201 protein-coding genes, 1 tRNA gene and 1 pseudogene (1 of these 203 running past the window's edge) are annotated in these 229,612 nt (G+C 70.8%); 74 read left to right on the top strand and 129 right to left on the bottom strand.

What is annotated here, in order from left to right; all coding sequences use genetic code 11:
* Positions 1-91: 91 nt before the first annotated feature.
* The 3 genes from QSK32_RS29110 to QSK32_RS45570 form a co-directional block, all read right to left on the bottom strand.
* Entirely contained in the window at positions 92-2,185 is a 2,094-nt protein-coding gene (locus QSK32_RS29110; protein ID WP_285473723.1) for a WD40 repeat domain-containing protein, read from the bottom strand.
* Positions 2,186-2,390: 205 nt separating this feature from the next.
* Complete coding sequence (locus tag QSK32_RS29105; protein WP_285473722.1) at positions 2,391-2,678, bottom strand: hypothetical protein; 288 nt, start codon at positions 2,676-2,678, stop codon at positions 2,391-2,393.
* Positions 2,679-2,923: 245 nt separating this feature from the next.
* Entirely contained in the window at positions 2,924-3,274 is a 351-nt protein-coding gene (locus tag QSK32_RS45570; protein WP_353050997.1) for an Imm1 family immunity protein, read from the bottom strand.
* Between QSK32_RS45570 and QSK32_RS29100 the strand changes: the two genes are divergently transcribed.
* Positions 3,245-3,412: a hypothetical protein gene (locus QSK32_RS29100; protein WP_245674397.1), complete on the top strand. Its 168-nt coding sequence runs from the start codon at positions 3,245-3,247 to the stop codon at positions 3,410-3,412. The genes QSK32_RS45570 and QSK32_RS29100 overlap by 30 nt on opposite strands.
* Here QSK32_RS29100 and QSK32_RS45565 read toward each other — a convergent pair.
* Both QSK32_RS45565 and QSK32_RS29095 read right to left on the bottom strand, forming a co-directional pair.
* Positions 3,364-3,603: pseudogene (locus QSK32_RS45565) on the bottom strand (DddA-like double-stranded DNA deaminase toxin); the annotation flags it as partial. The gene QSK32_RS29100 and the pseudogene QSK32_RS45565 overlap by 49 nt on opposite strands.
* A 10-nt stretch (positions 3,604-3,613) precedes the next feature.
* A complete protein-coding gene (locus tag QSK32_RS29095) occupies positions 3,614-4,639 on the bottom strand; it encodes a polymorphic toxin-type HINT domain-containing protein (RefSeq protein ID WP_285473728.1) in 1,026 nt (341 codons plus the stop codon).
* A 55-nt stretch (positions 4,640-4,694) separates the two neighbouring features.
* Between QSK32_RS29095 and QSK32_RS29090 the strand changes: the two genes are divergently transcribed.
* The gene (locus QSK32_RS29090; protein ID WP_285473721.1) at positions 4,695-4,886 is read left to right on the top strand and encodes a hypothetical protein; all 192 of its coding nucleotides are present in this window, start codon (positions 4,695-4,697) and stop codon (positions 4,884-4,886) included.
* A 24-nt stretch (positions 4,887-4,910) separates the two neighbouring features.
* Here QSK32_RS29090 and QSK32_RS29085 read toward each other — a convergent pair whose 3' ends face one another.
* Both QSK32_RS29085 and QSK32_RS29080 read right to left on the bottom strand, forming a co-directional pair.
* Complete coding sequence (locus QSK32_RS29085) at positions 4,911-5,282, bottom strand: hypothetical protein (RefSeq protein WP_045748564.1); 372 nt, start codon at positions 5,280-5,282, stop codon at positions 4,911-4,913.
* 8 nt (positions 5,283-5,290) lie between these two features.
* Positions 5,291-16,921: a ricin-type beta-trefoil lectin domain protein gene (locus QSK32_RS29080; RefSeq protein WP_285473720.1), complete on the bottom strand. Its 11,631-nt coding sequence runs from the start codon at positions 16,919-16,921 to the stop codon at positions 5,291-5,293.
* A 214-nt stretch (positions 16,922-17,135) separates the two neighbouring features.
* Between QSK32_RS29080 and QSK32_RS29075 the strand changes: the two genes are divergently transcribed.
* Positions 17,136-17,591 carry a type 1 periplasmic-binding domain-containing protein gene (locus QSK32_RS29075; protein WP_157411326.1) on the top strand — a complete coding sequence of 152 codons (456 nt, stop codon included), beginning with the start codon at positions 17,136-17,138 and terminating at the stop codon, positions 17,589-17,591.
* Positions 17,592-17,594: 3 nt separating this feature from the next.
* Here the strand turns inward: QSK32_RS29075 and QSK32_RS29070 are convergent, their stop codons facing one another.
* Entirely contained in the window at positions 17,595-18,173 is a 579-nt protein-coding gene (locus QSK32_RS29070; RefSeq protein ID WP_285473719.1) for a TetR/AcrR family transcriptional regulator, read from the bottom strand.
* Between the two features lie 82 nt (positions 18,174-18,255).
* Between QSK32_RS29070 and QSK32_RS29065 the strand changes: the two genes are divergently transcribed.
* A complete protein-coding gene (locus QSK32_RS29065; protein ID WP_285473718.1) occupies positions 18,256-18,981 on the top strand; it encodes an SDR family oxidoreductase in 726 nt (241 codons plus the stop codon).
* A 21-nt stretch (positions 18,982-19,002) separates the two neighbouring features.
* Here the strand turns inward: QSK32_RS29065 and QSK32_RS29060 are convergent, their stop codons facing one another.
* The 9 genes from QSK32_RS29060 to QSK32_RS29020 all read right to left on the bottom strand — a co-directional run bounded on the left by QSK32_RS29060 (position 19,003) and on the right by QSK32_RS29020 (position 31,521).
* Positions 19,003-19,230: a hypothetical protein gene (locus QSK32_RS29060; protein WP_285473717.1), complete on the bottom strand. Its 228-nt coding sequence runs from the start codon at positions 19,228-19,230 to the stop codon at positions 19,003-19,005.
* Positions 19,231-19,251: 21 nt separating this feature from the next.
* Positions 19,252-20,382, bottom strand: coding sequence for an LCP family protein (locus QSK32_RS29055; protein ID WP_285473716.1), 1,131 nt, complete (start codon positions 20,380-20,382; stop codon positions 19,252-19,254).
* A gap of 206 nt (positions 20,383-20,588) precedes the next feature.
* Positions 20,589-21,929, bottom strand: a complete 1,341-nt coding sequence (locus QSK32_RS29050) for a sensor histidine kinase (RefSeq protein WP_285473715.1) — start codon at positions 21,927-21,929, stop codon at positions 20,589-20,591.
* A gap of 45 nt (positions 21,930-21,974) precedes the next feature.
* Positions 21,975-22,658 carry a response regulator transcription factor gene (locus QSK32_RS29045; protein WP_045745684.1) on the bottom strand — a complete coding sequence of 228 codons (684 nt, stop codon included), beginning with the start codon at positions 22,656-22,658 and terminating at the stop codon, positions 21,975-21,977.
* 67 nt (positions 22,659-22,725) lie between these two features.
* Positions 22,726-25,050 (bottom strand): transglutaminase TgpA family protein, encoded by a 2,325-nt coding sequence (locus tag QSK32_RS29040; RefSeq protein WP_285473727.1) that lies wholly within the window; start codon positions 25,048-25,050, stop codon positions 22,726-22,728.
* A 211-nt stretch (positions 25,051-25,261) separates the two neighbouring features.
* The gene (locus QSK32_RS29035; RefSeq protein WP_285473714.1) at positions 25,262-26,374 is read right to left on the bottom strand and encodes a DUF58 domain-containing protein; all 1,113 of its coding nucleotides are present in this window, start codon (positions 26,372-26,374) and stop codon (positions 25,262-25,264) included.
* Entirely contained in the window at positions 26,371-27,351 is a 981-nt protein-coding gene (locus QSK32_RS29030) for an AAA family ATPase (RefSeq protein WP_045745681.1), read from the bottom strand. The genes QSK32_RS29035 and QSK32_RS29030 overlap by 4 nt, the downstream gene beginning before the upstream one ends.
* The gene (locus QSK32_RS29025; protein WP_285473713.1) at positions 27,345-29,939 is read right to left on the bottom strand and encodes a fibronectin type III domain-containing protein; all 2,595 of its coding nucleotides are present in this window, start codon (positions 29,937-29,939) and stop codon (positions 27,345-27,347) included. Before QSK32_RS29025 ends, QSK32_RS29030 begins: the two co-directional genes overlap by 7 nt.
* Positions 29,940-30,072: 133 nt before the next feature.
* Entirely contained in the window at positions 30,073-31,521 is a 1,449-nt protein-coding gene (locus QSK32_RS29020; RefSeq protein ID WP_285473712.1) for a fibronectin type III domain-containing protein, read from the bottom strand.
* A gap of 273 nt (positions 31,522-31,794) precedes the next feature.
* On the opposite strand from QSK32_RS29020, the gene QSK32_RS29015 reads away from it, so the two are divergent.
* Positions 31,795-31,879 (top strand) — tRNA-Leu (locus tag QSK32_RS29015).
* Here the strand turns inward: QSK32_RS29015 and QSK32_RS29010 are convergent.
* Positions 31,844-32,068 carry a hypothetical protein gene (locus QSK32_RS29010; RefSeq protein ID WP_285473711.1) on the bottom strand — a complete coding sequence of 75 codons (225 nt, stop codon included), beginning with the start codon at positions 32,066-32,068 and terminating at the stop codon, positions 31,844-31,846. The genes QSK32_RS29015 and QSK32_RS29010 overlap by 36 nt on opposite strands.
* Here QSK32_RS29010 and QSK32_RS29005 point away from each other — a divergent pair.
* The gene (locus tag QSK32_RS29005; RefSeq protein WP_285473710.1) at positions 32,054-32,275 is read left to right on the top strand and encodes a hypothetical protein; all 222 of its coding nucleotides are present in this window, start codon (positions 32,054-32,056) and stop codon (positions 32,273-32,275) included. The two genes, QSK32_RS29010 and QSK32_RS29005, sit on opposite strands and share 15 nt — an antisense overlap.
* Positions 32,276-32,305: 30 nt before the next feature.
* Here the strand turns inward: QSK32_RS29005 and QSK32_RS29000 are convergent, their stop codons facing one another.
* The 6 genes from QSK32_RS29000 to QSK32_RS45775 all read right to left on the bottom strand — a co-directional run bounded on the left by QSK32_RS29000 (position 32,306) and on the right by QSK32_RS45775 (position 37,055).
* Positions 32,306-33,190 (bottom strand): IS3 family transposase, encoded by an 885-nt coding sequence (locus QSK32_RS29000; RefSeq protein ID WP_285473709.1) that lies wholly within the window; start codon positions 33,188-33,190, stop codon positions 32,306-32,308.
* Positions 33,187-33,498: a transposase gene (locus QSK32_RS28995; RefSeq protein ID WP_045746896.1), complete on the bottom strand. Its 312-nt coding sequence runs from the start codon at positions 33,496-33,498 to the stop codon at positions 33,187-33,189. Before QSK32_RS28995 ends, QSK32_RS29000 begins: the two co-directional genes overlap by 4 nt.
* A gap of 61 nt (positions 33,499-33,559) precedes the next feature.
* Positions 33,560-33,724, bottom strand: a complete 165-nt coding sequence (locus tag QSK32_RS28990; RefSeq protein ID WP_285473708.1) for a hypothetical protein — start codon at positions 33,722-33,724, stop codon at positions 33,560-33,562.
* 5 nt (positions 33,725-33,729) lie between these two features.
* Positions 33,730-33,951: a hypothetical protein gene (locus tag QSK32_RS28985; protein ID WP_285473707.1), complete on the bottom strand. Its 222-nt coding sequence runs from the start codon at positions 33,949-33,951 to the stop codon at positions 33,730-33,732.
* Between the two features lie 454 nt (positions 33,952-34,405).
* Entirely contained in the window at positions 34,406-36,280 is a 1,875-nt protein-coding gene (locus tag QSK32_RS28980) for a DUF2075 domain-containing protein (protein WP_285473706.1), read from the bottom strand.
* 250 nt (positions 36,281-36,530) lie between these two features.
* Positions 36,531-37,055 (bottom strand): hypothetical protein, encoded by a 525-nt coding sequence (locus QSK32_RS45775; protein WP_285473705.1) that lies wholly within the window; start codon positions 37,053-37,055, stop codon positions 36,531-36,533.
* 107 nt (positions 37,056-37,162) lie between these two features.
* Here QSK32_RS45775 and QSK32_RS28970 point away from each other — a divergent pair, with 107 nt between their 5' ends.
* Genes QSK32_RS28970 through QSK32_RS28960 form a run of 3 tightly spaced genes read left to right on the top strand, consistent with a single transcriptional unit; the run spans position 37,163 to position 39,566 of the window.
* Positions 37,163-38,470 (top strand): choice-of-anchor B family protein, encoded by a 1,308-nt coding sequence (locus tag QSK32_RS28970; protein ID WP_052720938.1) that lies wholly within the window; start codon positions 37,163-37,165, stop codon positions 38,468-38,470.
* 47 nt (positions 38,471-38,517) lie between these two features.
* Positions 38,518-39,312 (top strand): DUF8832 domain-containing protein, encoded by a 795-nt coding sequence (locus QSK32_RS28965; RefSeq protein ID WP_285473704.1) that lies wholly within the window; start codon positions 38,518-38,520, stop codon positions 39,310-39,312.
* Positions 39,309-39,566 (top strand): hypothetical protein, encoded by a 258-nt coding sequence (locus tag QSK32_RS28960; protein ID WP_285473703.1) that lies wholly within the window; start codon positions 39,309-39,311, stop codon positions 39,564-39,566. Before QSK32_RS28965 ends, QSK32_RS28960 begins: the two co-directional genes overlap by 4 nt.
* A 48-nt stretch (positions 39,567-39,614) precedes the next feature.
* Here QSK32_RS28960 and QSK32_RS28955 read toward each other — a convergent pair whose 3' ends face one another.
* The 6 genes from QSK32_RS28955 to QSK32_RS28930 all read right to left on the bottom strand — a co-directional run bounded on the left by QSK32_RS28955 (position 39,615) and on the right by QSK32_RS28930 (position 46,318).
* Positions 39,615-40,853, bottom strand: coding sequence for a cytochrome P450 (locus QSK32_RS28955; protein ID WP_285473702.1), 1,239 nt, complete (start codon positions 40,851-40,853; stop codon positions 39,615-39,617).
* 2 nt (positions 40,854-40,855) lie between these two features.
* Entirely contained in the window at positions 40,856-41,710 is an 855-nt protein-coding gene (locus QSK32_RS28950) for an ABC transporter permease (RefSeq protein WP_285473701.1), read from the bottom strand.
* Positions 41,707-42,732, bottom strand: a complete 1,026-nt coding sequence (locus QSK32_RS28945) for an ABC transporter permease (protein WP_285473700.1) — start codon at positions 42,730-42,732, stop codon at positions 41,707-41,709. Before QSK32_RS28945 ends, QSK32_RS28950 begins: the two co-directional genes overlap by 4 nt.
* The gene (locus QSK32_RS28940; RefSeq protein WP_285473699.1) at positions 42,729-44,219 is read right to left on the bottom strand and encodes an ABC transporter ATP-binding protein; all 1,491 of its coding nucleotides are present in this window, start codon (positions 44,217-44,219) and stop codon (positions 42,729-42,731) included. Before QSK32_RS28940 ends, QSK32_RS28945 begins: the two co-directional genes overlap by 4 nt.
* Before the next feature lies 1 nt (position 44,220).
* A complete protein-coding gene (locus QSK32_RS28935; protein ID WP_045745667.1) occupies positions 44,221-45,285 on the bottom strand; it encodes a BMP family ABC transporter substrate-binding protein in 1,065 nt (354 codons plus the stop codon).
* Between the two features lie 70 nt (positions 45,286-45,355).
* Positions 45,356-46,318 carry a helix-turn-helix transcriptional regulator gene (locus QSK32_RS28930; protein ID WP_285473698.1) on the bottom strand — a complete coding sequence of 321 codons (963 nt, stop codon included), beginning with the start codon at positions 46,316-46,318 and terminating at the stop codon, positions 45,356-45,358.
* A gap of 63 nt (positions 46,319-46,381) precedes the next feature.
* Here QSK32_RS28930 and QSK32_RS28925 point away from each other — a divergent pair, with 63 nt between their 5' ends.
* On the top strand, positions 46,382-47,320 hold the full coding sequence (locus tag QSK32_RS28925) for an alpha/beta fold hydrolase (RefSeq protein WP_245674170.1): 939 nt from the start codon (positions 46,382-46,384) through the stop codon (positions 47,318-47,320).
* A gap of 30 nt (positions 47,321-47,350) precedes the next feature.
* On the opposite strand, the gene QSK32_RS28920 is transcribed toward QSK32_RS28925, so the two are convergent.
* From QSK32_RS28920 to QSK32_RS28910, 3 genes are all read right to left on the bottom strand, one after another.
* Complete coding sequence (locus tag QSK32_RS28920; RefSeq protein ID WP_045745664.1) at positions 47,351-47,761, bottom strand: hypothetical protein; 411 nt, start codon at positions 47,759-47,761, stop codon at positions 47,351-47,353.
* A gap of 87 nt (positions 47,762-47,848) precedes the next feature.
* Positions 47,849-48,028: a hypothetical protein gene (locus QSK32_RS28915; RefSeq protein ID WP_157411319.1), complete on the bottom strand. Its 180-nt coding sequence runs from the start codon at positions 48,026-48,028 to the stop codon at positions 47,849-47,851.
* A gap of 36 nt (positions 48,029-48,064) precedes the next feature.
* Entirely contained in the window at positions 48,065-48,340 is a 276-nt protein-coding gene (locus tag QSK32_RS28910; RefSeq protein WP_285473697.1) for a hypothetical protein, read from the bottom strand.
* Positions 48,341-48,584: 244 nt separating this feature from the next.
* On the opposite strand from QSK32_RS28910, the gene QSK32_RS28905 reads away from it, so the two are divergent.
* Complete coding sequence (locus QSK32_RS28905) at positions 48,585-49,328, top strand: SDR family NAD(P)-dependent oxidoreductase (RefSeq protein WP_045745662.1); 744 nt, start codon at positions 48,585-48,587, stop codon at positions 49,326-49,328.
* A 9-nt stretch (positions 49,329-49,337) separates the two neighbouring features.
* On the opposite strand, the gene QSK32_RS28900 is transcribed toward QSK32_RS28905, so the two are convergent.
* Together QSK32_RS28900 and QSK32_RS28895 are read right to left on the bottom strand one after the other, a co-directional pair.
* Positions 49,338-50,267, bottom strand: a complete 930-nt coding sequence (locus QSK32_RS28900; RefSeq protein ID WP_285473696.1) for an AraC family transcriptional regulator — start codon at positions 50,265-50,267, stop codon at positions 49,338-49,340.
* A 231-nt stretch (positions 50,268-50,498) separates the two neighbouring features.
* Positions 50,499-51,332: a helix-turn-helix domain-containing protein gene (locus QSK32_RS28895; RefSeq protein ID WP_285473695.1), complete on the bottom strand. Its 834-nt coding sequence runs from the start codon at positions 51,330-51,332 to the stop codon at positions 50,499-50,501.
* 100 nt (positions 51,333-51,432) lie between these two features.
* Between QSK32_RS28895 and QSK32_RS28890 the strand changes: the two genes are divergently transcribed.
* The gene (locus QSK32_RS28890) at positions 51,433-52,797 is read left to right on the top strand and encodes an amidohydrolase family protein (RefSeq protein ID WP_285473694.1); all 1,365 of its coding nucleotides are present in this window, start codon (positions 51,433-51,435) and stop codon (positions 52,795-52,797) included.
* Between the two features lie 64 nt (positions 52,798-52,861).
* Entirely contained in the window at positions 52,862-54,142 is a 1,281-nt protein-coding gene (locus tag QSK32_RS28885) for an APC family permease (protein WP_285473693.1), read from the top strand.
* On the opposite strand, the gene QSK32_RS28880 is transcribed toward QSK32_RS28885, so the two are convergent.
* From QSK32_RS28880 to QSK32_RS28865, 4 genes are all read right to left on the bottom strand, one after another.
* A complete protein-coding gene (locus QSK32_RS28880; protein ID WP_045745656.1) occupies positions 54,120-54,578 on the bottom strand; it encodes an Lrp/AsnC family transcriptional regulator in 459 nt (152 codons plus the stop codon). The genes QSK32_RS28885 and QSK32_RS28880 overlap by 23 nt on opposite strands.
* A 40-nt stretch (positions 54,579-54,618) precedes the next feature.
* Complete coding sequence (locus QSK32_RS28875) at positions 54,619-54,963, bottom strand: hypothetical protein (protein WP_045745655.1); 345 nt, start codon at positions 54,961-54,963, stop codon at positions 54,619-54,621.
* Between the two features lie 274 nt (positions 54,964-55,237).
* Complete coding sequence (locus QSK32_RS28870; protein ID WP_285473692.1) at positions 55,238-55,975, bottom strand: class I SAM-dependent methyltransferase; 738 nt, start codon at positions 55,973-55,975, stop codon at positions 55,238-55,240.
* Between the two features lie 338 nt (positions 55,976-56,313).
* On the bottom strand, positions 56,314-57,159 hold the full coding sequence (locus QSK32_RS28865; protein ID WP_285473691.1) for a helix-turn-helix transcriptional regulator: 846 nt from the start codon (positions 57,157-57,159) through the stop codon (positions 56,314-56,316).
* Between the two features lie 330 nt (positions 57,160-57,489).
* On the opposite strand from QSK32_RS28865, the gene QSK32_RS28860 reads away from it, so the two are divergent.
* Positions 57,490-58,287, top strand: coding sequence for an SDR family NAD(P)-dependent oxidoreductase (locus QSK32_RS28860; RefSeq protein WP_285473690.1), 798 nt, complete (start codon positions 57,490-57,492; stop codon positions 58,285-58,287).
* A gap of 187 nt (positions 58,288-58,474) precedes the next feature.
* Here QSK32_RS28860 and QSK32_RS28855 read toward each other — a convergent pair whose 3' ends face one another.
* Complete coding sequence (locus tag QSK32_RS28855) at positions 58,475-58,717, bottom strand: hypothetical protein (RefSeq protein WP_285473689.1); 243 nt, start codon at positions 58,715-58,717, stop codon at positions 58,475-58,477.
* 207 nt (positions 58,718-58,924) lie between these two features.
* The gene (locus QSK32_RS28850; protein ID WP_285473688.1) at positions 58,925-60,454 is read right to left on the bottom strand and encodes an HD domain-containing phosphohydrolase; all 1,530 of its coding nucleotides are present in this window, start codon (positions 60,452-60,454) and stop codon (positions 58,925-58,927) included.
* A 98-nt stretch (positions 60,455-60,552) separates the two neighbouring features.
* On the opposite strand from QSK32_RS28850, the gene QSK32_RS28845 reads away from it, so the two are divergent.
* The gene (locus QSK32_RS28845) at positions 60,553-60,954 is read left to right on the top strand and encodes a nuclear transport factor 2 family protein (RefSeq protein ID WP_045744454.1); all 402 of its coding nucleotides are present in this window, start codon (positions 60,553-60,555) and stop codon (positions 60,952-60,954) included.
* A 191-nt stretch (positions 60,955-61,145) separates the two neighbouring features.
* Here the strand turns inward: QSK32_RS28845 and QSK32_RS28840 are convergent, their stop codons facing one another.
* Entirely contained in the window at positions 61,146-61,625 is a 480-nt protein-coding gene (locus QSK32_RS28840; protein ID WP_045744453.1) for a DUF4232 domain-containing protein, read from the bottom strand.
* Positions 61,626-62,032: 407 nt separating this feature from the next.
* A complete protein-coding gene (locus QSK32_RS28835; protein WP_045744452.1) occupies positions 62,033-62,599 on the bottom strand; it encodes a TetR/AcrR family transcriptional regulator in 567 nt (188 codons plus the stop codon).
* A gap of 174 nt (positions 62,600-62,773) precedes the next feature.
* Here QSK32_RS28835 and QSK32_RS28830 point away from each other — a divergent pair, with 174 nt between their 5' ends.
* The 7 genes from QSK32_RS28830 (at position 62,774) to QSK32_RS28800 (ending at position 70,742) form a co-directional block, all read left to right on the top strand.
* Positions 62,774-64,198, top strand: coding sequence for an MFS transporter (locus QSK32_RS28830; RefSeq protein ID WP_285473687.1), 1,425 nt, complete (start codon positions 62,774-62,776; stop codon positions 64,196-64,198).
* 221 nt (positions 64,199-64,419) lie between these two features.
* Complete coding sequence (locus tag QSK32_RS28825; RefSeq protein ID WP_045744451.1) at positions 64,420-64,836, top strand: OsmC family protein; 417 nt, start codon at positions 64,420-64,422, stop codon at positions 64,834-64,836.
* A gap of 67 nt (positions 64,837-64,903) precedes the next feature.
* Complete coding sequence (locus QSK32_RS28820; RefSeq protein WP_157411206.1) at positions 64,904-65,161, top strand: hypothetical protein; 258 nt, start codon at positions 64,904-64,906, stop codon at positions 65,159-65,161.
* Positions 65,162-65,207: 46 nt separating this feature from the next.
* Positions 65,208-67,361, top strand: a complete 2,154-nt coding sequence (locus QSK32_RS28815; protein ID WP_285473686.1) for an MMPL family transporter — start codon at positions 65,208-65,210, stop codon at positions 67,359-67,361.
* Between the two features lie 75 nt (positions 67,362-67,436).
* Entirely contained in the window at positions 67,437-68,108 is a 672-nt protein-coding gene (locus QSK32_RS28810; protein WP_045744448.1) for a response regulator, read from the top strand.
* Complete coding sequence (locus QSK32_RS28805; protein WP_045744447.1) at positions 68,105-69,256, top strand: sensor histidine kinase; 1,152 nt, start codon at positions 68,105-68,107, stop codon at positions 69,254-69,256. Before QSK32_RS28810 ends, QSK32_RS28805 begins: the two co-directional genes overlap by 4 nt.
* A gap of 61 nt (positions 69,257-69,317) precedes the next feature.
* Positions 69,318-70,742: a WGR domain-containing protein gene (locus QSK32_RS28800; RefSeq protein ID WP_045744473.1), complete on the top strand. Its 1,425-nt coding sequence runs from the start codon at positions 69,318-69,320 to the stop codon at positions 70,740-70,742.
* Positions 70,743-71,264: 522 nt separating this feature from the next.
* Here the strand turns inward: QSK32_RS28800 and QSK32_RS28795 are convergent.
* From QSK32_RS28795 to QSK32_RS28785, 3 genes are read right to left on the bottom strand one after another with little or no spacing between them, the layout of a single operon-like run.
* Positions 71,265-72,131, bottom strand: coding sequence for an SMI1/KNR4 family protein (locus QSK32_RS28795; RefSeq protein ID WP_245674082.1), 867 nt, complete (start codon positions 72,129-72,131; stop codon positions 71,265-71,267).
* Positions 72,132-72,151: 20 nt separating this feature from the next.
* A complete protein-coding gene (locus QSK32_RS28790; protein WP_045744446.1) occupies positions 72,152-72,982 on the bottom strand; it encodes a YwqG family protein in 831 nt (276 codons plus the stop codon).
* A gap of 21 nt (positions 72,983-73,003) precedes the next feature.
* On the bottom strand, positions 73,004-73,678 hold the full coding sequence (locus QSK32_RS28785) for a DJ-1/PfpI family protein (protein WP_045744445.1): 675 nt from the start codon (positions 73,676-73,678) through the stop codon (positions 73,004-73,006).
* A 71-nt stretch (positions 73,679-73,749) separates the two neighbouring features.
* Here QSK32_RS28785 and QSK32_RS28780 point away from each other — a divergent pair, with 71 nt between their 5' ends.
* On the top strand, positions 73,750-74,706 hold the full coding sequence (locus QSK32_RS28780; protein WP_045744444.1) for a GlxA family transcriptional regulator: 957 nt from the start codon (positions 73,750-73,752) through the stop codon (positions 74,704-74,706).
* 72 nt (positions 74,707-74,778) lie between these two features.
* Here QSK32_RS28780 and QSK32_RS28775 read toward each other — a convergent pair whose 3' ends face one another.
* On the bottom strand, positions 74,779-77,424 hold the full coding sequence (locus QSK32_RS28775) for a DUF4132 domain-containing protein (protein WP_045744443.1): 2,646 nt from the start codon (positions 77,422-77,424) through the stop codon (positions 74,779-74,781).
* Entirely contained in the window at positions 77,424-77,546 is a 123-nt protein-coding gene (locus QSK32_RS28770; protein ID WP_281179080.1) for a hypothetical protein, read from the bottom strand. The genes QSK32_RS28775 and QSK32_RS28770 overlap by 1 nt, the downstream gene beginning before the upstream one ends.
* A gap of 71 nt (positions 77,547-77,617) precedes the next feature.
* Here QSK32_RS28770 and QSK32_RS28765 point away from each other — a divergent pair, with 71 nt between their 5' ends.
* Positions 77,618-78,193: a GIY-YIG nuclease family protein gene (locus tag QSK32_RS28765; RefSeq protein WP_083449248.1), complete on the top strand. Its 576-nt coding sequence runs from the start codon at positions 77,618-77,620 to the stop codon at positions 78,191-78,193.
* On the opposite strand, the gene QSK32_RS28760 is transcribed toward QSK32_RS28765, so the two are convergent.
* Positions 78,190-78,753: a TetR/AcrR family transcriptional regulator gene (locus QSK32_RS28760; RefSeq protein WP_285473685.1), complete on the bottom strand. Its 564-nt coding sequence runs from the start codon at positions 78,751-78,753 to the stop codon at positions 78,190-78,192. The two genes, QSK32_RS28765 and QSK32_RS28760, sit on opposite strands and share 4 nt — an antisense overlap.
* Positions 78,754-78,892: 139 nt before the next feature.
* Between QSK32_RS28760 and QSK32_RS28755 the strand changes: the two genes are divergently transcribed.
* From QSK32_RS28755 to QSK32_RS28735, 5 genes are all read left to right on the top strand, one after another.
* Positions 78,893-80,386 (top strand): MFS transporter, encoded by a 1,494-nt coding sequence (locus tag QSK32_RS28755; RefSeq protein ID WP_285473684.1) that lies wholly within the window; start codon positions 78,893-78,895, stop codon positions 80,384-80,386.
* Between the two features lie 261 nt (positions 80,387-80,647).
* Positions 80,648-84,712: a SpoIIE family protein phosphatase gene (locus tag QSK32_RS28750; protein WP_285473683.1), complete on the top strand. Its 4,065-nt coding sequence runs from the start codon at positions 80,648-80,650 to the stop codon at positions 84,710-84,712.
* Positions 84,709-85,008: an STAS domain-containing protein gene (locus QSK32_RS28745; protein WP_285473682.1), complete on the top strand. Its 300-nt coding sequence runs from the start codon at positions 84,709-84,711 to the stop codon at positions 85,006-85,008. The genes QSK32_RS28750 and QSK32_RS28745 overlap by 4 nt, the downstream gene beginning before the upstream one ends.
* Before the next feature lie 56 nt (positions 85,009-85,064).
* Positions 85,065-85,340, top strand: a complete 276-nt coding sequence (locus QSK32_RS28740; protein WP_045744439.1) for a hypothetical protein — start codon at positions 85,065-85,067, stop codon at positions 85,338-85,340.
* A gap of 391 nt (positions 85,341-85,731) precedes the next feature.
* The gene (locus QSK32_RS28735) at positions 85,732-86,064 is read left to right on the top strand and encodes a YciI family protein (protein WP_285473681.1); all 333 of its coding nucleotides are present in this window, start codon (positions 85,732-85,734) and stop codon (positions 86,062-86,064) included.
* A gap of 81 nt (positions 86,065-86,145) precedes the next feature.
* Here QSK32_RS28735 and QSK32_RS28730 read toward each other — a convergent pair whose 3' ends face one another.
* Positions 86,146-87,345 carry a serine hydrolase domain-containing protein gene (locus tag QSK32_RS28730; RefSeq protein WP_045744437.1) on the bottom strand — a complete coding sequence of 400 codons (1,200 nt, stop codon included), beginning with the start codon at positions 87,343-87,345 and terminating at the stop codon, positions 86,146-86,148.
* Positions 87,346-87,489: 144 nt separating this feature from the next.
* Between QSK32_RS28730 and QSK32_RS28725 the strand changes: the two genes are divergently transcribed.
* Positions 87,490-88,176, top strand: a complete 687-nt coding sequence (locus QSK32_RS28725; protein WP_045744436.1) for an SDR family NAD(P)-dependent oxidoreductase — start codon at positions 87,490-87,492, stop codon at positions 88,174-88,176.
* Between the two features lie 139 nt (positions 88,177-88,315).
* On the opposite strand, the gene QSK32_RS28720 is transcribed toward QSK32_RS28725, so the two are convergent.
* Both QSK32_RS28720 and QSK32_RS28715 read right to left on the bottom strand, forming a co-directional pair.
* Positions 88,316-88,471 (bottom strand): hypothetical protein, encoded by a 156-nt coding sequence (locus QSK32_RS28720; RefSeq protein WP_169792486.1) that lies wholly within the window; start codon positions 88,469-88,471, stop codon positions 88,316-88,318.
* A 454-nt stretch (positions 88,472-88,925) separates the two neighbouring features.
* Positions 88,926-89,252 (bottom strand): TraR/DksA family transcriptional regulator, encoded by a 327-nt coding sequence (locus QSK32_RS28715; protein WP_285473680.1) that lies wholly within the window; start codon positions 89,250-89,252, stop codon positions 88,926-88,928.
* A 349-nt stretch (positions 89,253-89,601) separates the two neighbouring features.
* On the opposite strand from QSK32_RS28715, the gene QSK32_RS28710 reads away from it, so the two are divergent.
* From QSK32_RS28710 to QSK32_RS28695, 4 genes are all read left to right on the top strand, one after another.
* On the top strand, positions 89,602-90,258 hold the full coding sequence (locus QSK32_RS28710) for an HAD family hydrolase (protein ID WP_052720783.1): 657 nt from the start codon (positions 89,602-89,604) through the stop codon (positions 90,256-90,258).
* A 638-nt stretch (positions 90,259-90,896) separates the two neighbouring features.
* Positions 90,897-91,100: a transcription antiterminator/RNA stability regulator CspE gene (gene cspE / locus QSK32_RS28705; RefSeq protein ID WP_045744435.1), complete on the top strand. Its 204-nt coding sequence runs from the start codon at positions 90,897-90,899 to the stop codon at positions 91,098-91,100.
* A 478-nt stretch (positions 91,101-91,578) separates the two neighbouring features.
* A complete protein-coding gene (locus tag QSK32_RS28700; RefSeq protein WP_052720779.1) occupies positions 91,579-91,971 on the top strand; it encodes a hypothetical protein in 393 nt (130 codons plus the stop codon).
* A 210-nt stretch (positions 91,972-92,181) separates the two neighbouring features.
* A complete protein-coding gene (locus QSK32_RS28695) occupies positions 92,182-93,942 on the top strand; it encodes a proline--tRNA ligase (protein WP_285473726.1) in 1,761 nt (586 codons plus the stop codon).
* On the opposite strand, the gene QSK32_RS28690 is transcribed toward QSK32_RS28695, so the two are convergent.
* Positions 93,943-94,329 (bottom strand): winged helix-turn-helix transcriptional regulator, encoded by a 387-nt coding sequence (locus QSK32_RS28690; RefSeq protein ID WP_045744433.1) that lies wholly within the window; start codon positions 94,327-94,329, stop codon positions 93,943-93,945.
* Positions 94,330-94,438: 109 nt separating this feature from the next.
* On the opposite strand from QSK32_RS28690, the gene QSK32_RS28685 reads away from it, so the two are divergent.
* Entirely contained in the window at positions 94,439-95,269 is an 831-nt protein-coding gene (locus QSK32_RS28685; RefSeq protein WP_045744432.1) for an enoyl-CoA hydratase/isomerase family protein, read from the top strand.
* Here QSK32_RS28685 and QSK32_RS28680 read toward each other — a convergent pair.
* The 6 genes from QSK32_RS28680 to QSK32_RS28655 all read right to left on the bottom strand — a co-directional run bounded on the left by QSK32_RS28680 (position 95,260) and on the right by QSK32_RS28655 (position 102,215).
* On the bottom strand, positions 95,260-96,243 hold the full coding sequence (locus tag QSK32_RS28680) for a Clp protease N-terminal domain-containing protein (protein ID WP_285473679.1): 984 nt from the start codon (positions 96,241-96,243) through the stop codon (positions 95,260-95,262). The genes QSK32_RS28685 and QSK32_RS28680 overlap by 10 nt on opposite strands.
* Positions 96,244-96,322: 79 nt before the next feature.
* Positions 96,323-97,480, bottom strand: a complete 1,158-nt coding sequence (locus tag QSK32_RS28675) for a cytochrome P450 family protein (RefSeq protein WP_045744430.1) — start codon at positions 97,478-97,480, stop codon at positions 96,323-96,325.
* A 225-nt stretch (positions 97,481-97,705) separates the two neighbouring features.
* Positions 97,706-99,076 (bottom strand): GH1 family beta-glucosidase, encoded by a 1,371-nt coding sequence (locus QSK32_RS28670; protein WP_502872564.1) that lies wholly within the window; start codon positions 99,074-99,076, stop codon positions 97,706-97,708.
* Positions 99,073-99,852, bottom strand: coding sequence for a carbohydrate ABC transporter permease (locus QSK32_RS28665; protein ID WP_285473725.1), 780 nt, complete (start codon positions 99,850-99,852; stop codon positions 99,073-99,075). Before QSK32_RS28665 ends, QSK32_RS28670 begins: the two co-directional genes overlap by 4 nt.
* 122 nt (positions 99,853-99,974) lie before the next feature.
* Complete coding sequence (locus tag QSK32_RS28660) at positions 99,975-100,886, bottom strand: carbohydrate ABC transporter permease (RefSeq protein WP_045744427.1); 912 nt, start codon at positions 100,884-100,886, stop codon at positions 99,975-99,977.
* 63 nt (positions 100,887-100,949) lie between these two features.
* The gene (locus QSK32_RS28655; protein WP_045744426.1) at positions 100,950-102,215 is read right to left on the bottom strand and encodes an ABC transporter substrate-binding protein; all 1,266 of its coding nucleotides are present in this window, start codon (positions 102,213-102,215) and stop codon (positions 100,950-100,952) included.
* 205 nt (positions 102,216-102,420) lie between these two features.
* Here QSK32_RS28655 and QSK32_RS28650 point away from each other — a divergent pair, with 205 nt between their 5' ends.
* Entirely contained in the window at positions 102,421-103,416 is a 996-nt protein-coding gene (locus tag QSK32_RS28650) for a LacI family DNA-binding transcriptional regulator (RefSeq protein WP_245674080.1), read from the top strand.
* A 26-nt stretch (positions 103,417-103,442) separates the two neighbouring features.
* On the top strand, positions 103,443-104,816 hold the full coding sequence (locus QSK32_RS28645; protein ID WP_285473677.1) for a S28 family serine protease: 1,374 nt from the start codon (positions 103,443-103,445) through the stop codon (positions 104,814-104,816).
* A 45-nt stretch (positions 104,817-104,861) separates the two neighbouring features.
* Here QSK32_RS28645 and QSK32_RS28640 read toward each other — a convergent pair whose 3' ends face one another.
* Together QSK32_RS28640 and QSK32_RS28635 are read right to left on the bottom strand one after the other, a co-directional pair.
* Entirely contained in the window at positions 104,862-105,878 is a 1,017-nt protein-coding gene (locus QSK32_RS28640; RefSeq protein WP_285473676.1) for a hypothetical protein, read from the bottom strand.
* Positions 105,879-105,939: 61 nt separating this feature from the next.
* A complete protein-coding gene (locus QSK32_RS28635) occupies positions 105,940-107,226 on the bottom strand; it encodes an MFS transporter (RefSeq protein WP_045744423.1) in 1,287 nt (428 codons plus the stop codon).
* 122 nt (positions 107,227-107,348) lie between these two features.
* Between QSK32_RS28635 and QSK32_RS28630 the strand changes: the two genes are divergently transcribed.
* Genes QSK32_RS28630 through QSK32_RS28620 form a run of 3 tightly spaced genes read left to right on the top strand, consistent with a single transcriptional unit; the run spans position 107,349 to position 109,345 of the window.
* Positions 107,349-107,963 (top strand): 5-oxoprolinase subunit B family protein, encoded by a 615-nt coding sequence (locus QSK32_RS28630; RefSeq protein WP_045744422.1) that lies wholly within the window; start codon positions 107,349-107,351, stop codon positions 107,961-107,963.
* Complete coding sequence (locus tag QSK32_RS28625; protein WP_285473675.1) at positions 107,960-108,868, top strand: 5-oxoprolinase subunit C family protein; 909 nt, start codon at positions 107,960-107,962, stop codon at positions 108,866-108,868. The genes QSK32_RS28630 and QSK32_RS28625 overlap by 4 nt, the downstream gene beginning before the upstream one ends.
* A 51-nt stretch (positions 108,869-108,919) precedes the next feature.
* A complete protein-coding gene (locus QSK32_RS28620; protein ID WP_285473674.1) occupies positions 108,920-109,345 on the top strand; it encodes a hypothetical protein in 426 nt (141 codons plus the stop codon).
* A gap of 103 nt (positions 109,346-109,448) precedes the next feature.
* Here QSK32_RS28620 and QSK32_RS28615 read toward each other — a convergent pair whose 3' ends face one another.
* Positions 109,449-110,138, bottom strand: coding sequence for a GntR family transcriptional regulator (locus tag QSK32_RS28615; protein WP_045744420.1), 690 nt, complete (start codon positions 110,136-110,138; stop codon positions 109,449-109,451).
* A gap of 18 nt (positions 110,139-110,156) precedes the next feature.
* Positions 110,157-110,483, bottom strand: coding sequence for a hypothetical protein (locus QSK32_RS28610; RefSeq protein ID WP_157411203.1), 327 nt, complete (start codon positions 110,481-110,483; stop codon positions 110,157-110,159).
* A 196-nt stretch (positions 110,484-110,679) separates the two neighbouring features.
* Between QSK32_RS28610 and QSK32_RS28605 the strand changes: the two genes are divergently transcribed.
* Complete coding sequence (locus tag QSK32_RS28605; protein ID WP_285473673.1) at positions 110,680-112,935, top strand: putative bifunctional diguanylate cyclase/phosphodiesterase; 2,256 nt, start codon at positions 110,680-110,682, stop codon at positions 112,933-112,935.
* A 3-nt stretch (positions 112,936-112,938) separates the two neighbouring features.
* Here the strand turns inward: QSK32_RS28605 and QSK32_RS28600 are convergent, their stop codons facing one another.
* On the bottom strand, positions 112,939-113,895 hold the full coding sequence (locus QSK32_RS28600; protein WP_245674078.1) for a serine hydrolase: 957 nt from the start codon (positions 113,893-113,895) through the stop codon (positions 112,939-112,941).
* 215 nt (positions 113,896-114,110) lie between these two features.
* Here QSK32_RS28600 and QSK32_RS28595 point away from each other — a divergent pair, with 215 nt between their 5' ends.
* Entirely contained in the window at positions 114,111-114,689 is a 579-nt protein-coding gene (locus tag QSK32_RS28595; protein ID WP_045744417.1) for a DUF4232 domain-containing protein, read from the top strand.
* On the opposite strand, the gene QSK32_RS28590 is transcribed toward QSK32_RS28595, so the two are convergent.
* Positions 114,625-114,873, bottom strand: coding sequence for a hypothetical protein (locus QSK32_RS28590; RefSeq protein ID WP_083449241.1), 249 nt, complete (start codon positions 114,871-114,873; stop codon positions 114,625-114,627). The genes QSK32_RS28595 and QSK32_RS28590 overlap by 65 nt on opposite strands.
* A gap of 175 nt (positions 114,874-115,048) precedes the next feature.
* On the bottom strand, positions 115,049-115,222 hold the full coding sequence (locus QSK32_RS28585) for a hypothetical protein (protein ID WP_285473672.1): 174 nt from the start codon (positions 115,220-115,222) through the stop codon (positions 115,049-115,051).
* A gap of 179 nt (positions 115,223-115,401) precedes the next feature.
* Here QSK32_RS28585 and QSK32_RS28580 point away from each other — a divergent pair, with 179 nt between their 5' ends.
* From QSK32_RS28580 to QSK32_RS28570, 3 genes are all read left to right on the top strand, one after another.
* On the top strand, positions 115,402-116,061 hold the full coding sequence (locus tag QSK32_RS28580; RefSeq protein WP_285473671.1) for a response regulator transcription factor: 660 nt from the start codon (positions 115,402-115,404) through the stop codon (positions 116,059-116,061).
* Positions 116,062-116,064: 3 nt separating this feature from the next.
* Positions 116,065-117,111 (top strand): sensor histidine kinase, encoded by a 1,047-nt coding sequence (locus QSK32_RS28575; RefSeq protein ID WP_285473670.1) that lies wholly within the window; start codon positions 116,065-116,067, stop codon positions 117,109-117,111.
* A gap of 77 nt (positions 117,112-117,188) precedes the next feature.
* Positions 117,189-118,400, top strand: a complete 1,212-nt coding sequence (locus tag QSK32_RS28570) for a mannosyltransferase family protein (RefSeq protein WP_285473669.1) — start codon at positions 117,189-117,191, stop codon at positions 118,398-118,400.
* A gap of 155 nt (positions 118,401-118,555) precedes the next feature.
* Here the strand turns inward: QSK32_RS28570 and QSK32_RS28565 are convergent, their stop codons facing one another.
* The gene (locus QSK32_RS28565; protein WP_285473668.1) at positions 118,556-119,368 is read right to left on the bottom strand and encodes a Rossmann-fold NAD(P)-binding domain-containing protein; all 813 of its coding nucleotides are present in this window, start codon (positions 119,366-119,368) and stop codon (positions 118,556-118,558) included.
* The gene (locus tag QSK32_RS28560; RefSeq protein ID WP_285473667.1) at positions 119,365-120,342 is read right to left on the bottom strand and encodes an NADP-dependent oxidoreductase; all 978 of its coding nucleotides are present in this window, start codon (positions 120,340-120,342) and stop codon (positions 119,365-119,367) included. The genes QSK32_RS28565 and QSK32_RS28560 overlap by 4 nt, the downstream gene beginning before the upstream one ends.
* A 71-nt stretch (positions 120,343-120,413) precedes the next feature.
* On the opposite strand from QSK32_RS28560, the gene QSK32_RS28555 reads away from it, so the two are divergent.
* Positions 120,414-121,397, top strand: a complete 984-nt coding sequence (locus QSK32_RS28555; RefSeq protein WP_045744411.1) for a GlxA family transcriptional regulator — start codon at positions 120,414-120,416, stop codon at positions 121,395-121,397.
* Between the two features lie 143 nt (positions 121,398-121,540).
* Here the strand turns inward: QSK32_RS28555 and QSK32_RS28550 are convergent, their stop codons facing one another.
* Positions 121,541-122,431 (bottom strand): AraC family transcriptional regulator, encoded by an 891-nt coding sequence (locus QSK32_RS28550; protein WP_285473666.1) that lies wholly within the window; start codon positions 122,429-122,431, stop codon positions 121,541-121,543.
* A 114-nt stretch (positions 122,432-122,545) separates the two neighbouring features.
* Between QSK32_RS28550 and QSK32_RS28545 the strand changes: the two genes are divergently transcribed.
* The 3 genes from QSK32_RS28545 (at position 122,546) to QSK32_RS28535 (ending at position 125,463) form a co-directional block, all read left to right on the top strand.
* The gene (locus QSK32_RS28545) at positions 122,546-123,709 is read left to right on the top strand and encodes an alpha/beta hydrolase fold domain-containing protein (protein ID WP_285473665.1); all 1,164 of its coding nucleotides are present in this window, start codon (positions 122,546-122,548) and stop codon (positions 123,707-123,709) included.
* A complete protein-coding gene (locus QSK32_RS28540) occupies positions 123,700-124,458 on the top strand; it encodes an SDR family NAD(P)-dependent oxidoreductase (RefSeq protein ID WP_285473664.1) in 759 nt (252 codons plus the stop codon). Before QSK32_RS28545 ends, QSK32_RS28540 begins: the two co-directional genes overlap by 10 nt.
* 144 nt (positions 124,459-124,602) lie before the next feature.
* On the top strand, positions 124,603-125,463 hold the full coding sequence (locus tag QSK32_RS28535) for a hypothetical protein (protein WP_285473663.1): 861 nt from the start codon (positions 124,603-124,605) through the stop codon (positions 125,461-125,463).
* A gap of 46 nt (positions 125,464-125,509) precedes the next feature.
* Here QSK32_RS28535 and QSK32_RS28530 read toward each other — a convergent pair whose 3' ends face one another.
* From QSK32_RS28530 to QSK32_RS28500, 7 genes are all read right to left on the bottom strand, one after another.
* Positions 125,510-126,361 carry an LLM class flavin-dependent oxidoreductase gene (locus QSK32_RS28530; protein WP_045744408.1) on the bottom strand — a complete coding sequence of 284 codons (852 nt, stop codon included), beginning with the start codon at positions 126,359-126,361 and terminating at the stop codon, positions 125,510-125,512.
* A 44-nt stretch (positions 126,362-126,405) separates the two neighbouring features.
* Positions 126,406-127,830: an FAD-dependent monooxygenase gene (locus QSK32_RS28525; RefSeq protein ID WP_353050995.1), complete on the bottom strand. Its 1,425-nt coding sequence runs from the start codon at positions 127,828-127,830 to the stop codon at positions 126,406-126,408.
* A 240-nt stretch (positions 127,831-128,070) separates the two neighbouring features.
* Complete coding sequence (locus QSK32_RS28520) at positions 128,071-129,603, bottom strand: class I adenylate-forming enzyme family protein (protein ID WP_045744406.1); 1,533 nt, start codon at positions 129,601-129,603, stop codon at positions 128,071-128,073.
* The gene (locus QSK32_RS28515) at positions 129,600-130,940 is read right to left on the bottom strand and encodes a protoporphyrinogen/coproporphyrinogen oxidase (RefSeq protein WP_285473662.1); all 1,341 of its coding nucleotides are present in this window, start codon (positions 130,938-130,940) and stop codon (positions 129,600-129,602) included. The genes QSK32_RS28520 and QSK32_RS28515 overlap by 4 nt, the downstream gene beginning before the upstream one ends.
* Positions 130,937-131,875, bottom strand: coding sequence for a UbiA family prenyltransferase (locus QSK32_RS28510; protein ID WP_285473661.1), 939 nt, complete (start codon positions 131,873-131,875; stop codon positions 130,937-130,939). Before QSK32_RS28510 ends, QSK32_RS28515 begins: the two co-directional genes overlap by 4 nt.
* Entirely contained in the window at positions 131,872-133,005 is a 1,134-nt protein-coding gene (locus QSK32_RS28505) for a DegT/DnrJ/EryC1/StrS family aminotransferase (RefSeq protein WP_045744403.1), read from the bottom strand. The genes QSK32_RS28510 and QSK32_RS28505 overlap by 4 nt, the downstream gene beginning before the upstream one ends.
* Positions 133,002-134,177, bottom strand: a complete 1,176-nt coding sequence (locus tag QSK32_RS28500; RefSeq protein ID WP_285473660.1) for a DegT/DnrJ/EryC1/StrS family aminotransferase — start codon at positions 134,175-134,177, stop codon at positions 133,002-133,004. The genes QSK32_RS28505 and QSK32_RS28500 overlap by 4 nt, the downstream gene beginning before the upstream one ends.
* Before the next feature lie 134 nt (positions 134,178-134,311).
* Between QSK32_RS28500 and QSK32_RS28495 the strand changes: the two genes are divergently transcribed.
* Positions 134,312-134,848: an EF-hand domain-containing protein gene (locus tag QSK32_RS28495; protein WP_045744401.1), complete on the top strand. Its 537-nt coding sequence runs from the start codon at positions 134,312-134,314 to the stop codon at positions 134,846-134,848.
* 39 nt (positions 134,849-134,887) lie between these two features.
* On the opposite strand, the gene QSK32_RS28490 is transcribed toward QSK32_RS28495, so the two are convergent.
* The 7 genes from QSK32_RS28490 to QSK32_RS28460 are packed head-to-tail and all read right to left on the bottom strand — an operon-like array spanning position 134,888 to position 141,787.
* Positions 134,888-136,192, bottom strand: a complete 1,305-nt coding sequence (locus QSK32_RS28490) for an NAD(P)/FAD-dependent oxidoreductase (RefSeq protein ID WP_045744400.1) — start codon at positions 136,190-136,192, stop codon at positions 134,888-134,890.
* Entirely contained in the window at positions 136,192-136,599 is a 408-nt protein-coding gene (locus QSK32_RS28485; RefSeq protein ID WP_285473659.1) for a DUF6917 domain-containing protein, read from the bottom strand. The genes QSK32_RS28490 and QSK32_RS28485 overlap by 1 nt, the downstream gene beginning before the upstream one ends.
* Positions 136,596-137,504, bottom strand: coding sequence for a Gfo/Idh/MocA family protein (locus tag QSK32_RS28480; protein ID WP_045744398.1), 909 nt, complete (start codon positions 137,502-137,504; stop codon positions 136,596-136,598). Before QSK32_RS28480 ends, QSK32_RS28485 begins: the two co-directional genes overlap by 4 nt.
* Positions 137,501-138,601, bottom strand: coding sequence for an Ldh family oxidoreductase (locus QSK32_RS28475; RefSeq protein WP_045744397.1), 1,101 nt, complete (start codon positions 138,599-138,601; stop codon positions 137,501-137,503). The genes QSK32_RS28480 and QSK32_RS28475 overlap by 4 nt, the downstream gene beginning before the upstream one ends.
* Positions 138,598-139,830, bottom strand: coding sequence for a M20/M25/M40 family metallo-hydrolase (locus QSK32_RS28470; RefSeq protein ID WP_285473658.1), 1,233 nt, complete (start codon positions 139,828-139,830; stop codon positions 138,598-138,600). Before QSK32_RS28470 ends, QSK32_RS28475 begins: the two co-directional genes overlap by 4 nt.
* A complete protein-coding gene (locus QSK32_RS28465) occupies positions 139,821-140,654 on the bottom strand; it encodes a sugar phosphate isomerase/epimerase family protein (RefSeq protein ID WP_285473657.1) in 834 nt (277 codons plus the stop codon). The genes QSK32_RS28470 and QSK32_RS28465 overlap by 10 nt, the downstream gene beginning before the upstream one ends.
* Complete coding sequence (locus QSK32_RS28460) at positions 140,651-141,787, bottom strand: Gfo/Idh/MocA family oxidoreductase (RefSeq protein WP_285473656.1); 1,137 nt, start codon at positions 141,785-141,787, stop codon at positions 140,651-140,653. The genes QSK32_RS28465 and QSK32_RS28460 overlap by 4 nt, the downstream gene beginning before the upstream one ends.
* A 95-nt stretch (positions 141,788-141,882) precedes the next feature.
* Here QSK32_RS28460 and QSK32_RS28455 point away from each other — a divergent pair, with 95 nt between their 5' ends.
* The gene (locus QSK32_RS28455; protein WP_285473655.1) at positions 141,883-142,350 is read left to right on the top strand and encodes a carboxymuconolactone decarboxylase family protein; all 468 of its coding nucleotides are present in this window, start codon (positions 141,883-141,885) and stop codon (positions 142,348-142,350) included.
* Here QSK32_RS28455 and QSK32_RS28450 read toward each other — a convergent pair.
* A complete protein-coding gene (locus QSK32_RS28450; protein ID WP_285473654.1) occupies positions 142,328-143,287 on the bottom strand; it encodes a class I SAM-dependent methyltransferase in 960 nt (319 codons plus the stop codon). The two genes, QSK32_RS28455 and QSK32_RS28450, sit on opposite strands and share 23 nt — an antisense overlap.
* A 28-nt stretch (positions 143,288-143,315) precedes the next feature.
* Here QSK32_RS28450 and QSK32_RS28445 point away from each other — a divergent pair, with 28 nt between their 5' ends.
* Positions 143,316-144,104 (top strand): DUF3050 domain-containing protein, encoded by a 789-nt coding sequence (locus tag QSK32_RS28445; RefSeq protein ID WP_045744394.1) that lies wholly within the window; start codon positions 143,316-143,318, stop codon positions 144,102-144,104.
* 1,863 nt (positions 144,105-145,967) lie between these two features.
* Here the strand turns inward: QSK32_RS28445 and QSK32_RS28440 are convergent.
* From QSK32_RS28440 to QSK32_RS28425, 4 genes are all read right to left on the bottom strand, one after another.
* Entirely contained in the window at positions 145,968-146,189 is a 222-nt protein-coding gene (locus tag QSK32_RS28440) for a hypothetical protein (protein WP_285473653.1), read from the bottom strand.
* Between the two features lie 138 nt (positions 146,190-146,327).
* Positions 146,328-147,074 carry a hypothetical protein gene (locus QSK32_RS28435; protein WP_285473652.1) on the bottom strand — a complete coding sequence of 249 codons (747 nt, stop codon included), beginning with the start codon at positions 147,072-147,074 and terminating at the stop codon, positions 146,328-146,330.
* 328 nt (positions 147,075-147,402) lie between these two features.
* Entirely contained in the window at positions 147,403-147,969 is a 567-nt protein-coding gene (locus QSK32_RS28430) for a pentapeptide repeat-containing protein (RefSeq protein WP_285473651.1), read from the bottom strand.
* Positions 147,970-148,367: 398 nt separating this feature from the next.
* Entirely contained in the window at positions 148,368-149,858 is a 1,491-nt protein-coding gene (locus QSK32_RS28425) for a glycoside hydrolase family 43 protein (protein WP_285473650.1), read from the bottom strand.
* Positions 149,859-150,047: 189 nt separating this feature from the next.
* On the opposite strand from QSK32_RS28425, the gene QSK32_RS28420 reads away from it, so the two are divergent.
* Positions 150,048-151,805 carry a protein kinase domain-containing protein gene (locus tag QSK32_RS28420; protein ID WP_285473649.1) on the top strand — a complete coding sequence of 586 codons (1,758 nt, stop codon included), beginning with the start codon at positions 150,048-150,050 and terminating at the stop codon, positions 151,803-151,805.
* A gap of 1 nt (position 151,806) precedes the next feature.
* Here the strand turns inward: QSK32_RS28420 and QSK32_RS28415 are convergent, their stop codons facing one another.
* Positions 151,807-152,535, bottom strand: coding sequence for an SDR family oxidoreductase (locus tag QSK32_RS28415; RefSeq protein ID WP_285473648.1), 729 nt, complete (start codon positions 152,533-152,535; stop codon positions 151,807-151,809).
* 79 nt (positions 152,536-152,614) lie between these two features.
* Between QSK32_RS28415 and QSK32_RS28410 the strand changes: the two genes are divergently transcribed.
* Both QSK32_RS28410 and QSK32_RS28405 read left to right on the top strand, forming a co-directional pair.
* On the top strand, positions 152,615-153,292 hold the full coding sequence (locus QSK32_RS28410; protein ID WP_285473647.1) for a TetR/AcrR family transcriptional regulator: 678 nt from the start codon (positions 152,615-152,617) through the stop codon (positions 153,290-153,292).
* 107 nt (positions 153,293-153,399) lie between these two features.
* Positions 153,400-153,723, top strand: a complete 324-nt coding sequence (locus tag QSK32_RS28405; protein WP_285473646.1) for a hypothetical protein — start codon at positions 153,400-153,402, stop codon at positions 153,721-153,723.
* Positions 153,724-154,232: 509 nt separating this feature from the next.
* Here the strand turns inward: QSK32_RS28405 and QSK32_RS28400 are convergent.
* Positions 154,233-155,096, bottom strand: coding sequence for a LysR family transcriptional regulator (locus tag QSK32_RS28400; protein WP_045746587.1), 864 nt, complete (start codon positions 155,094-155,096; stop codon positions 154,233-154,235).
* A gap of 86 nt (positions 155,097-155,182) precedes the next feature.
* Between QSK32_RS28400 and QSK32_RS28395 the strand changes: the two genes are divergently transcribed.
* Complete coding sequence (locus QSK32_RS28395) at positions 155,183-155,821, top strand: type 1 glutamine amidotransferase domain-containing protein (RefSeq protein ID WP_285473645.1); 639 nt, start codon at positions 155,183-155,185, stop codon at positions 155,819-155,821.
* 37 nt (positions 155,822-155,858) lie between these two features.
* On the top strand, positions 155,859-156,467 hold the full coding sequence (locus QSK32_RS28390) for a TetR/AcrR family transcriptional regulator (protein ID WP_052721042.1): 609 nt from the start codon (positions 155,859-155,861) through the stop codon (positions 156,465-156,467).
* Between the two features lie 34 nt (positions 156,468-156,501).
* On the opposite strand, the gene QSK32_RS28385 is transcribed toward QSK32_RS28390, so the two are convergent.
* From QSK32_RS28385 to QSK32_RS28365, 5 genes are all read right to left on the bottom strand, one after another.
* Positions 156,502-157,164, bottom strand: coding sequence for an HAD family hydrolase (locus tag QSK32_RS28385; RefSeq protein WP_245674232.1), 663 nt, complete (start codon positions 157,162-157,164; stop codon positions 156,502-156,504).
* Between the two features lie 68 nt (positions 157,165-157,232).
* Complete coding sequence (locus QSK32_RS28380) at positions 157,233-158,156, bottom strand: STM4015 family protein (protein WP_285473644.1); 924 nt, start codon at positions 158,154-158,156, stop codon at positions 157,233-157,235.
* Positions 158,156-158,278 (bottom strand): hypothetical protein, encoded by a 123-nt coding sequence (locus tag QSK32_RS28375; protein ID WP_285473643.1) that lies wholly within the window; start codon positions 158,276-158,278, stop codon positions 158,156-158,158. The genes QSK32_RS28380 and QSK32_RS28375 overlap by 1 nt, the downstream gene beginning before the upstream one ends.
* Positions 158,271-159,314, bottom strand: coding sequence for an FAD-dependent monooxygenase (locus tag QSK32_RS28370; protein ID WP_285473642.1), 1,044 nt, complete (start codon positions 159,312-159,314; stop codon positions 158,271-158,273). Before QSK32_RS28370 ends, QSK32_RS28375 begins: the two co-directional genes overlap by 8 nt.
* 10 nt (positions 159,315-159,324) lie before the next feature.
* A complete protein-coding gene (locus tag QSK32_RS28365) occupies positions 159,325-159,996 on the bottom strand; it encodes a DNA alkylation repair protein (protein WP_245674231.1) in 672 nt (223 codons plus the stop codon).
* Here QSK32_RS28365 and QSK32_RS45770 point away from each other — a divergent pair.
* Positions 159,986-160,819 carry a DUF6932 family protein gene (locus QSK32_RS45770; RefSeq protein WP_502872563.1) on the top strand — a complete coding sequence of 278 codons (834 nt, stop codon included), beginning with the start codon at positions 159,986-159,988 and terminating at the stop codon, positions 160,817-160,819. The two genes, QSK32_RS28365 and QSK32_RS45770, sit on opposite strands and share 11 nt — an antisense overlap.
* A 53-nt stretch (positions 160,820-160,872) precedes the next feature.
* On the top strand, positions 160,873-161,796 hold the full coding sequence (locus QSK32_RS28355) for a hypothetical protein (RefSeq protein ID WP_211275553.1): 924 nt from the start codon (positions 160,873-160,875) through the stop codon (positions 161,794-161,796).
* Between the two features lie 107 nt (positions 161,797-161,903).
* Here QSK32_RS28355 and QSK32_RS28350 read toward each other — a convergent pair whose 3' ends face one another.
* A complete protein-coding gene (locus tag QSK32_RS28350) occupies positions 161,904-162,572 on the bottom strand; it encodes a hypothetical protein (protein ID WP_083449509.1) in 669 nt (222 codons plus the stop codon).
* 433 nt (positions 162,573-163,005) lie between these two features.
* Positions 163,006-164,160 carry an FAD-dependent oxidoreductase gene (locus QSK32_RS28345; RefSeq protein ID WP_285473640.1) on the bottom strand — a complete coding sequence of 385 codons (1,155 nt, stop codon included), beginning with the start codon at positions 164,158-164,160 and terminating at the stop codon, positions 163,006-163,008.
* An 87-nt stretch (positions 164,161-164,247) separates the two neighbouring features.
* Here QSK32_RS28345 and QSK32_RS28340 point away from each other — a divergent pair, with 87 nt between their 5' ends.
* Positions 164,248-164,964, top strand: coding sequence for a TetR/AcrR family transcriptional regulator (locus QSK32_RS28340; protein WP_045746581.1), 717 nt, complete (start codon positions 164,248-164,250; stop codon positions 164,962-164,964).
* 9 nt (positions 164,965-164,973) lie between these two features.
* On the opposite strand, the gene QSK32_RS28335 is transcribed toward QSK32_RS28340, so the two are convergent.
* The 4 genes from QSK32_RS28335 to QSK32_RS28320 form a co-directional block, all read right to left on the bottom strand.
* Positions 164,974-167,880: a GH92 family glycosyl hydrolase gene (locus QSK32_RS28335; protein WP_285473639.1), complete on the bottom strand. Its 2,907-nt coding sequence runs from the start codon at positions 167,878-167,880 to the stop codon at positions 164,974-164,976.
* A 100-nt stretch (positions 167,881-167,980) separates the two neighbouring features.
* The gene (locus QSK32_RS28330; RefSeq protein ID WP_353050994.1) at positions 167,981-168,859 is read right to left on the bottom strand and encodes a serine/threonine-protein kinase; all 879 of its coding nucleotides are present in this window, start codon (positions 168,857-168,859) and stop codon (positions 167,981-167,983) included.
* Between the two features lie 58 nt (positions 168,860-168,917).
* On the bottom strand, positions 168,918-169,898 hold the full coding sequence (locus QSK32_RS28325) for a CU044_5270 family protein (RefSeq protein ID WP_285473638.1): 981 nt from the start codon (positions 169,896-169,898) through the stop codon (positions 168,918-168,920).
* Entirely contained in the window at positions 169,895-170,461 is a 567-nt protein-coding gene (locus QSK32_RS28320; protein ID WP_245674230.1) for an RNA polymerase sigma factor, read from the bottom strand. Before QSK32_RS28320 ends, QSK32_RS28325 begins: the two co-directional genes overlap by 4 nt.
* Before the next feature lie 84 nt (positions 170,462-170,545).
* Here QSK32_RS28320 and QSK32_RS28315 point away from each other — a divergent pair, with 84 nt between their 5' ends.
* Together QSK32_RS28315 and QSK32_RS28310 are read left to right on the top strand one after the other, a co-directional pair.
* Positions 170,546-171,496: a helix-turn-helix domain-containing protein gene (locus QSK32_RS28315; protein WP_285473637.1), complete on the top strand. Its 951-nt coding sequence runs from the start codon at positions 170,546-170,548 to the stop codon at positions 171,494-171,496.
* Positions 171,497-171,576: 80 nt separating this feature from the next.
* The gene (locus tag QSK32_RS28310) at positions 171,577-172,407 is read left to right on the top strand and encodes a S1 family peptidase (protein WP_045746576.1); all 831 of its coding nucleotides are present in this window, start codon (positions 171,577-171,579) and stop codon (positions 172,405-172,407) included.
* 61 nt (positions 172,408-172,468) lie between these two features.
* On the opposite strand, the gene QSK32_RS28305 is transcribed toward QSK32_RS28310, so the two are convergent.
* Entirely contained in the window at positions 172,469-173,587 is a 1,119-nt protein-coding gene (locus tag QSK32_RS28305) for a glycoside hydrolase family 19 protein (protein ID WP_285473636.1), read from the bottom strand.
* 108 nt (positions 173,588-173,695) lie between these two features.
* On the opposite strand from QSK32_RS28305, the gene QSK32_RS28300 reads away from it, so the two are divergent.
* The 3 genes from QSK32_RS28300 (at position 173,696) to QSK32_RS28290 (ending at position 177,346) form a co-directional block, all read left to right on the top strand.
* Positions 173,696-175,909 (top strand): RICIN domain-containing protein, encoded by a 2,214-nt coding sequence (locus QSK32_RS28300; RefSeq protein WP_285473635.1) that lies wholly within the window; start codon positions 173,696-173,698, stop codon positions 175,907-175,909.
* A gap of 355 nt (positions 175,910-176,264) precedes the next feature.
* Positions 176,265-177,164: a hypothetical protein gene (locus tag QSK32_RS28295; protein WP_285473634.1), complete on the top strand. Its 900-nt coding sequence runs from the start codon at positions 176,265-176,267 to the stop codon at positions 177,162-177,164.
* Positions 177,165-177,202: 38 nt separating this feature from the next.
* Positions 177,203-177,346: a VOC family protein gene (locus QSK32_RS28290; RefSeq protein WP_285473633.1), complete on the top strand. Its 144-nt coding sequence runs from the start codon at positions 177,203-177,205 to the stop codon at positions 177,344-177,346.
* Here the strand turns inward: QSK32_RS28290 and QSK32_RS28285 are convergent.
* Together QSK32_RS28285 and QSK32_RS28280 are read right to left on the bottom strand one after the other, a co-directional pair.
* Positions 177,331-180,474, bottom strand: a complete 3,144-nt coding sequence (locus QSK32_RS28285) for a S8 family peptidase (RefSeq protein WP_285473632.1) — start codon at positions 180,472-180,474, stop codon at positions 177,331-177,333. The two genes, QSK32_RS28290 and QSK32_RS28285, sit on opposite strands and share 16 nt — an antisense overlap.
* A 156-nt stretch (positions 180,475-180,630) precedes the next feature.
* Entirely contained in the window at positions 180,631-181,077 is a 447-nt protein-coding gene (locus QSK32_RS28280) for a MarR family winged helix-turn-helix transcriptional regulator (protein WP_285473631.1), read from the bottom strand.
* 66 nt (positions 181,078-181,143) lie between these two features.
* Between QSK32_RS28280 and QSK32_RS28275 the strand changes: the two genes are divergently transcribed.
* From QSK32_RS28275 to QSK32_RS28265, 3 genes are all read left to right on the top strand, one after another.
* Positions 181,144-182,433 carry an MFS transporter gene (locus QSK32_RS28275; protein ID WP_285473630.1) on the top strand — a complete coding sequence of 430 codons (1,290 nt, stop codon included), beginning with the start codon at positions 181,144-181,146 and terminating at the stop codon, positions 182,431-182,433.
* Between the two features lie 103 nt (positions 182,434-182,536).
* Positions 182,537-183,985, top strand: coding sequence for an ATP-binding protein (locus QSK32_RS28270; protein WP_285473629.1), 1,449 nt, complete (start codon positions 182,537-182,539; stop codon positions 183,983-183,985).
* Between the two features lie 67 nt (positions 183,986-184,052).
* A complete protein-coding gene (locus tag QSK32_RS28265; protein ID WP_285473628.1) occupies positions 184,053-186,785 on the top strand; it encodes an AAA domain-containing protein in 2,733 nt (910 codons plus the stop codon).
* Here QSK32_RS28265 and QSK32_RS28260 read toward each other — a convergent pair.
* The 23 genes from QSK32_RS28260 to QSK32_RS28150 form a co-directional block, all read right to left on the bottom strand.
* On the bottom strand, positions 186,757-187,344 hold the full coding sequence (locus tag QSK32_RS28260; RefSeq protein WP_157411434.1) for a hypothetical protein: 588 nt from the start codon (positions 187,342-187,344) through the stop codon (positions 186,757-186,759). The two genes, QSK32_RS28265 and QSK32_RS28260, sit on opposite strands and share 29 nt — an antisense overlap.
* 92 nt (positions 187,345-187,436) lie before the next feature.
* Positions 187,437-191,465 carry a hypothetical protein gene (locus QSK32_RS28255; protein ID WP_285473627.1) on the bottom strand — a complete coding sequence of 1,343 codons (4,029 nt, stop codon included), beginning with the start codon at positions 191,463-191,465 and terminating at the stop codon, positions 187,437-187,439.
* Complete coding sequence (locus QSK32_RS28250; protein ID WP_285473626.1) at positions 191,465-193,705, bottom strand: ATP-binding protein; 2,241 nt, start codon at positions 193,703-193,705, stop codon at positions 191,465-191,467. The genes QSK32_RS28255 and QSK32_RS28250 overlap by 1 nt, the downstream gene beginning before the upstream one ends.
* 75 nt (positions 193,706-193,780) lie before the next feature.
* The gene (locus tag QSK32_RS28245; protein ID WP_285473625.1) at positions 193,781-195,619 is read right to left on the bottom strand and encodes a hypothetical protein; all 1,839 of its coding nucleotides are present in this window, start codon (positions 195,617-195,619) and stop codon (positions 193,781-193,783) included.
* 45 nt (positions 195,620-195,664) lie between these two features.
* Positions 195,665-196,219, bottom strand: a complete 555-nt coding sequence (locus QSK32_RS28240) for a hypothetical protein (protein WP_045746565.1) — start codon at positions 196,217-196,219, stop codon at positions 195,665-195,667.
* Positions 196,219-197,355, bottom strand: a complete 1,137-nt coding sequence (locus tag QSK32_RS28235; protein WP_285473624.1) for a hypothetical protein — start codon at positions 197,353-197,355, stop codon at positions 196,219-196,221. Before QSK32_RS28235 ends, QSK32_RS28240 begins: the two co-directional genes overlap by 1 nt.
* Positions 197,356-197,358: 3 nt before the next feature.
* Complete coding sequence (locus QSK32_RS28230) at positions 197,359-199,374, bottom strand: hypothetical protein (protein WP_285473623.1); 2,016 nt, start codon at positions 199,372-199,374, stop codon at positions 197,359-197,361.
* Entirely contained in the window at positions 199,371-200,612 is a 1,242-nt protein-coding gene (locus QSK32_RS28225) for a hypothetical protein (protein WP_285473622.1), read from the bottom strand. Before QSK32_RS28225 ends, QSK32_RS28230 begins: the two co-directional genes overlap by 4 nt.
* Before the next feature lie 30 nt (positions 200,613-200,642).
* On the bottom strand, positions 200,643-202,736 hold the full coding sequence (locus QSK32_RS28220; protein WP_285473621.1) for a phage tail protein: 2,094 nt from the start codon (positions 202,734-202,736) through the stop codon (positions 200,643-200,645).
* Positions 202,733-204,790 carry a putative baseplate assembly protein gene (locus QSK32_RS28215; protein ID WP_285473620.1) on the bottom strand — a complete coding sequence of 686 codons (2,058 nt, stop codon included), beginning with the start codon at positions 204,788-204,790 and terminating at the stop codon, positions 202,733-202,735. The genes QSK32_RS28220 and QSK32_RS28215 overlap by 4 nt, the downstream gene beginning before the upstream one ends.
* Positions 204,783-206,891, bottom strand: coding sequence for a baseplate J/gp47 family protein (locus QSK32_RS28210; protein WP_285473619.1), 2,109 nt, complete (start codon positions 206,889-206,891; stop codon positions 204,783-204,785). Before QSK32_RS28210 ends, QSK32_RS28215 begins: the two co-directional genes overlap by 8 nt.
* A gap of 1 nt (position 206,892) precedes the next feature.
* Positions 206,893-207,288, bottom strand: coding sequence for a GPW/gp25 family protein (locus tag QSK32_RS28205; RefSeq protein WP_045746307.1), 396 nt, complete (start codon positions 207,286-207,288; stop codon positions 206,893-206,895).
* Positions 207,285-207,980, bottom strand: coding sequence for a phage baseplate assembly protein V (locus tag QSK32_RS28200; RefSeq protein ID WP_045746308.1), 696 nt, complete (start codon positions 207,978-207,980; stop codon positions 207,285-207,287). The genes QSK32_RS28205 and QSK32_RS28200 overlap by 4 nt, the downstream gene beginning before the upstream one ends.
* Positions 207,977-209,155 (bottom strand): phage late control D family protein, encoded by a 1,179-nt coding sequence (locus QSK32_RS28195; RefSeq protein ID WP_045746309.1) that lies wholly within the window; start codon positions 209,153-209,155, stop codon positions 207,977-207,979. Before QSK32_RS28195 ends, QSK32_RS28200 begins: the two co-directional genes overlap by 4 nt.
* The gene (locus tag QSK32_RS28190) at positions 209,152-209,820 is read right to left on the bottom strand and encodes a CIS tube protein (protein ID WP_045746310.1); all 669 of its coding nucleotides are present in this window, start codon (positions 209,818-209,820) and stop codon (positions 209,152-209,154) included. Before QSK32_RS28190 ends, QSK32_RS28195 begins: the two co-directional genes overlap by 4 nt.
* Positions 209,817-209,999 carry a putative phage tail protein gene (locus QSK32_RS28185; RefSeq protein WP_045746311.1) on the bottom strand — a complete coding sequence of 61 codons (183 nt, stop codon included), beginning with the start codon at positions 209,997-209,999 and terminating at the stop codon, positions 209,817-209,819. The genes QSK32_RS28190 and QSK32_RS28185 overlap by 4 nt, the downstream gene beginning before the upstream one ends.
* Complete coding sequence (locus tag QSK32_RS28180) at positions 209,999-210,487, bottom strand: phage tail protein (protein WP_045746312.1); 489 nt, start codon at positions 210,485-210,487, stop codon at positions 209,999-210,001. Before QSK32_RS28180 ends, QSK32_RS28185 begins: the two co-directional genes overlap by 1 nt.
* The gene (locus QSK32_RS28175; protein ID WP_285473618.1) at positions 210,484-211,980 is read right to left on the bottom strand and encodes a phage tail sheath subtilisin-like domain-containing protein; all 1,497 of its coding nucleotides are present in this window, start codon (positions 211,978-211,980) and stop codon (positions 210,484-210,486) included. The genes QSK32_RS28180 and QSK32_RS28175 overlap by 4 nt, the downstream gene beginning before the upstream one ends.
* A gap of 4 nt (positions 211,981-211,984) precedes the next feature.
* Positions 211,985-212,437: a phage tail protein gene (locus QSK32_RS28170; protein ID WP_285473617.1), complete on the bottom strand. Its 453-nt coding sequence runs from the start codon at positions 212,435-212,437 to the stop codon at positions 211,985-211,987.
* Between the two features lie 11 nt (positions 212,438-212,448).
* The gene (locus QSK32_RS28165; RefSeq protein WP_045746315.1) at positions 212,449-214,698 is read right to left on the bottom strand and encodes a phage tail sheath family protein; all 2,250 of its coding nucleotides are present in this window, start codon (positions 214,696-214,698) and stop codon (positions 212,449-212,451) included.
* A 9-nt stretch (positions 214,699-214,707) separates the two neighbouring features.
* Positions 214,708-215,454 carry a hypothetical protein gene (locus tag QSK32_RS28160; protein ID WP_211275538.1) on the bottom strand — a complete coding sequence of 249 codons (747 nt, stop codon included), beginning with the start codon at positions 215,452-215,454 and terminating at the stop codon, positions 214,708-214,710.
* Entirely contained in the window at positions 215,451-216,041 is a 591-nt protein-coding gene (locus QSK32_RS28155; protein ID WP_045746316.1) for a Pvc16 family protein, read from the bottom strand. The genes QSK32_RS28160 and QSK32_RS28155 overlap by 4 nt, the downstream gene beginning before the upstream one ends.
* Positions 216,042-216,116: 75 nt before the next feature.
* Complete coding sequence (locus QSK32_RS28150) at positions 216,117-218,933, bottom strand: LuxR C-terminal-related transcriptional regulator (RefSeq protein WP_083449473.1); 2,817 nt, start codon at positions 218,931-218,933, stop codon at positions 216,117-216,119.
* 167 nt (positions 218,934-219,100) lie between these two features.
* On the opposite strand from QSK32_RS28150, the gene QSK32_RS28145 reads away from it, so the two are divergent.
* Genes QSK32_RS28145 through QSK32_RS28135 form a run of 3 tightly spaced genes read left to right on the top strand, consistent with a single transcriptional unit; the run spans position 219,101 to position 224,530 of the window.
* Positions 219,101-221,671, top strand: a complete 2,571-nt coding sequence (locus QSK32_RS28145; protein ID WP_285473616.1) for a tetratricopeptide repeat protein — start codon at positions 219,101-219,103, stop codon at positions 221,669-221,671.
* A 58-nt stretch (positions 221,672-221,729) separates the two neighbouring features.
* Positions 221,730-223,874 carry a glycoside hydrolase domain-containing protein gene (locus QSK32_RS28140; protein ID WP_285473615.1) on the top strand — a complete coding sequence of 715 codons (2,145 nt, stop codon included), beginning with the start codon at positions 221,730-221,732 and terminating at the stop codon, positions 223,872-223,874.
* 11 nt (positions 223,875-223,885) lie between these two features.
* Positions 223,886-224,530: a hypothetical protein gene (locus tag QSK32_RS28135; RefSeq protein WP_045746319.1), complete on the top strand. Its 645-nt coding sequence runs from the start codon at positions 223,886-223,888 to the stop codon at positions 224,528-224,530.
* A gap of 76 nt (positions 224,531-224,606) precedes the next feature.
* Here the strand turns inward: QSK32_RS28135 and QSK32_RS28130 are convergent, their stop codons facing one another.
* Entirely contained in the window at positions 224,607-225,542 is a 936-nt protein-coding gene (locus tag QSK32_RS28130; protein ID WP_285473614.1) for an LLM class F420-dependent oxidoreductase, read from the bottom strand.
* 88 nt (positions 225,543-225,630) lie between these two features.
* On the opposite strand from QSK32_RS28130, the gene QSK32_RS28125 reads away from it, so the two are divergent.
* Positions 225,631-226,203 (top strand): TetR/AcrR family transcriptional regulator, encoded by a 573-nt coding sequence (locus QSK32_RS28125; RefSeq protein WP_045746321.1) that lies wholly within the window; start codon positions 225,631-225,633, stop codon positions 226,201-226,203.
* Here QSK32_RS28125 and QSK32_RS28120 read toward each other — a convergent pair.
* A complete protein-coding gene (locus tag QSK32_RS28120; RefSeq protein WP_285473613.1) occupies positions 226,166-227,479 on the bottom strand; it encodes an SLC13 family permease in 1,314 nt (437 codons plus the stop codon). The genes QSK32_RS28125 and QSK32_RS28120 overlap by 38 nt on opposite strands.
* A gap of 107 nt (positions 227,480-227,586) precedes the next feature.
* Here QSK32_RS28120 and QSK32_RS28115 point away from each other — a divergent pair, with 107 nt between their 5' ends.
* Together QSK32_RS28115 and QSK32_RS28110 are read left to right on the top strand one after the other, a co-directional pair.
* Positions 227,587-228,750, top strand: coding sequence for a pyridoxal-phosphate-dependent aminotransferase family protein (locus tag QSK32_RS28115; protein WP_285473612.1), 1,164 nt, complete (start codon positions 227,587-227,589; stop codon positions 228,748-228,750).
* Positions 228,747-229,612, top strand: the 5' portion of a protein-coding gene (locus QSK32_RS28110; RefSeq protein ID WP_285473611.1) for an FAD-binding and (Fe-S)-binding domain-containing protein. 1,984 nt of this gene lie beyond the right edge of the window; the window shows 866 of its 2,850 coding nt (coding positions 1-866); the start codon lies at positions 228,747-228,749; its stop codon lies beyond the right edge, outside the window. Before QSK32_RS28115 ends, QSK32_RS28110 begins: the two co-directional genes overlap by 4 nt.

Genomic DNA, 229,612 nt, shown 5'->3' with positions numbered 1-229,612 from the left:
TTGTGAAGCGTAGAGAACTCCATCTTCACCGATGTGATCTCACCCGCCGCCTTCGCCTCCACAGAGGCCACTATCCCCGTGAATCACCAGGTCACGGCCTCGTCATCAGACAACGCAATCGCCCTGGGGCCTGCTCAGACCAACCATGTGGCGGCCTGGCTCGAATCACATCATTGCCAACGGCGACGAGGAGGTCGCCATCTTCGGTAACTGCAATACTACTTGGCGACTCGGGCAACTGCAGAGGAGAACACAACTGATCACCGGATTCGACATCAACAAGGGAAACAGTTCCGTCGTCTCGGGCGATATAGGCAGCTGGCCAGGAAACGATCGCCAACGAAACGACCGGCGGACCAATCAAATCCGGGCCGACCGGCTCACCCGTAAGGCCAGAGGCCCACATTGTTCGCCGACCTCCGGCTCGATCAGCGAAATTTCCCACCAAAAAGTGGTCACCATCCATAGCCTCCACGAAGTAACCGTCGAGACGATCAATAGATTCGGGCGGCACCTTCAGGTCGTCTAGACGGAATATCTCCGGAGGGCGGCCAACCGCTGATATCACTGCAACCGGATCTCCGTCGACCACCCTCGTCAGCAATCGAAACGTACCCCCATATTTCCGGACCTCGTCGAGGAGCGCGCCGTCGATTGCCCGCCAAACTTGCAGGAGTCCGCGATCAGCCGTCACCAGCACCCGCTCACCACGCACCACGGCTATGGCCAAATCCTTGATTTGCGGAACGCTTAATTCGATAGATGGAGTCATCTCGGTACCGCTCGTGAGATTCCACCGCTGCAGCCACCGGTGAGAAGCCTTGGTAGACCCCGCCCCGGTCCCGGCCATCACGTTCTGCTCGTCCTCCCAGACGGCCAGTGATTTGAATCCCGGAATGCCAGTGTGTGTCACCTGGCCGGCCAGAACACCACTTTCGGATCGGCGAACCATAAGCGTGCCACCATCATCAGCACAGACCACCACCCCAGGAACAGTCGCGTCCAGCAAGACGACTTTAGCCTCGTTGCCCGCCAACTGCCTATCTGGAACCTTCGGATTCCACAAGCCGAGCATTCCGTCTTCGGCCGACCCCGTCACCAGCCAGTCCTGACCGTCATATCGAAGTGACGCCAGTACCGCCTTATGTACAGGTCCCGACAGCGGCGGCCCCGCCGGTTCCCCTCTCATGAAATCCCACAGATGAATTCGCCATCTTGTCGGCACCGCCAGCATTCCACCCACCATCGCCGGCTTGGGTCGGCCGCAGCGACCACCCCACACCCGCCCTCGATACTCCGAGAAGTCGTCGACATGAGCATCGATCCGGCAACCTGTTCGAGCACCACTGTTGACGTCGAACATGACAATCTCTCGCGAGCCGGTCACGACCGCCAGCACATCCCTGCCATCCACGTTCGCCAGAACCACGCCTGCAACGGCGCCGAGATTCCCCTTTCCCTCGATGGACAGCGGCAGCCTCTCACCCACCTGGGCATCCCACAGAAAGAGATCTCGGCCCGCGGTCACCACCACCCGCCGTCCGCTACTCAGCAGCCCTCCACAGATCGCCAACGTTCCTGGTGAGTCGAGGATGCTCAGCAACTCACCGGTCACCAAATTCCAACGCTTCACCACGCCGTCGGCACTCAGCGTCACCACGATGCCGTCGTTGTTCATCTCCGCGAGGTGAAGATCCTCCACGGCTTCCGGCCCTGCACTCCACTCCAGTCTCGGCTCCAGCCCAGGTGTTTCCCATACTCGGACCACACCGTTCGTATGACCGGTCACGACAACTGATGTGCCCGCAAAGGAGCTCAGCGCTACAGCGGATGCGGTTTCGACTGACGCCGAGGTCAAACTCCCAGAAATCACATCCCAGAGCTGGAGGCGGTCCCCTGCCACAGTGTTCGGTTCGCTGCTGGTGAGCGCCGCCACCACAGGACTGTGCTCACCACCCGAACACACCGAGATCACCGCGGCTGTACGCACGAGGCTCACCAGGCGTGAGAGGTCCTGCCCTGTCGCCCAGACCGTGTTCCACAGCCCCGACACGCCCGCCTCCATTTCGAGATCCAAAAAAGAATCTTGCAGCTCGGTCTCCACCGTCCACCCCAGAAGATCCGAGTTCTCTTCGTTTCTCCACTCGACGTCACAGTTGTGGCCGAGGACCGGCGTTACTGTCATGGTCGACGCAGTCTCCGACAGAGCCGCCTAGGCCGTCGCCCGACGGTTGGCAGCCTGGAGAGTGGAACCAGGGCGATTGCGTTGTCTGATGACGAGGCCGTGACCTGGTGATTCACGGGGATAGTGGCCTCTGTGGAGGCGAAGGCGGCGGGTGAGATCACATCGGTGAAGATGGAGTTCTCTACGCTTCACAACCCCGAGGACCTCACCCGCCGATGGCATCATCTCTCATCACCGCACTGACCGTTACGGCACCCCACGCCGCCACCACATCAACTGCGGTCACCAAGGGTAACCGTGGCGTTCTGCTGGACGCGCTGGCGAAGAATGCGAATTCCGAGTTCGGCAGGTCGACCCCGACCCGCTCGCCGCGCCCACCGGCAAACGTTCCGACCTTCCGGATCTCGCGGCGCCCCGAGTCGATCTCGGCATACGTCTGATACAGCTCACCATCTCGGCGATGACGGTAATAGGTGGAAACATAGATTTTCATTGAAAATAATCCCGTTCAATTGCCTATATTCCAGCACAAGAATTCATTACCCTGGCCACAAACGGCGCTTTGACCCTCGTTTTCGGACCGTCAAGAGGAAGTTCCTCAGGCAAGCCCTTGACTCCAGGTCTCAGCCGCAGGAATCACCATCGGCACGACGCCGCGGTAAGCCGTCATGCGCCACAGCCGAGGCCGGCAAAGACTCGAAATCAACGACCTAAATCACCAGGGCACTCATCCGAATTTCATCGGAACTCGTGAGGCACCCACTTGATAACCGACGGCCTGACACCCCCTGATAGCACGAATTCTTTCAATGACTGGCGAATCACGTCGAGAGGAACCTCTGCATTTCCCGGGAACCCGTACGGGTATCCGACAAGGAGGTAGACTATTTCATTCTCGCGACCAGACTCGCCAACCGAGGAAAAGCTTCCCTTCTCATCCGTGAACCACATGACGCCCCGACCCCGAGCCTGACTGACTCCCACCAGTAACTCGTGATCGTCGACTCCAGACGGGAGTGCCTCTCGACCCAAAGAGTGGACCTGCGCCATGGAGGAGTCATGAGGCTCACCCAGGAGGGCATCGATCAACTGGTCAACCTCGTGCTCATCATGTATCGCGAACCTCCCAAAACGCTGATCCTCCCGGAACTGCGCTTCAGCACGAACCCGCTTTTCGGTCATTGGCCGGCCCTCCAGGGATTCACCCATCCAGAGCAGGCACCGTAGCAAAGTGCATCCATTTGCTTGTCATCCCCCCTCTTCCAATGGACCACCAGCCTCTGTTCTCTGTCCAGCATCTTGTTCAATACATCCCGACAGCCCCATTTTTGAGGACATGGACCACCCGGATGATTGATCACTACCTCCGCCCGCTTGCCTCTACCCAGCATCATCGCAAGTTTCGGTTCGATATGCCTTGCCGTCGGATTAGTAGAAAATCCCCCGGTAAAGCCCTTCTATATTTAGCACACGCTGCGCCTCAGCCTCGAGCAGCTGGTTCTCCGGGCCCTTGGTTCCGCTCGTCATATCGAAGAAATCACCGTCACCAATTTTTGCACGGCCTTGAATCTCACCCCCGTAAACATAGGGGTCCAGCGATTCGTATTCCGCCAGGAAAGCTTCTTTATCGAAACAATAATTGTTGTGGACGAGGACCGGTTCGTCGTCGGCGAGGACGTAGTACGTGTGGATCTCGGCGACGGTGAGGTCGCGCATGACCTTCGGGCCGGTGCGCTCGCGGACGTCGGTGACGTACTGGAGTTCACCGTCCGGGCCGGTCAGGGTCGACTTGCCGACGATCAGATCGGCGGCGTCGGTCCACTTACCGGTGGTCGCGTCCCAGAAGGGATGGTGTGACGTGGTCTCCAGGACCGACTCGGTCGGTCCGCGGGTACTACGTCCCCCTTCGCCCTCGCCCTCCGTCCGCACAGCCCCGTCGGCCGGCTTGCTGGACACCGTCACATCCACCAGGTCCAGGTCGCGGTTGGCGTGCAGAAGGGTGACCTCCCGCGCACCTTCCTGACCGGTGACCAGATCCTTCGCCTGAACCTCATCCCCGATGTTGATCTCAGCGATCGGCCGCACAGACCCGTCCGCCATCAACACCCGGGTCTCCGGGTCGAAACTGTGCCTCTTGCAGGCGACCGGGGCGTCCTGATCGGAGCCGTCCTGTTCGTTGGACCGGTCCGGTCGTTCCTCCCGCTCGCGCTGGTCGCGTTCAGGCTTCTGCTTGTCCTGGTGGGACTTGCTCGGCTTCGCCTTGTCGGGCTTGGCTTCCTTCTTCGGCGCGGTCTTCGGCTTCTGCTTCTGGGCCGGCTTGGAGGACTTCGCCTTCGTCGGCTTGGGTTTGGGCTTCGGCTTGGGTTTCGGCTTCGGCTTGGGCTTCGGCTTCTTCTTGACCGGGGGCTTTCGTTTCTTCTTCGGGACCTTCGGCTTCTTCGGCTTCTTCTTCATCACGTCGCCGAGGTACTGGTGCCCTGATCGGGCCACTCGGACTGTCAGAGACGTCATGTTCCGTGAGGATCTTCATCAGGCCCGGACCGGCACCAGATCCGCCGTCATAGCGACACTGCGTAACACCGCGATCGGCTGGCACCGCACCAACGGCGAAACCAACATCGCCCGTGCCGACCGACGCGCCGATCGCCGTTCAAAAGACCTCATCACGGCCGCGACCAGAAGCTACCCGAACACGCAATAGTCCTGGGATTTCATCCGTTGCCACTCATTCCTGCTCTCTCCAGGTGTATTCCTGAAGAAGTGAAGGGAAATCGTTGCCCTTGAGGAGAACCGTGAGGCCCATGTCTCGAGGAAGGATCGACCTTGTCGGCCATTCCACCCACTCACCCATCACCACGGCGCCCTGGGTCCCCTCGTCAGTGGACAAGGCGAGGTCGTAGAAGGTGTCGTCATGACCGATCGTCACGGTCGAGTAGGTGTCGTAGACACTGACGATGATGACATCATCGCCAGAGTCGTTCCACGTAAGACCGAAACAGTCGTCGCTCGGAAGTTCGCTCCAGACTCCGGGGAGCTCCGCCAGGGTGATCTCTCGAGTCCGGGACGGAGCAAACTCGTCAATAACTATCGTCGACATTCGCCATCCTACAAAATCCGGTCGGTCTTGTTCCAGATACCGATCAATCCATTTGGCCCGTACACATGCACTTCATCCAAGTCGAGCATTCTAGCGAACCCACGCATGCTGTTGCGACAAAAACTGCACGTGGCTCTGTCGGTGTACAGGAGACCGATGCCACCCTTGGCTCCGGCTTCCTTGGCCTGGTTGAACAGATGCCCCTCGGCATGGTCCTTGAAGGAAGGACCCATCAGGCGATGCCCCTTACCGGGGTAGAGACTGGCCCAAGCATTCTTGTGACTGCGCCCATGGAAGGTCTGGCCCGCGACGTCGAGACGCCCGAAGGTGTTCATCCTCGTCCACTTCCACGGCTTCCAGCCCTTTGCGATCTCCTCAGCACGAAGAGCATCCTCGTCGGCGACGGTCTGCACTCCGGCAGCTTCTCTGCGCTCTGCAACGTCGGCCGACGCCTCACAGAAGAATTCGTCGTTGTTGTGGACGAGGACCGGTTCGTCGTCGGCGATGACGTAGTACGTGTGGATCTCGGCGACCGTGAGGTCGCGCATGACCTTCGGGCCGGTGTACTCGCGGACGTCGGTGACGTACTGGAGTTCACCGTCCGGGCCGGTGAGAGTCGACTCGCCGGGGATCAGGTCGGCGGCGTCGGTCCATTCACCGGTGGTCGCGTCCCAGAAGGGATGGTGTGACGTGGTCTCCAGGACCGACTCGGTCGGTCCGCGGGTACTACGTCCCCCTTCGCCCTCGCCCTCCGTCCGCACAGCCGCATCCGCCGGCTTGCTGGACACGGTCACATCCACCAGGTCCAGGTCGCGGTTGGCGTGCAGGAGGGTGACCTCCCGCGCACCTTCCTGACCGGTGACCGGATCCTTCGCCTGAACCTCGTCACCGATGTTGATCTCAGCGATCGGCCGCACAGACCCGTCCGCCATCAACACCCGGGTCTCCGGGTCGAAGCTGTGCCGCGTCTTGCAAGCGACCGGGGCGTCCTGATCGGAGCCGTCCTGTTCGTTGGACCGGTCCGATCGTTCCTCCCGCTCGCGCTGGTCGCGTTCAGGCTTCTGCTTGTCCTGGTGGGACTTGCTCGGCTTCGCCTTGTCGGGCTTGGCTTCCTTCTTCGGCGCGGTCTTCGGCTTCTGCTTCTGGACCGGCTTCGACGGCTTCGCCTTGGCGGGCTTCGGCTTCGGCTTCGGCTTGGGTTTCGGCTTCGGCTTGGGCTTGGGCTTCTTCTTGACCGGGGGCTTTCGTTTCTTCTTCGGGACCTTCGGCTTCTTCGGTTTCTTCTTCATCACGTCGGCCAGGTGCTTGCGGGCCGCGCCGAGCAGCGCCTGGGCCCGCCGCATCACGGTGCGGGCGCCTTCGACGATTCGTTTCCACATCCGGTAGCCGCTGAAGGCCCGGTCCGCCGCCCGGTACAGCGACTTCGCCATCTTGATCGCCTTCAGCGGGCCGAGGGCGTTGCTCGCCAGGTCGACACAGTCCCACACCGAGCCGCCGAGGCAGCCGACCAGCGAGTTGTAGCCGATCATGTCGAGGAGCATGCCGATGCCGACGTTGATCAGGATGTCGAGCAGCGGGGTGTTGCTCTCCCGGTTGGCGCGCTGGTATTCGGCCTCCTGGCGGGCGATCTCGGTGCCGGCCGCCTTCATGTCCCGGTCGCGCTGGTCCATGGCGGCGTTGTACGACTTCATCTGCGCCTGGTAGTTGCGCATCGCGCAGGCGTAGTCGTATTCGCCGCACTTGCCGTCGACGGCGTTGCCGGTCGTGTCGGTGTTGCCGAGCGGGTCGCCTTCGGCGTACGCGAACCGGTTCGCCGCCCCGGAGGAGGGTGTCGCGCTGTTGTTCGCCGTGTCGCGGGTGTCGAACGCGCCGGTCTCCGGGTCGTACCAGCGGTTCCACATGTTGACCTTGCCGGTGCCCTGATCCGTCCACTCGGACTGATACCCGAGTTTGCCGACCATGCCGCCGCTGGCCAGGATCTTGCCCCACGGGTCATAGGACACCGACCCGGTCAGCGCGGTCCCGGTGTTGGTGAACTCGCCGACGACGTCCATGTGCGAGTCGACCCAGGCGTTCTTACCGGTGCCGCCGGAGCCGACGCCGACCAGGCCGTCGCCCGGGTCGTACACGTATCCGGTGGTCCCGTCGGCGGCCACGGTGTTGCCGAGTCCGGTGTAGGTCAGGTTCGGCTGGATCAGCCGGCCCAGTCCGTCGTATTCGTAGGCGGTGAACCCACCGGTCTTGGTGCTCTGGGAGAGGACCTGGTTGAACGCGTCGGCCCGGGTCTGCGCCACCACCCCGTTGGTGGTGGTCGAGGCCAGGGTGCCACGGGCGGTGTACGCGTAACTCGTGCCCGCCGAGTTCGACACCAGCTGGTTGCGCTGGTCGTAGGTGAACGTCGTCGTCCCGGCCTGCACCCGGTTACCCGACTTGTCGTACGCGTACACCACCGGCGTGACGCCGTTGTCCCACCCGACGAGGCGCCCGGCCAGGTCGTACTCGTAACTGTTGGTCGATGCCCCGTTGAACCCGGTCGTCGTCTTCGTCTTGACGTTGTCGCCGGCGTCGTACGTGTAGGCGATCTTCGCGATGCTGCCTCCGGTGGCGGAGGCGAGCGAGTCGGAGGTCACCCGGTGCAGGTTGTCGTAGCCGATCGACCGGACGTTGCCGCCGTACAGGATCTCCTTGACCTGGGAGAGGTCGTCGTACTTGTACTGCTGGTTGATCCCGGCACTGGGGTTGACCAGCGTGTCCAGGCGGCCGGCGGTGTCGTACTTGTAGGTGGTAGTGCCGGCCGCGTCGGTACGCCGGGTGAGCGCCCCGTCCTCGTTGTAACCGTAGGAGGAGGTCCCGGACACTCCGCCGATCTCGGTGACCAGGCCGCGGTCGTCGTAGGTGACCGTGGACTTGCCGGCCGTACCGGTGAACGAGGTGATCCGGCCGGCCAGGTCGTATTCGTAGGCCTTGTCCTTGGTGGCCACCTCGGCGCCGGTGCCGGTGCTGCGTTCGAGCCGGCCCATCACGTCGTACTTGTTGACGGCCGTCACCCCGCCCGGCGAGTCGGCCCGGACCAGTTGGCCGGCCGCGTCGTAGGACATCGTGAAGGTCCGGTCGTCCGGGTTGTTCGCCGTCGCCGGTTCCACCTGGGTGGCGACCATGCCCCACGGGTTGTACGTGGTGACGAACCGGTTGCCCCGGCCGTCGGTGAACCGGGTCTGCTGGCCCGCCGCGTCGTACCCGAAGGTGGTGGTGATCGCGTCGGACGCGCTGATCGGCTCCTTCTGGCTGGTCAGCTGGCCGAGGACGTCGTACTCGAACTCCTTCTTGGTGCCGCGGGCGTCGACCGCGGTGAGGAGGTTGCCGGTCCGGTCGTAGGTGGCGCTCTGCGTGCGCAGTTGCGTCCCAGTGGCCGAGAACTCCGCCGTCGACGTGCTCTGACCGGCGAAGTCGTAGGCGAAGGTGGAGTACGTCCCGTCCGGGGCGGTCACCTTGACCGGCCGGCCCGCGCCGTCGTACCGGCTGGTCGAGGTCTTCCCCGCCCCGTCGGTGACCGCGACCGGCTCACCGGCCGCGTTGTAGACGGTCTTCGAGGTCACCTTGCCCGCCGAGGTGACCGTCGTCGGCCACGGGCTGTTGGTCCCGTAGTCGAAGGTGGTCACGTAGGACGTACCCGTCTGACGCACCTTGTCGGTCGAGGTGAGCGTGCGGCCCAGGTAGTCGAAGGTCGACTCGGCCTGCGCCCCGTTCGGGTCGGTCTCGGTGAGCAGCTCACCGTTGTAGCTGTAGGTGTACTTGGTGACGCCCTCGTCCGGGGCGGTCACCGCGGTCACCCGGCCCAGCTGGTCGTAGGTGTAGCTGGTGACGGCGCCGAGCGGGTCGGTGGTGGAGAGGATCTGGCCGACCCGGTTGTACTTGACGCTCGACGTCGGCGTCAGCACCTCGCCGGTGTCCGGCCGTTTGTAGGACGGCAGCTGGGTCTCCACCACCTGGCCGGCGCCGTCGTAGCGGGCGATCGTCACGTTGCCGTGCGGGTCCCGCTCCTCGGTCACCTCGCCGAAGGTGTTGTAGCCGATCGCGCTGTTCGAGATCGTCAGGCCCGGGTTGCCCTCGCCCTCGACGACGGTGACCGGGGGCAGGGTGCTCTGCGCGGCCCGGCCCACCTCGTCGTTGGTGATGTAGGTGGTGGCGGCGAGCGCGTCGGTCACCGAGGTGACCGACCCGTCCCTGGTCAGGCCGTAGGTGTTGCGGCTGACCTTGGCATCGGCCGCCGGTTCGCCGCCGGCTGCGACCTCGGCGAGCTCCGAAGCGCTCAGGACCTTCTGGTACGCACGGACGTCGTCGATCTGCCCGATGAAGAGTCCGGTGGTCGCCGTCTCGGCACCGACCCGCAGTTCGGTGGCCTGGTTGTTGAACTGCTTGTCCGTGGTGATCGTGGCGGTGTTGACCCCGTTGACGTACAGCTTCGCCGACCGGGTGCCGGTCGTCGCCGGGTCCACCGTCACGGTCAGGTTCGTCCACGTCGCGGCGGCCGCGCTGGTGGTCGACGCGCTGGTCAGCCAGGAGGTGGTGCCGTCGTCGTTGCGGACGGCCATCGAGATCTGCCAGGCGGTGGAGGCCTGGTCGTAGTAGACCTTCAGCGCCGAGCTGTCGATGTCGCCGGGCATCACCATGACGAACCGGTTGGCGTTGCGGGCGCTCAGCCTGGCCCAGGAGCTGATCGTGTACGGCTGCAGCGTGTCCACCGGCGCCTTGCCGCTGATCATGCCGCCGGCGGTGGGGAAGGAGGCCGCCCCGCCGCGTTCGGTGGACCAGGTGACCGTGCCGCTCGCCGTGCCCGGGTTGTTGCCGGTCGCGTCGGTGGCGGTGACCCCGGTGGTCTCGTTCATCGTCCACCGGGTGGTGGGCGTCAGGCTCGCGCTCAGGTACGCCGTCTCCTGCTTGAGCCGGCCGAGACGGTCGTACATCTGGTCGGACCGGCCGAGCAGGTTGCTGCCCTCGTACAGGCTGGTGGAGAGGACCTCGTCCTCCGGCGAGTACCGGAAGGCGGTGGTCCGGTCCCGGGCCCCGGCGGTGTCGCCGGTCTCCTCGGGCAGGTCCAGGGTCGCGGTCAGCGGGCGACCACCGACGTCGAAGGTCCGGGTGGTGCTGGTCAGCCCGTCGTTGGTGACCTGGGTGACCTCGTTGCCCGCGGCGTCGTACGTGTTGCGTTCCATCACGAACGACTTGCCGGTCTTCGGGTCCTTGCGGGTGACCGTGACGAGCAGGTTGTTGTCGGTGTACGTGTACTCGTTGACCCAGCCCATGGCGTCGGTCTCGGACGCCAGCCGGCCGGCGTCGTCGTACGCCATCGACTGGAGGGTGAGGTCCTTCTGGCCGTCGGGCAGCTTCGGCTCCCCGGTCCAGTTCTCCACGATCGTGGCCAGCTCGTTGCCGGACGCGTCGTAGGTGGTGCGGACCGAGCTGCCGTCGTCATGGGTCTGCCGGATCACCCGGCCGAACCCGTCGTAGTCGTACGTGACGACGTTGTTCAGCTGGTCGGTCTCGCTGGCCCGGCGGCCGTAGCCGTCGATCTCATAGGTGACCGACCGCGGTGCGTCGCCACCGGTCGCGTCCGTGATCGTCTCGCCGGTGAGCAGGCCGTCGACGTTGTACGACAGGGTCGTCACCGGCGTGTGCACCGCACCGGTCACGTGGTTGGTGATCGCCGGGTCCCGGGAGGTCACCACCCGGTCCTGCCGGTCGTGCTCGTACGTGGTGGTCGCGCCGGCGACGCCGTCGACCACCTCGATCTCCTTGGTGGTGCGGCCCAGGCCGTCGTACTCGTACCGGGTGACCATCCCGGCCGGGTCCTTCACCTCGGCGACGTCGCCGTTGGCCAGGTAGAGGATGGTCTGCTGGCCGCCACCGGGTTTGATCGCCCGCCAGGGCAGGCCGGCGGGCGGGACCGCACCGTTGTAACCGCCGGCGGTTCCGGTGCCGTCGGTGTACGCGATCGTGGTCCGGCGGCCCAGCGGGTCGACCTGGCCGGTCCGGTTGCCGGCCGTGTCGTACGTGTACTCGGTCAGGTACGTGTTGTCGGTGTTCGACGTGGAGCCCGGGCCGCGCTGGGTGATCACCCGGTCGTTGAGCACGTTGAACGCCGGGTTGGCCGTGGTGGCGTCCGGATAGTAGGTGGAGTAGGTCGTCGTGCACTTGTTCGCGGACCGGTCCTGGCAGGTGGTCACGGATACGACGTTGCCGCGGACGTCGTGCTCGTTGACCGTCATGTTGCCCAGCGGGTCGGTCACCGTGCGCAGGTAGCCCTTGCCGCTGTAGCCGTACCGGGTGGCCTTGCCGCGTTCGTCGACCTCGGCGACCTTCCGGCTGTAGATCAGGTCGTTGATGGTCGTCGTGGACGAGTTCTCCGGGCCGGCGACCACGTAGTCGACCTCGCCGGACGCCGTCGCCTTCGCCGCGTCCCGGGCCTTGAACTGGTACGAGACCTGCGCGGCCTCCAGCTCGCCGGGGTAGAACGCCACCTCGGCGGCGGCACCGGTGAGGTAGTTCATCCCGAGGGTGCCGCCGGTGCCGAGCAGATCGGTCCAGTCCCAGTGGCTGTACCCGGCGCCGACGTAGAAGTCCGGCCGGACGGCGGGAACGGTGAACGGGGTCCCGCCCGCCCACTGGCTCTTCTCGCCGTCGACGTACAGGGACTGCACGCCACCCGCGACGGTGAGCGCGGCGTGGTGCCACTTGCCGTCGTTGACCAGCTTCGCCTGGCTGTTCAGGCCGAAGGACCAGGTCTGGCGGGGCGGGGGCTTGGCCTCGCAGGTGTAGAGAAGGGCGTCGGTGCCGATGGCGACCTCGGTCTTCTCGTTCTTGTTCATCGGGAGGGTGAGGCACTTGCCGGAGTTGGGGTTGCGCAGCCCGCCCGCGAACGGCTTCCACACCTGCGCCACACCGCCGTTGCAGGTGTAGAGCTGGATGACCGTGCCGTCGTCCTTGCCCGAACTCTTCACGTCGAGGCATTTGCCGAACGCCTGGAAGGTGCCGGTGCCGCTGCTGCCGACGGTGAACGTCCAGCTCTGCGCGGTGGTGCCGTTACAGGTGTACAGCTGGACCGGGGTGCCGTCGGCGGTACCGGAGGACTGCACGTCCAGGCACTTGCCGTTGTACCCGGCACTGATCGGGCCGGTCGGGTTGTTCGCGGGGGCGAGTCCGCGCAGCCGCCCGCCGGAGTCGACCCAGAGGACCGGCGAGACGGTACGCCCGGTGACCGCCTTGGACTCGCCGAGCAGGATGCCGCTCGACCCGGTCCGGAACCACAGCGAGGTGGAGGCGTTGCCGGTGGGCAGGATGCCGTCCGGCAGGTCCACGTACGACTTGGTCGTCCCGCCCGGGAACTGTGCGGCGGTCGCGGCCGCCCCGAACGGTCCGGCCTCCGCACCCAACTGGACGTTGCTGTACGTGGCGGTGCTGCCGTTGACCTCGTTGACCGCGTCGGTCACGCCGGTCTCGGCCATCCGCCAGTAGTTGGTCGGCGCATCGCCGAGCACGGCGCTCTCGTACACCTTGGGGGTGCGCCCGATGGTCGGCGCGGCCGGTTTCCACACCGCGCCGTTGCCGTCGGTGAGCTGGCTGACCCGCCCGGTGACGGTGTCGTAGGCGACCGTGGCGGTCCGCTGCTGCGAGGGGCGGAGCACCGCGGTGAGCTGGCTGCGTTCCGCCCGGGCGGCCCAGATGTCGGCGACGACCTGGCCGTCGATCGCCGTGTCGTAGAACGCGACGTCGGCGAGCGAACCGGTGAAGAAGTCCTTCGCACCCTTGTTGGTGCCCGCGGTCGACCGCGACTGGTTGGGCCAGGCGCCACCGAGGAAGCCCGAGCCGAGGTACGAGGCCGCCGCGCTCATGTCCTGCACGGTGATGCCGGTCTCGGAGGCGACCAGGGTCCCGTCGAGGTACATCTGCTGGGTGTTGCCGGTGGTGTTGAGGACCACGTGGTGCCAGGTGCCGTCGGTGACGGCGGCGGTCGACTTGAGCGCGGTGTGGGCGCGGGCGAAGTACGACTGGTCGGCCTTGCGCTGCTTGCCGCATGCCCAGATCTGCATCTCGGCGCCGGCCGTGACTCCCTCGCCGACCGAGTCCATGCAGTACCCGGACTGGTCGCCGATGATCTGGCCGTCGGCCTGCACGTCCCACTTCTGGTTGGCGCCGCCGTGGCAGTCGAAGCTGATGATGTCGGCGCCGTTGACCGATTCGCCGCCCTGGACGTCGACGCACTTCACGGCGCCGCCGGTGGTGACCTGCAGCTCCCGGTCGGCGGTCCAGGTGAAGGTCTGGTTGGCCGCGCCGGTGCAGTTGGCGATGGCGAGCCGGACGCTGTTCGCGGAGGAGTTGCCCGGAACGGTGAGGCACTGCCCGTTGCCGGAGGCGGTCAGCGTGCCCAGGACGGTCCCGGTCTTCGGCGCCTTCGGGAAGGTGCCCTGCAGGTATCCGTCCGAGCCGACGTAGAGCGTCGGGTTGTAGGCGCCGTTGGTGGTCGCCCCGGTCTCCCACGACTGGCCGTAGAGGACGCCGTCGCCGCCGCCGGACGACTTGAACCACATGCTGATCGCCTGGTTGGCGGCGTCGCCGTCCAGGTCGGCCGGCAGCTCGACCTCGGCGCTGCTGCCGTTGAAGCCGGCCGCCGTCGCCGTCGAGCCGGTCAGCGGGCCGGTCTGGCCCAGGGTGACGTTCTTGTACTTGCCGTTGTCGGTGCCGCCGTTCTCCAGCATCGTGCTGGCCGCGGTGTCTCCGCTGGTCTCGGTCAGCCGCCAGTACGAGTGCGGGCGGCTGTTGGTGACCGCCGTCTGGTACGGCGATCCGGTGCCGTACTGGTAGGTGTGACAGTCGCTTCCGTTGCCGGGCGGGCACACCTTGGTCAGGTTGTTGCCGGTGTACTCGTACCCCCAGGTGCTCACCGAATTCGCGTCGCCGGGGACGGCCGGGTCGGAGGAGATGGAGGCGACCCGGGCCGGGGTCGTGCTGGTCCAGGTGACGGTGAGGGACCGGCCCGACGCCGCGGTGATCGAGGACAGCTTGGTGCCGGTGTAGGTGAACGTCTGCGCGCGGCTGGACGAGTCCTTGATCGTGCTGATCGCGTACCGGCCCGACCCGAGGTAGCGGGCGAACTCGTAGGTGGTGCCGTCCTTCTCGGTCATCCGGTAGCCGCCACCGGTGATGGTGGTGAAGTTCGAGGCCCGGCCGGCCGGTGATCCCCAGGTCCCGTCGTTGTTGCGCCCGTACGCGAGTTCCCGCCCGTCCGGATAGGTGATCACCACGGTGTTGATGATCGTCAGGCCGTTCGCGTCCTTGGCGTACCTCTCCACCGCCTTGGCGTCGATCACGCTGGACCAGCCGGTGCCGAACGCCTGCGTGGTCCGCGGGTCGATGCTGTTGTAGAACCGGTTGATCTCCAGCGGCGGGCCGACCGTGTTGATCATCGCGTCCCGGGCCGCGGTGGTGTAGTTGCCGCCGACCGGATCGAAGCCCTTGTCCGAGTTCTGCGACAGCCCGGAGGTGACCGACGGCTGGGGTACCGGCGTGACCAGCAGGTGTTTCGTCTGGCTCTTCGCGTTGTCCTTGAGGCTGTCGGAGACGACCACCGACCAGTAGTAGTTCTCGCCCCACTCCAGGACGCCGGCCGGGACCACCCAGTTCTTCTTCTTGATCTTTCCGGAGCTGGTGATCCGGGTCTTCGCGTCCTTCTGGTAGACGATGAACTCGTACTGGATCGACTTCGGCCACTCGTCCGGGTCGTGCGCGTCGGCGATCAGCTCCGGCGACAGCGTCGCCACCGGTGCGCCGTACGCCGGGTACTGCTCGTCGACCTGCGGTTCCTGGTTCTCGTCGTAGGTCATCTGCAGGTACGGCGTGTTACCCCAGTCGTCGTCGTTGCGGGAGTTGAACCGCTTCCACGCCGTCTTGTCGGTCTCCGACGCGGTCAGCGCCAGGCCGTAGTTGGGGATCGCGCCGGTCGACCAGCCGTTGAAGGTGGTGGCGTTCAGGTCCACCGACCGCCACTTGCCGACGCCCCGGTTCGACTCGGTGTTGGTGCAGGCCGGGTAGTTGTCGTCGATCTCCAGGGTGCCGATCGCCCCGGAGTACGCCGGCCCCTTGTCCAGGTTGCTGGCGGCGCCCTCACCGATGGAGTCGTTCGACCACGCCTCGTTGATCCGCCGCACGTAGACCGGCTTGTGGCTGGTGCAGTCGTAGGACCAGGTGTGGAACAGGAACAGCTTGGCCGAGTAGATCTGGGTGCCGGCCAGGCCGATCTTGTCGTCGTCGAACTCGGTGAAGGCCATGAACGAACGGGAGACGGTGCTGCCGTCCCAGGTGCCGACCGGCAGGTTGTTGGCGTTGTCGTGCTCCAGGGTCGACGCGTCGTTGTCCGCGAAGGTGTCGCCGGTGTCGTAGATCTGCCAGGTCGTCGGGTCGATCCGCACCGGGTACCGGCGGGCCGGGTCGGCGAGCCAAGCCGCGTCGGCGGTCACCTTGAGCGCCTGCCCGCCGTCGATGTCGATCAGCTGGTAGTCGACGTCCCAGGAACGCGTGAGGGCGCCGGACGCGGGGTGGATCTTCGAGTCCTCCATGAAGCCCCGCGGCACCTCGAGGACCGGATCGCCCTGCGGGTCGATCAGTTCGAGCGCGCCGTTCTCGCCGGGCCGGACGGTCAGGCCGTCGGTGTGCAACGGGAAGATCCACTCGTTGCCGGCCGGCGGTGCCTTCAGGACGATGGTCTCCTTGACACCGCTGCCGAAGGTCCGCAGTTCGAGGTCGGTGCCGGGCAGGATCTCCGGGTAGGTCGCGGTGCGGCCGTCGACGACCGCCGTCACGTCGGCGGCACCGTCCAGGTTCCAGGCGATGGTGTGCCCGTCCTCGGTGGTCACCGAGGCGAGAGCGTCGTCGGCCGAGTCCGGGGCGGCCGGCTCGTCGGCCGCGGCCGGCTCGTCGGCCGCGGCCGGTTCCTCCGCCGCGGCCGGGTCGGACGTGCTCGGGCTCGGCGTGGGCTCCGCGGCGGCACGGGCCGGGGCTTCGGTGGCGGTGTCACCGCCGGACGCGGTCACCCCGAGGGTGACGTCGATCGAGTTGGCCGCCATCGACAGCCGGCCGTCCCGGCGTACCAGAGTGGCGTCGATCGGCAGGTAGGAGCCGTCCGACGCGCGGTAGTTGATCCGCTCCTGGTGGACGTTGCGGGTGATGGTGCCGTCGGTGTTCTCGAAGGCGTCGACGGTCTCGCTCGACCTTTTCGGGAGCCGCTTGCTGGTCGCCTCGTCGAAGGCGTTCTCCGGGTCGGTGGCCTGCGGCGTGGTGAACTCACCCCGGTCGACCACCGGTGGCGGTGCCGCCGCGTCGACCGCGCCGATGCCCTTGCCGGGCTTCGTGCCGGCGCCGACATCGGCCTGCGTCTGATCCGCGGAGACGTAGTGCTCGCGATCGTCGGCCCCGCCGGCCCACTCCTGCAGCGGCATCCCGACGACCGCGGCGAACGCGGCCGGCTGGCGTAGCGCCGCGAGGATTCCGGACAGCGGCCAGCCGCCCTCCTCGGGAATGACCTCCGGTGGAACGCCGAGCGACAGGCCGACGGCCAGCGCGGTGACAGCAGCTAAGCGCCGCCTCATAGTGAGCCCCGTTCTCACAGCATGCTTTCAGGCATCGCGAAGCATGAATCAAGGAGATCAAGGTATGCAAGATCTTGATTTGCTGTCCGTGAGCATCTAACGTCGCTGCGTGCCCACAAAGGCGAGGTCATCTCGCAACCGCTCATCGTCGACAGTGGCGAGGATCACAGCCCATCCACGATGGATGATCGCCGGGGCGGTAACGGTGACGGCCGTGATCGCCGGCCTCACCACCTGGGCCCTGTGGCCGGAGCCGCCGCGTCAGCGCGAATACCTCGACGCGACCGCCTGCCTGCTCACCGACGAGAAGGGTGTCACCGGCGAGGCACAACCGGTCTGGACCTCCATGCAGGAGGCCTCGGTCGCCGCCCTGGTCCGGGTGCAGTACCTTCAGGTCCAGGGCCCGCAGACGGCCCGCAACGCGACCGCCTTCGCCACCTCACTGGCCGGCGGACGATGTGGCGTGATCTTCTCGGTCGGCGCGGCCCAGACCGAGGCGGCCACCGCGGTCGCCCCCGGCTACCCCACCGTCCGGTTCGTCAACGTCGGCGAGGGCAACGCCACCCCACCGGCGAACGTGCAGGTGATCCCGGCATCCGCCCCGGACACCCTCGGTGCCGAGATCAAGCAACACATCGCAGCCCTGGCCGAGGCGTCCGCCGAGGGCTGAGAATCAGCTGAACAGCCCGGCCGTCGCCATGGTCACGCGGCGGCGGGCGGCCGCCTCCTCGTCGCGGAACCGGTCGACGGCCCACGACAGTGCGAGCACCAGCTCGTACACCTCATCGGGTGTGATGTCGGCAGCCGCCACCCCGTCGGCCTGAGCGGCCGCGAGTAGCACCCCGGTCCGCGCCAGCAGTGGATCGTAGGTCTCCTTCATCGGCGACGTCTCGTCCCGCAGCGCCGTGGCCAGGCAGTACGGCAGGTCGTGCCAGATCCGCAGCCGCCAGGTGAGCAGGATCAGCCACTCGCCGAGCGCCTCCCGCGGCGACAGGGACGAGGCCAGCGCATCCGCCTCCGCCAGCGCCTCCGTGATGGACGTCGCCATGATCGCCGCGAGCAGGTCGTCGCGGGTCGGGAAGTTGCGGTAGAGCGTGGCGTTGCCGACGCCCGCGCGCAGGGCGATCCCGTCCAGGGACGTCATCACCCCTTCGGCCTCGAACACTTCACGGGCGGCGTCGAGGATCGCGTCGCGGTTGCGCTGGGCGTCAGCGCGCAGAGGTCGCTTGGCCGCGTTCCGGGCAGTCGCCATCGACACATCCTCCTTGACTAAGTGGGGACTCTCCCCACATAGTTCTTTCCGGGGGCACTCCCCACTTGCTGAAGGAGTTTAGATGACCACGACACTCGACGGCCGCACCGTGCTCGTCACCGGCGCCAACGGCGGCCTCGGCGAGGAGTTCGTCCGGCAGGCCGTGGCGCGAGGCGCGGCGAAGGTCTACGCCGCCGCCCGCTCGCCGCGACAGTGGGACGACACCCGGATCCACCCGCTCACCCTCGACGTCACCGCGGAGCAGGACGCCGTCGTCGCAGCTCAGGCCGCCCCCGACGTGGACCTGGTGATCAACAACGCCGGGATCGCGCCGGCCGGCGACTCGATCTCCGGGCCCGAACAGGAGCTGCGCCGGATCTTCGAGACCAATTTCTTCGGTACGCTCCGCGTCGCCCGCGCCTTCACCCCGGTGCTCGCGGCCAACGGCGGCGGCACGCTGGTCAACATCCTCTCGTCGGCCGCCTGGGCCACCATGCCCACCGGGTACGCGGCGTCGAAAGCCGCCGCCTGGTCGGCCACCAACGCGTTGCGCGTCGAGCTGGGCGCCCAGGGCACCCAGGTGGTCGGCCTGCTCGTCGGCATGATCGACACCCCGATGTCGGCGCGCTGGGACGTCCCCAAGGTGAGCCCGGCGAGCGTGGTCACCCAGGCGTACGACGCGGTCGGCGCCGGCACGCTGGAGGTGCTGGCCGACGAGACGACCCGTTACCTCAAGTCGCGGATGAACACCCCGGGCGAGGAGCTCTACCCCTGGATCGGCGAGCAGATCGCCGCGATCGTGCCCTGAGGCGAGCAGATCGTGCCCTGATCAGGCCTTCGGGTCGTGGACGGCCTCGCTCAGCCGCCGCTGCTCGGCCCGGGGCAGGGAGTCACCGTCGGCGATGTTCATCGCCCACGGCGTCGTGCACGGACCCTCGTGGTCCCGGTCCGGACAGAGGGCGTGGACGATACGGTCGGTGAGGACCTCCATCTCCGCGGCGGTCGCGATCACCGGGATGGTGATCCGCCACAGACGGGCCCCACTTGATTCACTCACCACGGCACCAAGAGTAGGCCGTCAGTTCCCGGTGTTGACGAACCCCGGGTTGTCCAGGAGGAACCGCGGCACGTCGTTCTTCGCCACCGCGGTGAAGAACTCGTCGACCGGTCCGGTGAACCGCTCGCCCAGATAGTCGCCGCTGGAGGACTCCACGGCGCCGCCGGGCAGGCTGATGGTGACCATGTTCTTCGGGTCGACGTCGCGCATCGCCAGGGCCCAGTCGGCGATGTTGTGGCCGCCGCCGGAGAAGGTCAGCGACTGTCCGGCGGCGTCCAGCACCTTCAACAGTTTCGACGGGTTGGTGACGACGTCCTTGGAGAGTGCCTGCTCGGTGATCGCCCGGATGAACCGCTGCTGGTTCTTCTGCCGGTCGTAGTCGCCGTTCTTCAGGCTGTACCGCTGGCGGACCACGTCCAGGGCCTCCCACGCCTCGAGGTGGTAGGTGCCCTTCTTGTAGACCTTCTGCTCCCCGACGTACGGGTGGGAGCAGCTGTGATCGGCGCACTCCGGCCGGCGGTCGCGGGGCTTGCCGTTCGGCTTGAGGTGCTCGGACCTGATCTCCTGGTCGATCGTCATGGTGACGCCGCCCATCGCCTCGACGATGCTCTTGAAACCGCCGAAGTTGACGATCGCCCCGGCGTCGAAATCCTTGATCCCGGTGACCTGGCCGACCGTCTTCGCCAGGTGCTGGAAGCCCTGCGTGACACTGGGTTTGCCGCCGGGCACCCGGCTGCCCAGGCTCATCGCGCCGTTGATCTTTCCGCGGCCGCCGGCGTACTGCGACTTGGTGCTGGCCGGGATGTCGACGTAGAGGTCGCGCGGCAGCGAGAAGATGTAGGCCTGATCCATCGTCGACGGAATGTGCGCCACGATGATCGAGTCGGCGAGCGGGGGCGTCGTGTCGTCCCGCGGGTCGATGCCCACGAGGAGCACGTTGACCGGCCCCGTGATGTCGGTCTTCTCCGTCTCCGCCGCCGCCGCGGGATCACCGATCAGGTCCGGCGCCTCGACCGCTTCCAGACGGGCGAAGGCCACCTCCTTGACCGTCAGCACACCGCCACTGGTGATCATCAGAATGACGCCGGCCACCGTGGCGAGCCGCGCCCACAGCGGCGAGCGGCGCTTCTTGATCTTCCGCTTCGTTGTCATGCTGGTCCCCGTATCCCGCCGTTGCCGATGGGCAATCTAACGGACGGAGATGACTCTCCCGGACACGCAAAGGATAGAGTCGAACACGCCGTGAACAGGGCGTTCGTCTCCTGGGACTCCCCTGGCAAAGTCCTGGCGCATTCCTGTTCCGGACCTGTCCGGATATCGAGGGATCTCTCAGGACGTGACCGCGGGCACAGCCGCTCTCAGACCTGGTGTGCGCCCGCCGGCAACGTGACGACAGCATCGATACCGGACGGTTCCGCCGGATCCAGCCGCACGTGACCACCGTCCGCCTCGGCGAGCTTGCGCACCAGCGCCAGCCCGAGGCCGCTGCCGCCCTTGGGTGCGCCGGGCGCCCGCCAGAACGGTTCGAGGGCCCGCTCCCGCTGCTCCTGCGGAAGGCCCGGCCCGCTGTCCACCACATGCACCTCGACGACCTCGGACGACGGCCGCGCCACCAGCCGGATCACACTGCCGTCCGGCGCCACCGCCAGCGCATTGGAGATCAAGTTGTCGAGTATCTGCTCCACCGAACCGGGCGTCACCACCACCAACACCTTCGGGGGTACGTCAGCGAGCACGGTGACGTCACGTTCCGCGGCGAGCGGCTGCCAGATCTCGGACCGGTCGACGATCCGGGCGGTCAGGTCGACGGTCTCCGGAGACTGCTCGGCGCCCTCCACCATGGTCAGATCGAGCAGCGTGTTGACCAGCTTGTCGAGGCGTTCGGTCTCGCCGATGGCCGCCTCCAGGTTCGGGGCGCCGGCCGCCGACACCTCCGGTTCCAGGTTCTCCAGGCGCAGCCGCAGCGCCGCGAGCGGGCTCTTGAGCTGATGCGACGCGTGCTCGACGAACGCGCCCCGGGCGGCGAGCACGCTGTGCAGGCGCGACGCGGTCCGGTTGAACGTCTGCGCGAGACGCCGCAGCTCGGGCGGCCCGTCCACGCCGAGGACCGCGGCCGGCTCCGACTCGTCGGCCAACTGCCCGGCGGCGTCCTCCAGAGCACGGACCGGTTTGGTGATCCAGGCGGCGAGGCGTACCGCAACAGCGGCACTGACCACCAGCACGGCCGCGCAGGCGACGGCGAGCAACGCCCAGAACTGATAGACGTGATCAAGAACGGACGCGGCCGGGACGCTGACCCGGACCGAACCGACGTCCGTCCGGCCCGGCTCGACGGAGACCACCGCCGACATCATCATCACGCCGTCGACCTCGACGATCCGGTTGCCGGTTCCCGGCGACGCCCCCGCGCCGCCGTGCCCCGGCAGCGTGCCGAAGACCAGCCGGCCGGACGCGTCGAACAGCTCGACCTGACCGCGCCAGCGCCGGGCCGACTCCTCGGCCACCTGCTGCGCGCCCTGCCCGTCGTTCTCGTCCAGTTCGGCGCCGATGTAGGCGGCGAGCACCTCGGCCTCCCGCTCCAGCTGCCGGAACGCCTGCTGCTGCTCGCTGCTGCGATAGAGGTAGCCGAGCGGAACCGCCAACGCGACCAGCACCAGCGTGACCAGCGTCAGGTGGGCCAACACCAGCCGCCGGGTCATGCCACGGCCCGGCGTTCGCGGCCCGCGAGGAGGAAGGTCACCCGGTCAGCCGAGCGGGACGAGCCGGAACCCCACACCGCGGCGCGTCTCGATCCACGCCGGGTCGCCGAGCTTGCGGCGCAGGGCGGCGATGTGGAAGTCGAGCGTCCGCCCCCGGCCCTCGGCGGTCGCCCACACCTGCTCCAGCAGCTTCTGCCGCAGCACCACGGCACCGGGCCGGGCGGCGAGCATGGTGAGCAGGTCGTACTCCTTGGGTGCCAGTGCGACCGGCGCTCCGCCGACGCTGACCTCACGGGTGGCCAGATCGATGCTCAGCCGGCCCGCAGTGCACGTCTCCGGCGCGGTCGCGGGCACGGTCGACACCCGTTCGATCGCCGCCGCCCGGGACCGCCGGTCGACCGCCCGGATCCGGGCCACCAGTTCCCGCAGGCTGAACGGCTTCGCCAGGTAGTCGTCGGCACCACCCTCCAGGCCGCGGACCAGGTCGGCCTCCCCGCGCCGCGACGTCAACATGATCACGGGTACGTCCCGGGTGCGGTTGAGTTCCCAGCAGACGTCCACACCGTCGATGTCCGGCAGTCCCAGATCGAGCAGAACCAGGTCGACCGGTTCGGCGGCGAGCGCCTCAGCGCCGGTCGCAACGTGCCGGGTGACGATGCCGTACCGGGCGAGGCCTTCGACAAGCGGCACCGCGATCGCCTCGTCGTCCTCGACCAGGAGCACCCGCATGTTCCACCTTCCCGCAGTGCCATGACTTCCCGCAGTGCCATGACCGGTTGTGGTCAGGCACCCGACTCTAACCACCGCGCCCGCCCCGCCACCGCAGCGGGCCGGGCCGCACACTCCACCACAGCCGCCGCCACCAGGGCATCTGCCCACGAAGCGCCGCCGCGTAGGCCCTCACCTCAACCCCAGCCCGATCAGCCTGCCGCTCATCAGCCTCCCCAGGCGCAAACCCGACCGTGTTGACCGCCTCGATCAGCCCGTCAACAGGCGTCCCCCCGACAGTCCCAGCAACCGCTTGCCCGAAGGACGCCTGTCTGGAGAACGCCGCATCCGTTTGTCCGGAGTTCACAGCACCTGGTCGTTCGGAAAATGGTGTGGCTGTGTGCTCGGCGACTGCGGCGGCGAAACGGCCGGCCTCGGTCGCGGACAGATGCGAGGGCAGCGGGCTTCCGGCCAGCCGCAGGATGTCGGTGAACTCCAGCCAAGCCCCGGTGACACGCTCGTCCGGGCCGCCGACGGTCAGCCGCCGCCGGGTCTGCGCACGCCGCATCGCGATCACAACAAGACCGCCGAGAAGCACCATGACCACAAGTGATCCGGAAGCTGCCCCGGCCACGACCGTCCCGGACACCGCATCACCCGACGGCGCCGCGGCGACGACCGGCGGTGCGGCCGACGCGCTCCCCGACGGCGACGGTTCCGGTGACGCCGACGGCGTGGCGGGCGGGGTGGTCGGCTGCGGCCGGAAGTCGTCCTCGACCGGTGTGGGCTCGTCACTCTTCGGCATCGGGTCGAAGGCCACCCACCCGAGACCGTCGAACAGCACCTCCGGCCAGGCTACGGCGTCTCCCGCGGTCACGACGCCGCCCGCCGCCGGCGCCCGGAAACCCACGACGATCCGGCTGGGGAGTCCGCTCAGGCGTGCCATCAGCGCGTACGCGGCCGCGAACTGCTCCGAGGTCCCCCGCCGCCCGCCGAGCTCCTTACGCCCGAACAGGAAGTGATCGATGTTCGGATAGGCGTGCCCACTCGGAGCATCCGCAACCTGCCGATAATGATCAGCCAGGAACTCCTCGATCGCCACCGCCCGGTCGTACGCCGCGCCGTTCCCCTCGGCCAACTGCTCGGCAAGACGCTGGATCCGCTCCGGCACGCCGGTGGCCACGGTGAGATAGCGGGCCACCGCGTCCCCGGACGGCACCTCGGCGATCGGCAGCGCGTTGAGGTCGGGTTCCCGTTCGAGCGTGGTCGTGGCGTACCGCAGTCCCTCGGTCAACCCCTCCGGCCGGATCAGGGTGCCGGTGGCCGCGTCATAGGCGACCCGAGCACCGGAGATCGCCGTCGGCGTCGGCACGACCGGCAGCAGCCGCCCGCTGAGCCCGGTGACCGTGATCTCCTGCCGGCTCTCACTCGTAGCGTCCCCACCGAACGCGACGTCACCTGACGTCCCCTCACCCAGCGATGGCACCGGCAGCACCCGGCCGGCGTTGCGGTACAGCCCGCCGACCTTCCAGGTGACCCCGTCATAATCGGACAACACCGCCAGCCGCAGACGCGTCTCCGGGGCGGCCCCGGTTTCGGACGGCCGGTACTCCAGGAGCGACTCCTTCGGAGCGAGCGCCCATCCCGAGATCCGGTTCAGCGGACTCTCGTCCAGGGAATCGACGCGGGGCGGTTCCACGTACTGCCGAGGGTCCTGCGGCATGACGCTCACCTGGCGCGAGGCCCAGGGACCGATCACCGCCACCAGGCCGAGAAGGGCCACCAGGCCGGCGGCCGCCCCACCCAGCGCCCGCATCCGCAGCATCGCGCGAACCCGCAGCTCAGCAGGGTCCTCCTCGTCCTTCCCAGTGGTAAACCTGGCAGTCGTGATCCTCCCGACGGGGAAAGACGAGGACCGAGTCAGAGCCGAAACCGCCAGCGCAAGCGCCGCAAGCGCCGCGAAACCCGTGCTGACCAGGACCGGCGTCTCCGCATTGGGGCCCACCACGTAGAGCGCCCCCGCGTAGACCCCCAGCACCGGCGACAGTCCGAGCAGCACCCGGCGGCTGCGCACCGCCACCTCGACAGCAGCCAAACCAGCCACCCACACCGCCACCACCGGCACGACAACCGTCTCCGGCGCAGCTTCCACCGGGATCAACGCCGTCAACAGGCGCGGAATCCCACCCGCCACCGCGGTCCAGTCCGGCCACTGCCCACCGGCCGCCACTCGCAGCGCAACCGTCACATATCCCGTCAGGACCAGCGCGGACAGCGGCGCCGCCGACCACGCTGGCAGCCGTCTCGCCGCGACGCCCACCGCCACCGACCCGGCCGCCGAGCCGGCCGTCAGCCACACCACCAGGTCGTCGGCGAAGATCCGCCCCACCACCACGCCGGCCAACGTAAGCATCCCGACCAGGGCGCCCGGCACGACCGACGCCCGCAGTACACCGGCCACCCACGAACCTCGGCCGCCCACAACACCCACCGCCCGCGAACCCGAATCGCTCACCGCCCGGGCCCCTCCACCTCAGGAACGCTCACCACCAACGCACCCGAAACACACGCCATCCACACGCCTGGGGCGCCCGTCACGTGCGCGCTCCGATTGCGCGTCACGCTCACCATCCGCGCACCCCGTCCCAGGCGGCCGCGAACTCCGCGCCGTCCGCCGCCTCGATCACGATCACCCGGTCGGTCGCCGGGGCCGGGGCGACGGTGTCGCGGTCGCCGAGCAGGGCGGCGAGCACCACCGGGTATGCCCCGCGCATCCCCCCGACCGCCCCGAGGTCGTCGCGCCCGCCCGGCCCGGTCAGGAAGATCAGCGTGTCCCCGAGTCGCTGCCCACGGAGCCGCCGCAGTGTCGCGCCGAGGTCTCCGGCCGCCGGCTGCACCTCGGTCAGGGTGTCCAGAAACGGTCCGCTCGCCTCGCCGCACACCAGGTGCAGGCTGACCGGCAGCCCCTCCCGGACGGTCGCCGCCAGCACCGAGGCCGCCGCCTCGCACGCGTCCTCGAACGAGTCGCCGCGATGCCCGGCGGACCGGTCGTCGAGCAGCACCACGAGGCTCGGTTCGGCGGTGTCGAGTTGTTCCCGGACCATCAGTTCGCCCACTTTGGCGCTGCTGCGCCAGTGCACGCGGCGCAGTTCGTCGCCGGGCACGTACTCGCGCAACGCGTCGAACGTGATCGTCCCGTGCGGCACCCGGTCGGCCTGCCCGTCCAGGCTGCGGGTCAGTCCCGCCGGTACGGCAGCGAGCGGGTGGATCCGCGGGTGCACCCGGACCGTAGTCGTCCCGCCGTGCACCCGGTCCAGGCTGATCAGCCCGAACGGGTCGCCGCGGGTGATCCGTAGCGGTCCGATCGGGACGAGTCCGCGCCGGTGGGTGGGCACCGGATAGCCGGTCGTCGTGTCCCGTCCCGGCCGCAGGCGCAGCACCGGGACGTCGACGGTGGCCGGACCGCACCGGTCGGTGGCGATCAGGGTCGCGGCCCGCAGCCGGCTCGTGTTGCGGATGGTCAGGGTGACGGCGGCCGGTTCGCCGCGGGCCACCCGGTCCGGGTCGGCGGCCCGTTCGACGCCGAGCCGGGGACGCCACACCGCGTGACCGACAGCGACAACCAGCGCCGACACGGCGGCCGCACCCAGCACGGCCAGATCCGGATAGCCGAACCAGAACCCCACCCCGAGCAGCCCCACCGCGGCCGCCAGCAGGCCGACGCCCCGAGCAGTCACGGCACGGCCGGCAGGTGCTGCTTGTCGGGCAGCGGCACCGGCACCTCACGCAGCGCGTCGGCGAGCACCTCGTCCGCGGTGACGCCCCGCAGCTGGGCCTCCGACGAGAGCATCAGGCGATGCGCGAAGACCGGTCCGACCAGTGCCTTGAAGTCTTCCGGCAGCACATAGCCCCGGCCGTTGATCAGCGCGTGCGCCGCGGCGGCCCGGGTCAACGCGATCACCCCGCGGGGGCTGACGCCGACCCGGACCAGCTTGTGGTTGCGGGTCGCGGCGGCCAGGCGCACCGCGTACGCATAAAGGGGATCAGCGATATGCGCACCCAGCGCCGTCGCCGCCAACTCGCCCACCGTGGCGGTGTCGGTGACCGGTTCGAGGGTGTCCGGGGACCGGCCGGCCGCGCCGCGCAGCACCTCGATCTCGACCTCTTCGTCCGGATATCCGACGGACAGTTTGACCAGGAACCGGTCGAGTTGCGCCTCGGGCAGGCGGTAGGTGCCGTCCATCTCGACCGGGTTCTGGGTGGCGACCACCAGGAACGGCTGGGGCACCGGGTGCGGCACGCCGTCCACGGTGACGCGGCGTTCCTCCATCACCTCGAGCAGCGCCGACTGGGTTTTCGGCGACGCCCGGTTGATCTCGTCGGCGATGACCACGTTGGCGAACACCGGCCCGGGGTGGAATTCGAAGCCGCGGCTGGCCTGGTTGAAGATCGTCACGCCGGAGACGTCGGAGGGCAGCAGGTCGGGGGTGAACTGGATGCGCCGCCACTGCCCGCGGATCGACGAGGCCAATGCCCGGGCCAGGGTGGTCTTGCCGACGCCGGGCACGTCCTCGAGGAGGACGTGCCCCTGGGCGAACAGGGCGGTGAGGGCGAGCCGGATCACCTCGGGTTTGCCGAGCACCACCGATCCGACGCTGCCGGCCAGGCGTTCGGCGGTCTGGGCGAAGGTCTGTACCTGGGCGGGGGTCAGCATGCGGAGAGGTCCTTCAGGTCGTCGCCGCCGTCGAGGTTGAGCCAGGCCCAGGGGATGTAGGTCTTCCCCTTGTAGTCGACCTGGATCCACCACGTGCTGCGCTTCTCGTTGTTGTAGACGTACGCGTAGACGGACTCGCCGCTCTTCTTGCAGTACGCCTTGAGCCGTGTTCCGTTCTTCACCCAGCCGACCTGCTTGTCGTCGTCCTGCCGGGTCACCGAGAAGATCTCGTTGCCGTTGCGCCCGTCGACCTCGTCGTCGCAGTACGTCTTCTCCTCGGCCTTGTCGCCGTTGATGCAGGTGGCCGTCCCGTAGAGGGCGTCGGTGGTGGCCTTGGCCGTCTTCGTGGCCGTGCCCGCCGCGTTCTTCGCGGTGACCGTGAACGTGTACGCCGTGCTCGGCTTCAACTCCGCGGCCTTGAGCCCCGAGCAGCCCCCGGTCGCCCCCTTGCCGCCGCCGGTGACGGTCAGCGTGCAGGTCGGTTTGCCGCCGCCCGCGTTGACGCTGAACCCGACCGACGCCGCGTTGAAGCTCGGGTCCACCCCGGTCATCGTGATCACCGGTGCCGCCACCGTCGTGGCCGTCGCACTGCCCGCCTCGCCCGCGCCGGCCTCGTTGACCGCGGTGACCTGCACCTGCACGCTCGCGCCGTCACCCAGCCCGGTGAGCGTCGCCGCGGTGTCGCCGGACACCTCGGTCTCCTTGCCGCCGGCCGCGACGACGTACCTGGTGACGGGCCGCCCGTTGGCCTCGGCCGCCGTCCACGTCACCCGCACCGCACCGGCCTGGTCGGCGACGGTCGCCGCGTCGACGTCACCCGGTCGGCCCGGCGTGGTGAACGGCACCACGCTCTCGCCCGCCCCGGACGCCTTCGACCCGGCGCCGCGGTCGTTCACGGCGACGACCGTGAACGCGTACTGGCTGCCGTACTCCAAGGTGCCGGGTGCGATCGTCATCGACGTGCCGGCGGTGTCCCCGACCGGGGACGTCCCGCCGGCGGTGATCGCCGTGACCGTGTACCGGGCTATCTTGCGACCCTGCCCGTCCGCGGCCGCCCAGCCGACCCGCACCGACCCGTCCGGCAGCGCCTCGGCCCGCGGGACACCCGGCGGCTGCGGCACGTCCGCGGTCGGCCGGACCGCGTTGCTCGTCTTGGCCGGGCCGTCACCCCTGCGGTTGACAGCGTGCACCTCGAACCGGTACGTCTCCCCGTTCGTCAGGCCGGTCACCACCAGCGACCGCTGCTCCGCGCCCACCTGGAAGGTCCGGTCCGCGCCCGTCACCACGTATCTGGTGATCGCCGCGCCGTTCGCCGCGGCAGCCTGCCACGTCACCCGGGCCTCGGCGTCACCGGCCGCCGCCCGCACGTTGCGCGGGGCACCCGGCACGGTCACGGTGGGCTTGGGCTTCTTCTTCCTCTCCGGGGCGGGCGGGGTCGGCGGCGCCGGCGGCGGATCGCCACCGAGGACGTCGTCGGCATACTTGTCGACGGTCCGCACAGTGTGCTCGTCATCGACCACCCGTGCGGTGGAGGCCCCCGGCGCGTTGATGAACAGGTGGTTCTCCCGGACCTCGAGCTCCAGCCCGCCGCCCGGTTTCTTCACCGTGATGCCCTTCTGCGCGGTGCCGCCCTCGTCGAAGACGTGCACGGTGCCGGCCTCGGGCACGTAGAGGAAGCCCTCCCAGGCGACGGCCGCCTCGATCCCGGTCTCGTCGTCCTCCCCGGGGATCGTCACGTCGGCGCGGACCCCGGTGCTGTCGACGGTCAGCACCCGCCGTTCCCCCGGCACGGTCACCGCGATCAGCGAACCCTCGCTGCGCGGCGGCAGGATCCCCGGCGCGCCCAGCGGCAACGTGATCGTCGAGGTCGGCTCGTCACCGACCCGGACCAGCGCGTTCGTGGTGCGGTCCAGCACGGCGACACCGCTGTCCAGCGCGCTCAGCGCCAGGTCGTGACTGCCCTGCGCCACCGGCTCGGTCCGGGCCACCGACGGCCCGGTCTCACCGGCCTCGACCGCGGTCAGCGTGCCCTCGCCGGGCGCCGCGATCCACAGCACGCCGTCGCCGTCGAACACCCCGCCGGTGATCCCCGGCGGGAACCGCAGCGCCTCACCGACCCCCTGCAGAGTGGCCGGGTCGACCTGCTGCACCTTGCCCTGCACCGCGTCCACCACGAAGGCGTCGTCGTCGTGCAGCGCCACGGTCACTCCGACACCCGGCTGCGACGTGCCGTTCCAGTAGGCCTGCAGATCGGCGAGATCCATCGACGCGATCCGCCCGGTCTCCACATCGCGAAGGATGACGAAGCGGTCACTCTGGCTCACCTGCACCTGATGCCCGCGCGCCTGCCCCACGTCGGCCCGGGTGTCGACCTTGGCGGTGACCCCGTTGACCCGCGCCACCTCACCCGCACCTCGGCTCCACACCCACGAGGCCGCGTCGAAGCTCGCGAACGCCTCGTCGGCGGCGCCCAGCCCCCGCACGGTCAGCCCCAGCGCGGTCACCAGAGCGATCACCGTGCCGGCCGTCACGAGATGCCCGCGACGCGGCCGCCAGCGACGCTGCGGTGGCCTGTCTGCGCTGGTCATACCCGTTCCCCCGTAGCCGTCGGTCCAGGTTGGAGCGCTCATCATAGGGACCCCGCGTCGAAGATCGACACCCGCTCGGACAGCTTCGTCACCGTCTTGAGATAGAGCTTTGTCACGTGCTTTGTCAGCCGCGCTATTGCGACGGACGAGCGCTCACGGCATCGGTGCACGCTTGCGGCGAACTCGCAAACCGGTCCGTCCCATAGACGGCGACGACCGCGAAACAGTACTCCATCGTGGAATTCAGACCGCTGACCCGGTAAGAGGTCTCCCCCGGCCCGATCGTCGCGACGGGCCGTAGTTGCTCCCCGCTCCGGGCCATCGTCACGATGAAGGAGACCCGCCCCTCAGCCGGATCACGCCAGGTGACCTCGACGCTCGATCCGTCGACGTCGAGCGCGATCCCGGAAGGCGGATCCCCACGCAGTTCCGGCCCGTTCCCAGCGGTAGGGCCGACGGTTCCGGTATTCACGGCGGCCGGCTCCGAAGCCTGCTTGACCAGCACGAACATGAGCGCGGCCACAGCCACGAAGGCAGCGACGAGAGCCGCGGCGACTGCGGCGACGGCCAGCCCGCGACGCCCCCGGGAACCCTGCTGATAGGGCACCGGATAGGCCAGCTGTTCCGGATAACGCACCAGCTGATCCCCCGGAGGGACAACCCCGCCCTCCGCTTGCGCCGGCGGCCTCCCCGGCCTCATTTCTTGGGGGTACGAGCTGAGCATGCCCGTGGCTACCGGAAGGCTGTTCGGAGTCACCGGGTAAACGCCAGGAGCCTCCCCCGTCCCGACCGAGAACACGCCGGGCGCGACATTCCCGCCCCGGGCCCTTTCCTCGTCCCACCCAGCCGCAACAGCGCCCGTATCGATGGCGCTCGCGTCGTCCCGAGCCGAATCAGTGGCGCTCTCGTCGGCTGGCTCCGGGGCGTCGCTCTCCTGCCGCGCCCACCCGGACGGCGGCCCGTCCCAGGGCCCGGCCTGATCCCCTTTTTGATCACCAGCACCAGCCGGCACCTGAGCCACCGGCGTGGTCGGCCGCACCGGCACGAGCGGTACCGGCGGCGGAGGCGGGAGCGGCCCGACCTCGGCCCGCGGCTGCGGGACCGGCTCCGGCCGGGGCTTCGGGGACGGCGCTTCCCCGCGTACCCCAGAAAGGTCTTGATCGTGGAAGTGAGCCCGCGCCCGCGCAACCGCCTCGTGATCGGCCCCCAGCACGCCCGGCCCGTGGGTCGCGACCCGGCCGAACGCCTTCCGCGCCTCATGCCGGTTGCCGAGCTCCTCCGCGACCACCCCCAGATCGTGAGAGATCAACACCATGACCGGGTCGGCGTCACCGAGGCGCAGATGCCCCGCCGCGTAGGCCTCCTCGAGCACCCGGCGGGCCCCCATCGGGTCGTCCTCGCGCAGGTAGACGACGGCGAGCGCACGCTGAGCAGCCAGTACGTCCGGGGCGTCCTCCCCCAGATTGGCCCGCCCGATCTCCACGGCCCGTTCCAGCAGCAGCCCGGCGCCCGCCAGATCCCCGGCAGCGATCATTGAATGCGCCCGTTCCAGGGCAGGCGTCAGCGGCGAGGACGGCGGCATGCCCGCCATGCTGCCCGGTTCGTCCCCCCAACGCCAGTGCCGCCCGGTTCCCAGCCCACTCACCGGCCCGCAGGCGCTCGTTTCCCGGCCCGCCGACACAAGGCCATCGACCCGTTCCCCGACGGCCTTTTCGCCACAGCAGGAGCCGCCCCCACCCCCGCTTCGCGGTCGCGTCCAGGCCGTGTACAGTTTCGTCCTGTGCCGCTGCGGAGCAGGCCAAACCCCAGGTGAAGCCAGGGCGAAGCGCTCCGCTAAGGTACAGCAGTACACCTTGTCCGGGTGGCGGAATGGCAGACGCGCTAGCTTGAGGTGCTAGTGTCCTTTATCGGACGTGGGGGTTCAAGTCCCCCCTCGGACACAAGTTATACACACGGCCGAAGTCGTCACTGACGACCTCGGCCTTCAGTGTTTTCTGGTCTGGCTGGTAGGTCATCCGCAGGCCGATGCGGCTGTATAGCTCGGCGCGGTCGCGCGGGTCCGCTCCCTGGATCAGCTTGATCAGGTCCTTGAATGCGGTGGCGATGGCGTCGAGATGATCTTCGGTCATCCGCTGCGGCGGTGCATCGGTGAGGTCGAGCCTGACTTGGGCTGCGTTCTTGATCGCGGTGGTCTCGGTGATCCAGCCGGCGATGAGGGCAGGGTCGCCGCCGGCGTCGAGGGTGGCGCGGTAGCGGTCGATCTTGGTGTCGGCGTCGGTGATGGTTTGGCGGATCTTGGCGATGCCGTCTGGGTTGCCGGCCTCGGTGAGTGCTGAAGTTCCACCCCGGGACCGGACACCGGAGTTTCATGCCGCGAGGGCGATGGGTGGACGATAGCAGACACGCGCTTCGCGTGGTGTCTGGTGTTTCACGGTGGAATGCAGTCTTTTGTTGTTGTAGTAGTTGATGTAGGCGAATACCTCCCGGCGGGCCTCGGCGCGGCTGGCGAAGACCCGGGTGCCGATCTCGGCCTTGAGGCTGGCGAAGAACGACTCCGCGACGGCGTTGTCGAAGCACGAACCGGTCCGGCCCATCGACGGCCGCATGTTCAGCCTGGTCAGCGTGGCCCTGAAGTCCTTCGACGTGTACTGGCTGCCGCGGTCGGAATGAAGGATCGCGTCCGGGCGGACCAGGCCACGCCGGTGGGCCAGCGCGACGGCGTCGCTGACGAGTTCGGCACGCATGTGGGTGGCCATGGCGTGCCCGACGACCTCCCGGTTGAACAGGTCGATCGTGGTCGCCAGGTACAGCCAGCCCTCGGCCGTGGGCAGGTACGTGATGTCCCCGGCCAGCCGCACACCGGGCGCCGGCGCGGTGAAGTCACGCCGGATCAGGTCCGGCGCCGGCGCCGCCTTCGAGTCCTGCCTGGTCAACGACCGGCGCCGACGGCGGGTGATCCCGGCAAGGCCGCGCTCGCGCATCACCCGCTCGACGCGCTTGCGGTTGACCCGCAGCCCTCGACGGCGCAGCTCAGCGGTGACCCTTGGTGCCCCGTAGCCGCGGTGTTCGGCCTGGATATACCGGATCAGAGCAGCGAGATGCTCGTCGTCGGCCTCGCGGGCCTGCCTCGCCGGTGCGGCGGCCAGCCACTCGTAGTAGCCCTGCCTGCGCTTGACCGCCAGAACACGGCACAGCCGCGTCACGCCGTACACCTCGGCAAGCTCGGAGATGAACCGGTAGCGGCCGGTCAATGACCCATCTCCCTCGCAAAACAGGCGGCCGCTTTCCGGAGGATCTCCTTCTCCAACTCCAGCTCGGCCACCGTCTTACGCAGCCGACGCAGTTCGTCACGCTCGGCACCGCTCAACTCGTCACCGGCCGGGCGACCTACACCGGCACGCTGCTCGTCGGCGCGTTTGGCGGCAGCGACCCAGTTACGCAGGGTCTCGTGATTGACACCGAGTTCACGGCCGACATCGCGGATCGTGCGACCCGAGGACCGCACGAGCTCGACCGCGTCCCGACGGAAATCCTCGGAGTACTTCGAAGGGCGGGGCACCCGGACATCCTTCCCCCAGACCACTGTCTGGTTTCAAGGTGTCCGGCTCGAAGGTGGAACCTCATTCCGCGTTGGTGTAGGCGTTCGAGATCTGCTGGTACAGCTGGATGGCGTAGATGCCGTAGCTCAATGCCACCGAGTAGCCGATCACCGACCCGGCGAGTGTGACGATCATGGCGGTTCCGCCGGCGAGGCCGATGCTGACCATCAGCAGCGCGTCGAACATTTTGGTCAGGAAGCCGCTGATCGCAGCCGGGACAGTGCCGTCGTCATCTGGAGGTAGGCGACCTCGTGCGTGGTCAGCGTTTGCACGAACAGACCTTGCTGCACCGGGCTGAGATCGCAGTGCCGCTGCACGTACTCCAGCGCGTTCGCGGCGTCGTCGGAGGCTCGTCTCAACTGATTGTGCAGCTGGTCGATACCCGCCACGTCGACGAAGAGCTCACCGCCCATGCCTGCTCCGCCTCGTCGACGTTGGTGCAGTAGTCACGTGTAAGTAGGCGCCGGTGAATAGTCGGTGGTTCAACCCGCCGTGTGTCTCGGCTCGATCCGATGCTTCCCGGTACGTGGAAACGAACCGGTAGCGGCGACTCCGCCCGGACTACTGACCGTGTTTACTGCGCAACGGCCTTCTGGTCCAACCGTGCGGGAAGGACGGGGCGTGCCCGCCCTGCTCTGGTCACCCAGATGACCACCGCGGTCAGGCCGACACCGGAGGTGGCTCGGCGAGGCCGACCGCGTCCTCGAGGACCCCAATTAGAGACCTTTAGGTCAGGGCCTGTGCAGGGTCGGCGCCTCGCGTGCGGGGCCCGGCAGCCGATCCCGGTGGCCATCGCCGAAGTCGGCGGAATTAGTTCCCACTCGACCAGCATCCGGGCGCTGAGTGCGCGCCCGGATGCCGTGTAAGTCAGATCTTCGGGATGCCGAGGCCGGCGAGCATGGCGCGGGTTTCCGGGTCGACCGAGTACAGCACAGCGCCACGCATGCCGCGGGTGGCGAGCACCTTGTACGTGTTCCGGATCAGCTGATCGAAGTTGGGGGCGCCCTTGACCTTGCTGTCATGACTGGCCTTGGAATTAGCGACCCAGGCTCCGGACCGCCAGACGAGGTCAGGGCCGAGGATTACGCCCGCGTGGTCGTACTCCAAGCCTTGGGCGGTGTAGATGCAGCCGATCTGGTGGAAGCCGCCGTCGTGAGTAGCCCAGAGATCGGACGAAGGGATGCCGTTGATCATTCGGTCGGCCCGGGAGTTCCAGGGTCGCTGCCAACCACCGATCACGACGTCGTCGACCAGGCTGCCGTCGGGTCGGGCGGCACTCCACGGCCAGCAGTACCCGGCAGCCATCCGGGCCTGCAGCCCGTCGTCCAGCTTTTGCCGCAGGTAGTGCTCCATTGCCTCCGGCGTGTCGGCAAGCCGGAGGTCGAAGTTGTCTAGCGGCTCCCAGGAGCGGGGACCGGTGCCGCTCAGGCCAAGAAGTTCCTCGGTCCAGTCGACGTACTCTTGGCAGCCCCCGCAGCGAAATTGGTCGTGCAGGTGCACCTCGGTCACCGGAATTCCGAGGCCGGCCGCGGCCTGCCTGATCGACTCGACCGAGCCCATTTCGCCATTGCGCACGATCTGGTTCTCATCGAGCAGGAACAACGGCACCCGAGCGGCGTTGATCAGCTCTTGGACCTGGGCAATGGTCGAACGGCGATCACGCGGGGTGAACCTGGTGTTGGAGCTGAGCCGGATCCGGTGCGCCTCGTCGGCGATGAGCACGTCGATACCGTTCGGCGCCACATGGGCGTAGTTGTTGAAATAGGTGAATACCTGTTTCGCCCGCCGGTCGCTCGTGCCCAGCTGGTCGCGCAGGGTGGTGGTGAATGACTTACTGCCAGTGGCATGCACCGTGCTGATATTCATCCGGCTGAGCGCGCCGAGCACTTCGATGGCGATGACGCTCTTCCCGGTACCGGGCCCGCCAACCACCAGGATGATCTCCTTGTGGTTGTTCGCGTGGCTCTCGTGGACCGCGCGCAGCACATGGTCGTAGGCGAGGCGCTGGTCGTCCAGCAAAGTGAAGACACTGCGGCGTAGTACGGCGTCGCTGACCGCTGTCATCAGCGCCCGAGTCGGCCGTACCGGCGACTTGATCAGGTAGTCGGCATGGCTCGCCGCATCAGTGGCGGACAGGACCGACCGGAGGAAACGCCTCAGATCATCGCGCTGGTCGTCACCGAAGATCCGGACGTTACGGCACACCTCGGGGTCCAGACCCATTGCCATCGGCTGGACGTGGTGCAGATCGGCACTGGATGCGTTGTGCATGTTGACCATGCCGTATACGCGTGCGTTCTCCAACGCGGACAGGTAGTTGGTCAGTGTGTTGCAGTACGCCCAGACTTGATTCGCCGGATGCACCTGGATCGGCTGCGGAAGTGACGGAACCTTTACCTGTTCCGAGCCCGGCACCGGCTCCAACTTCGACCATTGCTTGTTTTCCACCACGACGACGCTCGGCTGGCCGGCGACCGGGTGAGAACCGACCAGGACAAGATCCATCCTGGTATTGGTCAGGGGGCCGCGCACTTCGGCGAGGACCTCTACCTCGTGCAGCCCTTCAGCGGCGAGGGCCTGTGTGATGGTGGGGATGCTCCGTTTCCAGGAGTTCACCTCACTCGGAGACGGGCGCGTGCCGAGCTGAAGGCGGAATGCCTGCTCCAGCTCAGTGACGAAAGTGGTGATCCCAGACGCCAGAATCTCGGCGACGGTGCGACGCAGCAGACAACGAGAGCCCATAGTGGCCCTGCTCCTTCGCGGTGGGTGGCGTAAAGCCAGACGGATACCGGAGAGGTACGGCGCAGACTGTAGACGATCCCTCTGACATTCTGGTGGACCCACGGTGGCATCCAAGCCGACGCGAACCGCGCGCCGCCTCCCGAAGCTGCCTTCATTGAGGCTTGTAGATCAGGTGCGGGTCGTATCCGTACACCTGAAAGTCGCAGCCTTCTCCGGGGCCGCCCTTCTTCGGTGCCCCGGCGGACCAGGGTCATTGCATAGTCGGGTAACTGCTGGTCACGGCGAGGATCAGGTTGTGTGATTGGCGGTTTGCCTGGCGGGTAGCGCGGGCGATGTTGGTCGCGCCGGTGGCTCGGTGCCATCCGATTGCGGTGTTACGCAGGGTTGCGATGACGGCGGGTCCGTTGCGGGTCCGGGCTTGGTGCAGGTCTTCACGGAAAGTCACGTCGCGGACGTGGTGAAGGCGGTTCTCGATGTGCCGGTGCTGGCGGATCCAGGTCTGGAGATCGCGGGCTGTGGCGTGCCCGGCGGGCAGCGACACGGTGAGGTAGGCGGTTTCGCGGCTGGTCCGGCTTGCGACGGTCCGGGTCCGCGTGATCCGGATGGCCTGTTCGGCGCACGGGAAGCCGATGCCGCCGGGCGTGGCGACGGTGACGGCTTTGACGGTGCGGGTCTCGCGCCGGCCGGCGCCGCCGGTTTCCTGGTCAAGGGCATGCCGCTGGACGACATCCTCGATGCGGTCCGGACCGTCGCGTCGATCATCGCGCCCCGGCATCCGCCGCCCGTATGACCTTTTCGGCATATCCCACATTCATTGACGTACGTCTAATCGCTGCTTAGCGTGCAGGCACACACCCGGTTCTCCTCGAAAGGGCGTTGACCATGCTCCGAGGCGTACGTCGCACGCTGCTCGCCGCCGCGACACTGCTGTTGTCGCTGGCCATCGCCGGGCCACCGGCCGGCGCCCACGATCCGGGATCCGCCGAGGGCAAGGCCGAGGAGCAGGAGCTGCTCCGGATCTACCAGCCCGCCTGGAAGAGCGGCGCCGCGATCGCCGACGCCACGGTGACCTGCACCGGCGGGTACGCCGGAAGCTACCCGTGCAAGAACGTCGACCTGCTCAGCTTCCTGCCGCAGTCGGCGCTGGGCGGCGGCAGCTCGTCGAGCATGTGGTACTGGTCGGACAGCTACAACAACAACGAGTACATCCTGTACTGCCGCTCCAACGGCGTCTCGTTCGTCAACGTCACCGATCCGAACAACCCGCGCTATCTGGGCAACCTGCCGTCCGCGAACGGGGTCAGCTCGTCCTGGTGCGACATCCGGACGTACAAGAACTACGCGTACATCGGCAAGGACTCGGTCTCGCACGGCATCCAGATCTTCGACCTGACGAAGCTGCGCAACGTCACCACCACGCAGACGTTCACCGCCGCCGCCCGGTTCACCGGCCTCACCAACAGCCACACGCTCTGGATCAACCAGCAGACCGGCTTCCTGTACGTCTCCGGGGCCAACACCTGCAGCAAGGGCCTCACCATCTACGACATCAAGACGCCGCTCACGCTCACCCAGGCGGCCTGCTACACCGGGGCGGTCTACTCGCACGAGTCGATCGTGGTCAACTACACCGGCCCGGACACCCGCTACACCGGCCGGGAGATCGCGTTCAACTTCACCGGCCAGGGCAAGACCCTGCAGATCCTGGACGTGACGGACAAGTCCGCGATCAAGCTGCTGTCCAGCGGCACCCACCCGGGCGCCAGCTTCGTCCACCAGGGCTTCGCCAGCAGCGACTACAAGTACATGATCGTCAACGACGAGACGATCAGCACCGCGAGCGGCAGCCCCGACTTCGTCTACGACATCCAGAAGCTGGACGCCATCAAGTACGTCGGCCGGGACAACGGCACCCGCGGCACCTTCGTCAACCACAACGGCTACACCGTCGGCAACCGCCACTTCCAGGCGTCCTACCGCGGCGGCCTGCGGATTCTCGACACCACCAACGTCGCGTCGGCCAGCCTGCCCGAGGTCGGCTACTTCGACGTCGACCCGTCCTCCAACTCCAGCGGCTACAGCGGGAGCTGGATGGCGCTGCCGTACCTGAAGAACGGGGTGGTAGCCGTACAGAGCATCGGTGTGGGTCTCTTCCTGGTGAAGCCCACCGGCACCGCGGCCGTCAGCTGACCGCCCGGCCAACCGGCACGGACCGTCACCGCCGCCTGACAGCGGCGGTGACGCTGGCCGGTTTCCTCGGAGCCGCGTGGCTGTTCCTGGACAGCCGCGCCCCGGCCGCGCCGCCGGCTCCCGCCCCGTCACCCTCGGTGGTCGCCTATAACAGCGACGGCCTGTCCGACACCTACGACGGCTTCCACGTGGAGGCGCTGTCCCTGCCGGGCGGCCGCGGACCCGGCACCGTGTCCCTGCAGGTCACCGGCCCGACCGCCGACTTCCAGATCGTGCACACCAAACCCATGCACATGTACGTCCTCCGCGACGATCTGTCCGGCTATCAGCACCTGCATCCGACCCTGGCGGACGGCGCGTGGACGGCCCCGGTGACGATCACCGACGGCGGCGCGTACCGGGTCTACATCGAGTTCACCCCGGTCGGCCGCCCCACCACCGCCGACCCGACGGTGCTCGGCGTCCCGTTCGTCATCCCCGGCGACACCAGCATGATCCCGGTTCCCGCCCCGTCCGCGGACGCGTCCTCCGGGGAGTACACGGTCCGCCGCCTCGACGGCACGAGGGATCTGACCTCGGGCACCCAGACCGCACTGCAGTTCCAGGTGCTCCGGGACGGCGAGCCCGCGGTGCTGGAACCGTACCTGGGGGCGTTCGCGCATCTGTCCAACTTCGAGGTCCGCACCCAGGCCTTGATGCATCTGCACCCGCTTCCGTCGTCGTCGACGGGGCAGCTGGCCTTCCACGCCGCCTTCGCCGAGCGCGGCGACAAACGGATGTTCCTCCAGTTCATGGCCGGCGGCGAACTGCACGAGGTGGCGTTCACGGTGTTCACGACGTGATCACCACCGTCAACCGAGACGGCAGTCCCGCCGCGACCCCGGCGTACACGCAAAGGGTTGAAGAGACCGGGGCGGAGATCGTCACGGTGTCGTCCACCCTGGAGAACCGCGGGAACACGCGGACGCCGCAGATGCACGGCCGGGAGTTCGCCCGCGCGATGAGCGTGATGCTCGACGAGACGAGGGCCATGCTGCGGCAGCTGGAGGACTTCGAGCGGCCCGACCTCGTGGTACACGACGGGACGATGTGCTGATGGGGGCGGGACTCTTCCCGGCCGTACGGGACGGTGGGGAAGCACTGCTCACCACCGCAGGGCGAGCTCCAGGGGTCCGCGGACGTTGACGGAGTTGCGGATCGGCACGGTGGCGCCCGGGGCCAGCGACAGGCCCGGGAGGCGGGCCGTCAGGACTTCGAGGGCGATGCGGGCCTGAGCCCGGGCCGGCCCCGCGCCGACGCAGGTGTGGATGCCGGCGCCGAAGGCGAGGTGCCGGGCCGGGCGGCGGGTCACGTCGAAGCGGGCGGGCTCGGGGTAGCGGTCCTCGTCGTGGCCGGCGGAGGCGAAGAGCAGCATGAGGTCGGCACCGGCGGGGATGTCGACGCCGGCGAGCACGGCGTCGCTGGTGGCGTGGCGGAACATCGCGGGGATCGGCGCTTCGTAGCGGAGCGTCTCCTCGACGGCCTGCGGGATCAGCGAAGGGTCGCGGAGCAGCAGCTCCCACTGCTCGGGGTGGGCGGTCAGCAGGCGCAGGGCGCTGCCGATCAGGTCGGCGGTGGTGATGTGGCTCGCGCCGAACGTGCTGCACAGCGACGTGACCACCTCGGCCTCCTGGTCGTACGACAAATCCTCCCCAGGAGCGACCCCAGGGGCGAAGGCCGCGGTGACGTCGCTGATCAGGTCGCCCGCCGGGGCCGTGTGGCGACGGCGCACGTACTCGGCGACCAGGTTCTTGAAGCGGACGACGGTCTCGCCGATCTGGAGTTCCTGCTCGACCGTGAGGTCGACGCTGCCCAGGGAGAACTGGGCCTCGCTGCCTTCCTTGACCACCGGGATGTCGTCGGGGGCGAAGCCGAACAGGGCGGCGGCGGTCTGGACCGGCAGCGGCGCGGAGAAGCGGGCGACCAGGTCGGCGCTGCCGTCGTCGATGAACGCGTCCACGAGCGCTTCGGCGCGCGTACGGATGGCTGGTTCGAGGTTTTTGAGTCGGCCGGTCGTCGTGAGGTGCTTGGTGTAGGGCTGGCGGAGCCGGCGGTGCGCGGGGTCGTCGGTGGTGACGGCGTCGGGGGTCTGCGGGTAGCTGCGGGACAGCACCGCGATCGTCGACGGGTAGGGGGCTTTGATGCCGCGCAGGCTGTTGACCGACGAGAAGACGGCCGGGTTCTTGAGGACCGCGTCGATCTCGGCGAAGCGGGTGAGGACGTAGGCGTCGAGGCGCGGCGAGTAGAAGACCGGCTCTTTGTGCCGGGCCTCGGCGTAGAAGGGGTACGGGTCCGCGGCGTGGGCTCCGAGCGGGTCGTAGCTCTCGGCGAGTGCGCTGGGCATGGTCAGGGCTCCTGTCGGACGAAGGGCTTTCCGAGGGCGCGGGGCCGGCGTTGCCGGGTGGCGAAGAGCAGCATTGCGAGCAGAGCCAGCAGGTACGGGGCGGCGATGAGCAGTTGCGAGTTCAGGGTCACGCCCAGCGCGGGCAGGGCGAGCCGCAACGCGTCGGCGAGGCCGAAGACCGCGCAGCCGACGAGGGTGCGGCCGAGGCGCCAGCCGCCGAAGATGACCGCGGCGATGACGAGGTAGCCGCGGCCGGCGGTCATGTTCTGGTTGAACGAGCCGACCTCCCCCACCGCGAGGTACGCGCCGCCGAGCCCGGCGAGGGCGCCGCACCAGAGCAGGGCCTGGCGGCGGCGCAGGCCGACCCGGATGCCGGTCATGTCGGCGGCGCGCGGGTTCTCGCCGACGGCGCGCAGTTCCAGGCCCCATCGGCTGCGTTCGACCAGCCACCAGGTCAGCAGGATGATGCCGGGCAGCAGGAGCAGCGGCCAGCGCTGGGGCGGGCGGCTGCCGAACGTGGTGCCGGCGATCAGGAAACTGGTCAGGCCGAGTACGAGCGCGTTGAGGACCAGACCGACGACGAACGTGTCGATCGTGAGGCGGTGGGCGAGGTTGCCGTGGATCAGGCCGGTCAGCGCGCCGGTCAGCACGCCGGCGGCCAGGCCGGTGGTGACGCTGCCCGTGGCGCCGGCGACGGCTACCGAGCTGAAGGCCGCGCCGAGCATCATGGCCTCGACGGAGATGTTGAGGGTGCCGGCGCGTTCGGCGAGATACTCGCCGCAGGCGGCGAACGCGAGCGGGGCCGTGAGGCGCAGGCCGCTGGCCAGAACGGTTCCGAGGTCGTCGAGGAGATTCATGCGACGGCCGGCCTTCCCCAGCGGGCCCGCGGGGCGACGAAAGCGAGAACCAGCAACGCTTTGACGATGTCGGCGAGGTAGTACGGGACGCCGGTGGCCGCGAGGAAGCTGCCACCCGAGCGCAGCACGGCGAACAGCAGCGCGACGGGGATCGCGAGCAGCGGCCGGTTGCGGGCGATCAGGGCGACGAGCAGGCCGTCCCAGCCGAGGCCGAGGGAGCCGCCGGGCTGGAGCCGGTTGGTGCTGAGCGGGCTGGTCAGCAGCACGGCACCGGCGAGTCCGGCGAGGGCGCCGGAAATGGCGAGGGCGGAACCGGTCACCACCGTGACGCGTACGCCGGAATGCGCCGCGGCCGTGGGATTGAGACCCAGCATGGTGACCCGGAAACCCCATCTCGTCCGCGTGAGGAGCACGGCGACGGAGACGGCCGCCGCGACGGCGATCAGCAGACCCGTGTTGAGCTGCAGTCCCGGGTAGCCGCCCAGTGAGCCGAGCAGCGCGCCGGGCGGGAGCTTGTTCGTCTGCGGCAGTACGGTCGCCCGGCCGAGGCGCGACTCCTGCAGCAGCCACGGCGTGTTGACCGCGAGCGCGACGACCTGCTGGGCGACGAACGTCATCAGCAGCGTGCTGACCACGATGTCGACGCCGCGCAGCCGATGCATGAGGGCGCTGAGCCACGCCCAGAGGCCCGCCGCCAGCGCGCCCGCCAGCAGGACGACGGCGATCAGCGCGGGGCCGGGCAGGGCGAGGCGCAGCCCGGCGGCGGCACCGGCGAGGGCACCGATGAGCACCTGACCTTCTTGACCGATGTTGAACACGCCGGCGGAGGCGCTGACGCAGGCGCCGGCGGCGATGAGCAGCAGCGGGGCCGCGTACAGCAGCGTCACGCTGATCGCTGTCGCGTCGGCCACGCTGCCGCGTACGAGAGCCTGCATCGCCTCGCCCGGGGAGCCGCCGGTGGCGACGATGAGCAGGGCCGACATCAGCAGGGCCAGGGCAGACCAGGCAGCGGTACGCGTCACCCGGCGCCTCCCCCGACGAGCATCCCCAGCTGTTCGGGGGTGGCTTCGGCGGCGCGCAGCTCCCCCGCGACGCGCCCGGAGGCGATCACCAGCACCCGGTCGGCGAGCCCGAGCACTTCCTCGATCTCGGTGGAGATGAGCAGCACTGCCATGCCGTCGTGTGCGCATCGGCGCAGGCGCTCGTGGAGGTCCTCGGCGGCGCCGACGTCGAGGCCCTGGGTGAGCTGGGCGAGGACCAGGACGCGCGGGTCGCCGGAGAGTTCGCGGGCGAGGACGACGCGCTGCTGATTGCCGCCGGAGAGGCTGCTCAGCGGCGCGTCGAGGGAGGCTGCGACGACGCCGAACTCCGCGGCGAGCTCGCGGGCGCGGCGGCGCAGGCGGCGGCGGTCGAGCCAGACGCGCGTACCGAGATCCTTCATGGTCAGGTTGGCGGCGACGCTCATGGCGGGGACGACGGCGGCCCGGTGCCGGTCCTCGGGGACGATGCCGAGGCCGGCGGCGTGCAGGGCGCCGGGTCTGCGCAGGTCGACGGGGATACCGCCGACCTCGATGGTGCCGGCGTCCGGGGTGACGAGGCCGCAGAGGACGTCGCCGAGCTGCGCCTGGCCGTTGCCCTCGGCGCCGTAGAGGCCGGCGATCTCCCCCGGGCGTACCTCGAGGTCGATTCCGGTCAGGCCGGGGGCGGTCAGGCCGCGGATCCGCAGCGCGGGATCGCCCTGGGCTTTCTCCGGGGCGTGGGGCGCGGCGGGGATCAGGCCGATCGCGGCGGCGTCGGCGACCTCGCGGCCGACCATCTGGCGGGCCAGCTCGGCTACGTCCGTCGCGGCGGTCGCGCTGCGGAAGACCACGCGGCCGCGGCGCAGCACGGTGACCCGGTCGGTGGCGGCGGTGATCTCGGTCAGCTTGTGGCTGATCAGCACGACCGCGCGGCCCTCGGAGCGGACCACCCGGCGCAGCACGGCGAAGAGCTCGGCCGACTCGGCGCGGGTCAGCACCGAGGTCGGCTCGTCGAGGATCAGCACCGCCGGGTCGCGGCGCAGGCACTTGATCAGCTCGACGCGCTGCCGCTCGCCGGCCGACAGTGACGCGACCACCGCCAGCGGATCGACAGGCAGCCCGTACCGCTGACTCATCTCGTGGATCTCCGCACAGGCTCGGGAGCGCCGGATCCGGCCGGTGTCACCGAGGATGACGTTCTCCCACACCGTCAGCGGCTCGACGAGGCTGAAATGCTGGTGCACCATGCCGATCCCGAGCGCCACGGCCTCGCGCGGGCTGCCGGCGGTGACCGGGCGGCCGTCGCGGAGGATCGTGCCCGCATCGCGGGTCTCCAGGCCGAGCAGGATGCGCATCAGTGTCGACTTGCCCGCGCCGTTCTCGCCCAGCAAGCCGTGGATCTCGCCACGCTCGACGTCGAGATCCACGGCTTCGCAGGCGACGACCGCGCCGTACCGCTTCGTGATGCCCCGCAGCGTGAGCGCGCTCATGTCAGTCGCCGAGCTTCTTCACTTCCGCCGCCGGATCGATCCTCTTGGCGCCGATGTCGGCGATGAACGCGGCCAGCTTCGCGTTCTGCTCGGGCGTGCCGTGACACAACTTCACCGTCGGGTACGGGTCGACGCCCAGCTGCCAGACCTTCGTGACACCCATCCGCAGCTGCCCCGCGGCGAACAGCGTCAGCGCGGCCTCGAAGTAGTCGCCCGGGTCGAACAGCACCGACACGTCGAACGCCGGATTCGTGGAGTCGCAACGGTCGGTGCCGGGCGTCAATGTGATCAGCTTCTTCTCGTTGGCGAGTGCCGTCGCCGCGTCGGTGGCGCCGCCCAGATACGGGTAGAGCGCGCCGACGCCCTGGCTGATCTGCGCGTTCGCCGCCTCGCGCGCCTTGCCGGAGTCGTTGAAATCCCCGGTGTACGTGGTCACGAGCGTCGCCTCGGGGATGGTCTCGCGGATCCCGGCCTGGAACGCGGTCGCAGCCACGACGGTGAAGTCAGCCTCGGGCCCGGTGACGAAGCCGGCCTTCGTGGTGCCCTTCTCCCGCATGAGCAGCCCGGCGGCGTACCCGGCGACGAGCATCGACTGGTTCGGGTCGTCGCTGGACAGCGTGATCTCGGGGGTCTGCGTGACGTTCGCGGACGAGGGCACGTACCAGGCGGTCTTCTGGCAGACCGCCTCGGTGGAGGCGGGGATCGCGTCCTTGAGCTCAGTGGCCCCGATCGCGACCATGTCGACCTTCTGCTGGCAGAGCGCGCGGGCGGCGCTGAGCGCCTCGGCGACGGGGACGCTGCCCCGCTTGATCACCTGCCAGCCCTGCTTCGTGGCGAACGCCTCGGCCTTGACGACGAAGCTCTCGTAGTAGCCGTTGTCGTTGATGTCGCCGGGGCTCAGCACCCCGATGACGACCTTGCCGTCACCGTTGACGTCGGGCTCGCCCGGTGGGAGCGTCCCCGCTTCGTTGTCTCCCGGGGACGCTTCCGGAGTCGCGGTGGCGTCGTTGCTGACGCAGGCGGTGAGCAGGAGGAGGCCGGCGGCGGCGAGGATCGCTCTCTTCACCCGCCCAGTAAACTCACAGCTATCGATTTCGTAAAGGTCTGTCCGATGCGGATACCCGTCGATGAATCGGTCACGCCGTCCCCGTCGGTCCGTAGCGCTCGAGGAGAGCGTCGCCGATCGCCGCCAGATGACGCCGCACCGATGGCGGACCGGTCACCTCGACCCATGTCACCAGCGCGGCGAGCTCACCGGCGAGGACAAGGTCGTCGCCGCCACGGATCACGACCTCGATGCGGCCGTCGGCCGTCGGGCCTCCCACCTCGAGCCGGGAGCCGAACGCCCTCCGGAGCACGACGATCCCGTCCGGTCTGCACACCGCCCGGGCCTCCCGGGGCGTCCGCCTGCGGTCGATCTCGTCCGCGATCACGCGCCAGCTCTCGGCGAGGTCGAAGTCCTCGGGCCGGCGTACGGGGTCGCCGGTCGGGTCGGCGGATGCCACCCGGTCGATCCGGAAGGTCCGCCGGCCGGCCTCGGTGTCGGCGACGAGGTACCACGACGGGCCCTTCGCGACGACGCCCAGCGGGTGGACGGTCCGCTCGGTGCCGCCGCCGTCCCGGTCGACGTAGCCGAGCCGCACCTGCACGCCGCGGATCACCGCGTCCTGGAGCGCGTCGAGAAACCGCGGCGGCCGTGGCGTGACCCGGTTCGCATCCCAGCCCCGCGGATCCGTGACGAGCGACGACGCTGCCGCCTCGGCCTGTGCCCGGAACGGTTCCGGCACCGCGCGGACCAGCTTGCGCAGCGCCGCTTTCACGGCCGGAGTGGCGGCCGAGGCCGGGCCCGCGACCAGGAACAGGGCGCGGACCTCACTCGCGGTCAAGCCGGACAGGTCGGTGCGGGCGCCGCCCACCAGCCGCCAGCCGCCGCCCCGGCCCTGCACGGAATACACCGGCACGCCGGCCACGCCCAGCGCGTCGAGGTCGCGGCGCGCGGTGCGCTCGGAGATCTCCAGCTCGACGGCGACCTCCGCCGCCGTCACCTGGTCGCGGCGTTGCAGCAGAAGGAGGATGGCCATCAGCCTGTCGGCGCGCATTCCGGCAACGGTTCCACAGAAACCGGTCAGGAGATGACCTGTTTCGGTCCGCAGTATGCCGGTATGACAACCGACTTTCCCCGGCCTGCCCTCGTCCCGGTCAACGGCGTACACCTCGAGGTCTTCGAAGCCGGCCGGGAGCATGCGGGAAACCCCATCGTGCTCTGCCACGGCTGGCCGGAGCACGCCTTCTCCTGGCGTCATCAGATGCCCGCGCTCGCGGCGGCGGGTTACCACGTGATCGTTCCGAACCAGCGCGGCTACGGCAACTCGTCCCGCCCGGCCGACGTCGACGGCTACGACCTCGCACACCTGTCGGGTGATCTGGTCGCGCTGCTCGATCATTACGGGTACGAGGACGCCACCTTCGTGGGTCACGACTGGGGCGCGGCAGTCGTCTGGGGCCTGGCCATGCTGCACCCGAGCCGCGTCAACGGCGTGATCAACCTGAGCCTGCCGTACCTCGAACGCGGCGAGAGGCCCTGGATCGAGTCCATGGAGGAGATGCTCGGCGGCGACTTCTACTTCGTGCACTTCAACCGGCAGCCGGGAGTCGCGGACGCCGTGTTCGAGGAGAACCCGGCCCGGTTCCTGCGGAACATGTACCGGAAGAACATGCCCCGCACCGAGCCGCAGCCGGGCAACATGATGATCGACATCGCCCGCGCGGACACCCCGCCCGGCGAGCCCGTCATGAGCGAGCATGACCTGGCCGTCTTCGTCGCCGCCTTCGAGACATCGGGGTTCACCGGCGGCATCAACTGGTACCGGAACCTGGACCGCAACTGGCACCTGCTGGCCGACGTCGATCCGATCGTCCGGCAACCCGCCCTCATGATCTACGGCGACCGTGACACGGTCGCCCGGTCCCCGAGGCTGCCGGAATTCGTCCCGAACGTGGAGGTGGCCGGCCTGGACTGTGGTCACTGGATCCAGCAGGAGAAGCCGGAGGAGACGAACCAGGCGATCCTCAGCTGGCTGCGCCAGAGGCGCGCCGCCTAGGGTCCACTTGCGTCAGCAACTCACCTCCCGTCAACCGATGCGGGGTGCACGCCGGTTTCGGAGACCGAACATGATCGCGGAGACCGCCCCCGACGCCGCGCCCAGTCCAACGAGCAGCGTGACCGCGCCGATCAGGAACAGACCGGACTCGGCATTGCCGGCCGCGCCCACAGTCCAGACGGTGGTGAAACCGACGGTCAGAGCTGCCGCCGCGACCACCTCCATCGTCCCGAACCACACCGAGCCGAGCAGAACGATCAGCAGCGTCACCGCGCACCCGGCGACCTGCCATGCCTCGTACGGGCCGCTGTACGAGGAGGTCACCGGATCGAAGTCGTACTGGGTGTCCCAGCCCAACCAGGCATACCAGGTCGCGGCAGCGAGCAGAGCCACCAGCACAGCGGCTGCGACCTGGAAAAGGGGACCGCGTTTGGTCGACATGAAGATCTCCTTGACAACGTTTCGATTGACGGCCGCCAGCGGGACTCCGGCGACCCGGTAAGCCGCTGCACACGGCGCTGCCGGCTATTACATGGGGATGGTGATGGCGCTTTCATCCGCCAGGACACCGCCGACGAAGCTGAGGCGCCACAGATCCGGGCCGTCGACACCGGCCTTGCGCATGTTGATTCCTCCATCGTGGCGGGCTGTGCCGACAACGATGCCTGAGGCCGGCAAACGAGTCGTCAGCCCTTCGTCATAACGCATGCGGACCCGCTGTCAACGAAAGTCACGACGGCCCTTTCACGCATCCCGGCCCTCGCCGGTCCGGACCGGCGGACCGGCGAGTGAAGCGGGACGCTCAGAGGCGGTGCAACCACGTGTAGAGCTCGGTGGGCAGCTCGGCGCCCAGGCGCTCCGCGACTCGCGGGTCGCGTCCACCCAGTCGCCGGCCAGCAGCAGGCCGATCGGGATGATCTCGGGCGTCTCGTCCGCGGCCCGGGCCGGTGCGGCGATGCTGATGGCGGCCGTGCAGGCCAGAGCCGTGGCGGCGAGGGCGTTGGCTACTCGGAACATCACCGGCGGCCCTCCAGGCTATCGATGATCTTTGATCACAGACTGCCGGTTGATCGGCGGAAATCAAGGGGCGGGCGTGCTCTCCGCGGAGGACCGTCGTGTGCCGGCCGATCATCACAGACTCCAGTCGCTGTTCTCTGCGCCCTGGGGCAAGCGCTGTGCGCCGCAGCGAAAGACCGCCCGCGCGCCGGCCCGGAGTATCGACCGGGTACCAGGTGGCACGGATTTCACGAGGAGTGAGTGGGTCTTGAGCGAGAAGATTCTGTCGGGCAAGGTGGCGCTGGTGACCGGGGGCAGCCGGGGGATCGGCGCGGCGACGGCCCGGCGGCTGGCCACGCTGGGCGCGGATGTGGTCATCACCTATGTCGCGCAGGCGGAGAAGGCGAAGACGCTGGTCGAGGAACTGCGGTCGCTGGGTGTGCGCGCCGAGGCCATCCAGGCCGATCAGGCTGACCGTGCCCAGGTGACGGCCATGGTGGACGCGGTCGCGCAGCAGTTCGCCCGGATCGACATCCTGGTCAACAGCGCCGGCGTCTTCCGGGCCGGGGAGATCACCGATGTGGTACGCGACGAGCAGCTCGCGATCAACGTGACCGGTGTCGCCGACACGACCTACCGGGCTGTGCGGCACATGGGTGAGGGTGGCCGGATCGTGAACCTGTCGTCCGGGCTCGCCAGCAAGACGTTCGCGGCGGGCATGTCCGACTATGCGGCGACGAAGGCAGCGGTCACGGCGTACACCCGTGGGTGGGCCCAGGATTTCGCGGCGCGCGGGATCAACGTCAACGTGATCGAGTGCGGCATCATCGACACCGACATGGCCATGGCGAAGGATTCCGACGGTGGCCGGTTCATGCTGCAGGCGGTCATCCCGATGCACCGTTACGCCGAGGCCGACGAGGTCGCCGGTGCGGTGGCGTTCCTCGCCGGGCCGGACGCCGCGTACATCACCGGCAGCGTCCTCCGGGTCGACGGCGGCGCGCTCGCCTGACGCCCTGGCTCAAAGGCCGTCGCCGCGGGTCTCGCGGGGCGTGACGCCGAACTCGCGGCGGTAGGCGGTGGCGAACGACGCGTGGCTGGCGAACCCGGACGCGTACGCGACCTGGGCGATCGACCGGGTGTCCCAGGCCGGGCTGGCCAGCCGGGTCCTGGCCAGCCGTAGCCGCTCGGAGCGGATCAGGTCGCGGGAGGTGGTGCCGGCGGCCTGGAGCACGTCCTGCAGGTATCGCGCCGACCAGCCCAGAGCCCGGGCGATGCCGGTGACGGAGAGGCCGGGGTCGGCAGCGTGACGGCGGACGTACTGCCGCACCTGCGCCTCGACCTCTCGTCGCCGGGCGGCCGGTGCCGAGTCGCCGCCGCCGTCGGCGGCCAGGCAGAGCAGGTCGAGCACCTGGTCGCAGGCGATGTCGAAGGTCGCCTCGGAGAGGTGTTCCCGTTCCTCCTGGAGGGTGAGCACCGTCTGCCGGATCAGTCGGCCGAGACCGGCGGTGCCGTCGAGGACCTGCGGGTCCCGGGCCGCGGCCGGGTTACGGCGGTGGATCGCCTCGCCGGGGACGAGCAGCGCGACCGACTGGAACTCCTCGCCGTGGCTGAAGGTCACCGGGCGGTCCACGTCGCACAGCGCGAGACTGCCGGGCCGGATCTCGCCGGCGGACGGGCCCTGCTCCACCCGGGCACTCCCGGCCGTCGGCACCAGCAGTTCGACGACGCCGCGCGGGTCTTTCCGGATGTGCCGCGGCTCGCGGACGAACTCCTCGCGGACGTTGCCGCAGAGCGCGATGCCGTACGACCGTGATCGCTGCCATTCCAGCAGACCCGCCCACGGGCCGGCGTCGGTGAGCGTGACCCGGCTGTCGCCGTGCAGGTCGATGAACTCCTCCCGCCAGGCGTGGGGCGTCGGTATCGAACCGCGCTCGTTCCAGCGATACATGCCGGTACGGTATCCAGCCCCCGCTACGGGAGATCGCGGGGAGCTGTCGGGCTGCCTCGCGGCGCCGCGGCTCCCGCACCACCCGTCCGGGTTACCCGATTGCTCTCGGCCGGTCGGCCGTGATGAGGTTCCCGCGTCGACAGAGCCGTCCGGGTTCCGCCACGCCGCGTTCCAGGACCATCTGGCGGCGGGAGGCAGCGCCCGGGCACGGTGAACCGCGGGCCGCGGGCGTCAGGCGCCGCCGGTGGAACGGCCTGCCGGGGTCAGCATGCCGAGCAGGCGGACGGCGTCGGCGGACGGGCTGTCCGGGGCCGGGCGGTAGACGAGGAGTTGCTGGCCGGACGAGCCGCGGACGTCGAACGCCCGGTAGGTCAGCGTCAGCGTGCCGACCGCGCTGTGCCGGAAGGTCTTGGCCTCGTACGTTTTACCGCGCACGTCCTGCCGCGCCCACAACAGCCGGAACTCGTCGTCGGCCGCCGCCAGCTCCTCCACCAGCGCGACGGTCCGCCGGTCACCGGTGTCGTGGCCGAGGGCCAGGCGCAGGTGGGCGACGCAGGACTCGGCGGCCCGGGGCCACTCGGCGAAGAAGGTGCGCCCGGCCGGGTCGAGGAACGTCATGCGGGCCAGGTTGGACGTGTCGGCGAAGTCGGCGTGGAGCGCGTCGGCGATCGTGTTGCGGGCGAGCACGTCGAGCCGCCGGTTGACCACGAGGGCGGGCAGGTGCGGCCACTCGGCGAGCAGTTCCCGCAGGTCGTCGTCGACCCGGTCGGTGGCCGGGCCGCGGCCGTCCACCGGCATGCCGGCCAGGCGGAACAGGTGTTCGCGGGCGTCCGGGCCGAGGTCCAGGGCGCGGGCGACGGCGTCGAGCACCGAGGCCGACGGGGAACGTTCGCGGCCCTTCTCCAGCCGGGCGTAGTAGTCGGCGCTCACCCCGGCGAGGACGGCGACCTCCTCGCGGCGCAGCCCGGGCACCCGGCGGCGGCCGTGCGAGACCAGGCCCACGTCGTCGGGACCGAGCCGGGCGCGGCGGGCGGCCAGAAAGGCACCGAGATCTGTGACGGGCATGCGACCAGGCTAAACGCCGATTCCGTCGGTAGCCAGGGCGCGCTGCACCCCGGTCGGCCCCGCACTGGTTGCACCCGGCCGCGGCACCGACGGTGGGTGCATGACCGATCTCAGGAACATGCTCTTCTCCGGTGGCACCGTCGTCACCATGGATCCCGATCTCGGCGATCTGGGGCGCGGTGACGTGCTGATCAGCGGCGAGCGCATCGTGGCCGTCGGGCCGGACCTGCGTGATCATCCGCAGGCCCGCGGTGCGGAGCTCGTCGACACCACCGGCCGGATCGTCAGCCCCGGCTTCGTCGACACGCACCGGCACGCCTGGCAGGCTCAGCTGCGCCGCAGCATCCCCGACGTGACCGACCTCGGCGCGTACGTGATGAACACGCTCGCCGGCATCGCGCCCGCCTACCGGCCGCACGACATGTACGTGGGTACCCGGCTGGCGGCCCTGTCCGCGCTCGACGCCGGCATCACCACGATGCTCGACTTCTCGCACAACTCGCGCAGCGCCGCCCACTCCGACGCGGCGATCGAGGCGCTTGCCGGCACCGGCATTCGGGGCGTACACGCGTCGATGTCTCCGCACTTCGGTGTCTGGGACGAGCAGTGGCCGCAGGACGTGGAGCGGCTGCATGCGGCCCACACGACGGGGCTGCTCTCGGTCCGGTTGGCCACGCTGGCCACCGCGGAGATCTCCGGGCCGCGTCTGGCGTACGGGAAGGAACTCGCCGCCGTCGCCGATGATCTGGGGATCGGGGTGAGCGTCGACGCGGTGTTCGGCGCCGCCTCGTCCGCGGCGATCCTGGACTGGGCCCGGGACGGGCTCCTCGGCCCGCAGGTCACCCTGATCCACGCCACCGGCCTGACCGCGGACGCGTGGCGGGCGATCGGCGACACCGGCACGACCGTCTCGCTGGCCCCGACCTCGGACGCGCAGATCGGCCTGGAGACGGCGATCCCCGCCGTCGACGAGGCGCTGGCCGTGGGAGTCCGCCCCGGACTGAGCATCGACGTGGAGGTCGCCCTGGCCAGTGACATGTTCACCCAGATGCGGGCACTGCACGCGATCCAGCGGATGCGGGCGGTCAACGCCGCGTATGGCACGCAGGCCGAACCGCACCGGATCACCACCCGCGACGTCCTCGACTTCGCCACGCTGCAGGGTGCCCGCACCATCGGGCTGGGGGCGGTCACCGGTTCGCTGACCCCCGGCAAGCAGGCCGATCTGCTGGTCGTCGACGCCTGCGACATCAACACCATGCCGCTGAACGACGCCGTGGGCACGCTCGTGCTCGGCGCGGACCCGCGCAACATCGAGACGGTGCTGGTGGCCGGCGTGCTCCGCAAATCCGGGGGCCGCCTGATCGGCGTCGACGTGCCGGCCCTGCACGAGGAGGTGCTCGCCTCCCGTACCGCGATCCTGTCCGCAGCCGAATCAAATTCGGCGTCCGACCGGCAGAACTAGAATCCTCCGAACGTTGTTCAGAATCGACCGGGTTCCGGCGTTCGTGCGGCTAGTTTTCCCGGTCATGTCCACGCAAACGAAGATCAAGATGTTGGGGGTCGGGGAGGGCACCGCGCTGTTCGCCGGTGCGGTCCTCGGCCCCGGGGTGCTGGTGCTGCCGGCGCTCGCGGCCAAGGCGGCCGGGCCGGCGTCCATCGTGGCGTGGCTCGTGCTGCTGGTGTTCAGCGTGCCGGTGGCCGCCACCTTCGCGGCCCTCGGCGCACGGCACCCCGACGGCGGCGGGGTCGCCACGTTCGTCACCCGCGCCTTCGGCTCCCGGTTCGCCGTCCCGGTCGGATGGTGGTTCTACTTCGCCGTCCCGGTCGGGGTGCTCGCCGGCGCACTGGTGGGCGGCGAGTACGTCGCGGCGGCACTCGGGGCCGGGCCCGCGGCCGCGTCGGGGATCGCCGTCGCGATCCTGGCCGCCGCCTTCGGCGCCAACTACGTCGGGCTGCGGCTGTCCGGCCGGGTGCAGCTCGCGATGGTCGCCGTGCTGGCCGCCCTGCTCCTGGTCACCGTGATCGCCGCGGCGCCGTCGAGCCGCGCGGAACACTTCACCCCGGTCGCCCCGCACGGCTGGACGGCCGTCGGGACCGCCGCCACCGTGCTGTTCTACGCCTTCTCCGGCTGGGAGGCGGCCAGCCACCTCTCCGCCGAGTTCCGCGATCCGCGCCGCCACCTGCCGGTGGCCACGGCGCTGACGCTGGTGCTGGTCTCGGTGCTCTACCTGTCACTGGCCACGGTCACCGTCGGCGTCCTCGGCGGCGAGGCCGCAACCACGCCGGTGCCGCTGAGCCTGTTGCTGGAGACCGCGTTCGGCCCGGCCGGCCGCACGGTCACCGCCGTCGCGGCGGTCTTCCTCAGCTTCATCGCGGTCAACACCTACCTCGCCGGTGGGGCGCGGCTCGGGGCGGCGCTGGGCCGCGACGGCGGACTGCCGCGCGTGCTCGCGAAGGGCGGGACCGCGGGTGACGTGCCGCGGCGCAGCCTCACCGTTCAGCTGGTCCTGTGCGCGATCGCGGTCGCCGTCACGGCCGTCCTCGTGATCGACCTCGACGGTCTCATGCGGATCACCTCGGTCTGCCTGGCCGCCGTCTCCTTCGCCGGGATGGCGGCGGCGCTGCGGCTGCTGCCCCCGCGATCACTGATCTGGTACGCCGCCCTGACCGGACTGGCGTTCACCGGACTGGTCCTGCTGTTCTGCGGCCCGCTCCTGCTCGTCCCGGCAGCCCTGGGCGCCGGCGCTCTGCTCACCGTCCGCTCCTCGCCGGCGGTGCGCCGGCTCACGCCTCGAGCACTTCGATGACGGGCTTACGGGCGTGCTGATAGATCACCGAACTCTGGAACTTGACGATCTCGCGGCGGCCACTGAACTTGTCCATCAGGAAGCCGTGCAGGGCATCCACGTCGGGAACGCCGACGTGCACGAGGAAGTCGTCGCCGCCGGCCACCACGAACACCGACAACACCTCGGGCAGGCTCATCGCGTACGCCTTGAAGCCCTCGATGACGGTCCGGTTCAGCGGCCGCACCTGGACGTGCAGCAGCGCCTGCACACCACGGTTGAGCGCCGCGAAGTCGACCTCCGCGTGGAACCCGGTGATGACGCCCCGCTCCCGCAGCGACCGGACCCGCTCCAGGCACGTCGAGGGTGCCACGCCGACCGCCCGCGCCAGCTCCCGGTTCGTCTGCCGGGCGTCGGTCTGCAGGTGCGCCACGATCGCGGCATCGATCTCATCCACGGTCAGTGATCATATGCAGCCACCGACGCGGCGCCACGGATCACTGGTCCTCGCGGACCTTGCCGTCGAGGTTCGGGCGGGCCCGTCCGTCGACCGAGACACAGATCCCGGCGACCTTCGCCCAGCCCGCCCAGCCGTTGATGCGGCCGCGGTTGTTCGAGATCTGCACCCGGGTGCGGGGCGCGTCGACCGCGCTCACCTTGTGCAGGTAGACGTTCCCGGCGACCTTGACGAGCACCACGTCGCCCGTGGTCAGCGCGGACGCGACACAGGGCCGGACGACGACCTGCGCGCCGTCGGCGACCAGGCCGGGCATCGAGTTCCCCCGCGGCCGGAACGTGACGGTCTCACCGGCCAGAGCACGGCCGTAGACACCACCGAGCATCCAGTACTCCTCTCCTTCATCAACCCTTTCGGATATGACGGTACGCAGGCCCGGCACACGGCGAGCGAACGCCACCCGGCTCAGACGTCCAGGGGGCGTCCTGCGGAGATCGGCAGTCAGGCAGTTGATCAATCGCCCGCAGGGGTTCGCTGTTTCCGGTGCCCGTAACCGCGGAAACGCGGCGGGCGATTGATCAACACCGATGACGCTCCAGAAATCGAGCACGCGAAACTCCTCTCCCAAGCTTCTACGGTGGCCCGCCCCGGCCCGCTGGTCAGCGGATCGCCACCACGATCCGCTCTTCGAGGTCCTGGAAGACCACGTCGACCTCGCTGAAGCCCGCCTCGCCCAGCGCCGCCCGCTGGAACTCCAGGCTCGCCCCCGCCCAGTCCCGCGAACCCTCCGGCCACAGCTTGCGGCGCCCGGCGAGGGCCTCGGCCAGCTCCGGGCGCTGTTCGACGGACGCCCACCAGTCCGCCCAGGACTCGGCCCCGGCATTGATGCCCCTCTGCTGGCGGGCCTCGTCGATGGCCTTGCAGGCGGCCTGCAGGCGACCACCGGACGGCAGCGGCACGTGGTCGGCGTTGATCAGCACGCCGCCGGGGCGCAGCAGTCCGGCCGCGGTCCGGTAGACGCCGGCCAGGTCCGGCGGCGACAGCCAGTGCAGGGCGGTGCTGGACAGTACCGCGTCGAAGGTGCCCAGGTCACCGGCCCAGGACGGTTCGCGCAGGTCCGCGCGTACCCATTGCAGCCTGCCGTCCTGGTCGCCGAGCGCGCCCTCGCCGATGGCGAGCAGTACCGGGTCGACGTCCACGGCCACCGAACGCCCCTGCGGGAACCGGCGCAGGAACCGCTCGCTGATCGCGCCGGGGCCGCACGCCAGGTCGAGGACGGTCAGCTCGGGTGCCGGGCACAACTGGGCGAGGACGTCGAACATCACGTCGTACACCCGGTCGCGCTGTTCGATGTAGACGGTCTGCTGGGCGTCCCAGCGACGCAGTAGGTCGATCATGAATGCTCCTGTGGCTGGCTTTTCGCTAGTCTCGCGTGGGTGTGCCCGGCGGCGATCAGTTCCTGATGGCCAGGTCGAACGGTCTGCGGCTCAGCAGGTGAGCCTCCATCAAGGATCGCGACACTATTGCATCTTCCTTGCAACAGCTACAGATATGCAATATGTCGGGGGTCTCTCCGTCACCCGAGCCAGTCGTTGCCGGGCAGACCGGGGAACCTGGTGATGTCCAGCTCCGGTCTAGATCCGCCGCCGGGCCGAGGCCGAAGTGCTCCACCGGCCAGCGCACCCGCTCGGCCGCGACGATGGTGAGCCGCCCGGAGACCCCTCGAAATCAGCTCTCACGACACTTCGGTGAACGACTGAAGGCCGATGGTGCCGAGCAGGCTCAAGGTACGGGCATCGGCGGAACCCGGGGCCGCGGTGTAGATCACGATCCGCAGGTCACTGCCTTCGACGGTGAGGACGTCGCAGTCGAGGGTCAGTGCTCCGACCTGCGGGTGGAGCACGGTCTTACGGGTCGCTGCGTGGCGGGCCACGATTCCGTGCCGCCAGAGTTCGTCGAAGCGTGCGCTGGTACGCCTCAGGTCGGCGATCAGGGCGCGGAGTGGTTTGTCGTCGGGGTGGCGGCCGGCCGCGGCGCGCAGGTCGGCGACGGCGGCGGTCTCGAATTCGGAATCCTGTACGGGGGTGGCCACGATCCGGGTCGGTCCGCCGGTGAAGTGGCGCCACAACAGGTTGCGCTGACGGTCGGTCTCACCCTTCATGTCGCCGAGCAGGGCTTCGCCGAGCGGGTTGACGGCAACCAGGTTCCAGGCGGCGTCGAGGACCATGAGGGGGACGTCGCCAAGACGGTCGAGCATGCGCTGGACACCTGGGGTCAGGTGCCGGTTGACGCCCGCGGTACGAGGGTTGGCGTGCCCGGCGAGGTGAAACAGGTGAGCGTTCTCGTCATCGCTGAGCCGCAGTGCCCGTGCGAGGGCTTCCAGGACCGAAGGTGACGGGTTGCCGGCGCGGCCCTGTTCGAGGCGGGCGAGGTAGTCGACGGACACCCCGGCGAGGTGGGCGACCTCCTCGCGGCGCAGACCGGGTGCTCGCCGCAGGTTGCTGGTGGACAGCCCGACACTCGCCGGGGTAACGCGGTCTCGCCAGGTGCGCAGGCACCGGGCCAGTTCGTCGTGGTTCACCCTCTGATCATCGCGCGTCGTGGGCTGATCAGCGTCGCCCTGCCAGTCCTAGGCAGAAGCCGTCTCTCGTGCCCCCGGCCGGGCGGCGGCACGGTAGTGGTGCAGCGGCCGAGTCCTTGGCCGCACAGGTCAGGGAGCGCCATCGATGAACCGACCGCACCAGGCGCGACGTCCTGGTCCCGATCCTCGGGCCGGGAAGTCCGACGAGGAGTTCGACCGGGCCCTGGTCGTCGACACCCGAGCGGTGTTCACCGCGGTCATCGCCGCCGCTCGGCCCACGCCCTGCAGTCCGCCCTTTCCCGCTGTTCCTACCGTTGTGGAGAACCGACCATGAGCACGCACCCGAACCACCACCCCGCGCCCATCACCATCGAGGCCCGCCGGCTCGAGGGCAAAGTCATCCTGATCACCGGCGCCTCCGCCGGTATGGGCGAGGCCGCCGCCCGCCGGTTCGCCGCCGAAGGAGCCCGGGTGATCGCCGGAGCCCGGCGCACCGACCGGCTCGAAGCACTCGCGAAGGAACTGTCCGCGACCGGCAACGAGGTGGTCGCCGTCCCGCTCGACGTCACCGACGAGGCCTCCGTCGCGGCGGCGGTCGCCACCGCCGTCGACCGGTTCGGCCGGCTCGACGGTGCGCTGAACGCCGCCGGGATCACCAGCGACGGCACACCGCTGCACGAGAAGCCCACCGACGTCTACGACCGGATCATGGACATCAACGCCAAGGGCGTCTTCCTGTCCATGAAGTACGAGATCCCCGCCCTGCTCGCCGCCGGCGGCGGCTCGATCGTCAACGTGTCGTCCATCGGAGGCATGGTCGGCGTCGCCGGCATCTCCGAGTACGTGGCATCGAAGTGGGCGGTCAACGGTCTCAGCAAGAGCGCCGCGCTCGAACTGGCCTCCTTCAACATCCGGGTCAACGCGCTCGCACCGGGTTCCACCCGCACGGAGATGTGGGACCAGCTTCCGGTCCACTTCCAGGAACACCTCGCGGCCATGGCCCCGATGAACCAGATCGCCCTGCCCGACGACATGGCCCGCGCCGCGCTGTTCCTGCTCTCCGACGAGAGCCGCTGGACCACCGGTGCCATCATCCCCGCCGAGGGCGGACACCACATCGGTCGATGAAGGACCCGTGGCCGGGGCCCCGCGGCCCCGGCCACACCACCCGGCCGGGGCCTCAGCGGGGACCGGCCGTGCAGTTCGGAGGATCGTCACCGCCACCACGGTGACGATGGCCGGAGCAGTCAGATCGCTCCTGCCGGCGATGGCGGCACGGGCAGGAGCCGGTTCGAGGCCACCGGCCGTGGTGCGGTCATTCCCGCGCGGCCAGTACAGCGACCGGCCGGCCCAGGGTCGCCGACCAGGTGGTCAGCACACCGGCGGTCCCGGTGATCAGGAACCCGCCCAGGACCACCGTCGCGATCAGCAGCCACGGCAGGTCGAGGGCTGCGGCCCCGGACACCGCCCCGGTGGTCGACAGCGCGGCCGGCAAGGTACCGCCCGCTGCGAATCCACCCAGAACCAGGCCGATCATGGTGACCAGCGAGGACTCCACGAGGGGCTTTCCCTACCCTGCTCGGTCTCGGCGCAGTGAACAGCGCAGCGCGGTGTGCCCACCCCGCAGGGATGCGCCCACCGGATCGCCCGGCACGGTCACATCGATGATGGTGGTCAACTGCTTCCTTCCGTCGTCGAACACCGGCAGCCTCGACGTGTCGGGTGCTCACTCGACAGGTCAGGAGCAGCCGCCTGCATCCAGGCGTCAGGGCAGGAGGCCGTGGTCCATGCCGAACAGCGCGATGCCGGCACGCGTACGCCGCCCGGTCTTGTCGTAGATGTGGGCGAGGTGGTGCCCGACCGTCCGCGGTGAGATCGACAGCTCCGTGCCGATCTGACGGTTCTGCAGCCCGCGGGCGGCCAGCCGCAGCACCTGCACCTCCCGCTCGCTGAGTCCCGCGGGCAGCAGCCTGCGTGGCGCCCGGACACCCATCGCTTCGATCACCAGCCGAGCGCTCTCCGGATCCACGCCGCCGTCGTCGGCGTCACGGATCAGCAACGCCGCCGCCTCGTCCAGCGGGTACGCGGGCCGGTGCGCCCGGGGTTCGGTCAGCGCCGCCAGCATGTCCGCCGCGCCGATGATCCGCGCGGGCAGCGGCAGAGCCCTGGCGTTGTCCCCCCGGTGGTAGCCGTGACCGTCCCCACGTTCGTGGTGTGCCGACGCGATCGGGGCCAGATGGGCGAGCGCCGGCACCCGGGACAGGATCCGGTGCGTCCAATAGGTGTGCAGGCGGATCTTCTCGCTCTCGGCGAGGCTCAGCCCGCCGGGCCGGTCCCAGATCCCGGCCGGTACGCCGACCCGGCCGATGTCGTGCAGCAGCGCGGCGCTCCGCAAGAGGGCCAGTTCGTCCGCTTCCAGCCTCGCCACCCGGCCCGCTGCTTCGGCGAGGTCGGCCACGTGCCGGCTGTGCCCGAGCAGCCACCTGCTCTTGAGATCGACGACCCGGGCCAGGGACTCCGCGAGCCTCGGCACCGACCCGAAGGGGACGGTCACGTGCGGCTCAGGCTCGGCCTGCAGGACGGCGGCGATGGAGTCCGGACCGTTCAGCGCAGCCAGCAGGCTCGCGGCGCCGGCGACGAACACCTGAGCCATCTCCGGGTCCAGGTGCCCGCCCGACCGCCGGCTCACCTCGTCGATCGCGGCGCTGACACCGCCTCCGGCGTGGGCGAGTACGGCCTGCTCAGCAACGTGGACGATGCGGGCGGCCGCCGACACTTCGGTTCCGGCCCGGCCGTCGGGGATGCCGAGGCCGTCCCATCGTTCGTAGACGTCGTCGAGCGCGGCGACCGACTCCGGGAGCAGACCGAACTCCACGCCGAGAGCACGGCTGGTCTCGCATCCGTTGCGCATGGCCTGCACGCCCGCCGTCGGCAGCACGTCGACGAAGGTGCGGGCCAGACCGGTGGACGCCGTGCCGGCCCATTGCCCGAAGGTGGCCAGTTGCCGGGCGAACACCACCTCGTCGCCGACGTCGAGCCGTTTCAGGTAGGCCTGGAAGGCGACGTCGTCCCCGAAGAGCTCAGACAGCTCCGGCGCGTACGACGTGCACCCCACCGACCGCAGCAGCGCGGTCTCGAACACCGCGCGCACCACACGGGGGTCGGCGGACCAGCCGCGGGCCAGCGCCGTCGCCACCACGCAGGTACGCAGCCCCTTCTCGAAGTCCATGCCGGTGGCGAGGTCGGTGGTCAAGGAGAGCGCCGCCAGCACCTCGGCCACCCTGATGGTCCGCATCAGCGGGCCACCCCGGCGATAGGTCGCACGACCGATGTGGCGCGGACGGCCCGGACCGACCATGGATCCGCACATCGCACTTCCAGTAAGGGGAAACCATGCACGAGCAGACTGCTCCCGTTGATGTCGTGGCCGATCTCTATGCGGCGCTGGGCCGTGGGGACGTCCCGGCGCTCCTGGCCGGCCTGTCTCCGAACATCGCCTGGGTGGTGCCGGAGGGGCTGCACTACGGTGGCACCTACCGCGGCCGGGACGAGGTTCTGAACAACGTCTTCGCCCGCTTCACCGCCGAGTGGGACGGCTTCGTCGTCGACCCGGCCGAGATCGTGCCCGCCGGAGACGTCGTCGTCGCGCTGGGACACTACCGGGGGCGGAGCCTGGCGACGGGCAAGGTGATGGCGACCCGTTTCGTTCACGTGTGGCGGTTGCGTGACGGTGTGCCGGTGCACTTCGAGACGGTCATGGACACGTACACGATGCGGGCCGCGGCACAGAACTGAGCGGATCGGGGAGATCGTCGCACGACGGTCTCCCCGGCCGCCCGGGGCGAGCCACTCAGCCCATGTGTTGATCATCGATGTCCCGGTGTTCCCGTCTGATGCTGAGGTCAGGCGTCACCTTGCACCACAGGGCTGTTCATCGGTCAGGTCATTCGTTGCTCGATTCTCGTGACGTGATCATCGGCGTCTGCTCAGTTCGCGGCGACCGTGAGCGGCTGGAACCTGTTCACCGCCATGTCGCCGGAGACGGCTGCCGTGCCCTGCAGCACGCTCTCGCCGGATGGCCAAGGCACGCTGATCGGCTGCGGGTCGCCGGGTACCGCGATGAGCAGCGTGGCCGGGTCCCAGGGCTGCTCGCTGTCGGTTCCGTCCAGGTAGACGAGCACGGCCTCCGCCGCCTGGCCTGCAGGGATGCGCACCTCGCCGGCCTCACCGTCGAGTGGCAGGTCGAGTGACGCCGCCCATCGGCGGGTGGCCGGGCCCTCCAGCCGGCCGGAGATGCCGCCCGCGACGAAGCAGGTCGCGGCCGAGCGGTTGGTCAGCACGACCCTCATCGAGCCCACGGCGACATCACTGAGCTGGCCCGTCTCGGGCGTGCCGAGAGCGGCGGAGAGGTCGCTGGACCGGCAGTCGCTCTCCGCGGCCGGCGGGGACGCAGCGGAGCTGCCCACGGGCGCTGCGAAGCTACCCGCAGGCGCTGCGGCGTTGCCCGCGGGCGCCGCGGCGGGCTCGCCTGCAGCACAGCCGGCCAGCAGCACCATGCCCGCACAGACCGCGGCGGGCAAGTATCCATGAGCAGTACGTGGGTTCATCGTCGGTCCTCCTGGGCTGCGGCCCGCGGTCGCGCCGATCGCTGCGGCACAGGCGCGGCAAACAGTCCACACCGTCACCCGGCGGAGTGTCCGAACACGAGGCCGGATGTGCTCACCACCGCAGGAGAGGCGCGGTGCTTCCACATCCGGCGGCGCATGACCAGAGCACGGCTGATGAGTTGACCCGGCGCGGCGCGATGTCGCCGCGCCGGCGCCGTGCAGGTCTCGGCCCGGTGCACTGACCCGGATCCGGCAGCGGGAACGGGTCAGGACGCCTGTTCGGCGGTCAGGCCGATCAGGGCCAGGTCGAGCAGGCGTTCGGCCTGGCCGGGTTCACCGGATCGGTCGAGGGCGAGGGCGATGCCGGTCAGCAGGGTGAAGACCTCGGCGGCGGTGACATCCGGCCGGGCTGCTCCGGCGGCGAGCAGGGACTCGATCGCGGCCATGATCTGGTTGGGGCTGTCCGCATACGGGTTGACTCCGGAGTCCACCACGGCGCGCAGGGCGTCGGCCATCCCGAATTTGGCAGTGGTGTATTCGATCAATCGGCTCATCCACGCGCGCAGCGCGTCCTTCGGGGGATGGTCCGCCAGTAATGCGGGGGCGGCGGCGCAGAGCCGGGTCAGTTCGTTGTGGTAGGCGGCCGCGATCAGCGCCTCCCGGGTCGGGAAGTTGCGGTAGAGGGTGGCGCTGCCGACGCCCGCCTCTTTGGCGATGCGCTCCAGGTGGGTGCCGAGTCCCTCCTCGGTGAAGATGCGAACCGCCGCCGACAGGATCCGCTCGCGGTTGCGCTGTGCGTCAGCCCGTAACGGGCGTTCTGTGCTCCTGGCCACCGGTGTTTCAGACCCCCTCACTGGATAAGTGGGGGCGCCCCCACTTATGCTGAGACTAAGTGGTGGCGCCTCCACTTCCAGTCTAGGGCAGTCCTGCCCTCGATCGATTCCGCATGCCCGGACCCGCGAACCGAACGGCGCGGGCGGGCGGCACAGCACAGGGAGTGCAAACAAGTGAGCACCTCGCTCAACGACACCGGGACACCGCAGGCGAACACCGCTGCCGTGCCGGCCCGGCACCTGACCGGCGGCATGGCCCTCATGCTGCTCGCACAGCTCATGTTCGTGCTCGACACGACCATCATCAACGTGGCGCTGCCACGCATCGGCACCGGCTTGGGCTTCGTGCCGGCAACCCTGTCATGGGTGGTCAACGGATACGCGCTCGCCTTCGGTGGCCTGCTGCTGCTGGGCGGCCGCCTCGGTGACGTCCTCGGCCGCCGGCGCGCCTTCATCATCGGCGTCGCCTTCTTCACCCTCGCCTCACTGGCCGGCGGACTGGCCCCCGCTCCCGGCTGGCTGATCGCCGCCCGTGCCGTGCAGGGCGCCGGTGCGGCGCTGGCCGCTCCCGCGGTTCTGGCGCTGCTCACCGTCAGCGCCCCGGACGAAGCGGCGCGGCGCCGGGCCCTCGCGCTCTTCTCCGCGGTCGGCGTCGGCGGCGGCACCCTCGGCCTCGTACTGGGCGGGGTGCTCACCGAGTACGGCTCATGGCGCTGGACGATGTTCGTCAACGTGCCGATCGGCGTAGTGGTGCTGGTGCTGGTGCCGCGGCTCGTCAACGCCGTCCCCGGGTCGCCGGGACGATTCGACGTCCTCGGTGCGATCACCGCTACCGGCGCCGCTACCGGCGCCGTCTGGGCTCTGATCCAAGCGCCCGAGCGCGGCTGGACCTCGCCGAGCGTAGTCGGCGGCCTGGTCGCCGGTGCGATCCTGCTGCTGGTTCTGATCGTGACGGAACGCCGCGTGGAGCACCCCCTGCTGCGGCCCGCTCTGCTGCGTGACCGGCGGCGGGTCACCGGCTTGATCGTCTCCACGCTGGTCTTCGGCGGCCAGATGTCCATCTTCTTCTTGGTCGTGCAGTATCTCCAGCGTGAGCTGGACTTCACGCCGCTCGCCGCCGGCCTGGCGTTCGTGCCGATGACCGCCGGGATCTTCGCGATGTCGCGGTTCACGCCACGGCTGGTGGGGCGATTCGGGCAGACACCGCTGCTTGTCATCGGCTGCCTGGGGCTCACCGCCAGCTACGCCTGGCTCAGCGCCGTCGGCGACACCGACGGCTACGCGACCGCTGTCCTGGGGCCGCTGTTGCTCAACGGTGTCGCCGCCGGGCTGACCTTCATGCCGGCCGCCTCGCTCATCCTCGGCGGAATCGCCCCGGCTGACGCCGGCGCCGCATCCGGCCTCATGCAGACCTCCCAACAGCTCGGCGGCGCGGTGGGACTCGCGGTCATCGTCTCGGTGTACGCGGCCGGGGCCGTCCCCGAGGCATTCCTGCCCGGTGCCCGCGCTGCGTTCCTCACCGCGGCCGGCTTGACCGTGCTGGCCGTCATCACCGTGGTGGCGCTGCTGGTCCGGCGCAGAACCGCACCCGCCGCCTGATCGAGAGTCCTCAAGCTCGGGGTCCGCTGACCTCGGGAGCCAGAGACGTGACGGCGCCGGAATGAATGCGGACCGTCCGCACGAGCAGTACGCCGGCCGGCTCGAGGTAGCGGTGGATGCCACCCCACGCGGTACTCACGCGCGGGGTGGCATCCACCGCGGCGGAAATGAGCACTCGGTGGACTTCCGGATGGCAACTGTGGAAACGGATCCTCACGGGCATGACCATTCGTACCTCCAGCGCTGTCTGGAACGGCGACCTCAAGTCCGGTACGGGCGACATCGCCCTCGGCTCGGGCGCCCTGAACAGCGCGTACACGTTCGCCTCCCGCTTCGAGGACGGCGCCGGCACCAATCCGGAAGAACTCATCGCGGCGGCCCATGCCGCCTGCTTCTCCATGTTCCTGGCCAACGTGCTCGCCGGCGCCGGTCACACGGCCGACTCCGTGCGAACCGTCGCGGCCGTGACGCTCGGCGACGGTCCCGCGATCACCGGCATCGCGCTGACCACCGAGGCGCGCGTGCCGGGCCTCGCCGCCGAAGCCTTCGCCACTCACGTCGAGACCGCCAAGGCCGGCTGCCCGATCTCCGCCGCCCTCGCCGCCGTCCCGATCACCGTGACGGCCGCTCTGATCTGAGGCTCCGCTGCGCCGCCCGGCCGTGCCCGGCCGGGCGGCGGGCGAGCCGGCACGGATTCCCCCGGAAGTGACATCGCGTTTCACCCCCGTGGAGTACGCCGGTCCGCTACCGCAGGTGTCCGGTGTCCTGACGGTCAGTCGGGGCGGACAGCACGGGGCGGAGGGTCCGGTGTACGAGCCCCGCCGCTCGTTGCCGCACTTCCCCGGCCTGACGCAGGACACCGGGATCATCGGCGAGCTCGAGTCCGGGGAGGAACTCCGGGACGTACCGCGACCGCGGTACACCGCATCACCGCAGCGGGTTGACGATTCCGGCCCCCGCTGACGCGACGCTGATCAGGCCCTGCTCGACCGCCTGAAAGGCCACAGTCTTGTCGACCCTCGCACACTGGTGCTTCCGCCGGCGGTTCGCCGTCGCCGGGGGCTGGATCGTCGCCCTGGTGGCCCTGGCCGCCGTCGCCCTCGCCGGTGGGACCGCCTTCACCGACTCCGCCGACCTGCCCGACAGCGAGTCGGCGACCGCATACGCGCTGCTCGCCGAGTCGACCGGCCAGGCAGGAGCGGACACGGAGAGCGGCACCGTCGTCTGGCACACCGGCGGTACCTCCGTCGACGCCGCGAACGTCAAGAAGGACGTCGCCGGGATGCTCGCCCGCATCGAGGCCCTGCCCGGTGTGCAGGGTGTCGTCAGCCCCTACGACAAGGCCGGGTCCGGTCAGCTCAGCACCGCGACGAACACCGCCTACGCCCGGGTCACGCTCGCCGCGGACGCCGACACCGCAGCGGTGACCGCGGCGGCACTCGCCTACGACAGCGCGGACTTCGACGTCGAGGTCGGCGGGCAGGCGTTCACCGAGCAGCCCGGCGCCTCGCACGGCACCGAGGCGGTCGGCATCATCGCCGCCCTGGTGATCCTGGTGTGGATGTTCCGGTCCGGCTGGGCCGCCGCGCTGCCGATCCTCACCGGCGTCGTCGGCGTCGCCGCCTCCCTGCTGCTGGTCATGATCGCCTCACACGCGGTGGACCTGGCCGCGACCAGCCTGACCATGGGCGCGCTGATCGGCCTGGGCGTCGGCATCGACTACGCGCTGTTCATCGTCAACCGGCACCGGCAGGGCCTGCTCGCCGGCCGTTCGGTACGCGACAGCATCGCCGCCGCGCTGGACACCTCCGGCCGGGCCGTCGTCTTCGCCGGCGCCACCGTGATCGTCGCCCTGCTCGGCATGTTCGTCGTCCAGCTCGGCATCCTGACCGGCATGGCCCGCGCCGCCGCGGTGACCGTGCTGTTCACCATCCTGGCCGCGATCACGCTCCTGCCGGCACTGCTCGGGATGCTCGGGCACCGGGTGCTGTCGCGGCGGCAGCGGGCCGCCCTGACGGCGGGCGCCCACCCGATCGCGTCGCACCGGCCCAGCCTCTCCTACCGGTGGGCCGGCCTGATCGACCGGGCGCCGTGGCGGTCCGCGACGGCGGCGCTGCTGGTCATCGCGGTGCTGGCCGCGCCGGTCACGATGATGCGTGTCGGGGACGCCGACGCCACCAGCGACCCGGCCGGCACCCCGGCCCGCGCGTACCACGATCTGATGGCGCCCGCCTTCGGCGACGGTTTCGACGCTTCGCTGCTGCTCGTCGCCGAGGTGCCGGGCCCGGCCGCCGCCACCGCGTTCACCGCCCTCACCAAGACCCTGGCCACGGTTCCCGGTGTCGCCGCGGTCGCGCCGGCCGGCAAGACCGTGCTGACCGTGATCCCGCGGACCAGCGCGCAGACCGAGGAGACCGCCGATCTGGTGCACCGGCTGCGCGACGAGGTGATCCCCGCCGCGCAGACCGGCACGGACCTGCGGGTGTACGTCGGCGGCACCACCGCGACCAGCATCGACATGTCGGACGCGCTGATGGGTAGGCTCCCGCTGTATCTCGGGCTGATCGCCCTGCTCGGCTTCCTGCTGCTGGCCGTGGCGTTCCGCAGCATCCTGGTGCCGCTGGTCGGGGCGCTCAGCAACCTGGCGACGATCATGGTCGGCCTCGGGGCGGTCACCGCGATCTTCCAGTTCGGCTGGGGCTCGGAGCTGCTCGGCGTCGGATCCGGCGCCCCGATCATGTACCTGATCCCGGTGCTGGTTGTCGGCGTGGTGTTCGGCCTGTCGATGGACTACCAGGTGTTCCTGGTGAGCCGGATGCACGAGGAGTGGACGCACACCCGGGACAACCGCCGGGCGATCCGGGTCGGCCTGACCGAGACCAGCCAGGTGATCGCCGCCGCGGCCACCATCATGCTCTGCGTGTTCGCGTCCTTCGGGTTCAGCGGCGAGCGGATCGTCTCCGGCATCGGCATCGGCCTGGGCATCGCGGTGCTGATCGACGCGTTCATCGTCCGCCTCACGCTGATCCCGGCACTGATGCGGGTGATCGGCCGCGCCAACTGGTCCTACCCGCGCTGGGCGGACCGGGTCACCCCGCGCGTCTCGATCGAGGGACCGGCCGAACCGGCCACCGAGCAGCCCGCGACCGCCGGCGTCCGCTGACCTCCGTTCCCCGCCGCCCGGGTGGATGCGCCGTGCGCGTACACCCGGGCGGTCCTGTCCCGGAAGAATGATCACGTGACCATTCGAGTGCTGCTCGCCGACGACCAGGCCCTGTTGCGAGCGACGTTCCGCCTGCTGCTGGACGCCGAACCCGACATCGACGTGGTCGGCGAGGCCGCCACCGGCGGGCAGGCCCTGGCGCTGGCCCGCGAGGCGCGCGCCGACGTCGTACTGATGGACATCCGGATGCCGGACATGGACGGCATCGAGGCGACCCGGCGGATCGGCGCGGACGACGACCTTGCCGGGGTACGCGTGCTGATCCTGACCACGTTCGAGACCGACGAGTTCGTGGTGGCGGCGCTGCGGGCCGGTGCCAGCGGTTTCCTCGGCAAGGGGGTGGATCCCGCGGACCTGCTGCAGGCGGTCCGGACCGTGGCGTCCGGCGAGTCGCTGCTGTCACCGAGCGCCACCACCGCGCTGATCGGGCGTTTCCTGGCCCAGCCCGATCCGGCGCAGGTGGCCGTCGCCGCTGCGCTGGGCGAGTTGACCGTCCGGGAACGGGAGATCACCGCGATGGTGGGTGCGGGGCTGTCGAACTCCGAGATCGCGGCCCGGCTGACCATCAGCGTCGCCACGGCGAAGACGCACGTCAACCGGGCGATGATGAAGACCGGTGCCCGCGATCGCGCTCAGCTGGTGATCTTCGCGTACGAGAACGGTCTGGTCCGGGCGGGCAACAGGTGATCAGCACCGGGCGGTTCGCGTGGCGCGTCTGGGTGCCGCCGTTGCTGGTCATCATGATCATGATGGCGACGGTCGCGTACCAGCGCGGAGAACTGCTGCGCAAGCCCAACGACAGCCAGCTGATCGTGATCCTGACCGGTGCGACCGTGCTGCTGCTGCGCCTGTGGCAGCCGGTCGCCGTCACGGTCGTGACGCTGCTCGCCGGCGTCGCCCTGCCGTTCGTCGCGGGCCACCTGGTGCTGATCGACGTCGCCGCCGTCGTCGCCTTCTACACCCTGGCCACGCTGCGGAGCCGCCGGATCTCCTGGACCGCCGGGGCGATCGGCGCCGTGGCCCTGACCGCCGCCGCGATCCCCTGGCAGCCGGGCGGCCTGTACGACATCGCCAACCTGGTCCCGGCCAACTACGTGCTGATCGCCGTCGCCCTCGGGGTGGCCTCCAGCGACCGGCAGGCACTGCTCGCCCAGATCCGGGAGCGGGCCGACCTCGCCGAACAGACCCGCGAACAGGAGGCCCGCCAGCGGGTCCGCGAGGAACGCATCCGGATCGCCCGCGACCTGCACGACGTGGTCGCCCACCACATCACCCTGGTCAACGCCCAGGCCGGGGTGGCGCACCACCTGATGAACGCGCACCCGGACAAGGCCCGGGACGCACTGGCCGGGATACGCGACACCAGCCGGGCCGCCCTCGACGAACTGCGCGCCACGGTCGGGCTGCTGCGCGCCGACGACGACCCGCCGGACAGCCTGCGGCCGGCCCCGTCACTGGCCGAGGCGGACGCCCTGATCGACGGCTTCCGCCAGGCCGGGCACGACATCCGGGTGACACGCACCGGCACACCTCGGCCACTGACCGGGGCGGTGGACGTCACCGCGTACCGCATCGTCCAGGAGGCACTGACCAACGCCGGCAAACACGGCACCGCCCGGCAGGCCGACGTGGTGTTCGACCACGGCGACACGTACCTGCGGATCACCGTCGTCAACCCGGCCCGGCCCGGACACCGCGGCGAGGGCACCGGGCACGGGATGACCGGCATGCGGGAACGCGCGGAGGCGGTCGGCGGTCGGCTGACCTGCGGCATGGGCGACGACGGCACGTACGCCGTCCTGGCCGTCCTGCCCCTTCCGGACCCGGCCGCGTGAGAATGTCGTACCCCCTCGCTATGTTCTGCGTCGTTCCCCCTCCTGCCGAAAGGTGGCCCGGATGCCGGCCGACACGACGTACCTCGAGCTCTCCCAGGACAGTGGAAGCGCCCACAAGTTCTACGAGGTGACCATCGACGGCACCGACCTGACCGTCCGCTACGGACGCATCGGTGACCGCGGCCAGGTCAAGCAGTCGTCCTACGCCACCGAGGACAAGGCACGCGCCGAGGCGTCCAAGAAGATCGGAGAAAAGGTCCGCAAGGGGTACGCACCTGCCGTCATCGGTCAGCGGCAGCCCCGTTCCATCACCCGTCGGCAGATCGTCAGCACCCGGTCCACGGCCAAGCGGGCCCCCGTCCTGTGGCGTTACAAGTCCGGCAGCCCCGCGTTCGGGGTGTTCGTCGACGACGACGTCTGCATGGTCGGCAACGAGGCCGGGCTGATCACCACGCTCAGCCACCAGGCCGAGGTGCAGCAGCAGTTCCGCCTCCCGGACGGCGTCAAGTGCATCGTCGCCGACGACCGCTGGATCTACGCCGGATGCGACGACGGCAACGTCTACGACCTGTCCGGCAAGGTGCCGCGCCTGGCCTACCGGATCGCCCCCGAGATCGACATCTACTGGCTGGACATCCACGACGGTGTCCTGGGCGTCTCGGACGCGAACGGCGGCATCGCCGCCATCGACCACGAGGACGAGTTCCTGTGGCAGCGGCCCGGCCGCGGCACGTCGGCGTGGATGGTGCGCTGCGACGACAACGCCGTCCACCACGGCCACAGCGCGGGTGTCACCAGCTACGACTGGCGCACCGGCCAGGAGCTGTGGAACACCGGCACCCGCGGCTCGGTCCTGTTCGGCTGGCAGGAGCGCGACACCGTCTACGCCGGCACGTCCGCCAACCAGGTCGTCGAGCTCGGCAAGGACGGCAGCCACCGCCAGACCTACCGGTGCGACGCCGCCGTGTTCTCCTGCGCCGCGGCCGCCGACGGACGCTACATCTTCGCCGGCGACAGCTCGTCGTCCGTCTACTGCTTCGACGCCGCCGGCACCCGCCTGTGGAAACTCTCCACCGGCTGCGGCTCCGCCTACTCGATGCAATACCACAACGAGCGCCTCTACATCGTCACCACCGACGGCTCCCTGGCCTGCATCGACGCCAGCGAGCAGGCGATCCAGTCGGCGGTCGGCGGCACCGTCCCGGTCGCCGTCGACGTCAAGGCCCCGCCCCGGATGGCCGAGGTGGCCCCCTCCACCACCGTCGAGGTCGTCCACGACCCGGCCGACGGCATCGTCGTCGAGTGCGTCGAGGAGTCCGGCCGCCTGCGCATCCGTGTGGTCACCTCGGGCTACCACTCCGACTGGCAGGTGCAGTTCCCCAAGGGCATCCGCCAGAGCGGCACCCGTTACGTCGTCACCGGCATCCGCGAGGCCTCCCGGGGCGGCTTCTACCGCGCCTACGGCGAGATCCGCCGGCTCTCCTGAGTTTCGTATCCCGTCCGGTGTCCCGGAGGTCGCGCCGGCACCACAGCGCTGCACCTCCGGGCCCGCGCCCTTGCCGGTGCCGCCACCGGCAAGGGCGCCACCGGCAAGGGCGCCACCGGCAAGGGGCTGCCGCCAGGCGGTTGACTGCCGGGATGGAGGCCATCGAGGCCGGCTCGCGTAGCTGCGGGGCGCTCCAGCCGAGCATCTGCTCGAGCAGGCGGAGGGTGTGCTCGATGTCGAAGCGGCACAGCGCCACCGATGCTGATGTCGACCGGTTAAGCCTCGGCATGGCGGACTTTCCCATCTGCCTTCGCCCGTCGCGCGAACAGGACAATCGCCGCCACGGCCGCAGCCACGCGAGGCATATTCGCGGGCTCGCTCTCATGCCGCAGACAACGCGCGGTCGTGGCTTGTCGCGACCCGCACCCGCTCGATCGCCGGCACTCCCCCTAGCCGCCCTGAACGACGCAGCGGACTGGTCCGCGGGGGCGTCAGGTCGGAGCCGGAGGTTGAACGGCAAGCTCAGCGGTCGTAGGAGTGCGGACCGCCGAGCCGGCTGCTCAAGTACCAGGACTGGAGGACGCCGGTCAGCAGGTCGGCCAGCGCTGTCGCGAATCCGGATCCGTACTGCTCCCACAGTGGTCCCCGCTCCTTGAACACCACCGGCCAGTCGTCCGGCGGCACACCCGGTCGGACATGCCAGTAGAGGAAGTCGCCGTTCCCGGTGTGCCCCCAGGAGATCAGGTCGTCGCCGGGCTCGAACCATGCGGGGACGTCCTCCCGGCCCGGGGTCCACCGCGACGCGTCGCCCATGCTCCACTCCCGCCGCCAGTTGCCCGGTCCGAAGAACTCCAGGCCGGTGCACTCGTGGGCGTACGAGTTGTGTTCGACCAGATCCACCCACTCCTCGGGCGCGCCGGGGGCGCACACCTGAAGGTGGTCGTCGACCGAGCCCGGGCCGTAGGCGTCGATGAACGCCTTGTAGTCGCCGGGCAGGGTGACACCGAGTTCGGCCTCCACCGCCGACCAGTCACCCGCATGATCGGCCGCGGGTGGCAGACCCAGGATCGCCGCCAGGTGCGCGACAGCTTCCACCGGTGTCCGACGGGTCACGACGCGGTCCGCGACGGTACGCTCGCCGGACACGATCTCGGCCGGCCGCAGCAGGTCACCGCCGGTGCCGCTCACGATGGCGTACGACTCGGTGAGCTCCACGACGACCAGGTTCACTTCGCGTCGCTCCCGGCCGGGCTCGGTGCGGGCGAGCCGGAAACGCTCACCCGGCTGCGCCCAGTGCCGCGGGTGATAGCCCGGTTCGCCCGCCAGCCGCCACCCGCCCGGGACCGCCTCGACGGCCTCGACGGAGAACTCGAACCGTTCGATACGCACGCCCGTATGGTGCACAGGCGTCAGGGGTTCCAGTCGACGAGGGTCCGGGCCTGGTCGAAGCGGCGCTCTATCAGGTCGTCGCGGCGGATCATCCAGAAGATGGTCGCGCCGCCCGGGCGGCCGCCGTGGAACTCGGCCAGCAGCAGCCAGCCGTCGGGGTTCGCCGTCTCGGTGTCCGGCTCCTCCTCCGGCTCCTCGTCTCCCCTGTCGAATCGGATCACCGCCTGGACCGGGTCCAGGCCGTTGTCGTCGGTGCCGTAGCCGCCGATCAGCAGCGGGGTCCGGTGTCCCCGGTGGGCGAAGACGCCGTCCGGAACGCCGAGCAGGACCTTCTCCCACACCGCGGCCAGGGCTGCGGCGTGGGGATGTCCGGGAAGGATGTCAGCCGCGTACGGCAGGGAGATGTCCGCGGTGAGGCGCAGGTCGCCGGGCCGGAGTTCGGCGTAGACCTCCGCGTACTCCCGTTCGTCGGGTGTGAACGGCGGCGGGTAGGGCTGCCGTTCCTCGACCACGGCGTCGGCCGGAACGTATTTCACCTGGCCGAATCCGTCCTCCTCCGGCCAGCCGAACAGCAGCAGGCGGCCGTCGGCGGGAAGAGGAAGGTCGGTCGTCCCGGCGGGGAGGGCCGCACAGTCGATGGTGGCGATCAGCGGGAACCACGGATCCTCGACGCCGGCGGGAAGCAGCACCGGACCGCGGACCGCGCCGGCCACCGGGCCGTCGCCGTCCTGGGTCAGCAGCGCGCACGGGCGGGCGAGGTCGAGCCACCGGTCGACGTCCGCGGCGGGGATGCCCTGCCGCAGCGCCTCGGCACGGACCTCGTCGGCTATCCGCACATTTCGATTGGTCACGGGAGGACCGTAGACGACCGCTCAGTTCGCGTTCATCAGCGGGACGATGGTGGCGAGGGCCTCGCGCATGTTCTCCGGGCTGGTGGCCGCGGTGCCGGACACCTCGGGATCCCACGGGTGTTCGAGGATGCCGGCCACCGCACGCGCCATCGCGACGCTCTCGAACCGTTCGATGAGATGCAGCGCCATGTCGATGCCGGCGGTGATGCCCGCGCTGGTCACCACCTGGCCGGCGTCGACCCAGCGCTGCCCGCGGACCACGTCCACCTCCGGATGCTGTTTCTCGAGGTCGTCCAGGGCCAGCCAGTGGGTGGTGGCGGGCCGCCCGTCCAGCACGCCCGCCGCGGCTAGGACCATCGCGCCGTTGCAGACCGACGTCATGATCGTGCCGCGGGCGGCGAGTGCTCGCATCCGGTCCAGGTGGGCCTGGTCGCCGCGGAGCGCTTCGACGCCCATGCCGCCCGGCTGCACGATCAGGTCGGGCAGCGGCTCGTCGTCGAGGGCGCCGTCCGGGGTGATCGTCAGCCCCAGCGCGCAGCGCACCGGTGCCCCGTCCGGGCTGGCGGTGCGGACGTGCACGTCACGGGTCGTCGCCGTCTGCCAGATCCGGAGGGTCTCCCACGGGCCGGTGAAGTCCAGTTCCTCGACGCCGTCGAAGACCAGGACGGTGATGCGGTACGGCTGCGTTTCGCTCATGTCCTCATCCTCGAGCGGCGGCCCCGGCCCGGACGAGTAGCAGGATTGCCCCTGCTCGATAAAATCCCGCCATGACCGATTCGACGCATCCCCGGCATCGTGTCGCGGTGCTGGCCCTCGACCGGGTGCAGCCGATGGAGCTCGGCATGCCGTTCCAGACGTTCGGCCTGCACGAGCGCCGCTACGACGTCATCCTGTGCGGTCGCGCCGCCGGCCCGGTCCCGACGGTCAACGGCTGGTCGGTCACCGCCCCGCACGGCCTGGACGCGCTGGTCGCCGCGGACACGGTGATCGTGCCGGCGTTCGACTGCTTCAGCGAGGACACCCCGGACGATGTGATCGCCGCGCTCCGGGAGGCGCATCGCCGGGGCGCGCGGCTCGCCTCGATCTGCACGGGCGCGTTCGCCCTGGCCGCCACCGGTCTGCTGGACGGCCGGCGGGCGACGACGCACTGGCAGTTCACCGACGAGTTGGCCCGCCGCCATCCGGACATCGAGGTGGACCCGAGTGTGCTCTACGTGGACACCGGCTCACTGATCACCTCGGCGGGCGTGGCCAGCGGCATCGACCTCTGCCTGCACCTGCTGCGCCGGGACTGCGGCGCGGCGGTCGCCACCCGGGTCGCCCGGGGCATCGTCGCCGCGCCGCACCGCGAGGGCGGCCAGGCGCAGTACGTGACACGCCCGGCCGCCCCGCCCGACCGCAGCGTGTTGAGCGCCACGATGGACTGGGCTCTGCAGCGTCTGGACAGCCCGCTGACGGTCGCCGCGATGGCCGCCCACGCCGCGGTGTCCGAGCGGACGTTCGCCCGCGTCTTCGCCACGCAGCTCGGCACCAGCCCGATCAGGTGGCTCACCGCCGCCCGCATCGGCCGGGCCCGGGAGTTGCTCGAGACGACCGACGCCGGCATCGACCACATCGGCCGGGCGTGTGGCCTGGGCAGCCCGGCGAACTTCCGCCACCACTTCCGCCTCGCCACCGGCACGACCCCCACCGACTACCGCCGCACCTTCGCCCCCGGGCGATGAACAACCGGGCAGTGAACAACCGGGCAATGAACAACCGGGCGATGAACAACCGGGCAGTGGACAACCGGGCGGTCACAACTGGTGCAGGATCACCGGGTCCTTGATCTTCGTGTCGGCGGCCAGCAGCAACACCTTGCTGATGATCTCGGAGAGCCGGCTGTCACCCTCGAACGGCAGGTACACGTCCGGTTCGGCGGCCCGCGCCGCCGACTCCGGAATGATGCACAGGTACCGGTCGTCCGGGGCGATCAGGATGTTCCCCGAGCCGTAGTGGATGCGGTAGGTGTGCAGGTCACCGCGTACCTCCAGGAACTTCTCGCCGAGAGTGCAGCGGTCCGCGACCGCCAGGCGCGGGATCAGGCCGGACAGCACCTCCCGGCGGGTGTCGCCGGACGGGGTGAGGTCGCCGAAGCTCGCCCGTGACCAGTAGTCGCGGAACCGGCCGTGCGGACCGCCGTCGAACCAGGTCGGGTCGCTGCCGACGCCGGCCACCGCCACGAACAGGTCGGCGTCGCGCATGACCTCGCTCAGCAGGACGGGTGGGATCTCCGCCAGCGGCACGGGCACGCCGCCCGCCCCGAGGAACCGCAGCTGGTCGGTGGCCATGGTGTCCCACACCATCTCGTCGTCGCCGGCGTCGATGCCGGCGACCGACAGTTCGACCGTCAGTTCGCGGTCCGGCAGGTGCAGGCGCGGCGGGTCCTGCGTGTAGGGGTCGTTGCGCATCTGCGAGTAGGACCAGCCGCGCCGGGCCAGCAGCGCGTTCAGGCGGTGCTGGCGGACGATGTGCGCGGCGAACCGGTTGGAGTAGGTGCCGGTGGCCCGTTCCGCATCGGTGAGCAGGTATCGCTCGCGGTGTGCCTGCTTGAACGGCTGGGTGATCCGGTGCCGCGCCAGGAACTCCCGCCACTGTCCCGCCGACGGCGACGTCACCGGATGCCACAGCCGCACGACCACATCGTCCGCGAAGGAGGCGAAGTCCACCACCGTGTCGTCCACGGTGCGCAGCGCGTTCTCGGCCCAGCACACGGCGACGCCGTCGACGTTCCAGATCAACCGCCTGGCGAGGGTACGCGCCAGAGGGTGCTCCAGAAAGCGTTCCCGCCACTGGGCCCCGGTCCATTCCCGGTCCCGTCGCAGCAGCCCGTCCAGCCGGTCCCGGGTGGCGATCAGTGTCGCGCCGATGTCCTTGACCGTCGTCTTGAGGTCCTTCAGCTCCTCCGCGTGGTCCGCCCGGATCTGCGCCGACGGGGCCTTCACCGGCTTACCGGCCGGGTTGTGCCAGGTCACCGTCGCGTCCACGCCGTCGATCCGGACGTCGTAGCTGTAGTCGCCGAGTTTGTCGGTGAGCGGCAGCCCGTACCCCGGAAGGGCCATCTCCTCGACGTCCTCGCGGGCGATCCCCTGGGCCGTGGCGCGCGCGTCCAGGCCCTTCTCGACGATCTTCAGGGTGCTCTTGTACGTCAGCCGCGACGCCAACCGGGCCAGTTGTGCGACCGCGGCGGGGTGCTCGGTCTCCACCAGGACCGCGACGGCCGCGTTCGCCAGTTTCGGGCTGGCCGGCCCGTGCCCGGGAACCTTGCGGGTGGCCCGTTCGGCGATCTGGCCGACGTGCCGGAGCAGGTCCTGCGACGGCGGGCAGAGCACCCGCGCCCACAGCAGACCGGACAGCAGCCGCACGTTGTGCCGGTCCGGCAGCCGTGCCGGGACGGCCACCAGGTGGTAGCCCTCGTAGGTGTGCCCGACGGTGTACGCCGGACGGCTGCGAGGCGCCCCCACCAGCGACAGCCAGCCGTCGACGCGGGTGGCGAACTCCTCGGCGCCGACCGCGGCGAGCAGCGGCCCCGCCTGCCGGGCCCAGGCCGCGGACGGCCGGGCCTGGTCGCGGACCGGCACGCAGTGGACGAGCAGCGCGTGCCACGCGGCCCGCCGGTCCGCGGGCATCGCCTCGATCTCGGTGGCGGCCCGGTCGGCCCACGGCTCGCCCGGGTTCGGCACCGGCCAGAACGTGTCGTCGACGTCCTCGTCGAGGTGCCACATCTCGAACCGCATCCGGCGCCAGAGGGCGAGCGCTCCGGGGGCGGACCGGCCGGCCCGGTGTTCGGCGGCGATGTGCTCCCAGGCCCAGTCCTCGAGGTACAGGCGGTAGAAGACGCCCACCCGGTCCAGCCAGTCCCGCGTGTCCAGTCCGCCGGCTGCCAGCAGCCGCCCGGCGAAACGTCGCGGCGACCGGGAGCTGTGGTCGTCGGTGTCGGTCCACTCGTCGAACAGCGCCTGCCGTACCGGCGCCGGCTGCGCGCAGAGCACCGGGAGCGCACGCTCCCACATCTCGTCGACGGCGGACGTCCAGTCGTCGCTGTCCGGGCCGTGGAGACCCACCGACGTCCGGTCCCGCAACCCGGCGACCACCTCGCGTGCCGCGGCCAGCCGCTGCTCGTGATCCGCGTCGGCGCTCTCCAGCACCGTGACGGTGGCGACGACCTGTTCCGCCTGCCGGACCGCCTGGGGCAGCAGCGGATGCTGTTCGGGCAGCAGGTCCCGGCCGGCCAGCGAGTCGATCAGGGACTGTCGCTGCGCGGCCGGGGCCCAGCCGCACACCAGGCCCACCACCTCGGTGAACTCCCGCAGGTCCTGGTCGTCCACCTCGTACTCCGGCCAGACCTTCCGCAGGTGGGACAGGCTGCCGGTGACCAGCCGCAGGGTGCGCTCCGGCGTCATCAGCCGCCCACCAGCGGACGAGCTTGAGGAAGGTGACCCGGGTCCCGGCCCGCGGCCGCACCGGCCCATCCGGGCGCCGGCGCCCCGGTGGTGGCCTCGTCCAGGATCGTGATGATCGGCATCGCGGCAACCTAACAGCCCCCTACGACAGGAGCGCGGCCGTCCACGACACCCGGGGCCTACCATGGCCTCGATGACAAGTTCTGAGACACCACTCGCCGACACCGCTCCCGCCCGCGCCCGGGCGGAGGAGGCGCTGCGCCTGCTGACCGGCACGCCGTATGCCCTGGACGTCGCCGTCAAGAGGATCGGCCGCGGCAGCGGCGTGTATGCGTGGTGGGCCGCCCCGTCGGTCTTCCCCGATCTGCCCGGGACGCCGAACCCGGAGGTCCCGTCGCTGCGGATGCTCTACCTCGGCCGGGCGACCAGCCTGCGCGGCCGGGTCCTGCGCAACCACCTGCGGCGGTCGGGCAGTTCGACGCTGCGCCGCACGCTCGCCGGCCTGCTGGTGTCCGAGGGTTACCGGACGACCTGGACCGACCGTGTCGTGCTGGTTCCCGCCGACGAGGACCGGCTGACCGCGTGGATGTTCGCGAACCTGCGGCTGACCTGGGCCCAGGACGCGGAGCCGGCGTCGGTCGAGGCCACCCTGGTCCGTCGCCTGCACCCGCCGCTGAACGTCAGTGGCGTCGACCCCGAGCACGTCCGGCCGGCCGTGGTCGCGGCCAAGGAGGCTTACAACGCCTCAGCCGTGCCCGCCGACATCTAAGGGATCACCGTCGCGACCAGCGCGTGCAGCGGGTCGAGCATCTCGGCCTCGGTCGCCGTGGCCAGCGGTTCGAGGTCGAGGTTGGCCCGCATCATCGCGATGCCCAGTGCCGCCGCCAGGACGAGCTGGGCCCGCAGCAGCGCCTCGGTGTCCGGCGGTTCGGCGGCTCCCGCGGAGACCGCCAGCCTGCTGCTCATCGCGCACAGCAGGGTCCGGCGCATGGTGTCGGCCCGCTCGTCGCCGGAGCTGCGGATCAGTAGCAACAGGCCTTCCAGCAGGGCCGGGTCGCCGGTCGGGGACGTCAGGCGGTGGGCCAGCGCCTCGGCCACGTCGGCGAAGACCATCCCCTGTGCCGCGGCCTTGAAGTCCGTGACGGTGGTGCGCAGGCACTCCTCGAACAGGCCTTCCTTCGACGTGAAGTAGCGGCTGATCAGCGCCACGTTGACGCCGGCCCCGTCCGCGATGTCGCGCACCGTCGTCGTCGCGTACCCCTGACGGGCGAAATGGTGCCGGGCGACCGCGAGCAGGCGGTGGCGGGTCTGGCTGGCGTTGCGCGTCACCAGCGCAGGCTAGCGCCTGCGTGACAGCAGGTAAACACATGTTGACTTGCCGCTGATGTGACGTAAGCGATTGTTGACTTAACGGCTGAGCTGCCGACTAATAGGTAAGCAAGCGTTTACATCTAGCCGCGAGGAAACCATGACTCAAACGACCCAGGAGCACGAGACGGCCGCCGCGGGCGACCGTCCGGGCGGCGGGATGCTCGTGCTCTACCTCGCACTCGGCGGCCTCGCCTTCGCCACGCTGCAGTCGCTGGTGTCCCCGGCGCTCTCCACCATCGGCCGCGAACTCGGCGCGAGCACCGCCGACGTCAGCTGGGTGGTCACCGCCTACCTGCTGTCGGCGTCGGTGCTCACCCCGGTCCTCGGCCGGCTCGGCGACATGGTCGGCAAGCGCCGGGTCCTCATCGGGGTCCTGACGATCCTGGCCGCCGGCACGCTCGTCGCCGCGCTCGCCCCGAACCTGACGGTGCTCATCGTCGCCCGCGTGCTGCAGGGCGCCTCCGGCGCGATCCTGCCGCTGTCGCTCGGCATGGTCCGCGACGAACTGCCCCGCAAGCGGGTCCCGGGCATGGTCGCCGTGCTGTCGGCGATCAGCGGCATCGGGGCCGGCGTCGGCATCGTCGCCGCCGGGCCGATCGTGGAGCACCTGTCCTGGCACTGGCTGTTCTGGATGCCGCTGGTACTCGTCGTGATCGCCCTGTTCGGCGCGGTCTTCGGCATGCAGGAGTCGCCGGTCCGCACGCCCGGCCGGCTCGACTGGCTCGGCACCGGCATCCTGTCGGTCACGCTCGTCGCGCTGCTGATGGGCATCAGCAAGGGCCAGTCATGGGGCTGGGCCGACGCGAAGACGATCGGCCTGCTCGCCCTCGGCGCCGCCGGCCTGCTCGCGTTCGTGCTGATCGAACTGCGGGTCAAGGAGGCGCTGATCGACATGCGCCTGATGCGCAACCGTACGGTGTGGGCCACCGACCTGGTCGGCCTGATCATGGGCTTCGCGATGTTCGGCGCCTTCCTGGTGATCCCGATGCTGCTGCAGCTGCCGGCCGCCCTCGGCTACGGCTTCGGCAAGCCGGTCTCGCAGATCGGGCTCTACCTGCTGCCCACCGTCGTCGGCCTGGTCGTGTTCGGTGTGGTCGCCGGCGCCCTGGTCCGCAGGTTCGGCCCGAAACTGCCGATGGTCCTCGGCGCGGTACTCGTCACGATCGCGTTCGCGGTCCCGGCCATCGCCCACGACCAGATCTGGCAGCTGCTGCTCTCCGGTTCACTGACCGGCGCCGGCATCGGCCTCGCGTTCGCCGCGATGTCCAACGCCATCATCGAGGCCGTCCCGGCCACCCAGACCGGCCAGGCCACCAGCGTCAACGCCATCGCCCGGACGATCGGCAGCAGCATCGGCACCGCGGTCATCGCCGCACTGATCACCGCCAACGTCAGCCCGCAGGGCGTACCGACCGACGACGCGTTCACCATCGCCTTCTGGACCTGCTCCGGGGTCGCCGTCCTGGCGATCGGCGCCGCCCTCGCCGTCCCGTCGGCCCGCCGCCGCCACGAGCAGTCGGTCGCCGCGGGCGTCGACGACCTGCCGCCGGAGCCGGTGGAACTGCACCTGCCGCACCGCCAGCACGCCTGAGCAGCGCATCGCACCGCCAGCACGCCTGAGCAGCGCATCGCACGGCCGGGCCGGACCACGGGACAGCGTGGTCCGGCCCGGCCTTTCCGGTCACCGTGCTTTTCGCGTACGCCGGAAAAGACGTCCCGAGAGCGACCCGGGCACCTCGCGCGACCACCACCGGGAGACCCGTTGCGTTGATTACGCACCGCGGGACGGGGCACTGGGTCGGGCGGTGGGTATCGTTCAAGACCGCCGATGCGGGAACAGGGAGTGCGGGCGATGAGTGACGGGCAGTTCGAGGTGTTCGCCGTCGGGGGCGACGTCGGCCGGGACCTCGCCGCGGTGCCGTGGGGGACGACACCGCTGGGCCCCCCGCAGGACTGGCCGCAGAGCCTGCGCACGGCGGTCAGCATCATGCTGTCGTCGCGGTTCGCCATGTGGATCGCCTACGGTCCGGACCTCACGTTCTTCTGCAACGACGCCTACCGTCGCGACACGCTGGGCTCGAAGTACCCGTGGGCGCTGGGCCGGCCGGCGCACGAGGTGTGGGCGGAGATCTGGCACGACATCGGCCCCCGCATCCGGACCGTGCTGTCCACCGGCGAGGCCACCTGGGACGAGGGCCTGCTGCTGTTCCTGGAACGCTCCGGGTACCGGGAGGAGAGCTACCACACCTTCTCCTACAGCCCGCTCCACGACGACGCCGGCACCGTGACCGGCATGCTCTGCGTGGTCAGCGAGGACACCGAACGGGTGATCGGTGGACGCCGGATGGCGACGCTGCGCGACCTCGGTTCGGATCCCAGTGTGGTCCGCACCGAGCAGCAGATGCTGACGTTCTCCGCGGAACAGCTGGGCCGCAACCTCAAGGACCTGCCCTTCACGCTGACCTACCTGTTCGACGGCGACGACGCCCGGCTGGCCGCGTCGACCGGCATCCCGGCCGGGCACGCCCTGGCCCCCGCGGTGCTGACCGCCGGTGCGAAGGGGACCTGGCCGGCGGACGCGCTCGCCCGGCAGGAGTCCGTGCTGGTGACGCTGGACGACGCCGACGGCCCGCCCGCCGGGGACTGGGACGAGCCGCCCACGCAGGCACTGGTGACACCGCTGCTGCAACAGGGCGGCACGCCGTACGGGTTCATGGTCGCCGCCCTCAACCGTTTCCGTGCCCTGGACGACGCGTACCGCGGTTTCGTCGAGTTGGCCGCCGGTCACGTGGCGGCCGGGATCGCCGGCGCCCGCAGCTATGCGGCGCAGCAGCGGCGGGCCGAGGACCTGGCCGAACTCGACCGCGCCAAGACCACCTTCTTCTCCAACATCAGCCACGAGTTCCGTACCCCACTGACGTTGATCATGGGTCCGGTGCAGGACCTGCTGGACCGCCCGGACACCAGCCCGGAGCTACGCGAGGAACTCGACGTCGTGCACCGCAACGGGCTGCGGATGGGCCGGCTGGTCACCACGCTGCTCGACTTCTCTCGCATCGAGGCCGGCCGGATGCAGGCCCACTACGAACCGGTCGACCTGGCCGCCGCCACCGCGGAACTGGCGAGTGTCTTCCGGGGCGCGGTGGAACGCGCCGGACTCCACCTCACCGTCGACTGCCCGCCGATGGACCGCCCGGTGGACATCGACCGTGGCATGTGGGAAAAGGTGATCCTCAACCTGCTCAGCAACGCGCTGAAGTTCACCTTCACCGGCGGCCTGACCGTCACCGTGCGGCCCGGCCCGGACGCGGCGGTGGTCACCGTGGCGGACACCGGCATCGGCATCGCCGCCGCGGAGATGCCCCGCCTGTTCGAACGGTTCCACCGGATCGAGAGCGCCCGGTCCCGCTCCAACGAGGGCAGTGGCATCGGCTTGGCGCTGGTCAAGGAACTGGTCGAACTGCACGACGGCGTGATCACGGCGTCCAGCACCGAGGGTGTGGGCACGGTGTTCACCATCCGGATGCCGTTCAGTTCCGGCACATCGAGTACGGACACGTCGGTCATCTCGAACGCGGCGCAGCCCTTCGTCCAGGAAGCCCTGCGATGGTTGCCCGGCGACGTGGTCGACGAGACCCCACTGGTGGACGGCGTCGTCGCCCGGGTCCTGATCGCCGACGACAACGCGGACATGCGCGATTATCTGGTGCGGCTGCTGCGGTCCGAGGGCCACCGGGTGGAGGCAGTCGTCGACGGGCAGGCCGCGCTGGACGCCGCCCGCGCCGACGTCCCCGACCTGATCATCAGCGACGTGATGATGCCGCGTCTGGACGGTCTGCGCCTGGCCGCCGCGCTGCGCGCCGACCCGCGGACCGCGAGCGTGCCGGTGCTGCTGCTGTCCGCCCGCGCCGGGCAGGAGGCCTCCATCGAGGGGTTGCAGGCCGGTGCCGACGACTACCTGGTCAAACCGTTCTCCTCGGCGGAACTGCTGGCCCGCGTCCAGACCAACGTCGCCCTGTCGCGCCTGCGGACCCATCATGCGCGGTGGCGTACCGCGCTGATCGACTCGCTGCAGGAGGCGTTCTTCGTCTGCGCCGAGGACGGCACGGTCATCGAGATCAACTCGACGTTCACCGACATCCTCGGGTACGGGCCGGAAGGCCTGCCGTACCCACCGGTGCACCCGTGGTGGCCGGACCCGGACACCGACCCGGCCGGATACCAGAAGGTCGCCGACGCCCTCGCCCTGCTGGTCGACCAGCCCCGCGGCGACTACACCATCCCGGTCACCCACCGCGACGGGCACACCCTGTGGGTCGCGGCCACGTTCAGCCAGGTCACCGACCCAGGCACCGGCACGAAGGCAATCGTCGGCACGTTCCGCGACGTCACCGCCGAGCACTACGCCGTCCAGCGCGAGAGTGCCCTGGCCGCGGTGGCGGTCCGGCTGTCCCAAGCGGAGAGCACCACCGGCGCCCTGCACACGGTGCTGCCCGTCCTGCAGGAGTTGTGGCAGGCCACGCACGTGTACGCGGCGGTCTTCGACGGCTCCCCCACCCCGGTGCTGAGCACCACCGACACCCTCCAGCGCTGGGACACCCTGCCCGCGGCCCGCCGCCAGGCCCTGTCCACCGCCCGCGACCAGCCGGTACTCACCCCGATCGCCGACCAGCCCGGCGGGGCCGGCATCACCCTCGAACACCCCGACGGCGCCATGGTGCTGTGGATCGAACTCGCCGAGAACCGGCCCTTCACCGAACACGACCAGACCCTGCTGGCGCTGCTCGCCGGGCACCTCAACCAGAGCCTGCACCGGCTGCGCCAGATCGACCAGCAGCGCGAGACCGCGCTGGCCCTGCAACGCGCCATCCTCGGCCCGGCCCAGCTACCCGACGGTTTCGCCGTGCGGTACGCGCCCGCCACCCAGCCACTGAAGGTCGGCGGCGACTGGTACGACACCGTCGCCCTGCCCGACGAGCGCATCGGCCTCGTCGTCGGCGACTGCGTCGGCCACGGACTGCAGGCCGCCACCGTGATGGGCCAGCTGCGCAGCGCCTGCCGTGCCCTGCTGCTGCAGAACACCGACCCGGCGCAGACCCTGACCGCCCTCGACAGTTTCGCCGCGCAGATCCCGGGCGCCATGTGCGCCACCGTCTTCTGCGGCGTCCTCGACCCGGTCACCGGCGAACTGGCGTACTCCACCGCCGGACACCCACCGGCCGTCGTCGCCCTCGTCGACGGCACCACCGACCTTCTGGACGAAGGCAGAGGCAGACCTCTCGGGGTACGCGGTGACGTCAGTCGCCCGGAGGCCCGCTACACGATGCCGCCCCGGGCGACGCTGCTGCTCTACACCGACGGCCTGGTGGAACGCCGCCGCCAGTCGCTGAACGCCGGCATCGACCGGGTGGCCGCCACCATCCAGCGGGGACGCGCCACCGCCCTGGAGGAACTCGCCAGCGACGTGATGGACCGGATGGCCCCGACCGCCGGCTACGAGGACGACGTGGCGCTGCTGCTCTACCGCCAGCCCGGCCCGCTGGCCCTGGAGTTCACCGCCGACGCCGACCGTCTCGCCCCCGTCCGGTCGGCGCTGCGCGGATGGCTCAAACAGGCGGGCGTGGACCGGCACACCGCCCAGAACGTGCTGGTCGCCGCCGGCGAAGCCTGCGCGAACGCCATCGAACACGGCCACCGCCACGGCGCCGCCGGCCTGATCCGCCTGCACGCCTTCGCCACCGGCGACGACCTGCGCCTCACCGTGATCGACAGCGGCAGCTGGAAGACCCCGCAACCCGAGATCAACGCGCACCGAGGGCGCGGCCTGCAGCTGATGCGGGCGTTGATGCACGAAGTCACCGTCACCACCAGCACCGCCGGCACCGTCGTCGGCCTGCAAGCGAGGATCCTGCCGTGAACGCTGCCCTGACCTTCGCCACCAGCCGCCGCCCCTCCGGCGACATCCTGCTCAGCGCGGTCGGCGAGATAGACATGAGCAACGCGGCCACCCTCGCCGCGGCCCTGGCCGACGCCCATCGGGACGCTTCGGGCCGGCCGGTGACACTGGACCTGACCGGCGTGGAATACATCGACAGCGCGGGCCTGGCCGTCCTCTACCCGCACGTGGCGACGTTACGCCTGGTCGCCACGGACCTGCTCGCGCCGGTGCTGACGGTCGCCGGCCTCGACGACCTGACCACCATCGCCGACTGACCTCCGCCGGCCGGGTTCGCCGGGTTCGCCGGGTTCGCCGGGCGCATGATCCGGTCGTGTTTCACTTCACCTGTCCCGGCTGTACGGCGCCGCGTGCCGTCGCGGACGCCGAGCGCATCGGCGGGCTCTGCAGCAGTTGCGGGGCCCGGCAGACCTGGCAGGCGTTGACTCCTGAGGACCAACGGACTGTGGACGCGGCCGTGCGTCGCGGCTCGATCGTGGGACTGCTTGCCATGCGGGACCTGACTCCACCGATCCGGCTGCCGCACGCGGCCGACCTGCTCGCCTTTCGTCAGCTGCATGGTGATCAAGACGGGCTCCCCCACGACTAGACACGTGTCGTGGTCAGGGTGCGAAGCCCATCCGTGTGCTGACTTCGGGCGCGCCGCACGCCCGAAGTCACCACACCCATGACGGCGTGGTGAATACGGGCGCACTGGACGCCCGAAGTCGCCACACCCATGACGGTGTGCTGATTTCGGGCGCGCCGCACGCCCGAAGTCACCACACCCGTGGCGGTGTGGTGAATACGGGCGCACTGGACGCCCCAAATCACCACACCCATGACGGCGTGGTGAATACGGGCGCACTGGACGCCACAAGTCAACACGCGGACCCCTTGTGACGAGACGTGTCTAGATGCGCGCAAGGTGTCGCAACGGCGCTTCGGGGAATGATGGGGGACGATGATGCCATTCCCCGCTGCACGAGGAGAAGCTGACGATGCCGAAGTTCGTGACGATCGGATATGGGGACCAGGCCGGGTACGACAGCACCGCCGCGGAGGTACGGGACGCGGCGCACGCCCATGACGCGAAACTGCTCGAAGGCGGGGCCGTCATGGGGATCGCCGGGCGACCGGTGCAGGTGCGACGGCCCGACGGCGGTGACGTGACGGCGCAGAGCGGGTCGTTCCTGTCGTCGACGCTACCGGTCGCGGGGTTCGCCGTCATCGAGGCGGCGACGCTGGAGGAGGCCGTCGAGCTCGTGTCGCATACGCCCTGTGCCGTCGGGCACGGTGTCGTCGAGGTGTGGCCGCTGCAGGAGACACCCTGATGCACCAACGGCTCTGCGCCAGGCGTACCCACGCATGGGTTTGAGCCTGGCGCAGAGCCACCCCCGATGGTGCTGGAGAGATCAGCTGTGCAGGGCGGCGAGCACCTCGGCCGGGACCGGCTTGCCCAGCATGCGGCAGACGGCCACCTCGTCGGCGGCCATCACGACCCGGTAGTAACGGTTGACGCCCGGGTTCTCGCCGGTGTCGGCGGGCTCGGCGGTGACGTCGCCGACCGCGGTGCGGGAACCGTCGGCGGTCACCACGCCCAGGCTGTGGTGGCCCATCGTGTCGCCGCCGTGGCCCCACACCGTGCCACAGGCGGTGTCCTTGCGGAACAGGCCCAGGCCGTACCCGCCGGGCATGCCGAAGGACTCCGGGATCTCGACCGTGGTCTTCATCTGGGCGAGCTGACGCTGGGAGAACAGTTCACCGCGCATCAGGGCGGCGAAGAACGTCGCCAGGTCCTCCTGGGTGGAGATGATCGCTCCGGCGGCGCCGCCCCAGCCGCCGATCGGCCAGGACGAGGTGTCGGTGTACTCCGGCTCACCGCCGGCGAACCTGACCGCGTAGCCGTGCGCGTACCCCCGGCCGGTGCTGGTGGCCCGCGGATCGGCGAAGTACGTCTTGGTCAGTCCGAGCGGCCGGGCGATCCGCTGCTGGACCAGGTCGGGCAGGCTGGTACGGGTCAGCTTCTCCAGGATCATGCCGGTCAGGATGTAGTTGGTGTTCGAGTACGACCAGCCGGCCCCGGGCGCGAACGTCGGGTCGTTGCGGAAGGCGACCTCGAGGAGTTCCTTCGAGGTGAGGACCCGCTGCGGGTCCTTCTCCATGTCCGTGAAGAAGTCCGGGTCGGACGTGTAGTTGAACAGCCCACTGGTGTGGTTGAGCAGCATCCGGACGGTGATGGCGCGGCCGTTCGGTACGACACCGGGCAGGTAACGCTCGACGGAGGCGTCCAGGTCGACTTTGCGCTGGTCGACGAGCTGCAGGGTGAGCGCCGCCATGAAGGTCTTGGTGTTGCTGCCGATCTCGAACTGTTCGCGGCCGTTGAGGGTGCGGCCGGTGGCCCGGTCGGCGACTCCGGCGGCGGTGACGGTCACCCGGCGGCCGGTGTCGATCCGGGCCATGTATCCGGGGGCGCCGGCGGCGAGCACGTGCCGGGCGGCGTCGCGCATCGGGTCGGTGGTGCTGGTCGCGGCGGTGGCACCGGCCGCTCCCGCGGTGGCGCCGACCAGGGCTGCGGTGACGGCAAGCGCGGGGATCATCGATTTCGTCGTCATGCCCCGAGCCTGCCGCCCGGCGCCCGGCGATTCACTCCCGCCTACTACCCAGTCCGGGGTAGGGGTAGCCCTACCCCCGCCAACCGATCAGTACAAAACCTGGTATCGTGACCTGAAACCGATCGGTACAAAAGTGGGAGAGCCATGACCGTCACCCTGATCACCGGCGCCAACAAGGGCATCGGGTTCGAGACCGCCAAGCAGCTCGTCGCCCAGGGCCACACCGTCTACATCGGTGCGCGGGACACCGCGCGGGGCCAGGCCGCCGCGGACGAACTGGGTGCGAAATTCGTGCAGCTCGACGTGACCGACGACGCGTCGGTGAGTGCCGCGCTGGCGACGATCGACGCCAGCGAGGACCACCTCGACATCCTGGTGAACAACGCCGGCATCCTCGCCGCAGGGCCCGTCGACGGACCGGCGGCCCTGGCGGCGTTCGACACCAACGCGGTCGGCGTCGTCCGGGTCACCGAGGCGGCACTGCCGCTGCTGCGGAAGTCCGCCGACCCGGCGGTCGTCACCGTCTCCAGCAGCATGGGATCGTTCTGGGCCGTCACCAACCCGGAGCGGCCGGAGTCCGGCCTGCCGCTCATGCTCTACGCCGCGTCGAAGGCGGCCGCCACCATGCTGACCGTCCAATACGCGAAGGCGAACCCGGGCATCAGGTTCAACGCGCTCGAACCGGGCGCCACCGCCACCGACATGACCGCGGCCTTCGGCATCGGCCGCGCGGTCGAGCAGAGCGCCCGCGTGGTCGCCCGGCTCGCCACCCTCGGCCCGGACGGTCCGACCGGCACCCTTCAGGACGAGGCCGGGCCGCTTCCTTGGTGAAGATCGCGAAACCGCATTCCCGGGTACGCGTCTGAGCACCGCCGACGATGATCCCTGCCAATGCCCGTGACCGCCTCCGAACATGCGAAAGGGCGCCCGCACGAAGCGGAAGCGCCCTTTTCAGCATCGCCGGAGAGGCTTAGAACCAGACTTTTCGACCACCGACCGGACGACCGATCGCACCGAGGATCCACAGTGCGGCGCCGATCACCAGGAGAATGATGCCGATCGTGTAGAGGATCGAGATCTTCAGGAAGAAGCCCAGCAGCAGAAGAATAAGTCCAAGAACCAGCATGACTTCGCTCCGTTTCGCCGGCGGGTATTTCCCGCCGACCCTCCTGTACCCAGCCCATCGAAATACCAATCAACTCAGATGCATGACCCTCGAGCGAGGACAGTCACGTTTACGGCGGAGCGGAACCGGTTAAAGCCGCCGCCTCCCCCGTCTCCCCCGTCTCCCCCCGGCCCACCTCACCCCGCCCCGTCGTCGTCGTCGGCGGCGGCGGCGGCGGCGGATCGAACCCAGCCGTCATCGAAGGCTCGAACAGGCGCCTCGCCGAACCGTCCCCGACGGCTGAACCGACCCCGGCCGTCGCCCAGGGCTCGAACGGCGCACGCGGGCAACCCTGGACGACGGCCGAGCAAACCCGGCCGTCACCGAGGGCTCCAACAGGCACACGGGAGAACCGTGGACGACGGCCGGGGGAACGTGTCCTGCGCCTACCCCCACATGGGTGGGCGGCCGTGAACTATGCGCAGCTCATGCAGTGACGCGCGAAGGGCCGGATCGCGAGCCGCTCCGCACCGACCGGCTGGGCACACCTCTCACAGATCCCGTAGGTCCCGGCGTCCACCCGCAGCAGCGCCTCGCCGACCTCGCCGATCCGCTCCCGGGCGGCGTGGAGCAGGGCCGTGAGCTGGGCACGCTCGAACCCGATCGTGGCGCCTTCCGGATCGTGCTCGTCGTCGGCGTTGGAGTCCCGGGAAGCCGCGAACAGCCCCTCCAGGTCCCGTCGCAACGTGTCCGCCTCGGCCGCCGCCTCCGCCCGAAGCCGCACCAGCTCGTCCCGAACCATCCCCGCACGATAACCGCCGCCTCTCTCCTCCACCCGCCGTCGTCCACAGCTGTCCAACACCCGTGTGGGAACCCTCAGCAACGGCCGGGTTCACTCAGCCGTCGCCCACGGCTCCCCCACGTGCCCAGTGAAGCCCTCACCGACGGCCGGAACCACCCGGGCCGTCGCCCACGGTCGTCCCGCATGCACGTGGGCGCCCCCAGGAACGGCCGGAACCACCCAGCCGTCACCCACGGTCGTCCCGCATGCACGTGAGCACCCCCAGGAACGGCCGGGGAATGCAGCGGGGGAACGAGAGGACAGGGCTGCCGGCACCCCGGGGTGAGAGGCGGCACGGGAGACTGTGGAGGTGACGATCAAAGCTCTGCTCTTCGACTTCGACGGACTGCTGATGGACACCGAGACGACGCTGTTGGTGAGCTGGCAGTGGGAGTGGCGGCGGCACGGGCTGGAGCTGGACACGGCCGCGTTCTTCGCCGACCACGGTGGGGACGTCAACGAGGCGCGGTACCGGGATCTGGCGGCGGCGGTCGGGGCCGCCTACGACCAGGAGGCCAGCCATCAGCGGAGGTCGGACTACCGGGCTGGGCTGAACGCGGCCCTCGACCCGGCTCCGGGCGTCACCGCCTGGCTGGAGGACGCCGCCGAGTTGGGGTTGCGGCTGGCGGTGGCGAGCAGTTCACCGGTCACGCACGTCGGGGCGATGCTGGAACAGGCCGGCCTGCGGGAGCGGTTCGAGGTGCTGGCCACCGGGGACGAGACGGCCGCGCACAAGCCGGATCCGGAGGTCTACCTGCTGGCGTTGCGACGGCTCGGGGTGCCGGCGGAGGAGGCGGTGGCTTTCGAGGACACCGCGCACGGGGTGGCCGCGGCGAAGGCTGCCGGGCTGCGGTGCGTGGCGGTACCGAACGCCTACGCGGACCGGGACCGCTTCACCGCCGCGGACGTGCTGCTGACCAGCGCCGCCGATCTGCCCCTGTCGGCCCTCCTGGAGCAGCTGGACTGAACGGCGCCCTGCCGGACCGAACGGCAACCCGCCTGGAGCAACTGGCGCCCTGCCGGAGCAGTGGGACTGACTAAAACACGTTTCGTGGTCAGCGTCCGTGTGGTGAGGCGCCCAGCACGTCCGTAATCACCACACGCCACCACGGGCGTGGTGACTTGGGGCGCACAGCGCGGCTGCAATCACCACACCCCACCACGGGTGTGGTGAATTCGGGTGTCCAGCGCGCCTGAAGTCATCACGCGGACGGGCTTCGGCACCCTGACCACGAAACGTGTCTGGCGGCCCTGCCGGAGCAGCTGAAGTGGGGACGTGCGGGCCGCGGGCCGGGCACTGCTGTCGGTGGCGCGGGCGCGCACACGCGTACCCCTGAAGTGGTGTTGATCTTGGGCTTGGCGGCGATCTCCAACCGGGTGGGGGACCCGGCAAAACTTCGTGCCTGATCGTCGTGACGGACCGTCGGACTGTGCTATCTTCGTTGCGTTGCAGTTTTGATTTCCTTGGACGATCTTGGCGCCTGATGGGTGATCTGAAACCCCGTCCTGGCGCTATTTTCGTTTGGCGTGTCGGTTCCGGCGCGGGTCATCAACGCAGCACTGAGAGTCCGCACGGTGCGGACTCCCACCTGCAAGGGAGCAGACATGACTACAGGTGTCGTGAAGTGGTTCAACGCTGACAAGGGCTTCGGCTTCATCACCCCCGACGACGGTGGCGCTGACGTCTTCGCCCACTTCTCCGCGATCCAGTCGTCGGGCTACCGCAGCCTCGACGAGAACCAGCGGGTGGAGTTCGACATCACCCAGGGCCAGAAGGGCCCGCAGGCGGAGAACATCCGCCCGCTCTGATCCATCTCGGCGGAACGGCGGTCCGGCTTTCACAGCGGGCCGCCGTTCGGCTTTCCGGGACGGTGAGGTGACCCGTTCGCGGTTCGGCCCGCTGCCCGGCTTTCCGGGACGGTGAGCAGGCCCGCCGCGGTTCGGCTCACGGTCCCACAGCTCGGCCTCGACCGCCCCGCGCGACTTTCCGTCACGCGGGGCGGTCTGCGTTTTCCGGGCGTCGGCAGCGCAGCTCGCACATCCGCGCCGGCCACACCATGGCCGGCCGCGCCGACCCGTTCGCCGCCTTCGCCCTCGCGGCGGACTTTCACGAAGGCGCCACTGCGGGAGGACCCCTGAAAGGTTGAAATCGCCCCCGCCAAGTCCCACCGCTCCCCCGCGCGCCACGCCGCGGGACCACGATCTGCCGCCTGCCTCCGGGCCTCGACAGGAGCCTCCGGGACACTCGGAGGGTGGAATTCGGCGGCACGGAACGGGGACGAGACTGATGGGTGACGTTCTGCGGGACATCGAGGCGCTGGCGGCGCTGCTTCCGGCGGCACAGCGGGGTGCTCACGCGTACGCGAAGAAGATCGATCTCTTCTCCGGCAGTGACGAGGTGGCGGCGGCGCACCCCAGCGGGCGGGCCTATCTCGCGGCGGCCCGGCTGGCGCTGCTGCAGAGTGAGGCGGCCGAGGCCCTGCAGGAGATCCGGGACCGGGCGGTGGATCTGGACCCGGCGGCGCGGCGGCCGGACGACGCGCTGAGCTTGGAACTGGCCGACATCATGATCCGGCTGTTGGAGTTGTCGGAGTTCCTGGGTGTCGATCTGGGGGCGGCGCTGGTCGCGAAGACGGCGGATACGGTGGGCGGCTACCGGCACGGCGGTGTCCGGTTCTGATCCGCGGTGCCGCCGGAAAAATCGGATGCGCACCCCGATAGAGTTCATGGGGAGAACGCGGGAGGTGGTTGCGATGTGCGGTGTGATGCCGGGTCCGCGACCTATGCCGCCGGGAGCCCTTCCGCGACGCTGATCTCCGCCGCGCCGTCTGGGTGGTCCCGGCTTTACGCCGCTCATCCGATCGCGTCGCAAAGGGATTCAGTCATGAGGATGTCGAAGGCATTCGGCAGCACGTTGCACACCGCCCCGGGGCACTCCGAGTCGGAGGGGCATCAGCTTCTCCTGCGGGCGGCCATGGTGCGCCAGGTCGGCGCCGGGATCTTCTCCTATCTGCCGTTCGGGTGGCGCACCATCCGCAAGATCGAGGCGATTCTGCGGGCCGAGATGGAGCAGATCGGCGGGCAGGAGGTGTCGCTGCCGGTGGTCAATCCGGCCGACCTGTGGAAGGAGAGCGGGCGCTACGCCAAGATCGGGCCGGAGCTCGCCCGATTCAAGGACCGGCGGGACCGGGACATGGTGCTGGCGATGACCCATGAGGAGGCGGCGACGACGCTCGCGCGGACCGAGATCGCCTCCTACCGGGATCTGCCGCGTGTGGTGTTCCAGCTGCAGACGAAGTTCCGCGATGATGCCCGGCCGCGGGCGGGGCTGATCCGGGTGCGCGAGTTCATCATGAAGGACGCGTACAGTTTCGCCGCCGACGAGGACGGGCTGGCGGAGCAGTATCGCGAGCAGTTCCGTGCGTACCACCGGATTTTTCGCCGTTGTGGGGTTCCGGTCCGGGCGGTGCTCTCCGACGTGGGCATGATGGGCGGCAGCATGGCCCACGAATTCATGTACCTGACGCCGATCGGCGAGGACACCCTGCTGCTGTGCGACGGCTGTGGTTTCGCGGCGAATCGTGAGGTGGCCTCGTTCCGTGAGCCGGTTCCGGTGGCGGGCGCGATCGCCGAGATCGAGGAGGTCGCCACGCCGGGCACGACGACGATCGATCAGTTGACCGCATTGCTGGGCGTCACGGCGGCGGAGACCGCGAAAATGGTCTTCCTGGCGGCCGAACGCGAAGACGCGGTGGAGTTCGTGGCGGTGGTGGTACGCGGCGACCGGGAGGTCAACGAGACCAAGGTGGCCAATCTGGTGCGCGCGTCCGCATTGCGGCCGATGACCGAGGCCGAGATTCAGAGCATCGGAGCCGTTGCGGGGTACGGGTCGGCGATCGGTCTCCGGAACGCGACGGTCCTGGTCGACGACCTGGTCGCCGCGGCCGGCGGTCTCGTCTCGGGCGCGAACCGGGCCGGTTTTCACCTGCTCAACGTGAATGCGGGGCGCGATTTTCCGGGCGGGATCGTCGCGGATGTCACCGCGGCCCGGGCCGGCGACGGCTGCCCGTCGTGTGGGCAGGGGATGCGAACGGTCCGCGGGGTGGAGGCGGGCAACATCTTCAAGCTGGGCACCCGTTATTCGTCCGCGCTGAACGCGGTCTTCCTGGACGCGGCGGGTGAACGGCGGCCGTTGACGATGGGCTGTTACGGGATCGGCGTGGGGCGGCTGCTGGCCTGCGCGGCCGAGGAGAACCGTGACGAGAAGGGGTTGCGGCTTCCGGCGGCGATCGCGCCGTATCACGTGTCGCTGGTGTTGCTGGATTCGGCGGATTCGGCGGCCGGGGTGCTGGCGCGGCGGTTCTACGACGATCTGTGGGCGGCCGGGGTGGAGGTTCTGTTCGACGATCGGGTGGAGCGGGCCGGGGTGAAGTTCGCGGACGCCGACCTGATCGGGTTGCCGTTGCGGATCACGCTGGGCAAGCGTGGTGTCGCCGACGGCACGGCGGAGGTTCGGGACCGGGTGACGGGTGAGATCTCGGTGGTCGCCCTCGACGACGTGGTGGCGGTGGTGCGTGACCGGATCGCGGTGCTGCTGGCCGCACCGGACTCGCCGGCGCCGGTGGAACTGCCGGACGAGTTGGCGGCCTGATCATCCGGGTCGTTCGTCGAAGGCCTGCTGGTGGCGCAGGATTTCCTCGCTGTGGCGGACCGTCCAGGAATAGAGGTGTCCGAAGGGTTCGCGCAGGGACTCCCCCAGCGGCGTCAGCGAGTATTCGACGCCGACCGGGGAGGTCGGCAGCACCCGGCGTTCGATCATGCCGTTGCGTTCGAGGCGGCGCAGGGATTGGGTGAGGACGCGCTGGGTGACACCGCCGAGGCGCCGTTTGATCTCGTTGAACCGGGCCGGGCGTTCGAGCACCGCCAGCACCATCATCGACCATTTGTCGGCGATCTGGTCGAGGATGGGCCGGCTGGGGCAGTCGGCGCTGAAGGCCGTGTCGGCGGCGGCCGCGCCGAGGCCGTAGGTATCCCTCATGATCCCTGGTTCTCCTGAAGTGCGTTCTTGCCGGTGCGGACATCGTCGCCCAGGCTAGGTATGCAAAGCAAACCTACATGCCTTGCGAATACCTGATCGGAGTACGACCATGCCCTACACCACTCTCCGGGTGACCACCGACGCCGGCGTCGCCACGATCGTCCTGGACAATCCGCCGGTCAACGCCCTGAGCCTGACGATGATGCGGGAGCTGCGGACCGCCCTGGACGAGCTGCGTGACGACCCGGCGACCCGGGTGATCGTATTCGAGAGCGCGGACCCGGAGTTCTTCATCGCGCACGTGGACATGGGCATCGCCGAGCAGATGGACGACCTGCGGGCGCTGGCCGCATCGGCGCCGGCCGGGGCGAACGTGTTCCAGGCCGTCGGTGAGCTGCTGCGCCACCAGCCGCAGGTGACGATCGTCAAGCTGGCCGGGGTCGCCCGCGGCGGCGGGGCCGAGTTCGTCGCCGCCGCGGACATGACGTTCGCGGCGGCCGAGACCGCGGGCCTGGGCCAGATCGAGGCGCTGATGGGCATCGTCCCGGCCGGGGGCGGCACCCAGTACCTGAGCCGGCGCATGGGCCGCAGCCGGGCACTGGAGATCCTGCTGACCGGGGACCTGTTCGACGCCCGGACCGCGGCCGACTACGGGTGGATCAACCGGGCCCTGCCGGCGGCGGAGCTGGATGCCTACGTGGACCGGGTGGCCCGGGCCGTCGCGGCCCTTCCGGACGGGGTGGTCGACGGTGTGAAGAGCACCCTGCCGCCGGAGGATCTGACCGCCGGGTTCGCCCGGGAGGAGGCCGCCTGGGGTGCGCTGATCAGCAGCCCCGCGACGCAGCGTCTGATGGCGGACGCCGTGGTCGCGGGCGTACAGACGCGCGCCGGGGAACGGGATCTGGAGGGGCTGATGCGCAGGGTGAAAGCTCAGGCCTGAAGCGCGGCGAGGACGCGAGCGGAACGGTTGCCGGGGTGGGCCCGCAGGCGCTCGAGGAGGATGCGGGTGTTCTCCGGCCAGTTCGGGCCGGGGCGCAGCAGGTCCTCGGCCGGCACCTCGTCGGGCTGATCGCCGACGGTCACCACGCGGACCTTCTCGTGGTCGACACCCTCGGCCAGGAGGTCCGCGCCACCGCCGAAGCGGTCCGCGGAGGCGGCGGCCATGTGCGGGTACGCGACCATCACCTCATGCGTGACCAGCAGCGCGAGCAGGAGGTCGTCGGTACGGGTCGACCGGCGCTGCTCGCGGGCCCGCTCGTCGGCCTCCAGCCGGGCCCACAGCACGGGCTGGTCGGCGTGGTTGGCCTCGCGGGCGAAAACGGACAGCAGCAGTTTGTCCCGCAGGCCCCGGCCGCGGTACCGGATCCGGCCGAGCAGTGCGTCGCGGGCCGGGCGCAGCGCGGGTGGCAGCCGGTCCGGCAGTTCCGGGATGCGGCCGCCGAGCACCGCCCGGCGCACCTGGTCCGGATCGGCCCGGCAGTCTCTGATCAGGGCGGAGGCGTCCGCGGCCGGGTCCTCGAGGAGCGCGGCGAGCAGCGTCATCCGGTTGTCGCCGGTGCCGGCGCGCAGGGCGGCGTCCGAGGCGTGCGACACCACGAGCACGTGGTCGACCGCATCCTTGACCGTCGGGAAGCCGTCGAAGGGGCCGTCGTTGCGTTCGGTCTCCGGGTCCCAGATCGGGCCGACACCCGGTTCGGCGGAGATCCGGCCGGGCGTGCGGAGTACGGCGAGCAGAGCGCGCGGGGTGATGTCGAACGCGTCGAGCAGCGCGCCGGCCTCCTTGTCGCAGGCCACCGAGTACAGCAGGTGTCCGGTGCTGATCGGGCCGTTGGACAGTCCCCGTACCCGGGCCAGCGTGTTCGTCAGCCGATCACCGATGGTCAGCGCGTCCGTCATCGCTCTCTCCTCCGTCATCGCTCTCCTCCGTCGTGTTCGGACAAGACGATAGGGCCCGGGCGGACCGGAGGGCTTCTGCCCGGGGACTGAAAGGTGGCTATACCTCCGGGTAGAGGCGCACCGGCAGATCGATCAGGCCCCGCGCGCGGAACGACGGCCGCCAGCGCAGTTCACCGGCCGGAACAGCCAGGCTGAGGTCCGGGAAACGGCGGATCACCGCGCCGATCGCGATCTCCAGTTCGATCCGGGCGAGCGGCGCCGCGACGCAGTAATGAATGCCGTGGCCGAACGTCAGATGCCCACCCGCCCGGCCGGGCCGCACCTCGTCCGGGCCCGGAAAGGCGTCCGGGTCGCGGTTCGCGGCCCCGACCACCATCAGAACGGTCCGCCCGCGCGGAATCGTCACGCCGGAGACGTCCACGTCCTCGGTGGTGAACCGGCGCAGCAGCACGGTCGCCGGCGGTTCGAACCGCAACAGCTCCTCGACGAGCGGACCCAGGTCGCCGGTCCGGTCGACGTCGCGGGTGAGCAGGGTCAGGATGCCGGTGCCGATCGCGTGCACGGTGTTCTCGTAGCCGGCGAGCAGCAGCAGGAAAGCCAGCGACGTCAGTTCGTCCTCGCTGAGCCGGTCGCCCTCCTCCCGGGCCGCGATCAGTGCGGACAACAGGTCGCCGGCGGGTTCCGCGCGCTTGGCGGCGAGCAGCTGCTGCAGATAGGCGTGAATGGCGACGATGGCGCGCACGCCCGCCTTCGGATCGTCGTGCGGCGGGACGAGCATGACGTCGGTCCAGGAGCGGAATCGGTCACGGTCCTCATCGGGTACGCCGAGCAGGTCGCTGATCACCGCCACCGGCAGCGGGCCGGCGTAGCCGCGGATCAGGTCGGCCGGTTCGCCGGTGGGCAGCCGGTCGAGCAGTTCCTCGGCGGTCGTCGCGATCAGCGGGCGCAGGCTCTCGACGCGGCGCGGGGTGAACGCCTGCGACACCAGCCGCCGGATGCGGGTGTGGTGCGGCGGGTCCATGTTGAGCAGGTTGGCGTCGAGGGCGGGCGGCAGGGCGAAGCCGCGCCAGGTGCCGTCGCCGGTGGCCTTGTCGACCGACAGGCGCGGGTCGGCGAGCAGCGCGCGGACGTCGGCGTACCGGGTGACCAGCCAGACCGGCGAGCCGTCCGGAAGATTCACGGGTACGGCCGGAGCGGTGTCCCGGAGCTGCCCGAACATCGCATACGGGTCGGTGTGGAAATCGTCCGAGAACATGGAACAGAGCCCTTCCGGAGCACAAAGGAAGGCCGGGCATCCACGGGGGAAGATGCCCGGCCTTTCTGTGCAAATCGAACCACAGAACCCATCGATCGCGCTACCTGTGAGGCGGATTTCAGCGTCGCTTCTCATCGATGTCGCGTGCGGGAGATCGCCGCCTCGATCAGGTCGCGGTCGCCGGCGGTCCGGGAGGCTCAGGCCCGAGCCTCCCGGACCGCGGGATCAGGACCGGCCGGCGAGCTGCTCGCGCAACCAGTGGTAACTCGCGCGCGGGGTCCGCTCGCCGGTCGGGTAGTCGACGTGGACCAGGCCGAAGCGGGGGCCGTACCCGCGCGCCCACTCGAAGTTGTCCAGCAGCGACCAGTAGAAGTAGCCGCGCAGGTCCACCGGGGAGTCGGCGGTCGCGCGGGCCGCCGCGGCCAGGTGCTCGGTGATGAACCGGATCCGGTCCGGGTCGGCGTCCAGGCCCTCGCGCAGCTGGGCGACGCCGTTCTCGGTCACGTACACCGGTGGCAGGTTCGGGAAGCGGTCGGCCAGGCCGGTCAGGGTGTCGTACAGGCCGCGGGGTTCGATCGGCCAGCCCAGGTCGGTGACCGGCACGCCCTCGCGGGTCACCGAGCGGACACCGATGTCGATCGCGGTGCGGCGGGCCGGGTCGGGTTCGTCGTGCGGCACCGCGGCGGCGTGGATGCGGTAGTAGTAGTTGACGCCGAGGAAGTCCAGCGGGGCGCCGATCAGCGCCAGGTCACCGTCTCGGCGGAAGGACAGGTCGCTCACCCCGGCATACAGCTCGTCGTAGCCGTCCGGGTAGCCGCCGCCCAGCACCGGGTCGGTGAACTGCCGGTTCAGCATCAGGTCCATCCGGGCCGCGGCGGCGTGATCCGCCGGGGAGTCGGTGGCCGGGACGGCCGGGGACAGGTTCAGCGTGATTCCCACGCGTACCCCGGGATGCGCGGCCCGCAGAGCCGCCGCCGACAGTCCGTGGCCGACCAGCAGGTGGTGTGCGGCGGCCAGGGCGCCGTGTCCCTCGGTGGCGCCGGGCGCGTGCCGGCCCTCCCCGTAACCGACCATCGACGACACGTAGGGCTCGTTGAGAGTGATCCAGTCGCGGACCCGGTCGCCGAGGCGTTCGGCGACGACCGTGGTGTAGTCGGCGAAACGTTCCGCGGTGGCCCGGTTCCGCCAGCCGCCGCTGTCCTCGAGGGCCTGCGGCAGGTCCCAGTGGTAGAGCGTGACGAACGGGCGGATGCCCCGCTCGGCCAGCGCGTCGACGAGCCGGTCGTAGTAGTCCAGGCCGGCCTTGTTGACCTCGCCCTCGCCCGCGGCGATCACCCGGGGCCAGGCGATCGAGAACCGGTAGGCGTCGACGCCCAGGCCGGCGAGCAGGTCGACGTCGTCGCGCCAGCGGTGGTAGCTGTCGCAGGCCACCGCCCCGGACGTACCGTCGGCGACGGCGCCGGGCCGCGCGGTGAAGGTGTCCCAGATCGAGGCGCCGCGGCCGTCCTCGGCCACCCCTCCCTCGATCTGGTACGCCGCGGTGGCCGCACCCCAGACGAATCCGGAGGGCACTTCAGGTAGTTCGGACATCGTCATCCCTTGATCGCTCCTTGCATGATGCCGCCGACGATCTGCCTGCCCAGCACCATGAAGATCACCAGGATCGGGAGGGTGGCGAGCAGGGTTCCGGTCAACGTCAGCGTGTAATCGGTGGTGTATCCGGCGGCCAGCGAGGAGAGCGCCACCTGCACGGTGGCGTTCTCCTGCAGCACCACCAGCGGCCAGAAGAAGTCGTTCCAGGCCTGCATGAAGGTGAACAGGCCGAGGACGGCCGCCGCCGGGCGCGCGATCGGCAGCACCACGTGCCAGTACAGCTTGAAGGTGCTGCAGCCGTCGATGCGGCCGGCTTCGAGGAGTTCGTCGGGGATGGCGCGGCCCAGGTACTGGGTCATGAAGAAGACACCGAAGGCGGTGACGAGACCGGGAACGATCACCGCGGCGAGCTGGTCGGTCCAGCCGAGGCGGGCCATCAGCAGGTAGAGCGGGATGATGCCGAGCTGGTGCGGGACCATCGAGGTGGCCACGGCCAGGGCGAGCAGGCCCCTGCGGCCACGGAAGCGCAGCTTGGCGAAGGCGAACCCGGCGAGCGTGGAGAAGAACACCACGGAAATGGTGATCGAACCGCTGACGATGAACGAGTTGAGCAGTGCCTTGGCGAACGCGGTGGTGGCGAAGACCCGGGCGATGTTGTCGAACAGATGACCGCCCGGGATCAGCACCGGGGGTACCGCGGTGACCGCGTCGCTGGTCTGCGACGACACCACCAGCGACCAGTAGAGCGGGAAGACCGAGCCGGCCAGGATCGCCAGCAGACCGGCGTAGGTCCAGACCGAGGCGCGGCGGGGATGGCCGAAGCCGCGGTGCCGGGCCGGTCGTCGCGGTGGCTGCGGCGCGACGCGCGCCGTCGTCTTCTCATCGAGTACGGTCACAGCGCTCACTCCTCGTCGGCGATGCGCCGGGTCAGCAGCAGGTTGACGATCGCGAACAGTGCGATGACCAGGCACAGTGTCCAGGCGATCGCCGAGGCGTATCCGAAGCGGAACTCGCGGAAGCCCTGCTCGTACATGAACAGCGCGATGGTCTGGAACTGCCGGTCGGAGCCGCCGGTGGGGGTTCCGGATCCGGCGAACAGCAGCGGTTCGGCGATGATCTGCAACCCGCCGATCGTGGAGATCACCGTGGTGAAGATGATCGTGGGCCGGAGCATCGGCACGGTGATCCGCCAGAACTGCTGGGTCTGCGACGCGCCGTCGAGGTCGGCGGCCTCGTAGAGGTCGTGCGGGATCGCCTGCATCGACGCCAGGTAGATCAGGGCGTTGTAGCCGGTCCAACGCCACATCACGATGATCGCGATGGCCAGGTGCGAGCTCCAGGTGTCGGCCTGCCAGTCGACCGGGCCGATGCCGACCACGCCGAGCAGCCAGTTGACCATGCCGAAGTCGCGGCCGAACATCTGGGCGAAGACGAGCGTCACCGCCACGATGGAGGTGATGTTCGGCAGCAGCACGCCCATCCGGAACGCGGTGCGGGTACGCAGCCGATGGTTGAGCAGGTGCGCGATCCACAGGGCGGCGAGCAGCTGCGGGACCGTGGAGAGCACCCAGATGCTCAGAGTGTTGCCGAGGGCGTTCCAGAAGTACGCGTCGGTGAGCAGTTCGCGGTAGTTGCCCAGGCCGATCCACTGGTGGGCACCGGCGTCGATCAGGTCCCAGTCGTTGAACGACACGTACCCGGTGTAGACCAGCGGGAACAGTCCGAACGCACCGAAGAGCAGGAAGAACGGCAGGATGTAGAGATAGGGCGAGCCCTTGTGATCCAGCCGGGCGAGCCGAGCAGAGGAGGACATCGTCGTTCCTTCGTCGTCGCCGGGCCGGCGGCCCCCGTGCACCGCCGGCCGGACGTGGTCGGACTACTTGGCGAGGCGCTCGACGTCGCTGACGGTCTGCGTCCAGGACTCCTCGGAGGTCTGCTTGCCCTGTTCGATGCGGACCAGGCCGTCGCGGATGGTGGTCTGGATGTCACCGGTGCGCGGGCCCTGGTACTGCGGCTTCAGCTCCTTGGCGGCGGTGGTGAACAGCTTGCCGACCGGGGCGTCGTGGAAGAACGGGTCCTTGTACTCGGCGATCTCCGGCTTGTCGTAGAGCGCCGGGATCGACGGGAGCAGACCCTGCGAGGTGAAGATCTTGGCCTGCTGCTCCGGTGCGGTCAGCCAGGCGGCGAGTTTCTTCGCCTCCTCGACGTGTTTTCCCTGGGCGGGCACGGTCAGGTACGAGCCGCCCCAGTTGCCGCCGCCACCGGGCACCGACGCGACGTCCCACTTGCCGGACGCGTCCTTGGACTGGTCCTTGATCTTGGCCATCATCCAGGCCGGGCAGGCGATGGTGGCGAACTGGCCCTTGGCGAAGCCGGCGTTCCACTCGGTGGAGCTGCCGATCAGCTTGGCCGACAGCCCGTCCTGGATCGCCCGGACGGACAGGTCCCACGCCTTGCGGACCTCCGGGTTGCTGGCGACGACGATGGTGCTGCCCTCGCTGTAGTAGCCGACCGGGGCCTGGCCGATCACCGCGTTGAACAGCTGGCCGCCGCCGTCGAAGAACGAGGTGCCGGCCGGGGCCTTCGCGGCGTACTTCCGGCCGGCCTCGAGGTACGCGTCCCAGCCGGACGCCCACAGCGCGGAGACCTGGTCACGTTCGGTCGGCAGGCCGGCCTGCTCGAAGAAGTCGCGCCGGTAGCAGATGGCCAGGCCGCCGACGTCGGTGCCGTATCCGATCTGCTTGCCGTCCGCGGTCAGCGACGCCTGCCACTTCCACGGCAGATACTCGGACTCGCGTTCGGTGCCCAGGTCGGTGAACTGCTTGCCGACCTCGCGCATCTGGGCGATGAAACCGGTGTCGACGCCCTCGATGTCGCCCGCCCCGCTGTTGGTGGCCAGGTGGGTGACCAGGTCGCGGTGGTGGTCGTTGTACGCGGCCGTGCTCTCCTTGATCTTGATGGAGGGGTTGGCCTGCTGATACTCCTCGTAGAGCGCCTTGTAGCCGAAGTTGCCGAACAGGTTCACGTTCAGGGTGACGGTGTCGCCGTCGCTGCCGGAGCCGCCGCTGTCGCCGCAGGCAGTCAGCATGATCGCGGCGGCCGTGGCGGCCGCAAGGGCTCGTACCGTTCGGGACAAGCGCATGTCGGTTCTCCCCATCGGTGGATGTAACCGGTTCCATGAAACCGGTTACACAATCGAGTGCGAAAGAAGTTTGCCCCCATCGATGCCCCTCACGTCAAGTAACGAACTCGTAACGAGATCAACACATTGACCTCCGTAAGATGCAGCTGCTAGCGTGCTGAAACCGGTTACATAAAGGGCGTATGCGGTGTCGAGCATCAGAGAATTGGCACGCAGGTGCGGCGTCTCCGTCGCCACCGTCTCCCGGGTCTTCAACACCCCCGAGGTGGTCAGTCAACTCACCCGTCAGCACGTGCTCGCGATGGCCGCCGAGATCGGTTACCTGCCGAACGAGTCGGCCCGCACCCTCGCCACCAAGAAGTCCAACATGGTCGGCCTGGTCTGGGACACCGACCACCGCCGCCCCGGCTGGCGCCACCCGTTCCTGCAGGACATCCTGGTCGCCCTCAAGAGCGCACTCAGCGCCCAGGGACTGCACCTGCTCATGCTCGCCCCGGACCAGAGCGCCGGCCTCGACAGCCGGCAACGCTTCCTGCGGGCGGTCCAGCGGCACAGCGTGGACGGCGTCGTGATCATCGACAACGGCAGCCGCGACCCGGCCGTCCTGGCCCTCGGCGACGCCGCGGTGCCGTGCGTCGCCCTCGACCTGCGGATCACCGGGCCCACCTGCACCTCGATCACCTCGGACAACGTCGGGGGCGCCCGGCTGGCCACTCAGCATCTGATCGAACGCGGTCACCACCGCATCGCCACCATCACCGGCCCGGCCCGCAACTGGCCCGCCGCCGAACGCCTGGCCGGATTCCGCTCGGCGCTCGACGAGGCCGGCATCGCCCTCGACGAGGCCGACGTGGTGGCCGGCGACTTCTACCTGGACAGCGGGTTCGCCGCGATGAACCGCCTGCTGGCCCGCGACCCCCGGCCGACCGCGGTGTTCGCCGCCGGCGACGAGATGGCGATCGGCGCGCTGCGGGCCCTGCACGCCGCCGGACTCCGGGCGCCGGACGACGTCGCCCTCGTCGGCTTCGACGACATCGAGATCGCGGCGCTGATCCCTCCCGGACTCACCACGATCACCCAGGACAAGACCGGGATCGGCACCGCCGCCGCCGAGGCGATCATGTCGATGCTGTCCGGCGACGCCCCCACTCCCGGGCCGACCACCCTGCCCACCACGCTCGTCGTCCGCGGGACCACGTAATCCAGTTTTGTCGATATCTTGCTCGGGTGAGATCTCGCATCGTCGCCATCCTCGCCGCTCTGCTCGTGATCCTCTCCCCGGCCACCGTCGCGCACGCCGCCGCCGACCCCCTCCTCGACCAGCTGAAAGCCGTCCCCGGCCTCAGCATCGTCTCGGAGACCTCCGGCACCGGATACCGGTTCTTCGTGCTGACCTACCGGCAGCCCGCCGACCACCGGCACCCCGGTCAGGGCGGCTTCGACCAGCGCCTGACCCTGCTGCACCGCGCCAGCGCCTCCCCCACCGTGCTCTACACCAACGGGTACGGCCTGGCCGCCAGCCCCCGCCCGTCCCAGACCGAGCCGGCCGCGCTGCTGGCCGCCAACCAGCTGTCGGTCGAACACCGGTTCTTCACCCCGTCCCGCCCGGCCCCGGCCGACTGGTCCGACCTGACCATCTGGCAGGAGGCCACCGACGAGCACCGGATCGTCGACGCGTTCCGCGACATCCTCACCGGCAGGTGGATCCAGACCGGTGGCAGCAAGGGCGGGATGACCTCGGTCTACCACCGGCGGTTCTACCCCGGGGACATCGACGGTACGGTCGCCTACGTCGCGCCGAACGACGTGGTCAACCCGGCCGACACCACGTACGACCGCTTCTTCGACACGGTCGGCACCGCGGACTGCCGGACCGCACTCGACGACGCCCAGGCCGAGGCGCTGCGCCGCCGCGACCGGCTGGTCCCGCTGCTGGAAGCGGACGCCGCCGCCCAGGGCTGGACGTACGACCGCACCCTCGGCACCGCCGACCGGTCGTTCGAGCTGACCGTCCTGGACACGGTGTGGACGTTCTGGCAGTACAGCTCGCCCGCGGACTGCGCGTCCACGCCGGACGCGGCGACCGCCACCGACCAGGAGATCTACGACTGGATCGACGGCATCGCCGGCTGGAACTTCTACACCGACCAGGGCCTGGAGTTCTACTGGCCGTACTACTACGCGGCCGCCTCCCAGCTGGGCTGGCCGAGCCTGCGGTTCGAGCACCTGCGCGGCCTGCGGAAGTATCCCGGGTTGTACACCGCGAACTCGTCGCTGCCGCCCGAGCTGCGCCGGATCCACAACCCGGTGCCGATGCTCGACGTGGACCTGTGGGTGCGTACCGCCTCGTCGCAGATGATGTTCGTCTACGGCGAGTACGACCCGTGGAGCGCCGAGCAGTTCACCCCCAGCAGGCGGGACTCCGCGCTGTTCGTGGCCCCGGCCGCCAACCACGGCGCGAACATCGCCCGCCTGACCCCGGCCGACAACGCGACGGCCACCGCCACGCTGCGCCGCTGGGCCGGCGTGCCGTCGACCCTCGCCCCGGCGAAGACCGCCGACGTGCCGATCGACGACATGCTCGACCCCCGGCGACGGTGACCGTCCCCTCTGGTGCCGCCGCGCTCACCCGGCGGCACCAGAGGGTCAGCCGTTGAAGGCGTCCCAGGTGAATCCGGGATCACGGAACTCCCGCAGGGCCGCACGCTGCCGGCTGGCGATGCTCAGCTGCGTCCCCTCGAACGGGAACGTGATGGCGACCAGCCCGGGCGCCACGAAGATGCGGGTCGGTTCCTCCGGGATGGGGGCCGGCGCCAACGGCACCGGCGTCAGCTTCCGCACGAATCGATCGCGCTGCTCCTCGGAGAGTTCGGCGTGGCCGGCGTACGGGGCTTCGAACACCGCCTCGGTCAGGGCGAACTGGAGCAGGAAGCCACTCAGGCGCTCGCGGTCCGGCAAGCCGTCGCCCCACACCCGCGGATCGTCCTCGCCCGGGTCGAACGATCGGCCCCAGACGCTTTGGTTCTCAGCCGCGAAGGGAACCCGCCCCCAGTCGTCGTAGTACAGCGCTCCCGGCGGGTCGACGCGATTGTGCGTCCCGTAGATCACCGGCCGGCGGGCGGCCAACTCGTAGAAGGCGAGCAACGGTTCCGGCAGCGGGACCGCTGACCGGACGGGTTCCGCCTCCTGCTCCGGGACGTCGGCGTACCAGCCGGTGAGGAACCGGCGCAGCGCCGCCGTCCGGCACCGGGGCAGGTCGGTCAGCCAGTCGACGTCCGGCACCGGCTGCACCGCGGCCGGCCGGATCCGGTCCAGCACCGCGAAGGAGAGCGGCTGTTCGAGGACGAGGTCGTACCGGATCCCACCCCGGGAATGCACCTCCCCGAGGGGGACACAGCCCTCCGGCAGGCGCGCGAATCCGAGCCACGGAAGATCGAAGCGATGGAGCCAGTCCGGCACCGGGCCGGGGAACGGTCCGCTCAGTTCGATGCCGGTCCGGCTGTCCACCATGCTGCCGCCGGGGCGGTCCCCCGCGTCGACGATCAGCACGAAGGCGGCGTCGCCGCGCGCGTATGTCACCGGCCCCGCCTCGACCACCGCGGCGTTCGCCCCGGCCCGGCGCAGCGCCTCGTCGCCGGGGAGCACCGTCCACTCGTCAACCATCCGGTGATCATAGGAATGGTGACCGCGGGCGATGGACACGCCCGCGGTCACCACGGATCCGTCAGGCGGGCAGTGGGGTGGCGTCGGGGACCGGGGTCCGGGAGGTCTCCGGGGCGAAGGCCAGCGCCACCAGGGTCAGGCACAGGGCCCCCGCGACGTAGACCGAGACGGCGAAGGCGCTGCCGGTCGACGACACCAGCTGGATCGCGATGATCGGGGCGAGCGCGCCGCCGAAGATGCCGGCGATCTGGTAGCCCATCGAGGCGCCGGAGTAGCGCAGCCGGGTGGAGAACATCTCGGCGACGAACGCGGCCTGCGGACCGTACATGGCCGCGTGGGTGGCCAGCGCGACCACCACGGTCAGCACGATGACCAGCGTATTCCCGGTGTCCAGCAGCGGGAAGAAGGCGAACGCCCACACCGCGGCGGCGACCGCCCCGGCCGCGTAGACCGGCCGCCGGCCCCACCGGTCGGAGAGCCCGCCGAACAGCGGGATCAGCAGCAGTTGCAGTCCGGAGGCGACCAGCACGCCGGTCAGGGCCACGGTCCGCGGCAGGCCGACGGTCCCGGTGACGTAGGTCAGCACGTACAGCGAAAAGGTGTAGAAGGCGACGTCGGTGCCGATCCGCGCGGCCATCGCGACCAGCAGGCCGCGCGGGTGCCGGCGGATCACCTCGACGAGCGGGAGTTTCGCACGGCCACCCTCGGCAGCGACCTCAGCAAACGCCGGCGACTCCGTGACCGCGATCCGGATCCAGAGGCCCACCAGCACAAGCACGCCAGACAGCAGGAACGGAACACGCCATCCCCAGCTGAGAAAGGAACCCTCCGAAAGGGTTGCCGAGAGCACCCAGAGCACGCCGGAGGCGAGCAGGTTGCCGGCCGGGACGCCGACCTGCGGCCAGGAGGCGGACAGGCCACGACGCTCCGGGTGGCCGTGCTCGAGGGACATGACGACCGCGCCGCCCCACTCGCCGCCGAGGCCGAGGCCCTGCACGAAACGGAGCGTGACCAGCAGGATCGGTGCGGCCGCACCGATCGTCTCGTAGGTGGGTAGCAGTCCGATGAGGAAGGTGGCCCCGCCCATCAGGATCAGGGTGAAGACCAGGACGCCCTTGCGGCCGACCCGGTCGCCGAAATGGCCGAAGACGATGCCGCCGAGCGGGCGGGCGACGAACCCGACCGCGTACGTGGTGAAGGCCAGCAGGGTGCCGGTGAGCGGCTCGAAGCCGGGGAAGAACAGTTTGCCGAAGACGAGGGCGGCGGCGGAGGCGTAGAGGAAGAAGTCGTACCACTCGAGGGATGTTCCGATGAGGCTGGCGAGGATGACGCGGCGACTGGCGGTCATGACTGGCTCCCTACGGGTGAACGTTGGGCTGCGTGGTGCCGTATGCCACACTCTAAAAATCGTTCAACAATCCGGCAATACCTCAATATGAAGAGTGTGTAACCCCGGGAGATCGGAGAGCCATGCGCGTACGCCGGGCCGGACCGTCGGCCGCCCTGCTCGAACTCGACGACGACGCCGCCGTGTTCGCCGCATACGACCTGCTCAGCGCGGCCCGGGCGGACGGCTCGCTGACCGCCACGGAGATCGTCCCGGCGGCCCGGACGATCCTGGTCGACGGCGTCGAGAATCCGGAAGAAGTCACGATGCTGCTGAGATCCGGCAAAACGAGCGCCCGGCAGGCCACCGCCCCCGGAACCGTGATCACGATTCCGGCCACCTACGACGGCGCGGACCTCGACGACGTGGCCCGGCTGTGGCACACCGACCGGTCCGGCGTCGTCGCGATCCACACCGGAACCACGTTCCGGGTGGCGTTCTGCGGATTCGCCCCCGGGTTCGCCTACCTGACCGGCCTTGATCAGGCGCACCACGTGCCGCGGCGGGCCACGCCCCGCACCCGGGTGCCGGCCGGCACCGTGGCACTCGCCGGCCCGTACAGCGGGATCTACCCGACCGCCTCTCCCGGCGGGTGGCAGTGCATCGGGCGTACCGCGGAGAAGCTCTTCGACCTTTCCCTTGATCCGCCCACACTGCTCACCCCCGGCACGATCGTTCGTTTCTGCGAGGAGCGGTGACCGCCGGGCTGGACGTGCTGCACAACGCCGGGCCGGACGTGCTGCACACCGTCGGGTTGGAGGTGCTGCACGCCGGAGTCCGCACGACCGTGCAGGACCTGGGTCGGACCGGTTTCGCCCATCTCGGCGTGCCCCGGTCCGGTGCCGTCGACGCGGGCGCGCTGCGACTGGCGAACCGGCTGACCGGCAACCCGCCCGGCGCCGCCGGTCTGGAGATCCTGCTCGGCGGCGTACGGGTGCGGGCGACCCGCGCCGTCACCCTCGCGGTCACCGGGGCCCAGTGTCCGATCCGGATCGGCAGTCGGCCGGCCGATCCGGGCCTGCCGCTCGCCGTGCCCGCCGGCGCGGTCGTCACGATCGGCCGCGCGACCGCGGGACTGCGCGCCTACCTGGCCGTGGGCGGCGGAATCGCGGTGCCGCCGGTCCTCGGCAGCCGGTCCACCGACACCCTGTCCGGGCTCGGGCCCGATCCGGTACGCGACGGCGACCTGCTCCCGGTCGGCCCGGCGATCGGCCCGCCCCCGGGCGTGGACGTCGCGCCCTACCCGCCCCCGCCGCCGAACCTGCGGCTACGGGTGTGGCCGGGCCCCCGCGACGACTGGTTCACCCCGGCCGCGCGGGCCAGGCTGTTCGCCGCGGAATACCAGGTGTCGTCCGACACCGACCGGGTCGGCGCACGACTCACCGGCCCGCCCCTGGAGCGCGCGATCGACGGCGAACTCCCCAGCGAGGGCCTCGTCCTCGGCGCGATCCAGGTCCCTGCGGACGGCCGCCCCCTGATCTTCCTGGCCGACCACCCGACGACCGGCGGCTACCCGGTGATCGGCGTCGTCGACCCGGCCGACGTGGACCTGCTCGCCCAGGCGCGACCGGGAACACCCGTCCGGTTCACCGTGGTGGGGTGAGGGCCGGTCCGTGCTACCGTCCCGCGTTCATGATCAAACGCGGGAGAGACGATGTCTGAACTGCAAGAACGATCACGGAGGCGATTCCGGTGGGACGCCCTGACGATCGGCGTCACGGTGCTGTGGATCGACGCGGCGCTGTGCGTGACCGACATCGGCGCCCTGCTCTGGAGTCTCACCAGGAACGACCTCTCCGCACCGGAGGGTGAGGGTCTTCTCACCATCTTCGCCATCGGGTCGCTCGGCGTCGGCGTGATCGCCGGTGTCTTCGCCGGCACCGCGGTGGCGGTGAAACGTCGCGGGACGGCCCTGTGGCGTGGACTGGCCTGCGTACTCACCCTTCTCGCCGCCGCCGGACACGTCTACTACGTCGGCGAGGAGGAGACCGCCCTCGACGTCACCGTGGCCGTCCTGATGGCGGTTCTGAATGCTGTGGGAGCGGTGGCACTGTGCCTGCGGCCGAAGGCCCGGCAGTGACGCCGGACACCGATCAGCCGGTACGGGCCTGGCGGAGGTTCGACGGGCTGAGTGCCGGTGCGACCATCCTGGCGCTGAACGCGGGTGCCGGTGTGGCGATGACTCAGCCGGCGGCGGCGTAGGCGGCGAGCAACTGGGCCTCGGCGTCGTCGAAGTACCGCTGCAACGCCTCCTCGGCGGCCCGGGCGTCCCCCGCGGCCAGCAGGTCGGCCAGGGCGCGGTTGGCCGCCACGTACGGCTCGTGCAGCTGACGAGGGTCGGCCACCACCAGGAACACCAGGCGCAACTCGGCCAGCAGGGCACGGACCGCCTCGGCCACCCGGCGGCTGCCGGCCAGGTCGGCGATCGCCTGGTGGAACCGCATGTTGGCGGTGCCGACCGCGGGCCAGTCGCCACGCGCCGCCGCCTCGTCGGCCGCGTCGATCGCCGCACCGACCCGGGCCCGGTCCGCGGGCGACGCGGACGGCAGGTTGCGCAGCGCGCCGCACTCCAGGATCCGGCGGATCGCGTAGAGGTCACGGATGTCGTCCTCGCTCAGCAGCCGCACGAACACCCCGCGGTTGAGCTGGTGCTCCAGCAGCCCCTCGTGGGACAGCAGCCGGAACGCCTCGCGCAGCGTGTTGCGGGAGATGCCCAGCGCCTCCCGCAGGTTCTCCTCGCTCAGCCGGGTGCCGGGAAGGAACACCCCCTCGGTGATCCGCTGCCGGAGGATGTCCGCCACCCGTTCAGCGGTGCTCCCCCGGTCGAGCAGCGCTCGATCGCCGGCCAGCCGGGCACCCCACTCCTCGATCACCGTTGAATCGTAGAACAATCAGGCGTTGAGGTCGGGACGGCCGGTCCGCGGGCGCACCACCCGCGCCTTCGCCCCGGCCCAGAACACCAGCGTCGTCGTCTTCCGGCCGTCGTCCTCGATCGTCACGTCGACCAGGCGCTCCCGGTAGTTGCGGTGCACGTACAGCACCTTCTGCAGGCGGGAGCCGACCACCAGCTCGTCGCCGACGTGCACCTTCGACACCGAATCCAGCAGGATGCTGTGCCCGACCACGTCCTCGGCGGCCACCGACGGCAGCGCGTCCATCCACTCCTGCCAGGGGTTGCGACCGTCGGGCGACGGCGGCGGATTCCAGATCACCGGCACGACGGCACCGCCGTCCGGACCGAGCACTCCCGCGATGAGCGGATCACGTTCAGGGCGGGCATGAAACTCCTCTCGTGCGGCTGCCAATGATGCCGCCGGGCAGAGCATGTATCGGCGGCTCGGGGCCGTGCCGTTAGGGGTGCGGGCCTGCGACCTCGGCTGCTCAGAACAGCCGCCGGCGTGCCGATGGAAGAACGTGACACCCCTGCTCGCGACCGGACGCGCCTCCCCCGAGCGCCACGCGCCGCCGAGTCAGGCCTCCCCGCCCCGGCGTGACGCCGCCCTGGCGTGGCGGTTCCTCACCGGGTCCGTGCTGGTCGTGGTGGCGATCACCTTCGGCCCGGTGGTGGCCCGGGTGCCGTTGGGCATCGGCGCGAACGTCGCCGCGGTCATCGCCATCGGGTACGGCACCTTCCGGGTCGCCGACCGCGCCGACCGTACGCCATGGCGGTGGCTGTGGATCGCCAGTCTGCTGTTCCTGGCCGGTGCCAGCCTGCGTGTCACGGTCTCCGGCGCGGGCCGCCTGCCCGACATGCTGGTGATCCCCGGCTATCTCGCGGCCGCGTACGCCTTCGCCGGGATGCTGGTGCGCCGCCGGGCCGACCGCGACGACCCGGCCTGGATCGACGCCGTGCTGGTCGGGGTGACCTTCGCCTGCCTGGAGTGGACCTATCAGATAGCCCCGTCGTTCGGCGACGGCGATCCGCCACTGCTCACCGTCGTCACCGCGTTCCTGCCGGCCATCGACGTGGTGCTGCTGCTCCTGATCGGTCAGCAGTTCCTCTCCGGCGGTCTGCGCAGTCCCGCACTGTGGCTGCTGGTGCCGGGCATCGCCGGCCTGCTCACCGCGGACCTGATCGCCGCCACCCACCCCGGTCCGGCCGCCACCCTGTACGCCTCCACCTGCCTGATGACCGGCGCCGCCACCCTGCACCCGTCGATGCGCCAGCTCACCCGGCCGTCGCAGGCCCTGGTCCGCCGGCTGTCGCGCAAACGCATGGTGGGGCTCGGCTTCGTGCTGCTGGTACCGGTGATCGTCGCGACCGTCGAGCCGGCCGGCGGACCGCTGGACCAGAACGTCCGGGGCGTGCTCGTCGCCCTGCTCGTCGGGACGGTACTGCTGCGAGTGGTCCGGTCCAACGACTCCCGGGCCCGCGCCGAGAACACCGTGCGCCGCCGGGCCACCCACGACGCGCTGACCGACCTGCCCAACCGGGAGCTGCTCAGCGACACGATCACCGCGTGGGGCGAGCGGGCCACCGCCGACCAGCAGGAGATCAGCCTGCTCTTCCTGGACCTCGACCGGTTCAAGATGATCAACGACCACTGGGGGCACCAGGTCGGCGACGAACTGCTCTGCGCGGTCGCCGCCCGGCTCAGCGCCAACGTACGCGGCAGCGACCTGGTGTGCCGGATCGGCGGCGACGAGTTCGTCATCGCCCTGGCCAGCCCCTCGCACAGCATCCTCGCCGAGTCGGTCGCCACCCGGGCGCTCGGCCTGTTCACCGAGCCGTTCACGCTGTCGGTCGGCGACGTGGTCGTCTCCGCGTCGATCGGGGTGGCCAAGGCGGGCGGCGGCGCCGAGGCCGTCGAGCTGATCCGGGACGCGGACACCGCGATGTACAAGGCGAAGGATTCCGGGCGCAACGCGTACGCGTTGTTCGACACCTCGCTGCGCGACGAACTCCGTGACCGGATCACCCTGGAGCAGCAGTTGCGCGGTGCGCTCGCCCGGGGCGAGCTGTACGCCGCGTACCAGCCGATCGTCGACGTGGCCACCGGCGAGCTGGACGGCTTCGAGACGCTGATGCGCTGGGAGCATCCGCAGCTCGGCCTGGTGTCGCCGCTGCGGTTCATCCCGGTCGCCGAGGAGACCGGCCTGATCGTCGAGGCGGGCACCTGGCTGCTGCGCGAGTCCGCCGCCCAGCTCGCGGTCTGGCGGGCCGGCCGGCGACCCGGCGACCGCCCGCTGCACATCTCGGTCAACGTCTCGGTCCGCCAGCTGACGAACCGGGACCTGGTCGCGGTGGTCCAGGACATCCTCACCGAGACCGGCCTGCCACCGGGAGCGCTGTGGCTGGAGATCACCGAGTCCGGGGTGATGGAGGACATCGACACCGCCCTGGCCACCCTCGACGAGCTGCGAGACCTCGGCGTCACGATGGCCATCGACGACTTCGGCACCGGCTATTCGTCGCTCAGCTATCTGAACCGGCTCCCGGTCGGCATCGTCAAACTCGACCGCTCGTTCATCAACGACGTCGGCCGGCACGGCGCGAACGAGTCGATCGTCCGCGCCGTCCTGGCCATGGCCGCGGCCCTCAACCTGCGCGTGGTCGCCGAGGGCGTGGAGACCGAACTCCAGCGCGACTGGCTCTGCGAGCAGGGCTGCGACCTGGCGCAGGGGTGGCTGTTCGGCAAACCCCTGCGCGCGTCGGAGACGGTGCTCTAGCGATCAGCCGCCGTGGTTCGGGTGGAACGGCTTGGGCAGAGTGCGGGGCAGCGTCGTCTCCGCGGTCCGCGCGGTGGCCGCCGCCGACGATCCGGGGACCGGCGGCAGGTTGTCGATCATCGTCCGGCCGATCACCGAGTGCGCCTGCACCGCCGGGTGGGTGGCGCCGTAGTTCTCGCCGTCACCCAGGCCCTCGGCGAACATCGCGTACGTCAGCAGCGGCACCCCGGTGGTGCTGAACATGATGCCGACCTCGTGCCGGGACTCGCCGAGGGTGTTGAAGTCGGCGCCGTACTTGGTGGCGACCCGCTCACGCTCCCGCGACGACATCACCCGGCGCACCCCGTCGTGGTACCCGTTGATCCAGCGGGTGATGCTCAGCAGGAACTCGCACGACTCCGGCTTCAGCAGCGTCTTGGTGGCCAGCCGCCACAGCAGGTCGTGCATCTCGCGCGGGGTGGTGGTGCCCAGGTAGAACCGGTTCGGGTTGGCCACCGGCTCGACCCGGGTGTGCACGAAACCCTTGGCCGCCAGGATCTCGTTGAGCTCGACGGCCGGCACGACCCGGCCGCACATCCGGACCGCGGTGTTGTCCGAGACCAGCAGCATCGCGGTCAGGAAGTTCGCCACCGTGATCTGGTCGCCCCACACCCGGTGCAGGTGGTAGATCCCGGAACCGCCGAGGATGATGTCGGCCGGCAGGTCGAGCTTGGTCCCCAGGGTCAGCAGACCCCGGTCGATCTTGTCCATCACCGCGGTGGCGACGGCCAGCTTCTGCACGCTGTACCCGTACGTGACGTGGTCGGCGTCGTCCTCCAGGAACGGGGTGATCGTCCCGGTGGAGTCCACGGCCGCCATGTGGGTCCGCCAGAGACCACCGGCCTTCGCCTTCTCCGCCTGGTAGACCTCGGTGATCCGGGCCGTGCCACTGGTCGCTGCCTGTGCCGGGCTGCTGCTCATACCCACTCCCGCGGCCGCCGCCGCAGCGCCGAGACCGAGTGCCGAACGTCGGGACATACTGGTGGACATCGTTCTCCCTATATGGACGGACGGTGGACCACGCGGGACCGTACACCACCGCCGCCAAACACCCGCCGGATCCGGGGATACCGGCTTCGTGCCACCCCATCATCCCGCTCGACCGCCGGTTGCGCCGACACGGCAGGATCTTCCCCATGACACGCAAGCGGCCGCGCGCCTCGATGATCACCGTCCCGGTTCTGCTCGTCGCGGCCGTCGCCCTCGGATTCGTCGGCGGCGCCCGCGCCACCTCGGCGTCGGCCGAGGAGAGCACCCCCGAGGACACCACCGTCCCGGCCTGCCTCACCGAGGACCTGGGCGGCACGGTGACCGGTCAGCGCTCCGCGGAGTCCGGCGTCCGCGAGGCCCTGCTGCGTCTCACCAACACCTCCGGCCGCGCCTGCACCGTCCAGGGCAGCGTGGCGATCTCGCTGCTCACCCCGCCCGGCGAGGTCGTCGATGTGCCCACCAGCCGGCTCGGTCAGGACGACGGCGCGCTGATCACCCTCGCGCCGGAGGACAGCGCCTGGTCCCGTCTCCAGTGGGACCGCTGCGACGCGGACGCGAAGGGCTGCAGCGTCGGCGTGGCCCTGCAGTACGTCGCCGACGAGGCGTCGGCCGGTGAGGTCGCCGAGACGATCGCGGTGCCCGAGGCCGACGCGGCCGGCATCACGATGACGGCGCTGCGGGTCGGTGCGCTGACGCAGACCCGTCCCGCACCGGCCTCCCGGTAGCGGTCCGCGGCGGCTCCGCGACGATCACGATCTCGCGGGGCTGCTCCGCCCGGGACAACCGGGTGGTCAGCCACTCCTCCAGGCCGGCCGGGGTCAGTACGCTGCCCTGGCCCGCCGCCACGACGGTACGCAGCCGGTGGCCGAACGCGTCGTCCGGCACCGGTTCCACCAGCACGTCGGTCACGTCCGGATGCCCGGGCGTTCACGGCGGCCACCGGTCCGGCGTGGACGTTCTCCCCGCCCGAGACGATCATGTCGTCGAGGCGGCCGTCGACGAACAGCCGTCCGGCCGTGTCGAGACTCCCCCGATCGCCGGTGCCCATCCAGCGGCCTTCCGGTGCCGGCCGCGGACCTGGATCTCACCGCCGGCCGGCGCCGGCGCGGTGGCCGGGCCGCGACCGTGCCGCCGGCTCGCGAGCAGCAGCCGGGACGGCCGGGCGGAACAGCCGGGCGGGACGGCACAGTCCGGTCCCGGTGAGGACCCGGACCGGCTCGGCCGCGTCGATCAGACGGACCCCACCACCTGCCGACACGATCCATCGGGCCGTTCTGGCGGGCTCCGCAGGATTTATCCGGGGGTTATCGCCCGCCCCCTACTGTTGTCGATCATGAAGGATCGGCCGGTACCGCCGGGTATGGTGGGATCTGCGCGGTCGTCGACCTCGATCCTTCCGGTGTCCGTCCGGTCCGATCGCGATCACAGGGATTGTTCATGCGTGTTCTTGTCGCCGACGACGAACGACTGTTCGCCGACCTCCTCGCCGCCGGTCTGCGGCGACAGGCGATGGCGGTGGACGTCTGCTACGACGGCGACGCCGCCATCGAGCGCCTGGGCGTCAACTTCTACGACGTGGCGGTGCTGGACCGGGACATGCCCGGCAGCACCGGCGACGACGTCTGCCGGTGGATGCGTGCGCACGACAGCGCGGCCCGGGTGCTGCTGCTGACCGCGGCCGGCAGCGTGTACGACCGGGTGGAGGGCCTGCGCCTGGGCGCCGACGACTACCTCACCAAGCCGTTCGCGTTCGCCGAGTTGGTCGCCCGGCTGGAGGCGCTGGCCCGGCGGACCGCACCGGCCCTGCCGCCGGTGCTGGAACGCGACGGCGTGGTGCTCGACGTCGGGGCCCGGACCGCGACCCGCGACGGCCGGGACCTCGACCTGACCGTCAAGGAGTTCAGCCTGCTCCGCGCGCTGATGCGGGCCCAGGGGCAGGCGGTCAGCGTGGAGGACCTGCTGGAACAGGTGTGGGACGAGAACATCGACCCGTTCACCAACGTCGTGCCGGTGACGGTCGGCAAACTGCGCCGTAAGCTCGGCGACCCGGCCGTGATCCACACCGTGCCCCGCGCCGGCTACCGGTTCGGGGCCTGACCGATGCACCTTCGCACCGTACGCGCGCGGCTCCTGCTGGTTCTGCTGGTCGCGACCAGCGCAGTGATGGTCGTGCACCGGTTCTGGTTCACTCTCTCCTGGTTCTCCTGGGGGGACGTCGAGATCTGCGGCGACGTCGTCTACGGGTTCTGCGGCACCGTGCAGCGCAACAGCCCGGTCACGTCGATCACCCTGTACCTGCTGGTCGTCGCGGTCATCCTGCTGCTGTACCGGCCGGTGAGCCGGTGGGTGCTGGCCCCGGTGCACGACCTGATCCCGCTGGTCGACCAGGCCGGCCCGCAGAACCTGGGTCTGCGCATTCCGGCCGGCCGACGCCGGGACCGGGAGGTGGCGGCACTCACCACCGCGATCAACGCCATGCTCACCCGGCTCGCCGCGGGCTACGAGGGGCAGCGCAGCTTCGCCGCCAACGCCTCCCACGAACTGCGGACCCCACTCGCACTGCAACGCATGATCATCGAGGTCGGCATGGCCGAACCGCTCACCGCCGAGCAGTCCGCCCTGGTCACCGGCCAGCTCCTGCAGGCCAACGAGCGCAGCGAACGCATCATCGAGGGCCTGCTCACCCTGAGCCAGGCCGAGCAGGGCGTCGTCGCGCACACCCCGCAGCGTCTCGACGCGATCGCCGCGGACGTGGTCGAGGCACACCGCACCGGGGATGTCACCCTCACCAGCGAGGTACGGCCCAGCACGGTCGACGGTGACCGGGTGCTGCTGGAACGCCTGGTCGGCAACCTGGTCCACAACGCCGTCAAGTACAACCGGCCCGGCGGCACCGTCCACGTCACCGTCGAGGCGACGGGCACGCTCACCGTGACCAACACCGGACCGGTCGTCCCGGCCGCCGAGGTCGCCCGGCTCTTCGAACCGTTCACCCGCCTGCACGGCGACCGCATCGACCACACCGGCGGCAGCGGACTCGGCCTGGCGATCGTGCGGGCCGTCGTCCGCTCGCACGACGGCACCATCGACGCCGTACCGAACCCGGACGGTGGTCTGCGGATGACCGTCACGCTCCCACCCCGCTGATCCCGCTCGTCCCGTCCCGCGAGGCCCCCGGCCCGGCGGTCGATGCCGCGCGCCCTGATCCGTAAGGAAAGCCCCCGATGACCCTCATGTCGGCTCCACCCACCACCACCCCGATCGTCGTCCCGGCCCAGCGAGGCAGCACCGTCACGCTGCACCGGCCGTGGCGGGCCGCGCTGCTGGCCGCCCTGGCGGTGTGGTCGGCAACCACCGTCGCCCGGCTCGCGGTGAGCGCCCTGGCCTGGCTGCCCCGCGGCGGCGACGAGATCCCCGGCCTGACGAGCATCCTGCTCGGCTGGAACCGGTGGGACGCCGGGCACTACGTGCAGATCGCCGAGAGCGGCTATCACCTGGGACCGGGTTATCCGGCGTTCTATCCGCTCTACCCCCTGCTGATCCGGCTGTTCGACCCGCTACTGCCCGGCGGCGCCCTGATCAGCGCACTGGTGATCGCCAACGCGGCGGCGTTCGGCACGCTCGCGGTGCTGCACCGGCTGGCCGACCACGAGTTCGGTCCCCGGGTCGCCCAGCGGACCATCTGGTACCTGGCCGCGTTCCCGACCGGGTTCTTCCTCTTCATCGGCTACAACGAGTCGCTCTTCATCCTGCTCAGCCTGAGTGCGCTGTACGCCGCCCGCCGCGGCCACTGGTGGCTGGCCGGCGCCCTGGGCGGCCTGTCGTCGGGCGCCCGGCTGTTCGGTCTGCTGCTCGTGGTGCCGCTGGCGATCGAGTATCTCCGGCAGATCGGCTGGCGCCCACGCCGGATCCGCCCGGACGTGGCCGCCCTGGCCCTGGTCCCGGTCGGCCTGCTCAGTTACAGCGTCTACTGCCTGGTGGAGCTCGGCGATCCGCTCGCGTTCAGCGTCGCCCAGGACCAGTGGGGCCGGGAGTACACCGTCCCGGGCGGGGCACTGCTGACCGCCTTCCAGCAGACCGGCGGGCACCGCCTGCTCGACCCGGTGACGATCGCCGCCCTGCTGGACGCGGGCACCGTGCTGGTCGCGATCGGACTGCTGGTCCTCTGCCTCGCCGGCCCGTACCGCTTCCGCCGGGACCAGGTCTATCTGGTGGTGCACGCCGCCCTCGCCTTCGCCGTGCTGACCACCACCGAGGTCGGCGGCCGGGCGATGATGTCGGCGTCCCGCTTCACCCTGGAGGCCGCCGCGGTCTTCCTGGTGCTGGCCCGGATCGGCGCGGGGCGGACCGCCGACCGGACGATCCTGGTGATCGGGATGGCCCTGCAGGCGGTCTTCCTGGCCACGTACATGGTCGGCGCCTTCATGGTCGCCTGACCGGGCCCGGCCGTCACGGTGTGCCGGTCCCGTTGTGCCGGGCGTCGGTGCCGCGGCTGCTCACCCAGCGGGACGGGCTCGGGGCGACCAGCGTCCGCCCGAGCCGCAGCAGCGCGGCGAGGGCGAAGACGCCGAGACCGGCGAGACCGTGCCGATCAGGCCGGGAGCTGGGAACGGTGACGCACGGCCCAGTCCCACAGCGTCCGCGCCGGCCGCCCGGTGACCTCCTCGACCACACCGGTCACCCGCTTCTGGCTGCCGGACGCGATGATCCGGTCGAGCCCGGCCATCCGGGCCGCCGCGGCCGCCGGCAGGAACGTCTCCAGGTAGGCCCGCAACTCCTCCGGCTCGACCGCGCGGTGCCGCAGCGGCACGCCGGTGACCTCGCTGATCACCGCGGCGACGTCCGTGTAGCTGACCGCCTCCGGACCGGTGAGCAGCCAGTCGGTGTTCGGCGGCGGACCGGTCAGCGCCCGGACCGCCACGTCGGCGATGTCGTCCACGTCGATCAGGGCCACCCGCGCGTCGCCGGTCGCGGTGATCAGCTCACCCCGGTCGGCGATGCTGCGGGCGTGCGGGTGCGCACCGACGAGGTTCTGCATGAACCAGGTCGGGCGCAGCACCGCCCACTCCGCGAACAACGTCGGCACCAGGGCGTGCACCCGGCCGAGACCGGGGCCGCCGGATTCCGCCGGGGCGACACTGAGCAGGACGATCCGGCGCACTCCCTGGCGGGCCGCCCGCTCCAGGAACGGCCCCATCACCCCGACCGGGTCCGGGTCGCCGACCGGCGCCACCAGATAGGCGCTGTCCACCCCGGACAGGGCATCATCGTGGGTGTCCGGTTCGTACCAGTCGAAACCGGTCAGGCTCCGGGAGGCGGCGACGACCTCACGGCCCTGCTCCCGCAGCCGTCCGGCGACCCGGCTGCCGGTCTTGCCGGCCGCGCCGACGACCAGGGTCCTCACGCCTCGTCGCCGCCGACCGACAGGACGATCTTCCCGCGGGTCCGGCCGGACGCCATCGCGACGTGCGCGTCGGCGACCTGCGCCAGCGGGAACACCCGCGCCACCTCGACCTTGACCGTGCCGTCGTCGATCAGGCCGGCGATGGTGGCCAGGGCGGTGCTGTCCGGTTCGACGAGGAAGAGCTTCACGCGTACCCCCAGAGCCTCTGCCGCGTCAGCGGCCTCCCGCGACGCCGCGCTGGGGACCGAGACGAGCAACCCACCGCGGCGCAGGGTCCTGACCGCCGGAAGGTCGCCGCCGACCAGGTCGATCACCACGTCGACGTCGCCGACCTGCTCGTCGAGCGGCTTGGTGGTGTAGTCGAGCACCTCGTCGGCGCCGAGGCCGGCCACCCACTCCTGGTTGCGCGGACCGGCCGCGGCGATCACATGCGCGCCCAGGTGCTTGGCGAACTGCACCGCGAAATGCCCCACCCCACCCGCCGCGGCGGTGATCAGGACACGCTGCGCGGGCTCGATCCGCACGGTGTCCACCAGCACCTGCCACGCGGTCAGGGCCGCCAGGGGTACGGCCGCAGCCTGCACGAAGTCCGTCGATCGGGGCATCGGGGTGAAGTGGCGGGCGGGGGCGGTCACGTATTCGGCGTAGGCGCCGGCCGCCCGTGGGAACCACGGCATGCCGTAGACCCGGTCGCCGGGGGCGAGCGTGGTCACGCCGTAGCCGACCGCCTCGACCACACCGGCCACGTCCCAGCCGAGGATGAACGGCGGCTCGCCCAGCACCCCGGCCATGCCCATGCCCTCGCGGGTCTTCCAGTCCACCGGGTTGACGCCGGCGGCGTGCACCCGGACCAGCACCTCGGTCGGCAGCGGCGACGGGCGCTCGACAGTCTCCAGGGTGAGCACCTCCGGGCCACCGAAGGAGTGCTGCCGGACTGCGGTCATCGTGTTCTCGTTCGTTCCCTCGTTCGTCATGATCAGTAGTTTTCTTCCTCGGCCGACCGGCGGACAGTGGCACGAAGGGCAATCAACGTAAGATTCGTGCCATGGTTCATCGTGTCGTCGTCCTCGCCCTGCCCGATGTCATGCCGTTCGATCTGGGCATCCCCGCCCGCGTCCTCAACGAGGCCCTGGACGCCGACGGCCGGCGCCTCTACGAGGTGACCACCTGCTCGCTCGGCGGCACACCCGTCCCGACGAACGCCGGGTTCCGCATCGACGTCGACCACGACGAGACCGCGCTGGCCACGGCGGACACCGTCGTGGTCGCCACCCAGGAACCGACGGCGCCGCTGCTCGCCTCGGGCACCGCCGACCCGGCCACGATGACGGCACTGTCCCTGATCCGGCCGGACACCCGGGTGATCAGCACCTGCACGTCGGCGTTCCTGCTCGCCGCGGCCGGCCTGCTCGACGGCCTGGCGGCGACCACCCACTGGGCGCTCGCCGATGACCTCGCCCGGCTGTTCCCGCAGGTGGAGGTCCGGCCCGACGTGCTGTTCGTGGACGCCGGACGGGTGCTGACCTCGGCCGGCGCGGCCGCCGGCATCGACCTGTTCCTGCACGTGGTCCGGCTCGACCACGGCGCCCGGGTCGCCAACGACGCGGCCCGGCGCTGCGTGGCCGCCCCCTGGCGCGACGGTGGGCAGGCCCAGTTCATCCAGCGCCCGACCCCACCGGTGACGGCGGCCGGCACCGGCCCGACCCGCGAATGGGCGTCCCGCCACCTAGACCGGCCACTGACCATCGCCGACCTGGCCCGGCACGCGACGATGAGCAAGCGCACGTTCAGCCGGCACTTCGTGGCGGAGACCGGTGTGACACCGGTCCAGTGGCTGATCGCGCAGCGCATCGACCGCGCCCGCACCCTGCTGGAGACGAGCGACATGCCGGTCGAACGGATCGCCACCGAGGCGGGTTTCGGCAGCGCCACCCTGCTGCGGCAGCACCTGCACGCCACGCTGGGCGTGACCCCGCAGAGCTACCGCCGCACGTTCCGCGGCACCCCCGCCTCCCTGGTCACCACGTAGACGCCGACGACCTGGACGCCATCGTCCCACCGGCCCGGCGGCTCGCACGCCGATCGGCTGACGCCTCCGCCAGGTTCCGCAGGAGACCCGAAGATCGTCGACCACTCCGGAGGAGTTCGCGGAAACTCAACGGCCGTGGCGTCTTACCGCACAGCGTCGATGAGTCGGCCGGCCCTGGTGTCCTGGCTGGGGGCGACGCCGAACTGGCGGCGATACTCGCGGCTGAACTGGGACGGGCTCTCGTAGCCGACGCGGCGGCTCACGCCGGCCACGTCGGCCGGTGTCGCGGCCAGCATCAGGCGGGCCTGCTGCAACCGGATCTGCTTCTGGAACTGGATCGGGCTCATCGCGGTCACCGCCTGGAAGTGGCGATGGAATGCGGACACGCTCATCCCGGAAAGCTGGGCCAGATCAGCCACCCGGAACGCCGCCGCATAGTGCTCGCGGATCCACCGCACCGCCCGTGCCATCTGGGTCAGGCCGCTGTCCGCCAGACCGAACTGCCGGACCACCGCGCCCTGGTCTCCGGTGATCACCCGCCAGAGGATCTCCCGTTTGATCAGCGGCGCGAGTACCGCCGCGTCCCGCGGGCTGTCGAGCAGGCGAACCAGGCGCAGCACCGCGTCCAGCAGTTCGGGCGGGGCGTCGCTCACCGCGAGCGCCGACGGCGGGCCGGCCGGAGCCGGTGGCAGGTCTCCCGGGGCGGCCGCGAGTAGCAGCGCCGCGACCTCGGCCGGACGCAGGATCAGGCCGACCCCGAGGGCCGGCCGTTCCGGGGAGATGCCGAGGAATTCGCCGGTCACCGGCAGGTCGACGGAGGCCACGAGATACTGCTGCGCCCCGTACTCGTAAAGACGATCTCCCAAAGCCAGACGCTTCGTCCCCTGCGCGACCACCGCCAGCACCGTGCCGGTCATCGAGGGTGTCTCCGGCTCCTGGTCGGCGATCCGGGAGAGCAGCACGTCATCGATGTCAGTGGACTGGTCGTCGCGGGCGTGACGGGTGATGAGCGAGCGCAGCTCGTCGAGACTCATGGCACCTCATGGCAGGATCAGGCAAGCATGGAGGAGCTTCATTCTAACGTTTTCGCTGTCAATGCTGATTCCATAGAGGAACCAAGTTACCCCGTTGAGAGGAGTGAGCGAGGAATGAGCATGGACAGCGGCTACGGATTCCACGCCACGGTGACCGCCCTGCCCGGCCACGGCGACGAGGTGGTGGCGCTGCTGAACGACGCGCCCGCCGTGCCCCATCCGGACTGTGTCACCTTCGTGGTCGACCGTTCGGACACCGACCCGGACACGATCCACGTCACCGAGGGCTGGACCAGCGAGGCGGCCCACCGCGCCTTCTTCGGCACCGCACCCGCGCAGGCCCTGGTCGCCGCGTTGCAGCCGCTGCTGCGGGTCACCACGCGCCCCAGCTACGATCCGGAACTCTCCACCCTGCTGGCCGGATTGCCGGCGATGCCGGACCTCACCGCCTCCTCCCTGGACATGATCCGCACGTTTGCGGACGCACCCCCGCCGGAGCGGCCCGTGGAGAACATCGGCGACACTTTGTCGATCATCAGGCCGGAGGGCGCTCCGGCCACGAACGCACCCTGCGTCTACTGGATCCACGGCGGCGGCATGGTGATGGGCAACCGCTGGTCCCAGATCGACATCCCTCTGGAGTGGCAGGACCGGCTCGGCGCCGTCGTCGTCACGGTCGATTACCGGCTCGCGCCCGAGTTCACCGGCACCACCGCCGCCGAGGACTGCCACCGGGGCCTGACCTGGATCGCCGAGCACGCCACCGAACTCGGTATCGACCCGGAGCGGATCATCGTGGCCGGCGCCAGCGCGGGCGGCGGGCTCGCGGCCGCCGTCACCCTGATGGCCCGCGACCGGAACGGACCGACCATCGCCGGCCAGATCCTGATCGGCCCGATGCTCGACCACCGCAACGACACCGTCTCGGCCCGGCAGTTCTCCGGCGTACCGGCCGTCTGGACCCGGGAGGCCAACGCCTTCGCCTGGCGGTCCCTTTCCTGGTACGAGTCACCGGCGCTCGCCGGTGACCTCGCCGGCCTGCCCGCCACCTACCTCGACTGCGGTTCGGCCGAGGTGTTCCGGGACGAGACGGTCACGTTCGCGAACCGGATCTGGACCGCCGGCGGCAGCGCCGAGTTGCACGTCTGGTCCGGCGGGTGCCACGGTTTCGACGCGCTCTTCCCTGACGCCGCTATCGCGGTGGCCGCGCGCCGGACCCGCGGCGACTGGCTGGCCCGTCTGCTGTCCGGCGACAAGGCGGTCCGATCATGCGGGTAGCTGTCATCACCGGTGCCAGCTCCGGGATCGGACAGAGCGCCGCCGTCCACATCGCCCGTCGCGACACCGGAGTCATCCTGACCTTTCGCGGTAATCCGGCCGGAGCCCGGGACACCGTCGCCACCATCGAGAAGGAGGGCGGCACCGCCGTGGCACTGCCGCTCGATCTCGGGCAGTCCACATCGTTTCCGACCTTCCGCGACGCGCTGACCGCCACCCTCCGCTCGACGTGGCAGCGCGACGATTTCGACTTCCTGGTCAACAACGCGGGTGCCAGTGGTTCGGCACCGTTCCCGGAGACCACCGAGGCCATGTTCGACGACCTCCAGCGGGTGCTCCTGAAAGGCCCGTACTTCCTGACCCAGGCGCTCCTGCCGCTGCTCGCCGACGGCGGGGCGATCGTCAACGTGGCCAGCAACTCCGCGTCGTTCGCCGGGCTGGAGCCGGGCTACTCCGCCTACGGTTCACTGAAGGGTGCCCTGGTGGTCCTGACCAGGTATCTGGCCAAGGAGCTGAGCCCGCGTGGCATCCGGGTCAACGCTGTCTCGCCCGGCTCCACCCGGACCCGGATCGCCGACGACGCCTTCGAGCGATATCCCGAGGTCATCCCGGCTCTGGCGGCGAAGACCGCGCTGGGCCGGGTCGGCGAACCCGACGACATCGGTGCGGTGATCGCCACGCTGCTCACCCCGGACTGCGCGTGGGTGACCGCACAGGACATCGAGGTGTCCGGAGGTTACAACATCTAGTTCGTCACGGGATTGATCCGAAGACCACACAGCCACCGTATTGCCAGGGAAGAACTGCAGGCATGCGGAAGGATGGTCTCGTTCGTGAATCCGGCGTACTCGGATCATCCCACAGGAACCGACGAAACAGCGCGCCCCGAAGGAGTGACTGACCCGGAGTACCCGGATGAGCCCGGGCAGTATCGGCGGCAGCGTGTCGCATACCTGGACTCGGACGACAACTCGTGGTCCGGCTCCGGGCCGAACATGTACGCGAACGACTGGTCCACGAGCCGCAAACGCCGGCATCGGGCGCGGCGGTCGGGGCGTACGAAATCCGTCCTGATCGCGGTGAGCCTCCTCTCGGCCACCGTGGGCGGGTTCGTGGCCGTCGGCGGCACCGACCGCCTGACCGACATGCCGCTGATCATCGACGCTGCCTTCCTGCAGGGGCCGGACGACGCGGTCGAAGTTCCGCGGGCCCAGGCGGGCGTCGCCCCGCAGGTGAGCGCCTCGGCCAAGCCGTCCGCCGCCGCGGCGCCGTCCGGTTCCGCCAAGGCGACACCGAAGGCGTCCAAGTCGACCCGACCACCCGAGCCGATCGCCGGCCTCAACCAGACGCAGATGAACAACGCGGTGGTGATCGTCGAGGTCGCCCGCAAGCGGAAACTCCCCCGCCGGGCGATGCAGGTGGCGCTGATGACCGGTCTGCAGGAGTCCAGCCTGCGCAACCTGGCCAACACCACCATCCCGGCGTCCCTCAAGCGGCCGCACGAGGGGACCGGCGACGACTTCGACTCGCTCGGCGTCTTCCAGCAGCGCCCGAGTCAGGGGTGGGGCAGTGTCAAGGAGCTGATGAACCCGACGTACGCCGCGGACGTCTTCTACGACCGGCTGCTCAAGGTGGACGACTGGGAGGACAAGGACTTCGGCGAGGCGGCGCAGGCGGTGCAGCGGTCGGCGCTGCCGGACGCGTACGACAAGCACGAGGAGCGGGCCACCAAGCTCATCGACACCCTGCTGTGACCCGGGACCGGCCCACGGCGGACGCCGGGCCGGCCCCGGGATGGGATCAGAGGACGACCTCGGCGATCCGCTCGATCTCGTCGAGGTCGGTGGTGGCCGGGTTGATGATGAACTCGTCCGCGCCGTGATCCTCGTAGATCTTGACGGCGTCACGGATGGCCTGCGCACCACCGGTGACACCGGAGAGGACCAGGTCGAGGAACTCCGGCATGACCTTGTAGTACTCGTGGACGTTGGCCTTGGCCACCTCGAGGTCACCCATCGTGGCGTAGCCGATGCCGATCAGGCGGGGCTCGCCGGTGCGGCCGGCCTCCTTCCACGCGGCCCGCATCGCGTCGAAGGGCTGGGCGGCGTACGCGGCCGGGACCGAGCCGGCGACGTACCCCTCGCCGAGGCGGGCCGCCCGGGCGAAGGTGGCCGGCGCGTTGCCCCCGAAGATCAGCGGGATCTGCCGGGTGCCGGCGGGCACGGCCGGCTGGTCGCTGCCGGGCAGGTTCTTGCCCGCCCACACGTCCCGGTAGGTCTCCAGGTCGGCGTCGAAGCGTTTGCCGAGGCCCCGCGGTCCGCGGCCCTCGGCGACGAAGTCGTCGTCGCGCCCGCCGAGCCCGATTCCCAGGGTGAGCCGTCCGCCGGACACGCCGTCGATGCCGGCCAGTTCCTTGGCGAGCAGGACGGCCGGCCAGACCGGGCCGAGCAGGACATTGGTGAACAGGCCGATGGTGCTGGTGGCGCCGGCGGCCGCGGCGAGGGCGACGGTGTCCATCACACCGGGGAAGGCGATACGGCCGACCGTGCCGAGCGACGAGAAGCCGGCCGCTTCGGCCCGGCGCGCCCACTCGGGGATGATCGCCGGGTCGACGTTCGCGATCTGGTTCGGGATACCGATTCCGATCTTCACAGCGCCTTCTTCCGTAGAGCTATTTGTTTCCTCAACGAAACAGCCTAGACAGCACTGTGGACTTCCGCTCGCCCGAACCAGTGGGCCAGATGAACATCCAGGGTCTGCTGCTCGGCACCGATCCAGGCCACGTGGCCGTCCGGGCGTACCAGAACTGACAGACCGACGTCCGGGTCGTCGAGACGGTCGACCCGGTCCGACCAGGCACCGGCCGTCAGCGTGCCGGTCCGGTCCACGAGCAGCCCCCGGCCCCGGTGCATCACGGGGTGGAAGCGGCCCTCGGGGTCGGGCAGGCGGCGGCCCAGCAGGTCGGGACCCGGGCCGCAGTCGTAGCGGACCCCGATGGCGGTCATCTTCGCCAGCAGGTGACGGTTCACCTCGTCGAGGTCCATGAGTTCAGTGAACAGCCTGCGCAACGCCTCCGCCCCGGGGCCCGGGGAGAGCAGGGCGACCTGGGCACGGGTGACGGCCAGCACCTCCGCGGCCACCGGGCGGCGCTCCGACTCGTAGGTGTCCAGCAGGGTGTCAGACGCCCGGCCGTGGACCTCGGCGGCCAGTTTCCACCCCAGGTTCACGGCGTCCTGCAGACCCAGGTTCAGGCCCTGGCCGCCGATCGGCGGGTGGATGTGCGCCGCGTCGCCGGCCAGCAGCACCCGCCCCACCCGATAACTGTCGGCCAGCCGGGTGGCGTCGCCGAACCGGGACGACCACCCGACGGTGTGGACGCCGAAGTCGGTACCGGCGACGGCCCGCAGATGCTCGCGGAAATCCTCGGCGGTGGGCGGCTCGCGGTGATCGCCGACCGGGACCTCGTGGATCAGCACCCGGTAGGCGCCCGCCCCGATCGGATCGAAGCCGAACCGTGGCCGGGACCTGCGGATCTCGGCCACCCGCGCGGCGATCCCGTCCGGGGGCAGGTCCGATCGCACCTCACCCATCAGCGTGTCGAACCGGGCGGGTTCGCCGGGAAAACCGACACCCAGGATTCTGCGTACGCTGCTGCGCCCACCGTCACAGCCGACCAGATAGCGCGCCCGCACCCGGGAGCCGTCGGCCAACGCGACGGTCACCCCGTCCGGGTCCTGGTCGAATCCGGTCACCGCGGCGCCACGGCGGACCTCCGCGCCGAGCGTGATCGCGTGCTGTTCGAGCAGGTCGACGAGGACCGGCTGTCGCACGCCCAGGAGATAGCCGTGGGCGGTGTCCAGATGCGGCGGGGCGGGCTTGTCGATGGCGGCGAAGTAGGCACCGGCCGGGCGCTGCCGGCCGTGGGCGCGGATCCGGTCCAGCAGGCCGCGCATGGCGAGGATCTCGAGGCTGCGGATCTGCAGGCTGACGATCCGGGCCGCGGACACCGGCTCGGTGTCACGTTCCAGGACGAGGACCCGCACATCGTGGAGTCTGAGCTCGGCGGCCAGCATCGTGCCGGCCGGACCGGCGCCGGCGATGATCACGTCGTACACAAGCATGGTGTTGCCTTTCGGAAGTGCCTCTGGCGCTCCCGGCGACACCTACGTCGATCGCCCGGCCGTGACGGCAGGGGGAGCACCCACAGCGACAGCGTTCATGGGTCTCACCTCCTCGGGCCGTGTCACGGACGCCCGCACGTTACAAGCTCCCCGATCACCCCGGCAAGTCCTTTACCGCGGATGCGACGCGCCGAGGACCACCACCTGGTCGAGGCGGTGGTCCCGGGCGAACGTCCAGGCCTACGTCCAGCGGCCGCTGCCGTGGCCCGCGGCGAGACCGGCCAGCCGTCCGCGCAGTTCGAGACGGCGGACCTTGCCGGTGGCGGTACGCGGCATGTCGCCCTCCGGCAGCAGCACCGGACGGCCCAGCGGCGGCAGGTCGGCCACCGCCTCCGCCCAGGCGTCCTCGTCGAGGCGGCCGCTCGTGGTGGTCAGCACCGGCAGCGGCAGCCGTCCGGGGCTGCCGAGCAGCACGCACTCGGTCACCTCGGGCAGCCGGTCGTCGATCAGGTCCTCGATCTCCATGCAGCTCAGGCCGGGCGCGGTGTCCACCTCGCGGTCCAGCAGCCGGACCCCGCCGAGCCGGTCGACCAGGCCGATGTCGCCGGTGTGGAACCAGCGGCCGTCGACCTTGCTGTGCCAGCGTTCCTCCTCGGCCACGTACCCGAGGCAGCGGGCGCCGGTCCGGGCCAGGATCAGGCCGGGCTGACCGGCGGGCAGGTCGATCAGGGTCTCCGGGTCGACCACCTTGAGGCGGGTCCGGAACGGCACCGGCCAGCCCAGGTGCCGGGTGGTCGGGCGCAGCCGGCGGCGGTCGACGGACCGCCGCGTCATCACGCGCAGGGTGAGCGGTCCGGTCTCGGTCTGCCCCCAGCCCTGCAGCCACAGCGGGAACCGGCGGTGGCTGGCGGCCAGGTAGCCGCGGACGGTGCTCGGGTGCACCGCGTCGAACGTGCTGATGAACAGGCGGACGTCGCGGAACGGGCCGTGCCGGCGGGCGGCGGCGTCGTTCTGCCAGCGGACGTAGGTGGCGGGCAGGCACTCGACGATGGTGGGCCGGTGTTCGGTGAACAGCGGCAGGGCGGTACGCGGATCGTCGCCCGTCACGATCAGCAGTTTCCGCGGCCGGTGCCAGAGCGCGCTCGGCGTCCAGGTGACGGCCCGTCCGTGCGCGAACGAGATGGCGCTGGCCACCACGTCCTTACGGGTGGCGGTGAGCAGTGGCATCGGGCTGGCCTCGAAGTCGGCGAGCCGCCGGATCAGCGTGGCGGTCGAGTGCACCACCAGTTTGGGTACGCCGGTGGTGCCGGAGGTGTGGTTGACGATCAGCGGCGCGTCGTCGGGGCGCCGGTGCACCACCGGGTCGGCGCCGCTTCCCCGCAGGTCCCGCACCGCGACGGTGCGGCCGGTCCAGCCGGTGTCCGGTCCGGCGATCAGCAGGGCCGGGTCGAGGCGTTCCAGCAGGATCCGCAGCGCGGCGGCGGACAGGTGGTCGGAGAGCAGGGCGGGTACCGCGCCGATCCGGATGGCCGCACAGGCCAGCAGCATGATGTCCCAGTGGTTCGGCTTGCAGACGGCCACGTGCTGGCCGGGGCGGACTCCGGCCGCGGCGATCCCGGCGGCCAGGTCGCGGACGAGTCCGGCAAGGTCCGGGATCGTGTACGCGGTGCCGCCGTCCGGTGCGACGTCGAAGGGCCGTTCGAGGTGGACGACGGTGGGTGAGTTCCGGTCGGCGAGGGTGTCGAACAGGGTGCCCAGGTCCAGTGGTTTCATCGGACGACCTCCGGGAGTGGTACGGAACGGCCGGCGCACAGCCGGCCGGCGGTGAGTTCGGCGGACCGGTGGGCGCCCTCGCTGCTGGGGCGTTGCAGGAGCCAGTCGCCGGCGTACTCGACGGTGCGCACCGGCCGGTCGAGGAACGCCGGCCGCAGGGCGAGCGCGGCCGGCGTGCATTCCGGCAGCGCGTACCGGAACCGGCTGACCACGGTGGCCAGCGTGGCGGCGCGCAGGCCGGGCAGGAACCGTTCGGCCTCGGTGGTGAGCAGGTCGGTGAGCTCGGTGTCGCCGGTGTCGAGCAGGTCACCGGCGACGCGGGGCGCGACGAGCATCGAGACCAGGCCCCTGCCGGGCGGCACCCGGCCGGGGTGCCGCAGGTGGTCGGCGAGCAGGCCGGTGAGCAGCGGGCTCTCCGCCTCGGGCACGGCGAGCATGTGCACCGGGGTGCGGCCGGCGGGGTGCACCGGCCGGTCCAGCAGGCAGGACAGCCGGATCGCCCGGGTGTAGGTCGCCGCGGCCAGGAACGGCAGGTCGTCCGGGTCCGGGTTGCGGTGCACCCGCAGGGCGAGGGGTGCCGGCAGGGCGATCACCACGGTCGTCGCCGTCCAGGTACGCGTCCCGACGCTCACCCGTGCCGTTCCGGCGTCGGTGACCACCTCGTGGACCGGCGCCCCGAGGTGGACGGGCAGCCGGTCGGCCATCCGGCGGGCCAGGGTGTCCATGCCGCCGGCGTAGGTCCGCCAGTGGCGTTGCCCGCCGACCGCGGCCAGGTTGGCCAGCAACGGCGCGGCCGCGCTGCGGTCGGCGTGCCAGCCGAACATGCCCGCGACCAGGGGCGCGAGCAGTCGGTCGACGAGTTCGCCGCCGTACCGCGCGGCCAGGTCGGCGACGGTCGCGGCGCCGACACCGGCGCGTTCCGGATGGTCCGGGTCGAGCCGGGCGGAGGGCCGGGCCAGGTCGGCGGCGAAGCGCAGCAGGGCGGCCCGGCCGCGCGCGGAGAGACCTCCGGCGTGCCGGGAGAACGGGTCGGCGAGTCCGGGGTAGGCGACTCCGTCGCGCCAGGTCGCGGCGACCCCCGGCATGCGCAGCACGTCGGTGCCGGGCCGCAGCCCGAACCGGTGGATGAGCCGCCAGGTGGCCGGGTAGCCGCGGCGGGACAGGAACTCGGCGCCGCGGTCCAGGGTCCAGCCGTCGCGGCGCAGCGTGGCCATCCGCCCGCCGACCACGGTCTCCGCCTCGAAGACCTGCACGTCCCGTCCGGCCCGGCGCAGCAGGTCGGCCACCGCGAGCCCGGCCGGTCCGGCGCCGACCACGGCGACGTCGATGTCGGTCACGGCAGGACCTCCCCGAGCAGAGCGGAAAGACCGATCAGGAACACACCCAGGCGATGGGTACGGATGCCGAGTCTGCGGGCGGCGAGACCATCACCGAGGACCAGCCCGATCCCGGTCTGTGCCCCGCGCAGCGCCAGTACCGGCGCGTAGACGACGGCCAGCAGCGGGGGTGAGATCCCGGTCAGCACGGCGCCGGCCAGCACCCCGGTCTCGAGCAGGACCACCAGCAGGATCACCAGCCGGTACGCCCGCGGCGGCACCATGGTCGCCAGGGTGCGGCGCCCGGCGGCCGCGTCACCGGCGGCGTCCCCGGCGTTCGCGTACAGGCCGAAGATCAGCGGACCGATGCCGAACAGCACGCCGAGCACCACCAGCCCGGCGGTGATCTGGCCGGTGACCAGCCCGTACGCGATCACCAGCACCCCGGCGCCGAAGCCGACCAGGGTCAGTTCCTGGCCGCCGCGGTAGCTGAACTTCGGTCCGGCCGAGTAGCCGAGGGCGAGCGCCGCGCACACCGCCATCAGCACGAGTGGCCCGGCCGGCCGTCCCGGGCTCAGCGCCCACGCGGCGGGCCAGCAGAGCAGTCCGGCGGCTGCGGACCGGATCGCGAAGGCGCGCGCCTGGTCGACGGTCAGTTCGCCGGTGAGCAGCGGTTTGCGGGCGAGTCGCCGGTTGGCCGCGTCGGACCGGTAGTTCGCGGCGTCGCTGCCGTCGGCGTACCCGGTGATGTCGTCGAGCGCGACGCCCGCGCCGAGCAGCGCGACCGTGCCGGCCAGGCAGAGCAGCAGCGTCACCAGGATCCGCGGGTCGGTCGCGGCCGGGCCGGGGAGCAGGGTCCAGGCCAGCGGCACGGCCAGGTAGTAGTCGAAGACGTCGAGTTTGGCGAGCCGCGCATAGGCGCCGACGGTGGGGCGTACCCCGGGAAAGACCGTCATGGCCGCACCGCCGCACCGTGCGGGACGAACGCGCGGACCGCGTCCGCGATGTGCCGGACCTGGTCGTCGGTGAGGTGCGGATAGATCGGCAGGGCCAGACAGCGCCGGGCGGCGGACTCCGCCGCCGGCCAGGTGGCCCGCCGCGGGACGGACGCGGAGAAGGCCCGCTGCCGGGGCAGGGCGACCGGGTAGTAGACGTGCGTGCCGACCCCGGCCGCCGCCAGGTGCGCGGCCAGGGCGTCGCGGTCGTCGGCGAGCAGGTTGTAGACGTAGTAGCAGCGCCCGTCGGCGGTGTCCGGCGGCGCCTGGATGCCCCGCCCGGCGAGGCCGGCGAACCGCCCGGTGTAGTAGCGGCCGATCGTGGCCCGGCGTTCCAGGCGGGCGGCCAGTCCGGGCAGCCGGTGCAGCTGGTACGCCGCCTGGATCTCGTCGAACCGGCTGTTCCATCCGATCCGATGGTGCAGGAAACGGGTCACGCCGTCCTGGCCGTGGTTGCGCAGCTGCCGCAGGGTCCGGCCGAGTTCCGGGTCGCCGGTCACCACGACCGCGCCCTCCCCCGGCATGCCGAACGTCTTGACCTGCACGAACGAGTACAGTCCGGCGTCGCCCCAGAGCCCGGCCGGAACACCGCCGAGGCGGGCGCCCTGGGCGACCGCGGAGTCCTCGATCAGTTTCAGGCCGTGCCGGTCGGCGACCGCGCGCAGCCGTGGCATGTCGGCCATCACCGAGAACTGGTGTGCCGCGATCAGTACCGTGGTCCACCGGGTGATCGCGGCCTCGGCGGCGGCCGGGTCGAGGGTCAGGGTGACCGGGTCGATGTCGGCGAAGACCGGGGTGGCGCCGATCGCCATCACCGCGGCGGCCAGCGGTGCGCAGCCGAAGGCGGGCACCACGACGTCGTCGCCGGGTCCCGCGCCGAGGGCGTGCAGCAGCATGGTCAGCGCGGTGGTGCCGCTGCCGCAGGCCACCACGTCGGCGGCGCCGGTCTCGACGGCGAGCGCGGCCTCCAGCCGGGCGGTCCGCGGGCCGAGGATGAACTGCTGGTCCGGTTCGGCGCCGAGCTGCCGCAGCAGGTCGTCGAAGACCGGCCGGTCGTCGTCGAACAGGTCCGGCGGGAAGAACGGGATCATCGGGCACCGCCGGTGTAGAACGCGGCGATGTGCTCGCAGACCCGGTCCAGTTCGTCGTCGCCGAGGTCCGGGTGCAGCGGCAGGGCCAGCGCGTGCCGGCAGGCCGCCTCGGCGTGCGGGAACTCGCCGGGCCGGTGGCCGAGATCGGCGAAGCACGGCTGCAGGGGCAGCGGGCGCGGGTAGTAGACCTCGGTGCCGATGCCGGCGGCGGCCAGGTGCCGGGCCAGGGCGTCGCGGTCCTCGACCTCGATCAGATAGACGTAGAACACCGGTTCCTCGCCGTGTGCCGGTTCCGGCAGGCGGCGGACACCGGCAAGACCCGACAACCTTCTCGTGTACGCGTCCGCGAGCACCCGCCGTCGCGCGATGGCCGCGTCCAGGCTCGCCAGCTTGGCGTGCAGCACCGCGGCCTGGATGTCGTCCATCTTGGAGTTGTGACCCCAGTGCTCGCTGCCGGTGTTGATGGCGGCGAAGTCCGCCAGGGTCGGGCCGGGCCGCCCGTGGTGGCGCAGGGCGGTGACCTTCTCGGCGATCCGCGGGTCGTCGGTGAGGACCGCGCCGGCGTCGCCGATGGCGCCGAGCGTCTTGCTGGGGAAGAACGACAGCACGCCACCGGCGCCGAAGAGCCCGGCGTGCCGGCCCGCGCGGCGCATCCCGATCGCTTCGGCGCTGTCCTCGACCAGGGTGAGGCCGTGGCGGTCGGTGACGGTGGTGAGGGCGGCCAGGTCGGCGAGGCGGTGGAACATGTGCGCGGGCAGGACCATCCGGGTGTCCGGGGTGATCGCGGCCTCGGCGGCGTGCGGGTCGAGGGCGTACGCCGCCGGGTCGATGTCGGCGAAGCGGGGGCGGCCGCCGGCCAGGACCACGGCCGAGGCGGTGGCGACGAACCCGTACGCGGGGACCACCACCTCGTCGCCGTGGCGCAGTCCGGCGGCCCGCAGGAGCAGGACCAGGGCGTCGGTGCCGGAGTTGACGCCGATGGCGTAGCGGGCGCCGGTCCAGGCGGCGAGGGCGTGTTCGAAGTCGCGGACGCCGGTGCCGTGCGAGAACTTCCCGTCGGCGTAGACGCCGTCGAGGCGGGCGCTGATCGAGGGCCACGTCCGGGTGAACATCGCCGCCTGGGTGAAGAACGGGATGCGGGCGCTGCGCGCCGGTTCCTGCGTGACAGTCATGGCACGAACGTGACATACCGGAAAATTTGGTGCAATCCGACGCGCGCCGTTCATCCCGAATTTCAGCTACTTAGAGGAGTCATGGTGTAACTCTTTGTAAGCAAGATCCCTTTCATCGAGGAAAGGCAGGAACCATGTCAGCGAACACCATTCAGCGTCAGCGGCTGGAACAGCGCTTCGAGCTGTGGGACGCCAACGGCGACGGCCAGGTCGACAAGTCCGACTACGAAGCCGAGGCCCGTCGCATCCTCTCCTCGTTCAGCGAGGCGGAGACCACCACCAAGGGCAAGGCCGTCCTGGACGCCTACCGCAACATGTGGACGATCGCGGCCAAGTCCGGCGGTATCGCCGAGACCGGTGCCCTGAACCCCGAGCAGTTCAACGCCGCCAGCGAGAAGTCCATGCTGGACCGCGGCGAGCAGGGCTTCGCCGAGGTGCTGCGCCCGTGCATCGCCGCGGTGGCGAACCTGGCCGACGAGGACGACGACGGTGAGGTCGACCGGGACGAGTTCGCCCGCTGGCTCAACGCCATCGGTGTCCCGAACGACCCGGCGCAGCTGTTCGAGCGGCTGGACAGCAACAAGAGCGGCACGCTGACGACCGACGAACTGGTCCAGGCGGTCCGTGACTACCACGAGGGCAAGCTCGACGTCCCGCTGCTCGGACGCTGAGAACCGCGCGGTGTGCCCCTGGTGCAGGGGCACACCGCGTCACCTGCTCATCAGCGCCGCCAGCGCACGGACCAGCATCCGCGGGGTGGCCAGCAGACTCGGATGCGCGCGCAGACCGGTCACCCGCAGGAAGTCCCGGGAGATCTCCGGATCACGCATCGCCCCCAGCCGCACCAGCTCCCCCAGGGTGCGCACCAGCAGCCAGTCCCGCGGGCGGTCCCCGGTGACATGACGCAGCCGCAGATCCTGGGTCGCCGTCGCCTGCCACGCCACATCGGTCACCACCCGCAGACAACCCAGATAGCGGGTGGCCGGGCGGGCCGGGTCGGGACCCGACGCCAGCCAGGAGTCCAGCGCCGAGGCGTGCAACGCGGCCGCCGTCATGCCCTGCCCGTACACCGGGTTGAACGAGGCCACCGCGTCACCGATCGGCAGCACCCCGGACGGCAGACCCGGATGACGATGCCAGTCCCGGCGTACCTGCCCCGGGAAGTGATAGGTGTGCACCGGCCCGAGCAGGTTCTCGCGCCGGCACACCCGCCGGAAGTACGGCGACGACTCCCGCGCGGCCCGGGCCAGGAAGTCGTCCGCGCAGGGCCGCGGCCGGTCGTCGCCGAACCCGCTCATCATCACGCCCCAGCGGCCACCCTCGTAGGCGGCGATCGAACCCACCCCCGGCCTGCGGTGGGCCGCCGACCGGGCATGGTTCACCAGGTGCAGGCCGTCCATCTCGTCCCCGGCCCGGGTGAAGTACGCCGTCGAGTACCCCAGATCCAGCCGGATCCGCTGCTTGGGCACCACACCGCGGCCGGCCCGCTGCAACCACCGGTCCAGCCCGCCGGACCGCCCGGTCGCGTCCACCACCAGACAGACGCCGTCCAGGCACTCCCCCGACGACGTGCGCACCCCGGTCACCCGGTCGCCGGCCAGCAGCAGACCGGCCACCCGGTCCGGCAGCACCCGGATCCCGGTGTCGGCGAGCACCCGCCGCCGCACCACGTCCTCCAGCATCGGCCGGCTCACCCCGAGCAGCGTCTCGGTGCCGTCCCCGGGGAACGCCCGGCCGTCGATCGCCAGCACCGCGGTCCGGCCCACCCCACACGGCGTCGCCCCGGCCCCCGCCAGTTCCGCGCCGATCCCGGGCAGCCAGCGCTCCAGCAGCTCACCGCCCATCCGCAGCAGCACGTGCAGCTGCGGGCCCTGCGGGACGCCGGACCGGATCCCGCCGTCCGGATAACCCGGGTCCGGCTCGATCAGCAGCACCTCGCGTACCCCGTGCCGGCGCAGCACGTGGGCGGCCAGCAGACCGCCCATGCCCCCACCGGCGACGATCACCCGGTCCATCACGACCCCCTCGCCTGTCGGAAACTGATCGCCGCCTCCGGGGTCAGGCCCAGCTCCGGCCCGGTGACCGGGGTGTCCCGGCGGATCAGGATGTTGTAGTGGTTCGGGAAGTGGCAGGCGTCGAACCCGAGCACCGTGCCGATCACCCGGTCACCGGCCAGCACCTCGTCGCCGCGGTCCAGCACCCCGGCCGTGGTGACCTCGGCGAACCCGAGGAAGCCGACACGGTCCATCCGCGGATCGGTGTACTCGTGGTCGGTGGTGAGCAACTCGTGCACCTCACCCCGGCGGACACAGCGGCTGGCGTACGACTCCAGGGTCATCCCCCTGTCGTCGCGGCGGTGGGTGAGAACCTTGACGAGCACCGCCTCGACGACCCGTTTCGGGCCGTCCTCGTGCGGGTTCACCGGGCCGCCGCCAGTTCCGCGCCGTACACCGCGTCGACCAGGCGCAGTGCCGACAGCCCGGCATCGGTCAGGTCCGGATTCTTGACGAGATCAGAGACGATGCCCTCGTATTCGTGCCAGAGCGACTCCTTGAACCCGGGGTGGCCCGCCAGCAGATCCACCACGTGGCGGCCCCCGCCGGCCAGGTCGAGTTCCACCACCTTGTGCTCCCCCGGATACGCCCAGTCCAGCTCGACCCGCGCCGGAATCACCCGCCCGTCCGGGGACAGCGCCTCCAACCGGATGTCGGCCCGCCGGTCGACCCCCTCCGCGTCCCGTTCGACCGTCGCGCCGAGCAGCCGGACCGCACCGTCCCCGGAGCAGAACCGGACCAGGTCGAACGCGTTCGGCCCGTTGTCCGCCACGCAACCGCCACCGCAGCGCCGCGGATCGAGGTACCAGGCGTCCTCGCCGACATGCTCCTCGATCCGTTCCCGGTAACGCACGGTGATCCCGGTGATCCCGGACGGCAGGTCCCGCAGTCCGGCGTTGTACCGCCGGTGGAACGCGGTCATCAGCACCCCGCCGCTCGCCTGGGCCTGCCGGTGCAGTCGTTCACCGTCGGCCAGGCGTACCGCAAGCGGCTTCTCCACGCACACCGCGAGGCCCGCGGCCAGGGCGTCGCCCGCGATCACGGCGTGGCTGTCGTTCGGCGTGGTGATCACCAGCGCGTCCACCCGGCCGGAGGCGATCAGTTCCTCGTGCCGGGTGCACCGGTGCCGGACACCCCGGTAGTCGGCGAACCGGCTCGGGTCCCGGTCGCAGACCGCGACCAGTTCGGCGTCCCGGCTGCGGTCCAGCGCCGCCCGGTAGTAGCGGGCGATCACCCCCAGCCCGACCAGGCCGACCCGCAGCGGCCGGCTCACCGGACCACCGGCCGGACACCCTCGGCCCGGGCCACCTCGTCCAGCTCGTCGACCAGCCCGGCCGGCATCGGCACCCCGCCGGCCCGCCGGTACGCGGCCCGCTCCCCCTCCAGCCAGCCCGGGTAGCGGACCGGGTCGGTCCCGGCCGGCGGGCAGTCGATCAGGCTGTCGAACAGGGCCGTCGCGTCGGCCGCCACCGCCGCCGGGTCACGCAGCGCGTCCGGGGCGATGGCCACCGCCAGCAGGCCGATGTCGTCGTCGCGTCCGCGGTCCCCGGCGACCGCCGCCGCGTCCGGGCCGCGGCCCGACCCGGACACCAGCGCGGCCAGGATCTCCACCGCCAGCCCCAGGCCGAACCCCTTGAAACCGCCGGTCTGCGCGCCGCCGCCGAGCCACTGCAGGTGCGCCTCGCCGCGGTCGAACGCCCCCGGGTCGGTGACCGGCTGGCCGCCGTCGGTGCACAGCCATCCGGCCGGGATACTGTGACCGGCCCGCTGCGCCGCCCGGATCCGGCCGGTCGGCACCACCGACGTGCTCATGTCCAGGACGAACGGGTGCCGGCCGACCGCCGGGGCGGCCACGCTGAGCGGGTTGGTGCCCAGCATCGGCACCGCGCCGCCGGGCGGGCGCACGATCCGCTGCCGTCCGCAGTTGGAGGCCAGGATCCCGACCATGCCCCGTTCGGCGGCCCGCCGGGCGTGCCGTCCCGCGCAGCCCACGTGGGTCAGGCCACGGACCGAGACCAGGCCGACACCGAGGATGGCGGCCCGGTCGGCGGCGAGGTCCATCGCCTCACCCGCGACCGACAGGCCCAGGGCACGGTCCGCGTCCATCAGCACGGCCGCGCCACAGTCCGAGACGATCCGCGGCTCGGAGCCGGCCACCACCCGGCCGTCGGCGAACAGCGGCAGGTAGAGCCGGGTCAGGTTGACCACGCCGTGCGAGGTCATGCCGGTCAGGTCGCCGTAGCACAGGGCGTCGGCGGCGCGGTGCGCCCGATGGACCGGGACGCCCCGGCCGGTGAACACCGCGGTCACGAAGGTCAGCAGGTCGTCGTGCGCGACCAGGACCGTACGGTCGTCCACAGTCTGTGTCATGGGATTGCTCCTTCGAAGGCGTGCAGCACGCGGGTGACCGTCGCGGCGTAGGCGTCCAGGTCGGACAGGTCGGCGAATTCGTCGTCGCTGTGGGCACGGTTCGCGGCCAGGTCACCGGGGCCGAGGATCACCGTGGAGGTGCCGCTGCTCATCCAGATGGCGTCGCAGGTGAACGCCGGCTCGCCGGCCGGCCAGGCGGGGACGTCGGCGGCGGCGAGCAGCCCGTCCAGGAACGGGTCCTCGGCCGCTGCCAGGGTCGGCAGATCGCGTTTCAGCCACCGGACCGTGGTGATCGCCGTAGCGTCCCGAGCCGTGAGTATCATTCCGGGAATTTCTTCAAATATGCTGATAAAAAGCTCCAGGCCCGCCGCCACCTCCCGCTCGACGGCGGCCACCCCGGCGACACCCGACGCCGCGTCCGGATAGGGAAGGTTCAGCAGCAGGTCGCCGCCGCCGTAGACCCGGTTGTGCCGGTCACCGGTGTGCAGGCCGGCGACGCAGAGACCGGGCACGGTCCGGGCCAGGTGCTGCGCCAGGAACCCGAGCAGCACGGTGGCGTTGTGCCCGTCACCCGGCCGGTCATCGACGCTGTCCTCGCCGGCCACCCGGATCCGGGCCGTCGCCGCAGCCGTCGACGACCGCAGCGCGCGTCCGCCGGTCGGTTCGCAGAAGACGTTGAGACGCCCGGTCCACCCGGCCTCCACGAGCGGGCGGGTGCCGATCACGCCCAGCGCGCCGCCCTCCTCCCCGGCGACCACCTGCACCAGCACCCCGAAGCCGCTGCCCAGGCCGCCCACCGTCGACCGGGCGGCGCGCAGACCGGCCAGCAACGCCACCGCCGGGCCCTTCGCGTCGATCGCGCCGCGACCGGAGAACCTCCGCCCGTCGAACCCGGCCGGCCACACCCCGGCGACGGTGTCCAGGTGCACGTTGAACATCACCGTCCGCTCGGCCGGCAGTTCCGGGCCGAGTCGCAGCACCAGGCTGGGCTGCCCGGCGAGGTATCCCGGATCGGCGAGCGCCGCACGGACCGGCGCGGGCAGCGGACCGGTCAGCTCGGCCGGCGCCGGCGCGCGATGGTGCACCGGGACCAGGCCGGCCTCGGCGGCGGCGGACACGTACCGGTCCAGCGCCCGGGTCATCCGGGACGGGCCGCCCTCCAGCGGACTGACGGTCGGGATGTCCAGCAGTTCCAGCAGCAGACGCTTGTCGCCGGAGGTCAACGACACGGCACGGCCTCCCGGCACAGCTCGGCCAGCGCCCGCCCGGCGGCCACGAAACCGGCGGCCAGTTCGGCGTCCGGCACGCTCTGCGCGCGATGCGGGCGCATCCCGACGTGCGGCTCCAGGGACAACACCCCGGCATAGCCGTGGTCCCGCAGCGTGCGCAGGCAACCGGCCACGTCGGCGTCACCCTCACCCGGTTTCGTGTACGTGCACCCGCGGGCGTCCCGGGCCGCATCCTTGACGTGGACGTGCACCACCCACGGCAGGATCTCGCCGAGGAGGTCGCGCGCGCGGTAGCCGTACTCGATGCCGTTGCCCATGTCGAACAGCAGCCGCAGGCCGGGCACCGCCCGGAGCAGCTCGCGCATCCGGTCCGGGTCCTTCGCGGCCCAGCCGGTGCAGTTCTCGTGGACCAGGGTGACGCCGGCCTCGCCCGCGCGCTCGGACAGCTCCCGCAGCCGCCGCCGGGCCAGGACACCCCACTCCGCGTCGCTCACCTGCCCGGCCTGCCAGGACATCACCCGCAGGTACGGCGTACCGAGGCGCGCGCACCGCGGCAGCAGACGCGCCAGCTCGTCCCGGTCCAGGGTGAAGTCCCCGTCGACCGGCCGCGCCCAGTTGCCGATCCGCGACGCCACGCAGGGCACCGTGATCCCGTCGGCCGCCAGCCGGCCGGCGATCCGGTCGAACGTACGGTCGTCCAGGTCGGCGATCGCGGTCCCGTCCACGGTCCGCAGTTCCAGCTCCCGCCAGCCCAGCGTGTCGAGCGCGGCGAGCTGGGCGTCCAGTCCCCGGCCGGCCTCGTCACCGATCCCGCCCGGCCTCACCGGACCGCCTCGCGCAGCCCGGCCGGCATTCCAGCGCCCGTTCCGGCCTGTGGTCCGGCGCCCGTTCCGGCCTGTGGTCCGGCCTGTGGTCCGGCCTGTGGTCCGGCCTGTGGTCCGGCGCGCGTTCCGGCCTGCAGCCCGGCGCGCATTCCGGCTCGGCGTTTCGCCTCCGCCAGCAGGCGCACGACCTCGGCGTTGACCGCGAGCCGGAACGCCACGCCGGCGATGTCCCGTCCGGCCGACGTGGCGAAGTGCCGGTACGCGTCGGCGAGGCACGCGCTCATCGCGTCGTCCGCGAACGTCACCCGGGTCCGCCGCCGCCCGTCGTCGACGACCAGCTGCGCGTGGTGGTCGGCTTCACTGCACGGGTACCAGCCGGTCAGCTTGCCGCCGGTGAACCGGGCGTGCACCCGCCGTTCCCGGATCGGCGCGGTCAGGTCCGAGTCGATCCGGGTCCGCACCCCACCGGCGTGCGCCAGGGTCATCCAGGCCGCGCCGAGTCGCGGGGCGAGACCGTCCTCGGTCCGCAGGTCGTCCCAGCCGGCGTTGCGGACCCGGCCGGCCCCGGCCAGCCAGAGCGCGACGCCGAGCGCGTGCGGCGCCTCCACGTCGAAGGCGGTCGGGTGCTCCCGGTCCCGCAGGCCCCGGGCGAACCGGGGTTTGTGCTGGCGGAACGCGAGCGAGGTGAGCCGGCCCAGTTCACCGTCGGCGACGATCTTCTCGATCCGGGTGGTGAGCGCGCTGTCCAGCCACTGGCTCACCGGCACCACGCAGAGCCGGTGTTCGCGGATCACGGCGAGCAGCGCGTCCAGTTCGTCCTCGTCGGCGGCCAGCGGCTTCTCGACGATCAGGCGACGGAACCCGTGCGCGGCCAGGGTGGCGGCGATCTCGGCCCGGTCGGTGGGCGGGGTGCACAGGTGCACCACGGTGGTGGCCGCGTCCGCCCGGGACGCGGCCTCGGCGACCGAGGTGACCCGGGTCAGACCGGGCAGGTCGGCGCCCGGGTCGAGGTGCGGGTCCAGGCCGAGGACCGGATCGCCGGGTGCCCGGATCGCGGCGGGGAGCCGGTGCAGGGCGGGCAGGTGCAGCCCGCTCCCGGCCCGGCCGAGCCCGACGATCAGCGAGGCCGGCATCAGTCGGCCGGGGTTGGTGTCGCAGGGTGACTCACGTCGGCAACTATGTCCATAATCGTCCACAATCTGGACAAAACCCGTGAAAGGTCAGCAAAATGACGGAACTCGACATTGCCGCCATCACTCCGGAGACGTACCGGGCGATGTACGCCTTCACCGCCACCGCCGCCGACGGCCTCGACGGACGGATCGCCGCCCTGGTCAAGGTGCGGGTGTCCCAGCTCAACGGCTGCTCGTACTGCGTGGACCTGCACGTGCGGGAGGCCCAGGCACTGGGCGTGGACGACCGGGCACTGCACGGACTGGCAGCTTGGCGGCGTACCCCCGCATTCGAGGAGCGGGAGCGCGCCGCCCTGGCCCTGGCGGAAGCGGTGACCACGGCCGTCGGCGAAGCCGGCGTGCCGGAGAGGGCACTGACCGCGGCCGGCGAGTGGTTCCAGCCCACCGAACTCGCCCAACTGCTCTGGACGATCGCCGCGGTCAACGCCTGGAACCGCATCGCCTCGGCTACCGGCCTGACGCCCTCGCCCGCCGCCGTGATCAGTCAGGCTTCCGCGCACTGACGCCGATCATCGCCCTCGGCACGCCGACGTCGGCCATGGCTCTCGGCACGCCGACGTCGGCCACCACCTTCCGCGCACTGACGTCGGCCATGGCTCTCGGCACGCCGACGTCGGCCACCACCTTCCGCGCACTGACGCTGATCATCACCTGGGAGAGCCAGACGTTGCCCGGGTCGGCGAGCGCCACCAGGGCGGCGTCCACGTCGGCGGCCGTCGCGTAACCGCTCCCGAGCATCGCCGGGCGCAGGTGCCGCAGCCAGAGGACGTACCACTGCGCGGCCGGCGTGCCACCCCGCACCACGTGCGCGTTGCCGCGCGCCTGGATGTCGGCCAGCCCCGCCGCGCCGGCCAGTTCGAGATTGCGCAGACCGCAGCTGCGGTCGTAGCCGGCGTCGGCCATCACCCGGTAGGCGGCCTCCTTGACCCGGCTCAGGAACCCCGCCTCCCCCTCCTGCGGATGACTGAACAGCGATGCGACGTCGGTATCCTCGATCAGCAGGACACCGCCCGGCCGCAGGGCGCGGGCCATCGCCGCGACGACCCGGCGGCGCTGCGGCAGGTGCTGCAGGACCAGACGGGCATGCACCAGGTCGAACCGGTCCGCCGGCAACGGATCGGCCGCGAGGTCGTGCCGGCACACCTCGACGCCCGGACCGTCCGGATCGGACTCCCGGTCGAGCGCGGCGGCGAGGCGCTCCGGGTACAGGTCGGTGGCGACCACCCGGCCGGTGGGGCCGACCATCCCGGCCAGGGCGCGGGCCACCGAACCCCGGCCGGCGCCGAGCTCCAGACAGGTCCATCCGGGGGCGACGCCGATCTCGGCGAGTCGCCCGATCGTGATGCCGTCCCAGAGCTGTTCCCCCAGCGCGAGACGGACGTCCTCGTCGGGAAAGTCGGTATCGAAGACATAACCAGGATCCACAGTGCTATAAGGCATGTGAGCGTTTTATCCGAAATGAGGGTTTATGTCGAGATACCACTGGGCTCTCACGCATCCGGGAATCAGCCGGATCCGCGCCGCCGTCCAACCCGTCCGCGCCCAGGTGACCGCCCACCCCATCTACCACCGTCTCACCACCAGGTCAGCGGTCGCCGCCTTCGCCGAACAGCACGTCTACGCCGTCTGGGACTTCATGTCCCTGCTCAAGAGCCTGCAGATCGACCTCACCGGGGTACGCCTGCCGTGGCGCCCCCAGGGCAGCCCGGTCGTCCGACGGCTGATCAACGACATCGTGCTGGCCGAGGAGAGCGACGAGATCAACGGCGAGTACCTCAGCCACTTCGAGTTGTACCGGCGCGCCATGACCGGGCTCGGCGCGGACACCGGCCCCCTCGACAGGTTCATCGCGGCCCTCGACGAGGGCGTCTACGTACCCGAAGCCTTGCACCTGGCAGCCGTACCACCCGCCGCCACCGACTTCGTCACCGACACCTGGCAGATGATCCACGACCTGCCGGTGCACTCCCGGGCAGCCGTCTTCGCCTTCGGCCGCGAAGACCTCATCCCCGACATGTTCGCCGACCTGCTAGCCACGGACGCCGACCCGCGCACCGCGGACTTCCGCACCTACCTGTCCCGCCACGTCGAACTCGACGAGGAACACCACACCCCGATGGCCATGCAGATGCTCGTCGACCTGTGCGCCGACGACGACAAGCGCTGGCGCGAATGCGCCGACGCGGCACAACGGGCATTGCACGCCCGGCTCCGCCTCTGGAACGCGATCCTGCCCACGCTGGGAGACCCGAAATGACCTTCCTCCGGTACGCCACGACGCTACTCACCGCGGTCCTGCTGTTCCCGCAGTCGACCCCGGCCCAGGCAGCCCCCACAACGTCACCGACGACGACGGCAGCCGCACCGGCAGGTCCGACACCCACGCCAACGGTCTTCTTCACCCGACCCACACCGACCGCGAAGCCCAAGCCGACGCACACCCAGACGCACACCCCGAAGCCCGAACCCACTCCCCCGGCTTCCCCAGCCTCCCCGACCTCCCTACACTCCCCGGCCTCCCCAGCCTCCCCAGCCTCCCCAGCCTCCCCAACCTCCCCAGCCTCCCTGGCCTCCCCAGCCTCCCTGGCTTCCCCGACTTCCCCGGCCCCGCGGGCACCCCATCCGGCGGCCGCCACCGGCAGGGTCACCGTCTTCGCCACCGAACTGACAGCGGTCAAGGTCTACGACAGCCCCACCGGCTGCACCCGCCTGGGAATGGCCTCCCACGTCCTGGTCAATTTGACCGACCGTCCCGTAAAGGTCCACGCCGACCCGTTCTGTACCACGCCCGGCCTGACCGTCAAGCCCGGCTACGGCTCCCACGTCCCACCCGCAGCCGGCAGCTTCTCCGTCCTCTGACCGCTCCCCCACCCGCCACCCCCACAAACCCTCCGCTCACCCAGCCCGCACCCCACCCGCTCACCCAGCCCGCGCCCCACCCGCTCACCCAGCCCCACCCGCTCACCCAGCCCGCACCCCCACCCGCTCAACCCTTCCGGGCGGCACGCGCACCCATGCCCGCGCTTGGGTGCGCCCACCACGTGGCAGTCCCAACCCGGGCGGTGAACGCCCCCAATCAAGCCCAACCCAAGCGGCGAACGCACCCGACCAAGCCCTCAACCCAGCGGTAAGCGCACCCGACCAAGCCCAACCCAAGCGATGAGCGCACCCGACCAAGCCCAACCCAGGCGGTAAGCGCACCCGACCAAGCAATTGGGGGCGCCCACCGCCCCAAACCGAATGGCGACGGCTCCCAAAAACATGATCGGGGACGCTCACCATCCCGTAGCTCCCCCTCGAGCGCCACCGGCACCCGATCAAGCGAACGCGGGCCATCCCCGCCCCAAACGGGAAGGCGACAGTCCCCGACCACTTGATCGGGAACGCTCACCACCCCACACCACCAACCCAAGCGCCACCAGCACCCGATCAAGCAAACGCGGGCGGCCACCGCCCCAATCGGGAGGGCACCCGCACCCAACCCCTTGATCGGGAGCACCCACCACCCACTTCGGCCAGACCGCAACGACGAAGCGGCAACAGCGGTAACGACCGAGGCACCAGTACTGGCACCGCACCGCACCGCACCGCACCGCACCGCACCGCACCGCACCGCACCGCACCGCACCGCACCGCACCGCACCGCACCGCACCGCACCGCACCGATCATGCACATGGGTGCGCTCACCGCCCCAAAGGGAACGGCGACGGCACTACCCGCTCGATCGCGGGCGCTCACCATCCCGCAGCTCCGGCTCAAGCGGCACCAGCACCCGATCAAGCGAACGCGGGCCATCCCCGCCCCAAACGGGAAGGCGACAGTCCCCGACCACTTGATCGGGAACGCTCATCACCCCGCAGCTCCCACTCGAGCGCCACCAGCACCCGATCAAGCGAACGGGCAAGGACACCACCCCAAACGGGGCGGTAACCGCACCCAACCCCTTGATCGGGTGCAACCATCACCCACTCCGGCCCCGGCTCCGGCCCCGGCTCCGGCCCCGGCCCCGGCGGCAACGGCAACGGCAACGGCAACGGCAACGGCAACGGCGGCAACGCCCGACGGGCGACGTCGATACGTCGATACGTCGATACGTCGATACGTCGATACGTCGATACGTCAGATTTCATCGCTATGCCCGAGCTGGTCGAGATCCACGCGGACGAATCCGACCCGCAGCCCGATCCGCGCCGGGTGGAGATCGCGCTGCGGCGCGCTCCCGCCGCCCGCCAGGAACCCGCGGCGATCATCGAGGAGGCGCGTCGAGTTCCCGGCCTTCGATTCCCTGACCCTGGACGTGACGCTCTGACCCCAGCGCACGGCCTGGCCCAGCCAGCGCACGCACTGAAGCAACCGGCTTGCCGACGGGGCGTTTCCCTGTCGGCAAGCCGGCGAAGCGTGATTCGGTCAGGCGGCCTGGCGGACCAGACCGCCGTAGGCGTGGGTTGTCACGGTGACAGGTGGCGAAGCGTGATTCGGTCAGGCGGTCTGGTGGACCAGGCTGGGACGCAGCGCCGGGGCGGCGGCGCGCTCACGGCCCGGCAGGTAGCGGGCCAGGGCCGCGGCGCGGACGCTCGCCTCGCCCGCCTCGCGGCGCAGGCTGTCGCGGACGGCCATGGCGAGTTGGGCGTCGTGCCACGCCGACTCCTCGGCCTCGGTCGCCTGCTCGAACATGTGCCGGCGGACCGCGGCGGTCGCCATCTGCAGGACCAGTTCCTGCTCCACCGGGTGCAGCATCGGGTTCCAGCCGCCTTCGCCGGCCGCCAGGTCGACCAGCACAGTGGACGGCAGGTCGCCCCGGTCGACGGCCTTCGCGGCGGCGCGGTGCAGGAACTTCTCGTTCTCCGCGTACACCGAGGGGGTCTGCAGGAAGTGCGGGGAACGGAAGGCGGTCGCCGCCCGGGTGCGGGCCAGCTGCTTCTCGGCGTCCTGCCAGGCCTGCCACGCCTCGGCGGCGTACTCCTCGGACTGCGCCCAGAACTCCTGCCAGTTGCGGGCGGAGTCGCCGGCCCGCCCGGCCGCCACGTGGACCTCCCCGGCGAACCGGCGGGCGTCGACGGCCTCGGTGCGGCGGGCCGCCCGCGACGAACGCTGCGCTGCCGGCCGGGTGCGGCGTGGCTTGCGTGGCTGCGAACCGCCGCTCAGTGTCAGGGCGGTCAGGAACAGCACCGCCAGCACGGCATGCGAGGTCATCGCGGCTACGAGCTTCTTCGCCAGCACCTTCACGATCAGGGAATCCTCACTCGCTCGGTCCCGGCCGGTGGCTCGGCCAGGAACTTCGTCCCGGCCAGTGACGTGACCGGGGACTTCGTCCCGGCCGGTGTGACCTGGCTGGGAACGTCGTCCCGGCCGGTGAGGTGGCCGGAGTCTCGGTCCCGGCCGATGGCGTGGCCGGAAAACGGGGTGCACGGGAACTTCCCGCGGTGAGCATCACGGAAACGAGAAATCCACAACTGTCCGTTCGACCGTACCGGTCCGGAGCGGATCCCTCATCCCAAGCACGGCGTGACGTGAATTATGTTGCCGATCGCACACCCGCCGTGATCGCCCCAGATCAGCCCGCCCTGACCGACATGCCCAGCGCCTCGGCGAGGTCGACGGCCTGCTCGGCGGTGATGACCGCGCCGCGCAGCTCCACCTCCCGCGGATCGAAAGCGGTCAGGACGCTCCCCCGCAGGTCAGTGCCGGTGAAGTCGGCCCCGCGCAGGTCGGCGCCGCCCAGATCCACGTCCCGGAACATCGCGCCGGCACAGTGGGCACCACTCAGCCCGACCCGGCGCATGGTCACCCCGGTGAAGTCGGCGGTGCTCAGGTCCGCCCCGGCGAGTGTGCTGCCGGTCCAGTCGCCGCCGCTGACCTGCATCCCGGTGTACGAGCACCGGTCGAACCGGCCGTCCACCACGGTGCACTCGTCGAGCGTCGTGTCGAAGAAGTTGCACCCCTGGAACACGCACCCGTCGAAGACCACCCGGGTCATGGCCGCCGCGTTGAACCGGACCCCGCGGAACGTGCAGTCGGTGAACCGGAACCCGTCGATCGCCACCTCACGCAGGTCGTCGCCGTCGAACGTGGCTCCGGCGCACTCGTCCACCCCGGCCAGATGCGGCCACACGTCAGTCATCGTCGGCTGATCAGTCCCAGTCACGTCCCCGCCCCGTCTCGATCGTCCCGGCGACCCTATCCAGCCATCCTCGACAGAGCCGGAGCGGAGAACGGAAAGTCCTAGACACGTTTCTTGGTCAGGGCGCGAAGCCCATCCGCGTGGTGACTTCGGGCGCGCTGGACGCCCGCTGATCATGGCGATGTCCCGGTGGCCGAGGCCGGTCAGGTGCCGGGTGACGGAGCGTCCACCGGCCCCGTTGGTGGCGCCGACGAGCGGGACGTCCTCCGGGAACTCGGTGGCCGGGTCGAGGACCACGAACGGGATGCCGCGGGCCCGCAGCCGGTCCTGTTCTCCGTCGGAGAGCTGGGCGACCGCGATCAGGCAGTCGGGGCGGCGGGCGATGGTGACCGGCTTCGTCAAGAAAGATCCGCAGACGAGTAGTCGAACCAGTCGAAGTGCATCGTGCCGGAGGCCGCGTACATGCCGATCACCCGCCCGGTGAACCCGCCGGCCACCTCGGTCGACAGGTACCGCCCGTCGAGCCGGGCCAAAGCGTGGAACTCCCCGTCCGCGGTCTCGTACCCGAGGTGCAGTTCGTCGGGCCCGCGGGTCGGTGACCAGTCGCCGGTCGTGGCGAGCACGTCGACGCGGAGCACGACCGGCCCGTCCGGTAGGGGCACGGAGTCCACGGTGTGCCGGATCGACCCGATGCGGGCGGTGACCTCGATACTGCCCGCCCCGGCCGTGACGTCGTAGTGGTGCTGTTCGTCGAGGCGGACGGCCAGACCGCCGCGGCCACCGGTGGTGTCGGCGCTCACGCGTACCCGGCAGGAGGGGTGTTGCTGCCGTCGGCCGACGAAGGTCACGTCGGGTTCGTCGGGGGACGCTCCGCGCGCGTGCAGGGTGAGCCAGCCGAGGCGGTCGCTCGTGGACCAGCTCGACTCCGGTCGGGACCGCACCGACACCCAGCGCGGGTGCAGGTCGGCGCTGTCGAAGTCGTCGCGGGCCGGCTCCGGGGCGGGCGGTTTCAGCGGCCACGGCACGGTCGACTCGGTGGCCAGCTCGCCGACGACCGGCCAGCCGTCCACCCAGGTCACCGATGTCAGAAAGGTCTCTCTGCCGAGGACGTGCCAGCCGGGGGTGCCGCCGCCGGGGCGTACCCCGAGCAGCACCATCCACCAGGAGCCGTCCGGGCCTTGGACCAGGTCGGCGTGGCCGGTGTTCTGGATCGGCCGGTCGGTGCCGCGGTGGGTGAGGATCGGGTTGGCCGGGCAGGGCTCGAACGGGCCGTCCGGTGAGGTGGCGCGGGCGATCGAGACGGCGTGCCCGCGTTCGGTGCCGCCCTCGGCGATCAGCAGGTACCAGTGGTCGCCGATCCGGTAGAGGTGCGGCGCCTCCGGGGCCTGCGCACGGTGGCCGCCGGACCACAGTCGGCGGGGTTCGCCGAAGGTCTCGCCGGTGGCCGGGTCGACCCGGACCTGGTAGACGCCCGCCCCGGTCAGCCAGCAGGTGCCGTCGTCGTCCCAGGCCAGGTCGGGGTCGATGCCGCCGGCCTCGCCGCGGACCGGTTCGGACCACGGGCCGGCCGGGTCGTCGGCGGTCACGATCAGCGCGCCCTGGCCGGGCGTGACGTTGGTGGTGATCAGCCAGAACCGGCCGTCGTGGTGGCGCAGGGTGGGCGCGTAGACGCCGCCGGACGCGGGTGTCTGCGGGGGCAGGTGGAGCTGGGACGGCCGGTCCAGAGCGTTGCCGATCTGCTCCCAGTGCACCAGGTCGCGGCTGTGCAGGATCGGGACGCCGGGGAAGTACTCGAAGCTGGAGCAGGCGAGGTAGTAGTCGTCGCCGACTCGGCAGACGCTCGGGTCCGGGAACATCCCGGGGATCACGGGGTTGACGAAGCCGGGCATGCGCCGATTCAACCATCGGTTTCGATCAACCACCATGCCGCGTCTCCGCCGCTCATCGGAGCGTCTCCCACCGGTGCCCCACGATCGGGGTTCGCATGGGTCGATGTTGTCGTTTATCGGCCGGACCACCGGATTCCACAGTGGTTGGTAGCATCCGAAAATTATTTCCGCCCCGGCATGGAGCGACTTGTGAACGATCACAGCAGGCCCCGATACGGCCCGCTACAGCACGACGATCCCCGGCAGATCGGCGCGTACGAGGTGATCGGACGCCTGGGCTCCGGCGGCATGGGTGTCGTCTACCTGGCGCGCGACCGCACCGGACGGCAGGTCGCCGTGAAGGTCGTCCACGCTGTAGCGGCCTCTGACCCGGTGTTCCGCAGCCGCTTCCGCGACGAGGTCGCCAGCGCCCGGCAGGTGCCCCCGTTCTGCACCGCCGAGGTTCTCGACGCCGACCCGGACGCGCCGCACCCCTACCTGGTCGTCGAGTACGTCGACGGTCCCACCCTGGGTGAAGCGGTCCGCACGAACGGACCGCTGACCGCGGCGAACCTGCACGGACTGGCGATCGGCGTGGCCACCGCGCTCGCCGCCATCCACGGCGCCGGCGTCATCCACCGCGACCTCAAACCGGGAAACGTGCTGCTCGCCCCGGGCTCCCCCAAGGTGATCGACTTCGGGATCGCCCGCGCTCTGGAGGAGGTGCAGAACCGGCACACCCGGACCGGCATCTACATGGGCACGATCAACTACATGGCGCCGGAACGGTTCGACGGGCCTGCCACCGCGATCACCCCGGCCGCCGACATCTTCGCCTGGGGATGCGTGGTCGCGTTCGCCGGCACCGGGAAGGCGCCGTTCGAGGCCGGCTCCCCGATGGCGACCATGGCCCGGATCATCAGCCGGCCGCCCGACCTGGCCGGCCTGCCCGACGGACCGCTGCGCCGCATCGTCGAGCAGGCCCTGTCGCCGGATCCGGCCCGGCGGCCGACCGCCCAGGAACTGCTCGCCCGCCTGCTGGGCAGCGGGTCGGCCGAGGCGTTCGCCGGTCAGCCGGACCTGCGCAGTGCCGCCATGGAGGTGGGTGTTCCGCGGCTGGAGGTGCCGACCGGTCCGACCGAACCGTCCCGTCCGCCGCGGCCGGCTCGCTCCCGGTGGGCCATGCCGGTTCTGGTCGGTGCGGTGGTGGTGCTCCTGCTGGCGCTGGGTGGCGCGGTCGGGCTGATCGTGAACAGCCGGCGACCGGTGGCTCAGCCCGGCGCCCTGCCGCCGCCGGCGCCCGCCTCTTCTTCTTCGCCCTCGCTGCCACCTTCGCCGTCGGCCTCCCCGTCGCGGTCCGCCACGAGCGTCCCGCCCTCACCGGCCGCCACCACCGCGCCCTCGAAGAAGAAGAACAAGACGAACAAGACGACAGCGCCGGCGGACACCGACGGACTGCCGCCGATCAAGGCGGCCGCGGTGAAGGACAAGAGCTACGGGCCGTTCTTCGTCCAGAACGCGACGACCGGCTTCTGCATCGACCTGCCGGACTTCGGGCCGGGCACCCCGGACGGGCCGGTCCGGCAGGACGTGTGTCACCCGACGTTCGAGGACAACCAGGAGTTCCGGTTCGTCCCACGTGGCACCGACGGGTCCGGCGACCAGCTGTACTGGATCCGCAACGCCGTCGACAGCCTGTGCCTGGACGTGCCCGGCGCGGGGACCGTCGAGCACGGCACCCCGGTCACCGAGACGTACTGCGTCGAGGACGACAACCAGGACTACCGGCTGGAGTTCCGGTTCACCTCACAGGGCCGGCGGTACCACCGGATCGTCAACGCGGCGTCCGGCCTCTGCCTGGACGTGTTCGGCACCGGTGACGGCGGCCCGGCGACCGGCCTCACCCTGGCCACCTGCGTCACCGGCGACGATCACGAGTGGGCCCTGATCACGAAGTCGCGGTTCTGACTCAGACCATGCCGCCGTTGGCGTAGACGGTCTGCGCGTTGACCCAGCGGCCCGGACCGGCCAGGAAGGCGACCACCTCGGCGATATCCTCGGGCGCGCCGAGCCGGTGCATCGGGTTCATCTTCGCCATCCGGTCGATGGTCGCCTCGTCCTTGCCGTCGAGGAACAGGTCGGTGGCGGTCGGGCCGGGCGCCACCGCGTTGACCGTGATGTCCCGGCCGGCCAGTTCCTTGGCCAGCACCAGGCTGATCGCGTCGACGGCACCCTTGCTCGCCGCGTACGGCGCGTAGCCGGCCAGGCCCAGCTTCTTGACCGAGGTCGACAGGTTGATGATCGCGCCGCCACCGCGGACGTGCCGGGCGGCCTGCTGGTTGACGACGAACGTGCCGCGGATGTTGGTCCGGTGCATGCGGTCCAGCACGGCCAGATCGAAGTCGGCCACCGGCGCCAGCGCCATCATCCCGGCCGAGTGCACGACGACGTCGACCCCACCGAAACGGTCGGTGGTCTCGGTGAACAGCGCGGCCACCTCGGTCTCTTCGGCGACGTCCGCACCGTACGCGAAAGCCTCCCCGCCGTTGTCCTTGATCTCGGTGACGACCGCCTCGGCGGCGTCCTTGTTGCCCGCGTAGCCGACGACGACGGACTGGCCGGCGGCGGCGAGCCGGAGCGCGATGGAGCGCCCGATGCCGCGGGAAGCGCCGGTCACGATGGCGACTCTGGTGGTCATGTCGAACTCCTTGTTCTCATCGCTCACGTGTTTTCGTGATCTGCGCTCACAGTATCAGGCTTTTGGTAGCATCGCTAACATGGTTGGTGATCGCCGCTCCGTCATCGAGTCCGTGGCACTGGAGCTGCTCGACTCCGGCGGCCCGGCCGCCCTCACCACCCGGGCGGTCTGCGCCGGCGCCGGCGTGCAGCCGATGACGATCTACCGGCTGTACGGCGACATGGAAGGACTCATGACCGCCGCGGTCCGGCGCGGGTACGACGCGTACATCCGGGCCAAGACCGACCGCGAACGCCACGAGGACCCCGTCGAGGACCTGCGGTCCGGCTGGGACCTGCACGTGGGATTCGGGCTGGCCCACCCGCACGTCTATGCCCAGATCTACGGCCGCTACGCCCCCGACCAGGAGAACCCGGCCGCCGACGCGGCCGCCGCCATCCTGCGCAGCCTGCTGGAACGGGCGGCCCGGCACGGACGCCTGACCCGCGACGTGGAGACGGCGGCGCACATCATCCACAGTGCGGGCTGCGGGTTCACGCTGTCCCAGATGCGGGTGCCTGCGGCGGACCGCGACCCGGGGCTGTCCACGGTGGCCCGGGAGGCGGCGCTCGCTGCGGTGACCACCGACGGGGCGACTGCCGGATCGCCGGTGCGGACGGCAGCGGTGGCCCTGGCTGCGGCGATCGACGAGGGGGATCCGCGGTTCAGCGCGGGCGAGCGGCTGCTGTTGACCGAGTGGTTGGCGCGCCTGAGTTGATTAGGATGGCCACTACCGCAGGTGTATGCGAGGAGGTGATCACGGTGCATCCGATCTAGCGACAGCCCCGGAACGGGGCGTCACGGAGCCGGAAGGTGCCCGTTTCCATGAGTAGGACCGACAAGACCCGGCCGTGGTGGGTGCAGCTCACCGATGCGCCGGGGCGAACCTGTATGCCCCAGCACGACCACCGTTTCGGGCCGTGCACCCTGCCCGATGAGATCACTCCCACGCGTCCGCTGCTCGGCGTCCGTCGGCAGGGCTGCCGCTGGGAGGGCACGGCCGCCTACTGGGTACGCCGTTGCGAGAGTCACGGCGTCCGCGAGTCGCAGCTCATCTGCCGCACCGACCGGCGCCGCGATCGCCACCGGAGCCGTTACGACCTGCGCGAACAGCTCAGTCGCCGCCGAGGCGCCAATCCGCCGGCCTGAGCCCGTCCCGGAGCCGAGCCCGTCCGTCCGCCCGTCCGTCCGCCCGCCCGTCTGCCCGTCCGTCCGTCCTCAAAGCCGAACCCGGGGACGGAACCGGGCACCATCCCGGGACCTGAGCCTCATCGCAACCCCGGTTCGCAGCTCACCAACTCCAGCCGTAGCCCACGGCTGCCTCCGGACCACATCTGAACCGTGGCCGACGGCTCGCTCTCCCCCGCCGTCGGCCACGGTCGCCCCGCCCTCACAAATCAGCCGTGGCCGACGGCTCCACACCTCCCGGCCGTCGGCCACGGCTGAATCCGAGCCGCTCAAGAGCCGTGTGCGACGGCTCCGGTCTCCTCAGCCGTCGCACACGGCTCCCTCACACCGCCCCAACAACCCTGAACGACGGCTGTCCCTCCCGAGCCGTCGCACACGGCTCGTTCGCGTTGCCCGGACAGCCGTGGACGACGGCTGGGTCTGCGGTGACGGATGATCCAGCGGGACGGGGCGAAGCGCGGACGGCGGCGTCACCACGTCGGGCCGGCTGACCGCAGCGCGCGTTCCACCACCGTGACATGGGTGTTGGTGGTGGCAGCCGCGCGGCGTACCAGAAAAGCGGTGTTGATCGGCGGGTCGGCCGGCTCGTCGAGCAGGATCAGCGCACCGGAGGCCAGGTCCGCCTCGCACAGGTAGCGGGGCAGCACCGACCAGCCCGCGCCCGCCACCACCGCCGCCCGCACCGCCCGCAGGTCGGGGATCACCAGGGCGGGGCGGCGGGTCAGGCGGCGCCCGAAGACGTGCCGCCAGTACCGGCGGACGATCGGCACGTCCTCGGCGTAGGCGATCAGCGGCGCCCGGTCCACGTCGAGCGCCGTGGACGCCACCAGCACGAACTCCTCGTCGGCGAGGGGTTCGGCGAGCAGGGTGCGCCCGCGCGGGCGGATCGCCGAGATCACCAGGTCGTACCGTCCCCGGGTCAGGCCGTCGAGGAGATCGTCGGCCAGTCCGCTGGTGACGCGCAGGCGCACGCCCTGGGTGATCAGGGGCGCGAGCGCGGGTACGACCCGCGCCGCCAACAGTTCGGCGGGCCCGGCCAGGTGCACCGGTTCCGGCGGGGTCTCCGCCGACGGGCCGGTCACCAGCGCCAGGTCGTCGAGGGGCCCGGCGATCCGGGCGGCCAGGTCGTCGGCGACGGTGGTGGGGCGCACGCCGCGGGCCATCCGCTGGAAGAGTTGGCGTCCCCAGCGCTGTTCGAGGGCCTGGATCTGGCCGGTGACGGTGGGCTGGGACAGGCCGAGCGCGCGGGCGCCCGCGGTGATCGACCCGGCCCGGTAGACCGCGAGAAAAGTCCGCAGCAGATCGAGGCTGCCATCGGGATTCTGATCGGTCACAGCGGGAATCCTATTGGGTGTCTGATGATCATCCGACCTAGCCTGAGGTCGGTAGACACCCGGAATCCGGTAGAGGAGTACCCACGATGGCCAAGATCCTGTTTGTGATGAGCGGCGCCGACCACTGGACGTTGAACGACGGCAGCAAGCACCCCACCGGATACTGGGCGGAGGAGTTCGCGGTGCCGTTCGAGAAGGTCACCGCGGCCGGGCACAGTGTCGAGGTGGCGACGCCGGGCGGGGTGGCCCCGACCGTCGACAAGGCGAGCCTCGACGGCGGGGACGCCCCGGTCGTGCCGCCCGCGATCGACCTGGCGGGCGTGAACCTCGACGGTTACGACGCGGTCTTCTACCCCGGTGGGCACGGCCCGATGGAGGACCTGGCCGTCGACGCTGCCTCGGCGAAGCTGGTCGACCGGGCCCTGACCGACGGCAAGCCGCTCGCCCTGGTCTGCCACGGCGTCGCCGCCCTGCTCCCGGCCACCCCGGAGCTGATCGACGGCCGCCGGGTGACGGCGTTCAGCAACGAGGAGGAGACCGCGGCCGGGCTCGCCGCCAAGGCGCCGTGGCTGCTCGAGGACCGGCTGGTGGCGCTCGGTGCCGATTATGCCGCCGGGCCGGCCTGGCAGTCGCACGTGATCGCCGACGGCACGCTGATCACGGGGCAGAACCCGGGTTCGTCCGCGGCCGTCGCCGACGAGCTGCTGCTGGCCCTGCGCGCCTGAACCGGAGCGCGGCCGTCCCGCATGGAACGATGCAGGCGTGAGTTCCCCGTCCGCCGCCGGCCGCCCCCGTTCCGGCGCCCGGCGGCTGCCCTCCGCGAGCGCCCGTGAGGAGATCCTCGACGCGGCCGCCGAACTGTTCGCCCGGCACGGTTACGCCGCCACCTCGACCCGCATGATCGCCGAGATGGTCGGGGTGCGGCAGGCCTCGCTGTACTACCACTTCACCATGAAGGAGCAGATCCTCGCCGATCTCCTGGAGTCGACGGTCCGGCCGTCGCTGGAGTTCGCCGCGGCCCTGGAGAAGCGCGGTCTTCCCCCCGGTGAGGCGTTGCGGGAGCTGGTCGAATACGACGTCGGGGTGCTGCTCGGAGCCCGCTGGAACGTGGGTGTCCTCTACGCCCTGCCGGAGACGGCGTCCGAGCCGTTCCATCGGTTCCGCGCCGAACGCGACCAGCTCCGCGGCGTGTACCGCACGCTCACCGCGCAGGCGACCACCCGGCCGCAAGGCGAGGCCGCGGTGCTCGGCGACCTCGTGTTCGGCCTGGTGGAGAGCGTGATCGGGATGCGCCGCGACCTGCCCGACCGGCCGGCCCCCGATCAGCTCCGGCTCAGCGTCGCGGCGGCGGCTCTGCGCATGATCTCTTGAGTACGCCGTGAGCACGCGCGACAGGCGACCGGGGTCAGGCCCCGTCCCACGCCTCGATCACGTCGACGATCTCCGGGAACGTCTCGACGGCCGCCGTCACGTGGATCGGGTCGAACTCGTCGAGCCGCCGCACCCCGCTCTGTAGGCAGGCGATGAACCGGATGCCCGCGCCACCGGCCGCCACCGCGTCCCCCGGCGAGTCCCCGACGTAGACGCAGTCCCCCGGCGCCAGCCCCGTCTCGGCGAGAAGCTCGTCGAAGGCCCGCGGATCCGGTTTGCGGAACCGGCTGTTGCCCTGGTGATATGCCCCGGTGACCCGCCCGGCCAGCACGTGGTCCGCCGCCAGCAGGTGTTCGATCTCCACCTCGGTCCGCGAGCTCAGCAACATCACGGTCCGCCCGGCCAGGACGAACCGGTCCAGGGCCGCGAGGTTCTCCGGCGGGATCACATCCAGCCGGCCGTCGGCGAGGTATTCCTGGTGGGCGATCGGGAACAGCGCGGCGAACCGGTCGAGGTCGAGCCCCGGCGACCGGTGCGGCATCGCGTCCAGCAGCACCTCGCCCCAGGTGCTCAGGTGCACGGCCCGCGACATGGGCGGCCGTCCCATCCGGGCGAGCACGTCGTTCTCCAGTGCGAACGAGGCGGCCTCGGTGAGACACAACGTGTCGTCCACATCCACGATCACAGCCTTGACCACGGCCGAAGCCTAGCCCCTGTCCGTCAGGCGGCAGGAGCGAGGCGCAGCCCGGCCGCCCCTGGACAGGGCTATTCGTCGACGGCGGTGTACCGGCCGAACTCCTCGTCGTCCTCGTCCTGCTCGTCGGAGATGTCGACCTCGACGCCCGGAAGCTCGTCGACCAACCGCTGGGCCAGTTCCGGCGAGACGAAGTGGTGGCTGACATCCAGGCGTTCCAGGTGGGTCAACGGCTGGCCCGCGAGCAGCGCCTCGACGCCCTCGTCCCCGAGGGTGCCCATCGACAGGTCGAGCACCGTGAGCTTGGCGACCACCGGGGCGGACGCCACCGCCGCGGCGACCTGGTCCTGGATCTCCGAGTTGCGCAGGCCCAGGTGTGTCAGGGCCGGGAACGGACGGCCGGACAGGATCGGCGCCAGGTCGTCGACGGTGGTCTCACCGCCGTACTCCGCGATGCCCAGCCACAGGTCCAGTTCCTCCAGGGCGGGCAGGTCGCAGGCGCCGACCGCCCGGACCACGGTGACCGGCAGGCCCCCGGACTGGAAGGACAGCTCCCGCAGGTTCTCGTGGCGCACCGGCGTCAGTGCCAGGCCGTCCGAGCCGCGGACCCACAGACACTCGAGGCGGGGGAAGGCGGTCAGCAGCGGCGTGACGTCGACCTGTTTGATCCAGGAGATCTCGCACTCCTCGCTGGACATGTCCCCGGCGAAGACGGCCCGCAGGTTCGGCAACCGGTCCACGTTGTCGAGTAACAACTCGATCGGGAACCGCTCCTCCATCGCGCCGCCCCAGTTCCCGAAGATCAGCGCGGTGGGGCCGGCCGGGCCGGTCCGCTCCAGGATCTCGGCGAAGAGCTCCGGAATCCGGTCGGCCTCCCCGTAACCGGCGCTGAACCGCCAGGCCACCGCGGCCGGGTCGTCCGGGGCGGCACTCTCGTCCTCGACGTCCCGGACCGGCAGGCCCGCGAACGTCTCCAGGTCGCCGTCGATGTCCATCAGACCTCCTCGATCGGCGTGACGGTATCAGTGGTCACTCGCCGACCGTGGTGTAGGCCGCCGGGCTGGAAGGCCAGCTCCCGCAGCGTCTCGAACTCGTCGCCGCCGTCGTAGTCATCCATGCTCGCTCGATCCCATTCTGGCGCTCGCCGCCACCGTCTCCTCGGTCTCGGTGCGGCGGCGGTCCTCGTACACCGCAAAAGCTTCTGCCGGATCGCCGTGCTCGCGCAGGGAAACGGCCAGGGCCACCGCGTCCTCGAGGGCCATCGACGCGCCCTGCGCGGCGGCCGGGACCGCCGCATGCGCGGCGTCACCGGCCAGGACCATCCGGTCGCCGTGCCAGCGCGGGGTGGTCGGAATGTCGTGGGAGTCGCTGCCGACCACACCGGTGCCGGCGGCGATCAGCGCGCGGGCCGGGGTGGCATCGTCGCCGCATTTCTCCAACGCCAGGTCACGCCACTGCTCCGGGCTCAGACCCGCGGCCGGTGCGGCCCCGCGCAGGCGCGCGAACCACCAGGTCCGGCCGTCGCCGGCGGGCACGGTGACCCCGAAGAAGGCCTGACTGCCCCGGATCATGTGGTACGCGTTCTCGTCGAGCCCGGCCGGGTTGCCCGGGGTGCACCCGTAGACGACGTGCTGCCCGGAATATCGCGGCTGGGGCGCGTCCGGGTCGATGAGCCGGCGGGTCGGCGAGTGGATGCCGTCCGCCCCGACCAGCACGTCACCACGAACCCGGCTGCCGTCCGCGAACACGGCCTCCACCCCGTCGCCGTGCGAGGCTGCGGTGGTCAGACGTCTGCCGTGGTGCACCGGGATGCCCCGCTCGACCGCGAGCTCCTGCAACGCCCGGTAGAGCGCGGCCCGCGTGAGCGTGCGCGCCGGGCCCTCGATCGGCCGGTGCCCGAGCCGAGCGCCGCTCTCGTCGAGCAGCGCCACCGCGTCCGCCGGAAACGACACCGCCGTCACGGCCTCGGTCGCGCCGATCTCCTCGAGCGCCGCCATCCCGTTGCGCATCACGGTGAGGAACGCCCCGGCATCCGCGCCACCGGACGTGTGCGCCTCGAACACCTCGGCACGGATCCCGGCCCGTTGCAGAGCGAGCGCCGTCGCGGTCCCCGCGACACCCCCACCCACAATGATCACTTCACGTACCGCCATGCGCGACACCCTAACCGCGACGTCCGACAATCTCGGCGATCCAGATCGGAGCGTAGGGTGAGGTGCAGCCCGGCGGTGTCGGATAGTCCTTGAGCACCCCGAGCCGCTCACCGATCGCCAGGGCCCGGTCGCGCTGCTCCGGATGCTCGATACCGATCTGGGCCAGGCAGTGGTTCATCGCCCACTGCAGACGCACCGGAGCACTCGCCATCTCCGCCTCGACGACGTCGAGAAGCACGGTCAGGTCGAGCCCGTCCGGCTTCTTGGCCACCCGGTCGACGGTCAGCGCCCAGCCGGCACTCGCCACCACCGGATCCGGGTCGGCGAGCCAGAGCACCCGCAGTTCCTCGACGTGCACACTCTTCTTCACCACGTAGTTCACCAGCCAGTCGTGCACCTTCGGCACCCGTGCCTGGCGCAGCATCGCGTCGAGCTCGTCCCGGCTGAACGCTTTCGGACGACTGATCAGGATCGCCAGCAGCCGGGCGGCGGTGTCGCCGGTCCGCCAGAGCTCCGCCGCGAGTTCCGGCCGCACCTTCAGCCGTTTGGCCACCGCCCGCAGTCTCGTCAGGTTGACGCCGTGATCGTCACCGTGCCGCTCGTTGACCGCGCGCACCTTCGGATCCTCGAGAGCGGCCAGCTCAGCCAGCACTTCCCCGACCGTCTCCCCCATGACAACCATCGTCCGAGGGTACGCGCAAAGCACAGTCCCGAGGCCCCCGAGCACCACGGGTCCGCTACGTCGAATCATGGATCGCCCAAGGCGCACAGGTGGTGCGACTCGACATCTCGACCTGCGAAAGAGTTGCGGTCACGAGCCCTCACACCGGTCAGCTCAACGCCGTGCCTGCCGGGGGACCGCAGGCACCCGCGGGGCCGAGGGACCGCGTTACCTGCCCGCCTGTGCCGTGTCGCCCGGTTACGATCGAATAGTCGACGAGGTCGAGAGAAGTATGGCCCATGTGAACTGCTTGCCGGAGTTCAATCCGAGGACCGGGCTCCTCCCACCGGGTCGATATGCGGCCTCCCTGGATGACCTGCATGCAAGGTTGGTGCTGTCCACCGATTCCACGACGCGACGGGAAATCTGGAAAGAATGGGATGCTCATCGCACGATACTGGGAGCCCTGACAGGGGAGATCACTCGCATGTGGGTCGGCGGTAGCTTCGTCAGTGAGGAGCCGGAGCCCAGCGATGTGGACGTGACTTACCTGCTGCGGGCGGAGGCATTCGACCGCCTGGATGCGGCGACGGTGACCGACCTCGACGATTTGACGCTACGTGGCTGGTGCGTGGCCCGCGGCATGCGGGTCGATTCTTACCTGGTCCGGCTTCCCGAGCACCGGCCGGTGTCGCAGATGATCACCAGCATGATGAGTCAGTCTGATGCCGCCTCGTACCGGGACATCGGACTCTACGACGAGGTCTGGCAACGGGTAAAACCTACCGCCGTGACCGAAACGCCGGGCCTGCTTCGCCGGGGATATGTGGAGGTGCTGCTGTGACACCGATGGCCCCGGTCCCGGAATCACCCGACCGGAATTCCGCTCATGAGTGGATGAGGCAGATGCGGGAGGCGGCTCCGCACGAGGTTCGAAAGTCGGCAACCACCCCGGAAGAGCTCGCCGAGGTTCAACGCAACCGGCTGCTGCAGACCGCGCACGAAGATTCGCGGTACGGCGGCAGGAGGCGAATCGAGGTCGCCCTCACGGGGGACGCGACATCCGATCATCTTGTCCCGGTCTCGACACTGGGCCCTTTCCTCACCAACCTTCAAGAGTCGATATCCGCTGTGGCACAGGCGCTCGCAGGCCGCCCGACGAATTCCGCCGCCATCCCTCGCGAGATTCGCGAGGCCACCGCGCTCAGCGCCGTAGCAACATTCCCCTCCTCCTTCGGCGTGGCAATGTACGGCCCCTCCACCGGCCCGGAGAAGAGTGGTCTGCTCGCAGCTTGGGTCGACGAATTTCGGACGATCCTCGATGAGGCGGTGGAGCGGGTTCTGAACATCGCCGATCTCTCCGAGGGTGCCGGCATGTCCGATGAACTGTTGGCTGAACAGCTCGCCCCCCTCGGGCCTCGATCGATGAAACATATCGGCGCTCTGACCGCGGGGCTCCATGGTTCCGGAGCCGGCATGCGGATCACCTGGTTCGTTCCGGGCAGAGAGGCCAGGCGTAGCAACTGGAGTGTTTCCGGAGTTCAACGGGTTCGATACCTGTGCGAGCACAGCGAATTCGCAGAAGCGGAGAGAGTAACCGTGGCGGGACTGCTCGGATCGGCCAGCGCGTTCCGCGGTAAAGTCGAGATCAGAACCGATGGAGGCGAGATCATCCAGGCAAGCACCGCCGAAGAAATAACAAACCGGCTTGACCGGCATTTCAACAAACGAGTCGAAGCCGACATCGAGACAACCAGGGTGAGGTTCTCTGGCGGCCGGGAACGGACGATCAGTCACATCATCGAACTGCGTAACGTTTAACCTCGATTCGCCAGAAGGTTTTGAACCACGCTCGCCCGATTCGATGTGACCGCTATGTCCACTGCTGCTGCGATAAGTGACCTGACGATGACACCCAGCTCCCCAGCTCACTCGCCGACGGCTGTGTAGCGTCCCCCGGCCTGCTCCTCGTCCTGCGCGTCCGACACGTCCACGACGACGCCGGGAAGCTCGGCGACCAGGCGCTCGGACAGCACCGGCGCCAGGTCGTCGAGGATGGTGTCGCCGTCGAACTCCTCGGAGCCCAGCCACAGCTCCAGCCGCTCCAGGGCGCCCAGGTCGCTGGACACGAACGCCCGGACCACCTCAGCCGGCAGCCCGCAGGACTGGATCACCAGCTCCCGCAGCCGCCCGTGCCGGACCGGTGTCAGCCACCGCTCGGTCGACCCCCGGAACCCGAGGTGTTCCAGCTCGGAGGACGTCTCCAGCAGCGGCGTCACGTCGGTCATCCGCAGCCACGAGATCTCACAAGCCTCGCTGCTGACGTCCCAGACGAACAGCCCCCGCCGATGCGGCATCAACCTGGCGTTCTCCAGCAGCAACCCGACGGGAAACAGCTCGCCTTGGACAACGCCCCAGTCACCGATGACCAGCGCACGGGGCCCGGCCGCCCCGCATCGCTCCAGCGTGGCCCGAAGCTGCTCGGCCAGCGCGCCCGGACCACTGTCCGCACCGGGCAACCGCCACGCGAAGCCGGCCGGATCACGCCCTGTGCTGTCATCCCAGTCCAGGACCGGAAGCCCTGCGAAAGACCGCAACTCCCCCCGACGATCCGCTGTGGCCCTCCCCGATCGCCGTCAGCGCCGCGACGCTAACAGCCGGTCGGCATCAGCTCCGCAGGGAGGGCGAACTCCGCCGGCCCGGCGTCACGCCGGAACACCGTGAGCTCCTCCCCCGCGAGAGACGGGTTGACCACGAATTTCCCTGAAAGCTAGGCACCTTTCGCAGTCAGGGTCTGCCTCTGTGGTGATTTCGGGCGTCCAGCGCGCCCGTATTCACCACACCCACCAGGGGTGTGGTGACTTGTGGCGTCCAGCGCGCCCGTACTCAACACGCCCCCACGGGTGTGGTGACTTGTGGCGTCCAGCGCGCCCGAAATCACCACGCCCCCACGGGTGTGGTGAATTGGGGCGTCCAGCGCGCCCGAAATCACCACGCGGATGGGCCTCGCACTCTGACCACGACACGTGTCTAGCGGGCGGTGAACGGGTGTGTCAGGCGGGAGGCGATCTTCGCCAGGCGGAAGAAGCGGACGAGCCGTTTCGGCGGGCCGTCCACGAACATCATGGTCAACCCGCGGTGTGAGGCCTCCGCCGCTTTGGCGCCGCGGGCGAACATCCTCTTCTGGTACGCCGTGACGGCCGCAACCGGGTCGTCGTGGTTCAGGAGTTCGCGGGCCAGGTCGGCCCCGTCGATGAGGGCCAGGTTGGCGCCCTCGCCGGCGAACGGGGACATCAGGTGCGCGGCGTCGCCGATCAGGGTCACGCCGGGGACGGTGTCCCAGCGCAGCCCGGCCGGCAGGGCGTGGATCAGGCGGGGCGCGCTGATCTCGTCGGCGTCCCGGATCAGCCGGGTCAGTGCGGGTGACCAGTCGGCGAGTTCGCGGAGCAGGCCGCGCCGGGCGTCGTCGATGTCGGACCAGTCGACGCCGCTGGTGGCGGCCCAGTCCTGCGGCACCCGGAAGCCGCAGCCGAGGGACAGGGTGTCGCCGCCGTGGCCTCCGATGTACCGGTGGTCGGAGAGTGCGAACAGGCTGCCCCGGCCGACGAGGGCGAGGGCTTCGGGGTGGCGGCGGGCCGCGTCGGTGAGGGTGAACTCGACCAGGGTGATGCCGGTGTAGGCGGGTTTCGCCGGGGTGACCAGGGGCCGGACCCGGGACCAGGCGCCGTCCGCCCCGATGATCAGGTCGGCGTGCACGGTGTGGCCGCCGGCGAGGTCGAGCCGGCCGGGGTGGGCGGCGACGACCTTGGCACCCCAGCGGATGGTGCCGGGGGCGAGCGCGTCGATGAGGAGTTGCCGCAGGTCGGTGCGGGCGATCTCGGGGCGGCCGTCGCCGCCGTCGGCTTCGGGCATGTCGACGAGGACGGTGGCGTTCTTGTCGAGCACCCGGGAGGCTTCGCCGCCGATGTGGATGCGGGCGCGGAATTCGTCGATCAGGCCGGCTTCGCGGAGGGCGACCTGTCCGGTGCCGGTGTGGATGTCGAGGGATCCGCCCTGTCTGCGGGCGTCGGCGGACGGGTCGGCCTCGTAGACGGTGACCGTCCGGCCGTGGCGTTGCAGGATCCGGGCGCAGATCAGGCCGCTGAGTCCGGCCCCGACGATGGCGATCGATGGTGTGGAAGTCATGCCGGGAACGGTATTCGTCACGAACACCGTTCGTCAAGGACAGCGTTCGTTTGACGAACAGTGTTCGTGACGGCTACGGTTCCGGACATGGCACCTCGTGATCCGTTCCGTGCTCCCGAGGTGGCCAGCCGCCGCAACCGGCCGGCCAAGCCGCCGTTGAGCCGCGACGCGATCGTCGAGGAGGCGCTGCGCCAGGTCACCGCGGACGACGGCGCCGCGATGAGCCTGCGCAAGGTCGCGGCCGCGCTCGACACCGGCCCCGCTTCGCTGTATGCGTACGTGCACGACCTGACCGAACTGCAGGCCCTGGTCCTCGACCGGGCGCTCGCCGACGTGACGACCGGCGAGCCCGGCATGCCGTGGCGTGAGCGGCTGGACCTGATCCTGCGCTCCTACGTGCAGACCCTCGCCGCGAGCCCGGCCCTGGCCCGGCTGGCCTTCGGCGCGACCGCGGTCGGGCCGCACGCGCTGCGCGTCAACGAGGCCGTCCTCGAGGTGCTGGCCGACGCGGGCGTCGACGAGCAGAACGCGGCCTGGTCGATCGCGTTGCTGACCACGTTCGTCACCGCGGTCGCCGCCGAACACGCCGGTGGCGACCATCCGGCCGAACCCGGTGGCCCGGTCGCCCAGGCCCTGGACCGGGTCTCCCCCGCCGAGCATCCGCGGGTGCACGCCGCCCGGACACTCATCCTCTCCGGCACCGGCGAGGAACGTTTCACCTGGTCGGCGGAGGTGCTGATCCAGGGAATCCTGGCACACGGAACGGCCGGGACACCCCCACGAGGTGCCCCGGCCGCGTCGTGACGACGAGGGTCAGCTGACCGCTACGTCGAAGATGTGCATGATGCCCTTGTCGGTGCTCTGCGGCAGGGTCACCGACGCGACCGTCTTCGCCGCGTCGAGGGCCGCCGGCTGCGAGGCGAAGATCCGGAACGTGCCGGTTCCGGCCGTACCGTTGACGTTGTTGCGGCCGGAGAGGGTGACCGCCGCGGTCTCGCCGGTGGCCGGGCCGGCCGCCCAGTCGCTCAGCGTGAGCGGCACGTCCTGGGTGCTTCCGTCGGTGTAGGTGACCACCGCGGTGCCGGTCGCCGGGCCGTTGGTCGACAGCCCGAGGAACGACAACGAGCCACCCTGAGACGAGGCAGAAACAGTGACCTTCTGGCCGTGCGGGAGCCAGTTGTCCGGCTTGCCCGGCGCGGCGTCCGGCCAGGTGAACGCGGTGCCGGGCACGGTCGCGCCGGGGGTGACGCCGGCCGCGGCCAGCGACGTGCGCGACAGCGACCAGTCGCTGAGGTCCAGCGAACCCAGGTTGCCCTGGCCGTCGGGGGTGGTGCCGGCGTTGTTGCGGGCGTCCGAGCCGTCGGTGTAGGACGGCGGGACGTCGGCGGCGCCGGTGCCCCAGGTGCCGGCGGTGGACTTCATGGTGAAGTCGAGCGTGCCGCCCTCGGTCAGGAACGTGCTGTCGATCCAGGAGGCGGTCTGCGCCTTGCCATTGACGCGCAGTCCGTCGACGTAGCGGGCGCCGGTGGACGTACCCGCTGCATTGATCTTGATTTTCCTGGACGGCGTGTTATAAGGATTAATGGTGATTTTATCGAACATCGGGCCGCTGATCATGAGGTCACCCGTGCCGTAGACAGCGGGATAAAGACCGATGTTGGCGAAGACGTACCAGGCGCTCAGCGCACCCTGATCGTCGTTGCCGGGCAGACCCGACGGGGTGGTGTCATACATCTCGGAGACGGCGCGGTAGAGCACGTCGGTGCCCTTCGCCGGCGCCCGCAGCCAGTTGTAGATCCACGGCGTACCGAAAGCCGGCTGGTTGGACAGGTAGTTGCCGGTCTGGGTGTACGCCCCGGCGTCCAGCCGCTCCATCAGCGTGTCCAGCGCCGCGGTCGACGCCGCGACGCCGCCCCGGGCCGTGATCAGCGTCGACAGGTTGTGCGGGACGAGCCAGCCGTACTGGTGACCGGTCGACTGGTTGAACTGTCCCCGCCCGGCCGAGTCCTCCCGGACCCGCAGGTCGAAGCCACGGTCGAACCCGCTGCGCGACCGCGGCATGATGTGCCTCGACACCGGGTCGAACACGTTCATCCAGTTCTGCGAGCGCCCCGCGAAGTAGTCGTAGGCCTCGGTGTCGCCCAGACGAGCGGCCAGCTGCGCGATGGCGAAGTCGTCGATCGCGTATTCGAGGACCCGGGACGTCGCGAAGTCGCCCTTGGCGTTCTCGATCAGGCCGGTCGAGAAGTACTGGTAGCCGTCCGACCGGCTGGTCTTCGTGGCCGGCAGCGTCTGGGTGGCCTTCATCGACGCGAGCGCCGCCGCCCGGTCGTAGTCGGTCGCGCCCATGTCGTCCAGCGTCGCCAGGATGACCTGGTAGTTGTCGCCCTGCATGCGGGCCGCGCCCGGCGCCCAGCTGCCCCTCTGCTGGGTCAGTGCCACGATCGAGCGGTTGATGTCGTTCGCGACCTGCGGAAACGTCAGCGCCAGCAACTGCACCTGGCTGCGGTACGCGTCCCAGCCCGACCCGGCGAAGTTGATGTTCTTGTAGAAGTGGCGGCCCTTCGCGACGGCGTGCACCTGGTCGTCGAAGCCCAGGTACTGGCCGTTCACGTCCTCGCGCACGTTCGGGTGCAGGAAGGAGTGGTAGAGCGCGGTGTAGAACTTGGTCCGCTGCTCGGTGGTCCCGCCGTCGGCGTCGACCGTGCCGAGGGCGTCCTTCCACAGCTTCCTGGCGTCGTGCTTGACGTCGTTGAAGCCGTCCGTGCCGACCTCGGTGTCCCGGTTGAGGGCGGCGTTCGCGACGCTGATGTAGCTGAAGCCGGTCTTCGCGACGACCTTGGCGCCCTGCTGGAAGGTGATCCAGGCGCCGGTGTCGTGCCGGTAGTCGACGCCGGTGTCGGTGGTGCTCTTGACCGCGTGCGCGGAGCCGGCGGTCATCTCCTCGTCGGTCCAGGTGCCGAACGACGCGAACGCGTGGTCGTAGGTCGTCGAGAAGTAGGCCTTGTACAGGTTGCCGACGTCGCAGACGTCGGTGCCGTACATCCACCCGGAGACCGTCCGCGTCGCCGGGTCGATCGTCACCTCACTGCCGAAGGTGCGGTTGTTCGGGCCGGAGACGTCCAGGATCAACGTCGAGTCCCCGCTCTTCGGGAAATCGAACCGGCTGACCGCGGTGCGGGCGGTGGCGGTCAGTTCCGCCTCGACGCCGTTGTCCAGCCTCACACCGTAGTAGCCGGGCTGCGACGCTTCGTTGGCGTGGCTGAACGGCAGGTAGTAGTTCTTGATCGTCGACGCCGGGCTGGACGGCAGCACGCCGCCGGTCAGTTCACCCGCGTACGGGATCGTCGGGAATTCGTACCCGCCGAACCGGCCGGTGCAGCCGGTCCCGGAGTGGCGGGTCATGCCGAATCCGCGGATCAGCGAGGCGGTGTACTCGTACCCGCCCTTCTGCCCGACGTTGGCGTTCCCCTCCGCCCAGGTCGTCGGGCTCGGCTGGACCATGCCGAACGGCACCGCCGCGCCGGGATACGTGTTCCCGTAGGCATCGTTGCTCTTGTTCTGCGTGGTGTCCAGCTCGGTACCGATGAACTGATTGACGGCGTCGAACGCCGAGATCTCCGAGGGCGCCGCGTACGCCGCCGTCGGGATCAGGGGCACCAGGACCGCGGCCGCCACGAGGGCTTTCCGCAGGGTGCGCCCAGATTTCCAGCCAGGCATGTGTTTCCTTCACAGGTATCGACGAGTTTCGTCGGCGCCACTGTCGTCGCCGCACCTCGTCCTAACACGACGATCACCTGACGAGAAGGAAACTTAAAGATCAACTTCCGGTGCCGAACAGCCCCAGAAGATTCCACCTGCGCTTCTTCGAGGGTACGGGCTGCTCCCCTTTCAGAAGCAGATCGAGCACTTCCCGGGCGGTCGGCCGGGCCGCCGGGTCCTTGACGAGCGACCGCTCGACCAGGGGCCGCAGCCAGTCGGGCAGACCCGCCAGATCCGGCGCCCCGCTGAGGATGCGCATCGCGATCGCCGCCGCCGACTCCGCCGCGAACGGGGTCCGGCCGGTGGCAGCGAACGTCACCACCGCACCCCAGGCGAACACGTCGGCGGGCGCGCTGACCGCCCCCACCCCGGACGGGTCGAAACGTTCCGGCGCCATGTACGTGATCGTGCCGACCATCCGGTCCGGCTTGGTGTGCCGGCTGGTCACCTCGAACGCCTGGGCGATCCCGAAGTCGATCACCTTGACGCCGGCCGCGGCGATCAGCACGTTGTCCGGCTTCAGATCACGGTGGATCACCCCGGCGCCGTGGATCGCGGTCAGCGCGGTGGCGATGCCGACCGCGGTCCGGTGCAGGGCCGCCCCGGAGAGCGGGCCCTGCTCGCGGATCAGGGCGGCCAGGCTGGGGCCGTCCACGTACTCCACGACCAGGTAGGGCGGGTCGTGGTCGGGGTCCGCGTCGATCACCTCGGCGGTGGCGAACGGCGGCACCTGCCGGGACCGGACCACCTCGCTGCGGAACCGGCCGCGGAACTCGGCCTCGTCCATGTGCTCCGGCCGGGCCACCTTGATCGCGACCTGGCGGCCGTCCGGCGACCGCCCGAGGTAGACCGAGCCCATACCCCCGTCGCCGAGACGGCCGAGAAGCTGGTAGTGGCCGAGTGTGGTCCGGTCGTCCGGCCGCAGCGGCTTGATCATTGTCGACGTCTCTCCCGCCACTGTCCTTTGGCGACGGGGAGCCTACTAGATGTTGATCTCAGTTCGCCGGGGTGTCACCGGGCCTGTCGACGATGCCGGACCGGTTGCGGACGACCAGCCGGAACACGTCGCCGGCCTTGATCCGGCGGGTGCCGTCGTCGCCCCGGCTGACGTGGTCCTTCACCGCCACCATGCGGTCGCCGATCAGGGCGTACGTCCGCGGATCGAAGAGCAGGTCCTTCTTCAGGTAGCCCTCGACGGTCCAGGTCAGCGCGATCGCCGGACGGCCGTCCAGGTTGACCGCCTTCGGGTTCTCGGTGACGCCGGGCTGCCGGGCCAGCCAGCGGAAGATCGCCGCCTCCACGTCCGGCGGCAGCACCTCCCGGGTCAGCAGCCCGTCCACGTCGATGCCGACGAGCTTGTCCGGGTCGTCGAGCCACGCCTGGAACTTCTCCGGCGTGGTCAGGGCGGCCAGGTCGCCGTACGGGACGGTGAACCAGAACTGCTCCTTCGACCGGGTGATCGAGGTGATCTTCCCGCCGTCGGTCCGGTTGGCGACGACATCACCGTCGACGCGGTTCCAGACCTCCTTGCGGACCACCTCGGTCTTGCCGTCGACCAGTGGACCGTTCGGCGACGCGTCGAGCACCGACCGGACGTTCTGCGTCGCGATCGTCTCCACGTAGGCGAACTGCTCCGGCCGCGGCGTCACCCACGGCCGCCGGGAGGCCGTCCACGCCGCGTTCTCCAGCACCTGCGCGGCGCTGGCCGGCTGGGCGAACGGCAACGCGGCCACAATCGGCCGGTCGACGCCCTCCAGGGTGACCGGGCCGGCGTTCTCCAGCGCCACCACACCGACCGTGGCGGCCGCGGCCGACACCACCGCCGCGGTGATCCGCAGGGCCCAGCGCGGCCGGCGGCGGACCGGGGCCGGACCGCTGATCCGGTCCAGCAGGGCCGCGCGGGCCCGGTCCTGAGCCGCCGCCGACGGCGCCTCGTCCGGCCCGAACGCGTCGTGCAGCACGTCGATCTCGTTCATTCCGCTTCCCCTCTCCCCAGTGCCGTCCGCATCGCCTGCCGGGCCCGGTGCAACCGCGACCGGACCGTGCCCGCCGGAACCTCCAGCGCCGCCGCCACCTCCGGCTGACTCAGCCCGGCCCACGCCACCAACAGCAGCGCGTCCCGGTCCGGTCCGGAGAGCCGGGCCAGCGCGGTGGCGAGCCGCCCCCGCTCGGTCGCCGCGTCCAGCCGCCCGGCGATCACGTCGTCGTAGCCGTCGACGGTGTCGTCCGGCACCAGCCTCGACAGCGCCCGGTAACGCCGCGACTCGGCCCGCCCCTGCCGGGCGATCAGGTTGGAGGCGATCCCGTAAAGCCAGGGGGCCGCGTCGGGGCGGGACATGTCGTAACCGGCGATCCGGCTGAACGCCACCAGGAACGTCTCCGACGCCACGTCCTCGGCCACGTCACGGCCGAGGCGCCGGGCCGCGTACGCGAAGATCCGCCCGTAGTGCCTGTCGAACAACTCCGCGAACCGTTCCGGCACCCGGTGCGCGGCGGCGATCAGTTCCGCGTCGGTGCACCTGCCGGTACCCACATCCACGTCTGTCTCCATCGGCGTTCACCGTCCTCTCGCCCCCTCTTCGCCGCAAACCCGGAAAGTGTTCGCGGCGTTTACGATCACCCGATGACTTCGGAGGACGGGACGCTGAGCGTGACCGAGCTTCACGCGTACCGTCTCCTCGTGCGCCTGGGCCGGGCCGGCGTGACCGACCTGGCCGTGCACGGAGGCATGCCGCACGGCGAAGCCGAGGTGGCGCTGGCGTCGCTGCGCGCCCGGGGCCTGGCCGGCGGGATCGGTCCGGTGCTGCATCCGCTGCCCCCGGACGTCGCTCTCGGTGACGCGCTGCTGCGGCGCCAGCAGGATCTGGAGAACGCCCGGCAGACCGTGGCCGCGCTGAGCGAGGACTACCGGGCGCACGCCCGCCGCCGCGACCCCGAGCAGCTGGTGGAGCTGGTCGTCGGGGCCGGCCCGCTGCGGCAGCGGCTGCGCGAGATGCAGGAGAACGCGCACACCGAGATCCTCTGGTTCTGCCGTGCCAACCCGCTGGCCATGGCCGGGACCGACAACGACGAGGAGGGCACGGCGCTGGCCCGTGGCGTGCGATACCGGGCGATCTACGAGCGGGAGCTGCTCGACAAGCCGGGCGAGCTGGAGAGCATCCTCGCGTCGGTGCGGGCCGGCGAACAGGCGCGGACGCTTCCCGCCCTGCCGGTGCGGCTGGCGGTCGCCGACCGGGAGCTGGCGATCTGCCCGCTGGTGCCGGACGAGGCCCGCGGCCTGGGTGAGCCGACGGCGGCGCTGATCCGGTCGAGCGAGCTGCTGGACGCGCTGGTGGCGCTCTTCGAGAGTTACTGGGAGCGGGCGACGCCACTGGGCGCGGACGGTCCCGCCACCGTCGACACGCTGCTGCTGTCGCTGGTCGTGGCCGGGATGCCGGACAAGTCGATCGCCACCCATCTGGGGGTCAGCAAGCGGACCGTGCAGCGCCGGATCGACCGGTTGATGGATCAGGCCGGGGTGGACTCGCGGACCGGCCTGTCCTTCCAGGCGGCCCGCCGGGGATGGCTCGCCTAGGGAATCCTCCATTGACACCTGTCGATTGTTGATGCGAGGGTTTCGGCACCACGATCCACTTTGTTGTGAAGGGACCCTTCATGCGCCTTCAACGGGCACTCGTCGCCCTGGCCGCCGCCGCCGTCGCCGTCCTGGGCACGACCGTTCCGGCCCAGGCCGCCACCCCCGCGGCCCTCGACGCGGTCACGCTGGCCAACACCATCGCGCTGAGCAACTGCTCGGCCTCGCTGGTCCGCTTCCCCACCTCGGTCAGCACCGACAGCGCGATGATGCTCACCAACGGGCACTGCTACGAGGGCGGCTTCATCGACGACGGCGTCGTCATCCAGAACCGGGCCAGCACCCGCTCCGGCACCCTGCTGAACAGCGCCGGCAACGCGCTGGGCACGGTCCGTGCCAACCGTGTGCTGTACGCGACGATGACCGGCACCGACGTCACCCTCTACCGGCTGAACACCACGTTCGCCGCGCTGTCCAGCTCGTACGGCGCCACCCCGCTGACCATCTCCGCCGCGCACCCGGCCGCCGGCACGTCGATCGCCATTCCGTCCGGCTACTGGCGCGAGATCTGGAACTGCTCGATCGACGGTTTCGTCACCGCCCTCCGCGAGGACGAGTGGACCTGGACGGACTCGATCCGCTACGACGCGGACTGCGACACCATCGGCGGCACCTCCGGATCCCCGATCGTCAGCGAGGCCACCGGCCAGCTGATCGGCATCAACAACACCGGCAACGAGGACGGCGACACCTGCACCCTGAACAACCCGTGCGAGGTCGACGCGTCCGGCAACGTCACGGTCCTGAAGGGCCGCAGCTACGGCCAGGAGACGTACTGGTTCACCACGTGCGTCAGCTCCACCCGCACCATCGACCTGACGATCTCCGGCTGCCTGCTCACCAAGCCGTAAACCCGTCATCGGGTACGCCCGCGCGGCCGGATCCGGTCGCGCGGGCGCTCGTTTCAGCGGGTCAGCAGTACAGGTTGTCACCGGCCGGGACGCCGAGGACGGCGGTGAAGCGCAGGTACGCGTCGACCCGCATCTGCACCGTCTCCGGGTTGCCGCCGTTGCACTCCTGCACGCCGTTGATGGTCCGGATGGTCTCGCCGAAGCCGGCGCCGGTGACCATCGTGTCGTGGCCGGTCATGCTGCCCGCGCCGGACGAGGTCATCCAGAACCAGAGGCCGGTCATCCAGGACACCGCGGAGTCGGTCTGCACCAGCCACGGGTTGTTCAGCAGGTCGACGCCGAGCGCGTCACCGGCCGCCTTGTAGTTGTAGTTCCAGGACAGCTGGATCGGGCCGCGCCCGTAGTACGAGTCGTTCCCGGCCGGGCACCCGTAGGGCTGTCCCCAGTCGCAGTAGTTCGGGTAGTTGGCGGTGTTCAGCTCGACGATGTACTGCAGGGCGCCGGTCTCGTGGTTCACGTTCGCCAGGAACGCCGCCGCTTCCTGCCGGCGGGTCGTGTCACTGCCGGTGTTGGTGAAGCCGGGGTACGCGCTCATCGCCGTGACCAGTCCGCTGTAGCTGTAGAAGCTGTTCCGGTTCGGGAACATCTGGTTGAACTGCTCCTCGGTGACCACGAAGCCGCCCGGAGTGTCACCGCCGGTGGCCGGGGCGTTCCACTTCTGGTTGGCGCCGCCCGAACACTCCCAGATCTGCAGCTTGGCGCCGTCGGCGAGGTTGTTGCCGGTGATGTCGAGGCACTTGTTCGCGGCGAGGTTGACCAGGTCGTGACTGGTGGAGTTATACGCCCACTTCTGGGTGGCAACGGTGTCGTAGCAGTCCCACAGGTGCACCACGGCGCCGTTGGCGGTGTTGTTCTCCGCCAGGTCGAGACACTTGCCGCGCCCCTGCACCTGGCCGCTGTCGGTCAGGGTCCAGCTCTGGTTGGCGTTGCCGGTGCTGCAGGACCACATCTGCGGCTGGTTGCCGTTGGCGGTGCTGCCGTCGGTGACGTCCAGACACTTGCCGTTCGCGAAACTGGTGATGGTGCCGCTGCTCGCGGCCGCCGACGCGGCCTGGCCGGTGAGCGCGGTCAGGCCGGCGGTCGCGGCCATGACCAGGACCAGGATTCCTTGAAGTCGCATGCGGAACAGTGGAATAGGCGGCTGTCGACATCGTGTTGACGACTCGTCGACGTCGCCCATCAATCGTTCGTCGACAATTCGTCGTCCTCGGATCGGTGTACTGGGGACATGTCCATCTCCCACCCGCGCCATCCTCTGCGCCGGTCCCGCCTGCTCGCGGCCGGAGTCATCGCCCTGGTCGTGGCCGGTCTCGCCGTCACCGGTGCGACCCAGGCCCTGGCCGCCGCCAGCGGCACCATCGTCAGCTCGGCGAACGGCAAGTGCCTCGACGTGACCGAGGGCGGCACCGCCAACGGCAACCAGCCACAGATGTGGTCGTGCACCACCGGCAACACCAACCAGGTCTGGACGCTGGCCGACAACGGCCAGGTGAAAGGCCTCGGTAAATGCCTCGACCTGGCGGAGAACAACACCGCCGACGCCGCGGTGGTGCACCTGTGGGACTGCTACGACAGCGTCGCCACCCAGCGCTGGGCGTACAACGCCGACACGCACGACCTGGTGAGCCTCGCCGCGAACAAGTGTCTCGACATCAAGGACGGCAACCTCGCCGACGGGGCGAAACTGCAGATCTGGGAGTGCTCCGGCGGCGCCAACCAGAAGTGGACCTTCACCGGTGGCTCGACGACACCGACCACACCGCCGAGCAGCGTGCCGGACAACCCGAACAACCCGGACCTCGGCCCGAACGTGACCGTCTTCGACCCGTCGATGCCCGCGGCGACGATCCAGAACAAGCTGAACACGGTGTTCGACGCCCAGGTCGACAACCAGTTCGGTGACGCCCGGTACGCGCTGCTGTTCAAGCCGGGCAGCTACGACGCGGACGTCAACGTCGGCTTCTTCACCCAGGTCGCCGGCCTCGGCCTCACCCCCGACCAGGTCGACATCAACGGCCACGTGCACGTCGAGGCCGACTGGTGGCCGGACGGCTCGCAGAACGCCACCCAGAACTTCTGGCGGTCCGCGGAGGGCCTGTCCGTCACCCCGCCCGACGGGCAGGACCGGTGGGCCGTGTCGCAGGCCGCCCCGTACCGCCGGATGCACGTCCGCGGCAACCTGGCACTGTCCGACGGCGGCTGGTCCTCCGGCGGTTTCATCGCCGACTCCCAGGTCGACGGCCAGATCCAGGCCGGCTCGCAGCAGCAGTTCCTCACCCGCAACTCGTCGATGACCAGCTGGAGCGGCACGAACTGGAACCACGTCTTCGTGGGCAGCCCGGGCGCCCCGGCCCAGCAGTTCGACGACAACGCCCGCTACACCACGGTCGGCACGACGCCGCTGGTCGCCGAGAAGCCCTACCTGTACGTCGACGGCGACGGCGCCTACCAGGTGTTCGTCCCGGCGCTGCGCACCGGCACGTCCGGCGTCAGCTGGGCGAACGGCACCCCGGCCGGCACCTCCCTGCCGATCAGCACGTTCTACGTGGTGAAGCCGGGCGACACCGCGGCGACCATCAACGCCGCCCTGGCCGCCGGGAAGAACCTGCTGGTCACCCCGGGCGTCTACCACCTCGACCGGACCCTGAACGTGACCCGCGCCGACACCGTGATCCTCGGCCTGGGCCTGGCCACGTTCATGCCCGACGGCGGCGTCGACGCCATGCACATCGCCGACGTCGACGGCGTCAAGCTCGCCGGGGTACTCTTCGACGCCGGCACCACCACCTCGAACACCCTGCTGCAGGTGGGCCCGGCCGGTTCGGCGGCCGACCACGCCGCCGACCCCACCGTGCTGTCCGACGTGTTCGTCCGGGTCGGCGGCTCGGTCGCCGGACGGGCCACGGTCAGCGTGCAGGTCAACAGCGACGACGTGATCGGCGACCACGCCTGGATCTGGCGCGCCGACCACGGCAACGACCAGACCGTCGGCTGGGACGTGAACACCGCCCGCAACGGTCTGATCGTCGAGGGCGACGACGTCACCTTCTACGGCCTGTTCGTCGAGCACTACCAGGAATACCAGACGATCTGGAACGGCAACCGCGGCCGGACCTACTTCTACCAGAACGAGATGCCGTACGACCCGTACCACCAGGGCGTCTACATGAACGGCACGACGCAGGGCTGGGCGGCGTACAAGGTCGGCGCCGCGGTCACCAGCCACGAGGCGTGGGGCCTGGGCAGCTACTGCTTCTTCAGCACCGACCCGTCGGTGGTCAACGCCCGGGCCTTCGAAACCCCGGTGACCAGCGGCGTCAGGTTCCACGACATGATCACCGTCTCGCTCGGCGGTGTCGGCACGATCGCCCACGTCATCAACGACACCGGCGACGCGGCCCGCAGCGGCCACACCGAATCACCGCTGGTGAGTTTCCCGTAGTCCGACGAGGTCACGCGGGGGTCCGCCGCCCATCCGGGCGGCCGGCCCCCGCGGCCGTCCACTCGCCGAGGAACGCGCCCCGCAGGCCGCCGCTCGCCCTCCGGACCGCGGCGTCGATGCCGGCCACGTGCGGCGCCGGGTCGGCGACCGGCTCACGGCCGAGGCCGGTGATGAAGGCGGCGGCGACACCCAGGACGATGCCGGACGGGAACAGGTCTCTCCGCCATCGGCGATGTCGATGCGGCTCGTCGCGAGACGAAGGAGGCGGCGCCCGGTGAAACCGGGACGCGGGGATCGACGGGGACCACTAAACTGGGCTCCTCCGAACGCGGGGTGAGCGGGGCGGTGAGGCCAGGTGGCAGACAACGGGGACCCGCCTCAGGACGGTGACGGCGGGCAACAGGTCACAGGCGGGGTGCGGCGGTGGGAGGGCGCCCTGCGGCGTTTGGAAGGGTGGCCCGGGCTCACCGCTCTGGTGGCGCTGGCCAGTTTCGCGGCTCTGGTTGTCGGGGTGTTGGCGGCCGTGCCCGACTGGCGGGAGATGCTCGCCGGTGCGCCCGCGGCCACGAATGTGCCGGTGCCCACGACGGCCGCGCCCGCCTCCGCGGCCCCGACTGTCTCCGCGGGCTCCGATGTGAACGCCATCGACCTGGTCGTACGGGACCCGGAACGCACTGATCCGAACGACAAGTTCTCGGCGTACGAGCCGCCGCCTGTGGAGTTCACCGTGCACAACCGGGGCACGCGGCGGTCGGTGATCACTCGGGTCGGGGTCACGGTGGAGGATTCCATGGTCCTTCGGCAGTGCGCCTCGCAAGGGGAGCCGCTGGCCGTGTCGGCGAGCTACGACGTGGTGCTGCCGCTGGAGCCCGCGGACGGCACCGAGCTGGAGGTTCCGGTCGGTCAGCAGCAGGGGCCGGACGAGGCGGACCGGTTCGCGCTGCGGTTCGGCACACCGGCCCGGGAGTCACCCACCGTCATCCACATCTATCGGTTGCGGTTCGCGCTGCTGACCGACGGGTCGGAGAAGCGGCTCGCGGCGGGGACCGGGATCGTCGCGGTTCCGTTCGCCCCGCTGGACGGGGACGGCTACTTCTGGAGTGACATCTACCAGGGCATCGATATGACAATGGCCGGGGTAAACGAGGACATCGCGTGCATGAAGGAGAACAGCGCGGCCATCGAGCGGCTGCTGGACGGTGACGTGGCGCTGTCCCCGCTTCTCTCCGCGGTCAAGGCGAACCTGCGCACGTAGTGGCCACATGGACGACGGCGTCGATGCGGGGTGGGACGGTGATCGACGCGGGCGGGTTCGACGTGGTCGAGGGACCGGTGCCGCGATTCGGCGCTCGCGGCACCGGCACCTCGATCTACGTCAGCGACCCGGACGGCAACACCGTCGAGCTGCGCTGGTATCCCGGTCAGGACGGCGCGTAGGCCCGGATCACCGTCTGCTTCAGGGTGTTCCCGGCGGTGTCGGTGGCCGTCACCCGCAGCGACACCGGTTTGCGTCCGGGCAGCACCAGGGCGGTGTTGCCGAGGACGACCGCGGGCCGCCACAGTGTGCCGTCGTCGGTGGACGTCTCCACCTTCAACGATCTGACTTTTGCGGAGAAGGCCAGGTTCACACCGAGCGGGTGCACCGTGTAATCCACCCCGAGCAGCGGCAACCGGCCCGCCGCGGCCGAGGTGAAGGTCCACTCGGTGGACGTGCTCGTGGCGTACACCCATTCCTCGCCGGACCGTCCGGTGGTCACCGCCAGCCGGTAGGAGGCCTTGCCCGCAGTGGTGGTCGCGGCGAAGGTGCCGCCGGACGGTTCGGCGATCAGGGTGCCGTTGCGCCACAGCTTCACGGTCACGTTGTCGTCGGCGAACCCGTACTGGGCGTGGCCGTCGCTGTCCACGAACTCGGCCACCTTCAGCTGCAGCACGTCGCCGGTGCGGGTGGAGCCGAGGTCGGCGGGGCGGACCACCGCACCACCCCATGTCTCGGTCCGGTGCCCGGGCCGGTAGCTCACCGGCTTCTCCACGAAACCGCCCTGCAGCGGGCCGAAGTTGTTCCACGGGTACGCGCTGTGCACCATGTGCTGCCACACCGTGTCACCGGTGGACACCCACTCCTCGCGGGACGACGGGGTGCGTACCGCGCGGGACGTGTCGTTCCAGCTGTAGTCCTGCCAGGGCCGCCAGCCGAAGCGCTGTTCGCGGACCTGCGCCTCGCCGCCGTTGTGGGCGTAGGTGGTGGCGATCCGCATGCTGTTGGCCGCGGTCATCCGATACTTGATCTGGGACGGGATCTGCCCCTCGGAGACCTGGAAGACGTCGTAGAAGGCGGTGTCGGACCCGTCGGGGGCCAGTTGCCACCGGGAGGAGAACTCGAACTCCCCGGACCGGACCTTCGCCGTCGGCACGGTGTTGACCGCGTCCATGCCGGCGAAGTGCATCACCCCGTGCGAGATGGACCGTCCGCTTCCGGTCACCCGGTGCGCGAAGTAGCTGATGATCGACCGCTGCACGGCGGGTCGCGGTGTCTCGATCACGATCGGCTTGCCCTTACGGGCGTCCAGCACGATCGTGGTGTCGCCGCTGATCGTCAGTTCCGGCACGACCACGTAGGTGACCTCGTTCCCGGCGGCGGCCAGCTCGATCAGCCCGGTCACGATGTAGGTGCCGTCCTGCAGACCGAGCGTGGCGCCGGACTTGTCGAACGAGCCCATCACGTCGAACCGCCCGTCGTCGCCGAAGATCGTCAGCGCCGGCACGTTGATCGGCGCGCCCCGGTCGTCGACGGCACGAACGGTGACCTCGCGGACCGGGCCGTCGATGATCGCGCCGACCGCGGTGGTCACCCGTACGTCGCCGGCGGTCGCGGTGATCCAGCCGCTGACCTGTGCGGGCTTGGCGCCGGTCAGGTTCAGCGTCACGGTCACCGCGGCCACACCACCGGCGGGCACGGTCACCGTGGTCGCGCTCAGGGTCACTGCCGCGGGCGCCCGCAGGGTCAGGGTCACCGGCGCGGTTCCCGCCTCGTTGCGATATTCGACGGTACGCGTGACCCGCCCCGGTTCCTCCCCGACGCTGTGCCGGCCGAAGTCGGCGACCGGTGTCCCGCTGATGCGCTGCGTCGTCGCGCGGGCCAGGTCCACCCGTCCCGCGCCCTGGTCGTAGACGGTGGCGCCCGCGCTGGTCACGGCGGTGCTGACCAGCGTCTCCTTGAGCCGCGCCCCGGTCCAGTCCGGGTGCTGCTGTGCCAGGATCGCGGCCGCGCCCGCCACGTGCGGCGTCGCCATCGAGGTGCCGTCCGCCGCGGTGTAGTTCGCGTCCACCGGTTCGCCCATCGCGGTGCCCGCCGCCCGGGCCGCCACGATCCCCACTCCCGGGGCGGTGATCTCCGGTTTGAGCCCGAGGTCACCGAGCCGTGGTCCACGGCTGGAGAACGCCGCGATCCGGTTGTCCCGGTCCACCGCGCCGACGGTCAGCGCGCTCGGCGCCGCGCCCGGGGTGCCCACACTGGAGGCGGTGCCCTCGTTGCCGGCCGCGACCACGAACAGCGTTCCGCTCGCGGCGCTTAGCTCGTCCACGGCCAGGCTCATCGGGTCCAGGCCGTCGGTGGCGGAACCGCCGAGGCTCATGTTCACAATTCGCGCGCCGGAGCCGACCGCCCACTGCATCCCGGCGATGATCTCGGACTCGTAGCCGTACCCGTCGTCGCCGAGCACCTTGCCGATCAGCAGTTCGGCGCCGTACGCGACGCCCTTGCGGGTGCCGCCGGACGCCGCCCCGGAACCGGCGACGGTGGCCGCCACGTGTGTGCCGTGACCGAAACGGTCCACCACGTCGGGGCTGCTGCTGAAGTTGGCGGTGGCCGCGATCCGCCCGGCGAGGTCGGGGTGCGCCGCGTCCACCCCGGTGTCCAGGACGGCGACCTTGACGCCGCGGCCGTCCAGGCCCGCCGACCAGGCGGCCGGGGCGCCGATCTGGGCGGCGCTGCGGTCCAGCACCGGCTTGACCTTGCCGTCCAGGAAGATCCGCCGGTCTCCCGCGGTCCGGGACGTGGACGGGTCCGTATGTGCCTGCCAGAACGCCGCGAGGGTGTCCTTCTCCGGCCGGATCGCGACGGCGTCGATACTGGTCAGCGCGGTGCCCGCGGCCCCCAGCGCGGTGCCGGCGGCCCGGGGTGCGGCACCGCCGGAGACGATCAGCGGCAGGGTGCCGGTGGTGGCGTCGCCGTAGCCGTCGGCGAGCAGACGCTCGACGTCGAACAGCTCGGCGTCCACCCGCCCGGACTGGATCAGCGGGATCGCGTCGGACGGCACCACCCGCAGACCACCGTCGGCCTCCACGGTGTGGAACGTGATCCGTTCACGGCCGGCCGCCGGCGTCACCGCGGCGGTCTGCCGACCGTCGGCGGCTTGACCGATCTGGATCACGTCACCGGTGATCAGAGTGAGGGTGTGCACCGGCGCCGCGGCCGGTTCTTCATGGACTGGCGGCGCACCGGCGAACGCCGGTACCGGTATCGCGGCGACGCCCACGAGCACACCGGCGAGCAGACGACCGAACATGGGAACTCCTTCATGCGTGTGTCACTCCACGCATCATCGGGTTCCTTTTTTGACATAGATGTTTCGTGGGCCTGACCGCCCGTCGCCATGGCGCGATGTGGACACGGCGGGCCGCGTCCTCCTCTGCCCGCATCGGTGCAGGAGTAGCTCGTACCCCTATCTGATGTTCTCGGCACGCACCTGCGCGAGACGCCGCAGTGCCGGGAGCGCCTGGATGATCGCGTCGCTGTCGGCCGGATCGAGTTCTGCGAACATCTTGTCGAACGTCGCGGCGTAATGCGCATAGGTCCGCTCCAGCAGCGCCAGGCCGTCGGCCGTCGCCTCCACCCGCACCGCGCGCCCGTCGGCGGGGTCCGGAACACGGCGCACCTGGCCGGCCTTCTCCATCCGCCCGATCAGCTGGGTCATGCCGGGCTGCGAGGCCCGTTCCGCCTTGGCCAGGTCGGTCACCCGGGCCGAGCCCTCGTCGCGCAGCCGGCGCAGCACCGAGATCGCCACCGGACTGGGATTGTCCGGGCCCTCCAGTTGCCGCAGGAAGCGCACCAGATCACCCAGCACCGGAAGCAGCTGTGACCCACGACTCGCCTCTGACACCATTTGCATAACCTCATTATGTACTTACGCTTGAGTACCGGATGTACCCACCAACTCTCTCGCGGAGGTGATCCGGTGAGTTCCGCTGCTCCCGGCCCGTCATTGTTCAAGCAGCCCCGTGCGGTCTTCGCCGTCGCGTTCGCCTGCGTCGTCAGCTTCATGGGCATCGGACTGGTCGACCCGATCCTGCCCGCCCTGTCCAGCAAACTGAACGCCACACCCAGCCAGGTCAGCCTGCTCTTCACCAGCTACCTGCTGGTCACCGCGGTTGCGATGCTGTTCACCGGCTGGATCGCCGGGCGCATCGGCGCCAAGAACACCCTGATCGCCGGCCTCGGCCTGATCGTGGTCTTCGCCGCCCTCGCCGGCCTGTCCGACACCATCAACCAGATCGTCGGTTTCCGCGCCGGCTGGGGCCTGGGCAACGCGATGTTCATCGCGACCTCCCTCGCCGTCATCGTGGCGTCGGCGACCGGCGGCTTCGCCGGGGCGATCATCCTGTACGAGGCAGCGCTCGGTCTCGGCATCGCGGCCGGCCCCCTGGTCGGCGGCCTGCTCGGCGAGGTCAGCTGGCGCGGACCGTTCTTCGGCGTCGCCGTCCTGATGGCGATCGCCCTGCTCGCCACGGTCGTCCTGGTCGAACCACTGCCCAAACCCGCCAACCCGCCGTCGATCCTCGACCCGATCAAGGCGTTGCGGCACCGCAGCCTGCTCACCATGGGTGTGACGGCACTGCTCTACAACTGGGGCTTCTTCACCATGCTCGGGTACGCGCCGTACCCGATGGAACTCACCGAGATCCAGCTGGGATTCGTGTTCTTCGCGTGGGGCCTGCTCCTGGCGTTCTTCTCGATCACCGGCGCGCCGTGGCTGCAGCGCCGGTTCGGCACCGCGCCCTCGCTGTACGGCGCCCTGAGCACGTTCGCCCTGCTCATCCTGCTGATCGGCGTGTTCACCGACGTCCGCTGGGTGGTCATCACCTGCGTGATCGCGTCCGGGATCGTGGCCGGCATCAACAACACGCTGACCACCCAGGCGGTCATGCTGGTCGCCCCGGTGGAACGCCCGGTGGCCTCCGCGGCATACGGCTTCGTCCGCTTCATCGGCGGCGGCCTCGCCCCGTTCGCCGCCGGCAAGATGGTCGACCACTGGAGCATGCACGTGCCGTTCCTCGTCGGTGCGGTGGCGATCCTGGCCGGTGTCGCGGTCCTGACCACCGGACACCGCGCCCTGTCCCGCGCCGACGCGGACATGGCGGCCGCCCCGCCCCACGCGGCGGACGAGGTGGCCGGCGAGATCGCCGACGAGTTCGGCGGCGCCCCCGACGCCATCGACTTCGAGAAGGAGACCACCCGCCCGCGGTGATTGATCCCCGGATCCGCGACGGGACGCCGTCAGCGGGCCTGGAGGTTGCTCGGATCGAGGTAGGCTCAATCGAAGTTAGATGAGATCTACCTTGGGGCACCCGATGTTCGTAGGAAGACGCAGGGAGCTCGGCCTGCTCCTTGGACGGCTGGATCGGATCCGGTCGCAGGGCGAGGGGCAGGCGGTCGCCATCCGTGGCCGCCGACAGGTCGGCAAGTCACGCCTCGTGCAGGAAGTCTGCGATCGAGCCGAAGTCCCGTACTGCTTCTTCACAGCCGTCAAGGGTGCGTCACCGAGGGAGTCCCTCGGCAAATTCCTGGACACGCTGCGCGAGTCGTCACTGGTGTCGGACCGGGTGCGGGAGACCCTGCCGGACACCGCACCCGCCGACTGGGGCGACCTGTTCAAGCTGCTCGATTCCGTACTGCCCGACGGCCCGAGTGTCGTGGTGCTCGACGAGTTGCCCTGGCTGTCGGAGCAGGCAGTGACCTTCGACGGATACCTCCAGGTCGCCTGGGACCGCGGACTGTCCCGGAAACCCGTTCTCCTGCTGCTGCTCGGCAGCGATCTGCACATGATGCAGCGGTTCACCGAGTACGACCGGCCGTTCTACGGCCGCGCGAACAGCATGATCCTCAACGCCTTGAACCCTGCCGAGGTCGCGCAGCAGGCCGGGGTGACCGGCTCCGACGCCATCGATGCGCATCTGGTCACCGGCGGGCTGCCCGGCATCGTCTCGACCTGGGAGACCGGGATGCCGGCGCTCGACTATCTCAACGCCCAGGTCGTCGACCAGTCCTCGCCACTGTTCACGGTGCCGGAGGCTGCCCTGGCATCCGAGTTCCCGCTGCCGGACATGATGAGCCGTGCTTTCGAGGCGATCGGCGGGCTGGGCGGCCGGACGTTCAGCAACATCGCCGGCGAGGCGGGGAGCGGCGGCGAGGGGGTCAGTTCGGGAACCCTGTCGCCGGTGATGCACCGGCTGACCGGCCAGAAGAAGATCATCGCGGTGGATCGGCCGCTGTCCACGGAGCCGAGCAAGCTGGCCCTGTACCGGATCGCAGACAGCAACCTGAGCCTGTACGTCGCGATGCTGCGCGACGTCCATGAACAGGTCCGGCGTGGACGGGATGCGGGCGCGCGGGCCATCATCGCGAAACGCTGGTCGTCGTGGCGCGGCAGAGCCGTCGAACCACTGATCCAGGATGCGCTCGCCCGCGCCGGCAGCGAAGGAAGACTGCCGTGGGACGACGTGCTCGAAGTCGGCGGCTGGTGGAACCGCAAAGGCAACCCGGAGATCGATCTCGTCGGTGTGGACAAGGCCCCGGTCGCCAAGCAGGTGGCGTTCGCCGGGTCGATAAAGTGGCAGGACGGACCGTTCGACCGGCACCACTTCGCCGATCTGGTCCGTCACGCACCGATGATTCCGGGGTTCGAGCCCAGCCGGAGCGGCCTCGTGGTGGTGAGCCGCTCCGGGGTGGAACCGGCGGTGACCGGCCTCGCCGACGTGGTGTGGGGCCCGGATGACGTTCTCGGCGCTTGGGCAGTCTGAGTCTTGGTCAGCCGGTAGTGCGACGCACAGTTACACGGGGAACGGTGGGCCGGTAGCCTCGGGCGCCATGGACCCGTCGACCGTGCTCGCCGTACTGGGCGAGCTGGCGCCCGCCACCGCCGACCGGGTTCTCGACGTCACCCGTGGTGGGCAGCCGCTCGTCTGGCTCAAGGACGCCGACCGTGCCCCGCGCAAGGCCGACGTCGACCGGCTGGCGGCACTCGACGCCCTGCACCGCGAGGAGCGGATCCTGCACCGGGGCTGGGGTTTCCTGGCCGGCAGCACCGAGATCGAGGGCGCCAGGCGCAAGATCCGGCTGCCGCTGCTCAGCCAGCCGGTACGCCTGGACCGGACGCTCACCGGCTACAAGGTCACGCCCGCCGGTGACGTGGAGATCACCCCGCTGGTCACCGACCGTGAGCTGGCGGCGGCGTTGGAGTCGGCGCCCGGGCTCGGCACGGCGGGCTGGCTGGACGCGATCGGCAGCCGTGCCTGGCTCACGTCGGTGGCTGACAACACCGGGCTGACCTTCGATGCGGTGACCGGTTCTCATCAGCGGCTGCCGTCCGATCGGGTGGTGCTGGTGGCGGCGGCCGGGCTGTTCGTGGTGCGGGACGTCTTCGGCGGCGGCCTGCGGGACAGCCTGCGCAACTGGGCCGGCCGGGATCTGTCCGGGACTGCGTTGGCGGCTGTCTACGGTTCCGACATCTCCGAAACATCGCCCGAGACATCCGACGTCCTCTCGCCCCTGCCGCTCAGTGAAGCGCAGGCCCAGGTGGTCGCCCGCGCCCGCACGTCCCCGATCACCGTGGTTTCCGGCCCGCCCGGCAACGGCAAGAGCCACACCGTCGTCGCGGCCGCCCTCGAGGTGGTTCATCGCGGCGGATCCGTGCTGGTGGCGACCCAGTCGCCGCACGCCGCCGAGGTCCTCGCGAAACTCCTCGACCGCTATCCCGGCCCGACCCCGGTGCTGTTCGGCGACGCGGAACTCGCCACCACCCTCGCGGCGGGCGCGGACCAGGGCGTTCCCGCACGCCGGCTGCGCGCCGACCGGGAGGCGGTCCAGCAGAACCATCATCGGGTACGCACGGAGCGCACCACCATCCACCGGATCCTGGAGCAGGAGCGGCTGGCGGCCGAGGCGCCCACCTGGCAGCCACGGCTGTCCGGCCTGGCCGCGGACGCCCCCGGCGCCTTCGACGACGGCGTCGACCTGCCCACCCTCGCCGCCCGGTTGGCTGATCCCGATCAGGGTTGGCGGGCTCGCTGGCGTCGGCGGCGCGTGCGACGGCGGTTGCGGGCTGACGGAGGCGTACCCGACGAGAGAATGATGGAGGCGATCAGCGCAGCCGTCGCGCAGCGTGCCGCCGCCCACCTCGCCGCAACCGGCGGCACCGACCTGGCGCCGCACTGGGCCGCCCTACACGAGGCCGAGGAGGCGCTGCGGCTGGCGGTCGGCACCGCGATGCGCAACGAGGCCCGCAGCGAGAAACGCTGGGACGCCGAGGCCCGGCGCGCCACCGCCGCCCTGGCCACCGCGCTGCGCGCCGGCCGCAACCGCAGGCGCGAACTACTGGCCAGGATGGACGCGAAGCCCCTGGTCCGGGCGCTGCCGCTGTGGATCGGCACGGTCGCCGACGTGGAGGACCTGCTGCCCGCGGTGCCCGGCCTGTTCGACCTGGTGGTGATCGACGAGGCGTCCCACGTCGACCAGATCCGCGCCGCCCCGGTGCTGGCCCGCGCCAGCCGCGCCCTGGTCGTCGGCGACCCCCGCCAGCTGCGTTTCGTCTCGTTCGTGAGCGACGCCGACGTGACCTCGGTCCTGGACCGGCACGGCGCCGACGATCGTCTCGACGTCCGAAGGGTGAGCGCCTACGACCTGGCCGCCGCAGCCGCCCCGGTCACCTGGCTGGCCGAGCATTACCGCAGCGTGCCGCACCTGATCGCGTTCTCGGCGCGCCGCTTCTACGACGACCGGATCGCGGTGATGACCCGCACCCCGGCCGCCGACGCCGCCCGCGCGATCGACGTCGTTCACGTCGACGAGGCGACCGTGACCAACGGCGTGAACCAGGCCGAGGTCACCGCCGTCCTCCAGCAGGTCTCCGTCCTGGCAGCGGCCGGTCGGCGCGGCATCGGCGTGATCACCCCGTTCCGGGCTCAGGCGGAGGCGCTGGAGAAGGCGTTGATCGCCGAGTATTCGGTGGAACGCATCGACGAGCTGGCCCTGCGGGTCGGCACGGTCCACGCCTTCCAGGGCAGCGAGGCCGACACGGTGATCGTCTCGCTGGGCCTGCTCCCGTCGGACGCCGCCGGCCGCCGCCGTTTCGTCACCGACCCGCAGCTGTTCAACGTGATGGTGACGAGAGCCCGCAAACGCCTGATCCTGGTCACGTCCCTGACCCGGTCCCCCGGCCTGCTCGGCGACTACCTGTCACACGCTCAGAACCCCACGATGCCGGAGCCGGACGCCACTCCCCAGGGCTGGGCCGCCGACCTGGCCAAGGAGCTGGAACACCTCGACGTCCCGGTACGCCCGGACTACACGGTCGGCCCGTGGCAACTGGACCTGTGCGCGGGCCCACCCGAAACCGCAACCGGCGTGCTCTGCACCATCCACCCGGACGGCGTGGACGCCCACCTGTCCCGGCAGACGGCTCTGCACCGCGCGGGTTGGCGCGTCCTGGACGCCTTCCCGACCAGGTGGAACAGCGACCCCCGCCGAGCCGCCCTGGAGATCGCCGCCGCTGTCAGCGTCACCGGTGGGGGACTCAGTCCGGCCCCGGCCGCCGATAGCTGATGGGACGGTCTGTCAAGACTCGAAGTTCGTCCAGGAACGCGGCCTGCGGCTGGTCGTGCGGCCGGTCGACGGCTTGGACCAGCCAACCGCTGTCGAGGGGCCGGGACACCGGAACCGTCAGAGCCTCCAGTCTCCGGCGAAGCGACTCGTCCCGGTCCGGCCCGGAGAAATACGTCAGGGGCGTGAACTCTCGAGGGAGCACGGAACCGTCCAGCGGTTTCTCCGACGGGAACATCGGATCGTCGTCGTCATCGTCCACGACCCAGACGGTCATGAAGCCGAGGAGCGGCTTCATCTCGGAGACGAGACGCCGGAAGATGAGTTCTCCGGCCGACCACTCCGCCTCGACCTGGTCCTCCACCTCCGCGAGGAGGATGTTGACGAAGACCGCACCGAGCCGGGACTCCGGATAGGACCCCACCGACACCGAGATCCACGAGTTCGGAAATCCGTTCGCCGCGGTGTAGGAGGGGTGGATCAGAGTGACGTCCTGTACCTCCGGGTCGTCGAGTGCCTCAGGCTCCTCCGGAAGAAAAGCAACACCGGAGCAATCACTCAATGCGGTCACCACACGGCGCAACGTTTCGTTCCGCGGGGGCTCATATATCAGTTTCATGCCGACGGCGAATACCGTGTCGACAAATGAACCCATTATTTCAACCTCGTCTCGAAGATAACGTTCTGGGTCGCCGCGAAGTTCCGGACATTCCTCATCACCGCCAGATATCGCCCCCGCTCCGGCTGCGTGATCCTATCGAAGATCTGCCACTCGAGCCGGAGAACGATGGTGACGTTCTTTCCACCGAATTTCGCCACCCCTCCCGTGATGTGGCCACGCAACTGGGCGCGGAGAGAGGTCAACCGTTTCGCCAACGTCGCCGGGTCGGGCGCGGCGGCCCAATACTTGTACTCGATCATGATCTCGGTTCCGGCTGCGCCGCGAACTCCGTAGTCGGGCCGCGTGGAACCCTTGCCATGCCCGAGAGCCTCCTCGACGGCGACCAGCTGTTCCCCGGTTCTGGGAGTGGAACGGATGACCCGGATGATCGACTCCATCTGCTTCCGGCGTCCGATCCGGTAAGCCGGAAGAGGGGAACCGTTGATCTGACTGACCGGCTCACTCGGGTTGCCCCGGAGCGGCCCATGAGCCTTCTGCACTTTGTCGATCTCATCCTGATAGGTTCGGACAACCTCGTTCTCGGCACGCAGAAGCCCGGATCCCGTGGCTATCAGATCATTCTTGTCAACATGGACCAGGGGAAACGTCTCACCCATCGCAGCAAAACCCGGAAGGCGTTTGATCTCCTTGTAATCATAGTCGACGCCGTATTCGAACGCCCCTTTGTCCTGCCAGAACGCGTAGCCCAGCGGGGCCTCGGGAATCGGATCGATCTTTTTTCCGATATGGGGTGCGATGGGCTGCCGGAAGGCGAAGATCGCGGCGAGATGCCCGGCGAGTTCCCGCATCTCCCCCACGAGGGCCCGGTGTTTGGCCCTCAGCTTGGCCCTGACACCCGCATCGGTGACCTGTGCGGTCGCGGCGGATCGCACGATGTCCAACGCGTCGGCGTCGGCCATGGCGACGATCTTCTGCGCCGAGGAGACCCGCGCCATCAATGCCGGTTCCGGATTCTGCTTCACGACATCCGCGAGGTATGACGTGACGGCTGCCGTCGTACTGGCGACCATCAGGCCGGGCCGGCCGCCGGTCACCTCGATCCACAGTCGATGCGATTCGCCGGCGGCCGAGAACGAGACGGTTTCCCACTCCGGTTTCAGTCCGGCCCCACCGGCATCCGCGGATCTGTCGCCCTGCCGCTTCTTCTGGTCCGGTCGTCGCGATCGGTCGAACTTTTCGCGGACCTTGTCCCGGACCTTGTCTCTGAGCTGCGTCGCCTTACGCCGGGCGGCGGCGAGCTTCGCCTGGATCTTGGCCCACAGCTTCTTGGCCAAGGTGACGATCTTGTCGACCACCCAGTCGATGGCCTTGGCGACCGGCTTCGACAGGGCCTCGAAGATCTTCTTGACCTTGGCGGCTATCCCGCCGACGCCCAGCAACGCCGCCAAGAAGCCGATCAGCACCGGGATCGCGCGGACCAGGGCGTTCTCGATCATGCCGGGTACGCCGCCCGAGCCGCCCCTCGCGATGGCGATCACCGCGTCCAGGACGGCGTTGACGAAGTCCAGGATCTGGCGGCCGCGTTCGACCACGAAGCGGACGATGTCGATGATCAGTTTGCAGGCCCGGATGAAGGCGGACGCCGGGTTCAGCAGGGACAACACCCACGTTATGCCGGCCACGATGATGGTCGGCACCAGGTATTCGATGACCTTGTCGATCAGGGTCTTCTTCAGGTCGCCGATCCGGGACTTGATCTCGTCCCAGAGGGCGCCGACGCCGCCCTTGCGGACCTTCTGGACCAGGTCGATGCCGGACTCGACGGCGGCCACCGCCTTCTCCGGGACCTTGCGGACGATCCGGGAGCGGATGAAACCCCAGGTCAGGCCAAGCAGTGTGGCCAGGAGCAGCATGATGCTCCGGACGTCGAAACTCTTCGGGAGCTGCAGGCCGGCCTGGGCGCTCACCCCGAGCAGCCAGCTGATCATGCCTTGTTGCAGGTGTCCGACGATGTTCTTGAGGAACTGTTTCAGGCCCGCCCCGACCGAGCCGACCAGGTTGCGCAGGAAGCCGATCGGGTCCTTGAGGATCAGCATCACCGCGCTCGCGGCTTTCGCCAGTACGCCCAGCAGCAGGTTCTTCAGGTCGATGATGGTCTTGATGACGCCTTTGACGGCGTCCATCGCCTTCGTCAGGGCGCCCTTGTTCTTCTCCTTCTCGGCGGCCACCTCGTCGTCGACCGACTTCAGCGCCTCGTTGTACTTCGTGGCCAGCGTCTGGACCAGTTCGCCGCTCTTCTCGTCGACGGCGGTGTCCAACTCGTCGAAGCGGTCGGCGAAGTCGGCGGCCGCCTCCCGGCCGATCGCCCGCAGATCGGCGGGGAGTCTGCGGACCTCGGCCTGCAGGTCGGCACGTCCCCGGGTGATCCGGTCCTTCGCCCGGGTCAGTTCACCGCCGATCGTGTCGGCGATGTTGGAGATGACGGTCTCCATCCGTTCGACATAGTGCCGGCGGGCCTCGTCGATGATCTGGTTGGCTTCGTCGGGCAGGTCGAACGCCTTGTCCTTCAACCAGAGATAGGTGCCGTTCCACGCGCTGTACCGGCGGCGCTTGTACTCGGCCATCGCCCGCCGGTGCTCGGCGGTGAACGCGGTCCGGGCGGCCTTCTCCTCCCGGTTGAACTGGTCGTCGACCAGCCGGTCCAGCCCGGTGAGGATGGTCCCGACGTCCTTGCGCGTAGCGTCGAAGACCGCCTGCAACGTGGCGGTGACCTGGGCACGTTTCTGCTCGTCGGTGGTCTTGGCTCCCTGTTTCCCGGCACCGACCGCCCGGCCCGCCGCCACCCGGGCACCGGCCAGGCCCTTCATGCCGGCGGCCGCGACGGCCCGGGCGCCGGCGGTGGTGGCACCCAACACCTCGGCCTCGTGGACGCGCATCGCCGGCGTCGACTCGGCGGAGTCCTTCTCCAGGCCCTTCTTGGCCTTGACGGCACCCTGGAACGACGGCTCGTTGGAGCGTGCCAGCTGTGTCTCGGTGACCTGGGCGCCGGCCATCTCCCGGTCGACCTCCCGCGGACCGGCGGACAGGTCGGTGGCGGCGGGCGGCAACCTGTCCGGGGTGGCGTTCGCCGGGTCGGGCGTGCCGGGAACACCGGGCGGCCGGTCCGGCACCATCGGGACGACCTTCTTCTCCACCGCGCCGGAGGTGTCCGGCGGGGCGTCCGTGGTCGTCTTGATCTCCTCGGCGGCCTCGGTCCGGCCCTCGTCGACCCGGTGCTGCACGTCCTGCTTGATCTGCTGCGGCTGGTCCGAGTCGGGGAACGCCTCGGCGTCCTCCAGGGTCTTCGGCGCCTTGTCGGCCACCGCCTTCTTCACCGCGTCGACGAACGCCCGTTTGTCGAACGACTTCGGTTTCGCCTCGTTCATCCGGTCCGCGTTGGCGACCTTGCCCTGGGCCTCCTTGTCATCGCGTGGCGGCACCGCGGCGGACTGGGCAGAAACGGACTCGGCCCGGGCCGGCGGGTGGCTCGTCGCGATCCGGCGTTTCTTGGTCGACACGTCCCGCTTGAGCACGCCGAACTTGGGGTGCTGATCGGCAGTGGGTCGAGCGCCACCGCCTCCGCCTTCGGTGGGCGGCGGGGCTTCGGCTTTCGCCGGCGCGGGGGCGGACGGTGCCAGGGCGGCCGGGTCGGCCGCCTGCTTCAGGGAATCCTCAGCGGGGGCGGCAACCGGTGCCCGCGGGGTGGGCGGCACCGTCGCGGGCCGCCCGCCAGGGACCACGGCAGCGCTGGGCCGGGACACGGGTAGCGGAACGCCGACGGTCCCACCAGGAGGAATGCCCTCCCGTGGCGCTCCGAGAAGGGAGGCCGCCACGGCCGCGTTGCCCATCAACATCTGCGCCTGCAACACCCGCGCCAGCGGCTCGCCCGGCCCGATCGCCGGCCCGGCAGTCGCCGCGGCCGCCGGCTTCGTGGCCACCACCGGGCGGGTGTCCGGCGTACGCGGCACGACCGCCGCCACCTTCGACGGCGACGCGGCCGATCGCGGCGGCGGCGTGGGCATCAGCGCCTCCGGCCGTCGCCGGCCACGGTCACCAGGGAGGCGTACGCACCCAGCTCGCCCGGCCGCAGCAGACGCGCCTCCCGCTGATACTGGTGGACGACACCCGCCACCACGGCCCGCATCGTGATCGTCTCCGCCGTCTCCGCCGTCTCCGACGTCTCCGACGTCTCCGACGACGCCGTGATCAGTGCCGCGTCGCGGGCCGCCGACACGATCGCCGCACCCGTCATGTCCAGCCGGGCCAGCGCGTCCAGGTCGACGTCGTCCGCCAGCGGCGCCTCCGGCGGGAACGCCAGCCGCCACAGCCGTCTCCGCTCCTCGAGACCCGGCCGCGGAAAACTCACCACGAACTGGAACCGCCGCGTGAACGCCGCATCGATGTTCTCCCGCAGGTTGCTGGCCAGGATCACCATCGCCGAGCTACTCTCCAGCCGCTGCAGCAGGTAGCCGACCTCGAGATTCGCGTACCGGTCCGTTCCGTGCTTGACGTCGCCGCGCTTGCCGAACAGCGAATCCGCCTCGTCGAAGAACAGCACCGCATGCCCCTCCTCGGCCTGCCCGAACACCGCCTCCAGGTTCTTCTCCGTCTCACCGACCCATTTCGAGACGATCCGCGACAGGTCGACGATGAGCAGGTCGAGCCCGAGCATTCCGGCGACGACCTCCGCGGACAGCGTCTTGCCGGTGCCCGGTTCGCCGGTGAACAGCACTTTCATCCCGGCATCCCCGGTGCGCCGCCGGAAACCCCAGTCGTCGGCGATCCGCGGCCACGCCCGGAACGCCCCGACGATCTCCAGCAGGGTGCGGGACTGTTCCGGAGGCAGCACGAGATCCTCCGAGGTGCGCCGCGGGCGGAGCGCACGCGCGTACCCCGAGGTGGTGGCCCTTGCGATCACCTGCGCGGCGGGCCGCAGATGATCAGCCAGCGGCGCGGGCAGGCCGTTCCCCGCGAAACATGCCTCGGCGCGCGCCACCGCGACGACCGCGCCGAGCTCGTCGCTGGTCAGCCGGTAGCGCCCCGAAAGATCATCGATCAGCTTCGGATCGCCGTCGGGCAGGGCGGTGGTCCAGCTCCGGCGGCGATCCTCCGCGCCGGGTGGGTTCAATTCCCGTTCGGTGTACGCGCGGCGCGAAAGCACCGTGGCGGGCCGCCATGCCGTCGTCCCGCTCAGGATGGCCGGCACCCGCGAGCGGCACAGCAGCGCGGCGATGCCGTGTTCCGCGGCGGTGTCCCTGAGGAGATCGTCCATCGGGATCCAGAGCAGGGCGTTCATGGCCGCGGCGGTGGCGACGGCCGTGGTGAACGCCGCGGAACCGTCCGGTCGCGTCGCGGGGTCACCGGCGTCGCCGGTCCACGCCCCCATCGCGTCGCCGCTCCCCGGCGATGCGGGGCCGCCCCCATGGTCGTCGGGCCCCGGCACGAGGCGGCGCAGCGGGCGGCCGGCGTGGGCGGCCAGGGCGAGAGCGGTGTCGCGCTGCGCCGGGTAGGTGCCCTGCCACAGTCCGAGCAGGTCGATCCGTCCGCTGTTCATCGCGTCGGCGAGCCGGGCCAGCTCGCCGGTGGGCAGCGCCGGGGTGAGGGCGATCGGCGGGTCGACCTCGCCGGGGTCGCCGCCGATCAGAGCGGCCTCACCACCCGCGCCGAGCAGCAGTTCCAGCAGGCCGGGTGCGAGTCCGAGCGTGTCGCCGTCGACTCGCACCAGCCCGCAGCGGCGCAGCCGCCCGGCGGCCCCGAGCATCCGCCGGACCGCGACGGCAGCCGCCGGGGTGCCGCCGAGGACCGTCATCAGCAGGTCGATGCTCGGCCGCCGCCGGTTGAGGTCGTCGGCGAGATACGCGTAGACCCGTTCGTAGCTCCGATCGATGTCGGGCGCGGCCACCAGCAGGATCGCGTCCTGCTCGGCTCGGTCGATCCGGTAACGGCCCGCCAGCTCGTCGAACGGCAGGGTCACCCCGGTGGACGCGACCAGGCGGCGGAGTCCCTGCTCGGCGGCCCGTTCGGTCCGGGTGGCCGGCGCGCCCTCCGGGACGGCGGCGCCCGGCAGCCCCTCAGCCGTGGCCTCGACCTGGGTGAGCAGCACGTCGACGTGGTCGGCGGTGACGCAGTAGGCGGCCAGGTCCGGCCGGCTCAGTTGGGCCGACCGCGCCTCCTGGCGGGCGACGGCGGCACGCAGGGCCCGGTTGATCGCCCGTAGCCGGATCCGCAGATGCGCGGTGGCCGGCTCATGACGCCCGGTCATCGCGGCACCCCCTCTCGCCGCCGCCGTCGAGAAGCGGGGCGTGGGTCGCGGCGGAGGTCAGGACGCGGGTCATGGTCAGCCCCCGGTGAAGGTGACGGTTCGGCCGCCGAACCAGGGGACGGCGGGGACGTCCCGGAGCACACCCCGGTCGCGTAGGTCCTGAAACCTGCGGCCCAACGGCAGCCGGACCACCACCTCCTCTGATCCGTATCGGACGGTCGCGCCCAGGTCTCCCAGGCGGGCGAGGGCCAGCTGCGGATCCGGCGGTTCCCGGTGCCGCCACAGCTGCCAGGAGAGCGTGCCGAGTCCGAGTGCGGCGATCAGCGCGACGGTCCGCCCGAACTCACCCGACCGCTCCAGCGGCTGGGACCAGCGTGCGGCGAGCGTGGTCACCAGCTCGTCCACCTGCCCGGTGAGCAGCGCCAGGTCGAGGTCGCGCGGAACACCGGCAGCCCCGGCCGTCGCCCACAGTCGTCGTCGCCCACCGAGCCGCCGCCAGCGGTCGTCGCCCCGGACCGGAGGAGCGTCGCAGATCAAGGGGACACCGCCGTCGGCGAGCGTGGCCAGTACCGGAATCGGAACGGCCGCCAGTGCGGACCCCGGTCCCGCAGCCGACCCGGCGACCAGCAGCGGAGGCATCGCTCCCGCCCAGAACCGTGACTCACCACCGGCATCCCCGGCAACCACCGCGGTCTGGGCGAAACCGGTCTCGGAGGCGCTCGGGGCCGCTCCTGGCCCGGAGGCGGCGCCGGCGGCCCTGAGCAGGTGCGGCACGGGGGCGATCGTGGTGGTCCAGGAGATCGGGAAGAGGCCGTCGGGGTCGACCAGCAGGATGCCGCCGCCGTGCCGGGGGTGGGCCGCCGCCAGCAGCAGTGGCCGACCGGCCGGGTGCCCGCGGCAGACCAGCAGGCCGGCGAGCCCGGCCAGGGTCGGCAGGGCCGGTGCCGCTCGGCGGGCGAAACCGGTCAGTGCCGCGGCGTCCGGGGGCTCGTCGAAGCCGGCGGACACCGCCGCGTCAGCCAGGTCGCGACCGTCCCGCAACCAGCCGTGCCGCAGCGGTCCCAGGACCTGCAGGGCCACCACGAACGCGAACCGCCCCGCCTCCTCGCCGATGTCCTCCCCGGCCGACGAGATCGTCCCGGCCAGGGCAGGAGCCATCGCGGGAAGCAGATCGACACTGTCGAGGGCCGCCGCTACCAGAAACGGCAGCGCCGAACCGACCTCAACGTCACCGCTGCGACGCCGTAAGCCGGAACCAGCAGCACGATGCGGCGCCGCCTCCGCTGCGCCACCGGCAGGCGAGGTGCCCGGAACCGTCGAAGAGGAATCGGATCGGGGATCGGCCAGTGTGGTCAGGACTGCTTCGGCGAGTGACGGGTCCAGCTCGGGCATGCTGCTGAGCAACGCCTCGAGACCGAGACTGGGCAGGATCTCGACCGTCCGTGCGGAGACGACCGCGTCCGCGGAGGCGGGACCGGTCAGGGCACCCGCCGCGACCAGCGGGTCCGGCGAGTCCGGCGAGTCCGGTTCGCCCCGGAGGTCGCCGCCGGGCTCCCTGGCCGAGCCGATGGCCGCCGGGAAGCCCCGTCGGGCCGGGTCCGTCGTGGCGAGGCCAGGCGTCCCGGCGGCGGCCTCATTCACATCCCCGGGGTACGTCCGCACACGCTCAGTAGCCGGCAACACCCCGTCGAGAAGGGCACTGATCGACACCCGGACCTCGAACCGGACCGGCTCCGTGATCTCGACGTCGTGCTCACCGGCGAGTTGGTCGGCATACCGTTCCCGGAGCGCCGCCGCGAGCATCCCGACCACCCGTTCGGGAAGCCGGCCCGGTTCAGCGCCCCAGCTCCAGCCGCCGGACCGTTGTACCGTCACCGCACAGTTCCGCACCACGATCTCCCCCGGCACGCTCATCTCGCCACCTCCTCCCTCGCCATCGCCGCGCCCTCCGGACGTGGGTCAGATCGTGGCCTGGTGAACCACGCCACGCCAGGTCTCCACCAGGGCCAGCGCCGCATAGGACCCGGGCGAGAGGTTCATCCGGAACCTCTTCTCCCGCTCGCCCTTCGGTACCTGGCCCGTCTCCGACCGCTGAGTGCCGCCCGCACCGCCCACCACCAGCAGCACCTCCAGGTCGGCCTCGGCGTCCGCCGGCAGCGTCACCGTCACCTCGGCGGCGGCCAGGCCCACGGTGACGTTGCCGGACGGGGGCAGCAGCGGCCCACCGGACGGGTCGCCGGGTTGCAGCAGGCGCAGGTCGGGACGGGGTACGCCGTTCACCTCCTGGACGCCGAAGGCCAGCGGCACCCGGTGCAGTCCCGGCTGGTCGGCGACCACCGCCTGGCCCAGTTCGGTCCGGGGCACGGTCAGCGGGATCGGTACGCCGTCATCCCCGCCGGCCCACAGGGGGAAGTCCGCGCCGGTGAGGTCCGGCGGTGTGCGGGCGGGACCGGTCAGTGTCAGGGCGCCGAGGACGTGGAAGGTGCGCGTCGCGTACACCACGATCGGGCGCATCAGGCGGCACTCCCCTCGCCGGCCTCGGCCGTCGTCGCCAGTACCAGGAACGACGCCGCGCCGGGCAGGTCGTGCCACTGCGGGCCGGATGCGTCGACGCGCAGCCAGCGGATGCGGCAGCGCAGCCGCCGGTCCTCGTCCACGCTGCAATCGACGGTGCCGGGCAGCCACACGCCGTCGGTGGCCGGTGCGACCCCGGACGACTGTGGTGTCACGGTGATATGCAGAAGGGTCGCGCCGTTCGTCACCCGGGTCTCGTCGACGCCGGCCGGCAGCGGCAGGACCATGCCGTCGGTGGCGACGCCGGAGGCTACCGAGGTGGTGCCGGGTCGTTGCGCCCCCGAGCCGCGAACGGTGAGGTCACCGTCGGGGGTGACCACGAGCAGCGGGTCGACCGAACCGTCGGCGCGGAACCGTCCGAAGGTCAGGCCGGTGCTGTCGGCGACGGTCAGGACCGAGCCGCCCTGCGCCGGTTCGGGCCGGGCGCGCAGGGCCAGGGCGCCGGACCGCGCCGCGACGGTGTCGGCGCGGACCCCGGCGTACCGTACCGGGACCGGCCCGGTGGTGGTGACAGCGGTGAAGTGGTCGTCGCGCCAGGTCACGTACCCGATCAGGATCAGCCACGGTTCGGTGCCGTCGCCGGGGCCGTCGCCGACCGCGGGCGGGACCTGTTCGGCGACCAGCCGTTCGTCGCCGGCCCTCCGGAACAGCACCTGGTACGACTCGTCGATCCGGTCGGCACCGGTGTCGTCGAGCAGGCCGGTGGCCACCGGTTCGCGGTCCAGGCCGGCGAGCAGGACCGGGTGCCGGTCGGCCGGTGACGAGCCGCTGCCGACGGTCTCGCCGAACTGTGTCTCGGAGAGGGTCACCGGGGCCGGGACCAGGATCTCCCGTCCGGTGCCGTCGACGGCGACGCCGGGGCGCAGCGTGACGGTGACGGCGCCGGACGGTTCGGTGCGCGGTTCGGCGACCAGAGTCAGGCCCTCGGCGATCCCCCACTCGTGCAGGTACCGGTCGTGGCGTGCGGCGTGGTTCCGGGCGTGGTCCACGGTCGCGGTCAGGTCGGCCGCGGACAGGATCTGGCCTTCGAAGAACGTCGGGCGCTGCACGTCCGTACCCGATGAGGTCTGTGCCATGGATCAGCCACCCGCCTCGCCGGAACCGGCGCTCGGAGATGAGGGTTTCGGGGTGCTCTTGGCCGCGGCACGTGTGGCCTTCTCGGCGGGGGCGGTCTTCTTGGCGGGGGCGGCCTTCTTCGCGGGGGCGGTCTTCTTGGCGGGGGCGGCCTTCTTCACCGGCGCTGCGGCGGGCGGGTCGGGCTCCTTGGCCGGGGCCTTCTCCTGGCGCAGGGTGGCGATCGTGGCGGTGAGCTGCCCGATCTGTTCCCGCAGTTCGTCCAGGTCGGCCCGGGAGACCTCCGGCTCGACCGCTTCCGTGACCTCCTCGACCTTCGTGACCTCTTTGACCTTCGTGACCTCCTTGGCCTCCTTGACTGGCGACACCGGTTCCGGCCCCGCGGTGGAGGCGATCAGGGCCAGCAACTCGTCGAGGTCGCCGGCCGGCGGCAGGTCGAAGAGATCCTGGAGGTACGGCAGGGGCGTCGCGGGATCGAGCGGCTCCCCGGCGACAGGTTCACAGCACACCCGTGCGGCCAGTTCGGTCGCTCGGGGCAGCACGGGCAGCCAGGCCGCATAGGCGCTGCCGCCGGGCCGGACCTGCTCCCGGCCCGCGTTGCAGATGTCGGTCACCTCGCAGCGGTCCACGGTCAGCACCGCGAGCAGCACCTCGGTGTCGCCGCAGCGGTCGGCCGGCGGATGCAGCGCCGAGCAGGCGCTCTCGGCGAGGAACGACCGCAGGGCGCCGTGCAGGGTCCGCAACGCCGCGGCGGTGGTCTCCAACTCGGTGGCGGCCGGGTGCAGCCGGTCACCGGTCGGCTCGGACGGCAACGGCACCGGCAGGGCCAGACCGGTCACCGTGTCGTCGATCGCGCAGGTGGTGCGGCCGGGCACGGTGTCGTACCGGGCCAGCAGCCAGTGCCGCAACCGGGCCAGATGCCGCTGCAGGACCAGACGCAGGGCGTACGAGAGCGGCGCGCCCTGGGCGAGCATCCGCAGTTCCAGCGGCGCCGGGTCCGCCCCCTCCTGCCGCAGGCGGTCCCGGACCTCGGTGAGGACCGCGGCCGCCAGGCTCCGGCGGTGCTCGTCGTCCCAGTTCGCGACGGTGTCGGTGCCGTCCAGCCGCCCGGTCGCGGTCGCCAGCACGCCCCGGGCGACGGCCGCCTCCTCCTGCGCCTCACCCGGGCGGTCGGAGACCTCGAAGTGGGCGACCGAGGCGGCCAGCGCACGGGTCGACTCGGTGAGCCTCTGGACGTCCCCCGGTGGGAGTTCCCGGCCGGTCTCCCGGAGCACGGCCTCCAGCGTCGACCGGCGGGCCCGGAGCAGGACCAGATCGGCGGGGTCGGACTCGCCCGCCCGGAACGGCACGGTGTCACCGGCGGCGAGCACCGTGTTGCGCAGTGGGCCGTGGTAGCGGGCCAGATGCGCGTCACCGGCCCGGACCTCGGCGCCTTCACCGGTGCCGTTCCCCAGCCGGGCGTCCAGCGCGGTGGCGGGACGGTACGCGTGATCGGACCGCTGCGGGTGGCGGACCGTGAACGAGCAGGACTCCCGGATCCGGGTCGGCGAGCTGCCCCCGGACGGCCCCTCGGCGGTGGGATACGCGGCGACCGGGTCGGACGGGACCTCGGTGTAGCGCAGGTACAGGCCGAACCGGCGGTCCTGGTCGTCGTCGCAGTCGTCGCAGTCCGCACCGGTCGTGTGCAGTCGCAGGTCCCGGACGAGTGCCGGCACGTCGACCCGTTCGGTGCAGCCCAGCACCAGGTCGTTGCCCTGGCAGTCGAGGGCGTACCCCGGGTGGACGGCGACCGTGCCGCCGCCACAGGGCTCGCAGGTCACCTCGAGACCGCGGACGACGCCGGGCCCGTACAGGAGACGGTTGCGCAACCGGTTCTTGCCGGTGACGTACCCGGTGAGCGCCTGCAGATCGTCCTCGGTCAACAGCTGACCGGCGAAGAAGGTGGGCCGGCTGAACCCGCCGGACGCGCTGGTCGCCGCCCCGCCGCAGCCGCAGCGGGCCGGGGTCGTGGTGGTGGTCATCGCTCCTCCCGGACGAAGAACCAGCTCTCGAAGGTGTCGCCGCCGGCCCCGGTGCCGGACGTCCACGGGCCGACCCCGCCGGGCGGAACCGGACACGAGTCGGGCGTGTACCCCTCGCCGTCGATCAGCGGGACCCGCCCGCCGACGTGCGTGCCGTCGACCGGCCGGCAACAGCGGTCCAGCAGGAACCCGGCCCGGACGGTGATCATCACGCGGTCGTCGTCCTGCAGCACCTCACGGGTGGTCTGCCGGTACCGGAACCCGCGGGTGTACTCGGTCTCCGGCAGGTCCTGGAAGGCGCCACCCATGAACCAGCTGTCCGCGTTCCGCCCGGCACCGCCCTCGATCACCTGGATGTCGACCACGCCGCGGCGCAGGCTGTCGGTCCGCACGTCGTCGGAGAACGCGACCCGCAGACCCCCGCTCTCCTTGTGCGTGCCGAGCAGCGCAGAGGCCTCCTCGATCGTGTACGTGTGACCGTGGATCCAGTTGATCCCCGTGATCACGGTCGGCACCCGCCGTCCGAACGGTCGCCGGATCGTCATGTCGATCCGGTGTCCCCGGACCGGCCGGAACCAGTCGATCTCGTCGATCCGGGCCAGCCACAGCACCGGGTGTTCGCAGTCGCGGTCGTCGTCGGCGCCGGGACACCGTTCGCAGCGCTGGTCGGGTTCCGGCTGTTTGCTGGTGACCACGACCCGATGCCGTTCGTCGGTCCAGCCGAACTCGCAGTCGGAGGAGTCCGAGCAGCCCGAGGTGAAGACGGTCCGGGTCGGTTCGACGGCCTCCTCGTCGTACGCGACACCCACCCAGACCGTGGTCACCTCCCGGCCCTCGCGGGTGCGCTCGTCCGGGGGCAGCGCCTCCCACAGGTCGACGTCGCAGTCCCGGCGGACGACGATGTGCTCGCCACGGTCGTCGACGCCGAGGCCGGGCGTGATCCGGACCCGCGCACGACGCCGCCGGTCCTTCCCATCCGTCGTGTCGGCCGCGCTCTCATCCGTCTTGGCGGCGCTCTCGTCCGTCGTGTCGGCGGCGCTGTCGTGATGGTCGCCGACACCCTCGACGAGGAGACCGCAGACCACGCCGTAGCCGAGCAGGTACCGCACCGGCAACGCGATCTTCTCGCGCAGGTACGCCTGTTCGCGTTGCAGGTCGCGGGCGCCGAGCAGCTGCCCGTGGAAGTACCGCAGCCGGCGCAGCGCGCGGACCGCGAACCCGGTTTCCGTCTCCGTCATGGCTCTCTTCCCTCGTTTCGACACGTCACGTCACCAGGCCACGCCGTCACCGACAGCTCCGCCGACCACCACACCGGTGCGCTGTCCCCGGCGGCTCGGCGCCAGCACCGTGCCGGCCAGGGGTTTCCCGATCACCGTGGGCGGTGGCACGGTGAAGGCGGTGTCGACGCCGACCACGGAGTGCAGGCCGACCACCCAGCCGGGGCCGGGCAGGGTGATGCCGGCCCGGGTGTGCGCGGGCGCCTGCGCGGTGACCAGCCGCCGCAGGGCCTCGGCGTCGACCCCCGCCGCGGAGGCGGGCAGCACGACCCGGAACCGGTAGGCGTCCGCGGTCAGCGGGTCCTGCACCGGATCGCCGTCGCTGCGCAGCGGTGCGGAGGACAGCGCGGAGGTGCCGACCCGGAACCGCGCGGCGGATCGCCCGAAGAGCCGGACCCCGCCCAGTGCCCCGTCACCCACGGACGGCCGCACCCCGGTGGGCTGAGGCACCCCGGCGGACAGCGACGTTCGGGCGGACAGCGACCTTCGGGCGGACAGCGACGTTCGGGCGGACAGCGGCACCTCGGTGAACGATCCGCCGAGTCGGAGCCAGGACCGGCCGGCGGCCTGTTCGACAAGGTCGGGGCGGACTCCGAGGACGATCCGGACCGCCTCACGGACCGCCCACGGCGTGCCGCGCCGCCGGTACAGCCGTGGTGCCGCGGCCAGCAACTCACGGCGCACGCCGGCACCCCACCCCGCTTCGAAGGCGAGGCCCAGCAGCCCGCCGAGCCACGGCAGCACGCGGTCCGGGACGCCCGCCGGATCGAGCAGGGCCGGGTAGCGTTCGATCACCCGGTCGACGCCGGCGACGGTGGTGTCGAACAGCGCCAGGAACCGTTGGGTGAAATCATCGGCGGCCGGATTCTCCCGATCCGAGAGGAAGGCCGGGGGCAGCAGTTCGGCGCTGGTGGTCCGCGGGAAGTCGAGACGGATCCGGCGGACGACCGGGGTGACCGCGCCGTCGCCGGTGAGCCGCAACCGCAGGTGGAGGAACCGCCCGGGCGGCAACCGCACCAGGAGGTCGCGGGCACCGGGCGGGGCTGCCTGCCAGTCGGCGGGCGTTTCCGGCGCCACGCCGTCCTCGGTGACGGTGACCGCGACGCCGAGCCCGGCGGCGGGCGGCACGTCCGCGGAGAGGCTCACCCGGTGCCAGCGGCATCGCGGTAGCCCGCTGTCGATCGGCAGGGTGTGCAACTCACCGTCGGTGACCAGGGCGGGGGCCGGGCGCGGCGGTGCGGGGGCCGGGGCGCCGTCCCAGTCGAACGATCCGATCCGGTCAAGCTGGAACCCGCTGTCGTCGGTGGCGACGAGTCCGCTCGGCCGTAGGGCAGCCGCGACCTCCTCGATACCGGCCGCCACGAACGGCCCGGATCTGTCCCGTCCGGTCGAGCGCCACAGCGACAGACCCGAGTCGTCCCGGACGAGCAGCCACAACGTCCGCCCGGGACCGGTGCGCAGGCCCTCGATCCGCCCCGGAAGACCGGTTCGGATCACCCCTGCGGGCGCGCCACCGGGACGGTAGTGCCACACGTCGGTGCCGGTTCCGCGTACCACATGGGCGTCGCCGGACTCGGTGAGCGCGAGCAGAGCGCCGGGGTGCGGCAGGTGGGCCGCCAGCTGTTCCCCTTCACGCCACCACAGGTGTACGCCGCCGCGCCCCGCCAGCCCGATCCAGTGCCCGGCAGCGGCCACCGCCCCGCCCTCGCGCGCACCGGACGTCACGCTCGCCTCGGTCTCGGGCGCACTTGATGCCACGCCCATGGCGGCCTCGGGCGCACCGGATGCCACGCCCATCGCGGCCTCAGGCGCACCGGATGCCAGGCCCGCCAGCCAGACGGGTCGCCACGTCGTGTCTCCCGCATCGAGGCGGAGCAGCCCGGATCTCGTGCGGAGGAACCAGCCGCCCGCGAACGCCAGCCGCCGGTCCGGGAACCACGGCAGGAGCTCCTGCCGGTCCAGTGCCGCATCGGTCGTGGCCAGGCGCAGGCCGGACGGTTCGGTGAACCCGGTCAGCCCGGTCGCATTCCGCGCGTCCCAGCCGACGTGCGGGTCGAGCAGCCGGAACAGCGATCCGCCCCTCATCGGACGACCTCCCCCGGCTCGGCGGGAGTGAGCACCGGACGGGACGGCCACGGCAGCGCCGACGGACGTAACGGCACGTCGGTGCAGCGTGCCGCGAGGAGACCGTCGACGGTCAACGTCAACCGGGGCACCGCGCGGATCCCCGGGACGGCCAGCAGGCGACGGACCAGCGCGGTGTACCGCAGCACGCCGCCGAACGGCCGGCCCGCACCGTCGGCGCCGCCGCGGACCGGATGGAGATGCTCGAACAGGAGGTCGGCGGCCTCGGCGAGCAGCACCGCACGGTCCCGGCCGGGGTCCAGGACCACGGTGGCGTCGACCGCGACCCGCTGGTAGCGCGGGGCGGCCGCGATCACGCGTACCCCGGCGGGAGCGACCCGGGCGGTGAGGAAGGCCTCGACCGCGCCCAGCGTCTGCCGGTCCGGGACCGGGGGCTCGCCGGTGTCCGGGACGAGTGGCACCACCAGCACGCCGACGATACCGGGTGCGGGCACACCGGGCCGGCGAGGATCGACGCCGGGCATCCCGTGGGCCCGGGCCACCAGTGCACCGGGCGTCTGCCGGGCGAGCAGGCCGTAGTCGTCCGGGGCGACCGCCCGGCCCGAGGCCCGGAGCAGCGCGGGGCCGTCCCGCAGCACGTCGGAGGCCGGTTCGGCGTCGGCGCCCCCGGCAGCCGGGAACGGATTGGTCACGCCGGTGACGAACGGCAACGAGGTGACCAGCGAACGGATCGCCCCGGCCGCCACCGCTCCGGCCGCGCCGCCACCCACCTGATAGGAATCGGCCACCACATTGCGGAAGCCCTGCGGCACCCGGGCACCGCGCACGCCGTCACCGAACGTGAGTACACCACTGGCGGAATCGACGGTGAACACCCGGTCGGCGGGTCCGCGGTCGGCGAGACTCGGCACCTCGGTCCAGCCGGTCCGCGACGCCTCGGCGGTGCCGAACACTCCGGCCGCGGTGTCGTCCCGCACGGTCAGGCGGACACTGCCGGTCACGATCGGCACCTGGCTGAGCCGTAGCCGGGTCCGGCCGCCGCCCGCGCCGCCGCCCGAGCTGCCGCCCGGGTCGCCGATGACCGGCTGGGGCACCTCACCGCGGACGGTCCGCACCGCGGTGGCCGTGACAGCGTTCAGCAGAACAGCCGTGACCTGCGGCGTCGCGACGGGGGTACCACCGGCGGGCATGACCCGCAGCCACCGCAACACCGGCAGCGGACGCGACCCGGGCGGCCGCCCCGGCTCCCACGTGCGGGGCAGCCGCAGCCGCACCACACCGGTGCTCCGCAGCCCGTCAGTACCGTCCCGCTCCACCTGTACCGGAACGATCCGGTCACCTGACAGCAGATCCCACCGCAAGGCCGCATTGCCGCCCTCTCCGTCACGCGGCGCGAGCACGACGCCGAGAGAGATCGTGGGGTACGCGGAAACAACGCCCCCGTCGAATCCCAGCCACAGCGCGGCACCCGGTCCGGGACGGTTCCCGAACGGGGCGAACGCGCCGGTCACCGGCTCGAGCCGCCCGGCGTCGGCGACCACCGTCGCGGCCAGCGTGGCGGAAGCGGCGTGCAGGTCGTCGCCGGTCTCGAAGAAGACCTGGTCCTGCTCCCCCGGCGCCGGTGGCGCGCTGATCCGCACACCCTGCGGCACCAGCACCGAGGCCCCGTCCGGGTGGCTTGCGGTGAACCGGACCAGCGTGGCCGCCGGGGTGGCCGCCCGCCCACCGATCCCGGCGAGCGCCAGCAACTCGGCGAGCATCTTCTCGGGAAACCGGTTGAGCCGTGCCCGGACCGGTTCGGCCATGGTCCCGAAGAGCCGTACCATCGCCACTCCGGCGTCAGCGGGGTCCGGGTTGGTCCAGTCCGGGGTGTATGCCGGAATCAGCGCACTGACCTCGGCCCGGATCGCCTCCTTGGTGGCCGCGACGAGCTCGGGCTGGACCCCGGCCGGCCCCGGACCGGAAACGATCCGCCCAACCTGACCGGATCCGGAGAGATCGCGGCCGGCCTGATCGGGCTCGGCGGCCCGTTCCCACCACACCGGGTCACTCATCGCACGCCTCCGCCCGATCGGCTGTGCACTCACGCAGGACGATCAGTTCGCCGGGGCGTAGCGGGACGTCGTCGCATCGGATCCGCGGTGGTTCACCGTCCAGGCCGATGGCGACACCGGCGACCTCGGCGGCGTCCCCGGCCGCTTCCTGCGCGACCCGGAGCAGGACGGACGGTCGCAACGGCTCGCCGAAGGGCCATCCGCTGCCGTCGTCACCCCCGCTGATCGGGTCGAGGTAGCGCAGCAGAGCGTCACGCAGCACCGCCTCGACAGCGTCGGGGGCGGCGGGCCGGGCGGTGAGCGCAACGTGCAGGGCGACCTCCCGATAGCGGGGCGGCCCCACGAACAACTCGGTGCCGATCAGCCGGGCATCACACAGCCGCCGCCGCACCGCCTCGAGAAGCCCCGGGTCAGGACGCGGGTCGACAACGGCACCAGTCGTTCCCCGGCTGTCGGCACCTGCGCCGGTCGTTCCGATGCCGGTAGTGACGGCTCGAGGAATCTCGGGCACCACCAGTACGGTGACCGCCCCGGGAACCGTGGTGCCCGGGTAGCCGGGATGTTCGCCTACGCCGACGTACGCCCTGGCCACCGCCACCCCCGGCGTGGTCACGGCCAGCTCGGCGAAGTCGGCGGCGGTGACGGCGCGGGCCGGGGTGGCCAGTTCGTCGGCGGCACGGATCCGGGCCTCGGCGATCGTCTCAGGGTCGGCGCCGCCCTCGGCCGGGACCGGATTGCTCGCCGTGACGCCCGCCGGCACCGGCTCAGAGACGGACCCGTCCAGCAGATCAGGAGCGAACCCCCACGATCCGGCAGCGAGCGAGGACAGCGGTTCGGGGCCGGGTGTGGACGCGGGCGACGACGGTGGGGGCATCGGGAACCAGTTGCCGGTGCTGCCTCCATTGCCGGCCGCGCCGCCGCCGCGCGTGTATACGACGGTCAGTGCCGGTCCCGCGTCGGGGACCGGGATCGCGCCGGTCAGGCCGTCGCCGAACACGACCGCGCCGTCCGCGCGGTCCAGGAGGAAGACCGGGTCGGCCGGTCCGGCGAAGGTCAGGTCCGGGACCGCGTGCCAGGTCGTGTCCCGGCCATCGCGGCGCAGCGTGACGACCGCGTCCAGCAGCAGGTCACCGGCGTCGGGCAGGAGCAGACGCTGGCCGGGGAGCCGCAGCCAGTCCCCCACCTGGGCGGCGAACTCGTCGCCGGTGGCAACCCTGGCCTCCCGGTGGCGGGCGACCGCGGCGTTGGGGGCCAGCGCGAGCAGGATCGGCGGGGAGGCGAAGGAGGGGTGCTCCGCGCGTACCCGCAAGCCCCAACCATGCGTGGGCACGGACCGTGACCAATCAGCGGGTGTCGGCAGGCGCAGCACCCCTGAGCGGCGCAGACCGCCGGTGCCGTCCTCCACCGAGGTCACGGCCGGCAACTCCCGGACAGGCGTGCCGTCGGCGTCCGGCTCGAACCAGGTGAAGGTCAACGTCGCCGGGGGCGCCACGTCGTCGACCGCGTCCGGCGACCACTGCGGCGGCACCGGACTGTCGAGCACCACCGACAACGACAGAACGTCCCCGGAGGGCGCCGACACGACAGACGGCGGCAGGAGGCCATCCGGGGCGGCGGACGACGGCGACAGCACGATGCGGAGATCGTTGTCGGTCAGCAGGGGCACGCCGTGCCCGGCCGCGAGATCGTCGCTGCGTTCCCGGCCCCCGGACCACAGGCGCACCGGACCGTCCACGGGCAGGATCGTCACGGCCCGGTCCAGCGTGAAGACCAGGTCACCGGCGAGATCCCGGGCGAACCCGGCCCCAGCCGGCACAGTGGCCGGCGGCCCGGACAGCCGCAACACCGTGCCCGCACTGCGGGCCGGCCGCGGCGGGTCGAGACCGAGCAACCGCAACACCGCCACGACCAGCGCATCCGGCACCTGGTCGAGCCAGTAGAGCCGTTGCTCCAACAGGTACGCGAACAGCTCCAGCACCGTGATCCCCGGGTCGACCGGTGCGTGCAGCGTCCACCGCCCGCCCGACTCGGCGGGGATCTGCTGCCGGACCGCTTCCATCAGCGTGTCCCAGGTCAGGTCGTCGAGGGTCGGCCCGGCCATGTCAGGCCAGCCCCAGGTAGTAGGGGAAGACCAGGTTGCCCTTCGTGTTGGTGCGCCGGATCCGGTAGCGGACGGCGACCGTCACGGTGCTCTCCTCGCCGGGGACGGTTTCGACGTCGACGGCGTCGAGGTCGACGCGGGGTTCGAACCGGCGGATCGCGTCGCGGATCGAGTCCTCCAGGTCGCGCAGGTTCTGCACGCTGTCCGGGGCGAAAACCAGGTCCGGGGCTCGGGTGCCGAGGTCGGGGCGCATCACCCGGTCACCGAGTCCGGTCTGCACCAGGGCGAGCAGGCAGCTGCGGATGCTCTCCTCGCCGTGGGCGTAGGAGAGTCGCCCGGCTTCGTCGGGGACGATCGGGAAGCGCCAGCCGCTGCCCAGGAATCCGGCGTCGGTCATCGGGTCCGCACCGTCCCGGAGACGACGGTGATCGGCACGGTCGGCGGGGTGGTGGGGCCGGTGCCGCTGCCGTGCACGTGGGCGGCGAACTGGGTGACCAGTCGGGTGCCGAGGACGACCGGCTCGGTGGCGCCGTCGCCGAGGGCGATCTGCGGCGCGTCGAGGGTGATGCTCTGCGACGACCGCAGGGTGATCGCGCCGTCGGCCTGGATGGCGACGGTGCCGCCGGGTGCCGCGGTGATCCGGAGCGCCTTGCCCTCGTCGTCGAGTTCGACCTTGTGGCCGGCTGCCGAGATGACCTGGACCGCGGCGTGGCCCTGCTGGTCGTCGAAGGTCAGCTGATGGCCGTGGCGGGTTCGGATCGTCTTACGGTCGCGGCCCTCGCGGCGGTCCGTCGGCGGCTTGTCCTGCCCGTTGTAGAGCCCGCCGAGGACGATCGGGAACCGCATGTCGCCGTGGACGAAGGCGACCAGCACCTCGTCGCCCTTCTCCGGGACGAAGCAGGTGCCGTACCCGTTGCCGGCGTACAGCTGGGAGACCCGGCACCAGTCGGTGACGGTGCCGTCGTCGAACCAGGGGAAGCTGAGTTTCACCCGGCCCTCGTCGTCGCCCTCGACCTCCTCGACCAGGGCCGGGACCACGCCGTAGTAGCGCTGGTCGGTGCTGCGCGAACGGGCTGCGGCCGTGGTCATGCGGTTCCTCCGGCGTAGATGCGGCGGGCGGTGAAGTCGGTGAAGAAGCCTCCGGAGCCGAGTGAATGCTCGACGCGCTTGACGTAGTAGGTGCCGGAGAACCGGCGGCCCAGCCCGTGGATCTCGACGTTGTCGCCGGGGCGCAGCTCGGGCAGCCCGGCCACCCGGCCGGTGCCGGTGACGAACTCGTACGCCCGTTCGCGCAGCAGGCTGACCGCCAGTTCGCGGGCCTCCTCCTCGCTGGTCACCGGCGCGTCGATCACCACGTCCTGGCGGCCCTCGAGTGCGCTGCCGGCCGCTTCGGGACCGCTCTGCCCGCCGCCGGAGCCGTCCGCGGGGCGGGGCAGGTCGCCGGCCGAGGCGGTTCCCTTGATCGCCTGCTTGGTCCGCGGGTCCCAGCCGCGAACGGTCACCTTGCCGACCTGTTTGGCCAGGGTCAGCGTCGGCGTGAAGCTGAGCAGGTTGGGGAACAGCCCGGCCGGCTGGTCGGACGGCCCGCCGGCCAGCCCCGGCCCGTACGCGAGACGCCACACCGTGATCGGCGACCCGTCGCGTCCGTCGGTCGGCCGGATGAAGAAGAGCGTCTCCGCGCCGCTGTCCGGGTCGGGCAGCATGAAGCAGTCGAAGTCGATCCGTTTCGCCCGTTCCATCAGGAACGTCGCGTCGTCCTGGTTCTTCTGGATCACCTGGTCGTAGCGGGGCGCGGATGCGGTGGTGACGATCTGCAGCTTGTTGCGGGCGGCGATCTCGGCGGCGATCTCCGCGTCGGTCCGCCCGGTGTAGATCTTGGGTACGCCCTCAGCGGGTTTGCTGTCCTTGAGTTTCTGCATGCCGTCGACCCCGCTGACCGCGACCGTGGAGGCGGCACTGTCCGGGAACTGCGGGCTGATCGTGCTGATCGAGCCGGCCATCACGGTCCACAGCCGGTCCGCGTACCCGAGCTGGATCACCACCCGCTGGCCGACGGTGAACCGGGGCGAATCGCTGTGCTTGAAGGTGAGCGTCCGGTCGTCCCAGTTGTTCAGCGTCAGGTCGAAGCCGGACATGTCGTCGACGTCGCGGTGCACCTTCAGCTCGACGACGTCGTTCTTGGTGGCCGGATCCATCTCCAGGCCCTCGATGTCGACCCGGAACTCCGGGGCGTACCGGTCGGCGGGGGCCACCTGGGCGGTCATCGCAGCCTCGGCACGATCAGGATCCGGCCGGGGCGCAGCTCCCGCGGATCGGTGATGCCGTTGGCGCGGGCCAGCTCCCGCCAGGCGTCCGGCCGGCGGTAGAGCGCGGCGGCGATGCTGGTCAGGGTGTCGCCGGCCCGGACCTGGTAGCTCTTCTCCACGGTCGGCGAGGAGCGCGGCGGGTCCTGGGCCTGGGCGGCCGCCGACCGGTACTCCTTGAGGCCCAGGTCGAGTTTGGCCCGCAGCGGCACGCCGTCCGGCAGGAACAGCTGGTAGGTGATGTCGAGTTTGGCGACCACGCCGGTGAAGACCGAGCGACCCCAGACGAACCGGACGATCGGCGGGGCGTGTTCCCGGCTGTCCGGGGTCATCAGCGAGCGCAGCCGGTCGACGTACCGCTCGCGGACGTCCTCCAGGGTGTCCGACGTGTCGACGAGCGCTTCCAGGGACAGTTCCTCGGAGCCGCCACGGACGTACTGGATCGGGGGCGATTCCAGACCGGGGATACCGATTTCGGCGTACGTGTTGCTCTTGCTCAGTTTGTAGTCGGTGGGGTTGAACCTCAGCGGGATGCGGCGCAGGCGCTCGTCGGCGATCCGCGGCCGGACGATCTCCAGCCGGGCCAGGGCGGTGGACTGCCCGGCGGCGGCGATCGGGGTGGTCACCGGGCCTCCCGGTCGCCGATGGCACGCTCGCGGCGGCTGCGGTCGGTCTGCGCGCACTGCTGCTCGTAGGCCTGCGCCCAGGCGCGGATGTGCCGTTCGAACAGTTGCCGGAACACGGCCTGGTCGTCGCCGTCGACCTGGAACCGGACCTCCAGGTTGTGGATCGTCACCGATGCCATCAGTCCCCCACTCCCACGCGGCTGAGCCCCTCATGTGCGATCTCCAGTGACTCGACGGCGACCGCGCTCTGTTCGGCGTGCAGGTCGGGGCCGGTCCATTTGGCGGCGAGCCCGGCCCGGAACGTCCAGGCGACCGCGGGTACGCCGTCCGGGCCGAGCAGCACGACCGAGCCGTCGCGGCGGGCGCCGAGCGAGCCGGCCAGGCCGGCGGCATACCAGGACCAGAGCCCCGGGTCGCGGGCGACGCCGCGTTTCAGCACGATCCGGTTCCACGAGTGGCGGACCGGCAGCTGGTGGACCGAGTCGTTGCGGCCGCCTTCGGCGTACGCCAGCACGTCCAGGCTGGCCCCGAGGCCGGTGACCTCCTGGAACGCGCCCGCGGCGACCATCGGCAGCAGTTGCGCCTGGGCCGGCGGCAGGTAGGCGTCGCCGGGGTCGAGGGTCACGACGAACCGGAACTTCGCGAGCGGGTCCAGCGGCGCGGTCATTGTTCGAGCACCTCCAGCCCGCGGTCCTGACCCAGCACCAGCCGGATCGTGATGAACTCCATCGGGGTCGCCGGTGCCACCTGGACGTCGCAGACCACCAGGGCCGGGTCGGCTCCGGGTGGGTTGTTCTCGTCGTCGCAGCGCACCCGGAACGCCTCCTGCGGGCGGTCTCCGGCCAGTGCCCCGGACCGGTACGCCGCGAGCAGCACCGACGTCACCGCCCGGACCAGCGCGAGCCGCAGTTCGGGGCCGTTGACGTCGAAGGCGAGCGGCCCGGCGGCCCCGTTCATGGCCCGGACCAGCAGGTGGGTCAGGCGCCGGTGGGCGACGAATCCCCCGCCGAGCGTGCGCCCGCCCCACACCAGCAGTCCCCGTCCCGGGGCGCTGCGCAGCAGGTTGACATCGGCGGTGAACAGCCGGCCCTGCTGTGCCTCGGGCAGGTGCGGGTCGAGGTCGACCGCGTCGAGCAGCACCGCGTTGGCCGGGGTGTGGTGGGTGCCCCGCTCGGCGTCGAGGCGGGCGATCAGCCCGGCCACGTGCCCGCTGGGCGGCACCGCCACAGTGCGGTCCCGGCCGACCGCCGGGTCGGGCATCACCAGCCACGGGTGGTAGACGGCAGCGGACCGCAGGAGGTCGTCGCCGCGACCGGTCAGCCGCCGGGCCAGGGCGACCGCGGTGTCCGTGTCGCCGGCGGCGGCCGGCAGGTCGAGCAGGACCTGCCGGTCGTGGCGGGCGTCGGCCTCGGCGAGCAGGTCGAGCACGGTGTCCTCCCAGTCCTCCCCGGCCAGGTCGGCGCCGAGGTCGGGGAGCGCGACCAGCGCCGGTTCCGGCAGGTCGGCCTGGGTGCGGATCGCCGCGCGGTAGTCGTCGCGCGACGGTACGGCCGCGGTGCCGCCGGTGAGTATCAGGTCCCAGCTCGCGGTGAGCGGGCCGGACGGTTCCGGGGGCGCGGCGGGTGGTCCGAGCGGTTCGAGGCGGATCAGCCGGGACGCGGCCAGCCGTTCGGTGATCGCGGACGGCGGCAGCCCGGCGAAGGTCTCCGCCGGCTCGCCGGGGGTGCTGACCCGCACGGTCACCGTCGGCGGGCCGGCCACCGAGCTGGCCTGGAACCGGATCGCGACCCGGGTGCCGCCGGCCCAGCCGCCGGGGCTGGACGCGACGACGCGGTACCGCCCGTGGCCGAACCCGGCCCGCGGCAGGTCACCGATCGTCCACTCGGTCGCGGCCGGCGTGCCCGCACCGGACACCCGGATCACCCAGGCGACCCGGCCGCCGTTCTCGAAGTAGCCGTGCAGCGCCCGCGGCGTGGCCCGGTCACCGGCGGGCGGCCCGAACGCGCGCAGCACCTCGTCCCATCCGGTGACCCGGACCGGTGTTCCGGCCGGGCCGCGGACGGTCCGCCCGAGGAAGACGGCCACGTCGGTGCGCAGCGGGTCGTCCGGGGCGGGCGCGGCGACCGCGGTCACCGACAGGCCGGGAAGGGTGGCGGTCATGACGTCACGCGATGGTGAGGCTCTCGACGCTCAGCACGAGCGTCTCCATGGCGATCTCGTTCTTGCCGGCGCTCAGTGTGGGACCGGTGTACTTGGTCGGCCAGGCCCGGTCGAAGTTCCAGCGCATGACCTCCTGCCGGTTCTCGTCGAGCATCACGATCGCCCCGGAGGTCCGCCGGACCTTGCCGTTGAGCGCCTCCACGATCCAGTTCCAGAACACCACCGACCCGGTGATCCCCCGCTTGAGCGTGATGTTGGTGAACTTCTTCAGCCCGGGGATCTTGCGGACCGTGATGTCCTCGGAGCCGGTCCGGTACTCGATCGGTGAGATCTCCAGTTCGAGGCCGGAGACCTCGTTGAAGGCGCCGCTCGCCGCGGTGCCGTCGTCGCTGACGTTGGTCACGATGACCTGGAAGTTGTAGGCGGCGTACGGATCGTCGCGGATGACCGGCGGCATGCCACTGCTCCTTAGGCTTGGATCTGCTGGGTGAGCTGCTGGATCCGGAAGACCACGAACTCGGCCGGGAACACCGGGGCGACGCCGACCACGCAGACCAGGCGGCCGTTGAGCAGGTCGTCCTCGGTCATCGTGGTGCGGTCGCAGGCCACGAAGAAGGCCTCCTCCGGGGTGGTCCCGGCCAGTGCCCCGGTGTTCCACACGCCGGTGAGGAAGTTGCCGACGGTCTGCCTGACCAGCGCCCAGAGCGACTCGTTGTTGGGTTCGAAGACCACCCACTGGGTGCCCTCCTCGATCGACTCCTCCAGGAAGAGGAAGAGCCGCCGGACGTTGACGTAGCGCCAGGCCGGATCGGAGGAGAGGGTCCGCGCGCCCCAGACGCGGTAGCCCTGGTTGGGGAAGAACCGCAGCACGTTGATGTTGCGGGGATTCAGCAGGTCCTGCTCGCGCTTGGTGACGTCGCGGACCAGGCCGCCACGGGCCCGGATGCCGCGGATCACCGCGTTGGCCGGTGCCTTGTGCACCCCGCGTTCGGCGTCGGTCCGGGCGTAGATGCCGGCGATGTGCCCGGAGGGCGCGACGTGCACGTCCTGGCCGCTCGACGGGTGCCGGGTGATCAGCCACGGGTGGTAGAGCGCGGCGAAGCTGGTGTCGAACGGCTCGCGGAACGCCTGGATGCCGGCGACGTCCAGGTCGTCGCGCGGGTCCAGGATCGCGAACCGGTCCTTCATGAACTCGCAGTGGCTGATCAGCTCGGACTGCACGGTGCCGGCCCACATGCCGGGTACGGCGCAGAGGGCGATCTCGTCGACCGTCTCCAGCGCCCCGATCCCGTTGGGGCCGGTGAAGTCGTCGACCCGGAGCTGTTCGAACCCGTCGTCGCCGTCGGCCAGTGGTAACGCCCGGCCGCCCAGCGCCGCCAGGAACGTGGCCGCGTCGGTCTGCCCGGTGAGCCCGGTGCCGGCCCGGACCAGCGCGGACCGGGCCGCGACCGTCTCGGCGAGACCGGACGGCCCGTCCTGGAAACGCAGGCGGTCGACCGTCTCGGTGACGCCGTCCGCGGTCTGCACCACCACCTCGGCCTCGACCAGCTGGATCGTCTCGGTCTCGAAGAACTCCCGCGGCACGTCCGGGTCGAGGACGACCTGCGTGCCGGAGAGCGCCGCGACCCGGTGCAGCGACAGGGCGGTGCCGGAGTCGAGCTGCACGACCGCACCGGGGTAGAGGCGGCCCGCACCGCCGACGTGCAGCGGTGGTCCGCTCTCTCCGCCGCCGGCCTCGTGCGGCGGGTTGGACCGGCGGATCCGGCGGACCGCGGTGTCCGCCTCGTAGGCCGGGTGTTCGGCGCCGGACGCGAAGGTCAGGGTGACGGTCTCGTCGCCGTCGGCGGCGGGCTCGACGGTCACCTGGTGCCGGTCGGCACCGATCTGCACCCACACCTCGCCGGCGTCGAGGCCGGGCGCCGCGGTGACCAGGACCGTCGCGGAGTTCTCGTCGGCGGCCTCGGCCACCCGGGTCAGGAAGATCGCGCCCTCGCTGCCGGCCGGCAGCAGCGGCAGGATCGCGGCGGTCACCGGACGGGACCGGACCACGGTCCCGTTGCCCCAGCCGCCGGGGCTGATCGCGGTGAAGGTCACCCGGTCGGCCGGGCCGGGTGTGGCGCCGCCGTCGAGCCGCACGTGGTCGCCGCGGGCGGCCCGGACCTCAGCGGGCAGCGGGGCGGCCAGGGTCAGTTCGGTGCCGCGGGCGGAGTAGGCCACCACGGTGCTCGTGCCGATCTCCGTGCCGTTGTCGCCACGAACCACGGTGACCTGCGGGTTCGCCCCGACGAAACCGATCAGGTGGCGGACGGCGAGCACGTTCTCCCCGGCCGGCGCGTCACGGGTGATCTCGGTGACCGTGCCCGGTTCGGGTGTCGTCCGGGCCGCGGTGGCGGTCCCGCTGACCACCCGTTTGACGTAGATCTGGCTGCCGCCGTTGTCGAAGAACCCCTTCACCGACAGGGCGAAGGTCCACCAGCGGCCGCCCTCACCCTCGTCGCGTTCCCACCGGTCGAGGACCGGGGCGGGCGGGTCGGGCAGGAAACCGCCGAACCGGGTCTGGAAGTCGAGGAAGTTGGTGACCAGCTCCGGCTTGCCGGTGGACGGCCCGCGGGCGGTCACCCCGACCATGCCCGCGATCCTGGTGCCGACGCCGGCGATGGGCCGGGGGCCGGCGACCGTCTCCTCGATGTAGACCCCGGGGCTGAGGTACTCGGGCATCCCTGGCTCCTACTCTCCACTGATCTCGATGACGTGCACGCGGTCCCGTTCGTCGGGCAGGCGCACGGTGAGCCGCCCGGTCCGTCCCGGACGTTCGGCGGCGGTGAGCTGGAACAGCTCGGCCGCGGGCGTGGTGGTGGCCGACTCGCCGGCCCAGCGCAGCGCGAGCCGAAAGGCACCGGACTCGCCGGTCAGCGTCCGTTCCCGCCAGGGCAGGCCCTCCGGGTCGGTCCTCCCCTCGGCGGTGACCAGGACGCCGGCGAGCGGTTCGCCGGAGCCGGCCCGGCGGACCAGGCCGGCGATCACCCGGGTGCCGGGCGTGTAGGGGTAGGCGACCCCGGGCAGCAACCGGACCACCTCGGGCTCGGCGGTCACCTCCGGCGGGGTGACATCGTCGAACGGGTACGCCAGGAACTCCCGCCCGATCACGTCGGCGGCGAACCGGTCCAGATGGTCGTCCGGGGTGTACAGCACCCGGTAGCCGGGCGCCTCCAGCCGCACCCGGTGCAGCACCGGCTCGGCGTTCGCCGGCTCCCGGCGCCGGCCCAGCCCCGGATAGGCGACCACCCCCGACGGGGTCCGCACCGCCCGGGCCGGGTCCGGTGTCCAGTCCCGGCCGTCCCACCGGTCCAGCCGGACGACCAGCGGCCCGCTGTCGTAGGCCCGGCCCCGGTGGTCGTCGACGAGCACGAACCACGCCGGGCTGACCAGCAGGCGCTGCTCGCCGGGAAGCGGCCGCCACACCGGGGCGGTCACCGGGGCACCCGCTCGAAGCCGGCCGGCACGATCGTGCGGCTGGTGACCGGGACGACCGGGGTGGTCGTCGCCGAGTCCAGGTTGACCACCCGGACCTCGTAGTTCAGCGACAACCGGTACGGCTTCTGAATCGCATACCACACCCAGGCCTTCTGATCGAGGGTGAGCGGGGTGAGCATGAAGTGCAGCGCGTCGGTGGTCGCGGCCAGGCTGCCGGACAGCTGGGAGCCGCTGAGGATCGCGTTGTCGTAGAACGTCTCCAGCGCCTTGCCGAGCATCCGGTGCTGGGTGACCGGGTCACCGCCCCACGCGGTGATCAGGTAGCGCAGGATCAGGGCCATCGGCGGTTTGCGGACGGTCGGCGCGCCCTGTGACGGGTCGGAGCGGACCGGTGGCCGGTTGCGCGACGACGGGTCCTCGGCGATCTCGTAGAGGAAGACGGTCAGCCGGGGCCGGTCCGGCGGGATCGTCTCGGAGAGGTCGTTGAGCTCGGCCACCGCGCCGGCGGGCTGGAGGTCGACGAGAGCACGGTTGAGCGCGCTCTCGATGATCTCCGAGACGTCGCCGATGACGCTGTAGTCCCCCACCGAAACCTCCCCGGACGGCTGCCGAACGCAGACGACCGTAGGCTCGCGGCGGTCCCGGCCGCGCCGATGAAACCCCTAGTCCCGCCCGTCCGTGGCACCCTGGGGACCCGCCTCGGCCCGGCCCATCAGCCGGGCCAGTTCCACTCGGGACCGCAGGCCGAGCTTGCGGTACACCCCGCGCAGGTGGAACTCGATGGTCTTCGGGCTGATGAAGAGCGCCGCGGCCACCTCCCGGTTGGTGGCGCCCCGTGCGACCTGCTCGGCCACCCTCCGCTCCTGCTCGGTGAGCACCGCAGTAGGACTCGGCACCGCGGCGGCCGACGGCGGGACCGAAGGCAGGGCCGGGAGCGGGGGCGAGCCGGGGAGCGCGGCCGGACCAGGGAACAGAGCCCGCGCCCGCCGCGTCCAGGGTTCGGCCCCCAGCCCCGCGAAGACCTCCGCCGCCACCTCGGCATGTCCCTGGGCCTCGGCGAATCGCCCCTGGTCACGCAGCCATTCGGCGAAGCAGAGCGCCGTCCGTGCCCGCTCGAACGGCTCGTCGGGCGTCCCCCGCAACGCACTCCGGAAGATCGGCTCGGCCCGGTCCCCGGCGAGCAGGGCGGACCCTCGGGCCAGCACCGGCGGCAGCACGGAGGATCCCGAGGCGTGCCGCCCCACCTCCAGCAACAGCCGCGCCGCCCGGTCCGGGCGCCCCAGGCGTACCGCGGCCTCGGCGAAGTCGGCCGCCCACGGCGCCCCACCATGATCGGCCGGGAGACCCGCCTCGACCTTCGCCGCCAGCCCCTCCAGCCGCAGGTAGGCGGTCTCGTAATCACCCGCGCCCAACTCCAGCAACCCCTCTACCGCGGCCATCGCCGGTTCCAGGCCCGCACACCGCCCCGGCCGGATCAGCTCGCGGGCACGTTCCAGCAGGCCGGTGCACTCCGGCCGCCGCCCGCCCGCCGCCGCCAGCCGGGCCAGGCAGATCAGGGCACCGGCCAGGTCCGCGTTCTGTTCGGTTCGCTCCGCGAACTCGGCCGCCTGACCCGCGGCGCCACGGGCGTTCTCCCAGTCGCCGGTGCGCACGCTGACCTGGGCGCGTTCCACCAGTAGCGCCGGCAGCAGGGCGGTCGCGCCCCGGCGGCGGGACTGGGCGATGGCCTCCTCGAGCAGGCGTCCCGCGGTGTCGAACTGCCCCAACCGGGCGAGCAGCGCGGGGTACGCCACCCGCACCGTGCACCGCCAGCCGGTGGGCAGCCGGTCGTCGAGCAGCAGCGGTTCCATCTCGTCCCGGCAGCCGTCCAGCAGCGCCCGTGCCGCGGTCAGGTCACCGCACCGGGCCAGCACCGACGCGTGTCCCGCGATCAGTACGGCGGGCAGCGGCGCCGGGGTCCGCAGGGCCAGCACCCGGGCCCGGTGCACCGCGGCCAGGGCGGCCCGCGGGTCGTCCGCCAGGCAGCCTGCCTCGGCCGCGGCGAGCAGCAGTGCCGCCGCGCCGGCCGGGTCGGTCGCGTACACCCGGGCGGCTTCCCGGGCCAGCAGGCGGCGGGCCTGCGCCGGTCGTCCGCGCCGGCACTCGGCCTGCCCGAGCACCACCTGGGCCTGGGCCCGGACGTGCAGGTCGCCGGTGAGCCGGTCGGCCCGGTCGAGAAGTCCGAGGGAGCGGCCGGAGGCCCCGGCCAGCTGCCACAGCTCGGCGGCGGCCACGCAGCGCCGGGCCTGGGTGCCGCCGGTGCCGCTCAGGTCGGCGGCGCGTTCCATCAGGCGGGCCGCCTCGCCGGCGCCGAGCGGGTCCCGGCCGGCGGCGCTCAGCTCCAGTTCGTCACCGGCCGCCTCGTCCGGGGCCAGGCTGGCCGCGCTCAGGTGCCAGGGCCGCAGTGCGGCCGGGGCCACCTCGGCCAGGGCCCGGTGCACCGCGCGGCGCTGGGCGACCGGGGCGGTCTGGTACGCCACCGCACGCACCAGTGGATGCCGGAACGTCACCCCGTCGCCGGCCGCGGCCACGAACTCCTCGCTCGCCGCGTCGGTGAGCGCCTCCGGGGGCACGCCGAGGATCCGCAGCGCGGCCAGCACCTGCGACAGGCCGCACTGCCCGGCCGCCGCGGCGACCAGCAGTGCCAGCCGCCGGTCGGCGGTCAGGCCGGCCAGCCGGGGCGCGAAGGCCCGGATCACCTGCGGGCCGGCCGGCAGCGGGTCGGGCAGCGGTTCCAGTCCGGCGAGCTGGTCGGCGGTGAGCACCTCGCCGGCCTCCAGCAGCGCCAGTGGGGTGCCGCCGGTGGCCGCGACCAGCCGGGCGGCGACCGCCGGGGCGATCCGGCGGCTCCCGGCGGCGCGCAGCAGTTCCAGGCCGGCGGCCGGGTCGAGCGGGGTCAGCGGGTGGGCCGGCAGGGATCCGTCGTCCGGGGTGGTCGCGCTGCTCAGCAGCATGCCGACGCCGTCGCCGGCCCGGCGGGCGGCGAACAGCATCGCCTCCCGCGAGGTGGGGTCGAGCAGGTCCAGGTCGTCGACGATGACCAGGACCGGTTGCCCGGCGCCGGCCGCGGTCAGCAGGCTCAGCGTGCCGGCGCCGACGGCGAGCGGGTCGACGCCGGCGGCCGGGGAGAGCGCGAGGCCGGCCGCGAGCGCCCCGGCCTGCCGGGCCGGGATCCCGGGGAGCAGGTCGAGGGTGGGTTGGAGCAGCTCGTGCAGGCCGGAGAAGGGCATCGAGGCCTCGGCGCGGACGCCCCGGGCGGAGAGGACCCGCACCCCGGTGGCCTCGTGCCGGGCGTAGCGCAGCAGGGCGGTCTTCCCTATGCCGGGACCACCGGTCATGAGAAGACTCGCACTCGATCTTGCACCCAGGAGCGCAATGATCCTTTGAATCCGCGCGCATTCGGCCTCCCGGCCGTACAATGCGGATCCCCCCGATCGCATGTCAGCGACAGTAGGGCAATCTATTGCCTATCCTCAATGCCAGACTTGTCTACCGTCGCGAACCCGATACGAACGGGTGACCCCCTGGGGACTTCCCTAGGTGGCGACCGGGGAGCCACAGTTAACAATGTGAATAGATGCGCGCGCCCATGATCTAGGCTGAGCCGATGCGCAGCCTGCCCGACCCGGAGACGGCCGGCAGCCTCGACGAGCTGGTCGAACGGCTGCGGCTGTTGAAGATGTGGGCGGGCAACCCCTCCTACGTGACGATCACCGAACGGGTCAACGCCGCCTGGACCGGAGCCGGCCGCCCGGCCGGCGAACTGGCCGGCAAGACCACCGTGGTGGACGTCTTCCGCCCCGGCCGGCGCCGCCTCAACACCGATCTGGTGATGTCGGTGGTCCAGGCACTGAACCCCGACCCCGGCTACGCGGAGCGGTGGCGGCTCGCGCTGCAGGCCGCCGACGGGCGGGCCCGGGCCGCCGGGCTGGTCCGCGTCCAAGACTCGCTGCCCCCGGACCTGGCCGAGTTCACCGGCCGCGACGCCGAACTGGACCGGCTGCGCGAGGTGCTGGACGGCGGCACGGCGGCCGTCGAGGGGATGGCCGGCGTCGGCAAGACTCAGCTGGCCCTGCACGCCGCCCACCTGCTGCACCACGAACGTCGCTTCGACCGGGTGCTCGTCGTCAACCTGCGCGGCTTCCACCCCGATCCGGCCCAGCCGCCCGCCGACCCGGCCGCGGTGCTGGACGGCTTCCTGCGCGTACTCGGCATGCCTGGACCGCGGATCCCGGCCGCGCTGCACGACCGCACCGCCGCCTTCCGCCGGCTCCTCGACGGCGTACGCGCGCTGATCGTCCTGGACAACGCGGCCGACACCGGCCAGGTCCGCCCGCTGCTGCCCGACCGGCCGGGCTGCACGGTTCTGATCACCAGCCGGCGGCGGCTCACCGGTCTGCCCGGCGGCCGGGTCACCGTCGGCGCGTTCACCCCGGCCGAGGCCCGGGACTTCCTGACCCGCTCCGCACCGGACGCCGCCCCCGGTGACGATCCGGACGCGGCCGGGCGGATCGCCGAGCGCTGCGGTCGCCTCCCGCTAGCGCTGGGCCTGGTCTCCGGCCATCTGCGTACGCGTCCCGCCTGGACTCTCACCGACCACGCCGACCGCCTCGACGAGCACCATCGCACCGGTCACCTGGACAGCGGCGTCGCGCTCGCCCTCGACCTGTCGTACCGGGACCTCGCCCCGGATCTGCAGCGGCTCCTGCGGCTACTGTCGCTGCACCCGGGCCAGGAGCTGGGGGCGCATACCGCCGCCGCGCTGGCCGGCCTGGACGTGGCCGCGACCCGCACCGCCCTGCGCCGGCTGAGCACCGATCATCTGGTGCTGGAGGATTCCGTCGACCGGTTCACGTTCCACGACCTGCTCCGCGCGTACGCCGCCGCAAGGTCCCGTGACGAGGACCGCCCCGCCGACCGCCGGGCCGCCCTGACCCGCCTGTTCGACCACTACCTCGCCGCCCTGATGACCGCCGCGGAGCTACTGTTCCCGACCGATGCCGGCCCGGTTCCGCACGCCGGCGAGGTGCCCGCCATGGACGACCCCAAGTCCGCGCTGAACTGGCTGGACGCGGAACGGGCCAACCTGCTCGCGGTGGCCGCGTACACCGCCGACCACGGCTGGCCGGAGCACACCCTGCGGATGTCCCGGGCCCTCTACCAGTTCCTCAACGGCGCCCACAACGGCGACGCGGTGACGCTGCACGAGCACGCGTACCGCGCCGCCCGCAACCAGGGTGACCTCGCCGGCCAGGGGCATGCGCTGGCCGACCTCGCCGAGGCCGCCCAGCGTCTCGGCCGCTACGCCGACGCGGCCGCCCACCTGCGCCAGGCGTGCGAACTGTTCCGGCAGGCCGGCGACACCGGCGGCGAGTGCCGCTCGCTGAACCTGCTGGGTTCGATCATGGAACGGTCCGGTGACTTCACCGCCGGCGAACCCCACCACCGCCACGCCCTGGAGCTGGCCCGCCGGGCCGACGACCTGAGGGGCCAGGCCCGCGCCCTCGGTTACCTGGGCGACCTGCACCGGCTGCTGGGCCGCCACGAACCGGCCCGGGAGAGCTACCACGAGGCGATGGCCCTGTTCGCCCGGGTCGGCCTCCGGGTCGGCGAGGGTGCCGCCCTGGTCAGTCTCGGTCACGTCGACGTCAAGGCCGGCCGGCACGACCGGGCCGTCGCCTATTTCGAGCAGGCCATCGCCGTGTTCCGCGACATCGGCAACCGCCTCGGCGAGGCCGACGCCCTGGACGGTCTCGGCACGGTGGAGACCCGACGCGGCCACCCCGGCCGGGCCACCGCCTACCACCGGCAGGCCCTGGACATGTTCCGGGAGAGCGGCGAACGGCAGCTGACCGTCTGGGCCCTCAACGGCCTGGGCGAGGCCGCCCAGGCCGCCGGCCGGCACGCGACCGCGCTCGACCACCACACCGAGGCCGAGGAGATCGCCGGCGAGATCGGCATCCGGGAACAGCAGGCCCGCGCCCACACCGGTCTGGGCCGCGCCCACCAGCACCTCGGCGACCAGCTCGCCGCCGCCCGGCACCTGCGCCACGCCCTGGCCCTGTACGCCGGCCTCCCTGAGGCCACCGAGGTCCGCGCCCTGCTCGACGCCCTGGACGCTGGGGACCCGCGTTCGGATTCATTCGGGATCCCGCCATCCATCGACGGTTCTCCCTAGCCTTTCCGTACCGGCGGAAGAGCCTTTCCGTACCGACGGAAAACGGGGGAACCGAAGCATGGCCGTGACCATCCTGCCCAGAAGCACCTGGGCGCCCTACGCCGCAGGACGGGAACGGTCACCGGGTCATGCCGCTGCCCCGCCCAGCTGGAACACCAACCGCAGCTGGAACCCGTCCCTCGGCGGGGTGTTCATCCATCACCGCGGCGGCGACCTGCCGATCGTCAAGGGTGGATACGACACGGAGGAGGACTGCCTCGCCGACATCGCCTCGGTCTACGAGGACCACTGGCAGGACGAGGAGAAGTTCGATCTCGACATCGCCTACAACTTCCTGATCTGCCCGCACGGCAACGTCTACGAAGGGCGCGGCTACATCCGCGGGGAGGCCAACCACGCCGGCAAGGTCGGCGAGATCGGCCGGAACGAGGGCTTCTACTCGATCTGTGGTCTGCTGCGCTCGTCGGACGACCCGACCGTCGCCATGCTGCGGTCCTACCGCGACCTGATCGATCACCTGCGCAACGCAGCGCCCGCCCCGGCGGGCAGCATGATCCTTCCGCATTCGCACGAGTACGCCACCGAGTGCCCCGGCGCCCTGAGCATGTACGCCCGCCCGGGTTCGACGATCGATCCGAACTCCTCCTGGCGCGGTCCCGGCGACCGGTACGTCTACGAGGCCCAGAAATGGGTCAACAGGACCTACAAGGGTGTCGCTCCGGGCTACATCGAGGTGGTGGAGTCCGGATACACCGGATGGCCGACCGTGCTGTCGCTGACTCAGGGCCTGCAGCACGAACTCGGCATCTCCCCCACCGTGCAGAACTTCGGGCCCGGCACGTTCGCCGCCGTCGCGAACCGCAACAAGCTGCCCCGGGAGGAGACCAACCCCCGGATCCAGGGACTGGTCAACGCGGCGCTGTGGGCCAAGGGGTACTGGACCTCCCGCGACATCGGCCTGTGGAACGCCGAGTCGGACGACGCCCTGCTGAAGCTCTACACCGACGCCGGCCTGTCGATATCGAACCGGGCGATGTGGCCGCACGTCGCCCGGTCGCTGATGCGGATGGACCAGTTCAAGCAGGTGCCGGGCGGCAGCAGCGCCATCCGCGGCATCCAGCAACGGCTCAACGCGCGCTACGTCGCCCAGGTCGGCATCCCGGCGATGAGCCTGGTCCCCTGCGACGGCATCTACTCCCGGGACGTGCAGTCCGGCTTCATGATGGCCGTCCAGTACGAACTCGGCCTCTCGCCGGCCGGCATCAACGGCTACTTCGGCCCGGCCACCCAGACCGCGCTCAAGGGCAAGGGTTCCCAGGCGCTCACCGGTGACCTGCGCTACCTGTTCCGCGCGGCGTGCCTGTTCAACTCGCCGGTGCCGGACCCCTTCAAGGCGTACGACCCGGAGGATCTGCGGTTCGACGCGGAGACCCAGAGCCACCTCGACTGGCTGCTCGCCTTCCAGAAGTTCTCGCAGCTGCCCACCACGATGCGCAACGATTACGCCACCTGGGCGCAGCTGCTGGTCTCGTCCGGTGACACCGAGCGCCCGGCGAGCGGCTGTGACGGCATCACCGAGATCACCACAGCACGGGCGCAGGCGCTGCTGGCCAAGGGCTACCGGATCGTCGGCCGGTACCTCGACGAGCACCTGCCCGCCGACGACCCGTACTACCTGGGGAAGGCCCTCAAAACCGGCGAACCGGCGACCATCCTGGCGGCCGGGATGCGCTTCTTCCCGATCTTCCAGTACAACGGCACGGTCCTGGCGAACTTCACCTACGACAAGGGGTACGCCCAGGGCCTGAAGGGCCACGACAAGGCCGTCGAGCACCGCATCCCGGCCGGGACCTGCGTCTACTACGCGGTCGACTACGACGCCCTGGACGTCGACATCGACAGCGGCATCAAGCCGTACTTCGAGGGTGTCCGGCAGGCGTTCGCGGACCGCGGCGGCCGGTACACGTTCGGCGTCTACGGGTCCCGCAACGTGTGCATCCGGATCACTCGCGAGGTCGGGGCGAAGTGGTCCCTGGTCTCCGGGATGTCCTGGGGCTACTCCGGCAACCTCGGTTTCCCGCTGCCGGAGAACTGGTCGTTCAACCAGATCCGCGAGTACGACTTCCAGGCCGGCTGGGGACTGGACCACGACGTGTGGCGCGACAACGGCGATCCCGGCGTCTCCCGCCTGGTCGCGGAGTAGGGGGAAACATCATGGTCACCCGACGCATCCTGCTCGGCACCGCCGCCGGTGCCGGCCTCGCCACCCTCGGCGCGGTCTCACCCGCCGCCGCGGCGGCTCCGACGAAGTCAGCCAACGGCTGGCGCATCGATCCGCGTGCCGTCAGCACGCACCGGATCGCCGGTTCGGCGGCCTCGGTAGCGATCCGCACCGGGGACGTCGCCGCGGTCCTGCTGCACGTCGCCCGCCGCTGGCACTACGAGATCGCCCCGCTCGACTCCGGGGAGGGCGGCGGCGTGATCGGCCACCTCACCACCGTCACGGCCGGTGCCGATTTCGAGTCGAACCACCTCTCCGGCACCGCGCTGGCCCTGCATCCGACCGCGTACCCGCTGGCCGGCAGCGAGACCCTCTGGCCGCACCACGAGGCGATCGTCCGCGACATCCTGCTGGACTGCGCGGGAACGGTCGTCTGGGGCGGCGATCTGTTACCGGCCAAGGCCTCGCACTTCGCCATCGGCGTACCCCCGGGTGAGAAGACCCTCCGGGCCATCGCCGAACGTCTGGCCACGGGCAACGGCCAGATCGAGACCCGCGCCCAGACCGCCGGTACGGTCGCCGATCCGGCCACTCCCGCGCGCCGCTCCCGGGCCCGCGCCCTTCCCCGGCCGCGCTGACGGTCGAGCCGGACGGTCGGTGGAACGCCGGATGCCCGCCGCCTCGTCAGCGGTGGGCATCCGCGTCACATCGGGATCAGACGAGCTTCTTCAGGGCCGTGCCGACCGCACTCACCATGCCGGGGCGGTGACCGTTACGGACCAGGTTGATGGTGATGCCGTCGATGCCGGCGCCCAGCACCCGTTCCTGGACCATCTCGGCGACCTGCTCGGGGGTGCCGGCGAAGGCCCGGTTGCGCCGATCCTCGGGGATGGTCCCGGCGAGTTCCCTGGCCTCCTTCTCGTCCTCGCCCACCATGCCCATGATCAGGAAACTGGTGGCCAGGGTCGACGGGTCGCGGCCGATCTCCTCGCAGCGCTGGCGCAGCACGCCCACCTTGCGGGCCAGGTCGTCCAGGTCGCAGATGATGTTCATGTGGTCGGCGAAGCGGGCCGCCAGCCGGAACGTCTTCTGCTCGCCGCTGCCGCCCAGCATGATCGGGATGGTGGGGCGTACCCGCGGGTTGTTCATGGCTCCGCGGGTGGTGTACCACTTGCCCTCGAAGGCCGACGCCTCACCCTTGAGCATCGGGGTGATGATGGTGAGCGCCTCCTCGAGGCGTTCGAAGCGCTGGCCGAACGTGCCGAACTCGAAGCCCAGGTCGTGGTGTTCGCGTTCGAACCAGCCGGCGCCGATGCCGAGGACGGCCCGGCCGTGCGAGACCACGTCGAGCGTGGTGACCGTCTTGGCCAGCAGCGCCGGGTTGCGGTACGTGTTGCCGGTGACCAGCGTCGACAGCTGGATCGTCGAGGTCAGCGAGGCCAGGGCGCCGAGGGTCGTGTACGACTCCAGCATGGCGTTCTCCGGCGCCCCGATCCCGGGCAGCTGGTAGAAGTGGTCCATCACCAGGACCGTGTCGAAGCCGGACGCCTCGGCCTCGCGGGCCTGCGCGGCGACCGTGTCGAAGGTCTGCTCGACCGGGACGCCGGGGTAGGTGTAGTTCGGAATCTGGTACCCGAGCCGGATGCTCACTGTGCCTCCGTTAAGCGCCGCAATGTAAGTGGGCTATCACTTGCTAATGTAAGAGCCCTCTTACCGATCGGCAAGCAAGGAGCCGGAAATGGGCTACCACCATGGTGATCTACGTTCGGCGTTGATCGCAGCCAGTTTCGAGCTTCTGGCCGAGAGCGGCCTGCAACGCTTCTCGGTCGCCGCGGCGGCCCGGCGCCTGGGCGTCAGCTCAGCCGCCCCCTACCGCCATTTTCCCGACCGGGCGCACCTGCTCGGCGCGGTCTCGGCCGTCGCCGCCCGGGAGCTGAACGCGGCGATCACCGGCGACCTCGCCGACGCGGCCGGAACGTACGTCCGCTACGTGGTCCGGACCGGTGCCGGCATCCCGGTCATCTACGCCGCCGAACTGCGCGACCTTCCCGACGAGGAGCGCCGGGAGCACACCCGCGCCCTGATGGCGACCCTGATGGAGCTCGCCCTGGACACCGGCGTCGAGACCCGTCAGCAGGCGGTCGCCCTGATGGAGTCGGTCCTGGCCGTCGCGCACGGTTACACGTCGCTGCTCGCCGAGGGCTTCTACGTTCACGGCGACGGCACGGTCGACAGCCTCGCCGACCGCGCCACGACGGCCGCCGCCGCTCTGATCACAGCCGGCCGGGAACCACGAGGATCAGCCAGGTGACGATCGGGATGATCACCACCATGCCGAACCCCCAGCGCATCAGGCCCCGGTAGACGTACTCGCGGCGGTCCTCCGGGGTGTTCGCGACGGTCAGCGCGCCGCTGGTCGAGAACGGACTCGAGTCGACGATCGACGACGACAGCGCCAGCGCGGTGATCAGCCCGACCGCCCCGACCGCGTTCGTCCCGGTCAGGAAGGGCACCGCCAGCGGGATCAGCGCGCCCAGGATCCCGGTGGTCGACGCGAACGCCGACACCGACGCCCCGATGAAACAGATGACCAGCGCCGCGACCAGGGGCGCGCCGACGGTGGCCACCTCCTCGCCGAGCCAGTCGATCGTGCCGAGGGTCTGCATCACCCCGACGTAGAGCACGATGCCGCACACCAGGAGCACGGTCGGCCACGCCACATGACCGACCGCACCCTTGGCCGCCTCCGGCGCCAGCAGGGCCAGGACCACCGCCACGGTGATCGCCACGAGTCCCACGTTGAGGTCGAAGAAGAGCGCGGTCACCGCCAGCGCCACCAGGCCGACCAGGGTCAGGATCCGGTTACGGTCCAGGCCGGCCGCCTCCTCCGGCTCGGCGCCCGTCTCCTCCGGCTCGGCGCCCTCCTCCTCTTCGGGGGTACGTTCCGCAGCACCGTCATCTCGGCGTCCCAGCAGTTCGCGGCCGCCCCAGACGAAGTAGGCCACCACGCTGATCGCCAGGTTGACCACGAACGAGGCGGCGAACAGCAGCATCGGGTCACCGGGCAGGCCGGCCTTCTCCACCACGCCGTTGGTGATGCCGCCGAAGATGCTGATCGGCGAGAATCCACCGGCACTGGCCCCGTTGATGATCAGCAGGCCCATCATCAGCGGGTTGATCCGGTAGCGGACGGCGAAGCCCATCCCGATCGGGGCGATGATCGCCACCGAGGCCGGCACGACCGCACCCATGGCGGTCAGGGCCGCGGTGACCAGGAACATGATCCACGGAATCAGGCCGACCCGGCCGCGGACCGCGCGGATCGCGGCCTGGACCAGCCAGTCGACGGTGCCGTTGGCGGTCGCGATGGCGAACAGGTACGTGACTCCGACGAGGATGACGAACAGTTCGCCGGGGAAGCCGTCCAGGACGGCGTCGGTCCTCTCGTCCGGATCCGCCCCCGGCAGGGCGGTGACGCCGAGGACGAACGCGGCGACGATGGCCAGCGCACCCAGGTTGACCGGGCGCACCGTGGCGATCAGGAAGATGACGGCGAGGACGACGATCGAGACGATTTCTACCGACATCGAAGCCTCCGGAATGGGGTCTTCAGCCGGACCAACTATGGTCTTCGCCACAGAGTGTGGTCAATACTTGACAATTGATCAACTTCAATATCGTTTACGCTGGCTCCATGAGTGCTGCCGGTCGTCATTTCCTGCAGATACCGGGACCCACGAACACCCCCGACCGGGTGCTGCGCGCCATGGCCGCGCCCACCATCGACCACCGCGGACCACGATTCGCCCAGCTCACCGCGGAGATCCTGGAAGGCCTGCGGCCGGTCTTCGGCACCACCGAACCGATCGTCGTCTACCCCGCCTCCGGCACCGGCGCGTGGGAGGCCGCCCTGGTCAACACCCTCTCCCCCGGCGACCGGGTGCTCTGCTTCGAGACCGGGCACTTCGCCGGCCTGTGGCGGGAGATGGCGATCCGTCTCGGACTCGAGGCCGACGTCGTCCCCGGCGACTGGCGGCACGGCGTGGACCCGGCGCAGGTCACCGACCGTCTCGCCGCCGACCCCGGGCACACCGTCAAAGCGGTGCTCGTCGTCCACAACGAGACGTCCACCGGCGTGACCAGCCGGATCCCGGAGATCCGCGCCGCGATCGACGCCGCCGGGCATCCGGCGCTGCTGATGGTCGACACCGTCTCGTCGCTGGCCTCGATCGAGTACCGGCACGACGACTGGGGTGTCGACGTCACCGTCGCCGGCTCGCAGAAGGGCCTGATGCTGCCACCCGGGCTGAGCTTCAACGCGATCAGCGCCAAAGCCCGGGACGCGTCGCGGACCGCCCGGCTGGCCCGGTCGTTCTGGGACTGGCAGCCGATCATCGAGGCGAACCGCAACGGCCTGTTCCCGTACACCCCGGCCACCCATCTGCTGTACGGGCTGCGGGAGGCGCTCGCCATGCTCACCGAGGAGGGGCTGCCGGCCGTGTGGGCCCGGCACCAGCGGCATGCCGAGGCGACGCGGCTGGCCGTACGACGCTGGGGTCTCGAGGTGCTGTGCCGCGACGAGCGGGAGTTCTCCGGATCGCTGACCGCCGTCGTGGTGCCCGACGGCCACGACGCCGACAAGATCCGGGCCACCGTGCTGGAACGCTGGAACATGTCGCTCGGCGGGGGACTCGGCAGGCTGGCCGGCCGGGTGTTCCGCATCGGCCATCTCGGCGACTTCAACGACCTGATGCTGGCCGGGACCCTGTCCGGCGTGCAGATGGGCCTGATCGCCGCCGGCGTCCCGGCCGACCCGTCCGGGATCACCGCCGCCCTGGAAAGGCTGCAACGCCCGTGACCGATTTCGAGCACGAGCTGACCGGGGCGCTCGGCGGCCGGACCGGGTTTGACGCGTACACCCGGCACCTCTACTCGCGGGACGCCAGCATGTACGCGATCGAACCCCGCGGCGTGGCCTTCCCCCGGGACGCCGACGACGTCGCCGCCGCGGTCACGATCGCCGGACGGCACGGCGTGCCGATCGTCGCGCGCGGCGCCGGCACCAGCCTGGCCGGCCAGACCGTCGGATCGGGCCTGGTCCTGGACCTGTCCCGGCACCTGCACGAGATCGTCGCGATAGACCCGGAGGCGCGGACCGCCCGGGTGCAGCCCGGCGTCGTGCAGGACCAGCTGAACCGGGCCGCCGCCGCGCACGGCCTGATGTTCGGGCCGGACACCTCGACCAGCAACCGCGCCACCCTCGGCGGCATGATCGGCAACAACTCCGCGGGCAGCGGTTCGGTCCGGCACGGGATGACCATCGACCACGTCCGGGAACTCGCGGTGGTCCTCTCCGACGGCACCCACGCCCGTTTCGGATCAGACCGCCGCGACGCGCCCCGGTCCGGGACCGTGGAGAGCGAGATCTACCGGCGACTCCCCGGTCTGCTCACCCCGGAAGTGCTCGCCGGTTTCCCGCCGTACTGGCGACGGGCCTGCGGATACCCCCTGGACCGGCTGGCCGCCGGCCCGGGGTTCGACCTGGCCCGGTTCGTCGTCGGCTCGGAGGGCACCCTGGTCACCGTCACCGAGGCCCTCGTCGACCTGGTCCCCCGGCCCCGGCACACGATGATCGCCGTCGGGCACTTCACGTCGGTGATCGGCGCCGTCGAGGCCACCGGCGACGCCCTCGCCGGCGAACCGTCCGCGGTGGAGATGAT

The sequence above is a fragment of the Actinoplanes sp. NBRC 101535 genome (genome assembly GCF_030269225.1).
Lineage (GTDB): Bacteria > Actinomycetota > Actinomycetes > Mycobacteriales > Micromonosporaceae > Actinoplanes > Actinoplanes rectilineatus.
The sequence above is the reverse complement of the archived record's forward strand: the minus strand, read 5'-3'. Positions and strand labels throughout refer to the sequence as shown.

What these genes read in the sequence shown, in the direction of transcription:
- QSK32_RS28700 (WP_052720779.1), top strand. Translation starts at nt 91,579, where the DNA reads ATGGGTGACGTTCTGCGGGACATCGAGGCGCTGGCGGCGCTGCTTCCG.
- QSK32_RS28690 (WP_045744433.1), bottom strand. Translation starts at nt 94,329, where the DNA reads ATGAGGGATACCTACGGCCTCGGCGCGGCCGCCGCCGACACGGCCTTC.
- QSK32_RS29085 (WP_045748564.1), bottom strand. Translation starts at nt 5,282, where the DNA reads ATGTCGACGATAGTTATTGACGAGTTTGCTCCGTCCCGGACTCGAGAG.
- QSK32_RS28620 (WP_285473674.1), top strand. Translation starts at nt 108,920, where the DNA reads ATGTCTGAACTGCAAGAACGATCACGGAGGCGATTCCGGTGGGACGCC.
- QSK32_RS28140 (WP_285473615.1), top strand. Translation starts at nt 221,730, where the DNA reads ATGGCCGTGACCATCCTGCCCAGAAGCACCTGGGCGCCCTACGCCGCA.
- QSK32_RS28540 (WP_285473664.1), top strand. Translation starts at nt 123,700, where the DNA reads ATGCGGGTAGCTGTCATCACCGGTGCCAGCTCCGGGATCGGACAGAGC.
- QSK32_RS45770 (WP_502872563.1), top strand. Translation starts at nt 159,986, where the DNA reads ATGACAACCATCGTCCGAGGGTACGCGCAAAGCACAGTCCCGAGGCCC.
- QSK32_RS28330 (WP_353050994.1), bottom strand. Translation starts at nt 168,859, where the DNA reads ATGATCAAGCCGCTGCGGCCGGACGACCGGACCACACTCGGCCACTAC.
- QSK32_RS28335 (WP_285473639.1), bottom strand. Translation starts at nt 167,880, where the DNA reads ATGCCTGGCTGGAAATCTGGGCGCACCCTGCGGAAAGCCCTCGTGGCG.
- QSK32_RS28220 (WP_285473621.1), bottom strand. Translation starts at nt 202,736, where the DNA reads ATGAGGGGCGGATCGCTGTTCCGGCTGCTCGACCCGCACGTCGGCTGG.
- QSK32_RS28640 (WP_285473676.1), bottom strand. Translation starts at nt 105,878, where the DNA reads ATGGTTGACGAGTGGACGGTGCTCCCCGGCGACGAGGCGCTGCGCCGG.
- QSK32_RS28345 (WP_285473640.1), bottom strand. Translation starts at nt 164,160, where the DNA reads ATGACTTCCACACCATCGATCGCCATCGTCGGGGCCGGACTCAGCGGC.
- QSK32_RS29070 (WP_285473719.1), bottom strand. Translation starts at nt 18,173, where the DNA reads ATGGCGACTGCCCGGAACGCGGCCAAGCGACCTCTGCGCGCTGACGCC.
- QSK32_RS28545 (WP_285473665.1), top strand. Translation starts at nt 122,546, where the DNA reads ATGAGCATGGACAGCGGCTACGGATTCCACGCCACGGTGACCGCCCTG.
- QSK32_RS29045 (WP_045745684.1), bottom strand. Translation starts at nt 22,658, where the DNA reads ATGCGGGTGCTCCTGGTCGAGGACGACGAGGCGATCGCGGTGCCGCTT.
- QSK32_RS28235 (WP_285473624.1), bottom strand. Translation starts at nt 197,355, where the DNA reads ATGGCACAGACCTCATCGGGTACGGACGTGCAGCGCCCGACGTTCTTC.
- QSK32_RS28380 (WP_285473644.1), bottom strand. Translation starts at nt 158,156, where the DNA reads ATGGACATCGACGGCGACCTGGAGACGTTCGCGGGCCTGCCGGTCCGG.
- QSK32_RS28365 (WP_245674231.1), bottom strand. Translation starts at nt 159,996, where the DNA reads ATGGTTGTCATGGGGGAGACGGTCGGGGAAGTGCTGGCTGAGCTGGCC.
- QSK32_RS28660 (WP_045744427.1), bottom strand. Translation starts at nt 100,886, where the DNA reads ATGTCCTCCTCTGCTCGGCTCGCCCGGCTGGATCACAAGGGCTCGCCC.
- QSK32_RS28215 (WP_285473620.1), bottom strand. Translation starts at nt 204,790, where the DNA reads ATGAGTGACCCGGTGTGGTGGGAACGGGCCGCCGAGCCCGATCAGGCC.
- QSK32_RS28885 (WP_285473693.1), top strand. Translation starts at nt 52,862, where the DNA reads ATGTCCACGCAAACGAAGATCAAGATGTTGGGGGTCGGGGAGGGCACC.
- QSK32_RS28500 (WP_285473660.1), bottom strand. Translation starts at nt 134,177, where the DNA reads ATGACTGTCACGCAGGAACCGGCGCGCAGCGCCCGCATCCCGTTCTTC.
- QSK32_RS28135 (WP_045746319.1), top strand. Translation starts at nt 223,886, where the DNA reads ATGGTCACCCGACGCATCCTGCTCGGCACCGCCGCCGGTGCCGGCCTC.
- QSK32_RS28415 (WP_285473648.1), bottom strand. Translation starts at nt 152,535, where the DNA reads ATGACCACCAGAGTCGCCATCGTGACCGGCGCTTCCCGCGGCATCGGG.
- QSK32_RS28595 (WP_045744417.1), top strand. Translation starts at nt 114,111, where the DNA reads ATGACACGCAAGCGGCCGCGCGCCTCGATGATCACCGTCCCGGTTCTG.
- QSK32_RS28240 (WP_045746565.1), bottom strand. Translation starts at nt 196,219, where the DNA reads ATGCGCCCGATCGTGGTGTACGCGACGCGCACCTTCCACGTCCTCGGC.
- QSK32_RS28695 (WP_285473726.1), top strand. Translation starts at nt 92,182, where the DNA reads ATGTCGAAGGCATTCGGCAGCACGTTGCACACCGCCCCGGGGCACTCC.
- QSK32_RS29100 (WP_245674397.1), top strand. Translation starts at nt 3,245, where the DNA reads ATGAGGCTCACCCAGGAGGGCATCGATCAACTGGTCAACCTCGTGCTC.
- QSK32_RS28405 (WP_285473646.1), top strand. Translation starts at nt 153,400, where the DNA reads ATGAGTAGGACCGACAAGACCCGGCCGTGGTGGGTGCAGCTCACCGAT.
- cspE (WP_045744435.1), top strand. Translation starts at nt 90,897, where the DNA reads ATGACTACAGGTGTCGTGAAGTGGTTCAACGCTGACAAGGGCTTCGGC.
- QSK32_RS28870 (WP_285473692.1), bottom strand. Translation starts at nt 55,975, where the DNA reads ATGATCGACCTACTGCGTCGCTGGGACGCCCAGCAGACCGTCTACATC.
- QSK32_RS28125 (WP_045746321.1), top strand. Translation starts at nt 225,631, where the DNA reads ATGGGCTACCACCATGGTGATCTACGTTCGGCGTTGATCGCAGCCAGT.
- QSK32_RS29020 (WP_285473712.1), bottom strand. Translation starts at nt 31,521, where the DNA reads ATGCCGCCGTCCTCGCCGCTGACGCCTGCCCTGGAACGGGCGCATTCA.
- QSK32_RS28575 (WP_285473670.1), top strand. Translation starts at nt 116,065, where the DNA reads ATGCACCTTCGCACCGTACGCGCGCGGCTCCTGCTGGTTCTGCTGGTC.
- QSK32_RS28765 (WP_083449248.1), top strand. Translation starts at nt 77,618, where the DNA reads ATGACAAGTTCTGAGACACCACTCGCCGACACCGCTCCCGCCCGCGCC.
- QSK32_RS28785 (WP_045744445.1), bottom strand. Translation starts at nt 73,678, where the DNA reads ATGAGCGAAACGCAGCCGTACCGCATCACCGTCCTGGTCTTCGACGGC.
- QSK32_RS29025 (WP_285473713.1), bottom strand. Translation starts at nt 29,939, where the DNA reads ATGACCAGCGCAGACAGGCCACCGCAGCGTCGCTGGCGGCCGCGTCGC.
- QSK32_RS29055 (WP_285473716.1), bottom strand. Translation starts at nt 20,382, where the DNA reads ATGACAACGAAGCGGAAGATCAAGAAGCGCCGCTCGCCGCTGTGGGCG.
- QSK32_RS28175 (WP_285473618.1), bottom strand. Translation starts at nt 211,980, where the DNA reads ATGACCGCCACCCTTCCCGGCCTGTCGGTGACCGCGGTCGCCGCGCCC.
- QSK32_RS28270 (WP_285473629.1), top strand. Translation starts at nt 182,537, where the DNA reads ATGTTCGTAGGAAGACGCAGGGAGCTCGGCCTGCTCCTTGGACGGCTG.
- QSK32_RS28205 (WP_045746307.1), bottom strand. Translation starts at nt 207,288, where the DNA reads ATGACCGACGCCGGATTCCTGGGCAGCGGCTGGCGCTTCCCGATCGTC.
- QSK32_RS28280 (WP_285473631.1), bottom strand. Translation starts at nt 181,077, where the DNA reads ATGCAAATGGTGTCAGAGGCGAGTCGTGGGTCACAGCTGCTTCCGGTG.
- QSK32_RS28555 (WP_045744411.1), top strand. Translation starts at nt 120,414, where the DNA reads ATGGTTCATCGTGTCGTCGTCCTCGCCCTGCCCGATGTCATGCCGTTC.
- QSK32_RS28825 (WP_045744451.1), top strand. Translation starts at nt 64,420, where the DNA reads ATGACCATTCGTACCTCCAGCGCTGTCTGGAACGGCGACCTCAAGTCC.
- QSK32_RS28720 (WP_169792486.1), bottom strand. Translation starts at nt 88,471, where the DNA reads ATGCTGGTTCTTGGACTTATTCTTCTGCTGCTGGGCTTCTTCCTGAAG.
- QSK32_RS28355 (WP_211275553.1), top strand. Translation starts at nt 160,873, where the DNA reads ATGAGGCAGATGCGGGAGGCGGCTCCGCACGAGGTTCGAAAGTCGGCA.
- QSK32_RS28195 (WP_045746309.1), bottom strand. Translation starts at nt 209,155, where the DNA reads ATGACCGCCCAGGTGGCCCCCGCCGACCGGTACGCCCCGGAGTTCCGG.
- QSK32_RS28970 (WP_052720938.1), top strand. Translation starts at nt 37,163, where the DNA reads ATGCTCCGAGGCGTACGTCGCACGCTGCTCGCCGCCGCGACACTGCTG.
- QSK32_RS29010 (WP_285473711.1), bottom strand. Translation starts at nt 32,068, where the DNA reads ATGACCGAAGATCATCTCGACGCCATCGCCACCGCATTCAAGGACCTG.
- QSK32_RS28950 (WP_285473701.1), bottom strand. Translation starts at nt 41,710, where the DNA reads ATGAATCTCCTCGACGACCTCGGAACCGTTCTGGCCAGCGGCCTGCGC.
- QSK32_RS28985 (WP_285473707.1), bottom strand. Translation starts at nt 33,951, where the DNA reads ATGGGCGGTGAGCTCTTCGTCGACGTGGCGGGTATCGACCAGCTGCAC.
- QSK32_RS28990 (WP_285473708.1), bottom strand. Translation starts at nt 33,724, where the DNA reads ATGTTCGACGCGCTGCTGATGGTCAGCATCGGCCTCGCCGGCGGAACC.
- QSK32_RS28525 (WP_353050995.1), bottom strand. Translation starts at nt 127,830, where the DNA reads ATGCTTGTGTACGACGTGATCATCGCCGGCGCCGGTCCGGCCGGCACG.
- QSK32_RS28875 (WP_045745655.1), bottom strand. Translation starts at nt 54,963, where the DNA reads ATGCTCGGTGGTGTCTACGGCCGTGCTCTGGCCGGTGAGACCGTCACG.
- QSK32_RS28475 (WP_045744397.1), bottom strand. Translation starts at nt 138,601, where the DNA reads ATGACACAGACTGTGGACGACCGTACGGTCCTGGTCGCGCACGACGAC.
- QSK32_RS29095 (WP_285473728.1), bottom strand. Translation starts at nt 4,639, where the DNA reads ATGAAGAAGAAGCCGAAGAAGCCGAAGGTCCCGAAGAAGAAACGAAAG.
- QSK32_RS28770 (WP_281179080.1), bottom strand. Translation starts at nt 77,546, where the DNA reads ATGCCGATCATCACGATCCTGGACGAGGCCACCACCGGGGCGCCGGCG.
- QSK32_RS28750 (WP_285473683.1), top strand. Translation starts at nt 80,648, where the DNA reads ATGAGTGACGGGCAGTTCGAGGTGTTCGCCGTCGGGGGCGACGTCGGC.
- QSK32_RS28845 (WP_045744454.1), top strand. Translation starts at nt 60,553, where the DNA reads ATGCACGAGCAGACTGCTCCCGTTGATGTCGTGGCCGATCTCTATGCG.
- QSK32_RS28315 (WP_285473637.1), top strand. Translation starts at nt 170,546, where the DNA reads ATGACTTCGGAGGACGGGACGCTGAGCGTGACCGAGCTTCACGCGTAC.
- QSK32_RS28730 (WP_045744437.1), bottom strand. Translation starts at nt 87,345, where the DNA reads ATGACGACGAAATCGATGATCCCCGCGCTTGCCGTCACCGCAGCCCTG.
- QSK32_RS28180 (WP_045746312.1), bottom strand. Translation starts at nt 210,487, where the DNA reads ATGACCGCGCCGCTGGACCCGCTCGCGAAGTTCCGGTTCGTCGTGACC.
- QSK32_RS28445 (WP_045744394.1), top strand. Translation starts at nt 143,316, where the DNA reads ATGTCGAGATACCACTGGGCTCTCACGCATCCGGGAATCAGCCGGATC.
- QSK32_RS28410 (WP_285473647.1), top strand. Translation starts at nt 152,615, where the DNA reads ATGGTTGGTGATCGCCGCTCCGTCATCGAGTCCGTGGCACTGGAGCTG.
- QSK32_RS28200 (WP_045746308.1), bottom strand. Translation starts at nt 207,980, where the DNA reads ATGACCACGGCCGCAGCCCGTTCGCGCAGCACCGACCAGCGCTACTAC.
- QSK32_RS45775 (WP_285473705.1), bottom strand. Translation starts at nt 37,055, where the DNA reads ATGCCGGGGCGCGATGATCGACGCGACGGTCCGGACCGCATCGAGGAT.
- QSK32_RS29080 (WP_285473720.1), bottom strand. Translation starts at nt 16,921, where the DNA reads ATGAGGCGGCGCTTAGCTGCTGTCACCGCGCTGGCCGTCGGCCTGTCG.
- QSK32_RS28850 (WP_285473688.1), bottom strand. Translation starts at nt 60,454, where the DNA reads ATGCGGACCATCAGGGTGGCCGAGGTGCTGGCGGCGCTCTCCTTGACC.
- QSK32_RS29065 (WP_285473718.1), top strand. Translation starts at nt 18,256, where the DNA reads ATGACCACGACACTCGACGGCCGCACCGTGCTCGTCACCGGCGCCAAC.
- QSK32_RS28940 (WP_285473699.1), bottom strand. Translation starts at nt 44,219, where the DNA reads ATGAGCGCGCTCACGCTGCGGGGCATCACGAAGCGGTACGGCGCGGTC.
- QSK32_RS28915 (WP_157411319.1), bottom strand. Translation starts at nt 48,028, where the DNA reads ATGCGTTATGACGAAGGGCTGACGACTCGTTTGCCGGCCTCAGGCATC.
- QSK32_RS28510 (WP_285473661.1), bottom strand. Translation starts at nt 131,875, where the DNA reads ATGACGGTCTTTCCCGGGGTACGCCCCACCGTCGGCGCCTATGCGCGG.
- QSK32_RS28685 (WP_045744432.1), top strand. Translation starts at nt 94,439, where the DNA reads ATGCCCTACACCACTCTCCGGGTGACCACCGACGCCGGCGTCGCCACG.
- QSK32_RS28310 (WP_045746576.1), top strand. Translation starts at nt 171,577, where the DNA reads ATGCGCCTTCAACGGGCACTCGTCGCCCTGGCCGCCGCCGCCGTCGCC.
- QSK32_RS28520 (WP_045744406.1), bottom strand. Translation starts at nt 129,603, where the DNA reads ATGAAACCACTGGACCTGGGCACCCTGTTCGACACCCTCGCCGACCGG.
- QSK32_RS28860 (WP_285473690.1), top strand. Translation starts at nt 57,490, where the DNA reads ATGAGCACGCACCCGAACCACCACCCCGCGCCCATCACCATCGAGGCC.
- QSK32_RS28490 (WP_045744400.1), bottom strand. Translation starts at nt 136,192, where the DNA reads ATGGACCGGGTGATCGTCGCCGGTGGGGGCATGGGCGGTCTGCTGGCC.
- QSK32_RS28170 (WP_285473617.1), bottom strand. Translation starts at nt 212,437, where the DNA reads ATGCCGCCGGTCATCCGCGACGATCCGTACGCCGCCTACAACTTCCAG.
- QSK32_RS28930 (WP_285473698.1), bottom strand. Translation starts at nt 46,318, where the DNA reads ATGCGCGCCGACAGGCTGATGGCCATCCTCCTTCTGCTGCAACGCCGC.
- QSK32_RS29040 (WP_285473727.1), bottom strand. Translation starts at nt 25,050, where the DNA reads ATGCTTACGTTGGCCGGCGTGGTGGTGGGGCGGATCTTCGCCGACGAC.
- QSK32_RS28900 (WP_285473696.1), bottom strand. Translation starts at nt 50,267, where the DNA reads ATGTATCGCTGGAACGAGCGCGGTTCGATACCGACGCCCCACGCCTGG.
- QSK32_RS28150 (WP_083449473.1), bottom strand. Translation starts at nt 218,933, where the DNA reads ATGCGATCGGGGGGATCCGCATTGTACGGCCGGGAGGCCGAATGCGCG.
- QSK32_RS28255 (WP_285473627.1), bottom strand. Translation starts at nt 191,465, where the DNA reads ATGCCCACGCCGCCGCCGCGATCGGCCGCGTCGCCGTCGAAGGTGGCG.
- QSK32_RS28495 (WP_045744401.1), top strand. Translation starts at nt 134,312, where the DNA reads ATGTCAGCGAACACCATTCAGCGTCAGCGGCTGGAACAGCGCTTCGAG.
- QSK32_RS28630 (WP_045744422.1), top strand. Translation starts at nt 107,349, where the DNA reads ATGCGCGTACGCCGGGCCGGACCGTCGGCCGCCCTGCTCGAACTCGAC.
- QSK32_RS28895 (WP_285473695.1), bottom strand. Translation starts at nt 51,332, where the DNA reads ATGCCCGTCACAGATCTCGGTGCCTTTCTGGCCGCCCGCCGCGCCCGG.
- QSK32_RS28570 (WP_285473669.1), top strand. Translation starts at nt 117,189, where the DNA reads ATGACCCTCATGTCGGCTCCACCCACCACCACCCCGATCGTCGTCCCG.
- QSK32_RS28735 (WP_285473681.1), top strand. Translation starts at nt 85,732, where the DNA reads ATGCCGAAGTTCGTGACGATCGGATATGGGGACCAGGCCGGGTACGAC.
- QSK32_RS28715 (WP_285473680.1), bottom strand. Translation starts at nt 89,252, where the DNA reads ATGGTTCGGGACGAGCTGGTGCGGCTTCGGGCGGAGGCGGCGGCCGAG.
- QSK32_RS28285 (WP_285473632.1), bottom strand. Translation starts at nt 180,474, where the DNA reads ATGTTCGGTCGTCTGCTCGCCGGTGTGCTCGTGGGCGTCGCCGCGATA.
- QSK32_RS29110 (WP_285473723.1), bottom strand. Translation starts at nt 2,185, where the DNA reads ATGACAGTAACGCCGGTCCTCGGCCACAACTGTGACGTCGAGTGGAGA.
- QSK32_RS28325 (WP_285473638.1), bottom strand. Translation starts at nt 169,898, where the DNA reads ATGAACGAGATCGACGTGCTGCACGACGCGTTCGGGCCGGACGAGGCG.
- QSK32_RS28340 (WP_045746581.1), top strand. Translation starts at nt 164,248, where the DNA reads ATGGCACCTCGTGATCCGTTCCGTGCTCCCGAGGTGGCCAGCCGCCGC.
- QSK32_RS28300 (WP_285473635.1), top strand. Translation starts at nt 173,696, where the DNA reads ATGTCCATCTCCCACCCGCGCCATCCTCTGCGCCGGTCCCGCCTGCTC.
- QSK32_RS28800 (WP_045744473.1), top strand. Translation starts at nt 69,318, where the DNA reads ATGCCGGCCGACACGACGTACCTCGAGCTCTCCCAGGACAGTGGAAGC.
- QSK32_RS28305 (WP_285473636.1), bottom strand. Translation starts at nt 173,587, where the DNA reads ATGCGACTTCAAGGAATCCTGGTCCTGGTCATGGCCGCGACCGCCGGC.
- QSK32_RS28375 (WP_285473643.1), bottom strand. Translation starts at nt 158,278, where the DNA reads ATGGATGACTACGACGGCGGCGACGAGTTCGAGACGCTGCGGGAGCTG.
- QSK32_RS28265 (WP_285473628.1), top strand. Translation starts at nt 184,053, where the DNA reads ATGGACCCGTCGACCGTGCTCGCCGTACTGGGCGAGCTGGCGCCCGCC.
- QSK32_RS28980 (WP_285473706.1), bottom strand. Translation starts at nt 36,280, where the DNA reads ATGGGCTCTCGTTGTCTGCTGCGTCGCACCGTCGCCGAGATTCTGGCG.
- QSK32_RS28115 (WP_285473612.1), top strand. Translation starts at nt 227,587, where the DNA reads ATGAGTGCTGCCGGTCGTCATTTCCTGCAGATACCGGGACCCACGAAC.
- QSK32_RS28560 (WP_285473667.1), bottom strand. Translation starts at nt 120,342, where the DNA reads ATGACGAACGAGGGAACGAACGAGAACACGATGACCGCAGTCCGGCAG.
- QSK32_RS28600 (WP_245674078.1), bottom strand. Translation starts at nt 113,895, where the DNA reads ATGAGCAGCAGCCCGGCACAGGCAGCGACCAGTGGCACGGCCCGGATC.
- QSK32_RS28755 (WP_285473684.1), top strand. Translation starts at nt 78,893, where the DNA reads ATGACTCAAACGACCCAGGAGCACGAGACGGCCGCCGCGGGCGACCGT.
- QSK32_RS28505 (WP_045744403.1), bottom strand. Translation starts at nt 133,005, where the DNA reads ATGATCCCGTTCTTCCCGCCGGACCTGTTCGACGACGACCGGCCGGTC.
- QSK32_RS28775 (WP_045744443.1), bottom strand. Translation starts at nt 77,424, where the DNA reads ATGACGCCGGAGCGCACCCTGCGGCTGGTCACCGGCAGCCTGTCCCAC.
- QSK32_RS28250 (WP_285473626.1), bottom strand. Translation starts at nt 193,705, where the DNA reads ATGACCGGGCGTCATGAGCCGGCCACCGCGCATCTGCGGATCCGGCTA.
- QSK32_RS28925 (WP_245674170.1), top strand. Translation starts at nt 46,382, where the DNA reads ATGACAACCGACTTTCCCCGGCCTGCCCTCGTCCCGGTCAACGGCGTA.
- QSK32_RS28635 (WP_045744423.1), bottom strand. Translation starts at nt 107,226, where the DNA reads ATGACCGCCAGTCGCCGCGTCATCCTCGCCAGCCTCATCGGAACATCC.
- QSK32_RS28185 (WP_045746311.1), bottom strand. Translation starts at nt 209,999, where the DNA reads ATGGCATCGGTGACGATCCACAACCTGGAGGTCCGGTTCCAGGTCGAC.
- QSK32_RS28955 (WP_285473702.1), bottom strand. Translation starts at nt 40,853, where the DNA reads ATGCCCAGCGCACTCGCCGAGAGCTACGACCCGCTCGGAGCCCACGCC.
- QSK32_RS28165 (WP_045746315.1), bottom strand. Translation starts at nt 214,698, where the DNA reads ATGCCCGAGTACCTCAGCCCCGGGGTCTACATCGAGGAGACGGTCGCC.
- QSK32_RS28230 (WP_285473623.1), bottom strand. Translation starts at nt 199,374, where the DNA reads ATGACCACCACCACGACCCCGGCCCGCTGCGGCTGCGGCGGGGCGGCG.
- QSK32_RS28675 (WP_045744430.1), bottom strand. Translation starts at nt 97,480, where the DNA reads ATGTTCTCGGACGATTTCCACACCGACCCGTATGCGATGTTCGGGCAG.
- QSK32_RS28460 (WP_285473656.1), bottom strand. Translation starts at nt 141,787, where the DNA reads ATGCCGGCCTCGCTGATCGTCGGGCTCGGCCGGGCCGGGAGCGGGCTG.
- QSK32_RS28425 (WP_285473650.1), bottom strand. Translation starts at nt 149,858, where the DNA reads ATGCCCGGCTTCGTCAACCCCGTGATCCCCGGGATGTTCCCGGACCCG.
- QSK32_RS28145 (WP_285473616.1), top strand. Translation starts at nt 219,101, where the DNA reads ATGCGCAGCCTGCCCGACCCGGAGACGGCCGGCAGCCTCGACGAGCTG.
- QSK32_RS28245 (WP_285473625.1), bottom strand. Translation starts at nt 195,619, where the DNA reads ATGAGCGTGCCGGGGGAGATCGTGGTGCGGAACTGTGCGGTGACGGTA.
- QSK32_RS28450 (WP_285473654.1), bottom strand. Translation starts at nt 143,287, where the DNA reads ATGCCTTATAGCACTGTGGATCCTGGTTATGTCTTCGATACCGACTTT.
- QSK32_RS29090 (WP_285473721.1), top strand. Translation starts at nt 4,695, where the DNA reads ATGTTCCGTGAGGATCTTCATCAGGCCCGGACCGGCACCAGATCCGCC.
- QSK32_RS28725 (WP_045744436.1), top strand. Translation starts at nt 87,490, where the DNA reads ATGACCGTCACCCTGATCACCGGCGCCAACAAGGGCATCGGGTTCGAG.
- QSK32_RS29005 (WP_285473710.1), top strand. Translation starts at nt 32,054, where the DNA reads ATGATCTTCGGTCATCCGCTGCGGCGGTGCATCGGTGAGGTCGAGCCT.
- QSK32_RS28920 (WP_045745664.1), bottom strand. Translation starts at nt 47,761, where the DNA reads ATGTCGACCAAACGCGGTCCCCTTTTCCAGGTCGCAGCCGCTGTGCTG.
- QSK32_RS29050 (WP_285473715.1), bottom strand. Translation starts at nt 21,929, where the DNA reads ATGACCCGGCGGCTGGTGTTGGCCCACCTGACGCTGGTCACGCTGGTG.
- QSK32_RS29105 (WP_285473722.1), bottom strand. Translation starts at nt 2,678, where the DNA reads ATGAAAATCTATGTTTCCACCTATTACCGTCATCGCCGAGATGGTGAG.
- QSK32_RS28580 (WP_285473671.1), top strand. Translation starts at nt 115,402, where the DNA reads ATGCGTGTTCTTGTCGCCGACGACGAACGACTGTTCGCCGACCTCCTC.
- QSK32_RS28550 (WP_285473666.1), bottom strand. Translation starts at nt 122,431, where the DNA reads ATGAGTCTCGACGAGCTGCGCTCGCTCATCACCCGTCACGCCCGCGAC.
- QSK32_RS28670 (WP_502872564.1), bottom strand. Translation starts at nt 99,076, where the DNA reads ATGACGATGTCCGAACTACCTGAAGTGCCCTCCGGATTCGTCTGGGGT.
- QSK32_RS28430 (WP_285473651.1), bottom strand. Translation starts at nt 147,969, where the DNA reads ATGACTGACGTGTGGCCGCATCTGGCCGGGGTGGACGAGTGCGCCGGA.
- QSK32_RS28120 (WP_285473613.1), bottom strand. Translation starts at nt 227,479, where the DNA reads ATGTCGGTAGAAATCGTCTCGATCGTCGTCCTCGCCGTCATCTTCCTG.
- QSK32_RS28395 (WP_285473645.1), top strand. Translation starts at nt 155,183, where the DNA reads ATGGCCAAGATCCTGTTTGTGATGAGCGGCGCCGACCACTGGACGTTG.
- QSK32_RS28655 (WP_045744426.1), bottom strand. Translation starts at nt 102,215, where the DNA reads ATGCGCTTGTCCCGAACGGTACGAGCCCTTGCGGCCGCCACGGCCGCC.
- QSK32_RS28225 (WP_285473622.1), bottom strand. Translation starts at nt 200,612, where the DNA reads ATGACGGAGACGGAAACCGGGTTCGCGGTCCGCGCGCTGCGCCGGCTG.
- QSK32_RS28680 (WP_285473679.1), bottom strand. Translation starts at nt 96,243, where the DNA reads ATGACGGAGGAGAGAGCGATGACGGACGCGCTGACCATCGGTGATCGG.
- QSK32_RS28210 (WP_285473619.1), bottom strand. Translation starts at nt 206,891, where the DNA reads ATGGCCGGGCCGACCCTCGACGACCTGACCTGGGACACGCTGATGGAA.
- QSK32_RS28370 (WP_285473642.1), bottom strand. Translation starts at nt 159,314, where the DNA reads ATGGCGGTACGTGAAGTGATCATTGTGGGTGGGGGTGTCGCGGGGACC.
- QSK32_RS28455 (WP_285473655.1), top strand. Translation starts at nt 141,883, where the DNA reads ATGACGGAACTCGACATTGCCGCCATCACTCCGGAGACGTACCGGGCG.
- QSK32_RS29030 (WP_045745681.1), bottom strand. Translation starts at nt 27,351, where the DNA reads ATGCTGACCCCCGCCCAGGTACAGACCTTCGCCCAGACCGCCGAACGC.
- QSK32_RS28890 (WP_285473694.1), top strand. Translation starts at nt 51,433, where the DNA reads ATGACCGATCTCAGGAACATGCTCTTCTCCGGTGGCACCGTCGTCACC.
- QSK32_RS28780 (WP_045744444.1), top strand. Translation starts at nt 73,750, where the DNA reads ATGACCGATTCGACGCATCCCCGGCATCGTGTCGCGGTGCTGGCCCTC.